Annotated in this window: 139 protein-coding genes, 1 tRNA gene, 4 pseudogenes and 1 riboswitch; of the genes and pseudogenes, 60 read left to right on the forward strand and 84 right to left on the reverse strand. The window is 60.5% G+C overall.

Annotated features, from left to right (window positions below):
• Window positions 1–216: 216 nt before the first annotated feature.
• The 5 genes from ACNAZS_RS19490 to ACNAZS_RS19510 form a co-directional block, all read right to left on the reverse strand.
• The gene (locus tag ACNAZS_RS19490; RefSeq protein ID WP_415792298.1) at window positions 217–1,047 is read right to left on the reverse strand and encodes an IclR family transcriptional regulator; all 831 of its coding nucleotides are present in this window, start codon (window positions 1,045–1,047) and stop codon (window positions 217–219) included.
• Window positions 1,048–1,245: 198 nt separating this feature from the next.
• On the reverse strand, window positions 1,246–1,965 hold the full coding sequence (locus tag ACNAZS_RS19495; RefSeq protein ID WP_415792161.1) for an SDR family NAD(P)-dependent oxidoreductase: 720 nt from the start codon (window positions 1,963–1,965) through the stop codon (window positions 1,246–1,248).
• Between the two features lie 10 nt (window positions 1,966–1,975).
• The gene (locus ACNAZS_RS19500) at window positions 1,976–2,767 is read right to left on the reverse strand and encodes an SDR family oxidoreductase (protein WP_415792162.1); all 792 of its coding nucleotides are present in this window, start codon (window positions 2,765–2,767) and stop codon (window positions 1,976–1,978) included.
• A gap of 40 nt (window positions 2,768–2,807) precedes the next feature.
• Window positions 2,808–3,782 carry a Bug family tripartite tricarboxylate transporter substrate binding protein gene (locus ACNAZS_RS19505; protein ID WP_415792163.1) on the reverse strand — a complete coding sequence of 325 codons (975 nt, stop codon included), beginning with the start codon at window positions 3,780–3,782 and terminating at the stop codon, window positions 2,808–2,810.
• A gap of 106 nt (window positions 3,783–3,888) precedes the next feature.
• On the reverse strand, window positions 3,889–4,416 hold the full coding sequence (locus ACNAZS_RS19510) for a 2,4'-dihydroxyacetophenone dioxygenase family protein (RefSeq protein WP_415792164.1): 528 nt from the start codon (window positions 4,414–4,416) through the stop codon (window positions 3,889–3,891).
• Window positions 4,417–4,674: 258 nt separating this feature from the next.
• Between ACNAZS_RS19510 and ACNAZS_RS19515 the strand changes: the two are divergent.
• Window positions 4,675–4,833, forward strand: a pseudogene (locus ACNAZS_RS19515) (response regulator transcription factor); the annotation flags it as partial.
• A 63-nt stretch (window positions 4,834–4,896) separates the two neighbouring features.
• Here ACNAZS_RS19515 and ACNAZS_RS19520 read toward each other — a convergent pair.
• Entirely contained in the window at window positions 4,897–6,096 is a 1,200-nt protein-coding gene (locus ACNAZS_RS19520) for a multidrug effflux MFS transporter (RefSeq protein WP_415792165.1), read from the reverse strand.
• A gap of 372 nt (window positions 6,097–6,468) precedes the next feature.
• Here ACNAZS_RS19520 and ACNAZS_RS19525 point away from each other — a divergent pair.
• Window positions 6,469–6,559 (forward strand) — tRNA-Ser (locus ACNAZS_RS19525).
• 152 nt (window positions 6,560–6,711) lie between these two features.
• On the opposite strand, the gene ACNAZS_RS19530 is transcribed toward ACNAZS_RS19525, so the two are convergent.
• Complete coding sequence (locus ACNAZS_RS19530; RefSeq protein ID WP_415792166.1) at window positions 6,712–7,629, reverse strand: LysR family transcriptional regulator; 918 nt, start codon at window positions 7,627–7,629, stop codon at window positions 6,712–6,714.
• Window positions 7,630–7,810: 181 nt separating this feature from the next.
• Here ACNAZS_RS19530 and ACNAZS_RS19535 point away from each other — a divergent pair, with 181 nt between their 5' ends.
• The 7 genes from ACNAZS_RS19535 (at window position 7,811) to ACNAZS_RS19565 (ending at window position 15,120) form a co-directional block, all read left to right on the forward strand.
• Window positions 7,811–8,950 carry an iron-containing alcohol dehydrogenase gene (locus tag ACNAZS_RS19535; protein WP_415792167.1) on the forward strand — a complete coding sequence of 380 codons (1,140 nt, stop codon included), beginning with the start codon at window positions 7,811–7,813 and terminating at the stop codon, window positions 8,948–8,950.
• Between the two features lie 78 nt (window positions 8,951–9,028).
• Complete coding sequence (locus ACNAZS_RS19540) at window positions 9,029–9,820, forward strand: SDR family oxidoreductase (RefSeq protein ID WP_415792168.1); 792 nt, start codon at window positions 9,029–9,031, stop codon at window positions 9,818–9,820.
• 69 nt (window positions 9,821–9,889) lie between these two features.
• Window positions 9,890–11,227: an MFS transporter gene (locus tag ACNAZS_RS19545; RefSeq protein ID WP_415792169.1), complete on the forward strand. Its 1,338-nt coding sequence runs from the start codon at window positions 9,890–9,892 to the stop codon at window positions 11,225–11,227.
• Window positions 11,228–11,257: 30 nt separating this feature from the next.
• On the forward strand, window positions 11,258–12,265 hold the full coding sequence (locus tag ACNAZS_RS19550) for a 2-hydroxyacid dehydrogenase (protein WP_415792170.1): 1,008 nt from the start codon (window positions 11,258–11,260) through the stop codon (window positions 12,263–12,265).
• Window positions 12,262–14,070, forward strand: a complete 1,809-nt coding sequence (locus tag ACNAZS_RS19555; protein WP_415792171.1) for an IlvD/Edd family dehydratase — start codon at window positions 12,262–12,264, stop codon at window positions 14,068–14,070. The genes ACNAZS_RS19550 and ACNAZS_RS19555 overlap by 4 nt, the downstream gene beginning before the upstream one ends.
• Before the next feature lie 318 nt (window positions 14,071–14,388).
• Window positions 14,389–14,589: a hypothetical protein gene (locus ACNAZS_RS19560; RefSeq protein WP_415792172.1), complete on the forward strand. Its 201-nt coding sequence runs from the start codon at window positions 14,389–14,391 to the stop codon at window positions 14,587–14,589.
• A gap of 63 nt (window positions 14,590–14,652) precedes the next feature.
• Window positions 14,653–15,120 (forward strand): hypothetical protein, encoded by a 468-nt coding sequence (locus ACNAZS_RS19565; protein ID WP_415792173.1) that lies wholly within the window; start codon window positions 14,653–14,655, stop codon window positions 15,118–15,120.
• Between the two features lie 72 nt (window positions 15,121–15,192).
• On the opposite strand, the gene ACNAZS_RS19570 is transcribed toward ACNAZS_RS19565, so the two are convergent.
• Complete coding sequence (locus ACNAZS_RS19570) at window positions 15,193–15,870, reverse strand: hypothetical protein (RefSeq protein WP_415792174.1); 678 nt, start codon at window positions 15,868–15,870, stop codon at window positions 15,193–15,195.
• Window positions 15,871–16,041: 171 nt separating this feature from the next.
• Window positions 16,042–16,764, reverse strand: coding sequence for a hypothetical protein (locus ACNAZS_RS19575; protein ID WP_415792175.1), 723 nt, complete (start codon window positions 16,762–16,764; stop codon window positions 16,042–16,044).
• A 426-nt stretch (window positions 16,765–17,190) separates the two neighbouring features.
• Between ACNAZS_RS19575 and ACNAZS_RS19580 the strand changes: the two genes are divergently transcribed.
• Window positions 17,191–17,397, forward strand: coding sequence for a hypothetical protein (locus ACNAZS_RS19580; RefSeq protein ID WP_415792176.1), 207 nt, complete (start codon window positions 17,191–17,193; stop codon window positions 17,395–17,397).
• A 211-nt stretch (window positions 17,398–17,608) separates the two neighbouring features.
• Window positions 17,609–18,880 (forward strand): putative Na+/H+ antiporter, encoded by a 1,272-nt coding sequence (locus ACNAZS_RS19585; protein WP_415792177.1) that lies wholly within the window; start codon window positions 17,609–17,611, stop codon window positions 18,878–18,880.
• Between the two features lie 75 nt (window positions 18,881–18,955).
• Here the strand turns inward: ACNAZS_RS19585 and ACNAZS_RS19590 are convergent, their stop codons facing one another.
• From ACNAZS_RS19590 to ACNAZS_RS19600, 3 genes are all read right to left on the reverse strand, one after another.
• Window positions 18,956–19,732 carry a molybdopterin-binding protein gene (locus tag ACNAZS_RS19590; protein WP_415792178.1) on the reverse strand — a complete coding sequence of 259 codons (777 nt, stop codon included), beginning with the start codon at window positions 19,730–19,732 and terminating at the stop codon, window positions 18,956–18,958.
• A complete protein-coding gene (locus ACNAZS_RS19595) occupies window positions 19,729–20,595 on the reverse strand; it encodes a cytochrome b/b6 domain-containing protein (RefSeq protein WP_415792299.1) in 867 nt (288 codons plus the stop codon). The genes ACNAZS_RS19590 and ACNAZS_RS19595 overlap by 4 nt, the downstream gene beginning before the upstream one ends.
• 53 nt (window positions 20,596–20,648) lie before the next feature.
• A complete protein-coding gene (locus tag ACNAZS_RS19600) occupies window positions 20,649–21,284 on the reverse strand; it encodes a hypothetical protein (protein ID WP_415792179.1) in 636 nt (211 codons plus the stop codon).
• 492 nt (window positions 21,285–21,776) lie between these two features.
• Here ACNAZS_RS19600 and ACNAZS_RS19605 point away from each other — a divergent pair, with 492 nt between their 5' ends.
• Window positions 21,777–22,442, forward strand: coding sequence for a GntR family transcriptional regulator (locus ACNAZS_RS19605; protein ID WP_415792180.1), 666 nt, complete (start codon window positions 21,777–21,779; stop codon window positions 22,440–22,442).
• A gap of 96 nt (window positions 22,443–22,538) precedes the next feature.
• Here the strand turns inward: ACNAZS_RS19605 and ACNAZS_RS19610 are convergent, their stop codons facing one another.
• The 4 genes from ACNAZS_RS19610 to nadC all read right to left on the reverse strand — a co-directional run bounded on the left by ACNAZS_RS19610 (window position 22,539) and on the right by nadC (window position 26,245).
• The gene (locus ACNAZS_RS19610; RefSeq protein ID WP_415792181.1) at window positions 22,539–23,117 is read right to left on the reverse strand and encodes a YceI family protein; all 579 of its coding nucleotides are present in this window, start codon (window positions 23,115–23,117) and stop codon (window positions 22,539–22,541) included.
• Between the two features lie 107 nt (window positions 23,118–23,224).
• Complete coding sequence (lhpI, locus tag ACNAZS_RS19615) at window positions 23,225–24,163, reverse strand: bifunctional Delta(1)-pyrroline-2-carboxylate/Delta(1)-piperideine-2-carboxylate reductase (protein ID WP_415792182.1); 939 nt, start codon at window positions 24,161–24,163, stop codon at window positions 23,225–23,227.
• Window positions 24,164–24,313: 150 nt separating this feature from the next.
• Window positions 24,314–25,327 (reverse strand): Bug family tripartite tricarboxylate transporter substrate binding protein, encoded by a 1,014-nt coding sequence (locus ACNAZS_RS19620; RefSeq protein WP_415792183.1) that lies wholly within the window; start codon window positions 25,325–25,327, stop codon window positions 24,314–24,316.
• Window positions 25,328–25,381: 54 nt separating this feature from the next.
• Complete coding sequence (nadC, locus tag ACNAZS_RS19625) at window positions 25,382–26,245, reverse strand: carboxylating nicotinate-nucleotide diphosphorylase (RefSeq protein WP_415792184.1); 864 nt, start codon at window positions 26,243–26,245, stop codon at window positions 25,382–25,384.
• Between the two features lie 358 nt (window positions 26,246–26,603).
• Here nadC and ACNAZS_RS19630 point away from each other — a divergent pair, with 358 nt between their 5' ends.
• Genes ACNAZS_RS19630 through ACNAZS_RS19645 form a run of 4 tightly spaced genes read left to right on the forward strand, consistent with a single transcriptional unit; the run spans window position 26,604 to window position 32,296 of the window.
• Window positions 26,604–28,751 (forward strand): TonB-dependent receptor, encoded by a 2,148-nt coding sequence (locus tag ACNAZS_RS19630; protein ID WP_415792185.1) that lies wholly within the window; start codon window positions 26,604–26,606, stop codon window positions 28,749–28,751.
• A gap of 16 nt (window positions 28,752–28,767) precedes the next feature.
• Window positions 28,768–29,490 carry an ABC transporter ATP-binding protein gene (locus tag ACNAZS_RS19635; RefSeq protein ID WP_415792187.1) on the forward strand — a complete coding sequence of 241 codons (723 nt, stop codon included), beginning with the start codon at window positions 28,768–28,770 and terminating at the stop codon, window positions 29,488–29,490.
• Window positions 29,487–30,902 carry a DUF3526 domain-containing protein gene (locus ACNAZS_RS19640; protein WP_415792188.1) on the forward strand — a complete coding sequence of 472 codons (1,416 nt, stop codon included), beginning with the start codon at window positions 29,487–29,489 and terminating at the stop codon, window positions 30,900–30,902. Before ACNAZS_RS19635 ends, ACNAZS_RS19640 begins: the two co-directional genes overlap by 4 nt.
• Entirely contained in the window at window positions 30,899–32,296 is a 1,398-nt protein-coding gene (locus ACNAZS_RS19645; RefSeq protein ID WP_415792189.1) for a DUF3526 domain-containing protein, read from the forward strand. The genes ACNAZS_RS19640 and ACNAZS_RS19645 overlap by 4 nt, the downstream gene beginning before the upstream one ends.
• Window positions 32,297–32,341: 45 nt before the next feature.
• On the opposite strand, the gene ACNAZS_RS19650 is transcribed toward ACNAZS_RS19645, so the two are convergent.
• From ACNAZS_RS19650 to tyrS, 10 genes are all read right to left on the reverse strand, one after another.
• A complete protein-coding gene (locus tag ACNAZS_RS19650; protein ID WP_415792300.1) occupies window positions 32,342–33,304 on the reverse strand; it encodes an NUDIX hydrolase in 963 nt (320 codons plus the stop codon).
• A gap of 110 nt (window positions 33,305–33,414) precedes the next feature.
• Window positions 33,415–34,980 carry a SpoVR family protein gene (locus ACNAZS_RS19655; RefSeq protein WP_415792190.1) on the reverse strand — a complete coding sequence of 522 codons (1,566 nt, stop codon included), beginning with the start codon at window positions 34,978–34,980 and terminating at the stop codon, window positions 33,415–33,417.
• The gene (locus tag ACNAZS_RS19660; protein WP_415792191.1) at window positions 34,977–36,236 is read right to left on the reverse strand and encodes a YeaH/YhbH family protein; all 1,260 of its coding nucleotides are present in this window, start codon (window positions 36,234–36,236) and stop codon (window positions 34,977–34,979) included. The genes ACNAZS_RS19655 and ACNAZS_RS19660 overlap by 4 nt, the downstream gene beginning before the upstream one ends.
• 12 nt (window positions 36,237–36,248) lie before the next feature.
• The gene (locus ACNAZS_RS19665) at window positions 36,249–38,165 is read right to left on the reverse strand and encodes a PrkA family serine protein kinase (RefSeq protein ID WP_415792301.1); all 1,917 of its coding nucleotides are present in this window, start codon (window positions 38,163–38,165) and stop codon (window positions 36,249–36,251) included.
• 337 nt (window positions 38,166–38,502) lie between these two features.
• Window positions 38,503–39,123: a riboflavin synthase gene (locus ACNAZS_RS19670; protein WP_415792192.1), complete on the reverse strand. Its 621-nt coding sequence runs from the start codon at window positions 39,121–39,123 to the stop codon at window positions 38,503–38,505.
• A 60-nt stretch (window positions 39,124–39,183) separates the two neighbouring features.
• The gene (ribD, locus tag ACNAZS_RS19675) at window positions 39,184–40,347 is read right to left on the reverse strand and encodes a bifunctional diaminohydroxyphosphoribosylaminopyrimidine deaminase/5-amino-6-(5-phosphoribosylamino)uracil reductase RibD (protein ID WP_415792193.1); all 1,164 of its coding nucleotides are present in this window, start codon (window positions 40,345–40,347) and stop codon (window positions 39,184–39,186) included.
• A 94-nt stretch (window positions 40,348–40,441) separates the two neighbouring features.
• Complete coding sequence (nrdR, locus tag ACNAZS_RS19680; protein ID WP_415792194.1) at window positions 40,442–40,921, reverse strand: transcriptional regulator NrdR; 480 nt, start codon at window positions 40,919–40,921, stop codon at window positions 40,442–40,444.
• Window positions 40,922–41,106: 185 nt separating this feature from the next.
• Window positions 41,107–42,351 (reverse strand): serine hydroxymethyltransferase, encoded by a 1,245-nt coding sequence (glyA, locus tag ACNAZS_RS19685; RefSeq protein ID WP_415792195.1) that lies wholly within the window; start codon window positions 42,349–42,351, stop codon window positions 41,107–41,109.
• Window positions 42,352–42,848: 497 nt separating this feature from the next.
• Window positions 42,849–43,502: a YbhB/YbcL family Raf kinase inhibitor-like protein gene (locus ACNAZS_RS19690; RefSeq protein WP_415792196.1), complete on the reverse strand. Its 654-nt coding sequence runs from the start codon at window positions 43,500–43,502 to the stop codon at window positions 42,849–42,851.
• 30 nt (window positions 43,503–43,532) lie between these two features.
• On the reverse strand, window positions 43,533–44,762 hold the full coding sequence (tyrS, locus tag ACNAZS_RS19695) for a tyrosine--tRNA ligase (protein WP_415792197.1): 1,230 nt from the start codon (window positions 44,760–44,762) through the stop codon (window positions 43,533–43,535).
• Window positions 44,763–45,069: 307 nt separating this feature from the next.
• Between tyrS and ACNAZS_RS19700 the strand changes: the two genes are divergently transcribed.
• The 3 genes and pseudogenes from ACNAZS_RS19700 to ACNAZS_RS19710 all read left to right on the forward strand — a co-directional run.
• Complete coding sequence (locus ACNAZS_RS19700; RefSeq protein ID WP_415792198.1) at window positions 45,070–46,473, forward strand: M23 family metallopeptidase; 1,404 nt, start codon at window positions 45,070–45,072, stop codon at window positions 46,471–46,473.
• Between the two features lie 21 nt (window positions 46,474–46,494).
• Window positions 46,495–46,978 (forward strand): anhydro-N-acetylmuramic acid kinase (locus tag ACNAZS_RS19705; protein WP_415792199.1); only part of this gene is annotated, 484 nt, incomplete at its 3' end.
• Window positions 46,979–46,998: 20 nt separating this feature from the next.
• Window positions 46,999–47,634: pseudogene (locus tag ACNAZS_RS19710) on the forward strand (anhydro-N-acetylmuramic acid kinase); the annotation flags it as partial.
• Between the two features lie 28 nt (window positions 47,635–47,662).
• Here ACNAZS_RS19710 and erpA read toward each other — a convergent pair.
• The 7 genes from erpA to pmbA all read right to left on the reverse strand — a co-directional run bounded on the left by erpA (window position 47,663) and on the right by pmbA (window position 53,917).
• Window positions 47,663–48,031, reverse strand: a complete 369-nt coding sequence (gene erpA / locus ACNAZS_RS19715) for an iron-sulfur cluster insertion protein ErpA (protein WP_415792200.1) — start codon at window positions 48,029–48,031, stop codon at window positions 47,663–47,665.
• Window positions 48,032–48,125: 94 nt separating this feature from the next.
• Window positions 48,126–48,842 carry a DUF6776 family protein gene (locus ACNAZS_RS19720; protein WP_415792201.1) on the reverse strand — a complete coding sequence of 239 codons (717 nt, stop codon included), beginning with the start codon at window positions 48,840–48,842 and terminating at the stop codon, window positions 48,126–48,128.
• A gap of 90 nt (window positions 48,843–48,932) precedes the next feature.
• Complete coding sequence (gene argC, locus ACNAZS_RS19725) at window positions 48,933–49,997, reverse strand: N-acetyl-gamma-glutamyl-phosphate reductase (protein ID WP_415792202.1); 1,065 nt, start codon at window positions 49,995–49,997, stop codon at window positions 48,933–48,935.
• 209 nt (window positions 49,998–50,206) lie between these two features.
• Entirely contained in the window at window positions 50,207–50,599 is a 393-nt protein-coding gene (gene rpsI, locus ACNAZS_RS19730; RefSeq protein WP_415792203.1) for a 30S ribosomal protein S9, read from the reverse strand.
• 9 nt (window positions 50,600–50,608) lie between these two features.
• On the reverse strand, window positions 50,609–51,037 hold the full coding sequence (gene rplM, locus ACNAZS_RS19735) for a 50S ribosomal protein L13 (RefSeq protein ID WP_415792204.1): 429 nt from the start codon (window positions 51,035–51,037) through the stop codon (window positions 50,609–50,611).
• A 269-nt stretch (window positions 51,038–51,306) separates the two neighbouring features.
• Window positions 51,307–52,404 carry a TRAP transporter substrate-binding protein gene (locus ACNAZS_RS19740; protein WP_415792205.1) on the reverse strand — a complete coding sequence of 366 codons (1,098 nt, stop codon included), beginning with the start codon at window positions 52,402–52,404 and terminating at the stop codon, window positions 51,307–51,309.
• A 145-nt stretch (window positions 52,405–52,549) separates the two neighbouring features.
• A complete protein-coding gene (gene pmbA, locus ACNAZS_RS19745; RefSeq protein ID WP_415792302.1) occupies window positions 52,550–53,917 on the reverse strand; it encodes a metalloprotease PmbA in 1,368 nt (455 codons plus the stop codon).
• Window positions 53,918–53,987: 70 nt separating this feature from the next.
• Between pmbA and yjgA the strand changes: the two genes are divergently transcribed.
• Both yjgA and ACNAZS_RS19755 read left to right on the forward strand, forming a co-directional pair.
• Window positions 53,988–54,539 (forward strand): ribosome biogenesis factor YjgA, encoded by a 552-nt coding sequence (yjgA, locus tag ACNAZS_RS19750; RefSeq protein WP_415792206.1) that lies wholly within the window; start codon window positions 53,988–53,990, stop codon window positions 54,537–54,539.
• A gap of 55 nt (window positions 54,540–54,594) precedes the next feature.
• Window positions 54,595–55,281 (forward strand): alpha/beta hydrolase, encoded by a 687-nt coding sequence (locus tag ACNAZS_RS19755; RefSeq protein WP_415792207.1) that lies wholly within the window; start codon window positions 54,595–54,597, stop codon window positions 55,279–55,281.
• Window positions 55,282–55,328: 47 nt separating this feature from the next.
• Here the strand turns inward: ACNAZS_RS19755 and ACNAZS_RS19760 are convergent, their stop codons facing one another.
• Complete coding sequence (locus ACNAZS_RS19760) at window positions 55,329–57,782, reverse strand: bifunctional acetate--CoA ligase family protein/GNAT family N-acetyltransferase (RefSeq protein ID WP_415792208.1); 2,454 nt, start codon at window positions 57,780–57,782, stop codon at window positions 55,329–55,331.
• Between the two features lie 122 nt (window positions 57,783–57,904).
• Here ACNAZS_RS19760 and gltX point away from each other — a divergent pair, with 122 nt between their 5' ends.
• Entirely contained in the window at window positions 57,905–59,302 is a 1,398-nt protein-coding gene (gltX, locus tag ACNAZS_RS19765) for a glutamate--tRNA ligase (RefSeq protein ID WP_415792209.1), read from the forward strand.
• A 78-nt stretch (window positions 59,303–59,380) separates the two neighbouring features.
• Here the strand turns inward: gltX and ACNAZS_RS19770 are convergent.
• From ACNAZS_RS19770 to ACNAZS_RS19780, 3 genes are all read right to left on the reverse strand, one after another.
• Window positions 59,381–60,557: MFS transporter (locus tag ACNAZS_RS19770; RefSeq protein WP_415792210.1), on the reverse strand; the 1,177-nt coding region annotated here is incomplete at its 5' end.
• A gap of 114 nt (window positions 60,558–60,671) precedes the next feature.
• Window positions 60,672–61,184, reverse strand: a complete 513-nt coding sequence (locus tag ACNAZS_RS19775; RefSeq protein WP_415792211.1) for a hypothetical protein — start codon at window positions 61,182–61,184, stop codon at window positions 60,672–60,674.
• Window positions 61,185–61,512: 328 nt separating this feature from the next.
• The gene (locus ACNAZS_RS19780; RefSeq protein WP_415792212.1) at window positions 61,513–61,974 is read right to left on the reverse strand and encodes an Lrp/AsnC family transcriptional regulator; all 462 of its coding nucleotides are present in this window, start codon (window positions 61,972–61,974) and stop codon (window positions 61,513–61,515) included.
• Between the two features lie 124 nt (window positions 61,975–62,098).
• Here ACNAZS_RS19780 and ACNAZS_RS19785 point away from each other — a divergent pair, with 124 nt between their 5' ends.
• The 5 genes from ACNAZS_RS19785 (at window position 62,099) to ACNAZS_RS19805 (ending at window position 71,752) form a co-directional block, all read left to right on the forward strand.
• Window positions 62,099–65,659: an indolepyruvate ferredoxin oxidoreductase family protein gene (locus tag ACNAZS_RS19785; protein WP_415792213.1), complete on the forward strand. Its 3,561-nt coding sequence runs from the start codon at window positions 62,099–62,101 to the stop codon at window positions 65,657–65,659.
• 305 nt (window positions 65,660–65,964) lie between these two features.
• Window positions 65,965–68,889 carry a ribonucleoside-diphosphate reductase subunit alpha gene (locus ACNAZS_RS19790; protein WP_415792214.1) on the forward strand — a complete coding sequence of 975 codons (2,925 nt, stop codon included), beginning with the start codon at window positions 65,965–65,967 and terminating at the stop codon, window positions 68,887–68,889.
• A gap of 27 nt (window positions 68,890–68,916) precedes the next feature.
• Window positions 68,917–70,101 carry a ribonucleotide-diphosphate reductase subunit beta gene (locus tag ACNAZS_RS19795; RefSeq protein ID WP_415792215.1) on the forward strand — a complete coding sequence of 395 codons (1,185 nt, stop codon included), beginning with the start codon at window positions 68,917–68,919 and terminating at the stop codon, window positions 70,099–70,101.
• A gap of 313 nt (window positions 70,102–70,414) precedes the next feature.
• Window positions 70,415–71,044, forward strand: a complete 630-nt coding sequence (locus tag ACNAZS_RS19800) for a histone H1-like DNA-binding protein (protein ID WP_415792216.1) — start codon at window positions 70,415–70,417, stop codon at window positions 71,042–71,044.
• A 144-nt stretch (window positions 71,045–71,188) separates the two neighbouring features.
• Window positions 71,189–71,752 carry a YggT family protein gene (locus tag ACNAZS_RS19805; protein WP_415792217.1) on the forward strand — a complete coding sequence of 188 codons (564 nt, stop codon included), beginning with the start codon at window positions 71,189–71,191 and terminating at the stop codon, window positions 71,750–71,752.
• A 131-nt stretch (window positions 71,753–71,883) separates the two neighbouring features.
• Here ACNAZS_RS19805 and ACNAZS_RS19810 read toward each other — a convergent pair whose 3' ends face one another.
• The 10 genes and pseudogenes from ACNAZS_RS19810 to ACNAZS_RS19850 all read right to left on the reverse strand — a co-directional run bounded on the left by ACNAZS_RS19810 (window position 71,884) and on the right by ACNAZS_RS19850 (window position 78,935).
• Window positions 71,884–72,387 carry an outer membrane lipoprotein gene (locus ACNAZS_RS19810; RefSeq protein WP_415792218.1) on the reverse strand — a complete coding sequence of 168 codons (504 nt, stop codon included), beginning with the start codon at window positions 72,385–72,387 and terminating at the stop codon, window positions 71,884–71,886.
• Window positions 72,388–72,485: 98 nt separating this feature from the next.
• The gene (locus tag ACNAZS_RS19815; protein WP_415792219.1) at window positions 72,486–73,427 is read right to left on the reverse strand and encodes a carbohydrate kinase family protein; all 942 of its coding nucleotides are present in this window, start codon (window positions 73,425–73,427) and stop codon (window positions 72,486–72,488) included.
• Window positions 73,428–73,439: 12 nt separating this feature from the next.
• Window positions 73,440–73,931: a DUF3426 domain-containing protein gene (locus ACNAZS_RS19820; RefSeq protein WP_415792303.1), complete on the reverse strand. Its 492-nt coding sequence runs from the start codon at window positions 73,929–73,931 to the stop codon at window positions 73,440–73,442.
• A 170-nt stretch (window positions 73,932–74,101) separates the two neighbouring features.
• Window positions 74,102–74,810, reverse strand: a pseudogene (locus ACNAZS_RS26750) (hypothetical protein); the annotation flags it as partial.
• A gap of 1 nt (window position 74,811) precedes the next feature.
• Window positions 74,812–74,969, reverse strand: a pseudogene (locus ACNAZS_RS19825) (zinc-ribbon domain-containing protein); the annotation flags it as partial.
• Window positions 74,935–75,855: a 50S ribosomal protein L11 methyltransferase gene (prmA, locus tag ACNAZS_RS19830; protein WP_415792220.1), complete on the reverse strand. Its 921-nt coding sequence runs from the start codon at window positions 75,853–75,855 to the stop codon at window positions 74,935–74,937. The pseudogene ACNAZS_RS19825 and the gene prmA, both read right to left, overlap by 35 nt.
• A 44-nt stretch (window positions 75,856–75,899) precedes the next feature.
• On the reverse strand, window positions 75,900–77,246 hold the full coding sequence (gene accC / locus ACNAZS_RS19835; protein WP_415792221.1) for an acetyl-CoA carboxylase biotin carboxylase subunit: 1,347 nt from the start codon (window positions 77,244–77,246) through the stop codon (window positions 75,900–75,902).
• Between the two features lie 8 nt (window positions 77,247–77,254).
• Window positions 77,255–77,707 (reverse strand): acetyl-CoA carboxylase biotin carboxyl carrier protein, encoded by a 453-nt coding sequence (gene accB / locus ACNAZS_RS19840; RefSeq protein WP_415792222.1) that lies wholly within the window; start codon window positions 77,705–77,707, stop codon window positions 77,255–77,257.
• Between the two features lie 129 nt (window positions 77,708–77,836).
• Window positions 77,837–78,271 carry a type II 3-dehydroquinate dehydratase gene (gene aroQ, locus ACNAZS_RS19845; protein ID WP_415792223.1) on the reverse strand — a complete coding sequence of 145 codons (435 nt, stop codon included), beginning with the start codon at window positions 78,269–78,271 and terminating at the stop codon, window positions 77,837–77,839.
• Between the two features lie 130 nt (window positions 78,272–78,401).
• Window positions 78,402–78,935, reverse strand: a complete 534-nt coding sequence (locus tag ACNAZS_RS19850) for a TlpA family protein disulfide reductase (protein ID WP_415792224.1) — start codon at window positions 78,933–78,935, stop codon at window positions 78,402–78,404.
• Between the two features lie 68 nt (window positions 78,936–79,003).
• On the opposite strand from ACNAZS_RS19850, the gene mpl reads away from it, so the two are divergent.
• The 8 genes from mpl to ACNAZS_RS19890 all read left to right on the forward strand — a co-directional run bounded on the left by mpl (window position 79,004) and on the right by ACNAZS_RS19890 (window position 87,685).
• A complete protein-coding gene (gene mpl / locus ACNAZS_RS19855; RefSeq protein ID WP_415792226.1) occupies window positions 79,004–80,404 on the forward strand; it encodes a UDP-N-acetylmuramate:L-alanyl-gamma-D-glutamyl-meso-diaminopimelate ligase in 1,401 nt (466 codons plus the stop codon).
• Window positions 80,401–81,006 carry a YqiA/YcfP family alpha/beta fold hydrolase gene (locus ACNAZS_RS19860; RefSeq protein WP_415792227.1) on the forward strand — a complete coding sequence of 202 codons (606 nt, stop codon included), beginning with the start codon at window positions 80,401–80,403 and terminating at the stop codon, window positions 81,004–81,006. The genes mpl and ACNAZS_RS19860 overlap by 4 nt, the downstream gene beginning before the upstream one ends.
• A gap of 51 nt (window positions 81,007–81,057) precedes the next feature.
• Window positions 81,058–82,953 (forward strand): ribonuclease catalytic domain-containing protein, encoded by a 1,896-nt coding sequence (locus tag ACNAZS_RS19865; protein WP_415792228.1) that lies wholly within the window; start codon window positions 81,058–81,060, stop codon window positions 82,951–82,953.
• A gap of 102 nt (window positions 82,954–83,055) precedes the next feature.
• Window positions 83,056–83,958, forward strand: coding sequence for an energy transducer TonB (locus tag ACNAZS_RS19870; protein ID WP_415792229.1), 903 nt, complete (start codon window positions 83,056–83,058; stop codon window positions 83,956–83,958).
• Window positions 83,955–84,818, forward strand: a complete 864-nt coding sequence (aroE, locus tag ACNAZS_RS19875; RefSeq protein ID WP_415792230.1) for a shikimate dehydrogenase — start codon at window positions 83,955–83,957, stop codon at window positions 84,816–84,818. Before ACNAZS_RS19870 ends, aroE begins: the two co-directional genes overlap by 4 nt.
• A 5-nt stretch (window positions 84,819–84,823) precedes the next feature.
• On the forward strand, window positions 84,824–85,558 hold the full coding sequence (mtgA, locus tag ACNAZS_RS19880) for a monofunctional biosynthetic peptidoglycan transglycosylase (protein WP_415792231.1): 735 nt from the start codon (window positions 84,824–84,826) through the stop codon (window positions 85,556–85,558).
• A 109-nt stretch (window positions 85,559–85,667) separates the two neighbouring features.
• Window positions 85,668–86,846, forward strand: coding sequence for an LPS export ABC transporter permease LptG (gene lptG, locus ACNAZS_RS19885; protein WP_415792304.1), 1,179 nt, complete (start codon window positions 85,668–85,670; stop codon window positions 86,844–86,846).
• A complete protein-coding gene (locus tag ACNAZS_RS19890; protein WP_415792232.1) occupies window positions 86,843–87,685 on the forward strand; it encodes a symmetrical bis(5'-nucleosyl)-tetraphosphatase in 843 nt (280 codons plus the stop codon). Before lptG ends, ACNAZS_RS19890 begins: the two co-directional genes overlap by 4 nt.
• A gap of 487 nt (window positions 87,686–88,172) precedes the next feature.
• Here ACNAZS_RS19890 and ACNAZS_RS19895 read toward each other — a convergent pair whose 3' ends face one another.
• The 4 genes from ACNAZS_RS19895 to ACNAZS_RS19910 all read right to left on the reverse strand — a co-directional run bounded on the left by ACNAZS_RS19895 (window position 88,173) and on the right by ACNAZS_RS19910 (window position 90,217).
• Window positions 88,173–88,922, reverse strand: a complete 750-nt coding sequence (locus ACNAZS_RS19895; protein WP_415792233.1) for a lysophospholipid acyltransferase family protein — start codon at window positions 88,920–88,922, stop codon at window positions 88,173–88,175.
• 86 nt (window positions 88,923–89,008) lie between these two features.
• A complete protein-coding gene (gene ruvX, locus ACNAZS_RS19900) occupies window positions 89,009–89,404 on the reverse strand; it encodes a Holliday junction resolvase RuvX (protein ID WP_415792234.1) in 396 nt (131 codons plus the stop codon).
• Entirely contained in the window at window positions 89,397–89,963 is a 567-nt protein-coding gene (locus ACNAZS_RS19905) for a YqgE/AlgH family protein (RefSeq protein WP_415792305.1), read from the reverse strand. The genes ruvX and ACNAZS_RS19905 overlap by 8 nt, the downstream gene beginning before the upstream one ends.
• A gap of 89 nt (window positions 89,964–90,052) precedes the next feature.
• A complete protein-coding gene (locus ACNAZS_RS19910) occupies window positions 90,053–90,217 on the reverse strand; it encodes a rubredoxin (protein WP_094819754.1) in 165 nt (54 codons plus the stop codon).
• Window positions 90,218–90,341: 124 nt separating this feature from the next.
• Between ACNAZS_RS19910 and ACNAZS_RS19915 the strand changes: the two genes are divergently transcribed.
• The 6 genes from ACNAZS_RS19915 (at window position 90,342) to ACNAZS_RS19940 (ending at window position 95,243) form a co-directional block, all read left to right on the forward strand.
• A complete protein-coding gene (locus tag ACNAZS_RS19915; RefSeq protein ID WP_415792235.1) occupies window positions 90,342–91,187 on the forward strand; it encodes a hydroxymethylpyrimidine/phosphomethylpyrimidine kinase in 846 nt (281 codons plus the stop codon).
• Entirely contained in the window at window positions 91,184–91,858 is a 675-nt protein-coding gene (gene thiE, locus ACNAZS_RS19920) for a thiamine phosphate synthase (protein ID WP_415792236.1), read from the forward strand. Before ACNAZS_RS19915 ends, thiE begins: the two co-directional genes overlap by 4 nt.
• Before the next feature lie 148 nt (window positions 91,859–92,006).
• Window positions 92,007–93,290 (forward strand): glutamate-1-semialdehyde 2,1-aminomutase, encoded by a 1,284-nt coding sequence (gene hemL, locus ACNAZS_RS19925; RefSeq protein WP_415792237.1) that lies wholly within the window; start codon window positions 92,007–92,009, stop codon window positions 93,288–93,290.
• Window positions 93,291–93,417: 127 nt separating this feature from the next.
• Entirely contained in the window at window positions 93,418–93,720 is a 303-nt protein-coding gene (locus ACNAZS_RS19930; protein ID WP_415792238.1) for an ArsR/SmtB family transcription factor, read from the forward strand.
• Between the two features lie 61 nt (window positions 93,721–93,781).
• A complete protein-coding gene (locus tag ACNAZS_RS19935) occupies window positions 93,782–94,753 on the forward strand; it encodes a zinc-dependent alcohol dehydrogenase family protein (protein WP_415792239.1) in 972 nt (323 codons plus the stop codon).
• A gap of 145 nt (window positions 94,754–94,898) precedes the next feature.
• Window positions 94,899–95,243, forward strand: a complete 345-nt coding sequence (locus ACNAZS_RS19940; protein WP_415792240.1) for a nuclear transport factor 2 family protein — start codon at window positions 94,899–94,901, stop codon at window positions 95,241–95,243.
• A gap of 62 nt (window positions 95,244–95,305) precedes the next feature.
• Here the strand turns inward: ACNAZS_RS19940 and ACNAZS_RS19945 are convergent, their stop codons facing one another.
• From ACNAZS_RS19945 to ACNAZS_RS20005, 13 genes are all read right to left on the reverse strand, one after another.
• Window positions 95,306–95,710 (reverse strand): RidA family protein, encoded by a 405-nt coding sequence (locus tag ACNAZS_RS19945; RefSeq protein ID WP_415792241.1) that lies wholly within the window; start codon window positions 95,708–95,710, stop codon window positions 95,306–95,308.
• A 113-nt stretch (window positions 95,711–95,823) separates the two neighbouring features.
• Window positions 95,824–97,464, reverse strand: a complete 1,641-nt coding sequence (locus ACNAZS_RS19950) for an AMP-binding protein (protein WP_415792242.1) — start codon at window positions 97,462–97,464, stop codon at window positions 95,824–95,826.
• Window positions 97,465–97,554: 90 nt separating this feature from the next.
• Window positions 97,555–98,412: an enoyl-CoA hydratase family protein gene (locus tag ACNAZS_RS19955; RefSeq protein ID WP_415792243.1), complete on the reverse strand. Its 858-nt coding sequence runs from the start codon at window positions 98,410–98,412 to the stop codon at window positions 97,555–97,557.
• A 68-nt stretch (window positions 98,413–98,480) separates the two neighbouring features.
• Window positions 98,481–99,272, reverse strand: coding sequence for an SDR family NAD(P)-dependent oxidoreductase (locus ACNAZS_RS19960; RefSeq protein WP_415792244.1), 792 nt, complete (start codon window positions 99,270–99,272; stop codon window positions 98,481–98,483).
• Window positions 99,269–101,692 carry a bifunctional salicylyl-CoA 5-hydroxylase/oxidoreductase gene (locus ACNAZS_RS19965; protein ID WP_415792245.1) on the reverse strand — a complete coding sequence of 808 codons (2,424 nt, stop codon included), beginning with the start codon at window positions 101,690–101,692 and terminating at the stop codon, window positions 99,269–99,271. The genes ACNAZS_RS19960 and ACNAZS_RS19965 overlap by 4 nt, the downstream gene beginning before the upstream one ends.
• A gap of 160 nt (window positions 101,693–101,852) precedes the next feature.
• Window positions 101,853–102,827 (reverse strand): ABC transporter ATP-binding protein, encoded by a 975-nt coding sequence (locus ACNAZS_RS19970; protein WP_415792246.1) that lies wholly within the window; start codon window positions 102,825–102,827, stop codon window positions 101,853–101,855.
• On the reverse strand, window positions 102,824–103,819 hold the full coding sequence (locus ACNAZS_RS19975) for an ABC transporter ATP-binding protein (RefSeq protein ID WP_415792247.1): 996 nt from the start codon (window positions 103,817–103,819) through the stop codon (window positions 102,824–102,826). The genes ACNAZS_RS19970 and ACNAZS_RS19975 overlap by 4 nt, the downstream gene beginning before the upstream one ends.
• Window positions 103,816–104,688 (reverse strand): ABC transporter permease, encoded by an 873-nt coding sequence (locus ACNAZS_RS19980; protein ID WP_415792249.1) that lies wholly within the window; start codon window positions 104,686–104,688, stop codon window positions 103,816–103,818. Before ACNAZS_RS19980 ends, ACNAZS_RS19975 begins: the two co-directional genes overlap by 4 nt.
• Window positions 104,685–105,626: an ABC transporter permease gene (locus tag ACNAZS_RS19985; protein WP_415792250.1), complete on the reverse strand. Its 942-nt coding sequence runs from the start codon at window positions 105,624–105,626 to the stop codon at window positions 104,685–104,687. Before ACNAZS_RS19985 ends, ACNAZS_RS19980 begins: the two co-directional genes overlap by 4 nt.
• The gene (locus tag ACNAZS_RS19990; protein WP_415792251.1) at window positions 105,623–106,762 is read right to left on the reverse strand and encodes an NAD(P)/FAD-dependent oxidoreductase; all 1,140 of its coding nucleotides are present in this window, start codon (window positions 106,760–106,762) and stop codon (window positions 105,623–105,625) included. The genes ACNAZS_RS19985 and ACNAZS_RS19990 overlap by 4 nt, the downstream gene beginning before the upstream one ends.
• On the reverse strand, window positions 106,759–108,159 hold the full coding sequence (locus ACNAZS_RS19995; RefSeq protein WP_415792252.1) for an FAD-dependent oxidoreductase: 1,401 nt from the start codon (window positions 108,157–108,159) through the stop codon (window positions 106,759–106,761). The genes ACNAZS_RS19990 and ACNAZS_RS19995 overlap by 4 nt, the downstream gene beginning before the upstream one ends.
• Window positions 108,156–108,452, reverse strand: a complete 297-nt coding sequence (locus ACNAZS_RS20000; protein ID WP_415792306.1) for a (2Fe-2S)-binding protein — start codon at window positions 108,450–108,452, stop codon at window positions 108,156–108,158. The genes ACNAZS_RS19995 and ACNAZS_RS20000 overlap by 4 nt, the downstream gene beginning before the upstream one ends.
• Window positions 108,433–109,560 carry an NAD(P)/FAD-dependent oxidoreductase gene (locus ACNAZS_RS20005; protein WP_415792253.1) on the reverse strand — a complete coding sequence of 376 codons (1,128 nt, stop codon included), beginning with the start codon at window positions 109,558–109,560 and terminating at the stop codon, window positions 108,433–108,435. Before ACNAZS_RS20005 ends, ACNAZS_RS20000 begins: the two co-directional genes overlap by 20 nt.
• Window positions 109,561–109,670: 110 nt before the next feature.
• Here ACNAZS_RS20005 and ACNAZS_RS20010 point away from each other — a divergent pair, with 110 nt between their 5' ends.
• Window positions 109,671–110,588 carry a LysR substrate-binding domain-containing protein gene (locus ACNAZS_RS20010; protein ID WP_415792254.1) on the forward strand — a complete coding sequence of 306 codons (918 nt, stop codon included), beginning with the start codon at window positions 109,671–109,673 and terminating at the stop codon, window positions 110,586–110,588.
• On the opposite strand, the gene ACNAZS_RS20015 is transcribed toward ACNAZS_RS20010, so the two are convergent.
• On the reverse strand, window positions 110,575–112,137 hold the full coding sequence (locus ACNAZS_RS20015; RefSeq protein WP_415792255.1) for an ABC transporter substrate-binding protein: 1,563 nt from the start codon (window positions 112,135–112,137) through the stop codon (window positions 110,575–110,577). The genes ACNAZS_RS20010 and ACNAZS_RS20015 overlap by 14 nt on opposite strands.
• A gap of 480 nt (window positions 112,138–112,617) precedes the next feature.
• Here ACNAZS_RS20015 and ACNAZS_RS20020 point away from each other — a divergent pair, with 480 nt between their 5' ends.
• From ACNAZS_RS20020 to ACNAZS_RS20035, 4 genes are all read left to right on the forward strand, one after another.
• The gene (locus ACNAZS_RS20020; RefSeq protein WP_415792256.1) at window positions 112,618–113,109 is read left to right on the forward strand and encodes a MarR family winged helix-turn-helix transcriptional regulator; all 492 of its coding nucleotides are present in this window, start codon (window positions 112,618–112,620) and stop codon (window positions 113,107–113,109) included.
• Window positions 113,110–113,191: 82 nt separating this feature from the next.
• Window positions 113,192–114,418 carry a bifunctional glutamate N-acetyltransferase/amino-acid acetyltransferase ArgJ gene (gene argJ / locus ACNAZS_RS20025; RefSeq protein ID WP_415792257.1) on the forward strand — a complete coding sequence of 409 codons (1,227 nt, stop codon included), beginning with the start codon at window positions 113,192–113,194 and terminating at the stop codon, window positions 114,416–114,418.
• A gap of 34 nt (window positions 114,419–114,452) precedes the next feature.
• Window positions 114,453–115,319: an ATP-binding protein gene (locus tag ACNAZS_RS20030; RefSeq protein WP_415792258.1), complete on the forward strand. Its 867-nt coding sequence runs from the start codon at window positions 114,453–114,455 to the stop codon at window positions 115,317–115,319.
• Window positions 115,312–116,274, forward strand: a complete 963-nt coding sequence (locus tag ACNAZS_RS20035; RefSeq protein WP_415792259.1) for a Nudix family hydrolase — start codon at window positions 115,312–115,314, stop codon at window positions 116,272–116,274. Before ACNAZS_RS20030 ends, ACNAZS_RS20035 begins: the two co-directional genes overlap by 8 nt.
• Window positions 116,275–116,327: 53 nt before the next feature.
• On the opposite strand, the gene ACNAZS_RS20040 is transcribed toward ACNAZS_RS20035, so the two are convergent.
• The 7 genes from ACNAZS_RS20040 to ACNAZS_RS20070 form a co-directional block, all read right to left on the reverse strand.
• On the reverse strand, window positions 116,328–117,743 hold the full coding sequence (locus ACNAZS_RS20040; RefSeq protein ID WP_415792307.1) for an efflux transporter outer membrane subunit: 1,416 nt from the start codon (window positions 117,741–117,743) through the stop codon (window positions 116,328–116,330).
• A gap of 71 nt (window positions 117,744–117,814) precedes the next feature.
• Window positions 117,815–120,937, reverse strand: a complete 3,123-nt coding sequence (locus tag ACNAZS_RS20045; protein WP_415792260.1) for a multidrug efflux RND transporter permease subunit — start codon at window positions 120,935–120,937, stop codon at window positions 117,815–117,817.
• Window positions 120,934–124,038, reverse strand: coding sequence for an MdtB/MuxB family multidrug efflux RND transporter permease subunit (locus ACNAZS_RS20050; protein WP_415792261.1), 3,105 nt, complete (start codon window positions 124,036–124,038; stop codon window positions 120,934–120,936). The genes ACNAZS_RS20045 and ACNAZS_RS20050 overlap by 4 nt, the downstream gene beginning before the upstream one ends.
• On the reverse strand, window positions 124,035–125,318 hold the full coding sequence (locus ACNAZS_RS20055) for an MdtA/MuxA family multidrug efflux RND transporter periplasmic adaptor subunit (protein WP_415792262.1): 1,284 nt from the start codon (window positions 125,316–125,318) through the stop codon (window positions 124,035–124,037). The genes ACNAZS_RS20050 and ACNAZS_RS20055 overlap by 4 nt, the downstream gene beginning before the upstream one ends.
• A gap of 97 nt (window positions 125,319–125,415) precedes the next feature.
• On the reverse strand, window positions 125,416–126,168 hold the full coding sequence (gene zapD / locus ACNAZS_RS20060) for a cell division protein ZapD (RefSeq protein WP_415792263.1): 753 nt from the start codon (window positions 126,166–126,168) through the stop codon (window positions 125,416–125,418).
• A gap of 41 nt (window positions 126,169–126,209) precedes the next feature.
• Window positions 126,210–126,854: a dephospho-CoA kinase gene (gene coaE, locus ACNAZS_RS20065; protein ID WP_415792264.1), complete on the reverse strand. Its 645-nt coding sequence runs from the start codon at window positions 126,852–126,854 to the stop codon at window positions 126,210–126,212.
• A gap of 69 nt (window positions 126,855–126,923) precedes the next feature.
• Complete coding sequence (locus ACNAZS_RS20070; RefSeq protein ID WP_415792265.1) at window positions 126,924–127,793, reverse strand: prepilin peptidase; 870 nt, start codon at window positions 127,791–127,793, stop codon at window positions 126,924–126,926.
• A 248-nt stretch (window positions 127,794–128,041) separates the two neighbouring features.
• Between ACNAZS_RS20070 and ACNAZS_RS20075 the strand changes: the two genes are divergently transcribed.
• Together ACNAZS_RS20075 and ACNAZS_RS20080 are read left to right on the forward strand one after the other, a co-directional pair.
• Window positions 128,042–128,779: a copper resistance protein NlpE N-terminal domain-containing protein gene (locus ACNAZS_RS20075; RefSeq protein WP_415792266.1), complete on the forward strand. Its 738-nt coding sequence runs from the start codon at window positions 128,042–128,044 to the stop codon at window positions 128,777–128,779.
• Window positions 128,780–128,828: 49 nt separating this feature from the next.
• Window positions 128,829–130,844 (forward strand): PIG-L family deacetylase, encoded by a 2,016-nt coding sequence (locus ACNAZS_RS20080; RefSeq protein ID WP_415792267.1) that lies wholly within the window; start codon window positions 128,829–128,831, stop codon window positions 130,842–130,844.
• Here ACNAZS_RS20080 and ACNAZS_RS20085 read toward each other — a convergent pair.
• The 4 genes from ACNAZS_RS20085 to ACNAZS_RS20100 all read right to left on the reverse strand — a co-directional run bounded on the left by ACNAZS_RS20085 (window position 130,817) and on the right by ACNAZS_RS20100 (window position 133,178).
• A complete protein-coding gene (locus ACNAZS_RS20085) occupies window positions 130,817–131,056 on the reverse strand; it encodes a LuxR C-terminal-related transcriptional regulator (protein WP_415792268.1) in 240 nt (79 codons plus the stop codon). The two genes, ACNAZS_RS20080 and ACNAZS_RS20085, sit on opposite strands and share 28 nt — an antisense overlap.
• A 136-nt stretch (window positions 131,057–131,192) precedes the next feature.
• A complete protein-coding gene (gene panC, locus ACNAZS_RS20090; RefSeq protein ID WP_415792269.1) occupies window positions 131,193–132,035 on the reverse strand; it encodes a pantoate--beta-alanine ligase in 843 nt (280 codons plus the stop codon).
• 33 nt (window positions 132,036–132,068) lie between these two features.
• Window positions 132,069–132,956, reverse strand: coding sequence for a segregation and condensation protein A (locus ACNAZS_RS20095; protein ID WP_415792270.1), 888 nt, complete (start codon window positions 132,954–132,956; stop codon window positions 132,069–132,071).
• A gap of 33 nt (window positions 132,957–132,989) precedes the next feature.
• The gene (locus ACNAZS_RS20100) at window positions 132,990–133,178 is read right to left on the reverse strand and encodes a DUF3460 family protein (protein WP_415792271.1); all 189 of its coding nucleotides are present in this window, start codon (window positions 133,176–133,178) and stop codon (window positions 132,990–132,992) included.
• A 166-nt stretch (window positions 133,179–133,344) separates the two neighbouring features.
• On the opposite strand from ACNAZS_RS20100, the gene ACNAZS_RS20105 reads away from it, so the two are divergent.
• Together ACNAZS_RS20105 and glpK are read left to right on the forward strand one after the other, a co-directional pair.
• The gene (locus ACNAZS_RS20105) at window positions 133,345–134,709 is read left to right on the forward strand and encodes a DHA2 family efflux MFS transporter permease subunit (RefSeq protein ID WP_415792272.1); all 1,365 of its coding nucleotides are present in this window, start codon (window positions 133,345–133,347) and stop codon (window positions 134,707–134,709) included.
• A gap of 34 nt (window positions 134,710–134,743) precedes the next feature.
• On the forward strand, window positions 134,744–136,288 hold the full coding sequence (gene glpK, locus ACNAZS_RS20110) for a glycerol kinase GlpK (RefSeq protein ID WP_415792308.1): 1,545 nt from the start codon (window positions 134,744–134,746) through the stop codon (window positions 136,286–136,288).
• Window positions 136,289–136,351: 63 nt separating this feature from the next.
• On the opposite strand, the gene ACNAZS_RS20115 is transcribed toward glpK, so the two are convergent.
• Entirely contained in the window at window positions 136,352–137,377 is a 1,026-nt protein-coding gene (locus tag ACNAZS_RS20115) for a Bug family tripartite tricarboxylate transporter substrate binding protein (protein ID WP_415792273.1), read from the reverse strand.
• Between the two features lie 194 nt (window positions 137,378–137,571).
• Here ACNAZS_RS20115 and ACNAZS_RS20120 point away from each other — a divergent pair, with 194 nt between their 5' ends.
• Window positions 137,572–138,717 (forward strand): glycosyltransferase family 4 protein, encoded by a 1,146-nt coding sequence (locus ACNAZS_RS20120; protein WP_415792274.1) that lies wholly within the window; start codon window positions 137,572–137,574, stop codon window positions 138,715–138,717.
• A gap of 7 nt (window positions 138,718–138,724) precedes the next feature.
• Here the strand turns inward: ACNAZS_RS20120 and ACNAZS_RS20125 are convergent, their stop codons facing one another.
• The 4 genes from ACNAZS_RS20125 to ACNAZS_RS20140 all read right to left on the reverse strand — a co-directional run bounded on the left by ACNAZS_RS20125 (window position 138,725) and on the right by ACNAZS_RS20140 (window position 142,959).
• Window positions 138,725–139,465, reverse strand: a complete 741-nt coding sequence (locus ACNAZS_RS20125) for an amino acid ABC transporter ATP-binding protein (protein WP_415792275.1) — start codon at window positions 139,463–139,465, stop codon at window positions 138,725–138,727.
• Between the two features lie 60 nt (window positions 139,466–139,525).
• Window positions 139,526–140,626, reverse strand: a complete 1,101-nt coding sequence (locus tag ACNAZS_RS20130; RefSeq protein WP_415792276.1) for an amino acid ABC transporter permease — start codon at window positions 140,624–140,626, stop codon at window positions 139,526–139,528.
• A gap of 1 nt (window position 140,627) precedes the next feature.
• Window positions 140,628–141,818: an amino acid ABC transporter permease gene (locus ACNAZS_RS20135; RefSeq protein WP_415792277.1), complete on the reverse strand. Its 1,191-nt coding sequence runs from the start codon at window positions 141,816–141,818 to the stop codon at window positions 140,628–140,630.
• A 124-nt stretch (window positions 141,819–141,942) separates the two neighbouring features.
• Window positions 141,943–142,959: an amino acid ABC transporter substrate-binding protein gene (locus tag ACNAZS_RS20140; RefSeq protein WP_415792278.1), complete on the reverse strand. Its 1,017-nt coding sequence runs from the start codon at window positions 142,957–142,959 to the stop codon at window positions 141,943–141,945.
• A 212-nt stretch (window positions 142,960–143,171) separates the two neighbouring features.
• Here ACNAZS_RS20140 and ACNAZS_RS20145 point away from each other — a divergent pair, with 212 nt between their 5' ends.
• Together ACNAZS_RS20145 and ACNAZS_RS20150 are read left to right on the forward strand one after the other, a co-directional pair.
• Entirely contained in the window at window positions 143,172–143,840 is a 669-nt protein-coding gene (locus ACNAZS_RS20145) for a cell division ATP-binding protein FtsE (protein ID WP_415792279.1), read from the forward strand.
• Window positions 143,837–144,745 carry a cell division protein FtsX gene (locus ACNAZS_RS20150; RefSeq protein WP_415792280.1) on the forward strand — a complete coding sequence of 303 codons (909 nt, stop codon included), beginning with the start codon at window positions 143,837–143,839 and terminating at the stop codon, window positions 144,743–144,745. The genes ACNAZS_RS20145 and ACNAZS_RS20150 overlap by 4 nt, the downstream gene beginning before the upstream one ends.
• A gap of 213 nt (window positions 144,746–144,958) precedes the next feature.
• On the opposite strand, the gene ACNAZS_RS20155 is transcribed toward ACNAZS_RS20150, so the two are convergent.
• Window positions 144,959–148,516, reverse strand: a complete 3,558-nt coding sequence (locus tag ACNAZS_RS20155) for an indolepyruvate ferredoxin oxidoreductase family protein (protein WP_415792281.1) — start codon at window positions 148,514–148,516, stop codon at window positions 144,959–144,961.
• Window positions 148,517–148,679: 163 nt separating this feature from the next.
• Between ACNAZS_RS20155 and mutY the strand changes: the two genes are divergently transcribed.
• Entirely contained in the window at window positions 148,680–149,786 is a 1,107-nt protein-coding gene (gene mutY, locus ACNAZS_RS20160) for an A/G-specific adenine glycosylase (RefSeq protein ID WP_415792282.1), read from the forward strand.
• A gap of 79 nt (window positions 149,787–149,865) precedes the next feature.
• Here the strand turns inward: mutY and ACNAZS_RS20165 are convergent, their stop codons facing one another.
• Together ACNAZS_RS20165 and metH are read right to left on the reverse strand one after the other, a co-directional pair.
• Complete coding sequence (locus tag ACNAZS_RS20165; protein WP_415792284.1) at window positions 149,866–150,687, reverse strand: helix-turn-helix transcriptional regulator; 822 nt, start codon at window positions 150,685–150,687, stop codon at window positions 149,866–149,868.
• A gap of 529 nt (window positions 150,688–151,216) precedes the next feature.
• Complete coding sequence (metH, locus tag ACNAZS_RS20170) at window positions 151,217–154,990, reverse strand: methionine synthase (RefSeq protein WP_415792286.1); 3,774 nt, start codon at window positions 154,988–154,990, stop codon at window positions 151,217–151,219.
• A 93-nt stretch (window positions 154,991–155,083) separates the two neighbouring features.
• Window positions 155,084–155,247, forward strand: a riboswitch (cobalamin riboswitch).
• A 68-nt stretch (window positions 155,248–155,315) separates the two neighbouring features.
• Between metH and ACNAZS_RS20175 the strand changes: the two genes are divergently transcribed.
• The 6 genes from ACNAZS_RS20175 (at window position 155,316) to ACNAZS_RS20200 (ending at window position 162,452) form a co-directional block, all read left to right on the forward strand.
• Window positions 155,316–157,328 (forward strand): TonB-dependent receptor, encoded by a 2,013-nt coding sequence (locus tag ACNAZS_RS20175; protein WP_415792287.1) that lies wholly within the window; start codon window positions 155,316–155,318, stop codon window positions 157,326–157,328.
• Between the two features lie 11 nt (window positions 157,329–157,339).
• Window positions 157,340–158,335: a cobalamin-binding protein gene (locus ACNAZS_RS20180; RefSeq protein WP_415792288.1), complete on the forward strand. Its 996-nt coding sequence runs from the start codon at window positions 157,340–157,342 to the stop codon at window positions 158,333–158,335.
• Window positions 158,336–158,566: 231 nt separating this feature from the next.
• Complete coding sequence (locus ACNAZS_RS20185; RefSeq protein WP_415792289.1) at window positions 158,567–159,376, forward strand: thiazole synthase; 810 nt, start codon at window positions 158,567–158,569, stop codon at window positions 159,374–159,376.
• The gene (gene thiD / locus ACNAZS_RS20190; protein ID WP_415792290.1) at window positions 159,373–160,218 is read left to right on the forward strand and encodes a bifunctional hydroxymethylpyrimidine kinase/phosphomethylpyrimidine kinase; all 846 of its coding nucleotides are present in this window, start codon (window positions 159,373–159,375) and stop codon (window positions 160,216–160,218) included. Before ACNAZS_RS20185 ends, thiD begins: the two co-directional genes overlap by 4 nt.
• A gap of 206 nt (window positions 160,219–160,424) precedes the next feature.
• Entirely contained in the window at window positions 160,425–161,105 is a 681-nt protein-coding gene (locus ACNAZS_RS20195) for a protein-L-isoaspartate O-methyltransferase family protein (protein WP_415792291.1), read from the forward strand.
• 12 nt (window positions 161,106–161,117) lie between these two features.
• On the forward strand, window positions 161,118–162,452 hold the full coding sequence (locus ACNAZS_RS20200; RefSeq protein WP_415792292.1) for a TolC family outer membrane protein: 1,335 nt from the start codon (window positions 161,118–161,120) through the stop codon (window positions 162,450–162,452).
• Window positions 162,453–162,597 lie beyond the last annotated feature (145 nt).

Genomic DNA, 162,597 nt, shown 5'->3' on the forward strand with positions numbered 1-162,597 from the left:
CGCTACGCGGTGATTTGCGCTGTCGCTTCGGTGGGTCTCCTGGGCTGGGCGCCTTACCGCGCTACTTATATCTCCACAGGCGTCACTTTCCGCCTATCCGGCGGTAGGCCATTTCTGGCAAAAATGGTGTTTCGGTTTACTGCAACGCCATCATTGGTGCCGTACTGGCCACCTGATAGCTGTCAAATCAAGTAAAAAAGGGAACCGCGGCGCGACCTACAACATGTCCGCCGACGACAGTGCTGGCGTCTCGGCCAAACGCTGCGTAATCGCCCGGCAGGCTTGCAACAACGGTGCGACATAGGCCGCCTCTGGGTCGGGCTTTTGCCGAAAGCGCAAGGTACTGACACTGATGGCGGCGACCGGAATACCATTGCGTCCAAATATAGGCGCGCCGAAGCAATAAATACCCGCCTCGTTTTCCTCGTCATCTACGGCCCATCCGCGCTGACGCACTTGTTTAAGTTGCGCACGCAAAGCCTGCAGATCTTTCACCGTGTTAGGCATATAGTGCGGCAGCGGTTGCGGCAAAGCATCCAGCGCCGTCCGCTGCGCGACCTCGTCTAGCAGCGCGAGATAGGCCTTGCCCACCGACGTCGAATGCAGGGAAACATTGGTCCCGATGCGCGAATGCATTTGCACCGCGCTAGGGCTTTCCAGCTTTTCGATATAGACCATGTGCTGGCCGTTCGGCACCGCCAGATGCACCGTTTCGCCGGTCAGATCACGTAGCTGCTTGAGTTCTTCAACGGCTGCCAGGCGCAACTCAGAACGCCCCCAGCTACGGCTGGCCAATTGGATCAAACGAGGCCCCAGGGTCAGTTTTCCGGAGTGAGGATGCTCGGCCAACAAGCGCTCGGCGAGCAACGCCGCGACCGTACGGTACACGGTGGGACGCGGATAACCGCTGAGCTTGCTGAGCTCGGCAATCGTCATGGGCTCTGCCGTATCCGCTACCAACTGCAGCACATGCATGAACTTCGAAAACGCAGCGGTGCCGGCTACCTGAGCAGTCGGGGGAGAAGCAACGGATGTAGAGGCTGACATCGCAACGAATGAGTAAATCAAAAGAAAGGCGGCAAGAGGCTTGCCACGCGCAAGCACACCGGGGTGCACCAACAACAGCATTATCCCCGGATTAATCTACGCCATGCAGCACAGCGTCCGTCAGACAACCCATTGCCGACTCGAGGCTCTCTGCTCATAGTCATCCAGGTCTCTCATCGACGGGTGCCGCCATCGGTGTTAGGCCACCAGATACCCCCCATCCACGGGCAGAATCACACCCGTCATAAAGGCCGCAGCCGGCGTGCACAAAAATACCGCTCCTTCGGCCACGTCCTGCGGCGTGCCCCAGCGACCCAGCGGAGTACGCGACAGAATCGGTGCCGACCGCACCGGATCTTCCTGCAACGCCCGTGTCAACGGTGTCGCAATCCAACCCGGCGCAATCGCATTCACACGGATGCCATCCTCTGCATAAGCCAGCGCAAGCGACTTCGTCAATTGTGCCACGCCCCCTTTACTGGCGGCATAAGCCGGCACCAGGGATCCGCCAAAAAAACTCAGCATGGAAGCGGTGTTCACAATGCACCCCCTGCGCCGTGCCAAACGTTCACGTGCCGCACTGCAAACACGCATCGTGCCTGTCAGATTCACTGCCAGCACCTGCTCAAACACGGCGGGATCATGCTCTGCGCCACGTCGAATAATGCCGGCGCAGTTCACCACAATATCTAACGCATCCAGACCGACCAGCAAAGTCTCGACATCCTCCGCTTTGCTGACATCCCCGATACGCACCTCGATATCCGAACTCAGATCGGTCGAGTCAGAGCTCAACCCCGCTGCGATCGTGCGTGCGCCCAGCGACGCCAGGCGATTGGCAATGGCGGCACCAATCCCCTGTGTCGCGCCAGTCACTAAGACAGTTTTCCCCGCAAATAAATCAGCCTGATACGTCATATCCTCACACTCAGAAAGTCCCCGGGTAAGCGCCGCCGTCGGCCAACACGTTTTGCCCTGTCATATAGCCTGCTTGCACACTGCACAGAAACGCGCAGATGGCACCAAACTCTTCGGCCTGGCCGAAACGTTTAGCAGGAATTCCCGCCAAACGCGCAGCCCGCAATGCGTCCACATCTTTGCCCGTTTTGGCCGCTGAAGCCGCCATGGTCGACTTCAATCGATCGGTCTCAAACGCACCGGGCAACAAGTTATTGATCGTCACGCCGTGCGCAGCGATACCACTGCGTGCGACGCCTGCCACAAAGCCACTCAGACCACTACGCGCACCATTGGACAAACCCAGCACGTCAATAGGCGCTTTCACCGAACTGGAGGTGATATTGACGATGCGCCCAAAGCCACGCTGCGCCATGCCATCCACCGTCGCCTTGATTAGCTCAATCGGCGTCAACATGTTTGCGTCAACGGCCTTAATCCACTGATCTCGGTCCCAATCACGAAAATCACCCGGCGGTGGTCCCCCCGCATTCGTCACGACAATGTCGTAATCCCCACGTTCCGCGAACACGGCCTCGCGGCCTTGTGGCGTCGTGATATCAACGGCGACCGCTTTGACAAAACTCTCGCTATTCGAGCGCTCCTGCAATAGCTGTTGCTGTGCCAGGTTTAATGCATCGGCACCACGCGCCACAATCACCACGTTAACGCCCGCACGCACCAACGCCAGCGCGCAGCCGTAGCCCAAACCCTTGCTTGCCCCACCGACTAGGGCAGTTTTGCCCGAGATTCCCAGATCCATGTTTATTCCTCGTCACTAAAAAAGTCGACCGACAACAGACTCACGGTCGCATATTGAATTTTTCGATCAAAGCCTTAAACGTAGCATTGTCACGCTCGATCTGCTCTGTAAAATTTTTCTGATCCGCCACGACATAACCCAGATTCTGCTCGGCCATGAATTTCTTCAGGCTGTCTTCTGCAGCGGCCTTGCGGAAAGCATCGCCCAAAGTGTCCAACACGGGCTGAGGTGTACCTTTTGGTGCTGCAATCCCTCGCCACGTCCCAATGGACAGATCAATGTTGCGCTCTTTCAGCGTCGGCACATTTTCAAAGCCTTCCACACGCTTGTCGGCCATCACCGCGAGTGTCTTCAGTTTGCCGGCTTTCACATACTGAATGACTTCGGCCGGACTGACGGCTACCGCATCAATGTGCCCCCCCAACAGTGCTAATACTGCCGGATTTCCGCCATTAAAAGGAATGTGATTGAATTTAGTACCGGTCTTGTCCTCCAGCGCTGCGGCTGCCAAATGCCAGATCGATCCCACACCCGCGTTCCCCACCTGCATCATCTCTGGCTTTGCACGCGCCGCGTCCAGAAACTCTTCGATCGTGTTGTACGGCGAATTAGCAGCAACCGTGATGGCCGAGGGATCAGCATTAAGCTGGATGATAGGCGTGAAATTTTCGTAGGTGGTCTTGGTTAACCCCAGATGGGGAATGATCACCATATCTGCCGTCACCAACGCGAGCTTGTAGCCATCGGGCTTGCTATGGGCGACATCGGTCAAACCAATTCCCCCTGCTGCTCCAGGCTTGTTCAACACCACAATCGTCTGGGGAAAATGCTTGCGCGACGCATCTGCCATGGCTCTCGCCAAAGCATCGGTACCGCCACCTGCAGCAAACGTCACCACCAATTCAACCGGACGACTAGGGAAATTCTGTGCTTGCGCGACCGGAATCGCAGCCAGCGCCGCAGCGCCGCCTAGCAAGGCAGAAACGATACAGCGATTAAATGCACGGCGTTTCATAGCCTCTCTCCACATGAAGTTTTAGTTATGCCGCATCACCTTGAGTTCAAGGGGCGTCCCTCGATACTCATGGACGCTGGATCACCGCATTGATGCGGCTATTTGTTTAGCGAATAAATTGCTGCACATAGTCTTCACCCAAACCCACCCCGGTGAAATGCTTGCGGCACATATCGATCTTGGTAAAGACGTCCTCGTACCCCATACCCTTGCCCCACGGATCCGTGTAGTACATGACTCCGTTCACCTGAAAGTACGTGATCATTTCCTCCACATCGGGCGGGACGTACAGCGTGTGCGTTTCGCCCGGCGGCTCAAACACGTAGCTGCCCTCAGTCGCCTCCCAGTCATGCTCCAGATAGCGCCAACGACCTTTCAGCACAAAACCGTGCACGGCCTGCGGATGGCGGTGGCGGCTCAACACCCCAGACTTGCGCACCCGCAACAGGTTCATCCAGTAGCCCTGGCTGGCGTTCAAACAGAGCGGGCGAAACCAGACATTCTCGGCCTGAGGCACCCATAGGCGCTCATCTGTCGGGATCGCATGTGGAATCACTATCTCCGGCAACGCGTCGGGTGGATTGGGATGCTGATAGGGCGTCAACGGCTCGGCATCAGGCTTATCGATAGGCATATCATCTCCGTAATTGTCCATAATATGGTCTTATTGTTTATTTTATGGACAATTATAGACATAGCTCTGCGATGCACAAGCCAAGGGTTTACCCGGGTTCAAGAGTGGGAAGATTTCTACGGGTTCTGCTGAGCGGCAGTTCGCGTTCGCCAGCTGCCAACCCAGAACTTTCAACTCGGCCAGTATCAAAGCGCACCCTCAAACATCATGCGCAGTATCACACCGCCCTGGAACGCCTGGATACCGCCGTCGTCACGCTGGATGACCAAGGGCAAGACCAATCGCGATATCGGCGAGACTCTGGGAATCGCGCCACGCACCGTCAACAAGCACCTAGAGCATATCTTTGTGAAGCTCGGTGTCGAAACGCGCGCGGCGGCGACCGCGCTGACGATGAAGCATATGCACCACGTCTAGGCCGGCGACAAAAGCCTCGTGCCTCGAGGCCTCAGTTCACCAAGTGGGGCGTGCCCGGATAAATCAAGCCTCGGAGGGTTTGCGCCGCAGCGCAACCGCCTGGCTCGCGGTCCAGAACCCAATGCACAATGCCGAACTGGTAGCCATGCCCAACGCGAGCAATAAGGGGCTATCGAACAACAACGGCGCCACCAGCCCCGACACCGAGGCAAAGATCGTCATCTGCACGGAACTTTGCAACGACGAGGCCAAGCCTCGCATCTGCGGAAAGATGCCAAGCACCATCACCGTCATGCTGGGCAAGACGATGGACATACCCAGCGCGTAGACGAAAATTGGAATGACCGCCCAGGGCACCTCGGCTTGCCAAATCAGGTTATAGAGCACGTTGATCACGCCACCGGTCGCCATAATCAACATACCCACCCGGATCATCACGTCAGCTCGTACCCGCCCCGCCAACCGGGAATTGATCATGGCGCCGCCCACCATACCCGTGATGAATGGGATAAACAGCCAGCCGAATGCCGTCTCGGGCAGTTTCAGGATGCCCATAATGAAGCTGGCCGCCGAGGAGATATAGAGCGAGAATCCGGCAAAGGCAAAGCCAACGCCCAGGATGGCCAGAACGAACTGGAGGCTACGCAACGCCTTGAGATAATTGCGCAGAATCGAGCCCAGCTTAAAGGGTTGACGGGCTTCGGGCGGCAGACTTTCAGGCAGCTTGCGCACGCATACCCATAGCAGCACCATCGTCAGGATGACCAACAGGCCAAACGTCGATCTCCACCCGGCGTAGTTATTCAGATACCCCCCGATCACCGGCGCAATGGCGGGTGCCAGGCTGAAGACCATCGTGATATTCGCAAACAGCCGCTGCGCATCAGCCCCGTGAAAGCGATCACGTACCAGCGCCTGGCCCACCACGCGCCCCGCCCCCGCCGAACAGCCTTGCATGGTGCGAAAGAACAGCAGCCAACCAAAGGATGGCGCCAGCGCGGAGCCTACTGAGCCGATACCAAACAGCACCAGGGAAGCGATGATGACCGGACGACGCCCAAAACTGTCCGACAAGGTTCCCCAGAACAGGCTCATGACCGCGAAACCCGTCAGGTAAAGACTGAGCGTCTGCTGCACCATGGCTTGACTGGCGCCGAACTCGTCACCAATGCTCAAAAAAGAGGGCAAATAAGCGTCAGTCGCAAAAGGACCCAACATGGCCAGACAGGCCAGGATGATCGTCAAGGTGCGAAGTGGGGTCATCAATCAACTCATACTAGTAAAAGACGCCCCTAATAGAGCAACGGAAACACCATGCCATCAAGCATAGGGCATGAGGACAAAGCAATAGGGGAACTGCGACACAGGGCGGGCCAGGGTCGCGGCCATTGTAGCCGTCGCAAAAGTAACAACCCGGCCCCAGGAATGGTCGTTCGGCGCTGATAGGCAAACCTGTTTCCGCTATTGCGGCCGCCCGGCGGCGGATCCGTCGCCAAATCTGCACCGATCCAGCCCCGGCTCATGCGCAAGAAGGTCGCCATAACCAGCGCCCGTCATCCAATTCTGCTAGAATCGCTGATTCGCATTTGCACGATGCCGGTATGGCCCGGTTTTGCTGCATCAGCATCCAGATCAGGACAGGTGGCCGAGCGGTTGAAGGCGCACGCCTGGAAAGCGTGTATACGTGATAAACGTATCGGGGGTTCGAATCCCCCTCTGTCCGCCATTACTCTCATATAGTCCGAGACACGATAAAAACCTCGTAGAAACAAAGCTCTACGGGGTTTTTTGTTGTCGGGCTCTACCCCATTTTCGGGGGATGAACACTGGCTCGGATACGTCACGTAGTCCCGCTGTCGGCCTCGTTCGCGCCCCGCTTCATTTTTTAATCCCATGGTCGCGGCTCAGCGCTTCGATTAGCAGTTTTGCTCCGTGTGAGAGCGGCGCGCCTTTTCGCGTAACGAGTTCGTAGGGTTCACTGCGGGAGGCTAGATCCAGCGAAAGAATGCAGGTCATCTCGTGACGGGCAAAAAACTGCGCGACGTCGATGGACACGAGCGCGACGAATGACGGATTACTTCGCAGAATCGCGAGGGTGGCGAACACGGAGGTCGTTTCGAGCAGATGTCTCGGAAAGCGGATTTCGGCGTCCCGGAACTCGCGCTCGAGAAGCAGGCGCATCGGCATGTTTGCGCGATACACCACCCAACGATATTCCGCGAGATCATGTAGCGTGAGCCGCTTCTCCCCCCTGAGTGGATGCTGCACGTTGGCAACCACCGCGAGTGTTTCGTCCTGCAGCTTGAGCGAATCGTAAATTTGTGGCGTTTGGCTGATTGTCGTACGACAGATCGCGAGATCGAGCCGACCCACATCGATCAGGCTCAGCAGGGCTGCGCTTGTGTCTTCCACGATCTCGACCGACAGATCCGGGTTGAGCGCTGTGATCGCATCGGTAAGGAGCGGCACCGCGCCCATGATGACGCCAACCGACACGCGCCCACCCTGGATCCCCACCATTTCCTCGCGCATCTGCGAAAGCTCTGTGTAGATCACGCGCGCATAACGGATCGCGCAATGCCCGGCCTCATTGGGTTCGAGCCCGCGATTGGTGCGCTTGAATAGCGGCGTGTCGAAGGTGGTTTCGATTTCCTGCAATGCCTTGCTGGCGCCCGGCTGCGTAAGCGCGACCTGCTGCGCGGCTTTAAGCAGTGATCCGTGGTCGCCGAGCGCGATCAAAAGCCGCAATTGCTTCAAGTGCAATCGGGAAACGATGGAATTGAGCGGTGGAATCATGGGTTGAAGAAAAGTTATACCCGTATCAGATCTTCTCAATTACTGCGCAGCAACCTTTTTCCTATACTGGATCCACGCAGGCTTTTTAGGCGTCACAGCGCAACATGAGTCCAGACGGTCGGCATCTTACGCCACAGCACTGCTTTCATTGATTCATTCATTATAACTAAAGCTTATTGCCATGCCTCTCATCAACTACATCACGCAGATTCAGTTCGACTTTGGTGCCGTCCGTTTGCTCAAGAGTGAATGCGAACGCGTGGGCATACTCCGACCATTGATTGTCACCGATAAGGGGGTGCGCGCTGCAGGCATTATCGATACCGTGCTCGAGGCGCTTGCGGGCGCCGTGCCGGCAACGATCTATGACGGCACGCCGCCGAATCCGAACGAGGCCGCCGTGCGCGAAGCCGTAGCGGTTTATGGGGCCGGCGCGTGCGACGGCATCATCGCCGTAGGCGGCGGGTCCTCCATTGACCTGGCCAAGGGCGTGGCCGTTTGCGCAACGCACGATGGTCCGCTGCAGCGCTTCGCTGTGATCGAAGGAGGCGTGGCAAACATCACCGTGAAAACCGCGCCGGTCATCGCAGTGCCGACGACGGCCGGGACCGGTAGCGAAGTGGGCCGCGGCGCAATCCTGATTCTTGACGATGGCCGCAAAGTCGGCGTCATCTCGCCCTTCGTAGTGCCTCGTGTTGCGATCTGCGATCCCGAACTGACATTAGGCTTGCCGAGCTCATTGACGGCGGCAACGGGCATGGATGCCGTCGCACACTGCATCGAAACGTTCCTTGCTCCCGCTTTTAACCCGCCTGCAGACGGCATCGCGCTCGACGGATTGTGGCGCGCGTGGCGCCATATCGAGCGCGCGACGCGCGAGCCCAGTGACCGCGTCGCGCGCATGAACATGATGAGCGCGTCGATGCAGGGCGCACTCGCATTCCAGAAGGGCCTCGGTTGTGTGCACAGCCTGAGCCATTCGCTCGGCGGCATCAATCCGCGACTTCATCACGGCACGCTAAACGCGATCTTTCTGCCGGCTGTGCTCGCTTTTAATCAGGAAGCACCTTCCGTGCGCAACGAGAACAAGCTTGACCGCATCGCAATGGCAATGGGTATGAGCAATGGCAATGAGGTGGCTTCGTCGGTGCGCACTATGACACAGCGGCTCGGCTTGCCCACCGGGCTCGCACAGCTGGGCGTCACGCCCGCGATGTTTCCGGACATCATCACGGGCGCGCTCAAGGACCATAGCCACAAGACCAATCCGCGCGAGGCGTCCGAGGCGGATTACCGCGCCATGCTTGAAGCGTCGCTTTGAGGCGCGCGGGTGGAGCATGGCCGGGACGCGCAGCGCGGGCTTGCCGTCGCGCGCCTGCCAACAAGAGGAGGGTATGACATGGAGCAAGGAACAACAACCGAAGGTACGAAGGCTAGCCGGGTAGCAATCGTGACCGGGGCGAGCACCGGAATTGGCCGAGCCACTACACGTGCGTTGCTCGATGATGGCTGGTGCGTTGCACTGGCCAGCCGACGCGTGGATGCGCTCAATGAAGTGGTGCATGCATATTGTGAAGCGAGGGGCGATCGGGCCCGCGCGATCGCGGTACCCACTGACGTGTCCGATCCGGCGTCGGTGCAGCAACTGTTTGACGTGACTCGGGAGGCGTTCGGGCGCCTTGACCTGCTCTTTAATAATGCTGGCCTTGGCGTGGAAGGGGTGTCGGTAGAGGCATTGTCCATCGATCGGTGGAAGCAATTGATGGACGTCAACGTGACGGGGACGCTGCTTTGCACGCAGGCCGCGTTCCGACAGATGCGCGCACAGAGCCCTAGAGGCGGGCGCATCATCAATAACGGCTCGCTCTCCGCACACGTTCCACGGTTGCATTCTGCCGATTACACCGCAAGCAAACACGCGGTCAGTGGCTTGACTAAGGCTTGCGCGTTGGACGGACGCCAATACGGCATAGCGGTTTGCCAGATCGATTTCGGCAACGCGCAGACTGACATGACGGCGAAGATGGGGGCAGGCACGCTTCAGGCGAATGGCGAACTTGCGCTTGAGCCGGTCATGGACGTGTCGCACGCGGCGCGTTCAGTCGCCTACATGGCGAGCCTGCCGCTGGAAGCGAACGTCCAGTTCATGACCGTCATGGCGACCGCGATGCCTTTTATAGGACGTGGTTAGCGCGAGCAGGTGTAGCCGTTAGACGTGGGTTGTTTTAAGCAGCACTACAAAACAAATTGGAGACACAAAATGCAAGCGCAAGCATCATTGGTGGCAAGCGAACAGCCTGCCGATCTGCTCGACGAGGCCAGAATTCTTAACAAGGTTAGTTGGCGTATTGTTCCTTTAATCCTCGCCTGTTTCGTCGTCGCTTACTTGGACCGGGTAAATGTCAGCTTCGCCAAACTGCAGATGCAGTCGGATATCGGCCTGAGCGACGCCGCCTATGGTCTCGGCGCCAGTGCTTTTTTTATCGGCTACCTACTATTCGAAATTCCGAGTAATGCCATTTTGGTGAAGGTGGGTCCGCGCCTCTGGATCGCACGGATCATGATTACGTGGGGCCTCGTCTCGGCTGGGATGATGTTCGTGCGCTCGGAAAATATGTTCTACTTTTTGCGTTTCCTGCTCGGTGTACTGGAAGCGGGTTTCGTGCCGGGTGTGCTCTATTACTTCACACGGTGGTTTCCGGCCGAGCGCCGTGGACGGATCAATAATCTATTTTTCGGCAGCATCGCGCTGTGCGGCATTATCGCAGGGCCGGTTTCAGGCGGGATTCTCAAGTTCTTCGACGGCGCGCACGGCTTGCCAGGATGGCAGTGGCTGTTTCTGCTGGAAGGCGTGCCGTCGATCTTGCTGGGCGTGGTCGTGCTGCTGGTGCTCGACGATCACGTCAAGGATGCGAAATGGCTCACGCAAGACGAGAAGCGGCGCCTGAGCGAGATCCTTGCGCGCGACTCCCAAGTGGGCAATACACATTCGTTCGCTGCGGCGCTGAAGCTGCCAATCACGTATCTGTTCTCGCTCATTTATTTCGGACTGTGCATGGGCATCTACGGCTTTCTGTTCTGGATGCCGCAATTGATCAAGACAGCCGGCACCACCGATCCGTTCATGATCGGCCTGCTTACGTCACTGCCGTACATCGTGGCGTTGATTGGCACGATTTTGCTGGGCAGGACGTCGGACCGTACCGGTGAGCGCCGCTGGCACCTGACGGGTTGCGCATTGGCGGCGGCAATCGGCTATGTGCTCAGCGCGGCGTACGGAAATAACACGGTAATTCTCGTCATTGGCATGATGATCGCGGCGACCGGCGTGATCGCATCGTTTGGCATTTTCTGGATTTTCCCCGCGCGCGTATTGACGGGGGCGGCGGCCGCTGCGGGTGTGGCGCTCATTAACTCGATCGGGCAGATCGGCGGGCTCATCGCACCGTATATGGTGGGCAAGGTCAAGGAGGTGACCGGCAGCGCATCAATGGGTCTCTACACGATCGCACTGACCTGCGCAGTAACGGCTTTACTCATCGCCTATGCGATACCGCGAAACATTCGCTTCCGCGATGTCGGCGCGCAGCGACGATAAATACCCACGTCTTCTACTGATTACGACCTTATGAGCAAGCAACCCTTGATTCTTGTTCGGCCATATACGCCGACCGATATGGCGATTCTCGAACAAACATATGACGTTCACCGTTTGTGGGAGGCACCCGACAAGGTAAGCTTCCTTCGGACATTTGGGTCAGGTGTGCGCGTGCTGGCGACTGACGGTGAGTACGGCGCCGACGCAGCGACGATGGATTTGCTCCCGGACCTCGAGCTCATCGCGAGCTTTGGTGTAGGACTCGACGCAATCGACCTCGCGCACGCACGGCACCGAAATATCCGCGTGACCCACACGCCAGATGTGCTAACAGAGGATGTCGCAGACATGGCGTTCGGCTTGCTGCTCGCGTGCGCTCGCCGTATTCCGCAGTGTGATAGCTACGTGAGGCAGGGGCGCTGGCCCGAGGGAGGCCCGGGCCTGACAACACGCGTATGGGGCAAGCGTGTCGGCATATTGGGACTCGGCCGCGTGGGGCGCGCGGTGGCCACGCGTGCAGAAGCATTCAAGCTTGAAGTCGCATACCACGATCGATGCCGCTTCGACGATGTGCACTATCGGTATTTCGACGACGTGGTCGCGTTAGCTGCTGAAGTCGACTTCTTCGTGATCTGCGCGTCCGCTGATACTGACACGCGCGGCCTGATCGGCAAACCTGTGCTCGACGCATTGGGACACGATGGAATGTTAGTGAATGTTGGCCGGGGTGCGATCGTTGACGAACCTGTCTTGCTAACGTACTTGCGCGAGCGCCTGATCGCTGGAGCCGCGCTTGACGTCTTTCACAATGAGCCCGATATCGCACAGGAGTTCAGCGAACTCGACAATGTCATTCTGCAGCCCCATCAAGCGAGTGCAACGAGGGAAACGCGCGCCGCCATGGGGGCTCTCGTGCGCGACAATCTGAGCGCTTACTTCGCTGGTCGGCCGTTGCTGACGGAATTTCCTGGGCCAACCATTGGGCGTCGCGCCCCAACTCGCGCGACTGAGACTCCATTAGGAACATGTGCGCAATGACGACAGAAAAGCACCCCTCGGTGGCAACGGGGGATCGCCCCCGCCTGCGCAGCCGCCGCTGGTTTGACGATCCCTCCGACCCGGGCATGACCGCTCTGTATATCGAGCGATACATGAACTTCGGTATCACGCGCAACGAACTGCAGTCGGGCAAACCAATCATTGGCATCGCGCAAACCGGTTCGGACCTTGCGCCGTGCAATAGGCATCACCTCGACCTGGCCAAGCGCGTCAGGGACGGCATCCGCGATGCAGGTGGAATTCCTCTCGAATTTCCGGTTCATCCGATCCAGGAAACCGGTAAGCGCCCGACGGCCGCGATCGACCGCAACCTCGCGTATCTTGGCCTCGTGGAGATTCTGCACGGCTATCCCATCGACGGCGTGGTGCTCACTACCGGCTGCGACAAGACCACGCCGGCCTGTCTGATGGCGGCGGCCACCGTGAATATTCCATCGATCGTTCTTTCGGGTGGACCGATGCTCGATGGTTGGTACCAGGGGCGCCTGGCGGGCTCTGGCACTGTCGTGTGGGATGCGCGCAAGCGGTTCGCCACGGGCGAAATCGACTATGACGCTTTTATGAACATGGTGGCGTCGTCTGCCCCGTCGGCGGGGCACTGCAATACGATGGGCACCGCGCTTTCGATGAACTCGCTCTCCGAGGTCCTTGGCATGTCACTGCCCGGGTGCGCCGCGATTCCCGCGCCTTATCGCGAGCGTGGCTGGATGGCGTATCGCACCGGGGAACGGATCGTCGAGATGGTCGCCGAGAATCTGCGGCCGTCCGACATCATGACCCAGACCGCGTTCGAGAATGCGGTCGTCGCCGCAGCGGCACTCGGCGCATCGTCGAACTGTCCGATTCATGTGGTCGCAATCGCAAGGCACATGGGTGTCAACCACACGCTCGACGATTGGCAGCGCCTTGGGCCGGAGATTCCGCTACTCGTCGACTGTCAGCCGGCCGGCCGGTTTCTTGGCGAGGCGTTTCACCGTGCGGGAGGTGTAGCGGCGGTCATGAAGGAACTGATGTTAGCTGGACGTCTTCATACGGAGGTCAGGACGGTCACGGGGCGTACACTCGCCGAAGACTTGGCAGCTGTCCAAGAACCAGACCGTACGGTCATTCGCGCCTTCGACAATCCGTTGAAGGAGGCGGCAGGTTACGTCGTCATGTCGGGCAACTTTTTCGACAGCGCCGTGATGAAGATTAGCGTTATCGATTCCACTTTCCGCAAACAGTTTCTGTCCGACCCAGACAATCCAGATGTGTTCGAGGGTAGGGCTGTCGTATTCGAGGGGCCAGAGGATTATCATGCGCACATCGATGATCCGGAATTTAGCATCGACGAGCGCTCCATTCTTATCATCCGTAACTGCGGGCCCGTCGGTTATCCGGGCGGCGCGGAAGTCGTCAATATGCAGCCGCCCGCCGAATTACTTAAGCGCGGAGTCAAGACGTTACCGACCATAGGCGATGGCAGACAGAGCGGCACTTCGGCGAGTCCATCGATCCTAAACGTGTCGCCGGAGGCGGCTGTCGGCGGTGGCATTGCGTTGCTCAAAACGGGCGACAAGATTCGCATTGATCTGAAATCGCGCAAGGTGGACGTGATATTGCCGGAGGATGAGTTCGCCCGCAGGCGCGATGCGTGGGTCGCCCCCACGTTGCAGCACCAGACTCCGTGGGAGGAGATTTACCGCAGCCTCGTGGGGCAGCACGGCAGCGGCGCATGCCTGGAGCCAGCCACGCTTTATGTGAACATCTTGGAGACACGGGGTGAGTCGCGTCATAATCATTGACTTGAGAGTACGCTGATGTGTCGCTTTGATACGCACAACCTCATGCGCACAGTACTCGCACACAGGCCGCGTGGCGGGCTTGGCCCAGACGTGAATGTCTCGGCGCCGCTCGACGCGCTGAACTACTAAATCTCTGATCCCTAAGATAGAATCGATTGGGGACATCGGCATTGCCTCCATTAAACGTGTTCTTCGCAAAAACAAGTCTAATGAATGTCGGTGTCCCCCGTTTATGAGGTAGAGCCATTTTGCAGCGTAGGACACAGACGGAGGCCATTCTTGGCGCTATGATGCGGTTGTTCTAACAGGAAGACGAAAATGGCCAAGAAAAATACCCCGGACCCTGAAGTCGAAGCCTTGATCCAGTGGTGCACCGAGGTCGAGGGTTTTCTAGTGGCCGCCGGTGCCACGTTGCGCCAGGCACAGGATCATATCGAAGAACAGGCCGAATGGTTTACCGACCTGTTCTATGATGGGTTAACGCCGGAAGAGGCCGCACGGCAGGCGTTGAACGAGTGAGCCGGCCCGGTGCCACGTCAGTACGGGCGCCGGGCGTTCGACGCATTCGCACAGCAGTCGATCATGAGTGACAGCTTTTTTGACGATTCGGACTTCTTTTTCCTTTGCCGAGGGATTGGCGAAAGACTTGAGGCATTCGTTACCCGATTTACGCTACGCCCGAATTCGCACTCGGAAGTTTTGACGCCTTTGACCGAGCGACATGTTCCGCAGAATGGGCAACCTGGCTGGCTTTGGCATCTCGACGCTGTCGAGCACGCTGGCGTCGATCTGTATCTTCTCGACCCATCCGATCGGCATTTTATGATCTGCCTGCGACCCGATACGCATGTCGTTTTCGGCCTTCCCTACAATCTTCTGAGCGAGGAGGATATGTCGGCCCTCCTGCGGCAATTCGATGCCATCTGCGGATGGGGTTGGTCGAACGAACCACCACCCCAGCTCCTAGCCGACATCAAAGAGCGCGCGCGAAATCCTTCACCGATTTATCGAAGATATTGTCACGGCAGTATGATGCAGGCGGGTGACTAATCAGGTCGCGAAATCTGGGCGCACGTGAAGGCAAAGCATCCTGATGAGATGACGAAAGGGTTCACGCATCTGCTAAGGTAGGATCGGTGTTTCCGACGGCTGGCATTCGGGCATCGATGGTGGCGGATTCAGGCCGACGAAAGCCCGGTCCCCGAATGACCAGTATTGCGCGCCAAGTTCTGTCTCATCGAGCACGCGCAGCATCACCGGTCGCTCAACTGTCAGCTTCATCAGCGGACGCTGATCAGTCAGCGAACGGCCTTCTGCCCCCGTTCCCAGACATTTCGCCACGCCTGGCCTGTCATACCAGCTATTCATGTTGGCAAGAATTTCCTGCTCAAAGTGCATGGAATCGACCGTGGCCCAAAGCGTCGAAACCAGCAGACCCACAGTGATGCCCTGCCACAGGCCCCGAAGCCTGAACAGCGCTAGCGCTCCCCACAAGACTAACAAAACCAGGAGGCCAAAATGCCAGATCAACGGATGCCCGCTACCGGCCAGCAACAGACTGCCCGTGCTGATGATGAAGCTGCCAATAGGCAACATGGCAACAGCGGCAAGAGCGCTATCGATGCCGTCACGAAAACGTCCGGGAGGTGCTCGAAAACCTCCGTCGCCGATAAGTACCGCGCCAATTCCCGCCCGTAGCATCAGCCCCGCAAAACCGCCTAGAAGCCCCCAGATGGTAAAGACCGAGACCCAGCCACCGCCAACACTATCGATCAACCCCTCGCCAAAGTCGTTTTGCATTCTACTGAGATACCAGCAGGCCACGAAGCAGCATCCTGTCAACCAGATACGTATCCCCCAACGAGGGGGCAGGATCAGGCAAGCAAGTCCGGCCAGGGCAGCAAGGGAGAGCAAAAAATCAGGCACGCAGCGCCCTCGTTTCGGCAGATATATGCATTGTTCTTGTTGTGCTCACAGCGACAACGCGGCATGGCAGGCAGGGGGCAACCGAAGATCTTTTGCGTCCTTTCCTTCAGCAAAGGCCTGCCCGAGTTCTCGTTGTATGTCACCTCGGTTTTCAGATTTTCTGTCAATTTGGCAATCAATATCTTGGGGTAATTGTGCAAGAACGATCGTCAGCTCAGATGGCGTGATTGACAATGACTCGATCTCGCGGCCCTCGGACGTGAGTCTCAGCACATAGGATCGCGTGTTGTATTTGCTGAGGCCGGACGTGACAAGCGCGCCATCGATGCTGGCAAAGTGCAAGGACCGACTGGAGAGCCAGGACACGACATCGAGCCGATCGGGATGAACGCGATAATGCGGTCGCAACGACCATGCGTAGATCACCACGCAGAAGAATATGAGGCTGCCAAGAAAGATTCTGGCCCCTCGCGCGGTCGGACTGGAATCCAACAAGACGATGAGAGCAAGGCACCCGCCTAAACCCACCACGCTAAGCAAAGTGCACATTGCCACGCCCGAGGCAACTGAATTTTCAACGACGACCCCAGAGCTACCTGTGCGAATCAGCCACAATAGCAGCCGATGAAACCCGTAGCCACCCACTAGCAGGGCAGCGCCACTAAATAAAACAACAAAGGGAACAGCATTTACCAGCCTGAACGTACCTGCCTGGCGAAGTTTTTCCCGGAGCGCTTGCACTTCGTGGGATTTCAAACGATCAGGCATGCTGCACCATCGGTTTAGCAGCGGTCATGTCAAAATTTCCATCTTCGTCGTCGCACTCCGATCAGGAAGAACTTCGCCCGCTCAGTCAGGCAAAAGATGCGGACAATTCTATGATGATAGCAAGCGCGTTGCGTCAGAAGCTCATCTCGATGCCCCCAGGTACATGCCCTGCTGAATTTGGCCATCTTGCGCAGCTGCGTACGATCAATCGTCTCTAGGGCATCCAGATAACGTTGAATGCTCTGCTCGATTTGCTGCTGACGTTTCTCGATCTTGCCTGGAATGAAGTCCGGTGACGCAAAGGCCAAACTTACAAGCCCGGCAATTGCTACCGATCAATCGGGCGCTCCTCCCAGCCCAAAGACGCGCCCGGACGCTGGCACGCTACGTGCTGCTGACACTACACCTACTTAACAGGAGGTTCTTATGAAACTAAGCATGTTTGCCCTGCCCGTCGTCGCTGCCAGCCTGATTTTGGGAGGTTGTGGTGGCCACCGCAACCACGACAGCGGCTCTACCTATGATCCCCCACAGACGCAAAGCACGACCCCTGCGCCGCCCCCTGCCAGCATGCCTGACGGCAATAGCAACACGCCAAGCCCCGAGTATCCCGCCTCAGGCGGTAGCCGGTGACCCTGCGTACACCGAAGCCGCCCGCCTTGGGCGGGCGNCGGGAACATGGCGGACCAAGATGCCCTCGTTAGCGCTCGCCCCTAAGTACGCATTTTCGGCGCCCGACGCGGTTCGATAGTTTGGTACAATTTTTAGTTGGGTGTCAGGCAGCCTTTTTTCTTGCCTGGCAGGTTATGCGCTGGTCGGGCCGCCACGCGGAGCAATCGCGACTATGCACCCCAGCTTCGGCTCTGCCATCGAAGTAGCCGCCGCCACGATCTTTGCGTTGGCCCTCATCCACACATTCGCCGCCAAGCAGTTTGAGCGAATGTCGCATCGATTCCCCCGCCACGCGGGCCTGTTCCACCTGCTCGGCGAGGTGGAGATCGTCTTTGGCTTCTGGGCCTCCATACTGCTTGTCGTCATGGCCATTGGGGCGGGCGGCAAGGAAGCGCTCGCCTATGCGGAGTCACGCAACTACACCGAACCGTTATTTGTGTTTGTCGTGATGGTGGTTGCCGCGTCCAGGCCAGTGCTCCAAACAGTCATGACGACGGTGAGTCTCATCGCGCGGGTCGTCCCTCTGCCCACAGCGACCGCCACTGCATGGTTAGGTCTCGCTGCGGTTCCGCTTTTGGGATCTCTGATCACGGAGCCAGCGGCCATGACGATTGCGGCATTGATGCTGGCACCACAGATATTCAGGCCCGACGTACCCGTTATTCCAAAGTATCTGGCGTTGGGTGTGCTGTTCGTCAATATATCGATCGGCGGGACATTGACCGCCTATGCCGCGCCGCCCGTGTTGATGGTGGCCACGACATGGCAGTGGGACTCCGCTTTCATGCTGGCCACCTTCGGCTGGAAGGCCGCATTGGCCGTCGTCGTAAACGCAACAATTGCGACGTTTATGCTGCGCAAGCATTTGAACGCCTCATCCACCGATGACTCGCCCGCATCGAATAACACCCCTGTTTCGGTCACGGTCGTCGCCGTGCATCTCGCGGTGCTGGCGGGCGTTGTGATACTTGCCCACCACCCGGTAGCATTCATCGGCCTTTTCTTGTTGTTCCTGGGATTTACGCAGGCTTATGAACGCCATCAAGATCCGTTGATCATTAAAGAAGCGCTATTGGTGGGGTTCTTTCTTGCCGGTCTTGTCGTTCTGGGCGGAATGCAGGCCTGGTGGCTACAACCGATTGTTTCCAGCCTGGAGCCTATTGCCTTGTTCTTCGGGGCGCTGGGGCTGACGGCGATCACGGATAACGCTGCGTTGACCTATCTCGGCTCGTTGATCGACGGAATATCCGACGAGTCAAAGTACATGTTGGTTGCCGGTGCTGTGGCCGGCGGCGGGTTGACCGTCATCGCCAATGCGCCCAATCCGGCAGGCGTGGCGTTGCTCAAGCGTGGTTTTTCCGACGAGACCATCAGCATTGGCGGCTTGCTGCTGGGCGCACTGGCGCCAACGACGATCGCGGCGGCCGCCCTGTTATTTTTGTGATTTTGCCCTGCCGCGTGCAGCATGTCGCTCAATTGACGTCGTCAATCGCGATACGCTGATCGCAAACGCAGCGTTTCAAATGCCCGCATACCATTCGTAGCCGCGGTCTTCCCAGTAGCCGCCTCGGCCGCCCCACAACGTGTCATAGGCGGATACGACTTCGATGCGCATTACGTACTTGGCGTGCTTATAGCCCAGCTGTCGTTCAACCCGCAGGCGCAATGGCGCGCCGTGTGCCACCGGCAAGTCTTTGCCATTCATGGCATAGGCAAGCAGGGTTTGGGGATGATAGGCGTCGAGCAAGTCGATGCTTTCATAATAGCGACCGCTGCCGTCGAGCGTCAGTTCCAACTCGTCGGCGCAATGAAAGACGACATAGCGTGCGCCCGGTTTCAGGCGGGCGAGATCGAGCACGCGCCCCAGTGCCACACCCTGCCATTGCCCGATGGCGCTCCAGCCTTCGACACAATCATGCCGGGTGATCTGCGTGCGAGATGGCAGACGCTTTAAGTCCGAAAGCGACAAGCTGAGCGGCTGCTGCACGAGCCCGTCCACCTGCAGTTTCCAATCCGCGAATTGATTCTCGAGCAGGCGCGCATACTCGTCAGAATCGGGCATTTGCGACCCATTGGCGCGGAACACGGGCGAAAGGTCAGCCAGACTATATTCCGGCGCCAAGGCCTGGCGATCGAGTAATAGCCGCTGCGCGCGCATCGTGAGTTTCTCGGTATTGCGCAGCACGGCGCCCATCTCGTTGCTTTGCGTCAGTCGATCGCACCCTGCTAGCAACGAGACGCCCACACCGGACAGCAGTCCGGCCAATATTCGCCGACGTGAGGAACTAGGTTTCATTTTTCGTCTCCTGAGTGATCGATAGCGTAGCGGCCGGTGATCATCGATCGAATGTTGTTCCAGAACCCTGACAGGACCACCATCAGCACATGGACCACGACAAACAGCACGAGCATGGATGCGGTGATGAAGTGCAACGTGCGCGCGGAGGGACGTCCGCCAAACAGGTCAGGCAAGAAGGGAAAAACCGCGTTAAGACCCGGGGACATCGTCAAGCCGGTCAGCACCATCAACGGCAGCAGCCCCAGCGCGACAAGCAGATAGGTGATTTTCTGCAAGGCGTTGTAGCGCCGCGCCTCGTCGCCTTTGGCGAAGCGCAATCGCACATGATCGACCACTTCATGCCACAGGTGCCGTGGCCGCAACTGGTCCCGGTTCGGGGCCAAATCACGACGAATATGCCCCCGAAGAAAGCCGTGCATGAGGTAAATCAAGCCATTGATGACGAGCAACCAGGCAAATAAAAAGTGCCAGTTCCTGCCGGCGCCGAGGTCATGATAAGAAGGGATCGTGAGCCAATCGGGAAACGCCCGTGCGGTAACGACACCATTCTCGGCCGAGGCGCCCAGAATGCCCGTCGTATCGACGCGTAGCGGACCCACCTGGAAAAAACCGTGTAGCCCATCGTCCTGTTTTTGAGCGCCGACGACGATAAAGGCCTGGTCCGCATCCGCGCCATACTTGCCCCAATACAACCGTGGATGAGCGTTGAAAATCTGCAGTCCGCTCAGCAACAGAATAGACAGACACATCACGTTGACCCAGTGAGTGATTCGCACGATCACTGAATGCCGACGAATAAACTGACGTTCGGCGGGCTGGATGGACACCGCTGACGGATGCTTTGAATCAGGAGTCTTCACAAAAAATCCTCGCGCCGGCCGATACCGCCAGCCGNCATGGCGGGTTGACCGCATTACATCGGGGGAACGACGCCGTTCTTGCCAACGATCAACTGAGCGGTGGACAACATGCCGTCAATGCCTTTCTCGGCGGGGATAAATACGGCAGCGCCGGGCTTTACGTCGTCAACGGTCGCAGGAGCCAAGGTGACAACCGGTGTGCCCTTGGGAATAGAGATTTTCTTGTCTTTGCCGTGGTAATTCACGGTCACGACGCTGCCGTCCACCGATTTGACGGCATCGCCCACGGTCGCGTTGGTCATCGTGCTGTTGGGCTTCAAGTCCCAGCCGTAACTACCCTCTCCCGTCCCTTTCAACGCGGGCGGGAAGATCAGGACCTCCAGTGCGCCGTCGCCGCCATCCGATTTGGGAAGTGAAGCAATGCCCACAAAATCACCCTGCTTGATATCGCTGATGCTCGCCTTTTGCACCGCCGATGCTCTCCAGCCTTCCTTGAGTGTAATGGTGACGTTTTTACCTTCACGCGACATCACCTGAAGTTGATCCCCGGCGAGCGAGGTCACCGCCCCCCGTACACGAACCATCTGATCCGCCGGACCTGCGGCATACACGGTGGCCAGGCCCCCGGCAGTCATTGCCAGACCGGTCAGGCCGCAGACAGCAAGCTTTCGAATTTGAGAAATAAACATGTTGAATTTCCTTGGGCGATGCAACCATCGCACTGCAACGACATGGCGCACGGGTGAAAAACTATCGAAAGCCGCGCCAAATCAACTTTCGAAAGGACCAACAAAGCAGATAGTTCCGGAGGAGCGACAGTGTCGCCCTCGATAAACAACCAACTAGTTGATCGTTTAATTAACTCAAAAAAACGCGAGGCCTGCCCTTGCTATCAAGGGACTCGCTGCGTTCAATCGGCTAATCGATCAGCAGATCCATAAGACCGTGCTGTGCTTTGCCTCTGCAATGGCTGTCAATCTACTAGTTGGTTGATTGAATGTCAAGCCTTGTTGAATCCAGAATTTTCGGTGCCGTTAACGTTCAGCTTCGCAGGATCGGACTCAACCCAGCGCTGGCGACAAATCCAATACATGCCGCTCACTCTTGGCCCACGACATGTCTAAATTGACGCCACCCCACCACCCCTATACTCTGAATCCAAAGTACAAACGGTGACCTTCATGGCGCTTAAATTCGACAAAGTTCAGGTTCGTCCCGACTATGTGGACGAGGTCTACGGGGTCTTGCTCGACGCAATCAGCGATGGCTCGCTCGCCCCCGGTACGCGCCTCACACAAGAGGAAATCGCCGAACAGTTTGCCGTGTCCCGCTCTCCCGTCCTGCAGGCACTTCGCCTTTTGAAAAAAGATGGTCTGGTACAAGATGCGCCAGGCCGTGGCGTGCTGGTAGCGCCATTGGATATCGAATGGATAGGCAATTTGTACGAAGTCCGTGGTGCGCTGGATGCGCTGGCGGCCAGGCTGGCCGCGCAACGAGGCAGCACGATAGATAGCAGCCTGATTGCCCAGGGCCGAGAGGCTTCGCGCGGCAACGACATCAAGGCCATGATTGATGCGGATATTGCCTTTCACAACGCCGTTTATCGGGCCTGCGGTAATCCGCTGATCGCCGAAAGCGCCCACCTGCACTGGGTACATTTGCGCCGCGTGATGGGCGCCGTGCTGCAATCGTCGGCGCAGCGCGACTCCATCTGGCAAGAACACGCGGACATTGCCGACGCCATCAATGCCCGCAATGCCGAACGTGCGGTGCAACTGACGGAGCAGCACACGGTCCGGGCGCGCAGCAACTTGCTGGAGCGCTTGGGCGAAGTACTGGCGTCCTGAATACGTATGAACACCATCACGCTACGTCAGATTGGCCTTGAATACAGCACCCACTCATAGCAGGGCGCCTTAGGTTGTTGCCACCGTTCGGTGGCGTTACTCGGTGACGGCTTCGAGTGCGATATTCAGCGTCACTTCATCACTCACGGCAGGCGCATACTTGCCCGCGTTAAATTCGGTGCGTTTGATCACGGCCGTCGCGTTAGCGCCAATCGCCGGCTTTTTCAGCATGGGATGCTCACCGCTGTAAAAGGACGTCACGGTCAGCGTGATCGGCTTGGTAATGCCTTTAATCGTCAGATCGCCTTCGATACTGGCCGGACGATCACCATCGAAGACCACTTTTGTTGATTTGAAAGTGGCCGTCGGGAACTTGGCTGTGTCAAAAAAATCGGCGTCCCGAATGTGATCATCAAAGTCGTCGACACCCGTATTCACCGACTTCATGTCGATGGTGACGTCGACCTTAGCCTCGCGGGTATCTTTGTCCAGCACGACCGTCCCGGACGTCTTTTTGAAGCTGAGCGTCTGTTTGGACATCCCCATGTGGGTATACGAAAAATGAGGAAACGTATGGGAGGGATCTACCACATAGGTTTGCGGCGCGGCGATAGCCGAACCTGCAACGAGAGCAGAGAAAGCCAGGGCGATCGCGGAAATTTGAGTAGGTTTCATGCACATATCCTAGTGGGTGAAGTCGTAAAGTCGGGGCATCAAGCGCGCGACGCCAGATTGGGCAAAGCCGTTGGTCGAAGCCGCCTTCGAACTGGGCCGATAGCGGGTCACTGGCCGGACTGGCCTTGATAGACCAGGGCCGCGGCGGCGAGATCCTCGGAGGCAGCGCCTACCGCCTTGTACACCGTGATCTCGTCGTCGGACGTTCGACCGGGATGACGTTGATGGCACAAGTCCGCCAACGTGCCCAACACGCGATCGCGCGCAAATAGCCCTGCCGCAATCGGCGCAAGCAGGTCACCCGATTTATCCAGGGCCTCTTCGGTATCGATAAAGACGGAGGTGCCCGAGAATGTCGCATCGTCAGACTCTCTCATATCCGGCTTGAAACTGCCGATCAAGTCGAGATGAGTCCCGGGCCGCAACCATTTGCGCAACACCAGCGGCTGGGTCGACAGCGTCGCGCAGCTTACGATATCGGCTTGGGCGACAGCTTGCTCCAGGTCGATGGCGACCTCTGCCTGAAATCCCTCATCACGCAGGCGGGACACCAATTGCTTGGCTCTATCGGGGTTAATGTTCCAAACGTCGACTCGCCGCAAATCCCGCACGGCGGCGTAAGCGGGCGCGATGGCGGCGGCCACATTGCCAGCCCCCACGATCAGCAAGCGAGATGCCTCTGCACGCGCGAGATATCTCGCGGCCAGCGCCGATGCCGCAGCCGTACGGCGCACGGTAATTTGATCACCGTCCAGCACCGCGACGGGCACACCATTGGACGCATCAAACAGCGTATAGGTCGAATGCAGACCGGGCAGCCCGCGCTTACCGTTTTGGGGGTAGATCGTGACATGCTTGATACCCAGCAAGCCGTTTTCCTGCCAGGCCGGCATGAGCAGCAACGTCGCCTCGCCATCCTGACTCTGAATCGAATGAATGTGCCGTCGCGGCACATTGCAGCCTTCGATGAAGACGCGCTCCAGCGCAGTGATCAAGGCATCAAACGGCAATCCCGCAGCGGTCTGGCGACTGTCAAAAATTTGCATGGCGGTCCTGTAGGGTCAGCTATTTTTGCGAATTCAACTGACGAGACTACCTCAATCGCCGCCCGGCGTGGGCATCAATCGGAAAATTCGCCGCCCTCCAGCCGCGACCCTATCAAGGTAAATGCGGGCGGCGGTACACGCGCCAACGCGCTAGTCAGCCCTGAGACCTATTTTCTGCGTCAACGAAGCAAACCGGTCGATATCCTGGCTGATCAGCGACTGGAACTCCCCAGACGTGCTGGTCGTCGGGCTAAATCCCAATGTCAGCAAATCGCGCCGTACGTCGGATCGCTTCATGATCTGCGCGACGGTGCGATTGAGTTTGGCGACGACATCCTCGGGTGTGCCTGCCGGTACCAGCAGTCCATGCCATTGATCCAGCTCATAACCCGGCATGCCCTGCTCTGCCACGGTAGCCACATCGGACATCAACACGGAACGCTCGGGCGATGTCACCGCCAAGGCGCGCAGCCGGCCGGCCTGCAAGAACGGAGATGCGCTGGAAGCCGTCACGATACCCATTGGCACCTGCCCCGCCAAAACGTCATTCAACGCCGGACCGCAGCCGCGATAGGGCACGTGCAGCACGGGCAGGTGCGCTTTCATCTTCAGCATTTCCCCAGCCAGATGCTGAGGAGTACCGTTACCGCAGGATGCGAACGGCAGTATCGCTTGTGGCTTGCGGCCCGCGGCCATCCAGTCGGCCAACGTGTGATACGGAGAGTCAGGCAGTACTGCCAGCACGGATGGCACAAATGCCACGTTGATCACGGCGCGAAAATCCGCCTTGGGGTCGAAGCCCAGATGACCATACACCCCCGGGTTGATCGCAAACGAACTGTTCACCATCAGCAAGGTGTATCCGTCGGCCGGCGCATCGGCGACGGCACGCGCACCGATGTTGCCACTGGCGCCCGGCCGGTTCTCGACCACGACGGATTGACCCAGGCGCTCCTGCATCAGCGCTCCCAGTTTGCGCGCCAACAGATCCGTGCCGCCGCCGGGAGGGAACGTGACGATGATGGTGATGGGGCGATTGGGGAAAACCTCGGCAGCGTGGGCGTTGAGACCGGTGGCCGATAGCCAGCCCGTCAGGCCCAGCGCAGTTGCCAGCCCCGTCAATATGGACAGCAGAGGAATGACGATACGTCGCGGGAGATTCATGATCTTAACGTCCTTGGCGCGTGATTGACGGCGCCAGACAAGTAGGAATTGAAGTTAACTATCCAGGCCGATGTCCAGCACGCGCGCGCTGTGAGTCAGCCAGCCGATGGCCATCAAATCCACGCCCGTCGCGGCCAGCGCCGGCGCGGTCTCGGGGGTGATGCGGCCCGAGGCCTCGGTAATTGCGCGGCCATCGACCATGCGCACGGCCTCACGCAGCATCTCGGGTCCCATGTTGTCCAGCAGGACCACCTCTACCCCCACCTCCAGTGCGGTGCTCAGTTGCGCCAGCGTGTCGACCTCCAGTTCGATCTTGACCAGATGCCCGATGGCGGCGCGAGCACGCTCAACGGCCTGATGTACCCCGCCAGCAATCGCGATGTGGTTGTCCTTGATCAGGACGGCGTCGTCCAGACCAAAACGGTGATTGCTGCCACCTCCGACTCGCACCGCGTATTTCTGAACGGCGCGCAGGCCCGGCATAGTCTTGCGGGTGCAGGTCACGCGAGCGCGATAGTCGCGTATCGATTGCACGATCGACGCGGTCGCCGAGGCCACACCGCTCAAGTGACACAGAAAGTTCAGCGCCACGCGCTCTGCGGTCAGCATGCCCCGCGCTGGTCCGCTAATGACGGCAATTTCAACCCCGGGGCTTAAGACGGCGCCGTCATTGAGGCGGGCCTGAAATTGAATCCGTGGATCCACCAACTCAAAGGCAATGCGCGCCAGATCCAGGCCCGCCAGCACACCCTCCTGACGGGCGACAAGTCGCGTTTCTGCTATGGCATCGGCAGGCACGATGGCGTCAGTCGTGATGTCACCCGCGCGCCCGAGATCTTCGATCAGCGCATTGCGAACCAGCGGTTCCAAAAGAACGGCCGGCAACGAAGGAACGGAGGGAAAGTTAAATATGCTCATTTTGAGTATTTATGAAACCAAAAAAAGCGCCAAACAGGCAAGAAGTAATTATGCTAGTTTTGAGCATAAGTAAGTGTCAAGCACTTTCGATGGTGCGCTGCGACACGCCATCGCGGTGCGATGGCGTTACCTGGCCAGGAGAGCAACAAGGTCGCTCAACAGTCATTGCTTCGGTTTTCCCGAATATGCGAAAAGAACCGCCAGTGTGGTTCTTTGTTAGTTTCTTTCGCGTGGAACGTTTCAGGGCGGATGCGGGAGGTGTTTCACGGCGAAGCGGGGCGGGTTTTTCATCAATATTGTTATGATATAACATTTCTTTTCTATATATCCCCTCTGGGCTCGAACCAAACCGAACAATATGTCTACGCCTCCTCTCAGTATCACTCCTGCTCGCAGCGCTCCTTGGCGTCCCGCCTTTGCCGCCTTCGCCGTGGCTGCCGGCTTGACATCTGGCGAAGCGAACGCAACCGAGGGAATCTCAGGCGCGCCGTCCAATGAGCCACCGCCCGCGACGACGACGCTCGCCCCTATCGAAGTCAGCGGCGAAGACGTGTCTCGTGAATTGTTGGGTGCCAGAGATCGCGTGACAGTGGACAGCACCGGTTTGCCCGCGGCCATGACAGTCATTACGCCGTCCGAACTCCAAACCATCAATGTGGGCCGTGACATCTCGAACGTATTCCGGCGCGTGCCCGGGGTGGTGGCCAACAACATCGATCAGGGTGATACCGGCAACGGCTTCAGGATGCGCGGCTTCGCTACCCAGGGCACGCATGGGGCGGACACCGCGGTGTACGTGGACGGCGTACCGCAAAACCTGCCTTCCAGCGAAGCCGGAGCGGGGCACGGGCCGGCCTATCTGGAATGGTTGACTCCCGACATGATCGGCAATATCACCGTGATCAAAGGCCCTGTATCGGCCCTGTACGGCGACCAGAATCGTGCTGGCGCGATCGACATCAGTTCGCCTTGGGACGAGGTTCCGTCCAGCATCGGCGCGACGGTTGAAAGCTATGGCGGGCAGCGCGCGACGTTGGTCCATTCGGGCCAGTACAAAGACATCCAATCCCTTTTCGTGGCCGATGTCTATCGCGCCGACAGCTACCGCGATGACGCCAACACCGAGCGTCAGAATTTTTTCTGGAAACTGTCGATGCCTTATGAAGGCGGGCGCTACAGTCTGAGCGTCAACCACTACCATGCACGCTACCACGCCGCGGGCTATTTGCTGTATTCGGATCTGAAGTCCGGAGCGGCCGGTTTCCGCGACGTGCAGTACGACACGCCGGCGTTCGGCAAGAATACGCAGACTGGCCTCGTGTTCAATCGCAGTCCGCTCAATAGCGAGGCCGGCTTCTATACCACTTTGTACGCGCAGCAACTGAAGCGCGAGCGTGGCGCCGCATCCGGGGTGGACCAGCACAACGTAGGCAGCGACGACCGGTATTTCGCGGGCGGTCGCATCGCCAACAACTTCGTCTTTGGCGACAAGGCGGCGTTGTTCGTAGGCGCCGATTTCCGCCGCGACAAAGGCGATGGCATTCGCCAGCGCTATGCGAACGGCGATCCTACCGACAACTACCTGGTCAACTTGAACATGGACCTGGTCACGTACGGCTTATTTGCCCAAGGGCAGTACAAACCAATGGAGAACCTGAAACTGCTGGCGGGCCTGCGCTACGACGCGTTCGACTATGACATCGAAAACCGCAAGCTACCCGACGCGTCGACCCGCTATCGCGACTCCGTCGTGACACCGAAACTCGGTTTTGTGTGGAGCGCGTTACCCGCCCTGGATATCTATGCAAACATGGCAGAAGGCTTTCGCTCACCAGCGGCGCAGCAAATCAGCCCTAGCGGCACGCTGGGGCCGCTAGGCGCACCGGGCGGGGTGGCCAATACCTCGATCGCGCCTTCCAAGGTCCGATCGTACGATCTGGGATTTACCGCATCACCAAGCGAGAACTGGGCCATTGCCGGCGCCGTGTACTACACCGAGAATGAAGACGAGATCGTGCTGACCGCGCCCGATACGTATTCATCGGTGGGCGAGACCACCCGCAAAGGTTTCGAACTGGAAGCGCGCTACCGCTTCAATCCGGGCTTCAGCGTATATGCCAGCTACGGCCGCATCATCGAGGCCGAGATCAAGAATCCGTTGCCAGGCACCGGGGCGCGACTATCCGTGCCCAAAGACATCATCAAGGCTGGCCTGGAATACGGCACGCCGCTGGCGGGTGGCCGGATCACCCTGAACGCCGATGCTTACCTGACGCGTGACATTCCGTACTACAGCGGGTCGCCACTGGCTGAAAAAACCATGCCCACCTACACTCGCTACGACTTTCGGGCCACCTACGACTACCAGGACTATCAACTGTCGGCCTACTGGATCTTGCAGCCGCATCGCTACGCGAGCGAAGCCGCCTACGCCACTAGCGCGGGCCTGTGGATCGCGCCGCAACCCAAGCATCTGGTTGGCGTGAATATGCGTTATTTCTTCTGACGTGGCGCAGCGAAACATGACGATACCCGCTGCACTGCAAACGCACGACTTGACCGTGAACTTCGGCGCAAAACGGGCCATCGACCGTCTCTGCCTGACCGTGCCCGCCGGCTGCATCTATGCCTTGCTGGGCGGCAATGGTGCGGGCAAGACCACGACGTTGAGCGTCTTCCTGGGCTTCGTACGACCCGCCGCCGGCGAAATCTATGTCGGCGGGCGGCGTGTCGACCAGCAACCGGAAGCCGCTCGGGACCGTGTGTCTTATCTGCCTGAAAATGTCGCACTGTACCCATACCTGACTGGCCTGGAAAACCTACGCTACTTCTGCGCACTGGCCGGGCTGCGCTTGTCCGCCAACGAAGCGGCGGCGCGGTTGGCCCAAGCCGGCCTGCAACTCGATGCGCATGGCGTGCGGGTGCAGCGCTATTCCAAAGGCATGCGACAAAAAGTCGGGCTGGCGATTGCCTATGCGAAAGGCGCCGTCGCCATGCTGCTGGACGAACCCACTTCGGGCCTGGATCCCGCCGCCACCAACGATTTCTCGACACAACTGCAGCGCGCCGCGCGCGATGGTCTGGGCATTCTCATGGCCACGCATGATTTGTTCAACGCACTCCAGGTGGCCGATCGCATCGGCATCATGCGGGCCGGCCGCCTGCTGGAAGAGTTCGACGCACATCGCGTCAGCCATGCAGAACTGGAAGCGACGTATCTGGCCCACGCCCGGGGCATGCCATGATTGCCATCATTGTCCGCAAAGAATTGCTCGCGCTTTGTCGCGACCGACGTGTATTGATCCTGGGGCTGGGCCTGCTTGCCATGTGGGCCATGCTGTACGTGGCCGCGCTGGGGCAGCAACAGCGCCAGCAGGCCGAGCGCACGGAAATCGGGGAAACTACCCGTGCGCAATGGGACAAGCAGGGCATCAAGCATCCACACCGCGGCGCGCATTTCGGCATGTACGTGTTCCGACCCGACGTGTCCTTGTCGGCCTTTGACCCAGGCATTGAACCGCATGTGGGACAAGCCCTCTGGTTGGAACCCCATCGCCGCAACATGGCCCGCTTCAATCCGACCGCCGACGGCGGGCCCGGCTCCCGCTTCGGCTATATCACCCCGGCCTTTCTCTTGGCCAGTCTTTTTCCCTTGCTGATCATGGCGCTGGCTTTCAGCCAGGCCACGCAGGAACGTGAGCAAGGCAGCCTGCGCATGCTGCAAAGCATGGGAGTTTCGAATCGCGCACTTCTTGCGGGCAAGCTGCTGGCCATCGCTGCCTGCCTGGTGGCGGTATTCCTGCCGGTATTTGCCTTGCTGGCCGTCGGCGCCATCCGGGATCCGGCGTCGGCCGCCCTGCTGCCCCGCATCGCCGGATTGGCCGCGGTCTACCTACTCTACTACCTCATCACCGCGGCGCTCGGTCTGGCCGTCGGCGCGCTCAGCACGGGCGGGCGCAGCGCGCTGTTCGTACTGGTCGTGGTGTGGGCGGTCTTCGTACTCGCGGCGCCGCGCGCGGCCAGCGCTATCGCGAAAGGGAGCGTTCCCCTGCCTTCTGCCAGCCAGTTCTGGGCCGCCATTGCACATGACTATAAGCATGGCTTGCCGGGCGATCCCGATCTGCCCACCCAGGTGCGCAAGTTCGAAGCCGGCCTGCTGCGTCAGTATGGCGTTGCATCGCTGAGCCAAGTACCGATTGGTGTGAACGCCGCGCGGCGCCTGCTGCGCGATGCTTATGCGGACAAGGTGCACGCCCATCATTTCGATGCACTATGGACACGCTATATGCGGCAACAGCGTCTACTGCGCTGGGCCAGTGTATTCAGCCCGGCCATCCCGCTGGCGGCAACGTCGGCGGCACTATCCGGCACGTCGCTGGCCCATCAACGCCACTTTGAAGAGCAGGCCGAGCAATACCGCCAAGCCTTCAATACGGCAATCGATGAATGGGACATGACCCATACGCACGGACAAGTCTCGTATGAAACCCAGTATGCGGCCGATTCGATCTGGCAAAGTGTGCGCCCGTTCCGCTACACCCCGCCATCGATAGGATTCACCATGCGGACCGCTTGGCCGGACCTTATACTGCTAGCGGGCTGGACCGCGGCCGCCATCGGCCTGTTGGGTGTGGCAGCGCGACGGTGGCAACCATGAGGCTGATCTTCTGGGCCGAGTGGCTACGCTTTCGTCGTAGCCGCGCGACCATAACGATATTGATCGTCTACTGCGCCGTCCTGGCGCTATGCGCGCTATGGTCCACCCATGGCGCCCAAGAACAGCGGCAAGCCAATGCCCAGGACGCCACGACGCGCAACGTCCTGATTCAGCAAGCACGGAGCGACACCGCGAGCGACGATGCTACCACCGACCCCAAACGCGCCGCTATGCAGGCTTTCTCCTTGGGCCGTTCCATGGCCGGGCGAGCCCAGTTGCCTCCCGGTCCGGGTTTGGCGCTCAGCCTGTCACCGTACCACACGCTGAACACCCGCATCGCCGTCTCCGTGGAAAGCCGCTATGCGGACGGACGCCGCAGCGACACACTATCGAACCCGATGCTGGCACAGTACGGCGCACTGGATCTGGCGGCGGTGGTGGCGCTGCTGATACCCCTGATGGCGATCGGCTGGTGCGCTGGCGCGGTACAGGAAGATCGCGAACGCGGCATCTGGCGCACGTCGTGTGCCCAGACGGCACGCCCATGGCAAGCCTTCCATGCCGCACTGGCTATTCGTGCGGCCGCATTGTGGCTGCCCGCCGGCTTGGCATGTGGCTTGGCCATGACCAGTGATGCGGGCCTGGCTGCCTGGCAGGGCGTGCTGTGGTGGACGCTGTGCCTGGCTGCCTACACGGGATTCTGGATAGCGTTATGCGGCGCGCTTGCGCGATGGCCGATTTCATCCGCCGCATCGCTTTTGACCGGCCTGATCGTCTGGTTGTTGTTGACCTATGCCGTGCCCGCCGGCCTGGAAACGCTGGCCGCCGCGCGGCATCCGATGCCTTCGCGCCTGGCAGCGATTGTGGAACTACGACGGGCCCAGCAGGATGCAGAAGTGCGCATGCCTGAACTCCTCAAGGCCTGGTATGCCGACCATCCCGATGCGGCATCGCGGGTTGCCAGCGGGCACACCTGGCCGGTGACGTTCCTGCCACGGTTTGCGTACCAGGATGAACAAATCCGTCCCTTCATGCGCCGCTTCGACCAGCAGCGGCTGGCGCAGGCAGCTTTTCTGGAGCGCTGGGCCTGGTTGTCGCCACCCATGGCACTGCTGCAGGCTTCCGATTATCTGGCCGGCATCAGCGCGGCGCATCATACGGCCTTCATGGACGCAGTGGACCACTACGAACAAACATGGCGCGACTTCTTCGTCCCGCGCGTCATGAGCTACCGCGGGCTCGCGCCGCAAGATTACGCGCAGATTCCGCTGTTTCGTATGGTTTCGTCCTTGTCAGCCAGCGCGATGCCGGTGCTGCTGGGTAACCTGCTGCCAGTAACCGGCGTACTGATGGCATTGCTGTGGCAGGCTCGCCGGCGCATGGTCCAGTTCTAGAGCTGCGATGCCCGATTCTGACTGGATGCGGGCCCTTATCTTTCTTCAGGCCTGCCGCGAGAGCGGCAACTTGCTGCCCGCGATCGCGCGTTCGGCTAGCAGATCGCGACGAAACCGGAATAATTTAGCGGGCCGGCCCGCCGTGCCGACCGCCATCTCGCCGGTTTCTTCGACCAGATCCTGCTGCTCTACCTGGCGGCGGAAATTTTGTTTGTGCAAGTCGCGTCCCGCCAGGGCCTCGACCGTTTGCTGCAGCTGCAGCAAAGTGAACGCGGGAGGCAATAGTTCAAAAACCACCGGTCGATATTTGATCTTGGCGCGCAAACGCGCGATGCCGGTGGCCAGAATACGGCGATGATCATTGCGCATGGCGTCGCCCGGCACGGCATCGCGTGCCGCCGCAGGCGTATGCCGTGCGGCCTCGGTCACCAGCCCGGCTTCGTACATGAGTTCGTAGCGTTGCAGCACCATGTCTTCGTTCCACGGTGCGCCATCCAGCCCAAACACCAGCGCCAGGCGCTGCACGCGCAATGCACGCAACTCGCTATCTCGCGTATTGGCGACCCACTCGCGCAAGCGCGGCACGATCACGTCGGTCAGCACGGCAGGCTCGTTGACGCGCTTGTCCTCCCAGGGAAAGTAGCGATACCAATCCTGCCACGCGGCAGGCGTCGCGCCCGTCGCTGTACCCTCTCTGGTCAGGCAGAGATAGCTGACCGAGATAGCGCGCGGGCCCGCGTCGTCGAAACGATCGTGGTCGGCGAAGGTGTACAACTGCTCGACATAGCCGAGGGGATGGTGCGTCTGCGTCTCTACCCAGGTGCGCATACCCGCCTGCAAGGATCGATGGCCTGGCTGAAAGGCCCCCGACGGCAAGCCACCGAATTTCGCACGCGCGCCGTTGGCAGGATCGGCCGTGCGTACCAGGACACGTGGCTCTCCCTGGGTGACTGCCACGATGACGGCAACCAGTTCGGCGGAAACGAAATTTTCGGCGGATTCGGGCAATAGCAACTCCGGTACGCAAGCGGGCGACAGGCCTGCCTGCGTGCGATGACAAAGCAAACGCAAGACTGGTCCGGATTATAGGGGTGCCCCGTGACAAACGGACCAAACGTTCAGTTTGTCTCGCGATACGGAGATGCCGCTCCCAGCTCGCGGTATGAATTCACGGTGCCGTCGGGTTCAGTGTCCTCGAGCCGCACTTTGAAGCCCCACAAGCGGCTCAGGTGTTTCATGACCTGATCCGCGTCTTCGGCGACTAATGGCCGCCCCCGGGCACGCAGGTGCCGCAGCACGAGCGAACGATCGGATTCGCGGCGATAACGCACGATCTGGATATCTGGCACCTGATTGTCGCGATTATGTTGCTCGGCCAATAATTTGCGAATCTGACGATAGCCCTCATCGTCATGAATAGCGGCGACCTCGAGCACAGGATTCGCCTCATGATCGGCAATGGCAAAGAAATGGAATTCACGGATCAGACGCGGCGACAGGTATTGCGAGATGAAGGACTCGTCCTTGAAATTCCGCATGGCAAAGTCCAGCGTCTTGATCCAGTCGCTGCCCGCAATGTCGGGGAACCACTTGCGGTCCTCTTCGGTGGGGGACTCGCAGATGCGGCGGATGTCCTGCATCATGGCAAAGCCCAATGCGTAGGGATTAATACCGCTATAACCGCGCTCGTCGAAACCGCGCTGGCTGACCACGTTGGTGTGGCTTTGCAAGAACTCCATCATGAAGCCGTCTGTCACCAGGCCCTTTTCGTGCAGGCGATTCAGAATGGTGTAGTGCCAGAAAGTGGCCCACCCCTCGTTCATGACTTTGGTTTGTCCCTGCGGATAGAAATACTGCGCGATTTTACGAACGATGCGCACAAGCTCTTTCTGCCACGGTTCGAGCTTGGGTGAGTGTTTCTCGATGAAATACAACAGGTTTTCTTCGGGCTCGGGGGGAAACACCACGCGGCGTTTTTCCTCTGCCGGATCCGCCTCGACGCGCGGCAGCGTGCGCCACAGATCGTTGTATTGCAAACGCGCATGCTCCGCCCGCTCGGCCTGACGCTGCGCTTCCTCTTTGTAGGAGACCGGCGCGGGACGCTTGTAGCGATCGACCCCGTGCGGCATCAAAGCATGGCAGGAATCCAGCAGCGCTTCGACCGCATCGATACCGTAGCGGCTTTCGCAGTCCATCACGTACTTGCGCGCAAAAACAAGATAATCCAGGATACTGTCCGCGTCGGTCCATTGGCGAAACAGGTAATTGCCCTTGAAGAACGAGTTGTGCCCATAGCAGGCATGCGCAATCACCAGCGCCTGCATCGGCATGGAGTTTTCTTCCATCAAATAGGCAATGCAGGGGTTGGAGTTGATCACGATTTCATAGGCCAGCCCTTGCATACCGCGACGATAGAACTGCTCGTTGCGGATGAATTCCTTGCCATATGACCAGTGTGCGTAGCCGATAGGCAGCCCTGCAGACGCGTACGCGTCCAGCATCTGCTCGGAGGTGATGACCTCGATCTGGTTGGGATATGTGTCCAGGCCGAACTCTTCGGCCACCTCGGAGATGGCTTCGTCATAGCGCTGGATCAACTCGAAGGTCCATTCGGACCCGTCAGAAATGGGCCCACCGCCTTTGAGAGCCTCCAGCTCGGCACGAGAACCTGCGATCGCGTTCATGCTGGCTCCTTTTTAAACAGATCATGGAACACGGGATAGATCTCTCCGCGGTCGCAGATCCGGCGCATCACGAAATGCTCCGCCATCTTTTGCTCGTACTCTGCCCATAGACTGCTTTTTCGGGCCTCGGGTGAATCGGGGACTTCGATGTAGGCAAAATAGCGCGTCGCCGGCAACAGGTTGTCGGCCAGGAACCGCGCGCTTTTCCCGGCGTCAGCCCCAAACGAGTCACCATCACTGGCCTGCGCGCCGTACACATTCCAGGCGCTGGGCGGGTAGCGTTTCTGTACGATCTCATGCATCAACTCGAGCGCCGACAGCACAATGGTGCCGCCACTCTTGGGGTCGTAAAAAAATGTCTGTTCGTCGACTTCCTCCGCATTGTCGGTATGACGGATGAACACCACATCGACGTGCTCATATTTGCGCGACAAGAATAGGTACAACAGCGTAAAGAAGCGCTTGGCCAGATCCTTCTTACCCTCGTCCATAGAGCCCGAGACATCCATCAAGCAAAACATCACCGCCCGAGCCATGGGCATTGCCACGGATATCCGGTTGCGGTAGCGCAGATCCAGATCGTCGAGAAAGGGCACGTTATCCAACCGTTTCTGGCAGTCCTCGACCTCCTGCGTGAGGGCATCAATCTCGGCTTGCGGGGCGTTGGCCGCAATGGCGGCATCCAGCTTGGCCTGGGCGGCCTCGAGCGCGGCACGGGCGGCAACCGTGAGCGCCACGCGGCGAGACAAGGACGCCTTGAGGGTACGGCTGACACTCAGCAAACTCGGCGAGCCTGTAGTGGTGTAGCCCGCGCGCTGCCATTTTCTTTGCTCGACATCACCCAGCTGGGTGCGTATCAAGTGCGGCAGCTCCAGGTCTTCGAAAAACAGGTTCAGGAACTCGGCGCGCGACAGGCTAAAGGTGAACTGATCCACCGACTCACCTTCGCCCGGCTCGGAGCCGCCCTCGCCCTGCCCGCCTCTAGGCCGCTGGAACGTGTCGCCTTTGACAAACTCGCGATTGCCCGGATGCACCAGTTCGCGATCGCCACCCTGGCCGTGCCTGAAATGGGGCTCGGAGATATCGCGAGCGGGCAGGTTGATTTCCCCGCCTTGGTCCATGTCTTCGATGGACCGCTCGCGCACCATATCCTGCACGGCCTTGCGGATCTGGTCTTTGTATCGCCTGAGAAAGCGTTCCCGGTTGACCGCGCTTTTATTGCGGCCATTTAGACGCCGGTCGATCAGTGAATTCATGATTCACCTCGCTCAGGAAGATTTCCTCACTCGCAGGTACCATTCGCACAGCAAGCGCACTTGTTTCTCGGTATAGCCCTTATCCACCATGCGGTCGACAAAACTTTGATGCTTGGATCTGTCTTCGGCAGAAGCTTTGGCGTTGAAAGAGATAACCGGCAGCAAGTCTTCGGTGTTCGAGAACATTTTTTTCTCGATGACTTCGCGCAGCTTTTCGTAGCTGGTCCAGGTCGGATTGCGGCCCGCGTTATTGGCACGCGCCCGCAATACGAAGTTAACAATCTCGTTGCGGAAATCTTTGGGGTTGGCGATACCCGCGGGTTTTTCGATTTTTTCGAGCTCGTCATTCAATGCGCTGCGATCAAAGCTCTCGCCGGTTTCGGGGTCGCGGAACTCCTCGTCCTGAATCCAGCAGTCGGCAAAGGTGACATAGCGGTCGAAAATATTTTGTCCGTACTCGGAATAAGATTCCAGGTAAGCAGTCTGGATTTCCTTGCCAATGAACTCGGCGTAGCGCGGCGCCAGATACCCCTTGATGAAATCCAGATAACGACGGCGGACGTCCTCGGGGTAGTCTTCGCGAGCGATGCGTTGCTCCAACACATACATCAGGTGCACTGGGTTCGCCGCGATCTCGGTCTGATCGTGATTAAAGACGCTGGACAGGATCTTGTAGGCGAAGCGGGTGGAAACCCCGGTCATGCCTTCGTCGGTGCCGGCGTAGTCTTTGTATTCCTGCAACGCCTTGGCTTTGGGATCGACGTCTTTCAGGGTCTCGCCGTCATACACCCGCAACTTGGAATAGATGCTGGAGTTTTCGGGTTCTTTCAGCCGGGTCAATACCGAGAACTGCGCCATCGTGTCCAGCGTGCCGGGCGCGCACGGCGCCTTCGCCAGCGAGCTATTGCGCAAGAGCTTGTTGTAGATCTCGATTTCTTCGGTCACCTGCAAGCAGTACGGCACCTTGACGATATAGATACGGTCGAGGAATGCCTCGTTGTGCTTGTTGTTGCGGAAGGTTTGCCACTCGGATTCGTTGGAGTGCGCGAGAATCAGCCCATTAAACGGAATGGCGGAGAACCCTTCGGTGCCCTTGAAGTTACCTTCCTGTGTCGCGGTCAGCAACGGATGCAACATCTTGATAGGCGCTTTGAACATCTCGACAAATTCGAGCAAACCCTGGTTCGCCAGGCAAAGGCCCCCTGAGTAGCTGTAGGCATCAGGGTCGTCTTGTGAATGGCGATCAAGCTTGCGGATGTCGACCTTGCCCACCAGGGAAGAAATATCCTGGTTATTTTCATCGCCGGGCTCAGTCTTGGCGATCGCCACTTGGCGCAAGACCGATGGCGTCAGGCGCACCACGCGGAACTGCGAAATATCGCCGTCAAATTCTTTTAGGCGCTTGATTGCCCAGGGCGACATGATGCCGCTGAGATAGCGGCGCGGCACGCCGTATTCTGTTTCGAGCATGTCGCCGAATCGATCCGGATGGAACAGGCCCAGCGGAGACTCATGGATGGGCGACCCCTTGAGTGCGTAGATGGGATAGCTTTCCATCAGTACTTTCAGACGCTCGGCGATGGAGGATTTGCCACCACCGACGGGTCCGAGCAGATATAGGATCTGCTTGCGTTCCTCGAGGCCCTGAGCCGCATGCTTGAAGAAAGCCACGATCTGGTCGACGACTTCTTCGAGCCCGAAAAACTCTTTAAAAGCGGGATAGCGCCGCACGACCCGATTGGAGAACAACCGGGACAACCGCTGATCGTTGCGGGTATCGATGAGTTCTGGCTCGCCTATCGCCGCCAGCATGCGTTCGGCAGGGCTGGCATAAGACATGGGATCGCTTCTGACCAGCTCAAGATATTCCTCAAGGGAAAGCTCGGTTTCCTGGTCTTGCGCGTATAGCGACTTGAAGCCTTCGACGATGTTTTGCACGGATAACCTCCTACAGCGCATGTCTGTTAACGAGTCCGTTATCCCATTGTGTTCCTCATTTTCCAAAGTCGCTAGACTTTATCGTAATGGAGTTATGCACATCATCTTGATATGTTGCTTTCGCCACACACCATAGAATGGGGTTGATGGGCTCGTTTACGGTTAGGCTATAGCATCCCGGAACAAGTTCCTTGAATCAAGCAAAGAATCATCAAAATCATGTGAACGCAGGTAATGCACGTTTCAGTGCATATCAAAATGGGCGCATGAAGGACGTCGCCGCACCATCAGCGCACGCGACGCGCGCTGATGGTGCGGCCATAGCGCATTAGGTCTGCGGTTTGGCGCTCAGCATGCGTTCCACGTAGCGCGCAATCGTATCGACTTCGAGATTGACGCGATCCCCTGATTTAACCGTGCGCAGTGTCGTTACGGCCTGCGTATGCGGAATCACGTTGATACTGATGTCGCAGCCATCGACCACATCGGTGACCCGATTCACGGTCAGGCTGATACCGTTGACGGTGATCGACCCTTTATAGGCCAGAAAGCGCGCCAAATGCGCGGGGACGCGAATCACGAGCTCTCGGGATTCCCCCACCTTATCAAAGCTCAGCACCTCACCCATGCCATCGACGTGACCCGATACGAGGTGGCCGCCGATCTGATCGCCGACGCGCAGTGACTTTTCGAGATTGACGTCGCCAGCGCGATCCAGGCCGACAGTGAGGTTCAGGCTTTCTCGCGAAACGTCGACCTGAAAACGCCGCGCTTGCAACGCAACCACGGTCATGCAGGCCCCTTGCACGGCGATCGAATCGCCAATGCCCACATCATCAAGATTAAGCTCGCCCGCCTCGATATCCAACCGTACACCCCCTTGTTGGGTGTCTGCCAAAGGCGCCAGGTGAACGATGCGGCCAACCGCCGCGACCAAACCAGTAAACATAGAATGGGTTTTCCTTCAGTATGGGGATTTACCCCTGTAGCTCGTCAGTGCGTTAACGCCTTATGCTTTTTGACTCATGATCGCATGATGCAGGGCCTGCCAGCGTGCGGCATCTCGTGCACGCAGGCGTAGATCCGCACCGACGCGCGCCACGTCGGTGAAAGCAAACCGGCGCGCGCTATCCAGATGTTCGATCATCGGTAATTTGAGCATGCCCGCCGCGTCACCCAGCAATACGGGTGCGAGATACACCAGCAACTCATCAACACAACCTGCCGAGACGAGCGCCCCACCCAGACCGGCACCGGCCTCGACGTGCACTTCGTTGATCTCGTGACGGCCCAGCCAATGCATCATGGCAGGCAAGTCGACACGATCGGCCACTGCCGAAGGCAGAGCAATGACGCGTACATTGCGCTGGGCCAAGCGTGCGGCTTTACCGGACGACGCGGCATCGGGCTGGGCGGTGAAGATCAGCGTTTCCACCCCGTCGACATGGGCACTGTCAAACAACAGGGCATTTTCGGGAACCTCGAAACGCCCATCGATAATCGCCCGACGAGGGGGACGCGTGGTGGACACACTGCGTACGTTGAGTCGCGGGTTGTCTTTGAGCAGTGTCCCCATTCCTGTCAAGACGATGCAACTGCGTGCGCGCCAGGCATGGCCATCGGCACGGGCGTCTTCACCGGTAATCCATTGCGATACACCGTTATGCAGGGCACTGCGCCCATCGAGCGATGCAGCCATTTTGACCCAGACCCAGGGCGTGCCACGGCTCATGCGGGCAACAAATCCCGCATTGATTTCCAGGGACTCTTCGGTGCAAACGCCCGTGATCACGGAGATGCCGGCTGCTTGCAAACGCGCCAGGCCTTGGCCGTTGACTTGAGGGTTCGGGTCACCCATGGCGATCACGACGCGAGCGGGCTGCGCAGCGATCACCGCATCGACACAGGGTGGCGTGCGCCCAAAATGGCTACACGGCTCAAGGGTCACATATAGCGTGGCGTCCCGGACAGATTCGCCGCGTACGGCGGCGTCGCGCAGGGCGCAGATCTCGGCATGCGGCCCGCCTGGGGGCTGAGTGGCCCCTTCGCCAAGGATGCGGCCGTCTCGCACGATGACGCAGCCCACCCTGGGGTTGGGGGTCGTCGTGTTCATCACGCCGCGGGCCAGCGCCAGCGCGTGGCGCATCCATTTGATGTCGTCGGTGTCGGTCATTGAAGTCACGCCTGCAATTGTATGCTCGGCGTGTGTAATCTACACGGTGCGCTGTGTCCCGATACGGCGTGCCGCGCTCGGGGCGTCGGCCGGATTATTTGCGACGCAATTTGCCAGGCAGCATGGGGCCCTGCATTTCTCGAATGGCTTCGACGAATTCGCCGATGTCTTCGAAATTTTTGTAGACGGAGGCAAAGCGCACGTAGGCGACTTTGTCGAGTTTTTTGAGCTCGACCATGACAAGCTCACCAATGCGCTCGGTCGAGATCTCGCGCTGACCACTGGCAAGCAGGGTTTCTTCGATGCGGGCGACGACGCTGTCGACCTCGCCGGTGCTGATGGGGCGTTTGCGCAGGGACAGGGACAGGCTGGCGCGCAGCTTGGAGGCGTCGTAATCACTACGACTGCCGTTGCGCTTGACCACGGACGGCATAGCCAACTCGATGCGCTCGTAGGTGGTGAAGCGTTTGTCACAGGCCGGACAACGGCGGCGACGGCGAATGGTATCGCCTTCTTCGGATACCCGGCTATCTACCACCTGGGTATCGGCATTGCCGCAGAATGGGCATTTCATGATGCGTCCCCCAGCTCAACTCAGTCGCCGTATTGTAATGACGCTTGCAGGGTTATGCGGTGCAAGCGATGCAAATATACGCCAGGAGACGACGCGGCCAAGCTGGCCGGGTCCGCTTTTGGCGGATGGTTCAGCTTGGCCCAAGGCTGTGGCGCCGGGTTTAAGCGGGCGCCAGCGAGCGCTTTTTAGCCGTATACCGGCAGACGCGCGGTCAGTTCGTTGACGCGGGCGCGGACGGCAGCGATGTTGGCTTCGTCACGCGGATTGTCGAGCACGTCGGCGATCAGGTTGCCGGTGAGCTCCGCGTCGGCTTCGGTGAAACCACGGGTGGTCATGGCCGGCGTGCCCAGACGAATACCGCTGGTCACGAAGGGTTTTTCGGGATCGTTGGGGATGGCGTTTTTGTTGACGGTAATGTGTGCTTGGCCCAGTACGGCTTCGGCTTCTTTGCCGGTGATGCCCTTGGGGCGCAGGTCGACCAGCATGAGGTGGCTTTCGGTGCGACCTGACACGATACGCAGCCCACGCTTGACCAGGGTTTCGGCCAGGACTTTGGCGTTTTTGGCGACTTGTTCGGCGTACTGTTTGAATTCGGGCTGGAGGGCTTCCTTGAAGGCGACGGCCTTGGCGGCAATGACGTGCATCAAAGGGCCGCCCTGTATGCCGGGGAAAATCGCGGAATTGATGATTTTCTCGTATTCAGCCTTCATCATGATCACGCCACCACGCGGGCCGCGCAAGGATTTGTGCGTGGTGGAGGTGACGAAGTCGGCGTGCGGGAAGGGATTGGGGTAGACGCCACCGGCGACCAGACCGGCGTAGTGCGCGATGTCGACCATCAGCAGCGCGCCATTGTCGTGAGCAATCTGTGCCATGCGCTCGAAGTCAATGCGCAGGGCGTAGGCCGATGCGCCAGCGACGATGAGCTTGGGTTTGTGTTCTTTGGCGAGTTGTTCGACTTGTTCGTAGTCGAGGACTTCGTCGGCGTCCAGACCGTAGGAGACGAAGTTGTACAGTTTTCCGGAGGCGTTGACGGAGGCGCCGTGGGTCAGGTGACCGCCTTCGGCCAGGCTCATGCCCAGCACGGTGTCGCCCGGCTTGAGGACGGCCATGTAGACGCCCTGGTTGGCCTGGGAGCCGGAGTTGGGCTGGACGTTCGCGGCTTCGGCGCCAAAGATTTCTTTCAGGCGATCGATCGCGAGTTGCTCAACCACGTCGACGTATTCGCACCCACCGTAGTAGCGTTTGCCCGGGTAGCCTTCCGCGTATTTGTTGGTCAGTTGCGTGCCTTGGGCTTGCATGACAGCGGGGCTGGCGTAGTTTTCCGAAGCGATCAGCTCGATATGCTGTTCCTGGCGGACGTCTTCTTTCTGGATAGCGGCCCAGACGTCGGGGTCTACCTGGGACAGGGTCAGTTTGCGGTCGAACATGGAGGTTCCTGAGGCGTAAGGATGGGAATGACGGATGACTAGTAGTTTACCGCGACAGGAGTGCTTGCGTTCTGGCCTAGCCTGTTGATTTTCCGCAAAATCCGGCTGGGAGAGACGTCAATAGCGGGCAATGTCGATCGACTTGCGGGAGGGCTCAATTTGAGTATGAGGAGATTTCATGCAGAGGATTTGACGCGGGGGAGGCTGTCTCTCTCTGTAAGGCGTTTCTGTCGGGTGTAAAGGCTACGCTGGCCCTTTGAGCGTCGGGCAGCCCCGCGNAGCGGGGCCGAGGCCCCTGGTTGGGCCGAGCCGACGCGATTGGGCCAGCGTAGCCTTTACACCCGACAGAAACTCACAGTGATTGCTTGCCTCCTTGTGCTCGATCCGGGCTCACTGCTGGTGTTTGCCTTGTGCTCTCTACCTCAGCTCGCCGCTGTGCTGCGACCGCAGCATGCCTGGGGAAGGCATGCTTTGCCTGACGGGCAATGTGTTGATTGTCAGGTGGCGGTGCTGCCGATCTGTTTGGGGGCCAGGTCGGGGTTGAGGGTGTAAGTGCCGGTCAGGCTGGATTGGGCCAGGATGTGGCCCTGCATGGCCTTTAGGACGTCGTTACCGTTGAAGTTGCCTTGTACGCCGAGTTTGGGGACATCCAGGGCATACAGAGTAAAGACGTAGCGATGGAGGATCTCATCGTTCCAAGGGGGGCACGGGCCATCGTAGCCGAAGTAATCGCCATTCATGTCGCGGTCGGCGGCGAACCAGGTGGTGTAGTCGTTGATCCCTTGGCGCGCGTCGTTGGGAGCCAGGGGGCCACCTTTGCCGCGCGGTGTGATGCCGTTGGAGAAGGTGCCTTCGCCGATTTCGCGCAGCTCGGCGTCGAGGTCGATCAGGACCCAATGGAAAAAGTCTACGCGCGACAGGCTGGCGGGAACGGTCCGTCCTTCCAGATTGACGTCGTCGGGTTTGGAGGGCACGTCGGGATCGTGGCAGATCAGGACGAACGATTGGGTGCCGTCGGGAACCTCGCCCCAGGAGAACTGGGGATTGAAGTTTTCCGCGAGGGCGACGTGCGACTGGTCGTCGATCTTGCCGAATGCGTAGCGATCGGGAATCGACTCGTTATCGGAAAAAGATAAACTCGAAAGTTTCATGTCGTACTCCAGCAAGGCGTTGGGCGCTTCTTACCCAGCCAAGTTAACACGAGCGAACTTCCGCTTGCCTACTTGGATGACATAAGAACCGGCTTGTAATTGCAACGATTTGTCTTCGATCCGATCGCCGTTGACGCGTACGCCACCTTGTTCGACGTTACGCTGTGCTTCGGCGCCGGAGGCGACGAGTCCGGCTTCGCGCAGAACTTTAAGGATACCAAGCGGAGCGCCGGCGACGTTGACTTCGGGCATGTCCTCCGGCACGACGCCATCACGAAAGCGCGCCTGGAAGTTGGCCAGCGCGGATTCGGCGGCCTGTTTTGAGTGGAATCGGGCGACGATTTCCTGGCCCAGGGCGAATTTGATGTCGCGCGGGTTGGCGCCGGCGTCGATGCTGGCTTTCAGGGCTGCGATGTCGTCGAGCGAGCGGAAGGAGAGCAGCTCGAAGTAGCGCCACATGAGGACGTCGGAGATGGACATCAGTTTGCCGAACATGGAGTCGGGGCTTTCTGAGATGCCGATGTAGTTGCCCTTGGATTTGGACATTTTTTCGACGCCGTCGGTGCCTTCGAGCAGTGGCATGGTCAGGACGCACTGGGGGGCCTGGCCGTATTCTTTTTGCAATTCGCGGCCGACGAGCAGGTTGAATTTCTGGTCGGTGCCACCGAGTTCGAGGTCGGATTTCAGGGCAACGGAGTCGTAGCCTTGCATCAAGGGGTACAGGAATTCGTGTACGGCGATAGGCACACCGGTTTTGAAGCGCTTGGTGAAGTCGTCGCGCTCCATCATGCGGGCGACGGTGTAGCGCGAGGCGAGTTGAATCAGACCGCGCGCACCCAGGGGGTCGCACCACTCGGAGTTGTAACGAATTTCAGTACGGGCCGGGTCGAGGACAAGGCTGGCCTGGGCGTAGTAGGTTTTGGCGTTGGTTTCGATTTGTTCGCGCGTAAGTGGCGGACGGGTCGAGTTGCGACCACTGGGATCACCAATGGTGGAGGTGAAGTCGCCAATCAGAAAGATGACGTTGTGGCCCAGGTCCTGCAGTTGACGCATCTTGTTCAGCACCACCGTGTGGCCCAAGTGGATGTCGGGCGCGGTGGGATCCAACCCGAGCTTGATGCGCAGCGGTACGCCGGTCGCACGGCTCTTGGCCAGCTTGCGGGCGAACTCGGATTCGACGAGCAATTCGTCACATCCGCGCTTGGCGACGCGCAGGTCGGCTTCGACTTCGGGGGTAATGGGGGCTTCGGGTTGGGACATGTCAGGGGCCGGACGGGCAAAAAAAAGACCAGGGGAAGACGGAAAGTTGCAAAAAACCTGTAAAAACTAACAACTTAGCCTGAAAATCAGTCGAAAATTCTAGCTGAATCAGCTAGGATACGACGCTAATCATACGCAACTGCATGCATTATGACGTTTATTGCAGTTGCGACCCGGCAAAACACCCGTTGTTTACTAGATGCCTCTCGAGGCGCCGGCGTGCTGTGTATTTCTTGTACGTCCAGGCGCAGGTGCGGTTTACGTGCAAGCATCCTGGAAACACCCCCGAAAGAAAGGTTTTATATTGATGGATCGTGGCTCTAACAGTCCGGCTGATCGCTCCGCAAGTAGCGCCGCCGCCCTGTCTCGCCCCGAGTCGTCCGGCCGCGTCGGTCTCTTGCGCCGCACGTTGCTGGTTACCACCATTGGATTGTTCGCAGGCGCTGCCGCTTTAGGTATGGTCAAGCCCGACCGCGCCGATTTGCCGGCTGCGCGTCAGATTCAAAGTCTCATGCCGCTGAGCGCCAACCAGGTTCACGTCAGCACTGACACGAGCGCTGCGCCATTTATCAGCGAAACACGTATCCGCTCTGGTGACACGCTGGCGTCGGTTCTGCGACGGCTGGATATCGACTCCCCCGGTTTGCTGCAGTTTTTGACCCGCGAGCGCAGTGCCCGCAGTATTTACAAGCTGTATCCCGGCCGCGCGGTTCAGGCCGCCACCGATGCCCAGGGCAAGTTGGCCTGGCTGCGTTATATCCACACCCCCGGCGAAGAAAACGACGGTCAGGTCACGACCAAAATGCTGTTGGTGACGCCCACGCAGGACACTTACGCGGCCCGCGAGATCAGCGACAGCACGGATATGCAAACCCGTGTCGCCGTGGGCACGATTCGTTCTTCGTTGTTTGGCGCGACCGATGAGGCAGGCATCCCTGACTCGGTCACGCAACAGATGGCGGATGTGCTAGGCGCCAAGATCGATTTTCTGCGCGATATTCGCCCGGGAGACCAGTTCCGCGTGGTGTACGAGGCTCGGTCGCATCAGGGCCGCTACGCCGGTGCGGGACGCTTGCTGGCGGTAGAGTTCATAAACAAGGGCAAGATACATAACGCGGTATGGTTCAGCGCGGACGGCAAGTCAGGCAATTACTATGGCTTTGACGGGGTCAGCCTGCGCGGCGCTTTTCTGCGCACGGCACTGAAGTTCTCGCGGATCAGTTCTACTTTTGGCATGCGCATGCACCCGATTCACAAGACGTGGACGGGGCACAAGGGCGTGGATTACGCGGCACCCACGGGTACTCCTGTGCACTCGACGGCGGATGGCACGGTGGAGTTCGCGGGCTGGAAAAATGGTTATGGCAATGTCGTCATCGTCAAGCACTACGGCGAGTATTCGACCTTGTACGCACACCAAAGCCGTATTGCTTCCGGCGTCAAACCGGGTGTCAAGGTGTCGCAAGGCGAATTGATCGGCTATGTAGGATCTACCGGCTGGGCGACAGGTCCGCACTTGCATTACGAATTCCGTATTGACGATCAACCCGTCGACCCGCTGGCCGCCGACTTGCCGATTTCCCGACCGCTCGAGCCCGAGGAAGCGCGCCAGTTCCAGGCAGCGACCCAGGTCTACAAGCAGCAACTTCAGTTGCTGACGCATTTGCAGCAGACGTTACCCGAATCCAGCACCAATGTCGCCAGCCGCTAACGCGGCCCTTGAGCTTTACCTATGCCTGAACCCCGCGGCTCGCACTCCCCCACGTCCAGCCGCCTGTTTGTGGGCCTGATGTCTGGCACCAGCATGGATGGCGCGGATGGCGTGCTGGTCGAACTGGCGTCCGGGCAGCGCCCCAATGTCCTGGCGACGGCCTCGCTGCCCATGCCGGACACACTGCGCGGAGAGCTGTTCGCCCTGAACCAATGTGGGGATAACGAATTGCACCGGGCCGCGTTGGCCAGCCAGGGGCTGGCCAAGCTATACGCAGACACAGTGCACACCTTGTTGGCTCAGGCCCAACAGCCCTCCACGGCCATCGCCGCGATTGGCGCGCATGGACAAACCGTGCGCCATCGACCAGAGCTGGGCTATACCTCGCAGCTCAATGCGCCGGCCTTGCTGGCCGAGTTGACGGGTATAGATGTGGTGGCGGATTTTCGTAGTCGGGACGTAGCCGCTGGCGGCCAGGGTGCCCCGCTGGTGCCACCCTTTCATGNGGCGATGTTCACATCGCCNCACCCACGTGCCGTATTGAATCTTGGCGGTATTGCCAATCTAACGCTGCTGACGCCAGGCGAGCCCCCTCGTGGGTTTGATACCGGCCCGGCTAACGTTTTGCTGGATATGTGGTGCCAAAGGCATACCGGACAGCCATACGATGCCGACGGCCGGTGGGCCGCGACAGGACAGGTGCAGCCCGCATTGTTGGAGGTTTTGCTATCTGGCGAACCATGGTTGGCGCTCTCGCCCCCGAAATCGACGGGTCGCGATCTGTTCAATGCGGCGTGGTTGGATCAACGCCTGCATAGTGACGATAGCGACGGCCAAATCGCGCCACAGGATGTGCAGGCGACGCTACAACGCTTTACCGCCCGTACCGTGGTGGATGCGCTGGAGGCCAGTGCGCCCGCCACACACGATGTACTGGTGTGCGGCGGCGGCGCCCGCAATCCGGGATTGATGCGCGAATTGGCGATCTGCTTGCAACGACCCGTGCAGACCACGGATAGCGTCGGCGTACCCGCACAATGGGTCGAAGCCATGGCATTTGCATGGCTGGCACAGGCCTTTCTGGATCGAATTCCGGCGGGAGTGCCGGACGTCACGGGCGCGCGAGGCCCCCGTGTACTGGGCGCGCTGTATCCCGCCTGATGGTCTCAGGCGGGCCGCCTGCCGAGACTTATACCGAAAACGACGAACCGCAGCCGCAGGTGGTACTGGCGTTGGGGTTGCGAATCACAAACTGGGCGCCTTCGAGATCTTCTTTGTAGTCGATCTCTGCACCTACCAGGTACTGGAAGCTCATGGGATCAACCAGCAATTGGACGCCATCCTTGTCCAACACGGTGTCGTCGTCGTTGACGGCTTCGTCAAAGGTGAAGCCATACTGAAAGCCCGAACAGCCGCCGCCTTGCACGAATACGCGCAATTTCAACTCGGCGTTGCCTTCTTCGGCCAACAGGTCCTTGACCTTGGCTGCCGCGGAATCAGTGAAAATCAACGGCGTCGGCGGCGCCTGGAGATCGACGGTTTCGGTTACTGCGTTCATGGTGGAGCTCCTGGCCGGGAACGGCCAAATCACATATTAAGTCGGCGCACCTAGCGCCATGATGGGTCCATAGTAGCGCACACACGCCCAGGGTTCAAAATGCTAGTTTGATCGTACGGGATGCACGCACGGTCGTGCCCTCGAGAACGCTGACGGTTACGGTATCGGGGACGAATCCCTCGGGCAGCGCGAGCACGCCTTCGCTGCGTTGGTATTGCTCGAATTTCAGGGCCAGAGAGCCGCCTTCGGCGGCCTCGTCGTCCTGCGAGGCGGCTTTCTTGTCGGTAGCGTCGGCGGAGGTGAACTGCATCGGCACCAAATCCACAGAAACGGTATCCCCCTTGAGCAGTCCCACTGCCTGAAAGCGCAACGCGCCATCAAACGGGGCCCCGCCGTTGCGGCCACTGCGCATCAACAACACACGGTATTTCAGGCCCTGTCCGTCGCGCTCGACTTCGGCGCCGCGGATCTCGACAGCCCCCTCGGGTCCCGGCGGCAGCAGCTGCTCAAAGAACGCCAAACGGTCACGAACTCGCCCCAGCTCGTCCTGGCTGGATGTCAATTGGACTTCGAGCTCTTTACGCGCGGCGCGCTCGACGGCAATCTCGCCATCGGCGGTGTCGAGCTGCGCCCGCAAAAAGCGGCTTTCTGCCTGGCTCTGGCGCACGGCGGCGTCTTGGGCGGCGATTTGCTCTGCCGTGATGACAACGCTGGGCGCTCGTATCACGGATTGGCGTGCGTATTGGTAGCCCGCGACCGCGCCTAGCCCCAAGCCGATTAGCAAGGTGCAGAGCACGATGAACCATCGCATGAGGGAGCCGGAACGGTGCTCTGGTGGGGATTCGGAAGCAGATTGCATCAGGCGACCGGACCGACTCCAGCGAGCCGGCCCAGCGTGGGCTTAGGGCAGGATGGCGACCTGATCGAGCCCGGCGGATTCCGGCAGGCCAAACATCAAGTTCATATTTTGTACGGCCTGGCCCGATGCGCCCTTGACCAGATTGTCCTGGATGACGAGCACAATGAGCAAATCGCCATTGTCGGGACGTTGCACAGCAATGCGCAGGGTGTTGGACGCGCGCACCGACCGGGTTTCGGGCAAGCTGCCCGCCGGCATGACATCCACAAAGGCCTCGTCGGCATAACGCTTTTCATAGAGCGCCTGAAAATCGGTGTCCATCGCTTCAGGGCGAATGCGCGCGTACAGCGTCGAGAACATGCCACGAATCATAGGCACGAGATGCGGTACGAAGGTCAGGCCGACCTTGCCGCCGGCGAGTTTTTCAAGCTGCTCGGTGATTTCAGGATGATGCCGATGGCCCGCCACCCCGTATGCCTTGAAGTTGTCGCTGGCCTCGGAGAACAAGGTGCTGACCTCGGCCTTGCGCCCTGCCCCCGACACACCTGACTTGCAGTCCGCAATCAGGGTCTGCGTATCGACGAGTTTGGCGCCGTTTTCGATCAAGGGGGCCAGACCCAACAGGACGGTCGTGGGATAACAACCGGGATTGCCGATGACACGGGCGTTGGCGACGGCCTCACGATTGAGCTCGACCAGGCCATACGTGGACTCGGCCAGGATATCGGGGCACGAATGCGGCATTTTGTACCAGCGTTCGAACGTGGCGATGTCCTGCAGACGGAAGTCCGCGGCCAAATCGATGATGCGCGTGCCGGCGGCCAGCAGCTCTTGTGCCTGGGCCATTGCCACGCCATGCGGCGTGGCAAAAAACACGACATCGCAATCGACCAAATTGGCTTTTTCGGGCGTGGTAAACGCCAGACTCACATGACCGCGCAGGTTGGGGTACATATCAGCGACAGGCAATCCGTCTTCTTTGCGAGACGTAATGGCAGTCAGCTCGACATGGGGATGCTGCGACAACAAGCGCAGCAATTCGACGCCGGTATAACCGGTACCGCCAACAATGCCAACCTTGATGCGGGAATGGGGTGCGTGAGCCATGGTGAAGGGTTTCCGTAGAACGAAAAATGATTGTATCGCTAACACATGACACAATCAGCCGAAGACATCGCGGATGAACGCTGGCCGTGGACCGTATACCGCGCCAAAACGTGCGAATACGCCGACCTGAAACAACAAGCCCCTGTAAAAACAGGGGCTTGTTGTTTGGCCAACCAGAGCCGCTTGCGCGGCCTGGAAGAACAAGGCGATTAGCGCTTGCTGAACTGCTTGCGCCGACGGGCCTTGCGGAAGCCGACTTTCTTACGTTCGACTTCGCGGGCGTCACGGGTGACGAAGCCAGCTTGCGACAGCGCGGGCTTGAGCGCCGCGTCGTAGTCGATCAAAGCGCGAGTGATGCCGTGACGGATCGCGCCGGCTTGGCCGGTTTCACCGCCGCCGTGCACGTTGACTTTGATGTCGAACGATTCCAGGTGGCTAGTGAGATCGAGCGGCTGACGCACGATCATGCGACCCGTTTCGCGGGCGAAAAATTCGTCGACGGGCTTGCCGTTAACAACGATGTTGCCCGAACCTTTTTTGATGAAGACACGAGCCACCGAGGTTTTGCGACGGCCGGTTCCGTAGTTCCAGTTACCGATCATGGCGTTTCCTTAGATATCCAGCGGCTTGGGCTGCTGAGCGGTGTGCGGGTGCTCGGCACCGGCGTACACCTTGAGTTTCTTGATCATGGCGTAGCCCAGCGGACCCTTGGGCAGCATGCCCTTGACGGCCTTCTGGATGGCGCGGCCGGGAAAACGCTGCTGCATTTTCTCGAAGTTCGTTTCACGGATACCGCCCGGGTAGGTGGTGTGACGGAAGTACTTCTTGTCTTGCGTCTTGTTACCCGTAACGACGATGTCAGCGGCGTTGATGATGACGATGTAATCGCCCGTATCAACGTGCGGCGTGAATTCAGGTTTGTGCTTGCCACGCAGACGACGTGCGACTTCGCTGGCCACACGACCGAGGACTTTGTCCTTGGCGTCGATCACAAACCAGTCACGCTGGACTTCATGCGGCTTGGCCACAAAGGTCTTCATGATTGGTTCCTAAAAGGTAAAAATTTCCCTTGCCAGAAGAGCCTGGCAAGACTTTTTCCTCGTTCCGTTGTGCGTTGAGCCATCATCTGCCACCTGACCGGGGAAAGTCCCTGCCCTGATGATTCGCTGATGGACCCGCGGCTGGCCTAAGCGTTATTACCCGCCCGTGCTACCAACCGGAATAAGGGAAAGCTGACAATTCTAGCATGACTGCTCAAATAATGCACAACCGGCCCCGCGGGGCCGGTTGTGTTCAAGCGACAATCCGATTACTTCTTGGACGACATGGCCACGCCGAGATATTGGTCGTAGGACCCTTCGGCCAGACGGAACCAGGGCACGATGCTGTCGCGGAAACCCATGTAGTTGTCGTACAAAGCCTTGAATTGCGGGTCTTTGTCGGAAAACTCTTTGTAGACCGTCTGGGCGGCCGCATAGGACGCGTCCATGACCGAACGTGGGAACGGGCGCAGCTCGGCACCGGCGGCGATCAGCTTGCGCAGGGCGCCGGGGTTGAGCGCGTCGTAGCGGGCGGTCATGGCGACGTGCGCGACGCGGCTGGCCGCCTCGACGATGGCCTGGTAGTTCTTGGGCAGCCCCCCCCAGGCACCTTCGTTCAGATACAACGAGACCTGCGGGCCGCCTTCCCACCAGCCCGGGTAGTAGTAGTACTTAGCGACCTTGTTAAAGCCGAGTTTTTCATCATCGTAGGGGCCAACGAACTCGACGGCGTCCAGCGTGCCCTTTTCGAGCGACGGGTATACGTCGCCACCAGCCAGTTGCTGGGGCACCACGCCCAAACGGGACAGGACTTCGCCCGCAAAACCAGCGGTGCGCATTTTCAGGCCCTTGAGGTCTTCGACCGTCTTGATTTCCTTGCGATACCAGCCGCCCATTTGCACGCCGGTATTGCCCATCGGAAAGTTGACGATTTTCTGCGGCTTGAACATTTCGCGGGTCAGCTTCATGCCGTCGCCGTCGAACATCCAAGCGTTCATTTGACGGGCGTTCAGGCCAAAAGGCACGGCCGCGTCAAAGCAGAATGCGGGATTTTTGCCGTAGTAGTAGTACGAAACGGTGTGACCGCATTCGATGGTGTTATTGGATACGGAGTCCATCACCTGCAAAGCCGGGACAATCTCGCCGCCGGGGAATTGGCGGATGGTGAATTTGCCACCCGTGGCTTCGCTGACGAACTTGCAGAAGATTTCGCCCGTGCCGTACAGCGTATCCAGGCTGCGCGGAAAGCTGGACGCCATGCGCCAGTTCAGGGTGGGCGCATCTTGCGCGAATACCGGCGCGGCAACCGCGGCGCTGCCCGCGACAGCCCCCAGGCCGGCTTGTTTCAAAAAGGAACGGCGTTGCATGTGATTGGCTCCTCGAAGGCAACTCGTTATGGGATATCGCAGGCGATATTGGGCGGATATTACACGTTGTTATATCCGCGCTGTACAGGGGTTTGCCTGCCCCACAGGCCAGCAAACCCACGGTTTGACTATTCTTGATGGATCGTCAAACCCCCGCGATCGCCATTTGCTCGATCAGGATAGAGCCCGTGCGCTTGGTCCCACGGGCGATGGTATCGGCCCCCACAGCCACGATCTGGCGAAACATGTCCGCCAGATTGCCGGCGATCGTGATCTCTTGTACGGCGTGCTGAATTTGACCGTTTTCAACCCAATAGCCAAATGCGCCGCGCGAGTAGTCGCCGGTGACGTAATTGACGCCCTGGCCGATCAGTTCGGTCACCAGCAGGCCAGTGCCGAGCTTGCGCAACATGGCGGCGAAATCGTCATCGGCCCGCGTCAGGCGGGATGACAAAGTCAGATTGTGCGATCCCCCCGCGTTGCCTGTCGTGGCCATGCCCAGTTTGCGCGCGGTATAGGTGGACAGGAAATAGCCCTCGAGCACACCGGCGGCCACCACGCTGCGGGCCTGGGTACGTACCCCCTCGTCATCAAAAGGCGAGCTCCCCATGCCGCCCGGCACGTGCGGATCTTCGGCGATATCGATGTGTTCGGGGAAAATGGGTTTGCCCAGCGCATCGAGCAGAAAGCTGGCCTTGCGATACAGGGCGCCACCGCTCGTGGCCTGGGTAAACGCGCCCAACAAGCCCAGCGCCAAGGGCGCCTCGAAGAGCACCGGAAATTTTCCGGTACGGATGCGCTTGGCCGACAAGCGCGACAAGGTCCGTTCGGCAGCGTAACGGCCGATCGCCTCGGGTGACGCCAGGCGGGCGGGATCGCGCTCCGAGGTGTACCAGTAGTCGCGCTGCATGTTGTTGCCACGCCCGGCAATGGGGGCTACCGACAGGCTATGGCGCGAGTATGGATACCCGCCCAGAAAGCCCCGGGTGTTACCCATGACGAACTGACCCTCGTAGGTTCCCACCGTCGCGCCGTCAGTATTGGTGATACGGCGGTCCACTGCACCGGCGGCGTGCTCAGCGCGCAAGGCCAGCTTGGCCGCCTGCTCGGTGGTGATGGGCCACGGATAATGCAGCGCCAGATCGGGGATCTCGGTCGCCAGTAGCTCGGCATCGGGCAGGCCAGCGGCGGGATCGGCTGCCGTATGGCGAGCGATGTGCCAGGCGGCCTCCACCGTCTGCCGCAAGGCGGCTTCGGAGAAATCGGAGGTCGAGGCCGAACCCCGGCTTTGACCGGCGTAGACGGTCAGATCCAGTGAGCGGTCACGGGTTTGTTCGACGGTTTCGATGTCGTTTTTACGCACCGACACCGAAAGCCCCAGGCTTTCGGAGACCTCGGCGACGGCGTCGCTGGCGCCGATCTGGCGCGAATACGCCAGGACTTGTTCGACCAGTTCGCTGAAACGCGCGTGGTTCGCAGCCAGGGCAAGGGAGGAGGTAGGAGTATTGACCATTGCAGTCCAGTGAGCAGAGACGGTTATCATAGCTAACTCTACGTTGATGCTGTTCCCTATTGCGGTTCTCATGACTTCCACCATCCCTGATCCAGCCTCCGAGGCCGAACTCGACGAAAACGGCTACGACCGTCCCAGCAAGTCTCAAATCAAGCGAGACATGCACGCGCTGCTCGATTTGGGCAAACAATTAATTGAGTTGTCGGCTGATCGTCTGAAGCAATTGCCTCTGTCTGAGCGCCTGTACGAGGCGATCCGCCTGGCACAGCGGACCCCTAGCCGCGAAGGCAAACGCCGACAAACCCATTTTGTAGGCAAGCTGATGCGCGACGCGCCGGCCGACGAAATCCGCGCGCAACTGGACGTCTGGGAAAACGGCTCGCGCGAAGAAACCGCCGCCATGCACCGGCTGGAAACGCTACGCGACCGGTTGCTCACCGACGACGACGCGCTAACGGAATTGCTCAATGCGCATCCCGACGCCGATGCGCAGGCATTGCGCGCCACCATTCGCGCCGCCCGCAAAGAGGCTCAGGGCAACGCCGCCCTGCAACCCGGACAAGAGCCACAGCGCAAGCACTATCGCGCACTGTTTCAGGCGTTAAAGGCGTTGTCAGCCTGATTCTGACGCCCCCTGCCGCCTGCCCTCAACCGCCCTTACGTTTTCGATTCTAGCCATGACCGCATCCCCCGCCCTGCTGGACTGCCTTGAAATGCAGACTGCCCCCAATCCGACTCACGCCGTGATCTGGCTGCACGGGCTCGGTGCCGACGGCAACGATTTTGCACCTATCGTGCCCGAGTTGCGATTGGCTGATAGCCCGGCAGTGCGCTTTGTGTTTCCGCATGCGCCCGTGCAACCGGTCACCATCAATGGCGGGATGGCGATGCGGTCCTGGTACGACATTCTCGTCACGGATCTCGTGCGACAAGAAGACGCCGCCGGTATCCGGCAATCCGAAGCCGCCGTGTGGGCGTTGATTGCTCGCGAAAACGCACGTGGCATTCCGACGTCCCGCATTGTGCTGGCGGGATTTTCGCAGGGCTGCGCAATGACACTGCACACGGGGTTGCGACTGGAAGAAAAGCTGGCCGGAATGATCGGCTTGTCGGGCTATCTGCCGCTGCTGGAGACGGTCGCAACGCAACGCCACGAGGCCAACGCCCACACACCGATTTTCCTGGCGCACGGGACCTTTGACCCGGTGGTCGCCCTGCCCCGTGCCCAAGCCTCGTTGGCGCACCTGCAGTCGCTGGGCTACGACGTGCAGTGGCACACCTACCCCATGCCGCACTCGGTATGCGCGCCAGAGATCAATGATATTGCCGCGTTCTTACGTACCGTGTTGACCGCCGACGCTTAAAAGGCGCGGCCACACCGCAAGCATCCCGCCCGCGGGCTTGGGCCTCATCACGCTGTCGGCCCCAAACCCAGCCACACGCGCCGCATCGAAGGATCGTCCGGATCCGGATCGTTGGTGAATCCCAATCGGGTCATCAGCGTCAGCATGGGGCGATTGCTCGCCAACACCAATCCGTCGATGTACTCAAGCCCTTGTTCGCGCGCCGCGTCGATCAGGGCCTGCATCAGTTGACCGCCCAAATGACGGCGTTGCCAATCATCTCCAATCACCAGGGCGTACTCTGCCCCTCGCCCATCCGCATTACGTAAATAGTGAGCGAAGCCGATGATGATCTCGCGCGGATGGCCCCGGTTTTCAGGGTTTGGCACAAAGGTCGTCGCCACGAGCGCCAGCTCGCGGTGATAGTCGATTTGCGTATAACGCGCGACCATACGCGGAGTGAGTTCGCGCATCATGGACACGAAGCGCATATAGCGCGACCGCTCGGACAATCCTCGAATGAATTCCTGTAGCGTCTGCCCGTCTTCGGGACGAATAGGACGGATCGTCCATTGTGCTCCGTCATCAAACTCGCGCCGGTGCACCAAGCGGACCGGATAGGGGTGAATCGCCATATGCGGATAGCCGCTGGTCTGCGGCGCGGCGCTCACGGCATCGGAGCACAACGTGATGCGCACTTCCTCGGCGCGCAGTTGTGACTCGCCCGCATAGAGCGGATCGAGATCCAGCGACTCGATGTCCGGTAATTCAGAAATGATCTCGGAGACATGGACCAAGGCTTGCTGCAGGGCTTCAGCCGCCGCAATACTGAGTTGCGAGACGAGCACGCGCTGCCAAACGCGACTGCGCTCGATCAACTGACGCGCGAGAAAGCCATTGAGCGGCGGCAAATCCCTGCCGCGGTCGGCCCCCGCGAACAACAAGGCATCAGGCCCCCCTGCGCCGAACTGAATAATCGGCCCGAAGTTCGGATCGCGCCGCACGCGGATCGCCATCGGCCGGGACTCCGGTTCGCCCGGCAACACCCCCGGCGGAAAATCCCGCAGCGGAACATAAAAGGCGTCCAGCACCGTGCGACATTCGGCGGCCGACAAGTTCCGCCGTCCCGTCGCGCGCGCACCCTCAAGCACAAGACGCGCACGCTCCACATCCGGTAGACGACTGGGTGGCTCCGGCGGCAACGTTTGCAGCAATAGCTGCTGGTTGTAGTAATGCGAGGACAGCACGCCGAAGGCGTCGGCGGCAGACTCTGGTGTGCGAAACGCGGGCGTCCCGGCATCGTCAAGCATGCGACGCAACGGCCGCATTTCCGCATCACCCATAAAGCAACTGACCACCGGCTTGCGTGCCTTGGGCGCAAACTGCGCGAGTTGACGCGCAACGGCGGACAAATCCGCCAGGGCATCGGGCGCCAACAACACCAGGACGCCATCCACGCCTTGATCGTCAATCAGACTATCGAGCATGCTCTGAATGCGCTGGGGAGTCAGTGGGACAAAGGTGATCACGGGGTTGTCAGTTGCCGCATCGGGCTCAAGCTGCTCTACCAGCGAGCGTCGCGTGGCAGGGGTCAGCTCGGCGCGCAACATCGCCGTGTCGGGGCCGATGAGATCCAGCGCCAATTGCGGCGGGCCGCTGCCATTAGACAGAATGGCCACCTGTCGGCCACGCGGTCGACGCGTGTAGCCCAACACTTTGACCGCGGAGAACAACTGCACGAAATAACGCACGCGCACCGCCCCCGCGCGCCGCAAGGCGGCATCGAGCGCGGCGTCACTACCCGGGGGGCCCTCTCGCCCGGCCTTGAGCACGATCACAGGCTTGACGCTGGCGGCCGAGCGCAGTGCGCTCATGAACTCACGGGCCACCCCCACGTCCTCAAGGTAAAGCACGATACTGTCGGTTCGGGGGTCGCTGGCCAGAAAGTCCAATACCTGTGCCAGGCGCACCGAGGCTTCGTCCCCGAGCGAAATTGCCGTAGAAAATCCGATATGTACGTCATCCGCCCAGTCCATCACGGCAGCGGTGATGGAACGTGATTGCGTAACGAGCGCGACTCGTCCCGACCGTGCGAGAGACGGGTGTTGACTGAAATTCAGCCCCTCGTGCGGACGCTGTATTCCAAACGCGCGAGGGCCCAGGAGCACACAGCCGGTTTCTTCGGCCCAACCACGACACAACGCCAGGGTACCGCCCGGATAAGGATCGGGTAGTTCGTGGGGCAACACAATCGCCGCGCGCGGGCGCAAAGGGGTCAAGCGGCGCAGGATATCCGGCAAGATGGCGGGTGATACGCACACCAGCGCCAAATCCGGGCGCTGCCCGGCCGCCAGGCCCTGGCAACCCTCTGGCAATTGAGGCGCCAACCCCGGCTGTACATCGACCTGAGTCGTGCGTGCGCGTAATTCGGCGCGCAAATGATCGGCCACAGGCAAGGGCCGATCGGTCACGATCAACAGAGATTGGGGGTCGAACAGCGGGGCGAGAGCGTGTCTCAACATGGGCGAATCCAGCGCTATTCTAAAATAGGTCCATCGTAACAAGACGGCTGCGTGATCGCCACGATTGCGCGCCAAGTTTCCCACCCTCTGGGCGGGACCTGCCACGCCTTTTTCTGCTGACTATGACATCGACCCCTATTCGCACCCGTTTTGCCCCCTCGCCCACGGGTTTCCTGCACCTGGGCGGCGCACGCACCGCGCTGTTTTCCTGGGCGTTCGCGCGCCATCACCAGGGCGTATTCGTACTGCGTATCGAAGACACCGACCTGGAGCGTTCCACGCCCGAGGCCGTGCAGGCGATTCTGGACAGCATGGACTGGCTGGGCATGCAGCCTGACGAAGGCCCGTTCTATCAAATGCAGCGCATGGATCGCTATCGCGAGGTCGTCGCACAGATGCTGCAAGCGGGCACGGCCTACTACTGCTACAGCTCTCCCGAGGAAGTCGAGCAAATGCGCGAAGCCGCACGTGCCCAAGGATTGAAACCGCGTTACGACGGCACATGGCGTCCCGAGCCGGGTAAAACGCTGCCTCCCGTTCCCGAGGGCCGCAAGCCCGTGGTGCGCTTTAAAAATCCGCAGGAGGGCGCCACCGGCTGGAATGACATGATCAAGGGACCCATCAGCTTTGACAATAGCGAGCTCGACGACCTGATCATTGCGCGGCCCGACGGCACACCCACCTATAACTTCTGCGTGGTCGTCGACGACTGGGATATGGGCATGACGCACGTATTGCGCGGGGACGATCACGTCAACAACACGCCACGCCAGATCAACATTCTGCGTGCCCTGGGCGCAACGCTGCCTGAATATGGTCACGTGCCGATGATTTTGGGTCCCGACGGCGAAAAGCTGTCCAAGCGCCATGGCGCGGTCAACGTCATGGAATACGACGCGCAAGGCTATCTGCCCGAGGCGATGATCAACTATCTGGCCCGCCTGGGCTGGAGCCACGGTGATGACGAGCTCTTTACGCGCGAGCAGCTGGTGCAGTGGTTCGACACCGATCATCTGTCCAAATCGGCATCTCAATGGGACCCTAAAAAGCTGAACTGGGTCAACGCGCATTACATCAAGCAAATGGACAACGACGAGTTGGCCACCCGGGTCGCACCGCGCATTGAAAAGCGTGGCGGCAACCCCGCCGCCATTGACTTGCCTGCCGTGGTGGGATTGCTGAAGGATCGCGCTGAAACGCTGGAACAGCTCGCCGAATCAGCCATGCTGTTCTGCAAACCCTTTGCACCCGCGGCCGCTGAACTGATCGAACAACACCTGACACCGGCTGCTCGCGAGGCCCTTGCCGACTTTGCGCAGCGCGCCGCCACGACCGACTGGACACGCGAAGGCATCTCGGCGCTGATCAAGTCCGTGCTGGCGGATCGCGGCATGAAAATGCCGCAATTGGCGATCCCGTTGCGGGTGGCCGTGGTGGGCCAGACGCAGACACCGGCAGTCGATGCCGTGCTGGCCTTGATCGGAAAAGACACCGTGCTGCAACGTCTGTCGGCTGTCTAAATCATAAAAGTCGGCGCGCTGCCTGCAAACCGCCCGGCTTGCAGGCAGCGCAAACGACGGCGCGTCGACGGCCGGCCTTTAGGCCGTTATCCCGCTGGACTTTGCTCGCGTGTGCCGCTGCAACGCCCAGGCAAAACCCGCACCCAGTAACGGCAACAAGACGGCCGACGTACCGAACAAGACAGCGGCGCCGGCTGCGTCCACGAATACACCGGCCAGCGCCACGCCCACCGCCTGCCCCAAGAAGAGACATGAGGCAAACCAGGCGACGGCCGTCCCGCGTGCCGAGGGCACCATTTGTGTCGCGTGCGTTTGCAGCGTGGCATGCAGCAAGTAATAACCAAAACCCGCCACCAGACTGGCGCCCAGCGCCCATCCCCATGATGGCCCCAACCAGTACGCCATAAACGCCAGGCCTAGCACCAGTCCGCCCGATTTCACGAGGCCGCGCTCACCGAGCCAGCGCAATACTTGCCGCGCCACCAGGGTATATAGCAAACCGCCCACGGCATACACCGCCACGACGGCGCCTGCCGCCGTCAGCGACAAACCGAACTGGTCATGTAAATACGTCGGCACAAATGCCAGGGCACCAAATACCAGCAGGCCTTCCAGAAATACGGTCGCCAGGATCACTCGCGCCCAAGATACGCCGAACACCGTACGCACCTGCGCCACGAATCCATGTCGGGCAACAGGCACGCCCGCTGTCTCAGGGCCCGCCTGCTCGTCAGGCTGAGCGGGCGCCGCCGCGTCCTGTCTCTGAACCTCACGCCACAGCATCGTCCCGACGATCACATAGCCTGCCGCCAGCGCGCCAAAGGCCCAACGCCAGCCTATCGTGTCGGTAAACACACCGCCCGCCACTTGGCCCAATGACATGCCCAATATAGTGCCGGTCAGGAACCGCGCCAACGTGGTCTGCCGCTGTTCGTAGGGCACGTTGTCGCCAATCCAGGCCATTGACAAGGGCACAATACCTGCCCCGGCCGCACCTGATAACGCCCGGCACACGATCAACATATCCAGGTCGGAAGCCAGCACGGCTCCTGCACTGCCAATGGCGCAGGCAAAGGTTGCGATGGCCACCACGCGAAACTTGCCATAGCGATCGCCCATGGGCCCGAAGAACATTTGCAGCAGGCCATACGCGACCGCAAACGCCGTGACCGTCACGCCCGCCTGTCCCGTCGACGTGCCAAACTCGGCCGCCAGGCGAGGCAACATGGAATCACAGATACGCATGGCGGTGGCGNNGGCGAAAGACGCCAGCGCCAGCAAGAGAATCGATCGGTTTTGAGCGCTTAGAGAGGCCATCCGTGCCGCGTTATGTCCATGTCAGAAACTCACTATGCGGCCCAATACCGCCTTAATCGGGCAAACGATAACCCGGTTGCATCCGCCGTGCCGTGATGACCTGTCCGCCACTGCGCAACTCGCGCAGCGTCAAGCGCGCAGGTTCGGCCTTTTCGAGGCGATAGCGATTCTGATAAATGGGATCCTCGGTATCGACCGGCTCACCATAGGACTTCGTCGTCTGCAAGGTGAGGACACCATCTGCCATTTGCCAGCAACCGGCTTCGCGCAGGCCCGGCCGAATACGTTTACCGACTTTCACTTGCGAGTCATAGGCCATAGAGCCGTCAGCGGCCAACACGATCAGCGCCCGGAAATCGCCGGCCACGCCGCGTGGTCGGGTATTGGATTGCCATGTACCGATCAGTTTGCTGCCCGCCTCGGCGGGCTGGCACTTCACGGCCACCATCCCGGCAGGCTCGGCCAACGCCTGCTCGATCGGAACCGACTTACGCACCGCACACCCAGCCAAAATCAACGCGGCACCCGATACAGCGAGACCGCGATACCACCACACACTCTTCATCACATCCTCGAACTGCGCATATCGCCCGCCTGCGGGGCAAACTAGGCATACACATTTGCAGGTGGGACTCTAATGACGACGGACCAAGGATGCAATGCAGCAATTTCAGGAATGCGGCGTAGAAGCAACAGAGTCTGAAACAATCGTTGAATGCCATCGTATGGCAGCGCGGAAAATAAACAGGGGCAGCTTACGAGACAATAGGTGCTACTTGGGCAGCCATGACCTTGTCCCCTGGCAAACACATCACGTCACAACCGCAAAATGACGGACATGACATGCCACCACACGCGTACCCAACCCGCCCTGCCTCAGGGGCTGCGCCGCATCAGGCAGCGTCCAGCGGTAAACGAAACTCGTGCTTGATCTCGCGCAGCGCCACAATAGTACGCGTTTGGCGAATGCCTGGCAGGTTGAACAGAAAGCGATGCAGAAACCGATCATAGGCCTCGGGGTTCTCCACCAGTATCTTGAGCAAGAAATCGGAATCTCCCGTCACCGCATAGCACTCCAGGATCTCAGGCGCATTGCGTACCGACCGCTCGAAATGCTCCACCGTGGCGGCCGAATGCCGCTCGAGGCTGATTTGCGCAAACATGCATCCCTGCAAACCGACCTTGGTGCGATCAACCTGCGCGGCGTACCCCTGAATCACGCCCGCCGCCTCCAGCGCCTTGACGCGACGCCATACCGGCGCCGTCGACAAGCCCACCAGCTCGGACAATTGCTGTGCCGACGCGCGGCCGTCTTCTTGCAAGGCGCGCAGGATGCCTATGTCGGTCTTGTCCATTTGCCTTTCCTTTTACTCAAAACGAAATGTTTATTTCGAATTATAGGGATTACACGATCCAATAACGCAATAAATCGCCACCCCAGCGCCCCTATCATGATCTTAATGACAAGGAGCGAGCATTATGGACGGTACTCCGCGAGATATCTCCCCGACCGCCGAACCGGCGCTCGACCTGGACTATCAGCTGCAAGACAATCTCACGCGCACAGACGGCCCGGTTTTTCTGACGGGCACCCAGGCGATCGTACGGATACTGATCGCCCAACGCCGCCGAGATCGCGAACACGGGTTGAACACGGCGGGCTTTGTGTCGGGATACCGTGGCTCACCGCTGGGAGGCGTGGATATGGCCATGTGGAAGGCCAAAGCGGTCCTCGACGACCACCAGATTACGTTTCTGCCGGGCATCAACGAGGACATGGCCGCCACCGCCGTCATGGGTACACAGCAAGCCGGCGTGCGTGAAGACCGCAAGGTCGATGGCGTTTTTGCGCTCTGGTACGGCAAAGGCCCCGGCGTGGATCGCGCGGGCGACGCCCTGCATCATGGCACCGCTGCCGGCGCCTCACGCCAGGGTGGCGTGCTCGTCGTGGTCGGCGATGACCATACCGCCGTCTCATCGTCCATTCCGCATGCCAGCGAAGCCTCGCTCATCGGTTGGCAAATGCCGATCGTGCACCCGGCCTCGGTCGACGAATACGAAACCTTTGCGCTGTGGGGTTGGGCGCTATCGCGCTACAGCGGCACCTGGGTGGCGTTCAAAGCCGTGTCGGAAACCATTGAAAGTGGCCAGTCCTATACGCCCGCCTCGACCACGTCTTACGATATGCCGGCCAATCCCGAACTGCCGCCCGAGGCGTTGGAATACACCGCGCGCGACTTTCTGTCGCCCGCAGTCGAACATCGCATGCAAACCCGGATCAAAGCCGTGCGAGCGTTTGCGCGCCGCCATAGCATCGACCGATTGGTCTGCCCCGCACAGCACGCCACGGTGGGCCTGGTCACGGTAGGCAAGGCACACCTGGACGCGATGGAAGCCCTGACCCATCTGGGGATCCATCCGCACGCCGCCGATGGCCCGATCCGCATCTACAGACCCGGCCTGACCTGGCCGCTCGATGCCGAGCGCCTCTATGATTTTGCGCGAGGCCTGTCGCACATCTTGGTCATCGAAGAAAAAGGCGCCGTCGTCGAAAGCCAGATCAAGGATCTGCTCTACAACCGTTCCGAGCGCCCCACTGTGATCGGCAAAACCGATCTGGATGGCGAACCCCTGATTCCCTCAACGGGTCAATTACGTCCGTCGCTGCTGGCCGCTCCGCTAGCTGCGTGGCTGAGCCATGCCGCGGGACTGCGTCACCTGTCTGTCCCCGCGACACTGACCTGTCCAACGCCCCTATCCAATACGGCCGATGGCATGCGACGACGCCCTTACTTTTGTTCGGGCTGCCCGCACAGCACCTCGACTAAAGTCCCCGAAGGCAGTCAGGCGCTGGCCGGTGTGGGGTGCCATTACATGGCGACCTGGATGGATCGCAACACCTCCGGCCTGACGCAGATGGGCGGCGAAGGCGCGGACTGGATCGGGCTCTCTCGCTATATCGAGATGCCGCACGTGTTCCAGAACATGGGGGAAGGCACGTATTACCACTCGGGGTATCTCGCGATCCGGCAAGCCGTCTCGGCACGCGCCCACATTACCTACAAGATCCTGTTTAACGATGCCGTCGCCATGACCGGCGGGCAACCGGTGGACGGACCGATTTCGGTTCCGCAGATATGCCAGCAACTGCGCGGCGAGAACGTCGCGCGCATTGTCGTTACCACCGACGAACCCGACAAATACCAAGGCGTCGCGTTGCCAACGGGCGTCACCGTGCACCATCGACGCGAACTCGATGCGCTGCAACGTGAGTTGCGTGACACCGCGGGCGTCACCGTCTTGATTCACGATCAGACCTGTGCCGCCGAAAAACGCCGGCGTCGCAAGAAACAGCAGTTCCCCGACCCGGCGCGGCGCTTGTTTATCAACAGCGCCGTGTGCGAAGGCTGCGGCGATTGTGGCGTGCAGTCCAACTGCCTGTCGATCGTGCCAATGGAGACGCCCTACGGCCGCAAACGCGCCATCGACCAGTCCAGTTGCAATAAGGATTACGCCTGCGTCGAAGGCTTCTGCCCAAGCTTTGTGTCCGTGATGGGAGGCAAACTCCGGCAACGATCCGCGCGCACCCCAAGCACATCCGATGCCCCGGCCCGCCCGTCATCCGGCACCGCGACGGCCGACTGGCGCCATCACCTGGCGGCATTACCCATGCCCGCCATCGAACCGCCTGCGCACCCCTACCGCCTGCTGGTCGCCGGCATGGGCGGCACCGGGGTGATTACCATCGGTGCCATCGTATCCATGGCCGCGCACCTGCAAGGCTTGTCTGCCTCGGTGCTGGATCTGACCGGACTGGCACAAAAAGGCGGCGCGGTCATCAGCCATATTCGGCTTGCACCCAAACAAGCCGCGGATGGTCCGGTACGATTGGACTGGCAACAAGCGGATGCCGCGATTTTGTGTGACCCGGTTGCCGCCACCTCGCCCGACGCATTGGGTGCCTTGCGCCACCAACACACACGAGCCGTCGTCAATCTCTACGTCGCACCGGTCTCCGAGTTCACGCGCCAACCCGATGCCGCGCTACAGCCCGACGCCCTGCTTGCCAAGATTCACCATGCGGTCGGCGCCACGCACACGGCCGCGCTCGATGCCCACCACGCCGCACAAACGCTATTCGGCGATAGCATCCTGTCAAATATGTTCATGCTGGGCTATGCATGGCAGTGCAATCATGTGCCGCTCTCGCACGCGGCGCTGGTCCGCGCCATCGAACTGAACGGCGTCGCCATACAAGCCAACCGCGATGCTTTCGAGGCCGGCCGATTAGCCGCACATCACCCCAAAGCGCTGGAAGCCGCACTGCGCCCGGCGGGGCAAGTGATCCAACTGCACGTCCCGGAGTCCTTTGATCGCGTCGTGGCACGACGCGTTCGTGACCTGACCGCCTATCAAAATGCCGATTATGCGCGCGAGTATCTGCAATGGGTCGAGCGCGTTGCGCAACGCGAACGCGAACTGCTCCCCTCGACGCGACCACCCCGACTGGCTATGGCGGTCGCGCGCAATCTGTTCAAACTGATGGCGTACAAGGATGAATACGAGGTTGCGCGGCTTTACACCGATGGCACGTTTCAGCAGCAATTGCGCGAGCAATTTGAAGGCGATTACACCTTGCGTTTCCATATGGCCCCGCCGCTGCTGGCACGCAAGGACCCCCGCACCGGCGTCCCTCGCAAGATCGCCATGGGGCCCATGACGTTGACCGCCCTGCGGGTCCTTGCGCGTGGCAAGAGCCTGCGTGGTACGTGGCTGGATCTGTTCGGCCGCAGCGCCGAAAGACGCGAGGAGCGCGCGTTGATCGACCAGTACCGCCAAATCATCGAGACACTGCTCGAACATCTCACGGCCGCCAATCTGGCCCAGGCAGCCAGAATCGCCGCCCTACCCGACCAAATTCGCGGCTTTGGACACGTCAAGTCAGCCAACGTGGCCAAATACCGCGCTGCACTGCAACAAGAAATGCAACACTACGGCCCGCAAGCGGCTACGGAGATTTTGCGGCGCAAGCGCGCGTAAAATAGTAAGTGAGAGCAAACACTACGCCGTATGCGCCTGATTGACGCGTCGTACGCATTTTGTCACGAATTATTCATACTCCCTCTGTCACTTCTTCTTGTCTCAATTGCCATTTGATTACTAGAATTAGTGCAAGACGAGGGGTGGTACACTATATATAGTGGTCAAAAGCCAGTGTGGATTGCCTTCCGCCGAGCGTAATCGGGCGTATGCCCTGCGCAGCTAGACCCTCAAACATTCAGATACATTCAGCATCCGGCACGGGGCCTCCCGTGCTCTTTCACGTTATTTCCACAGGAGCTTCCATGCAGACAACGATCGCCTCTGTGACCCGGCCCTCCGCCGTGCCGCCCACCAATCCCGAATCCCCTGCAGACGCCAACGGCGGACAATGGGCCAGCTATAACGTCATTCGCCGCAATGGCTCGGTCGTCGGTTTCGAACCCGGCAAGATCGCCATCGCCATGACCAAAGCGTTCCTGGCAGTCAATGGTGGCCAGGGCGCCGCGTCGGCGCGCGTACGCGAACTCGTCGAAACGCTGACCACCCAATCCGTCAACGCCCTGGTGCGCAACCGCCCGAATGGCGGCACCTTTCATATTGAAGACATCCAGGATCAGGTCGAGCTGGCATTGATGCGCTCGGGTGAGCATGACGTCGCACGCGCCTATGTGCTGTACCGCGAAAAACGCTCACAAGAACGCGCCGCCTCGCAAGTGCAAGATCATGCCGCCGCCCCCGCCCAAGACGAGGAAAGCCACCTGAACGTGGTGGACAACGGCGTGCGCCGGCCGCTCAGCCTGATCTCTCTGCGCACCACCATCGAAGCGGCTGGCGAAGGCTTGAGCGAATTCATCGACGCCGAAGCCATCCTGAAAGAAACCGTCAAGAACCTGTACGACGGCATCCCCGTCGACGAGGTCTTCAAGTCCGCGATCCTGTCCGCGCGCGCGCTTGTCGAAAAAGACCCGGCCTATAGTCAAGTCACGGCACGTCTGCTGCTGCACACGATCCGCAAGGAAGTCCTGGGCGAAGAAGTCTCGCAAGCCGACATGGCGACCCGCTATGCCGAGTATTTCCCTACCTTCATCCAGCGCGGTATCGAAGGCGGCCTGCTCGACGCCAAGTTGGGCAGCTACGACTTGCCGCGTATCGCCGCCGCGCTGGACGCACGCCGCGACCTGCAGTTCGGCTACCTCGGCCTGCAAACGCTGTACGACCGCTACTTCCTGCACATCCGCGGCACCCGCATCGAACTGCCCCAGGTATTTTTCATGCGCGTCGCCATGGGCCTGGCTCTGCGCGAAGCCGATCGCGAAGCACGCGCCATCGAGTTCTATGAAATCTTGTCGTCCTTCGACTTCATGAGCTCGACGCCCACGCTGTTCAACTCGGGCACCTTGCATTCGCAATTGTCGTCGTGCTACCTGACGACCGTGTCTGATGACCTGGAAGGCATCTACGACGCCATCAAAGAAAACGCCCTCCTGGCCAAATACGCCGGAGGCCTGGGCAACGACTGGACGCCTGTGCGCGCCCTGCGTAGCCACATCAAAGGTACCAACGGCGAAAGCCAAGGCGTTGTGCCGTTCCTCAAGGTCGTCAACGACACCGCTGTCGCCGTGAACCAGGGTGGCAAGCGTAAAGGCGCTGTGTGCACGTATCTGGAATCGTGGCACCTGGACATCGAGGAATTCCTCGAACTGCGCAAGAACACCGGTGACGAGCGCCGTCGCACGCACGACATGAACACGGCCAACTGGATTCCCGACCTGTTCATGAAGCGTGTCATGGAAAACGGCGAATGGACGCTGCTCTCGCCGTCCGACTGCCCCGACCTGCACGATAAGTACGGCAAGGCTTTCGAAGAAGCCTATCTGGGCTACGAAGCCAAGATCGCCCGCGGCGAACTGAAGCTCTTCAAGAAGATGCCCGCCGTGTCGCTATGGCGCAAAATGCTGTCGATGCTGTTCGAAACCGGCCACCCGTGGATCACGTTCAAAGATCCGTGCAACATCCGCTCGCCGCAACAACACATCGGTGTGGTGCACAGCTCGAACCTCTGCACCGAGATCACGCTGAACACCAACGATTCGGAAATCGCCGTGTGCAACCTGGGTTCGGTCAACTTGGTCGCTCACATGAAACCCACGGCAACCGGTGGTTTCGAACTCGATCACGACAAGATCAAGCGCACGGTCGACACCGCGATGCGCATGCTCGACAACGTGATCGACATCAACTATTACGCCGTCAAGAAAGCCAAGGATTCGAACGAGCGTCATCGCCCCGTTGGCATGGGCATCATGGGCTTTCAGGATTGCCTGCACATGATGCGCGTTCCTTATGCATCGCAAGCCGCTGTCGAATTTGCTGATCGCTCGATGGAAGCCATCTGCTATCACGCCTACTCGGCATCGAACAAACTCGCACAAGAACGTGGTCACTATCCTTCATACGAAGGCTCGTTGTGGTCGCGCGGCATCTTGCCGCAAGACACGATTGCGATGTTGCGTGATGAACGCGGTGGTCATGTCGAAGTCGATAACTCGAGCACACTTGATTGGGATACGTTGCGCGCAAGCATCAAAGAACACGGCATGCGCAACTCCAACTGCATCGCAATCGCCCCAACAGCGACAATTTCCAATATCATTGGTGTATCTGCGTGCATTGAACCTACTTACCAGAACTTGTACGTCAAATCGAATCTCTCCGGCGAGTTCACGGTCGTTAACGATTATCTCGTTCGTGACCTGAAGAAACTCGGTCTCTGGGACGAAGTCATGGTCGCCGACCTCAAGTACTTCGACGGCAGCCTGTCCCGTATCGATCGCGCGCCTTCCGAACTTCGCGAACTCTACGCCACTGCGTTCGAAGTCGAACCGCACTGGCTGGTCGAGTGCGCATCGCGTCGCCAGAAATGGATCGATCAAGCACAATCGCTCAACATCTACATGGCGGGCGCGTCGGGCAAGAAGCTGGACGACACCTACAAGCTGGCATGGCAGCGTGGCCTGAAGACCACCTACTACCTGCGCACGCTCGGCGCCACCAGCGCTGAAAAATCCACGGGCCGTGGCGGCGAGTTGAACGCTGTCAGCAATGGCCAGACGACTGCGGTAGTCGCTGCGGCAGCTACTGCTTTGCCGGAACCCGAAGTTCTCGGGGCGGTTTGCACGATGCGTCCAGGTGATCCTGGTTTCGAAGAATGCGAAGCCTGCCAGTAATCACCACCGCTTCCGGAGAATTCATTCATGCTTAATTGGGAAAACGACAACCTCGCAACGCAACCGGCGCAATCGCCCGCTCCCGCAGCGGGCGGGCAAGCCGTGCGCCCGGCCACGGGTGCGTTCGCCGATTCGGCGTTGCCGCCTGCGGTCGCAGCCGCCGCGGCAGCACCAGCGAGCGATACCGCCACGGCGCATCGCGTCAAGGCCGCAGACAAGCGCATCATCAATGGCGAGACCGACGTTAATCAGTTGGTGCCGTTCAAATACAAATGGGCTTGGGAAAAATACCTGGCCACTTGCTCCAACCACTGGATGCCGCAAGAGGTCAACATGTCGCGCGATATCGCGCTTTGGAAAAACCCTAACGGGCTGACCGAAGACGAACGCCGCATCGTCAAGCGCAACCTGGGTTTCTTCGTCACGGCCGACTCGTTGGCCGCGAACAACATCGTACTGGGCACCTATCGCCACATCACCGCGCCTGAGTGCCGCCAGTTCCTGCTGCGCCAGGCATTCGAAGAAGCCATCCACACGCACGCTTATCAGTACATCGTCGAAAGCCTCGACCTGGACGAATCCGAGATCTTCAATGCCTACAACGAAGTCCCTTCGATTCGCGCCAAAGACCAGTTCCTGATTCCGTTCATCGATGCCATCGCTGATCCCAACTTCAAAACGGGCACGCCCGAAGCCGATCAAACACTGCTGAAGTCGTTGATCGTGTTTGCGTGCCTCATGGAAGGCCTGTTCTTCTATGTTGGGTTCACGCAGATTCTGGCGCTAGGCCGTCAGAACAAAATGACGGGTGCAGCGGAACAGTACATGTACATCCTGCGTGATGAATCCATGCACTGCAGTTTCGGTATTGACCTGATCAACACCGTCAAACTGGAAAATCCGCACTTGTGGACGCCGGAATTTCGCGAAGAAATTCGCGCATTGTTCCAAAAGGCGGTAGAACTCGAGTACGCTTACGCCGAAGACACGATGCCGCGTGGTGTGTTGGGATTAAATGCACCTATGTTTAAATCCTACTTACGCTTCATCGCAAATCGCCGCTGCCAACAAATCGGCATCGAGCCGTTGTACCCACAGGAAGAAAATCCCTTCCCGTGGATGGCAGAAATGATCGACCTCAAAAAGGAACGCAACTTTTTCGAAACACGCGTAATTGAATACCAGACTGGCGGCACGCTCAGCTGGGAATGACGCACATAGGACCATCGCGCACTGTGGCTTTGCACGATGATCCGATGAAAGCTCCGTCGGCCAGGTATTCGAATACGCATTACCAAGCAGTAGGCAACCTGAGAAGGTTGCCTACTGGCGCCATTTGAGATGGCTCGCGAGATTGCGGGGGCCATATCAAATGGCTGTGCCGAATTCATTAGCGCAAACCGTAGTAGCTGTCGCCCGCAGGGACAGCGGCATGCGCCGATGAATAGCCCGGGCATGCTTCGTTAATAAACGGGGCATTGCACGGGTTCACGTTCTGGGACCCCTGAACTTAAGGAGCATAACCATGGCAACAGCCAAGAAAGCCGTCAAGAAAGCGGTGAAGAAAGTCGCAGCCAAGAAGGCCCCGGCTAAGAAAGCCCCGGCCAAAAAGGCCGTAAAGAAAGTCGCAGTGAAAAAAGTCGCGGCAAAGAAAGTCGCAGCCAAGAGACCGGCTGCGAAAAAAGCCGTGAAGAAAGTCGTTGCGAAAAAAGCGGCCAAGAAAGCCGTCAAAAAAGTCGTTGCTAAAAAAGCAGTCAAGAAAGCCGTCAAAAAAGCCGTCGCTAAAAAAGCAGTAGCCAAAAAGGCCGTTGCTAAAAGAGCACCGGCCAAGAAAGCGGTAGCCAAGAAAGCCGTTGCTAAGAAGGCCGTTGCCAAAAAAGCACCGGCCAAAAAAGCAGCAGCCAAGAAAGCGGTTGCTAAAAAGGCCGTTGCTAAAAAGGCAGTTGCTAAAAAAGCACCCGCCAAGAAAGCAGTAGCCAAGAAAGCAGTAGCCAAGAAAGCAGTTGCTAAAAAAGCCGTTGCCAAAAAAGCACCGGCCAAAAAAGCGGCTGCCAAGAAGCCTGCTGCCAAACCGTCCGCTGCTGCGGCGCAAGGCGCAAAAACCACTGTGAATCCCGCCGCGTCGTGGCCCTTCCCGACGGGTGGCCGTCCGTAATACGGGCGGAGTCGTTCACTGCAGTACCCTCAAAGCCGCCCGGCTTCGGCCTGGCGGCTTTTTGCGTTGCCTGTCGCGATACGCACGCCATGATCATGTGGTCATGCGACAATTAAAATCATTCTCTTTGGCGACTGTTCACACATGCTCGGCGATATTCTCCGCTTTCTGTTCGAAATCACCTTTACGCTGTTTGGCGCCGCGCTGATTGCCCGCGCCTGGATCCACGCCGTACGGCTACACCCCTTTAATCCGCTGGCACGAGGTATCTATCAGTTCACCAACTGGCTGATCCTGCCCATCCGCAAGCTCATCCCCTCTGGCAACGCCATCGACTGGCCCAGCTTGGTAGGGGCGTGGCTCACTGCCCTGCTCTATTTGATCTTGATGTGGCTGGTTTCTATGGGTGCGCTGATCCCGGCCGCGATGCTGCCCGCCGCATTGGGAACATCACTGTTGATGGTGGTCAAGTGGGCACTGAACCTGATCATCTGGCTGACCCTGCTACAAGCGGTGCTGTCATGGATCAGTCCCTTGTCGCCCTTGATGCCCCTGTTGCAGACGCTGACCGCCCCCATGCTGGAGCCCATTCGCCGCATTTTGCCCCGGCGCTCGGCCATCGATTTTTCACCGCTGGTGTTGTTGATTCTGGCGCAAATCGTATTAATGATGCTGTCTCGCCTGACCTTCAGCTTGCTGGGTATCTAATCCCAATGCTAAACGCCCATCCGAGGATGGGCGTTTAAGGGTACCTGCCGCTGTCGGTTATCCGTGATCAGGGCGAAGCGGACGGATCAATCCTGGCCGCTTCACACCTGACTGAACGCGAACAACGCAAATCAATAGGGCGTCACGCGAGTGGGGCCGGCGCCACTGATCACCTGCACGCGCTGACCCACGCTGATCGGCACATCGGCTTCTTGGGCGACCACGCGGGTTTCGCCGTTATCCAGATGCACGGTGATCTCCAGGCCAGAAGCCCGAGCGGCACGGTTTTCGACAGCATTACCTGCCAACGCGCCTAGCAGAGCGCCCCCCACCGTCGCCAGTGCACGGCCCGTACCGCCGCCGACTGCGTTGCCGGCTACGCCACCTAGCGCGCCACCCGCAATCATGCCGACGCCACTGGACTTGGATTCTTCGATGGTGATGGGGCGTACGCTGGTCACCGTGCCATTGCGCACGATCTGCTCGCGTTGCGCCTGATCGTAGTTATACACAGAGCTGGAAGCGCTGTGATTGGCACATCCGCCCAACACAGCCATCGACGTGACAACGGCAGCCACCGCCAGCCAACGGCCAGTACGAGGCGCGAGAACAGAAGTGGATAAATTTTGGCTCATGTGGACTCCTTGGTCGGTAACCACGATTCTATGTTACGGATAATACTCCGGCCCGGACAAGAAAAAATGGGCACGAAACACCATGCAACTTTTTTAACCTAGGCTGGCAGGCCAATACCGTACGCTGCCCGCAGCTGGGCATCAATCTCGCCTCGGCTGGGCGCGTGATTCTGAGGGCCACGCGAGGCGATCTTGATAGATCCCATCACGTTTGCCAAGCGACAACTGTCCAACCAGCTCCAACCTTGGGTTAAACCATACAACAAACCCGCGCGATGCGAGTCGCCGCAACCTGTCGGATCGACCACCGCAGCGGCCTGCACGGGAGGCACCTGCATCGTAGCCCCGTCCGTCAACAGCGTCGACCCTTCGGCGCCACGGGTGACGACCACGGCCTGCAATTGCGAAGCAATCTGCGCCATACTGCGGCCAGTCCGCTGCTCGACAATGCCGGCCTCGTAATCGTTGACCGTCAACACTTGAGCCAAGCCCAGCATACGATCCAGATCGGCCCCGTCAAACAAAGGCATCGCCTGGCCCAAATCAAAAACGAACGGAATGCCTGCGGCATGCAGACGCTCGGCATGTGCGAACATGCCGGCCTTGGAGTCGGGCGCCACAATCGCCCAGGCGGCCGTGGCTCCCGTCAGATCGTTTTGGGCCGACAGCTCCATCGCCCCGGGATGAAAAGCCGCGATCTGGTTGTCATCCAGATCGGTCGTGATGAAACACTGCGCAGTGAAAGTACCGGGCATGACGCGCAAACGCGACGTGTCGATCTGCAGCGTGCGAAAGCGCTCGAGATAGTCCGTCGCATCTTCGCCCACGGTGGCCACCGGCACCGGCTGGCCACCCAACAATTTCAGGTTGTAGGCGATATTGCCCGCGCAACCGCCAAACTCCTTGCGCATCTTGGGGACGAGGAACGACACGCTAAGCGACTGGATACGATCGGGCAGCATGTGCTCTTTAAAACGCCCCTCGAAAACCGCAATGGTATCGAACGCCATCGAACCACACACCAGAACAGAAGCCGTCATGCCTGTCATCCTTCAGGGAAAAAACTTATGGAGTTGAAAGCCGTTGACATGTGCGCCGGCTATTTCGATAGGAACCGCAATATTCAGCTCGGCGCCGGGTTCAAAGGGCCGATCGGCCTGATCCGCGGGCAAATAGTCCGAGGGTAGCAAGACCTTGCGTATCACCACGGTATCGGAAAGATCGGACAGGTCCAGTCGCAGCGCAGGCCACTGCTGCGGCTGATCATACTGATTACGTAGCGACGCACGCAGCACCAGCACGCTGCGGCCATTCTCCGGAGCACCCGCCCGGCCCCGCGGCGGCTGCAATGACGAAGACGTGATCGCGATATCTTTGATGCGTCGGGGATAACCGATTTTGCAGCCCAACGGCTCGCAAAGGCGCTCGAGCGTGGGGCGTAGCTCAGGCGACATACCGGCGATGGCCGAGCGGTAGACAAAAATCAACTGAGCGGCCAGCACCAGCAACCCGATGACACACGCGTAACCCCACAAGCTACGCAAGAAGGAGCGACGCGCCTGGTGATCCGGGTCCAGAAACTCGGGAGGCGTGCGGCCGACATCGGTCTCGCCGTGATAGCGCGTGCGCGCCTCACCCAGAATAACGGGAGTATTCTCGTCGCGATCTTCGTGATCACGGGCGTGGTAGCTGACGCGCGCGTGCTCATCGTCGNCGGCGCCGACGGCGTCACAATGATCGTCGGCATCGCGATGATCGGCATCCGCGTCATCGCCAACGTAGCGCTCGCCAACGTAGCGCTCGCCAACGTAGCGCTCGCCAACGTAGCGCTCGTCGACGTAATGCTTGTCGACGTAATGCTTGTCGACGTCGTGTTCGTCCAGGTCGTGTTCGCCTCGGCCGTGTTCATCTTCGGCGTCGTCCGGTTCGTCGACGGCGCGCGTGTCAGCGGCGGCACTCGGGCCGCTGCCGGGATGCGTCGTGCGGGCCGTGACATAGGGATCATCCGCCTCAAGCTCATCGCTATCGTCTTGCTCGATCGTCTCACCCAGGTAGGGATCTTGCCTGGCGATGTGAGATCGCCCTCGCAGTACGGCCGGCGACGCCGACGCGGCGGGCGCGGCAATAAACGGCTCGGACGGAGGGCCGGAGGGCGCCGTCAGGACAACGGGCGTCTCGAGAATATCGGGATCCTTCGATACCAGGAGAGACTCGGGGATAGCGGGCTCTCCGGATACCTGGAAAGGCTTGGGGGTATCGGGTCCTCTGGATGCCTGGAGAGACTCCGGGATAGGAGGGGCCTTGGATACCTGGGGGGTCTCGGGCAAGACGGAAGGAGTCGAATCCGCTGGCGCAACGTCTGTGCTTTCGAGACGCTCGGGAATCTGTGCGACCAGGCAAGCGCGACCGTCGAACACGGTCGCNCACTCTCCACAGCGCACCAAACCATTACGTACCCGCAATTGATCAGGCACGACCTTGAATGTAATGCTGCATTGCGGGCAGCGAGTGGTCATGGCCATGAAGCTCTCCCCGATTGGTGGTGCCTCAGGCCTTGCGCCCGTGCAGACAAACCCAGCCATCCCGGGATTGCCATACCGACATCGTCAACCAGGGCGCATACGCCGCGGCGACTTCTTCGGCCTGGCGTTCCAGCACGCCTGACAACACCAATTGGCCGCCCGGCGCCACACGTCCCGCCAGCATGGGAGCCAACACTTTGAGGGGGTTAGACAAAATATTGGCCACAACGACTTGATAAGCCCCATCGTTCAAGCCATCGGGCAGCAACGCCTGTAACTGTACCTGATTGATCTGGGCGTTGTCGGCTGTCGATTGCACCGCCTGGGGATCAATATCGACCGCATCCGTCGGGCCCGCACCTAATTTACGGGCCGCAATGGCCAAAATGCCCGAACCACAACCATAGTCGAGCACCGTCGCTCCTGCCGGCAACTCGGCCTCTAGCCAGGCCAGGCACAAGTGCGTGGTGGGATGGCTGCCGGTACCAAAGGCCAAGCCGGGGTCCAATTCGATATGGATGGCGTCGTCGGCAAGCGTCTCGGCGGCCGAAACAGCCGGATCGTCACGGTGCCAGCTAGGCACGATCCAGATACGCTCGCCGATGTGAATCGGGCCGAACTGCGACTGCGTCAGCCGCACCCAGTCGGCATCGGGCACCTCGCGCAGCGACCAACCGCCCAACTGAATGGGATCCAGCCCCGCCTCGGCGGTAGCTTGCTCGTAGATCTGGGCCGGATCGGCGCCATCGGGCAGCAACGCGACCACGCGATTGCGATCCCAGGCCTGCACGTCGGGCTCGGTGCCGGGCTCGCCAAACAAGGGACGCTCGGCGTCGGTGCCCAAGTCGGCATCCTCGACGGACACGGACAAGACGCCGGCTTCGAGCAGTGCCTCGGAGAGTGCCTCGGCCTGCGCCTCAAGGCAATGAAGGACGAGTTCACGCATGACGATGTATTCCGGCAAAAGCGGGCCCGAAGGCCCGCCTGGCATCAAGGGCGCTGGGCCAGCTTGTGCTCAAGATAATGAATGCTGGTGCCGCCTTCGATAAAGCGGGCGTCCTGCAATAATTCGCGATGCAGAGGAATGTTGGTGGAAATGCCTTCCACCACCATTTCAGACAGCGCGGTACGCATACGCGCCAGCGCCTGTTCGCGCGTATCGCCATACGTGATGACCTTGGCGATCATGGAGTCGTAGTTAGGCGGTACGAAATAGCCGTTGAACACGTGCGAATCAATGCGCACCCCAGGGCCACCCGGCGTATGCCAGTTGGTGATACGGCCCGGGCTGGGAACGAAGCGGAACGGGTCTTCGGCGTTGATACGACATTCGATGGAGTGGCCCTTGAATGCGATATCACGCTGACGCAGCAGGAATTTTTCGCCCGCGGCAATCAAAATCTGCTGCTGTACCAGGTCGATCCCGGTGATGAACTCGGTCACTGGGTGTTCGACCTGAATACGCGTGTTCATTTCGATGAAATAGAACTCACCGTTTTCGTACAGGAACTCGAACGTACCCGCGCCCCGGTAGCCCATCTTGCGGCAGGCGTCGGCGCAACGATCGCCGATACGCTCGATCAAGCGGCGGGCAATGCCGGGCGCCGGAGCTTCTTCGATGACCTTTTGGTGGCGGCGCTGCATGGAGCAGTCACGCTCGCCCAGCCAGACCGCATTGCGACCGCCGTCGGCCAGCACCTGGATCTCTACGTGGCGAGGATTCTCGAGGAATTTCTCCATGTAGACTTCGGGATTGTTGAACGCCGCGCCGGCTTCGGAACGAGTCATCGCCACGGCATTGAGCAGGGCGGCCTCGGTATAGACCACGCGCATCCCACGGCCACCACCACCACCGGCGGCCTTGATGATCACCGGATAGCCGACGTCGCGCGCCGCGCTCAGGATTTCCTGGGGATCGTCGGACAACGCACCTTCGGAACCGGGCACGACCGGCACACCGGCCTCGATCATGGAGCGCTTGGCGCTGACCTTGTCGCCCATCAAACGGATGGTGTCCGGACGCGGTCCGATGAATACAAAGCCGCTTTTCTCGACACGCTCGGCAAAATCGGCGTTTTCGGACAGGAACCCATAGCCCGGATGGATGGCTTCGGAGTCAGTGACCTCAGCTGCCGAGATAATGGCCGGCATGCTCAGGTAGCTTTCGCGCGAGGGGGCCGGCCCGATACATACGGACTCATCGGCCAGGCGTACGTATTTGGCGTCGCGGTCGGCCTCGGAGTGCACGACCACCGTCTTGATGCCGAGCTCGCGACAAGCGCGTTGAATACGCAGCGCAATCTCGCCACGGTTGGCGATCAGGATTTTTTCAAACATATGCGCAATTAGCCAATGACAAACAGCGGTTGACCGTATTCGACGGGCTCGCCGTTTTCGACGAGGATCTCTTTAATGACGCCGGACTTGTCGGCCTCAATCTCGTTGAGCAGCTTCATGGCTTCGATAATGCACAGCGGATCGCCTTCTTTGACGGACTGGCCGACATCGATGAAAGGCCCGGCACCAGGATTGGGCGCACGATAGAAGGTACCGACCATGGGCGCCTTGACGACGTGACCTTGCAACACCGGGGCCGCCTCGGCGGCCGGCGCGGCACTGGCGGGCGCGGCCGGGGCAGGCGCCGCGGCACCCGCCTCGGGAGCGTGGTAAGCCACCGGTTGCAGCGTCTGCGAGAACTTGACGATACGAACCTTGCCTTCGCCTTCGGTGATTTCAAGCTCGGCGATGCCTGATTCCGCCACCAGGTCGATCAGGGTCTTGAGTTTTCGGAGATCCATAGAAGCTGCTTCCCGATTAATGTTGTCAGCGCGTCTTCATCAAAGTCGCGCTGCATCGTATGTGTATATGAGATAAGTGAAAATACTGAGACTGCGATGCCGCATCAAGACTAGCGAATGCAACGTTGACTAGTGCCGTGCCGCATAACGCACTGCCGCCTCGTAGCCATCAACGCCCAGGCCGCTGATCATGCCCACAGCCAGATCGGACAGGTAAGAATGCTGCCGGAATGACTCGCGTTTATACAGGTTCGACAAATGTACTTCAATAAAAGGAATTGCAACCGCTGCCAAGGCGTCCCGCAAGGCGACGCTGGTATGCGTGTAAGCCCCCGCATTGATGACGATAAAGTCGGTGCCATCCTGGCGGGCCGCCTGAACACGGTCGACCAATGCGCCTTCGTGATTGCTTTGCCATGCGGTCAGTCCCGCACCCAATTGCGCGGCCAGCGCTTCCAGCCCCTGATTGATCTCAGTCAGCGTCAGACTGCCGTAAATATGGGGTTCGCGTGAACCCAGCAGGTTCAGGTTGGGGCCATGCAATACCAGGATGTGTTGCGCCATAAGGATCGCGCCAGAGACTAGCCGAAATGTCGGCAAAACTATCGATAAACCGCCTTTTTACGCCTATCCGCACTATTTGTCCAACAATCATCATAAAGTAACGCATGAAGATGGACCGGGAAATGCGCAATCAAGCAGCGGCAAGTGTACTCAATGTACGGTCAAGATCGTCGAATTGTATCTGACCTAGTATTTTACGGTTAACACCGCCATTTGCGTCGAAAATCAAGGTAAATGGCAGCCCCCCGGCCGGGTTACCCAGCGTGCGTAAAGTATCTATCGCACCCGGCCCCATGACCAGCAGTGGGTAGGACACTGGCACTTTTTGCAGAAATTGCCGCATGTTTTCGACTTTATCGACGCCAATGCCGACAAATTGGATGCCGGCGTATTTTTCTTGCAAAGCCTGCAGTTCGGGCATCTCTTTCACGCAAGGTGCGCACCAGGTTGCCCAAAAATTGACCACCATCGGGCGCCCCTGCCACTGAGCCAGGGTATGTGGCTTGCCCTCCAGATCCGGCAAGGACAGGGCACGCAAGGCGGCCACCGGATCCGCGGCACCAGGCTCGGCGGGCGGCGGATGGCCCCATTCACGATAGGCAAAGCCACCGGCGGCCATGGCAGCGACGGCCGCGCCTGCGTAGAGAAATAGACGACGGTTCATGGCCCGATCATAACCGCAGACGACGACACATACCGGCCTGCCTCTACAATGCGCGCAGGAGAATATTCATGCATCTGCACATCCTTGGTATTTGCGGCACATTCATGGGGGGACTTGCGCTCATTGCGCGGGCCGCCGGGCATCGCGTCACAGGTTGCGACACGGCAGTTTATCCGCCCATGAGCACCCAGTTGGCCGAGCAAGGCATCGAACTGATTGAGGGCTATGGCGCAGACCAGATGGCGCTCGCTCCCGACCTGTACGTGATCGGCAATGTCGTCACCCGTGGCAACCCGCTGATGGAAGCCATTCTTAACGCAGGTGCGCCCTATGTCTCGGGGCCACAATGGCTTGGCGACCATATTCTGCCCGGCGCCCACGTGCTTGCGGTCGCCGGCACGCACGGCAAAACCACCACCAGCGCGATGCTGGCCTGGGTCCTCGAGGCCACCGGCCAACGGCCGAACTTCCTGATTGGCGGCGTGGCGCACGACCTCAAGGTCTCGGCGCGCTACGACCCGGCGGTACGTCCTTTTGTGATTGAGGCCGATGAGTACGACACGGCGTTCTTCGACAAGCGTTCGAAATTCGTGCATTACCGTCCGCGCACCGCTATCTTGAATAATCTGGAATACGATCACGCAGACATCTTCCCCGATCTGGCGGCGATCGAAACGCAGTTTCATCATTTGGTGCGTACTATTCCCAGCCTGGGCCGCGTCATCGTGCCCACCGGCAGTGAAGCCCTGGATCGTGTGATCGCACGCGGATGCTGGTCGGAGACCATGAGTTTTGGCGCCGATGGCGCCTGGCAAGCCGGCCCGGTGGACGCGCAAGGCGCCTTTGAAGTGCTGCGTGATGGGCAGCCGCTCGGCACGGTACGATGGTCGCTCGGCGGAGAACACAATCGTCTGAACGCCCTGGCGGCGCTGGCCGCGGCCGAGCATGCCGGCGTCAGCCCCATCGATGGCATCAACGCGCTCAGCCGGTTTGGCGGCGTCAAACGACGCATGGAGTTACGCGGCACCATCCATGACATCAAGGTCTACGATGATTTCGCCCACCATCCCACGGCGATCGAGACCACGCTGGAGGGCTTACGCCGACAAGTCGGCCAGGCACGCATCCTGGCGGTCTTGGAACCCCGTTCGAACACAATGAAGCTCGGCGCCATGGCCGCACGCCTGCCCGAGTCGCTGCGCCTGGCCGACCAGGTATTCTGCTTTGGCGCGCGCAGCGGCAAGCACGCGTTGGGCTGGAACCCTGACGAGGTCCTTGCTCCCTTGGGCGAGCGAGCGAGCAGCTACGACGACCTGGACGCGCTAGTCCGCGCCGTCGTCCAGGCGGCCCGCCCCGGCGATAACGTGCTGGTCATGAGCAACGGTGGCTTTGGCGGGGTGCATGGCAAGCTGCTCGATGCGCTGGCCCGGCAAAACGGCGCCCCTGTCCCGGACGCAAACGTATCATGATCCTGTACCTGCACGGCTTTCGCTCCTCGCCTGACTCGTTCAAAGCACGCCTGATGGCCCAGACCCTGGCCGAGCGCGGCTTGGCAAGCGAACGCGACTGGCAATGCCCCCAATTGCCCGCCAGCCCCAAGGCGGCGATGGCGCTGGCGATGAGCCTGGCGCATCGTCAATTAGCAACGGCGACGTCCCCCCGCGCCCTGACCGTTATTGGGTCATCGTTGGGGGGCTACTATGCCACGTGGCTCGCCGAGCAATTAGACTGCAAGGCCGTGCTGCTCAATCCTGCCGTTCACGCCCCGCGCGATTTGGCCACACAGGTGGGCCAGCACCGCATGTATCATTCCGACGCGCCATTCGAGTTCCGGGCGGAGTATGTGGATGAGCTGGCCGCCGCGCAGGTGGCCGCCATCACTCGGCCCGAACGCTATTTCCTGATCGCGGCCACAGGCGACGAAGTCCTGGACTGGCGCGAAATGCGTGACTGTTACACGGGCTGCCGTCAGCGGATTGTGCCGGGTAGCGACCATGGGTTGTCGGACTTTGCGCAGTGGCTGCCCGAGGTGCTGGATTTCGCTCAAACGGATTCAAACTCAATTAATTAGCCCCCCACTCTGGCGGGCCTGCGCGACTATCGCGCCCTCGATGGACTGATTATGTACGTGTTTTACGAAGAAGACGGCGGCTTCAAGGCTGGCAATATCATGTCGGAAACCGACGCCAGCCTGCAGGTGGAGTCGGAATCTGGCAAGCGCAGCAAGCTCAAGCGCGCCAACGTCCTGTTTACGTTTTCCGATCCCGCGCCCAGCGCTCTGCTCAACCAAGCCGCAGAGGACGCCGAGGCCCTGGACCTGCAGTTTCTGTGGGAATGCGCGCCACAGGAAGACTTCGACTCGGCCACACTCGCCGCCGACTATTTCGGTCATGCCCCCAGCGCGGTCGAACGCGCGGCTCTGCTGATGCGCCTGCACGGCGCACCGGCCTATTTTCATCGACGCGGTAAAGGCACCTATCGCCCTGCCCCGCCCGATATCCTGGCGGCCGCCCTGGCCGCGCTGGAAAAGAAGCAGAAGCAGGCCGAACAGCAGCAACATTGGGTGGACGAAATGGCCGAGGGCCGCCTGCCCGAGGAAATCGCCCAGATTGCCGAAACGCTGCTGATCCGGCCGGACAAGAACAGCATGCCCTGGAAGGCGTTGGACGCAGCATGCGCCCGCCTGCACAAGAGCCCCGACCGGCTGCTGCTCGAACTGGGCGCCTGGCCGCATGCACTGGCATTGCACAAGCGCCGCTTTCTGGCCACGCACTTTCCTCGCGGCACGGGCTTCCCGCAGACTCCCGTCCCGCCCCTGGACCGCGAACTGCCGTTGGCCGATGCAGAAATTTACTCGGTGGACGACATCACTACCACGGAGATTGATGACGCTCTATCCGTCACGTCATTGCCCGACGGACGCGTTCGAGTCGGCATTCACGTGGCGGTCCCCGGGCTGAGTGTCACGCGCGACAGCGATCTGGACAAGCTGGCCCGCGCCCGCCTGTCCACGGTGTACATGCCTGGCGAGAAAATCCCGATGCAACCAGACAATGTCATCCAGGCGTTTTCGCTGGACGCGGGGCGCGAAGTCCCCGCCCTGTCCCTGTATGTCACGGCCGACCCCGCCACGGGTGAAATCTTTGAGTCCGACACGCGTATTGAACGTGTCGTACTGCGGGCCAATCTACGCCACAACGAACTGGACGGCCAGATAACCGAGGCCGCCCTGAGCGATCCCGATACACCGCTGCCCTATGGGCACTGGCTGCGCCCGCTCTGGCAATTGGCCATGTCCTTGTCGGCACGGCGCGACGAGGTGCGCGGCAAGCCCGAGAACAATTCTCGAGTGGAATACAGCTTTTATCTGGACGGCAATCCGGATAATCCGGACACGCCCGTACGCCTGGTTCCCCGCCAACGCAATGCGCCGCTAGACCGCCTTGTGGCCGAATACATGATTCTGGCCAACAACCTGTGGGGCGGCTTGCTGCATCAACATGGCGTGCCGGGCATTTATCGCTCGCAACAGGCGGGCCGCGTACGCATGAGCACCCAGGCGCTGCCTCACGAAGCAATCGGCGTGCCCCAATATATCTGGAGCACCTCGCCACTACGACGCTATGTCGATCTGGTCAATCAATGGCAACTGATTGCCGCGGTGGACAATGGCGTGTCGGCGCGGTTGGTTGCGCCCTACAAGCCGCGCGACGCTGATCTCTTTGCCATCATCGGCGCATTCGATGCTCAGTACGCCGCCTGGAACGAATTCCAGAACAGCATGGAGCGCTACTGGTGCCTGCGCTGGCTGCAGCAACAGGGCATCACGCGCGTTGTAGGCCACGTGTTGCGAGACGATCTGGTTCGCTTAAGCAACGCACCGTTGGTGACTCGCGTGGGCGGACTGCCGGAACTGGAGCGCGGCGCCGCCGTCGAGCTGGATATTCTGGGCTTTGACGAATTGGCGCTGGAGCTCGATTGCCGGTACGTCGGACTGGTTAACGCAACGGACTCATAATCTGTCTCGGCCCGGTTATAGCCGCATTCCTGCGTGCACAACCGGGGCTCCACTGGATAGCGGATCACCACGAACCTGCGTCCAGACGTCTAAAATGCGCGTGTGCAACATTCTGCTGATTTTCACTCGACGCCAGGCGGGTGGCTGCACTGGTTAAGTGCGCCCGCCCAGCACTATTTACGGATCGGTCTGGCGATCTCGCTACTTCTGCACGCCGGCGCGCTGGCGTGGCGCCTGAGCGCGCCCTCGCCCACTCAAATCTCCGTGCCGGCGCCGCTGGAAATCACACTCGTCAATGCCCACACCAAAACGGCCCCTGTCCAGGCGCAAGTCATTGCGCAAAGCCAGGTAGACGGTGGCGGGAATGCGGATCAAGGCGTCGCCGCCACACCGCTACCGCGTACGGGAGAGGCCTCCGAGACGCTGGTGTTACAGGCCATGCGCCGCCGCCAAGCGCAACTCGAGGCCGAACAAATGCGGCTGCTCACGCAGTTGCAGGCACAGTTCCAGGTGGGAGCAGAACGCCAGGCCGTCTATCCCTGGCGCGACGCGACCGTTCAGGGCGAAGACGTGCACGAGCAACCTGGCATCGTCCAGAATGCCCAGATCGCCACACTGGCCAGCCGTATCCAGTCGTATAACGCACAACCACGCAAAACCTTCGTGGCCCCGTCCGCGCAGGCGTCGCACTATGCCGCCTACCTGGACGCCTGGCGCGCGCGCATCGAAGCCACCGGCACCCAGCATTACCCACAGCAGGCAAGCGGCCGTCTGTACGGCTCGCTGCAGATCACCGTCTCGATCCACGCAGATGGTCGCGTGGCGGATGTCGAGATCGACCGACCCTCCGAACATGCCGTCCTGAACCGTGCTGCACGACGCATTGTGCAACTGGCGGCACCCTTTCCGCCCCTGCCTGACGACATCGCGAGCGACACCGACATCCTGGTCATCACCCGCACCTGGCATTTCGTCAACGACTCCCTAAAAACCGAGGCGCCATGACTTCGTCCAGCCCACTGCCCCGCTACGCCGTCATCGGCAACCCCGTGGCGCACAGCCGCTCACCGCAGATTCACGCTCTGTTCTCGACACAGACCGGCAAACCCCTGCAATACGAGCCTCTGCTCGCGCCCCTCGATGGATTCGCGGCCACGGTACAAGCCTTTCGCGACCAGGGCGGCCTGGGTCTGAACGTGACCGTGCCGTTTAAAGCCCAGGCCTTTGAACTGGCCCGCGGCCATTTAAGCGAACGCGCCCGCCTAGCCGGGGCCGTCAACACGCTATGGCTACAAGACGGCGCCTGGCATGGCTGCAATACCGATGGCGTCGGCCTGGTGAGCGACCTGCTGCGACTGGGCGTGACGCTGATCGGCGCGCGCGTCTTGCTTGTAGGTGCGGGCGGCGCGGCACGCGGCGTGCTGCAACCTCTCGCTGAAGCAGGCTGCGCCCAACTCCACATCGTCAACCGTAGTCCCGAGCGTGCCCACGATCTGGCGGCCATTTGGGTAGCCGCTCCCACGACGACCCGCACGCGCGTGACGGCAGGCTCGCTGGCCGAAGCCGGCACCCTCGGCGGCTGGAACCTCGTCATCAACGCCACCGCCAGCAGCCTGCAAGGTGCCGCCCCGGACTTGCCCTCGCGCCTGTACGCCCCCGATGCTCTCGCCTACGACATGATGTATGCCGCCGCGCCAACGGCGTTCATGCGACAGGCCACGGCCGATGGCGCTACCCGCAGCGCGGACGGCCTGGGAATGCTGGTGGGCCAGGCGGCGGAAAGCTTCCTGATCTGGCACGGGGTACGCCCCGACGCCGCAGCGGTGTTGACCACACTGCGCGCCGCGCTGCTGGCCAAGGGCTGACCCGGATGGCCACGCGCAACTCGACGGTACGCCGGATTCGCTGGGGCCGGGTCATCGGCGCCACCCTGATGGCACTGCTGTGCTTCGTGATCATCTACCAGTTGTGGATGTTCTGCCAGGTCGTCTGGTATGCCTATCGCGACCCGGGCAGCAGTTCAATCATGCGCCAAGAACTCTCACGCCTGCGCGAAACCAACCCGCATGCCGAACTCCAGTATGAATGGACCCCCTACGACAAGATCAGTTCCTCCCTCAAACGCGCCGTCATCGCCTCGGAAGACGCCAAGTTCACCGAGCACGATGGCGTCGAATGGGATGCCATTCGCAAAGCATGGGAATACAATCAGCACCAGGCCGAAGAAGGCCGCAGCAAAATGCGCGGCGGCTCGACCATCACCCAGCAACTGGCCAAAAATCTATTCCTGTCGGGTTCACGCAGCTACGCACGCAAAGGGCAGGAGCTCGTGCTGACCTACATGATCGAACACGTCATGCCTAAACAGCGCATTCTCGAGCTCTATCTGAATGTCGCCGAGTGGGGTGAAGGCGTCTTTGGGGCCGAGGCGGCGGCACGTCACTACTACAAAGCCCACGCCAATGGCCTGAGTGCCTCGCAAGCGGCCCGCCTGGCGGCCATGCTGCCCAACCCCCGTTATTATGACAAGCACCGCAACACTCGCTACCTGAATTCGCGTACCGCCACCCTGACCCGTCGCATGCGACAAGTTGACATTCCTTAACCGCACGAAAGCCCCATCTCGCCACATCGATGCAAAACATCGTCGATGTCGCGAGCGATTTTGGTAAGCTTTCATGTTTTACGCGCATACCAACGCGACTCACTCTTACATGCGTACAGCCCGCCGCTATCTGGCCCGCGAAATCTATCGCTCTTGTGCAGTGGTGCTACTGGCCCTGCTGGGACTGTTCACGTTCTTCGCGCTGGTCGATGATCTGGACAACGTAGGCGACAAATTCAGCATGCTCGCCCTGCTTTATATGCAGGCGCTCGCCTTGCCTACCCGCCTCTACGACCTGCTACCCATCGGGCTGCTCATCGGTGCCGTCCTGGCGCTCGCCGGGCTGGCGCAGCGCAACGAACTTGTCATTCTCCGTGTTTCAGGCGTCAGCGGGCTACGGCTATTGTGCATGCTGTGGATCATCACCGTGCCTCTCGTCATCGGCGCCACCCTGCTATCAGAGTTCGTCACTCCCGCAGCCGAAATCAAAAGCGGCGAGGCCAGCCTGATGTTTCGCGGCAAAGCCAGTGGCTCGCGCATGGACAGCGGCTACTGGTTCAAAGAACCAATGCGCGACGGCGGCACCCGCATCATCAACATCAGCAAACTCCTCGCCAACGGCAACGTCGAGGGCGTAACCCTGTACGAATTCAAGCCCGGCCTGGCGCTCACCAGCCTGTCGACCGCCACCACCGGCACGTTTAGCAACGATCAACTCGTACTGAAAGACGTCACCGAAACCCGTCTCGACGATGCGGCCGCGCAAGCACTGGCCAACGCCAGACCCCCTGCCTCCGCACCCGCCCAAGTCACCAAAATCCCCCAGCGCGAACTTGACACCACACTCAGCGCGGACCGCCTGCTGGCACGCGTACTCACCCCCGAGCGTATGTCTTTGAGCACTCTGCTCGACTACATCGCCTACCTGAATTACAACCAGCTCGACGCCAGCCGCCAGGTCGTCGCGCTGTGGCGCAAGGTCGCCTATCCGTTCACATTACTTGTCATGATCACCATCGCCGCACCCATCGGCTTTATGCAAACACGCCGCGGCGGCGTAGGCGCCAAGGTGTTCGTCGGCATCTTGCTGGGCGTCGGCTTCTTCATGCTCAATCAATTAGCGCTGAACGTCGGTATGCTCAGCCAATGGCCTCCCTGGTTTACCGCGTTGGGACCCAACGTAGGAGCCGTGCTACTGGCACTGGGAGCCCTCAGTCTGATGGAATATCGCCACGCGACGACTCGCTTTATACAGACGCGCTGGCCTTGGAGAAAAACCCCGGCATGAAAGCAGGCGGCAGTATATGGATGATCGGCGACGTACAGGGTTGTTGCGCGCCATTGGAGCAATTGCTTTCCCACCCAGACCTCAGTGACGACCCCAACGCCCGTTTCTGGTTTGCCGGCGATCTAGTCAATCGCGGGCCAGAGTCTCTCGCCAGCCTGCGACGCATCATCGCGCTGGGCGATCGGGCCACCTCCATCCTGGGCAACCACGACCTGCACCTGCTGGCCGCCGCCGCTGATGTACGCAAGCCTTCCAAATCCGACACCATCGATGACATCCTGAACGCCCCCGATGCCGACGACCTGATCAATTGGTTGCGCCATCTCCCTCTGGCTCACTTCGAACATGACCACCTGATGGTCCATGCTGGCGTCCTGCCCAAATGGAGCGTGACCAAAACACTCTCCCTCGCCAACGAAGTCCAGGAAATGCTGCGCGGCCCGAATTGGAAAAAAGCGCTACAAAAAATGTACGGCAACGAGCCGACACAATGGAAGAACGGCTACAAAGGCGGCAAACGCCTGCGCGTCATCATCAACGCACTGACCCGCATGCGCTTGTGCACGCCCCAAGGGCAAATGGAATTCAACACCAAAGTCGCCCCCGGCGCTTGGCCACCCGGCCTGGTACCCTGGTTTGACGTAAAAGGCCGCCAGACCCAAGACGTCACCGTCGTCTTCGGCCATTGGTCCACGCTCGGCCTACTCATACGCCCCGACGTCATCTGCCTCGACACCGGCTGCGTCTGGGGCGGCGAACTCACCGCCATGCGGTTGCAAGATCAGAAGCTCGTCCAAATCAAGTGTGCGCAGTTTCAGGATCCGTTGGCAGATAAGTAGCGGTAGCTACAGGTGTTGCTGCTTTGCGGCGGAGTGGTCGTTTGCTGAATTGAGGTTTTCGTTCTTAAGGCGTCCCCGTCAGGCTCGGCAATAGGTGCCATCGGCGTCTTTGAGCGCGGGGTAGTCCCGCGCAGCGGGACCTCGGCCCCTGGTACGGGCCGAGCCCGCGCGATGACGCCGATGGCNCCTATTGCCGAGCCTGACGGGGACTCGCATTAAAGAAATGCCTCAGCCGTTAGTCGTCACGCGACACTTCCGTGGTGATGCAAAAAAACCCGTGTGAGACGTCTGCTCGGATCGAGGGCTTACAGATTCTGTGAGCCGTTGCAGGGCGAGCGTCGCGGGTCGGTCCCGCCCGGCCTGTTTGAGAAATGGGCAGTCCCCGCAGGGGACCGAGGGCGCCTCCTGGCGCGCCCGAGCCATTTCGATCAGGCCGGGCGGGACCGACCCGCGACGCTCGCCCTGCAACGGCGCCTCAAGAACTCACCTACAACCGCTCCAAAATAGCACTACGCGCCTGTTTAGAAAGCTCAAGTCGGGTCATGGGCTGACCCTCGGCGGTTTGCGTGCTGAGAGGTGCGACGAATTCGACTTCGACGCAGAGGCCTGTTTCACCGAGGACGCGCCAGATGTTGGCTGCGAGCGTTTCTTCGCCGACGAAGGACGCCAGCGGGCTGCGTTGGCCGTGATGCAGGAAACGGAGTACGACGGGCTGGATGGGAACGCCGGCGATGCGGGCAGGTTCGAAGAGGCTGGCGTGGAAGGGGCGAACGGTGTCGCCCACGCTCGTCGTGCCTTCGGGGAAAAGGCCGACGGCGGCGCCTTGTCGGAAACGGGCCTGGGCAGCTTCGCTGACGGCCTGCACGGCGTGGCGTTGGCCCCGTTCGATGAAAAGGGTGCCTGCGCCGGCGGCAAGCCAGCCTACCAACGGCCAACTGCGAATTTCACTTTTGGCGACGAAAGCCGTGGCGCGAACGGAGTTCACGACGAAAATGTCGATCCAGGAGACATGATTGGCGACCCACAGGACGGGGCCCGTCAATAATGCCTCGCCGCTGACGACTACCTTGATGCCACAGAACGACATGAGGCGACGGGACCAGTAGCGGTTGAGCCAGGCGCGTGCGGACAGGCTCAGGAATGGATATACCAGGCCCACGCAGAGTAGGCCGACAATTACCCACAGCGCCACGAGAATCAGGCGCAGGACAACGCGTGGCAACTTTAGTAATGACAAGTTTCAAGCTCCCTGGACCACGGCGCACCCTCCCGCAGGGCGTACTGCTGGCCGGCCAGCATCATACCTGTGATTGGCGTGAACCATCATGGCAACGCGTCCAGGTAGCGTTGCAGAATGACCGTGGCGGCCACGGCGTCGTCGGCGGCATGAGTGCCCAGAAGTTGTTGGGCCTCCATGCTGGAGCCCCGTTCGTCGACGAGCTCGACGTCCACGCCAAAACGGCCGTGGAGTTGATTTGCAAAGCGGCGGCATCGTGCGGTAGCGGGTTGCTCGCCGCCATCCGACGCCAAAGCCAGGCCGACAACGACGCGGTGGGGCTGCCATTCTTCTAGCAACTGCGCGATTCGCCCAAAACGGGCGTCGCGTACCTCGGAGAAAATGATTTCGAGTGGGCGTGCCTGGCCGGTCAGCGTATTGCCGATCGCAACGCCGATTTTCTTTTCACCGAAATCGAACGCCAGCAGCGTTTCCTCAGGCATGCCCCGCACCGCCGGACAGCATGACCGGATCCACACCCAGCAGTTTCAGGGCGGCCGGATAGCGATCCTCGGGCGGCACCTCAAAAATGATGTTGGCGTCGGCGCCCACATTCAGCCAGGCGTTTTGAGCCATCTCGCTTTCGAGTTGGCCTGCTCCCCAGCCGGCATACCCCAGTGTCACGAGGAGGCGTGCAGGTCCATTGCCGTCGGCGACATCTTGCAACACATCGCGCGAGGTGGTCAGCGCCAGATCGCCCATTTTGATACTGGAACTGTAGTCTCCGGCCGGCGCATGCAGCACGAAACCACGATCGGTCTGCACGGGCCCGCCGAAAAATACCAGCGACTCATGGACCGGCTGGATTTCCAGCTTCAGGTCGATGCGCTCCAGCAGGCCGGACAACGTCAAGTCTGTAGGGCGATTGATGACCAGCCCCAGTGCGCCGCGCTGGGTGTGTTCGCAAATATAAATGACCGAACCCGCCAGATTGCCCTCAACCATCTGCGGCATGGCAATCAGGAACTGGTTGGAAAAATCGGTGGCCGGCGCCTGCGACATGTCGTCGTCATTGGCGTGCGTATCGTAATGTTCGTCGGTCATAGCCCCCCCTTGGGGCCGTCCGTGAGGCGGCAGCACCGCCCGCACGTTCAGATTTCCATCAGTTCAAAATCTTCTTTCCGGGCACCGCACTCGGGACAGACCCAGTTTGGCGGGACGTCTTCCCAGCGGGTACCCGGCGCAATGCCCTCTTCGGGCAAGCCAGACTCTTCATCGTATACCCAGCCACAAATCAAACACATCCAAGTACGCATAATTGTCTTTTCTCTGTTACATCAACTGGCGGCAGGCTTGTCCAACACGGACAAAGCACAGGTCGCATCCATTAGAATGGGGCAATCTTACCGAAACCCAATAGGGGTTGCCCGATTTGCCGCCATGTGGCCCGGAATACCTCCGTCTTTTCACGCAGCCTTTGACCCAGTGACTCCCCCTCTCATTCTGATTTTTGGCCCTGTCGACCCCTCTGGCGCCGACGGTCTCCCGGCGGACGCAGTAACCAGTGCCCGCCTGGGCTGCCACGGCTTGGCCGCCGCGACTGCCCTCACCGTGCAGGATACTGCCGGAATCGAAGACATCCATCCCATTTCGGCCGAACTGCTCGACGATCAGGCTCGCTGCCTGCTCGAAGACATGCCGGTACAAGCCATTAAAGTCGGTGGACTATACAGTGCCGAGACCGCCAGCGTGGTAGCTCAGATCGCGGCTGACTACAGTCAGGTGCCACTGGTGCTGCACCTGGGGCATCGAAGCTTGGTGGCGTCCGACGTCGCGGCAGAGGACGACGCCGAAGACCTGCTGGCCGCCACTCTCGAACTGGTGCTGCCCCAAACCGATCTGGTCGTGGTTGAACATCTGCGACTGGCGCAATGGCACGCCGATGGCGAAATCAACATCGGCGACGCCCCCAGCCCCATGCACGCCCTTGCGGCGGGTGGCGCGCAGTGGGTCCTGGTGCTGGGCTCTCCCGTGCGCCCCGGACATCATGCCAATGTACTACTGGGCCCGGGCGGTCAAACCGTCACCTGGCCCTGGCAGCCCCCACCCGATCGCAATGCCGACACGGGTGGGGTCGCAGCCGTCGCGGCTGCGGCCATGCTGGCGCAGGGGCTAGAGATGCCCAAGGCCGTCGAGCAGGCCTTGCTTCACGCGGATGAAACCCTGGCCAAGGCATTCCTGGCCGGCATGGGCCGTCGCATCCCCAACCGGATCGCAACGTCATGACCGCTTTGCGCTTTCCCTCCGGGTTGTACGGCGTCACCCCCGAATGGGACGATACTGACCGCCTGCTCCACGCCGTGCGCACCGCAGCCGCGGGAGGCATGCGCGCCCTCCAGCTACGCCGTAAAAACGCCGACTCTGTGCAACGCGCCGCACAGGCCCGGGCACTCGCGCCACTGTGCCGCGAGTTGGGCGTCGTATTTCTTATCAATGATCACTGGCGGCTTGCCCTGGAGGTCGGCGCCGACGGTGCCCATCTGGGTCGCGACGACGGTGATCTGGCCCAGGCGCGCGCCGATGCGGGTCCCGGCCTGATCCTAGGCGCATCCTGCTACAACGAACTGGATCGAGCGCAAACTTTGCTCGATGCCGGCGCGGATTACATCGCGTTTGGCGCGGTATTTTCCTCCCCCACCAAGCCGCAAGCGGTGCAAGCGCCGTTGAGTCTGCTCGCGCAGGCACGCGCCCTGGCGACAGAGCACGCCAAGGCCCATGCAAGGATATCGGGTAACTCGACACGCGCCGCCGTGGTCGCCATCGGCGGTATCACGCCGGCGCTGGCGCCCCAAGTCGCCCAGGCGGGTGCGGACAGCATCGCGGTCATCACCGGGCTCTTCGAGGCCCCTGATATCCAGGCGGCCGCTGTCGCTTGCACAGCGCCATTTATCGCGTAGCTACGGACGGCCCGATACCCGATTGAGCGCCATGCAATGCTCCGTCTTCGGGCAAGGCAAAAATCAAAGGGTTTATCCTAGCGTCTTCGGACTTTTCATCATCACCCAGCGACGGCACCGCCGCCGCGTTTTTCTCAAGCCGCACATCATGTCGACCAACGCCCAGCTTTTTGATCGCGCCTGCCGCAGCATTCCCGGCGGCGTCAACTCGCCCGTACGCGCCTTCCGTTCGGTGGGCGGCACGCCGCGCTTTATCAAGCGCGCACAAGGTCCGTATGTGTGGGACGAAGAAGACACTCGCTACATCGACTACATCGGCTCCTGGGGCCCCGCCATTCTCGGGCATGCCCATCCCGAGGTTGTCCTGGCCGTGCGCGAAGCCGCCCTGGACGGCCTGTCCTTTGGCGCCCCCACCCTGGCCGAGGTCAAACTGGCCGAAACGCTCATCGAGCGCCTGCCCTCGCTGGATAGCGTGCGCCTGGTGACCTCGGGCACCGAAGCGACGATGACCGCGATACGCCTGGCTCGCGGCGCCACCGGCCGTGCCAAGATCGTCAAATTCGAAGGCTGCTACCACGGGCATTCGGATAGCCTGCTGGTCAAGGCCGGCTCGGGGCTGCTGACGTTCGGCAACCCCAGTTCGGCTGGCGTACCGCCTGAATTCGTGGCGCACACGCTGACGCTGGAGTACAACAACCTGACTGCGGTGCAGACCGCCTTCGCTCAACATGGCGCCGACATCGCTTGCGTGATCGTCGAACCGGTGGCCGGCAACATGAACCTGATCAAACCGGCCGACGGGTTTTTGCAAGGGCTGCGCGACGTCTGCACGCAGCACGGCGCCGTGCTGATCTTTGACGAAGTCATGACCGGTTTTCGTGTGGGACCCCAGGGCGTACAGGGCCTGACGGGCATCAAACCTGACCTGACGACGCTGGCCAAGGTCATCGGCGGCGGCATGCCCATCGGCGCGCTGGGTGGCCGTGCCGACCTGATGGCCCACCTCGCGCCGCTGGGCGGGGTCTATCAGGCGGGAACGCTATCGGGCAACCCGGTAGCGGTGGCCGCCGGTCTGGCCACGCTGCGCCTGATCGCCCAGCCAGGTTTCTATGAACAGCTCTCCAAGCAAACCTTGCGTCTGACAGACGGACTGCGCCAGCGCGCCCAGGCCGCCGGCATTCCGTTCGCGACCGACGCCATCGGCGGTATGTTCGGCCTGTACTTCCGCGACACGGTGCCCACCTCGTTTGCCGAGGTATCGACAGGTGACACCGAAGCGTTCAAGCACTTCTTTCATGCCATGCTGGATCGCGGCGTGCACTTCGCGCCGTCGGCGTTCGAAGCCGGCTTCGTGTCAGCCACTCACGACGACGAGGTCATTGACGCCACGCTGGATGCGGCCGAGGCTGTCTTCGCCGGGATGAAAGCCTGACGAATCTAGCCAAACGCATCCTAGGCATAAAGCGTCCCTGGAGGGATGAGACCGGGCATAGGTCAGTCCCTGCGGACTGCCCTGCACCTCGCATTGACATATCGGTAAATTTCGATATAATCACATCATGGATTTACTCGAAATATTCAAAGCCCTCTCAAACCGTACGCGCCTTGAAATCTTGAAAGGTTTGAAGGATCCGGCGAACAATTTCCCTCCGCAGGATGAAGGGGACGTTCTTACGGTCGGCGTCTGCGTCAGCAGTATTCAAGAAGGCGTCGGGCTATCGCAGTCAACAGTGTCTGATTATCTTGCAACGCTGCAACGAGCGGGCTTGGTCGAAGTCAGGCGGATTGGTCAGTGGACCTACTACAAGCGGAACGAAGCAACCATCAGCGCTCTTGCCGCCATCATAGGGAAAGAGCTGTAATTTTTTTACCACTAAATATCGGAATTTCCCGATATTTCTTTTTACAGAAATGGAGATTGAAATGAAAGCGATGATTCTTAAGAAGTTTGGCGGCCATGACAGCTTTGAGCTGCAGGACGTGGCAATTCCTGAAGTAGAGACCGGTGAGCTGTTGGTGCGCGTGATCGCCACTGCCATCAACCCTCTCGACTACCAGATTCGCCGGGGCGACTATCCGGAGTATGTTCCCCTGCCTGCCATCACCGGCCATGACGTCTCAGGCGTGATCGAAAAGGTGGGCCCCGGCGTGATCGACTTCAAGGTGGGTGACGAAGTGTTCTACACCCCCAAGATCTTTGGTCCCAAGGGAGGCTCCTACGCCGAGTACAACGTCGTCCCGGAAGCATTGGTGACGCACAAGCCTGCGAATCTGTCGCACGAAGAGGCTGCTTCTATGACTCTCGTGGGCGGAACCGCGTGGGAATCCCTCGTCTCGCGAGCAAAGCTGGGTCCGGCGGAGTCCGTGCTGATTCACGGTGGGGCAGGGGGCGTTGGGTCCGTCGCGATTCAGCTGGCCAAGACACTGGGCGCAACCGTCTACACGACCGCCCGGGGCATTGATCTAGAGTTCGTGCGCGAGTTGGGCGCAGATTACGCCATTGACTTCGCCACCCAGGACTACGTGCAAGAGATCGCCCGCTTGACGGGTGGCAAGGGCGTGAATGTGGTGTTCGACACGATTGGAGGCCTAACACTGAGCCAGTCACCTCACGTACTCAGCGACGGCGGCCGCGTCGTGACGCTGGTCGATCTGGCCACGCCACAGAACCTCATCGCAGCATGGGGCGTGAACGCCGAGTATCACTTTGTCTTCACTCGCCAGAACCGGGGCAAGTTGCAGGCTCTCAAGACGCTGCTTGAGAATGGTCGCATCCGCCCGATCATTGGCGCCAGGTTTTCGCTAGCGCAGATCCCGGAAGCCCACGCCGCATTGGAGCGAGGTGAGGTTAATGGCGAGCCGCTCCGCGGGAAAGTGGTGATTTCGGTTTCTTGATCAACGCCCTGGCGGGTTCTCCCCGCCAGGGCTCAGGAAGCATCATCACCATGACGACCGAGAACAACTTTTCAGAAAGCGGGTATTCAGCGTTTCACTCCGCTGACGACAAGCAGTCAGTTAACTATCTACGAGAAATCACATCATGCCTACTACTGAACAAGTTCTTGCCAGCCACGAAGCCGCGCTCGGTGAGCAGAATGCTGTCAAAGTGTCGACCCACTATGCGGAAAACGCCGTGGTCATCGTCAATGGGGACACCTACCTTGGATCACGAGAGATCGCGTTGATGTATGCCAAACTGATCAATGACCTGCCTGCCGCAACATGGCGCACCGACGTGGCGGTGATCCACGAGGATTTGGCCTACGTGGAATGGACATGCAAATCTGCCACATCAAAAGTTGAGTTTGGAACCGACACGTTCGTCGTATCCAATGGCCTCATCACGCGGCAGACGGCAAGTTTCAAGATCGTTGCGGACAACTGACCATAGGGCGTCGAGGGCTCGGCCATAAATCTTGCTGTTGCCAGCCCTTTTTTTCCGCAGGGTCACGCCGGAATCACGGCGGTCACCTCGATCTCGACCTTGGCGCGGTCCTCAACCAGATCCGCCACCTCGACCGCACTCATCGGCGGGAAATGGCGCCCGACGATTTCCCGATAGTGCTTGCCGATCTCGGGATAAGCCGCGACATACTCGCGCTTATCCTTCACATACCAAGTCATGCGCACAATGTGCTCTGGCTTGCCTCCGCCCTCGGTCAAGATCGCCATCACATTCAATAAAGCCTGGCGCACCTGTTCGGCAAGGTCATCGGTCTCGAACTGCTGCAGACCATTCCAGCCCACCTGTCCACCCACAAACACCAGTCGGTCACCCACTGCGACTTGCGTCATCACTCCGTTCGAGTAGCCGCGCGGCGGCGTCCAGTCTGGCGGTTGCAAAATATCCATGGGATCACCTTGTTGTATTAAAAACGGCCTGTATGCACAGACATAAATCATCAAAAATTGCGTCAAACCACAACCGGCCCGAGTCTCGCTGCGACGCGGCAAGCATCGTGCGTCTACGCCATTTTTCGCAACGCGAATCGCTGCAATTTGCCCGTTTCGGTACGCGGCAGCGATGAGACAAAAGCAATAGCGCGTGGATACTTGTAGGGCGCCACTGTGCCCTTCACAAATCGCTGCAGCGCCTCCGACAACTCGGACGAGGGCTCGTAACCCGGCTTGAGCACGACAAAGGCCTTGACGATCTGGCCACGCTCTTCGTCCGGTTTGCCCACCACGCCGCACTCCGCCACAGCCTCGTGACGCAGCAAGGCATCCTCGACCTCGGGGCCGGCAATGTTGTAACCCGCCGAGACGATCATGTCGTCATTGCGTGCCTGGTAAAAGAAATAGCCATCGTCGTCCTGCACAAACGTGTCGCCAGGCAGATTCCATCCATGCTGCACGAAGCGACGCTGGCGATCGTCGGCCAAATAGCGGCAACCCGTGGGCCCTTTGAGCGCCAGGCGCCCCGCCGTGCCATTCGGTACGGGCTGCATGTTGTCATCCACCACGCAAGCGACATACCCCGGCACTACTTTGCCGATCGCGCCGGGACGGACTTCATCGGGCGGGCTGGATACGAACACGTGAATCATCTCGGTGCCGCCGATACCATCGATCATCTCGATACCCGTGGCCTGCTTCCACAACTGTCGTGTCGCATCGGGCAATGCCTCGCCTGCCGAAACACTCTTGCGCAGCGAGCGAATGTCATATTTATCCGCGAGCGCCGCCATCTGACGATAGAACGTGGGCGCGGTAAAGACGATCGTGGCGCGAAAATCCTGAATCAACGCCATCAGCGTCTCGGGATTCAATTTCTCGGCCAACACGACGCTGGCCCCTACCCGTAGCGGAAAACACAGCAGTCCGCCTAGACCGAATGTAAACGCCAACGGAGGCGTGCCGCAAAAAACATCATCCGGCTGGGGCTTGATCACGTGGCGAGGAAACAGATCGCACATGGCCAGCACGTCACGATGAAAATGCATACACCCTTTGGGCATGCCCGTCGTGCCACTGGTAAAGGCAATCAGGCACACGTCGTCGACCGCGGTGTCACATGCCGTGAAATCGTCTGGCTTGGCCGTCGCCAATGTATCCAGGGCGTCGGGCGCAGTGTCGTTAAACAACATGATCTGGCGCAGTGGCGCGCAGTGATGTTCGTGCCCGGGCTGCAAACAATATTCGGCCTCGACACGCAATTGCGTGTCGCACAGCATCGCCGATACTTGAGCCTTGTCGATAATCTGCTTCAGTTCTTTGGCACGCAACAGCGGCATCGTCGGCACCGTCACCAGGCCCGCCTTGATCGCCGCCAACCACGACGCGGCCATCATCGGATTGTTGGGGCCGCGCAGCAATAAGCGATTGCCAGGCACCAATTGCATGTCCTCGGTCAGCACATGGGCAATGCGATTGGTCAGGGCTTGCAATTGCGCGTAGGTCATCGTCCTGGGCTGGCCGTCCTGAGGCCAACGCAGGGCGATCCGGCCACCGTCACCGCGCGCCACCATGGCATCGACCAGCTCTACCGCGCAATTCAAGCGGGAGGGGTAATTCACATCGGGACCATCGAGCAAGAACTCGGGCCACTCATCGGGTGGTGGTAAATGATCTCGTGCGTAGGTATCCAGATGGGCAGAGCGTTCCATAATGTTCCCCTTGCAATGCGATGATGATTGCGATGGCTAACCGTGGCCGTCTAAGCGAACGTCGTGTCAGCCACCTTTGCGCCGGCCATTTCAATCCCCTTCGAATACCGGTTTTTGCTTGGCGACGAATGCCTCGTACGCGCGATGAAAATCACGCGTCTGCATGCAAATGGCCTGCGCCTCAGCCTCGGCCTCAATAGCCTCGTCCACGCCCATGTTCCATTCCTGGTGCAGCAGTTTTTTGGTCATGCCGTGTGCAAAGGTCGGACCCGCGGCGAGTTGCGCAGCCAGCGTTTGCGCAGCCTCCAACAACCCGGCACTGTCATGCAAACTATTGAAAAAACCCCATTGCGCGCCCTCGTCCGCGGTCATCGCGCGGCCGGTATAGAGCAACTCCGAGGCACGGCCTTGACCGATCATGCGCGGCAGCAAGGTGCAAGCTCCCATGTCGGCGCCCGCCAGCCCCACCCGAGTAAAGAGGAATGCTGTACGTGCCGCCGGGGTACCCACGCGCAAATCCGAGGCCAGGGCGACCATGGCCCCCGCCCCGGCGCACACCCCATCAACCGCCGCCACAATCGGTTGTGGGCACGCGCGCATCGCCTTGACCAGATCCCCCGTCATCCGCGTGAAATCCAGCAGCTCCGGCATCGTCATTTTGGTCAGTGGGCCGATGATTTCGTGCACATCGCCGCCCGAGCAAAAATTGCCGCCTGCCCCGGTCACCACCACGACCTTGATATCAGTGGCGAGCACCAGGCCGCGAAACAGATCGCGGAGCTCGGCATACGAATCAAACGTCAGCGGGTTTTTGCGGTCAGGTCGATTCAGCGTGATAGTGGCAACCTTGGCATCGGACGACACCTGCCACAGGAAAGTCCGGGCCGCATAATCCGCATAGGGGCGACGATGATGCTTCATGGTGTGTTCGTTAGGGGCTGCGGTCATGATGTCTCCTGCGGATCTGCACTCAGTATTAGGAATGTTCTGCCGATGGCGGTTGAATTGGGCATGAGTCAGCCGGGCATGACCTCACCGCCATCGACGGCGATGGCTTGCCCATTGATCGACGCGCTAGCCGGCAAGGCCAGCCAGGCCACAGCCTGCGCAACCTCTTCGGGCTGCACCAGCCGGCCTTGGGGATTGCGCGCGGCGAGTTCGTCTCGTGCCGCCTCGGCCGTACGGCCCGTCTTGCTGACGATGTTGCTGACGGCCTCACGCACGATGTTGGTCTCCGTAAAACCCGGGCAGACAGCGTTCACTGTGATGCCCCTGCGCGCGACCTCCAGCGCCAGGGCACGCGTCAGGCCCATCACCCCATGCTTGGCCGCGCAATACGCGCTGGTGTAGGCGTAGCCGATCAGGCCCGCGGTGCTGGCCACGTTGATAATGCGCCCCCAACCGGCGGCCAACATGCCGGGCAACGCCGCTTGCGTGCAGTGAAAGGTCCCCGTCAGGTTCACCGCCAACATGGATTGCCACAAGGCCGCGTCTGTTCGATCGAATCGCTGGCTGACCGCCTGGCCCGCATTGTTGACCAGGATATCCACGGCGCCGGCGTCGCGCGTGGCCTGTTCGAACGCGGCCCGTACCGCGGCCTCGTCGGCAATATCGGCCACCACCGCGCGCACCGTCGCCTGCGAACCCAATGCCGCCACGGCCTCGTCCAGTGCCGTCTGATTTCGACCCAATAGGGTCAGTGTGGCCCCACGCTGCTGCAGCGCCCGGGCGCACGCCAGGCCGATACCTCGCGCGCCGCCGGTGATCAGCGCATGACGCCCTGTTAACGCATCGCTCAATCCGCTCATTTCACGTCCTGTTGCGCCAACAGCGCGGCGCGTTCGAAGTTGGTTTCCAACTGGCGCTTGCCCGCCACGTACTGTTTTGGCCACGTCGTCTCGCGGCAACCGACGCGGGCGGCCTCGCGCAGTGTCCAGGAGGCGTCTGCCAGATGTGGGCGCGCCAGTGCGCACAAATCGGCGCGTCCCGATGCAATGATGCCGTTCACATGATCCGCCTCGAAGATGGCCCCCACCGCAATCGTGGCGATTCCCGCTTCGTTGCGAACCCGATCGGCAAACGGCGTTTGGTACATACGGCCATACACAGGCTGTTGGTCCGGACTGACCTGCCCCGAAGAACAATCGATCATGTCCGCGCCTCCCGCCTTGAAGGCGATCGCGATTTGCACCGCGTCATCCGCGGTAATGCCCCCTTCGACCCAATCATGCGCCGAAATGCGCACCGACATAGGCAGATCGACGGGCCAGACCTCGCGCACCGCACGAAATACCTCCAGGGGATAACGCAAACGATTTTCCAGACTACCGCCGTACGCATCGTCTCGGTGATTGGCCAACGGCGAAATAAAACTGGACAACAAATAGCCGTGCGCGCAATGCAGCTCGAGCCAGTCAAAGCCGGCCTCGGCCGCGCGCCGCGCCGACGCCACAAACTCGTCGCGTACACGATCCATATCCTCGCGCGTCATCGCGCGCGGCGTCTGCGAGATACCTGCCAGATAAGGCAACGCCGATGCCGATAACAGCGGCCAATTGCCGGACGGCAGCGGATGATCCATCTGCTGCCAGCCCACCTGCGTCGACCCCTTGCGGCCCGCGTGCCCAAGCTGTATTCCGATGCGCGCCGGACTCTGGCCATGGACAAATTCCACGATCCGTCTAAACGCCCGCGCCTGCTCGTCGTTCCACAACCCCGGGCAACCCGGCGTAATCCGGCCGTCCGCCGAGGGACAAGTCATCTCGACCATCACCAGACCCGCCCCGCCCAGCGCGCGCGCGCCCAGATGCACCAAATGGAAATCCCCCGGCACCCCGTCCACGCAGGAATACATCGCCATGGGAGACACGACAATGCGGTTCGGCACTACCATTCCACGTACACGATACGGCGTCAGCATTGGCAAGGGTGCAGCCGTGGCCTCGGCAACCTTCGCCGGACGGCCAGCAATGCCATTTCCCATCGCCGCCTCGGCCAGGGAGGCCTCGCCAGTCGCGCCCACCTGACTCGCCGCTCGTCGCGCCAATCGGCTCTCATAGCCCGTCAGCCACGCCGGATCGCGCATGCGCAAATTCTCGTGCGAGATGCGCTGTGAACGTGTCAATAGCGAATACGCAAACTGTTCGGGATCCAGCCCGGCATAACGCTGTACGTTTTCGAACCATTCCGTCGAATTGCGCGCCGCATTCTGGATCTTGAGGACTTCGACGCTGCGTACATCTTCGTAATGTTGCAGGCCCTGCTCCAGTCCGACTTCGGCGCCGCCCAGGCAACGCGCCAACTCTATCGCGTCTTCCAGCGCCAGCTTGGTACCCGATCCGATGGAAAAATGCGCCGTGTGAGCCGCGTCCCCCATCAGAACCACCGGCACGCGACGCTCGCCGCGCGGTGTCTCCAGGGTATTCCAGCGCACCCAGGTATTGCAGATCACGCGCGGAAAACGGATCCAGATAGCCGCACCCCTCAAATGCGCGGCATTGCTGATCAACGGATGGCCATCAAGCCAGGGAGCGAACAGCTTTTCACAGAACTCGATGCCCTCTTGCTGGCTCATCTCGCCGATGCCCGAGGCCTGCCAGGTTTCATCGGGCGTCTCGACGATGAACGTCGACAACCCATCCTCGAACCGATACGCATGTGCCTGAAACCAGCCATGCTCCGTTTGGACAAACGCAAACGTAAACGCGTCAAAGACCTTGGTCGTACCCAACCACACAAACCGGCAGCGTCGCGTATCGATATCGGGTTCAAACGTCTCTGCATAGCGCGTGCGCACCTGGCTGTTGAGCCCGTCCGACGCGATGACCAGATCCGCGTCGTACTGTTGCGCCATGGCCTGATCGTCTTGGACCAGTGTCTCGAAAACCAGTTTGACGCCGACCTCTTCGCAGCGCGCCTGCAAAATGTTCAGCAGTTTCTTGCGACCGATGCCGATGAATCCGTGTCCACTGGTGCGAACACTGTGATCCCTGAAATGAATCTCGATGTCGTCCCAGTGATTGAAGGCATCACCGATGGTTTGCGCCGACACAGGATCCGCCTGCCGCAGATTGTCCATCGTGGCATCGGAGAAAACCACGCCCCAGCCGAAGGTGTCGTAGGGTCGATTGCGCTCGACGACGGTGACCTCGTTGGACGGGTCCCGCAGCTTCATCAACAGGCCGAAGTATAAACCAGCGGGGCCACCCCCCAGGCAGACGATCTTCATTGCAGCGGCTCCGTGAGACCGACACTCATCCGGAGGAACAGCGGCCTCCCGATGATTAATTAGTTTAGGTTTCAACTATATACCGCAAGCATGAGCCTGTGCAACAAGCGCGGGTTTACACCGAGACGACCGCCTCTAGAGAGGAAAGCGGGCGACGGGGCTAGTTGCCCAGCGGATGAAAGCAGGCCACTGCCCGTCCCACTTCATGACGAGGCTCAAGCACCGGAATGCTGGCGGCGCAATGAGGTTGAGCATGGATGCAGCGGGGATGAAAAGTGCAGCCAGGCGGCAGATTCGTGGGAGCTGGAATCTCGCCTTCGATGCGTGACAAGCGGATACGTGCCTGCGGATCCGGCACAGGAGAAGAATCCCGCAAGACTTTACTGTAGGGATGCAATGGCGCATCCAGCACCCGGGCCGTCGCGCCCTGCTCAATGATGCGCCCCAGGTACATCACGCATACGGTGTCACAAAAGTGCCGCACCACACCTAAGTCGTGAGAAACAAAAACAAACGACAGACCGCGTTCGACCTTCAGACGTTCGAGCAATTGCAGTATCTGCGCCTGCACCGAAACATCCAGCGCCGAGACCGGTTCATCGGCCACAATCAGTTCCGGATCCAGCACGAGTGCCCGTGCGATGCCGACCCGTTGACGCTGTCCGCCCGAGAATTCGTGCGGATAGCGGTCCAGCGCCGAGATAGGCAGACCGACTTCCTGGATGGTTTGCTCCACCTTGGCCGCGATCTGCGCGGCGCTACCCAGGCGATGCACGCGCAGAGGTTCGGCCAATGCCTGACGCACTGTCAGGCGAGGATTCAGCGATGAATACGGGTCCTGGAACACAATCTGAATACGGCGCCTCAACGCCCGCATTTCAGCGGCTCCTGCCTGACGCAAATCGCATCCGTCAAAGTGAATACTGCCAGAGTCAGGCTCAATCAGACGCAACAGCGTGCGGGCCACAGTGGATTTACCGCAGCCCGACTCCCCCACCAGCCCCAGCGACTGGCCACGGCCGACGGAGAACGACACATCATTAACCGCACGCACCACCTGCCGGGCGCCACCGAGCCAGCCCCCCCCGATTTCGAAGTGCTTGACCAAATTTTGTACTTGCAAAAGTTCGCTCATTGCCGTCCTTGACTCGTGGGCGCACGCACTAAGCAGCGCACCTGGTGATCATCGCCCACAGACTCAAGCGCTGGCCGCTGCCGTTCGCAGCTCGGCTGGCGCAGCGGACAACGTGCCGCATAGGCGCAACCGGTAGGCATCGCCGTAATGGCAGGTACGCTGCCGGCGATCGGTTCCAGCACATCGGTATCCGTATCGACACGCGGCATCGCACGCAATAGCGCCTCGGTATAGGGATGAGTGGGACGGGCGAACAGCGTCTCCACATCTGCGGTTTCCACGACTTCGCCGGCATACATGACGGCCACCCGATCGGCGATCTGCGCGACCACGCCCAGATTGTGCGTAATGAACAGCACTGCCATCCCATGTGCGGATTTCAGTTCAGCCAACAAACTGAGAATTTGCGCCTGAATGGTGACGTCCAGCGCCGTGGTGGGTTCATCAGCCAGCAGCACGCGAGGTTTGCAGGCCAAGGCCATGGCGATCATCACGCGCTGCCGCATGCCACCCGAAAACTGGTGCGGGTAATCATTGAAGCGGTTGACGGCGGCAGGGATTTTCACCTCTTGCAGCACTTGCAATGCGGCCTGACGTGCCTGTCGCCAAGACACTCGGCGGTGCTGGCGAATCGCTTCGGCGATCTGGTCGCCCACCGTCATGGTGGGGTTCAGCGAGGTCATCGGTTCCTGGAAGATCATCGCGATGGCATCGCCACGCAATCGAGCCATCCGCTTTTCTGGCAGGACCGCCAAGTCCTCGCCTTCCAACAATATCTGGCCGCCACCGTGTCGGGCGCCAGACTGCGGCAACAAGCGCAGAATTGATAGCGCCGTGACGCTCTTGCCGCTGCCGGACTCGCCCACCACGGCCAGCGTCTCATTGCGCCCCACCGATAGCGATACGTCGCGCACGGCAGCATGCCATTGGCCACCGACGCGAAATTCGGTACGCAGATCGCGTAATTCCAAGACTGTTTCTACGGGGTTCATGAGCGCTCCGAGCGCAATTTGGGATCGATAGCATCGCGCAAGGCATCACCCAACAAGTTCAATGCAAGCACGGTCAACAGGATTGCCATACTGGGAAATACCGTCAACCACCAAGCATCCAGGATATTCTCGAAGCCTTCACGGATCATTCCGCCCCAGGTCGCCGCCGGCGGTGGCACGCCCAGCCCAATAAAACTGAGCGACGCTTCGGTACGGATCGCCGAAGCCATCCACAATGAGCCCAACACGACGACTTCGGAAACCATATTGGGTAGGATATGCACGCCCATCAGTCTCAGCGGTCCATAGCCGAGTGCACGGCCCGCCTCGACAAAATCACGCTGTTTCAAAGCAATCGTAGGCGCGCGCGCCACCCGCACGAACGGCGCTATCTCGGTGATGGCGATGGCAATGATCAGATTCTCCAGGCTGGCGCCCAGCATCGCCGCCACCATCAGGCCCAGTAATAAGGTAGGAAACGACAGCAGAACGTCGACCAAGCCCATGATCAGTTGGTCGATCAGTCCGCCCAGATAGCCGGCGACGATGCCCAGCGTCGCGCCGATGCACATGGCAATCAGAATCGCGACGAAACCCACGAGCAAGGACACTCGCGCACCGAACAACAGGCGCGACAGAACATCGCGACCATAACTGTCGGTGCCCAGCCAGAACTCTGCCGATGGGGGCTCGAGTCGTGCCACAATGTTTTGCTGCAACGGATCGTACGGCGACAGCCAGGGCGCCAGTACGGCGGCCAGCACGATCAGCAATAGCAAGCCCAACCCCACCCACGATAGGCGATTCTTGCGCAGTGCAAGCAACAGGGCATTGGGTTGCGAAACGGGAAGCGCGGCGGCAACACTCATTTGTATTTCACCCTAGGGTCGACCAAGCCATACACCAAGTCGGTCAACAGATTGACGAAAATCACGCAGGCAGCGAAAACCACCATCAAGCCTTGCAGCAAGGTGTAATCGCGCGCGTTAAGCGCACCCAAGATCAGCTTTCCCAAGCCTGGGCGATTGAATACGATCTCGGTCAACACCGAGTTTCCGATCAGCGTACCGAAATACAACCCCACCACCGTGACAATAGGGATCAGCGCATTGCGCAATCCATGTCGCAACACCAGACGCAGGGGTTGTATGCCCTTGGCCCGGGCAGTGCGCACATAATCTTCGCCCATGACCCCCAGCATGGATGAGCGCGTCACCCGCATGACGTAGGCAGTCATGATCAAGCCCAGATTGAATGCCGGCAACACCAAGCCACGCAGTTGTGTGCCCCAATCGCCCGATATCGATGAACCGATCACCGGAAACCATCCAAGGTGAATGGCGAATATCAGCAACATGAGGATGGCCGATACGAACGCCGGAAACGACAGACCAGTCAGCGACAGCACGCGGCCCAGGTAGTCCGGCCAGGCATTGCGCCGCAACGCCGCCCATATCCCCATGGGCAGCCCAAATAGCACGCCGATCAACATGGCGGCCATCGTCAGCTCCAGTGTCCAGGGTAGTACCAGCATGACTTCCTGCAGCACCGTGCGGCCGCTGGCCATCGACACGCCGAAATTGCCCGACAGCATGTCGCCCAGGAAGTGCAGGTACTGCACATGCGTGGGAAGATCCAGGCCAAGGCGATCGCGCAGCGCGGCCAGCGCCTCGGCACTCGCTTGATCCCCCAGCATGACAGCGGCAGGATCGCCCGGCACCAAACGCACCAAGATAAACACGGCCGTCAACATAGCCAGCAACGTGGGTACGGCCAGCAACAGACGCCGTATCGCATAGCGCATCATGGACGATTCTCCTTGGCGGCGGGCGCCATCAGGCGTTGCGCCGAAAGATTACCGATGGCGCGCGTGGTAGTGCCGCGTACCACCAGGTCGGTCAATGCCGCTCCCACCACAGGTACCAATTCAAAACCATGGCCGGAAAATCCAAAAGCGTGGAACACGCCCGGGGCGTTCGGCGACGTTCCAATCACGGGCAACATATCTTCGGTCTTGGCTTCCAAGCCCGACCAAACTCGCACGATGCGTACGTCGCGCACGAGCGGAAACAGGTCAGTGGCCGCACGCGCACCTTTGGCCAACACCCCCATCCGGGCCGTGGACGTCTCGCGATCAAGGTCGGGCACGCCCTGCAGACCGCCACCAATCACCAACGTTCCCTGATCGGACTGCTTAAACGACAACGAGCGCCCCATGATCGAAACCACCGGTTTGATGAATGGACGCAGCCGTTCGCTCACCATCATCATGGAAGACTTGGTCGCAAGCGGAATCTCATCGCCGACCATCGCCGCGACCCTTGCACCCCAAGCGCCGGCAGCGTTAACCAGTACCGGCGCACGCCACTCTTTGCCGCCGGCTTGCACTCGCCAATCGTCACCATGATGTTCGATGAAGGTGACGCCACATTGCTCGACGATGCTGGCGCCAGCCGTCTCGGCAGCACGACGAAAGGCTCGCAGCGCTTGGTGCGGATCGGCGGCACCATCGCGACGGGCCAGCGATGCACCCAGACAATGAGGGCTCAACTCCGGCAGCCACTGCCGCAACTCGGCCGATCCGATCAGTTCTTCATGGGTGTAGCCGTCGGTGCGCAAGGCATGCACGTGCGCTTGCAGGCGCTGCAGCGCGGCTGGCGTCTCGGCAACACAGATCTGCCCGTTGGGATGAAAACCGCAATCGTCGCCCACCAACTCGGGCAGACGATGCCACATCTCGATCGCCTCCAACGACAAATCCAGCTCGCCGCGATCGCGATTGAGCGTGCGCACGCCGGCTGCGGTCGCCCCCGAAGCATGCCGCCCCACCCAAGAGCGCTCCAGCACAGTGACGCGCTGGCCGGCGCGTCCCAGATGCATGGCCGCCGACAGACCATGCAAACCGCCGCCGATGATAATCACGTCACATTGACGATTGCTCATGGTGCTTTTTCCTCGACATCCAGCGACGCCAACTCACCCAGCGTCAGTGGCTTTAACGGTGGACGAATGCGATAAAACCCCACGTCCGCCACGGGTCGTTGCTGTGTCTGCGCCAGGATGTGGGCAATGGTGTAGCCGCACTGCCGCCCCTGGCAAGGTCCCATGCCCGCCCGGGTAATCGACTTGATTTGGTTGGGACCTGGGCGCCCTATCGCCGCGGCCTTGCGAATATCTCCGGCAGTGAGTTCTTCGCAACGGCACACGACCGTGTCGTCACTGGGGGCAAAGATCGCCGCACGCGGCGGGTACATGGCATCGAGAAGCGGCCTCAGTTGCAATTCAGCAACCAGGCGTTGACGAAGCGGCCGTGCGCGATCTTGCGCTTGGTCGACGCTAAGTTTCCCTGCCCCCAATATCAACCCGATGGCGGCTAGCTCTCCTCGCACGCACGCCGCCTGGGCGCCACCGATACCGACGCCATCGCCCGCCACGTAGACGCCCGCCTGGCTGCTCTGCCCCCAATCATCCACATCAGGAACGAGGCAAGCCTGCGCCGCGTTCCAATGGTGTCGGCATTCCAGGGCGCGCGTCATATGGATAGAGGGGACCACGCCCTCGTGCACCAACAGTACGCGAGCCGGCGCCCGTTCGCTGCGGCCATTGCCCAGCGTGTATTCAATGTCACTTAGGTGGGTGTCGCCCACTGCGCGAAAACTGACAACATTCCGAACTCGCTTGACCCCCGCCGCCCGCAACTGGCGCAGCCACCCCAGGCCCTTGGTCAAATCGCGCCAGCGCGACGCCGCAGCCGCCCAGTGTGGCCAGGCACGGCGCCATTGCCCCGCGGGCGTCGTATCCAGCCAGCCGGCGATGCGACCGCCTGCGCGCAGCAATTGCGCCATATACAAGATCACGAGCGGCCCGTTGCCCGCTACCCAGATGGGCTCACGGGGCACTTGGTGCGAAGTCTTCAACAAGATCTGTGCCGCCCCCACCGTCAAGACTCCCGGCAACGTCCAGCCGGGAAACGGCGCCGGGCGTTCCTGTGCACCAGTGGCTAGCAATACTTGCCTGGCACGACAGACTTCCGCCTGACCCGCGCTGCTCATGTAGACATGCCAGCCGGGTTCGATCTGCCAAACCTGAGTTGCCGGACGATACTCGGCGCCGCAAGCGCGAAAGCGTTCGGCCAGCGCCGCGCCTGCACGGTATTCGTCGCCTAGCAACGCCCCCGTCGGCGTTGCGGCCACCGTTTCCACGGCGCGCCATATCTGCCCACCCGGGGTGGGCTGCTCATCCACGACCATCACATCCAGACCGGTCTCGCGCAACGTAATTGCCGCACTCATGCCGGCCGGCCCGGCCCCCACGATCAACACATCCACATCACGTGTCATGACAGCACACTCCGCTTGCCGAATTGGCGCTCGACGCGCATGCCATCACGTACCGTCACCAGGCAGGTCTGGGTCGAGGCCACACCGTCGACAATAGCCAGGCAATCAAAGCAGACACCCATCATGCAATACGGGGCACGCGGACTTTCGCACACCGGCGTGGTCCGCGTGGCCGGGGTTTCCTGGCGCAGCAAAACGGCTGCGACCGTTTCGCCCGGCGTGGCGGACACCGCTGCACCGTCGATGGTCAAGGTCAACGTGGGTGCGCCAGCATCATGCAGCTTGCGGAACATTGAAGCGCTCATGGTGAAAAACATCCAAGAAAGTTGGCAACGTGCCGCCGGCCAGCGCATGGGCCAGCGGCCCTGCGTGAAACGACGCCAGCGTCACGCCGGAGTGACACAGCGCGATCCACGCGCCGGGATAATCGGCCGCCCCGGCGTAGACCGGGCAGCCATCGGGAGTCATGATGCGCAGGCACGACCAGTGGCGCACCAGCCGCGCCCGCGCCAAATCTGGCAACACGTGCAGCGCCTTGCGGCTCATGCGCACGGCAGCCTCAGTGGTCGTTGCGAGGTCGTAGCCCACCTCCTCTTGGGTCAGCCCCACCAGCACTGAACCTTCGTTTGTCTGGCGAATGCCACTGGCGGGCAATGGCAGCAACGGCGCAATCCGCTCAGTGACCAGGATCTGGCCGCGCTGCGGCCGCAGTGGCACACTCAGACCGACCATGGGGCCTAACGTACGCGAACCCAATCCTGCGGCAATGACCAGATGCTGCGTACGCCAGCGTTGGCCTGCGCTCTGCACCTCGAAACCACCGCCGGGCAAAGCAACGAGCCGTTCGGCCGCCTGCCCGTGATACAACTGACCGCCACGCCGCACAAATGCCGCCTGCATAGCAGCCAACAATCGCAGCGGATTCACATGACCATCACGGGTACCCAGACTGGCTCCCGTCACGTGCGGCCCCAGACGCAACTGCGGAAACAGGCGCTGCAACGCGCCGCGATCCAGCATTTCGGTACAGGGCGGCAGTTCGGTCGCCTGCGCCTGCCAGCGCTCCAAGCGCTGGGCACGCTGCATGAACTCCGCCTCGCCTACACAAAAATGCAGACCTCCACGGTTTTCGTAATTCAGCGGTACCCCGCTCTCGCGTTCCAGATCACGCGCGAACGCCGGCCATAGCGCAGCCGCCTGATAGGACAGACGCTGATAATGCGCGTTTCCCAGGCCCTTGCCTTGCACCCATACCAGTCCAAAGTTGGCCTTGGCGGCCCGATAGTCGGTGTCGGCGCCATCCAGCGCGAGCACGCGTCGTCCCGCCCCGGCCAAACCGTAGGCAATGGCCGAGCCGACCATACCGGCACCGGCCACAATGACGTCGTAGTCATGTGTCATGTCGCTGCTCCAGTAGTCGCGCGGGCATGCGGTAATCTAGCGACCGGCATTGTCATTATTCTTCGTACTCGCGGCCAGGTTTCCGAGCTGCGCTTCTTGTGGATACCAACATGCGGCACACACTGAACCTGCGTCAGGTCGAAGCCTTCAAGGCAATCATCGAACAGGGCACTGTCAGCCAGGCCGCCGAGGTGCTGGGGGTAACGCAACCAGCGGTCAGCAAGCTGCTGGCACACCTGGAGGCAGAAACCGGTTTGACGTTGTTTGACCGCGTACGCGGCAAACTGGCCTGTACGCCTCACGGCATGCGGCTGTACCGTGAAATCGACCGCGTGTTCAGCGGTTTGCGCCAAGTCGAACAAGCCGTCGACTCGATCCGCCGCGACGAACAGCGAACGCTTAACGTCGGCGTACTGCCGGCCCTGTCGGGTTCGTTCATCCGTCGTACCACCATGAACTTTCTGAAACATCACCCTGACGTGCGGGTATCCATCAACACGCGCGGTTCGCTGTTTCTGGTCGATCGGTTGGCCACTCGACAAATCGACGTTGCGTTGGTCGGCAGTCGCGCCGACAACCCCTATATTGACCGGGAACCGTTGTTCCAGTATCCGCTGATCTGCGCAATGCCGGTCAATCATGAGCTGACGCGCAAACGTGTGATTCGACCGAAGGACCTTGCGGGTAAACCGTTCCTGTCGTTCGGCACTGACAGCCAGACGCAAAGCCTGGTCGTCAAGGCTTTCGAAAACGCACAAGTCGAGCTGAACGTTGTGCTCAGCACCGATACCGCGCCTACCTTGTGCGAATTCGTCGCGTCCGGTTTGGGAGTTTCGCTTATTCATCCACTATTTGCCGATGGGTTGCAGAATCGCCTGGTACTGCGGCGTTTCGATCCGGAAATGCTCTTTCACTTCCAGTTATGTCGCGTGCAGGCCTCTCGCAATGCGGTCCTGGTGGAAGCCTTCGTCCAGGAAGCCCGTGCCGTGGCGGCACAGGTTTCCCGTGAGCTCCTCAAGGGGCAGTGACGGTCGTCCGTTCAGTCACCGGCGGCTGCAAATTCAACGCGCCCTGGAAGTCGTAGCCGTAATCGACCCGATCGCTATGCACCCAAACCTGCTTCAGGCCAAATAGCGGAATTCCGCAAACGTCGGCGTGGATCTTGGTCTGTGCCTCTTTCCACAAAGCCAATTGCCGCTTGGCATCAGGCTCGACGCGTGCCGCCCGTATCGCCTCATCGGCCACGGAACAATGCGAGAAATTCGACATGGCGGTAGGCGCGCCGATGGCCGAGGCGGAATCGTAGAACTCTGTCAGATAGGAATCGGCCACAGGGAAACGCGCAGCACCATAGAAGACCACGGCGCTTTGATCTTTACGGCTCTTGGCCTGATAAGTCGCGTGGTCTACCACCTCCATGTCGAGCTTTATGCCTGCCTTGGCCAACTGCGCCTGGACGATCTCCATAATCGGTTGTTGGGCGGCAATGTTCGACACCACCGATTTCAGGGTGATACCGTTCGGAAAGCCGGCTTCGGCCAGCAACTGCTTCGCGCGCTCCACATCATAGGGATAGGCTCCGGCGCTGCAATCGTGCCCTTGATAGCCGTTGGGCACGACCGAACAGCCTTTCGTGGCCACATCTTTGCCCACATATCTCACGATTTCGTCGACATTGACAGCGGCCGCCACCGCTTGGCGTACTTGTAGATTGTCCAGCGGTTTGACGGTGCGATTCAGGTGTAGCGTGCGGAATTCGGCGGGTTCGAACACATCGACTTTCATGTCGCGCTTGATGGATCGCTCGACCCAGCGCTGCTCGCGCTTGCCTTGCATAAGATCGATCTCATTGGACACAAACGCCAATTCGCGCGCGCTATCCGAGGGAATCATGCGATAGATCAAACCGCCCAGTTTCGGTTTTCCGCGGAAGTACTCATCGTTGGCCACTAGTTTCACGTACTGCTGCGTCACGTGTTCACCAAACGCGAAGGGACCCGTGCCAATAGGCGCGGCACCGAACTTGTCGCCCAATTTCTCGGCAGCCTTTTTACTGACGATGTTGCCACCGTGATAGTCCGACACACGTCCTAGAAAACCGGCATCAGGGTATTTCAGCGTGACGCGCACGGTGTAGTCATCCACCGCTTCCACCTTGTCTACGCCGGCGAAGGTCGCGGCGAAGCTCGATCGCTTCGGGTCCGCGGCGCGCTGCAGCGAATACACCACATCTTCGGCTTGCATTTCCCCATAACCACCATGAAACCGCACGCCTTTACGCAGATGGAAAGTCCAGACCTTGCTGTCGGATGATGTCTCCCAACTTTCGGCCAGATCGGCCTCCAATGCCTGTGGATCAGCGCTGCCTGGCGGGAAACGCACTAAGCCGTCGAACATTTCGGAAGCAACGCCTTTGTCGACGGTGGACGTCGCGCGATGCGGATCCAGCGTGGCGTTGTCGGCAGCGCCGGAACTGATACGCAGCATCGGGCGCTCCTGAGCATCAGCGTGGATGGGTAGCCCGGCGCCGAACACAAACAGACCGGTGGCGAGAATGGAAAGTGCAGGACGTTTCATGATTCCCCTTGGGAGCGACGTTGCGAAGGACAGCGATAACGTGACAACGGGAGTCAAGGTAGAACTGCTATGCCATGGCGTCAAAGTCGCCTGAGTGCGGCATCTATTCCCCAGGGTTATATCCCTCGTCGTAACGGGGACCCTCACCCAGCGCAGCGCCTCGCCGACTAATGGTTAGTACCCATAGGTCGGCAAAGGCCTATCCTAGGGAAAACACTGAACTCAAAAGCGTGGTGAATACCTCGCAACCGAGATTGAACTAAACGTGCACGTACCGCTCCCGGACGCCACGATCCGTATCCAGCGCGGCGCAATCTGCTGGCTGACTGCGCGCTGCGCGGAGAACGATCCCGATATATCATTAGCAATACCGAATTCGACAGGATCGGCGAAGGGCAGGGCTGGCGCGCCACATAGTTTAGATTTAAAGTATCTGGCAATACATGACTAGTTTTACCGAGGCTCGCTCTGCGCCATACCATGATTGACACGCCCGACCTGGAAACACGCGCCGCCCCCGACGACCATCACGCGCTGCGTCTGTGGCTACGTATGCTGACGTGCTGCAATCTCATCGAGTCCGAAATCCGTGGCCGTCTGCGCACCGAATTCGACACCACGTTGCCCCGTTTCGATCTCATGGCACAACTACAGCGCGCGCCCAAAGGCATGAAAATGGGCGAGCTATCGCGCCGCATGATGGTCACTAACGGCAACATCACTGGCATCGCCGATCAGCTCGAAAAAGAAGGGCTGGTGATGCGCGCCAAAGTCGAAACCGACCGGCGTAGTTCCGTCTTGAAGCTGACACCACAGGGGCGTCGGCTCTTCACGCGCATGGCGCGCGCGCACGAAGGCTGGGTAAAGGGGATGTTCACCGACCTGCCCGAAGCGCACCGGGACGCCTTGTATCAGGCGCTGGGGGAATTGAAATTGCAGGTCGTGGCAGCCCGAGGCAGACCGGTCGCGTGATGATGGGATAATACGCGAAAGTCCCCGCTCACCCGGCGGGTTTTCCGAAGATCCCTTACCGCTCAGCCACAGAGGCGTTGTCATGGCCGTTAATCTGCAGATCCCCTCCGAGTCCGACATTTTTCCCGTTGCCGGTGTTGATATCGGCGTCACCGAAGCCGGCATTCGCAAGGCCAACCGACGCGATCTGACCGTTTTCCGCCTGGCCCCGGGCACCACTGTGGCCGGGGTGTTTACCCGCAACCGTTTCCGCGCGGCGCCGGTTCAGGTCTGTGAAGCGCATCTGGCAGCCGGCGGCCCGATCAGCGCGCTGGTCATCAATACCGGCAACGCCAATGCAGGCACCGGTAATGAGGGCCTGAAAAAAGCCCAAGACACCTGCGCAGCCCTGGGCCAATTGCTGAACGTTCCCGCGCAGCAAATTCTGCCATTCTCGACGGGAGTCATTCTCGAACCTCTCCCCCTGGACCGCCTGACCGCCGCCCTGCCCGCCGCCCTAGGCAATTTGGGCCCGAACGAGTGGTTCAATGCCGCCCACGGCATCATGACCACCGACACCTTGCCCAAAATCCATTCGCGGCGCATGCAGATCGACGGCAAGACCATCACGTTGACCGGCATCAGCAAAGGCGCCGGCATGATCCACCCGAACATGGCCACGATGCTGAGCTTCCTGGCCACTGACGCCGGGATTTCTCAACCGGTGCTGCGCAAGCTCGCGCTGGAAATCGCCAACCAGTCGTTCAACCGCATTACCATCGATGGCGACACGTCGACCAACGACTCCTTCATCATCGCTGCCACCGGCCAGTCGGGCCTGGAGATCACCTCCGAAGCCGATCCGCACTATTCGGCTGTGCGCGACGCACTGGCCACCGCCGCCCTGGATCTGGCGCAGAAAATCGTACGCGACGCCGAAGGCGCCACCAAGTTCATCACGATTCACGTCGAAGAAGCCCTGACCACCGACGAAGCCCTGAAGATCGGCTACTCGATCGCGCATTCGCCGCTGGTCAAGACGGCGTTCTTCGCATCGGATCCCAACCTGGGCCGCATCCTGGCGGCTATCGGCTACGCCGGTGTCGATGATCTGGATGTCTCGAAATTGCGCCTGTGGCTGGACGACGTCCTGGTCGCGTGCGATGGCGGCCGCAATCCGGACTACCAGGAAGAAGACGGCCAACGCGTGATGAAGCAGGCGGAAATCAGCATTCGGGTGGCATTGGCGCGCGGCCAAGCCTCTGATACGGTCTATACCTGTGACCTCTCGCACGAGTATGTCAGCATCAACGCTGATTACCGTTCCTGATTATCCGTGACTGTACCTGCTGGAAAATACTGACGTGAGTGCTGCTGATTTTTCTATTTTGATCGAACGCGCCGAACGCGTGCTGGCGCAACTCGAAGCCTGGCTGCCCGCCGCACCGCCCGAGATCGACTGGTCCGCCCATGCCTACCGCTGGCGCAAGCGCGGTGCGCGCGGATGGCTGGATACCGTGCGCCATATTGCCCGGATCGAGGTCGACGATCTGCAGCATATCGAACGCCAGAAAGACATCATCGATCGCAACACCCGTCAATTTCTCCAGCAAAAGCCGGCCAATAATGTCCTGATGACCGGTGCGCGCGGCACGGGGAAAAGCTCGCTGGTCAAGGCCATGCTGGCCGCCTATGGCGACCAGGGCCTGCGCCTGATCGAAGTCGACAAGTCCGACCTGGGCGACCTGGCCGACATCGTCGAGCTGGTCGCGGCGCGTCCTGAACGCTACATCGTCTTTTGCGACGATCTGTCCTTCGAAGAAGGCGAGGCCGGCTACAAGGCCCTGAAATCCGTGCTGGATGGCTCGGTGTCCGCTTCAGGCGATAACGTGCTGATTTACGCGACATCCAATCGGCGCCACCTGATGCCGGAATACATGAGCGAAAACCTGCAGGCCCAACATCAGGCCGATGGCGAAATTCATCCCGGTGAAACCGTCGAAGAAAAAATCTCGCTGTCCGAACGTTTCGGTCTGTGGCTGTCGTTTCATCCCTTCAAGCAAGATGACTATCTGGATATCGTCTATCACTGGCTACGAGAATTGAACTGCCCCACCGAGCATATCGAAGCCAGCCGTACCGAGGCGTTGCAGTGGGCGCTGGAGCGGGGATCCCGCTCGGGCCGGGTGGCCTATCAGTTTGCTCGCGATTGGGCGGCCCGCCATGTCTGACGGCATCATCAATGTCGCCGCGGGCCTGATTCTGCGCCCTGATGGCCAGCTCCTGCTGGGGCAGCGCCCTGAAGGCAAACCCTGGGCCGGATGGTGGGAACTGCCCGGTGGCAAGCTCGAGCCTGGCGAGACCGTGCTGCAGGCGCTCAGCCGCGAATTACGCGAAGAAATCGGCATCGAAGTCACCCGGGCCGTGCCCTGGGTCACCTACGTCCATGCCTACCCACATACCACGGTGCGACTGGCGTTTTGCCATGTGACGGGATGGAACGGCGAACCGCGCGGGCTGGAAAACCAGCGACTCGCGTGGGTCAATCCCGCCGAGGCCGACACGGTTGGCGATCTATTACCCGCTACCCTGCCTCCGCTACGCTGGCTGCAGCTACCCACGACCTACGGCATTACCTCCATCGGCGGACGCGCGGGCCTGCCCGCGTTTCTGGAGCGCCTGGAACGCGCGCTCGCGCGTGGCCTGAAGCTCGTGCAATTACGCGAACCCGATTGGCCCGATGGTCCAGGCGCGACATCACTGCGCGACGCCACGAGGACAATCATCAAACACTGTCATGCCGCGGGCGCACGCGTGCTGATCAATAGCGTGCATCCCGATGCGTGGTGGCGCCAGGCCGATGGCGTGCATTTGCGCTGGCAAGATGCGGCGACGCTGTCAGAACGGCCCGCCGTGCCCGAGGGGGCCCTGGTAGGCGTCTCTGCCCACGACAATGCCCAGATCGTGCACGCACGAGAGCTTGGAGCCGATTTTGCCGTGCTGGGTCCGGTACTCGAAACCCCATCCCACCCCGGACAACCGGCTTTGGGCTGGGAGGGCTTTGTGGCCGGAAATCAGGATGCGGGCCTTCCCGTGTACGCCCTGGGCGGCCAATCAGACGATACGCTGAACGACGCCCATCGGCATGGCGCGCACGGCATCGCCGGGATTCGAGGACTGATTTAGTCCGCTGCCATCGAGCCCTGCCCCGACAAGGGCGGGTGCAGTGGCCCGCGGCATTACTCCTGCGCCGGCAAGCCGTCCCATCCACCGCCCAGCGCGGCAATCAACTGCACGCTGGCGGTCAGGCGATTGGCCATCAGCGTCAGCGCGGTGCGTTCGCTATTGAGGGCGCTTGCCTCCAGCGTCGCCACGTCCAGATAGTTGATCGTGCCGGCCTCATACTGATTACGCGCCAGGCGCAATGCCTCACGTGCCGCCTCGAGCGCACGGCGCTGTACGACCTGCTCTTCGCCCAGGACGCGCAACTGGATCAGATAATCCTCGACCTCTTGCAGGGCCGTCAACACGGTCTGGCGATAGGCCGCCGCCTGGGCATCATAAGCCGCGCGGGCCTGGTCCACCTGGGCCTGGCGCGCGCCTCCGTCAAACAGGGTCAGGGCCAATGCCGGACCCAACGACCAGAAGCGCGCGGGTGCGGTCAACCACTGTGCAAACTGACCACTGCGAAATCCGCCATCGGCGCTCAACACGAGATCAGGGAACCAGGCCGCCTGCGCGACGCCGATCTGCGCGTTGGCGGCTGCCGTCTGGCGTTCGGCGGCGGCCACATCGGGACGGCGCTCGAGCAACTGAGACGGTAAACCGGCGGGGATTTGCGGAATTGCCTGCGCAAACGATTGCGCGGGCAGCGTAAAGCGTGAGGGCGCCAAGCCGATCAAGACCGCAATCGAATGCTCGAACTGCCCACGCTGCCACGCCAGATCCACTAGCTGTGCACGTGTGCCTTCCAACTGCGCCAGCGCCAACGTCACGTCAGACTTGCCTACGACACCAGCATCATAGAGATTTTGCGTCAGTTTCAATGAGCGCTCATGCGCCGCCACCGTGGCTTCCAGTAGGCGCTTCTGCTCGTCCAGCACACGCAACTGGAAGTAGTTTTGCGCTAGCGCGGCCTGAGAGCTCAAGCGAATATTGGCCAGATCGGCAAAGCTGGCTTGCGCTTCGGCCCGGCTGGCTTCGACTTCGCGGCGCACACGTCCCCAGATATCGGCCTCCCAACTGACGGACCCACTCAGGTCGTATTGATTCCCCGAACCGCTCGTGGAACCACTCCCCGCACCCGAGCGCGTCGCACCCGCCCCGGCGCCCACCGTCGGGAAAAAGCTCGAGCGCGCGCCCCTGACCAAGGCCTGTGCCTGCCGGTAGTTGGCCTCGGCCTGAGCGATGGATTGATTGGCGGTGTTGAGTTGGTCCATCAGGCCACTGAGCGTCGTATCGCCATAGACTTGCCACCAGGCGCCGCGCTCAATATGATCGCCCGGTCGAGCGGGCGTCCAGCCCTCCACGGGTTGCGCGTCCTGCCCAGCGTCGCCCGGCGCCTGTTTGTACACCTCGCCGACATCCATCTCAGGTCGCTGATAGTCGGGCCCCACGGCACACGCAGCCAACAGGGCGCAGCACAGGGCAACCATCGCGCCACGCAACAGACGTGCTTGGGCAAACAAGGTGAACGGGAAGGCTAGAGGCGAAATTGATGCGCGGCTCATGGTCGATCTACATCAGGTTGCGGGTTCGTCGTGCGATACGCAGCACGACGGCGGGCCCATAAACGGAAACGGTCCAGATAAAGATAGACTACGGGCGTGGTGTACAGCGTCAATACCTGGCTAACAATCAGCCCCCCCACGATGGTGACCCCCAGCGGTTGGCGCATCTCCACGCCGGCCCCGGTGGCCAGCAGCAACGGCAACGCGCCAAAGATAGCGGCCAACGTAGTCATCATGATGGGCCGAAAGCGTGTCAGGCAGGCCTCGAAAATCGCGTCGCGCGGCGACAGGTTCAAGCGCCGTTCGGCGTCCAGAGCAAAGTCGACCATCATGATGGCGTTTTTCTTGACGATACCGATCAGCAGGAACACCCCGATCAAGGCAATGATCGTGAACTCGCTGCCCACCAGCATCAATGCCAGCAACGCACCGACGCCCGCGGACGGCAGGGTCGACAAAATGGTCAGGGGATGCACCCAGCTCTCGTATAGCATCCCCAGCACGATATACATGGTGACCAGCGCTGCCAGGATCAGCCACGGTTGTTGCGCCTGCATCTTCTGCTGCGCCTTGGCCGTACCCAGAAAACCGGCCTGAACCTGATCCGAGGGCAACCCGATACGCGCCACCGCCGCGTCGATAGCCGCAACCGCCTCACCCTGCGAGACGCCGGGCGCGAGATTAAAGGAAATCTCCTCGGCGGCGAACAGGCCATTATGCTGCACACTCAGCGGGGCATTACCCGTCTCGAAACGCGCGAATGAGGCCAATGGCACACGCGCGCCATCTTGGGTGATGACATGCACCTGCTTGAGCGACTCGGCATCCTGCGCAAAACGCTGATCGACGCCCAGTACCACGTGGTACTGGTTCAACGGCCCATACATAACCGACACCTGACGCTGACTGAACGAGTTATTCAGTACCGCTGAAATATCGGACATACTGATGCCCAGGCGCGTGGCGGCCTCGCGATCGATCACCAGATTCACCTGGCGGCCCTTGTCCTCGACGCTGGAGTCGACGTCGGTGAGCTCGGGCAACTGGGCCATGGCCTGCCGCACCTTGGGGGCCCAAGTGCGCAAGAGCGACAACTCCCCCGCGAGCAAGGTGTAGTCATACGAACCACTCCCCTGCCTGCCGCCCAAAAAAATGTCTTGCTGTGGCACCAGAAACACGCGGGCGCCCGCCGTGCCTTGCAACTGTCCTCGCAACCGGTTCACCACGTCGTTGGCACTGACCTTGCGTTCGTCCTGCGGCTTGAGCTGAATCATCATGAAGCTGCTATTACTGCCGCCCCGGCCGCCGGAGTACATCGTGACGCTGGCCACGGCGGGATCCGCCAGAATGGCCTCGCGAAAGTATTCCAGCTTGGGCACCGTCGCCTGAAACGACGTCCCCTGATCTGCCCGGAACATACCGATCAACTGCCCCGTATCCTGCTGCGGAAAAAAACCCTTGGGCACAACTGCGTACAAGTACACATTCAATCCGATCGTCGCCACCAACAGCAACAACATGATGCGGCCATGCGCCAACGCCCAGGAAAGGCTGCGCCGATAGCCATTCAACATGGCTTGAAAACCCGACTCGAGCACGCGAGACAGACGGTTGGGTGGACGCTCGGCATGATCGGGTTTTTGCTGACGCAACAAGCGCGCACACATCATGGGCGTCAGCGTCAACGACACCACCATCGACACCAGAATCGCGGCTGACAAGGTCACTGCAAACTCGCGAAACAAGCGTCCCACGATGTCACCCATCAACAAGATGGGAATAAACACGGCGACCAGCGACACGCTCATCGACAACACGGTAAAACCCACCTCGCGCGCGCCACGCAATGCCGCGCGCAATGGCGATGCGCCACGCTCGATGTGGCGCATGATGTTCTCCAGCACCACAATGGCGTCATCCACCACAAAGCCCGTGGCCACGATGAGCGCCATCAACGAGATCGTGTTCAGGGTAAAGCCGCACCAGTACATGATGCAGAACGTGCCGATCAGCGATACGGGAACGGCCACGCTGGGAATCAGCGCTGCACGCCAATGCCGTAAAAACAGCAGCACCACCAGCACCACCAATCCCACCGAGACCACCAACGTCAACTCGGCTTCGTTCAACGAGGCGCGAATACTTGGGGTACGGTCCTGTGCCACCGTCAGATCGACATCCCCCGGCAATAACGCCTGCAATTGCGGCAACTGCGCGCGCACGGCCTCCACCGTTTCGATGATGTTGGCATCGGCCTGGCGCCGCAAAATCAACAAGATCGCTTTGCGATTGTTGTAATAGCCCGTCTGGAACAGGTCTTCGACCGAGTCTTCAACTGTTGCCACGTCCGATAGACGGATCGCAGCGCCATCGCGCCATGCCACAATCAAGGGCCGGTACTGCTCGGCAGTCTCGAGTTGATCGCTGGCCATGATCTGCCAGTGAGTCTCGTCGTTTTCGATCATACCTTTGGGCTTGTTGGCGTTAGCCTCGCTGAGCGTCGAGCGCACCTCGTCGAGCGATACGCCACGACTCGATAGCGCGCCGGGAATCAGATTCACCCGCACCGCGGGCAGCGAACTGCCTCCCACGGAAACCTCGCCGATGCCATTGATCTGCGACACCTTTTGCGCCACGATCGTCGAGGCCAGGTCGTACAGTTTGCCTTGACTCAACGAGTCCGACGTCATCGCCAGCACCATGACGGGCGCCGACGACGGATTGACCTTGCGGTAGGTGGGATTGCTGCGCATCCCCGTCGGCAACAGCGATCGGGCCGCGTTGATCGCGGCCTGCACATCGCGCGCGGCGCCATTGATATCACGGCTGAGGTCAAATTGCAGCGTAATGCGCGTGGAGCCCTGCGAACTGCGCGAGGTCATTTCGGTCAGGCCGGCGATACTGCCAAGCGAACGCTCGAGCGGCGTCGCCACGCTGGACGCCATCGTTTCTGGACTGGCGCCCGGCAAACTGGCCGTCACTGAAATCATCGGCAGATCGACCTGGGGCAGCGCCGCCACCGGCAGCAATCGATAGGCAAGTATTCCCGCCAGCACCAGCCCCAGAGTGAGCAACACCGTGGCAACCGGCCGAACGATGAATGGCGCCGACAGAATCATCGCGGCTCCGCCACGGGCTTGGTCTGACCACGATAACGGCGGGCCAGACGGTCAAACATGAGATAAATCACCGGCGTGGTGAATAGCGTCAAGACTTGGCTCAATAACAAGCCCCCCACCATGACCAGCCCCAGCGGCTGGCGCAATTCGGCGCCTGTACCCGAGGACAACATCAGGGGTAACGCGCCGAACAAGGCCGCCAGCGTCGTCATCAGGATCGGCCGAAAGCGCAGCAGTGCCGCCTCATGGATGGCCTCGCGCGGCGCCAAGCCGCGCTTGCGCTCGGCCTCGAGTGCAAAGTCGATCATCATGATGGCGTTTTTCTTGACGATACCGATCAACAGGATGATGCCGATGATGCCGATCATGTCGAGTTGCGTGCCGCTGATCAGCAGCGCCAGCAAGGCGCCAACCGCGGCCGAAGGCAGCGTGGACAAAATCGTGATGGGATGGATATAGCTTTCGTACAGCACACCCAGCACGATGTACATCGTGATGATGGCAGCCAGTATCAGCCACAGCGTGCTGGACAAAGAATTCTGGAACGCCAGCGCCGCCCCTTGAAACCGCGTCTCGATGCTGGCAGGCAATTCGATCTCGGCCTGCGCCGCGCCGATCGCCTCGACGGCGGCAGACAGCGAAACGCCCGGCGCCAAGTTAAACGACAGCGTCGTCATGGGAAACTGATCCAGCCGGTTGATGGCCAGCATGGTGTTCCCCTGCGAGACGCTAGCCACCGCCGATAATGGCACCGGCGTACCTTCCGTAGATGTCAAGTACACCTGATTCAGGGCCTCGGGCGTCTGGCGGAATTGCGGCAAGACTTCCAGCACTACCCGATACTGATTGGACTGCGTAAAAATGGTGGAAATCAGTCGCTGGCCAAAGGCGTTATACAGCGCGTCGTCAATGGCCGATGTCGTGATGCCCAACCGCGCGGCGGCGTCGCGATCGATCTCGACCCACGTCTGTAATCCATCGTCTTGCAGATCGTCCGTCACATCCACCAATTCGGGCAGCGCGGACAGCCGCGAAACCAGTTTGGGCACCCATTCGGTCAGCACGTTGATGTCGGGGTTCGACAGCGTCATCTGATATTGCGTGCGGCTGACGCGATCCTCGATCGTCAGATCCTGCACGGGTTGCATGTATACCGTCAGCGGCACAGAGCCTTGCTCGTCGGCCAGGGCATCCTGTAGACGTTGAGAAATCGTCGCCAGATCCGCGTCACGCTCGCTATCGGGCGTCAGTGCAATCTGCATGCGACCGCTGTTGAGCGTGGCATTGGTGCCGTCCACCCCGATAAACGACGACACCGAAGCCACATCGGGATCTTGCAGGATGATCCGCGCGGCCGCTTGCTGACGTTTGGCCATCGCCGTAAACGATATCGACGCCGGCGCCTCCGTAATCGCCTGGATCATGCCGCTGTCTTGCTGCGGGAAAAATCCCTTGGGTACGGCGAGATACAAGAGCACCGTCAGCACAAAGGTCGCCAGCGCCACCAGCAGCGTCAAGGGCTGATGCGCCAGCACCCACTTCAGCATGTGGTCATAGCCCGCAATGCAGCGATCGATGAACGCGCTGGTCGCCTGATGGAATCGCCCATAGCGTTGCTCGGATTCGGGGCGCAGCAAACGGGCGCACATCATGGGCGTCAACGTCAGCGATACCACCAGGGAAATCAGGATCGCCACCGCCAGCGTAATCGCGAATTCGCGAAACAGGCGCCCCACGACGTCGGTCATGAACAACAGTGGAATCAACACCGCAATGAGCGAGAAGGTCAGCGAAATCAGTGTGAATCCGATTTGCGAGGCCCCTTTCAGGGCGGCCTGCAGGGGTGTCTCGCCTTTTTCCAGATGGCGCGCGATGTTTTCGATCATGACGATCGCGTCGTCAACCACAAACCCTGTCGCAATCGTCAGCGCCATCAAGGTCAAGTTATTGACGCTGAAACCCGCCAGGTACATGATGCCGAAGGTGCCGACCAAGGACAGGGGCACCACCACACTGGGAATGAGGGTCGCCGTCAGGCTGCGCAAAAAGACAAAGGTCACCATCACGACCAGTGCCACCGACAACAACAGCTCAAATTTCACATCTTCGACGGATTCGCGAATCGTCTGTGTGCGATCGGAAACGATACTGACGTCCAGCGTTGCCGGCATCGCTGCCTGCAATTGCGGCATCATGACGCGGATCTGGTCCACCACATCGATCACGTTGGCGCCAGGTTGACGTTGCACGTTCAGCAGGATCGCCGGTTGTCCGTCGGCCCACGCCGCCTGACGAACGTCTTCGGCCCCCTGTACAGCAGTCGCCACGTCAGAGAGACGCAACGGGGCATTATTGCGATAGGCGATGATCAGGTCGTTGTACTCGGTGGGCGACTTGAGCTGATCATTGGCGTCGATCGTCGTCGAGCGCTCGGGTCCGTCCAGATTCCCTTTCGGCTGATTGACGTTGGCGCCCACCACGGCCGAGCGCAGGTCGCCCAACGACATGCCCGCTGATGCCAGGGCCACGGGATTGACCTGGATGCGCACGGCGGGCCGCTGGCCGCCGGCCACGCTGACCAGGCCAACGCCCGGTACCTGCGAGAGCTTTTGCGCCATTCGAGTATCGACCAGGTCGCGCACCTGCGGCAACGGCATCGTCGGCGAACTGATGGCCAGCGTCAGTACCGGCGCATCGGCCGGGTTGACCTTGTTGTAGATCGGCGGCACTGGCAGGTCACTGGGCAACAAATTTGAGGCGGCATTAATGGCCGCCTGGACCTCTTGCTCCGCCACATCCAGGGCCAGATCCAGACTGAACTGCAGCGTAATCACCGATGCCCCGCCCGAACTCACCGATGACATCTGGTTCAGCCCGGGCATCTGACCAAACTGGCGCTCCAGGGGCGAGGTCACCAGCGACGTCATCACGTCCGGACTGGCCCCCGGGTACAGCGTCACCACTTGAATCGTGGGATAGTCGACCTCGGGCAGTGCCGATACCGGCAACAACCGATAAGAAATAAAGCCCGCGATCAGAATCGCCACCATCGCGAGCGTGGTGGCGACCGGCCTCAGGATAAACAGGCGGGACAGGCTCACGGCGCTTTCGCTGCGGGTTGCCCTTGCGCGGCGCGCCCGGGCCGCTTGGCCCCCAGCGACTCACCCGGTGTCGAAGGGATGGTGGCATTGTCGGTCACGACGACCACCTTGGCGCCGGACCGCAAGCGATCGGTACCCTCGATGACCACACGATCGCCCGGTACCAGTCCGTCATTGACCGCCACACGATCGCCGTTGATCGGTCCCAACTGCACTTGCCGGACATCCACCGTATTGCCATCGCGCAGCAGGAAGACAAACGGCCCTGCCGTTCCTTGCTGGATGGCGGCGGTCGGAATCGCCGTGACATTCTCGCGCGTCTCGACCAACAAGCGCACGTTGACGAATTGATTGGGGAACAGCTTTTCGTCGGTGTTATCAAAACGCGCCTTGAGCTTGACCGTACCCGTGGTGATATCGATCTGGTTGTCGATCGTCTCCAGTTGGCCCGTCGCAATCATCTTGGTGCCGGCACGATCATAGGCCTGCACCTGCAAGGTTTTGCCCGCACGCACCTGCTCCAGTACCTCGGGCAATTGCGTCTCGGGCAAAGAGAACATCACCGCAATGGGTTCCGTTTGCGTGATCACCACCAGACCGTCGACATCACCCGAAGACACCAGGTTGCCGGGATCGACTTTGCGCAAGCCCAGGCGTCCGCCAATCGGCGCGGTGATCTTGGTGTAGCTCAGTTGCAACTTCGCATCGTCGACTGCCGCCTGATCGACTTTCTGAGTCCCTTCGTATTGACGCACCAATGCAGCCTGCGTGTCGAGCTGCTGACGCGCGATGGAGTCTTGTTTGAACAGCGTCTGGTAGCGCTGCAAATCGCGTCGGGCGTTCGCCAGGAGGGCCTGGTTTTGCTGCTGCTGGCCTTGTGCCTGGGCCAGGGCCACCTCGAAAGAGCGCGGATCGATCTGCGCCAGCACGTCGCCGGCCTTGACACGCTGGCCCTCGTCGAAATTGACCTGCATCAATTCGCCATCAACCCGGCTACGCACGGTCACCGTGTTGTAGGCAGTCACTGTGCCCAGGGCAGGCAGCACCACGTCGATCTTTTGCGTTGTCGCCGAGGCCGCGCGCACCGGTGTCGCGAGCGACGTCCCCATCCCACCCCTGGGGCCACGCCCGCCTGCTCTGGAGGACGCGCTGGACGATGCCGTCTGGCTGTCCGGCTTATAGAAGACCCACCACGCAACGATCGTGGCAGCCAGCAACAACAGGATCACGGCGACCAATCGGTACTTGCGGCGAGGTGTAGCAGGTCGACTTTCGGACATAGGAGGCAATGCATAGGCGTCGGGAGCCGCTATTGTCCCCTAAGTCGACTGGATTACGTCATGTCAGCCATCGAACTGAAATACACCGTAATGGAAATCACGCACTGCACAGCGACATCTGGAAGTGGATATCTTTCGCCACCTGTTGTGGCTTGGACTCACCATCCTGGGACGAAAACCGAATCCAGATCATGTATTTGTTGGCGCTGATTTCAGGGAAAGCGCCTTGAGCCGGATCTACCCAAACCCGTAACAGCTGAAACAACTTGCCGGCCAGCATTTGCTGGTAGCCTCCCTGCTCGGCCACGATGTCGCTGCGACGGCCGGCCTCGCGCAGCAAGCGCAGCGCCATCGCCACCGCCTCGTACATGGGCCGCAGGGGCGCGCTCCAGGTTTGCAGGTCAGCGCAGCGGTCAGATTCGGATTTGTGCTGCCACGCATGGTACGACGGCATATCGACCTGCGTCGCGCCGCCCGGCACTGCCAGGCGCCCCCGCAGGCTGATCAACCATTCGTTTTCACGCAGGGGCTGACCTGCGCGGCCCTGGCTCGCCAGGGTGCTGACGGTGCGCTCCATGTCGCCTAGCATCGTTTCCAGAGCGTCTTGCGCCACGCCGGGATGATCGCGCAGGGCCACTAGGGCCATGCGCTGGCGCTCGAGGTCTTGCAAGACGGAGGTTTTGATGTCGGCCCGCTCGGTCGCATCAAGGATATCGAACAAGGTCGAGATGGCAATCTGATGGTGGCGTGAATCGCCCTCACGGGCAAAATAGAACAATCTATCGAATAGATATTCCAGCCGGAGATAGGATCGGATGCGCTCGTTGAAAGGGTATTCGTAAAGAATCACGCTTGCTACAGGCCTGTTGGTGATCGACCCCGTGGGCCGGGTTATTCAGGAAAGCCGGCCACATCAATGAGCGGTCGGCGCGCTGCCGTCGCCAACTGGCACCAGCGGTCGTGCAGAACCTTTGCCCGCGCCTGCAACGCCTGGACAGTGGTCGCGCCATCATTCACGATAACGTCATCCGCTGCCGCCAGTCGGGTTGCCCGCGCGGCCTGTGCTGCCATAATACGCTGGATAGCCTCCGCCGTCAGCCCACTGCGGCTCTGCACCCGGCGAATCTGCGTTTTGGGGTCGCAATCGACCACGCAGATCCGGTCGACGCGATCACGCCAACGGCCAGATTCAACGAGCAACGGCACGACATAGACGAGATAATCGCCCTGCGCCTGTGCGGCCGCGCGCTGGGTTTGCGCACCGATGAGAGGATGCAAAATGCCCTCCAGTCGCGCGCGGGCGTCGGGTTCGCGAAAGACCAGATCACGCATCCAGGTGCGATTCAACGCCCCGCCGGCTGTGATCGCCACGTCGCCGAATGCCTCGCGAATCGCGGCAATGGCGTCTCCGCCCGGCGCGGTCAGGTCATGTGCGATGGCATCGGTATCCACGACCGCGGCCCCCCACTCGGCCAGCATGTCCGCGACACGCGTCTTGCCAGAGCCGATCCCGCCGGTCAGGCCGATCTTGTACATCCTGGATCCCCTACGAAGTCATACTGGTTGCTCGAGCATACGCTGCCCCGGCGTTTCGCAGCAATGCCCTCAAAACCATGCTGCACGCCCCGCCACGGCGAACAGCGTTACCAGGCCGGCCAGTGCCAGATAGGGTCCGAAGGGGAGTGCCTGACCGCGCTGCGCGTGCCCGCTAAAGCGCAAGCAGACCGCCGCGGCCACGCCGGCCAGCGACGCGACCAGCAGTAATCCTGGCAGCGCCGCCAAGCCAAACCACGCCCCCAGCGCGGCCAGCAATTTGAAATCGCCATACCCCATTCCCTCACGTCCCGTTAATAATCGAAACATGTGGAATAACAACCATAAAAAGAAATAGCCGACTGCAGCCCCCAGCACCGCGAGCGGCAGCGGTGTCAGCGCACCGCTCAAGTTGACCAGCAATCCCGTCCAGACCAGCGGCAAGGTAATGACATCGGGCAGCAAGCTCGTCTGCAGATCGATCCACGACAACGCCACCAGCGCCGCACAGAATCCCATGGCACAGAGTGCGATCGGGGTCGGCCCAAAACGCCAGGCACACAGGGCGAACAAGACCGCCGTCAGAATTTCAGTGACTGGGTAGCGCCAACCGATCCGCCCACGGCAGACCGCACAGCGCCCGCGCGACAGCGCCCAGCCCAGGAGTGGCACGCGTCGCCAATCGCGTATTGGCGCTGCACAAGCCGGGCAGTGCCAGCCTGGTCGCCACAACGTGTAGGCCGACGTCGATGTCAGCGTCTCATGGTGGGCCGAGTCGCCCTGCTGTCCCTGCTGATAGGCTTGGACCTGTTGCTGCCAGTCGTGCTCCATCATGCGCGGTAGGCGATGTCCCACGACGGTGAGCCAACTTCCCACCAGCAGGCCCAATGCCGCGGCCAGGGCAATGGCCCACACGGGATCAACAGCAAAGAGGTGCCACATAAGCATTCGTACAGGGCGGGAAAGCCCACAGGGAAACGCCGCATTATTCCGGCATGCGCGAAATAGTTCAAACCACCCATGGCAATTTAACGGATCGGGCGGTTTTCGCTTGATCCTGCAAAGACGATCCTTCACCTCTGCCGTCCAGCGTTTATCCGCTCACGCCAAGGATCAGACTACTGGTATCGGAGGCGGGCATAAATGCGTAGAATTCCGCACATACTCACTATTTACTGCTGCGCTCAGCCATGTCCACCTCTGTGCTTATCCAGTCTCGCCGTCGCCCTCTATCCTTGATCGTGCTCGCCTTGGCTGGTGCCGTGCTGATCACCGGCTGTGCAAAGCAGCGCACTGAGGGTTACTACAACCCGCCTCGGGCCAGCTCCTCGAGCGACGCGTGGAATCAGGCCCAGGGATCGGATTACCTGCCGTTGGTACAGGCCCCTTCGCAATTGCAGATCGAACTGAAAGCCCCGCCCCCTGGCCAGGCTCGCAAATCCGCTCCCACCGCCGAACAAGCCGCACAGAAGCAAGCGGTGGCCGACGCACGCGCCGAAGCCTCGGCCGAAGCCGCGGGCAGCACCTCTGCCGCGGCCCATGCCCTGGTGCCGCAGGCCCAGACGTACACGGGCACCCTGCCCTGCATGACGCCGTCGGCACAGTGCGCCGCCCAGCGCATCACCCTGACCCTGGCGCCGAATGGCCGCTGGCGCAGCCGATCGGCGAATATCGATAGCGCTGGCACGCAGGGCACGCCCTTTGCCCAGCAAGGCTGCTGGGATGCCACGGCAGAACGCCCGCCACGCGTGCTGCTGGCGGATGCGGCTGGCAATCAACGCATCGAACTGATCGTCTCGGCGAATAACGTCCTGCGTGTCGGCTCGGTCCTGGGTGTCACGCCCAATCTGAACTACAGCCTGAAGCGCCAGCCCGATCTCGACCCCATCGACGAGCTCTCAAAAGAAGCCGCCCCCAAGTGCGTCTGATGCGCGCCTGAATCTACACACCGCGTTATCTCGCTAGCGCTCAGTCGTCATGCGCCGCTATTCGGCTAGTGTGCCTCGCACGATTCGCCTCGCGCTCGCCTATTTCATTGGGCTGATGTTTGCCGCCACGGCCTTGGGAGCGCCGACGCTCGTCGTGCCGCCCCCGCCATCGCTGATCGAGTGCCAAGGCGTCAAGGACCTGACGTTTGTCGCGCACCTGGACGACGATTTGTTGTTCATGAACCCTGATATCGCCTCGAATATCCAGGCAGGGGCCTGCGTACAGGTGGTGTACCTGACGGCCAGTGACGCCGGCGAGGGCGAAGGCTATATGCTCGGACGCGAACGCGGGGTAAGGGCCGCTTACGCGTACATGGCCAAACAGCCTGATTTATGGAAAGAAGACATGGTGCAGGTGGGCACCTACCATATCGCCCGCTTTACCCTGCAAGGCAATCCGCATGTACAACTGTGGCACATGCGCCTGAAAGACCCTTGGCTGGGAAAAGGCTGGGGCAGCCTGACACCACTGAGCCAGGCAGAGTCCGTGCCCGGCATGAGCGTCGAGACCTTGGGGCCCTATCGCGACGTCTACACGCGCGATGACCTGGTGCAGACACTAGCCAACATCATCAATGGCTATAACCCAACCACCGTACGCCATCTGGACGATACGATTGCCGTTCCGTATACCAAGCTCTGCTGGCGCTGCGCGGGTCACGGACACCCTGACCACATTGCCAGCGCGCGATTGGTACGCGAGGCCATTGCGCAAGCTCCCGGCAACTATGCCGAGACAGGTTATATCGACTATCCCAGCCAGGAGCACGAGGCCAATCTGGCCGAAACCGAAATCGCCCACAAATCGGAAATCTTTCGGCAATACGCCTGGAACGACTATCACTATTGCGCCGGACCACAAGGTTGCCAGGAGCCGGCCGGTCCCGCTGCGGCATGGGTGCGCCGCTCGTACTATGTCTCTCGCCAGGATGTAGCGCCGGAGCTCTTTGCGGACCCTCAGGGCGGCCTGATGGTCTTCGCCGCCGGCGAAAACAACGACGCCGTCAATATGTGGGACGGCCGCAACCGTCAATGGAGCACGCTGGGCGGCCGCACGGCGGGCCCGCTCGTGTCCTTTGTCTATCCGGACGCCACGGTAGGGCTCTTTGCCCGCGATACGCTAGGCGGGCTGTGGGTCAACAAACAAAAACCTGACGGGACGTGGAAAGGCTGGCAGGCCATGGCGGGCCTGCGCGTCACGCGTCCCCCGGCGGTGGCCCCCCACGGCGATGCCGCCGCAATCGCCATGGGCAACGACGGCCGCTATTATTGGACCGCGCTGACCGGGCTGGACAGTGGCTGGTCCACCTGGCAAGCCCTGCCCCCTTTGCCCCACGCGCGCGGCAATGCGGCCATTGCCAAGACGAGCGATAATAGTTTCATCGCCTTTGCCGCCGACCAGTCGGGCCACGTGTTTGTCAGCACGCAGCATGGCCCACCCACGGCATTCGCCTGGAGCCCGTGGCAACGCATGTCGATTCCTCTCAGTGAGGGCGGATTGGCCGCGATTCGCAACGGCAACGGGCTTATCGAACTGTACTTGCGCAACCAGAACAATCGACACCTGACACGCATCGTCCAGCGCATCCCGCCAACGGCGGAATCGGTCATCGGACAGCCTCTACAGTGGATGGCCGCCACCGACCTGGGCATCGAGTATGTGGGCAAGCCTGCGATAGGTCTGGACCAGAACGGTGAGGTCGTGGCATCGGTACTTGAGCGTCCGGGCGGACCGCTGTGGCTGGTCGAGAATGGGCAAGCCACACAACTGGAGTCCCAGGCGGCATCGTTGCCGGCCATGCGCCTATTGCACGGCACACTGTATGTGGTGGCCCGCAGCGCCGGCCATCTGCAGACCTATCAGGTCATGGCACGCAACCATGAGGGGATCTGGGCAACGGCCTCGGCCATTGGGGCACTGCCCGACGCCGGAGGCGGGCCTTTTATCGGCATGACCGCTACGGCGGTCATCAATAGCTATGAGGGCAAGCGACAACTGCCGTGACGACACAGGCAGCACGCCAGCTCGACGGTGTTGCGCACGCCTAATTTGCGCAGGATACGCGCGCGGTGCGCCTCGGCCGTACGTAATGAAATGCCCAGCTCGATGGCCACCACCTTGTTAGGTTGACCCGTCGCCAGATACGGCACCACCTCGCATTCGCGAGGCGTCAATAGACGCGCAACGGCGCCAGGCAGCGCGGGGAAATCCGACATTCATTTCTCTCTTGCATCGTAATATTGCAAGAGAGTTTGCCAGCGTCGCGGGTCGCCTGACAGCTGTCAATCCTGACAGGGTCACGTTGTCATGCAACCGGTCGCGAGGCGACCCGTCCGATGCCTAGCGCGCCAGTCAGAGCTCCAGATTGTCGATCAAGCGCGTCGCGCCCAGCTTGGCCGCGGCCAGCACCACCAGGGGTTCGCCCGCGGCGATCTCGGCGGCCTCGGGGCGCAGCAGATCGCGCTGGCGGCGCACCGCCAGATAGTCGACCTGCCAACCGCGCGCATCAAGCGCCTGGGTGGCGTCACCCTCGATGGTCGCCAAGTCCTGCTCGCCGGCGGCCACACGCTGCTTGATGGACTGCAACGCCGCGTAAAGCGCTGGCGCCTCGGCACGGTCTTCGGGAGACAAAAAGCGATTACGCGATGACAACGCCAGACCGTCCTCGGCCCGTACCGTTTCGTGCGCCAGGATATCGACGGGCAGTTGAAATTGCCGGCACATCTGACGCACAACCATGAGTTGTTGATAATCCTTTTTGCCAAACACCGCCACGCGCGGCTGTACGCACGACAACAGCTTTAACACGACGGTACTGACACCGCCAAAAAAGCCTGGGCGGAATTCACCCTCGAGGATGTCACCCAAATCGTCGGGGGGCTGCACGCGATAGCTTTGCGGTTCGGGATACATCTCGCGCTCGTCCGGCGCAAACAGCACGTATACATCGCGCTCACGCTCGAGCTTGGCGATGTCGTCCGGCAGGGTGCGCGGATAACGGTTGAAATCCTCGTTCGGGCCGAACTGTAGGCGATTCACAAAAATGCTGGCAACGACCGGATCGCCATGCTGGCGAGCCATTTTCATCAAGGACAAATGCCCTTCGTGCAAATTGCCCATCGTGGGCACAAACGACACGCGGTTCTGACCACGCAACTGATCACGCAGTTCTTCAATCGTGTGAACGACTTTCAAAGAGGATCTCCGAAAACAAGAGAGGCCGCGCGCTCAGGCTGCAGCAGCAACACTGGTATAAGCCAAGCGCACGTAAATGGGGGCGTAGGGCTCGGCCTGGGTGATTTCCAGGAGCGACTCGCGGGCGAGTTCGAGCATGGCGATGAAATGCACCACCACGACCGCCACGGGTGCGCCCTCGAGGATGCGCTCCATGAACAGCTCGCCGAACTCCATGAATCGCACATCGTTCAGACGTCGCAGAATGTGCGTCATGTGATCGCGAACGGAAAGCTGCTCGCGAGTGATGTGGTGGTGCTGGTTGAGCTTGGCGCGCTTGAGAATATCGGCCCATGCGGCACGCAAGTCGTCGACGCTGACATCGGGCTCCATGCGCTCAAAACTGATATCCGCGACGGCCTGGGCGCGGCTGAAATCGCGGCCCAGTTGCGGCAACGCGTCGAGCTTTTGTGCAGCAAGCTTCATTTGCTCGTACTCGAGCAGGCGGCGCACCAGTTCGGCACGCGGGTCTTCGGCTTCTTCGCCCGTGTCGGATTTCTTGACCGGCAGCAGCATGCGCGACTTGATCTCGATCAGCATGGCTGCCATCAACAGATACTCGGCGGCCAGCTCGAGGTTGTGCAGCCGAATCTGATCGACGTACGACAAGTACTGACGCGTGACATCCGCCATTGGGATATCGAGCACGTTGAAGTTTTGCTTGCGGATCAGATACAGCAGCAGATCGAGCGGCCCCTCGAACGTCTCGAGAAAAATCTCCAGCGCATCGGGCGGGATATACAGATCGGTCGGCAGCTGAAACAGCGGCTCGCCATACAGGCGCGCGAACGCCACGCTATCGACGACGTCGGGCGTGCTGTCTATCTGGGGTTCCACCAGAGCAGCCATGGCGTCGCCGGAAACGGGTGGTTTCGAAGGCATATGGGTGCGTGACGTGTCGCGGTCGACTGACGATCAGTCGGCCTGGTACACGTAGGGCTTTTGCGGCACGCGGGCAGCACGGAAACCTTCGAGGAGTTCGGGGTTTTGCGGTTGGTCCCAGAGGCGGGCACGCCCCTCAAGCTGACGTTCCTCGGTATCGGGATGCGACGCCTTGTAGGCCTTGAGGAAGCGGGTGATTTCAGATTCGTAGTTCTTGGCCATGACATTAGGGTCAACAGGTTGCGGATACGGCAAGTTTACTTCAGCCCGGCACATCCCCGGGCGTTACAATCAGGAGGCCCCTCCGCCCTCTGTCGACATGCCGCCCGAATCCACTAGTACCACCTCGCCTCCCTCCTCTGCGCCGGACACTGCCCGCGCAGCCCGAATGATCCCCTTCATCGTGGGATGCGCACTGTTTATGCAGATGCTCGACTCCACGGTCGTCGCCACGGCATTGCCCGCCATGGCGCAGGCGCTGAACTCGACACCCGTGCGGCTGAATGTGGCGATCACGTCCTATTTGCTGGCGGTGGCGGTTTTTGTGCCAATCAGCGGCTGGGCGGCCGACCGGTACGGCGCGCGACGCGTCTTCATGGCAGCCATTGCACTGTTCACCCTCAGTTCCATCGCCTGTGCCGCGGCAGCAACCGTTACGCACCTCGTGTTGGCACGCATTGCGCAGGGCATGGCCGGCGCCATGATGGTGCCGGTGGGCCGCATCATTTTGCTACGCGTGGTACCTAAACAAGACCTGCTCAAGGCCATGTCGTTTCTGTCCATTCCCGCTCTGCTGGGGCCGGTCATCGGCCCGCCAGTCGGGGGGTTCATGGTCACCTACATGTCCTGGCACTGGATTTTCCTGATCAATATCCCTATCGGGGTCATCGGCATTTGGCTGGTGACTCGCTACGTCCCCGAAATCCGCGAGGCCTCGACGCCCCGATTGGACTGGCCGGGCTTTATCTTGAGCGCCGTGTGTCTGGCCACCCTGGTCAGCGCGTTTGAGGCGCTGGGGCACAGCCTGGTCTCGCCACCGGTCGTGATCGGCCTGGCTGTCGTGGGATTGCTGTGCGGCGCACTCTATGTGTGGCATGCCAAGCGTGCCGAGCACCCCATCCTGGATCTGACGCTGATGCGCGAGCCCACGTTCGCGATTTCGGTGCTGGGCGGCAACCTCTGCCGTTTCGCGGTAGGCGCCATGCCGTTCCTGCTGGCGCTGCAGCTACAGGTAGCCTTCAATATGACGCCGTTTGCCGCCGGCCTGATTACCTTTGCGAGCGCCGCCGGAGCGCTGCTGATGAAATTCGTCGCCACGCCCATCGTGCAGCATTTTGGCTTTCGGCGCGTCCTGACCGTCAACGCCCTCCTGACCGGCGCGTTCATTGTCGCTTGCGTGGCCTTTACACCCGCCACGCCGGCGTGGGTGATGATCGCCATTTTGCTGGCCGGCGGTTTTTTTCGCTCGCTGCAATTTACCGCCGTCAACACGTTGACCTTTGCCGATATGACCCCCGAACGCATGAGCCGCGCCAGCAGTTTCTCGGCCATGGCCCAGCAACTGGGTATCAGCCTGGGGGTCGGCGTGGCGGCGGTGACGATCAATCTGAGCATGGCCGCACGCGATGCCGCACGTATCGCCAGCAGCGATATCATGATCGCCTTTACCGTCATTGGCCTGCTTTGCGCGGCCTCGACGTTTTCTTTTCGGCGACTGCCACCGGCCGCCGGCGCCCAGTTGCAGCAGTCGTAGCCGCACGCCAACCCGCTTACGCCGAGGTCCAATCATTATGAAAAACGCGTTCATTCTGGCCCTGGACCAGGGCACCACCAGTTCACGCGCCATTGTGTTCGATCGCCAGGGCATGGCACGTGGCGTCGGGCAACGGGAGTTTCAGCAGCACTATCCGCAGCCCGGCTGGGTCGAACATGACGCCAACGATATCTGGCAAAGCCAGCTGGAGGTCGCTCGCATCGCGCTGCGCAATGCCGGCGCCACGGCGGCCGACATCGCTGCGATCGGCATCACGAACCAGCGCGAAACTACCGTCATCTGGGATCGCGCCACGGGACGCCCCCTGGCCCGTGCGCTTGTCTGGCAAGATCGCCGCACCGCACCGTTCTGCGACGAATTGCGGGCGCAGGGCCACGACCGCCTGTTGCAAGCGCGCACGGGGCTGGTGCTGGATGCGTATTTCTCCGGCACCAAATTGGCCTGGCTGTTGGACAACGTCCCGGGCGCACGCGCGGCCGCGGAACGCGGCGAGCTGGCGTTTGGCACCATAGACACTTGGTTGGTCTGGCACCTGACGGGTGGCGCCGTACACAGCACCGACCCCAGCAATGCGTCGCGCACACTGCTGTTCGACATCCACACCCAGGACTGGAGCGACGAGATCCTGGCGCTGCTCAACATCCCGCGCAGCGTCCTGCCCTCGGTGGCGCCCAGCAGCGCCGAGATCGGCCGTACCCTACCCGAGTGGTTTGGCGGGCCGATCCCCATTGCGGGCGTTGCGGGCGATCAGCAGGCCGCTACCTTTGGCCAGGCCTGCTTCGAGCCCGGCATGGCCAAGAACACCTATGGCACGGGCTGCTTCATGCTCATGAACGTCGGCAACCAGCCCGTGGCATCGCATAACAACCTGTTATCCACCATCGGCTGGAGCCTGCCATCGACCGGGGCGCGCACCGGTCAACCCATCGCAGCCGGGCAGCCCACCTACATGCTGGAAGGCGGTGTCTTCATGGCGGGCGCCGCAGTGCAGTGGCTCCGTGACGGGCTAGGCATTATTCAGCGCTCCGACCAAGTCGAGGCGCTGGCGGCGAGCGTACCGGATACCGAAGATATCTTTCTGGTGCCTGCCTTTGCCGGCCTGGGGGCTCCCGACTGGGATCCCTACGCACGCGGTACGCTCGTCGGGCTCACGCGCGGCACGACACGCGCCCACATCGCGCGCGCCACACTGGAGGCCATTGCCCTGCAAAGCGCCGAACTGATGACCTGCATGAAAGCCGACAGCGGTATCGAACTGTCAGAGCTGCGCGTCGATGGCGGCGCGGCACGCAATGATCTGCTGATGCAAATGCAGGCGGACTTGCTAGGGGTGGCAGTCGTGCGTCCGCGTGTATCGGAATCCACGGCCCGCGGGGCCGCAGGACTGGCGGGATTGGCCGTCGGCTTTTGGTCCGGACAGGATGAGTTCGCCAGCCAATGGGCAGCCGAACGCCGCTTTGAACCCCAATGGAGTACCGATCAACGTACGGCAAGGTTGGCGCGATGGCGCCAGGCGGTAGAGCACGCCAAAGGCTGGGCACAACCGGACGACGCCTGAATCGACGGGCCCGCTGCGCCGGCCTCGTTCAGCGGCTGAGGTCGCCCCAGCCGCTGAACGTGTTTAGTTCAGGCTGGCGCCCGATAGTTTGACGATTTCCTGGTACTTCTCTTTTTCTTTTTTCGCGAATTCGGCGAAGGCTTCGGCCGTCATCGGCTCGGCTTCGGAGCCCATGGCCAACAGGCGTTTACGGACCTCCGGATCGCGCAACGCATCGCTGTAGGCCTTGTTCAGCTTGGCCACCACCTCTGGCGGGGTACCGCCCGTGGTGATGATGCCGAACCAGGTCCCCAGGTCAAAGCCCTTGACCCCGGACTCGTCCATGGTAGGGACGTCGGGCAACAGGGACGAACGCTCCAGCGTGGTCACGGCGATGGCTTTGACTTTGCCGTCCTTGATCATGGGCGCGGAGGCAGCCAGGTTGTCGAACATGAAATCGGACTGCCCGCCAAGCAGGGCCAGTTGTGCGGGGGATGCCCCCTGGTAAGGAACATGCACAGCCTGGATGCTGGCGCGGGCCTTGAGGAGTTCGCCTGCCAAGTGGCCTGCGCTGCCGTTGCCACCCGAACCGTAATTCAGGCGATCCGGGTTTTTCTTGGCGTAGGCGATCAGGTCGGCCAGCGAGTTGATATTGTTGGTCTTGGCGAAGTCGACGTTCATCACCAACACGTTGGGCACGGAGGCGACGAGGGTGACAGGCGCGAAGTCCTTGACCGGATCGAAGGGCAGATTCGAGAATAGCCAGGGATTGATGGCCTGCGTCGCGACAGCTCCCATACCCAGGGTATAACCGTCGGGCTCGGCCTTGGCCACCAGATCAGCGCCGATGTTGCCACCGGCGCCGGCACGATTTTCGACAATGATGGGCTGACCCAGCGAGACGCGGACTTTCTCGGCCAGGAAACGGGCGGTCGTGTCCAGCGGGCCGCCTGGAGGATACGGTACGATAAAGCGCAGAGGCTTGTTGGGGAAATCAATACTTTGTGCGACAGCCGGCCCCACACAAGACCAGGCCGCGGCCAGAGCCACGACGCCGCGTACCAAGGCGCGACGGGTAGAGGAAACAGAGAGATAGTGCGGGTTACGCATTTGTTTTGGTCTCCAGTATGGACTTGCGTGCGGCCGCTAGCATACCCCAGCCCCGTTTGCGTGATAGGACAGGCTGTTTATCCGGGCATCGTTGCAGGCGGCACAGCATAACAAAGATGCTTATTTTTACATTATAAAATAATAATGACAGCGGATTGATAGGTAACGTTCGAGGTTTACGTTAGCTTCAATCAGTGAACATCCTCTACACCAACTTTCACGCGGGTCCGGACGCCGGTGGGCACACCATTTATGTATCGCGGCTGGCGGCTGGCTTATCAGGACAATGTCGCGTCACTGTGGCAGCCCCTGCCTCAAGCGCGCTGTACGCGCTGGCCGGACAGATTCCCGGCGTCGCGCGACACGCGCAGGACTACCCTTCGCGGATATACAAACTTGCTGCCGCCTTGCGCACAATGCGCGCCCTGTTGAAAGCAGGACGTTTCGATGTCGTGCACGTCAACGGATCAGCTGACCATCGATTGGTGATCATGGCAACGCGCTTCATGAAAAACAAGCCGCGTATCGTCTTCACCAAGCACAACAATATTCCTATCTCGCGCGTCAGCGCCACATTACGCGCCCGTTTTGGCACCGACCACGTTATCGCGGTATGCAAACACGTCGAACGGTCCGTGCAGAACAGCCCTTATGCCGCATGCGCCATCAGCACCGTCTTCAATGGCGTGGACACGACGTTCTTCAGCCCGACTAATGACACCGAGGCCGCCGCTGCTCGCCGCAACTTGTTGGGCGAACACATCGAAGGCCGTATCGTGCTGGGCAGCAATGCAGGCACCGCCTCTTACAAGGGCTGGCTCGACATCGTGCGCGCCGTCGCCCTGCTGCCCCCCGAAATCGCCGATCGCTTCCATATTGCACTGGCTGGCGAAGCATTCAGCAAGTCTCAGCAGGCCGAACTCGACGCGTCAGGCGTGAAAGACCGCGTCACCTATGCTGGCTCGCTCAAGGATGTCCGCGCTTTCATTGCCGCGATCGATGTGGGCTTCGTTTTGTCTACCCGGGTGGAGACGATCTCGTTTGCCTGCCGCGAGATGATGGCCATGGCAAAACCCGTAATCGTGACTGACTATGCCGGTTTGCCCGAGAACATTGACCGAGGCCGCGACGGCTGGGTAATCCCCCCGGCCCGGCCCGAAACGCTGGCTGAGTTGCTGCGCGACATCGCTCGTGGCACCTACGACTTGCGCGAAATGGGGCGGGCTGCCCGCCTTAAGAGCCTGGAATCGTTCGGCCTGCAGCGCTTTCTGGAAGGCACCGCTCACGTATATCGGACGGTAACCGGGCTGCCTATGGCAGCCCAGCCGTTGCAGCCCTAGCCGCCCTTTAGTGCAGGATCTGGCTCAGGAAGTGCTGCGTACGTTCGTTCTGAGGGTTATCAAAGAACTGATCCGGGCTGTTTTGCTCGATGATCTCGCCGCGATCCATAAAGATCACGCGATCAGCCACTTTGCGGGCAAACGCCATTTCATGGGTCACGCACAGCATGGTCATGCCGCTTTCCTGAGCCAGCGTCACCATCACGTCCAGCACCTCTTTCACCATTTCCGGATCCAGCGCGGAAGTCGGCTCATCAAACAGCATGATCTTGGGGCTCATGCACAAAGACCTCGCGATCGCCACGCGCTGTTGCTGGCCGCCGGAAAGCTGGCCGGGATATTTGTTGGCCTGCTCCGGAATGCGCACGCGCTCCAAGTACTTCATGGCGGCGGCTTCGGCCTCGGCGCGCGATTTCTTGAGCACCCAAGTGGGACCCAGGGTCAGGTTTTCCAGCACCGTCAGGTGCGGAAACAAATTGAAGTGCTGGAACACCATGCCCACATCGCGGCGAATGGTTTCGATCTGCTTCAGATCGTTGGTCAGTTCGGTGCCATCGACAATGATCTGCCCTTGCTGGTGTTCTTCCAGGCGGTTGATGCAGCGGATCATGGTCGATTTGCCCGACCCTGATGGACCGCACACCACAATGCGTTCGCCCGGAGCGACGTCCAGATTAATGTTGCGCAGTACGTGAAACTGACCGTACCACTTGTTCACGTCCTGCATGCGGATGATGGCATCGCTCATGCCTGTACTCCCAAAAAGTGCGCCTGCCCGAGCCGCTCATAGCGGGCTCGGGCCCGGCAACTATCGTTTCTGCCCGGCTGCCAGATGGCCTTCCAGCCGCTGACTGTATTTCGACATTGAAAAGCAGAACACGAAATAAATGAGTGAGATGAACACGTAGGCTTCGATCCCGAAACCGCGCCACGCGGCGTCCGACAACGCGGCCTTGGCCGCGAGCGTCAGATCGAAAATACCGATGATCACCACCAGCGAGGTGTCTTTGAAAAGTGCGATGAAGATGCTGACCAAAGGCGGGATCACGATGCGCAAGGACTGCGGCAGAATGATTTTGCGCATCTGCTGCCAGTAGTTCAGGCCCAGCGAATCCGCGCCCTCGTACTGTCCTTTGGGAATTGCCTGTAAACCACCCCGCACGGTCTCGGCGATGTAGGCCGCCGCAAACATGATGATGGCGATCTGCGCGCGCAACAGCTTGTCGATAGAGAAGCCGACCGGCAAAAACAGCGGCAGCATGACCGACGACATGAACAACAGACTGATGAGCGGCACGCCGCGAATCAACTCGATGTAGACGACACACAATGCCTTGATGGCGGGCATTTTTGATTTCCGGCCCAGGGCCAGCAACACCCCGATTGGAAAAGCAAAGGCAATCCCGAAGGTCGACAGAATCAGCGTCAGCGGCAGGCCGCCCCACAGCGAGTTTTCGACGTAGGTCATGCCAAACATGCCGCCCCACATCAGGATCGCGACGGACGTCAGGCCAACTACCCAGATCAACAACAGGCGCAGGTTCCAGAAGCGGCGCATGCCGCTGCACACGATGACCCCAATCAGAATGATCGTGGCAATCAGCGGACGCCATTGCTCATCATAGGGATATGTGCCAAACAGGATCAGGCGATGCTTCTCGACGATAAACGCCCAGCATGCGCCGGCCGCCTTGCGGCATTCCTGGGCCGTCGTCGACGTAAAGTCAGCCTGCAAAAAAGCCCAGTCGACGATAGCGGGAACGGCCATCAACAACACCCAGGCAACCAATACGGTGGCCAGGATGTGCACGGGTGACGAGAACAGGCTCGCTTTCAACCAATGCCACACACCGACTTCGCTACGTGGCGGCGGCAAACCTTCGCTGGGGATAGGCGTAGTCGTACTCATCTCAACGCTCCACCAGCGCAATGCGCTTGTTGTACCAGTTCATGAAAATCGAGATCGACAAGCTAACGGTCAGGTAGGCCGCCATGATGATCAGGATGCCCTCAATGGCCTGCCCGGTCTGGTTCATCATCGTGTTGACCACCGACACAATGTCGGGATAACCGATCGCAACCGCCAATGAACTGTTCTTGGTCAAGTTCAAGTATTGACTGGTCATGGGGGGAATGATCACGCGCAGCGCCTGAGGCAGGATCACCAGGCGCAGCACGCGGGCACGGCTCAAACCCAGGGAACCAGCGGCCTCCCATTGGCCCTGATTGACCGCCTGGATGCCCGAGCGCACGACCTCGGCAATAAAGGCCGCGGTGTAGATCACCAAGCCGGCCAGCAAAGCCGCGAACTCCGGAGACAGCGTCAGGCCGCCACTGAAGTTAAAGCCCTTCAGTTCGGGCATGCTCAATGCCAGTGACGCGCCGCTCACGAGCCAGCCCAGAATAGGAAGCGCGATGAACAGCCCTATTGCATAACGCCCCAAGGGGAAAATCTGGCCGGTGGCTTCCTGGCGCTTTTTGCCCCAATGCGCCAACACGATGATGCCGACAATCGCCAGCGCCACTCCCCCCAGGATCCAGTCCATGGAGTTGCCTTCCAGGGCGGGTATTTTCAGACCGCGATTGGAAACGAAGACCCCGGGCAGCGGGTTGTAGGCCTGACGCGGGCCGGGCATGTTTTCGGTAATGAGTGCGTACCAAAAAAACAGCTGCAACAGCAGCGGTACGTTACGCATCACCTCGACATAGAACGAGCAGACTTTGGCGACCAGCCAATTTTTGGACAGTCGCCCAACGCCGATCATGGTGCCGAGTATCGTCGCCAGGATAATACCCAGCACCGCGGCACGCAGCGTATTGACCAGGCCCACCCAAATGGCGCGGCCATAAGTATCGGCGGGCGAATAGGCAATGGAGGTCTCACCGATCGCAAAGCCGGCCTCGCGGTCGAGAAAACCAAAACCTGTAGAGATATTACGAACCTGCAAGTTATGCAGCGTGTTTGACACCAGGAACCACACGCCCAGGGCAACCAGGGCTAGCGCGACAACCTGATAGACCACGGCGCGCACGCCCGGGTCGTTCCAGCTGAGACGGCGCTTGGGCGCTGCCACTGGACTTTGTGGGTTGTTTGTCGTCATCAAAAGCTTCTACAGAAGTCAAAACAGGAATGGCCTGGTGAAATGTGGGCCACCTTACTCCTGCCGCCCGTCTCGCGCGGGCACAGGGCAAGACGGGCACACCCGCCTTGCCCGGCAGCGATGCTTAGCGCACCGGCCAACCGTACATCAGACCGCCGTCCTTGTACGACGCGTTCAAGCCGCGCTCAAGCTTCATCGGGCTGTCCTTGCCCAAAGTGGCTTCGAAGCTTTCGCCGTAGTTACCAACTTGCTTGATGATGGTGTAGGCCCACTTGTCGTCCACGCCCAGGTTCTTGCCCATGCCCGGCGTCACACCCAGAATGCGCTGGATGTTGGGGTTGGGGCTCTTGGTCATTTCGTCGACATTCTTGGACGTGATGCCATACTCTTCGGCTTCGAGCATCGCGTTCAGCGACCAGCGAACAATGTTGAACCATTGCTCATCGCCCTGGCGAACCATGGGGCCCAGCGGCTCTTTGGAGAAATCTTCCGGCAAGATGATGAAGTTGTCGGGATTTTCGAGCGTGGTGCGGCTCGAGGCCAATTGCGATTTGTCAGTCGTGAAAGCATCGCAACGACCTGCCGAGAAAGCACGGATGATTTCATCGTACTTATCGATCACGACAGGCTTGAATTCGATCTTTTGGCCGCGAAACCAGTCGGCCAGGTTGAGCTCGGTGGTGGTGCCGGGCTGAACGCACACGGTGGCGCCGTCCAGTTCTTTGGCGCTTTTAACGCCCAGCTCCTTGGATACCATGATGCCTTGGCTGTCGTAATAGTTGACGCCAGCGCCGATCAACCCCAGCGTGGTGTCACGCGTTAGCGTCTGGGTGGTATTACGGGTCAACACGTCGACTTCACCGGACTGCAGCGCCGTAAAGCGTTGCTGAGTGTTCAGCGGCGTGACTTTGAACTTGCTGGCATCATTGAACATGGTGGCTGCGATGGCGCGGCACATGTTGATGTCGATACCTTGCCATTGGCCCTTGCTGTCGGCCATCGAGAATCCGGGGATCCCCGTCGACACGCCACACTGGACAAAACCCTTCTTCTTGACGTTGTCGAACGTGGCGCCTGCATTGGCGGTCGCTGATGCAGCAAACAGTGCAGCAGCCACCGCGGCTAATTTCAGTGCTTTCATGTTATGGATCTCCTGTAAGGGAATGCCTGGGTGCGTCGTGGGCTCGGCAAATCAAGCATCGCCGGCATGGTAGCGGCTCGGGATATTCGGGGACATGGGGGAAATCCCTCGACAACTTAAGCAAAAAATAGGGACAGAAAAAATATGCAACGGAGCCCACAACCTCGCATAGTACGCGCGGTACTATTGCAGCTTCACCCTTTTTTGCCGCCATGATCGAATTCCAGCACGTTTTCAAATCGTACGGGCGCGGCCGCAATATTCTGGCCGACATCAACTTTCGCGTGACCGCCGGCGAATTCCTTTTTGTGTCGGGCGCTTCAGGCGCGGGCAAGTCCACGTTGCTCAAGCTGATCGGTGGGCTGGAGCCCGCCAGCCGCGGCTCCATCCAGGTCAATGGCCAGCGCCTGGACAAGCTTTCGGCACGTGCGCGCCCCTATCTGCGTCGCGCAGTGGGCGTGATCTTACAAGACACCCATCTGCTGTTTGATCGCAGCGCCTTGCAGAATGTCATGCTGCCATTGGCGGTCACCGGCCAAGCCCGCGCCTCGGCCAGTGCCCGCGCACGCGCCGCCCTGGACAAAGTCGGCCTGGCCGGTAAAGAAGACATGAACCCGATCGAGCTCTCCGGCGGGGAACAACAACGCCTGGCGATCGCGCGCGCGATCGTGAACCGCCCCGCGATTTTGATTGCGGATGAGCCCACCGCCAACCTGGATCACGAGACGGCACGGCGCATTTTGAATGTATTTCGCGACTTTAACCGGGTGGGCGTAACCACCCTGATCGCCTCTCATGATCAAGAGCTGATGGCCCAGTACGCCACACGCACCCTGCGATTGGAACCCGGCAAGTTCTTCGATACGGGAGCCCACGCATGAAATCCTGGCTGCGATTGCATCGCTATGCGCTCATGGTGACCCTGCGTCGCTTGGCGGCGCAACCCTTTTCGTCGCTGGCCAACCTGCTGGTCATGGCGTTGGCCCTGGCACTGCCGTTGCTCGGCGCGGCGATACTCGTGTCGGCACAACCGGTCGCTCGCCAGCTATCGGTCACCCCCGAGGTCACGGTATACCTGGCCACGACCGCCCCTGCAGGCACCGCTGACGCCATTGCACAGCGCATCCGTGATGATCACGCGGCACAGGTACAAGCCGTGCGCGTTGTCCCCCGCGATGAGGCCCTGGCACAGTTGCGCAATGACCCCACCTGGGATCAAGCGCTGGCGGTTTTACCCAACAATCCCTTGCCCGACGCGGTGGTCGCCACGCTGACCGAGGGCGAACATCTCGCGCAACGCGCGGGTCAACTCGCCGAAACCTGGCAAAAATGGGAGCACGTCGACCTGGTGCAACTCGACAGCGACTGGGTACAACGGCTGGAAGCCATCTTGCGCTTTGCCCGCGTGGGCCTGATATTCCTGGCCGCGTGCGTCGCGGCAGTCGTGCTGGCGGCAGTCTTCAATACTGTGCGCATGCAAGCCATGCTGCAGCGAGAGGAAATCGCCGTCGCGCGTCTGGTGGGCGCCACCGAGTCCTTCGTTCGTCGCCCGTTCTTGTATCTGGGCGCACTATCCGGCGTACTGGCTGCGTTGATTGCCATCGCCGCCGCGGCCGCTGCCCTGACGCCGCTGAACAATGCCCTGCTTGGGCTGGCCCGTAGCTATGGCGCGGATTTTTCCCTGCGCTTGCCAGGGCTGCCGATCCTGGCCGTTGCCATCGTGGGCACCGGCATCCTGGGTGCCTTGGCAGCTCGCTGGTCGGTCACGCGCAGCACGCGATTTTGACGGCTGGGCAACGGGAGCAACGGTCCAGATCGACTTGACGGGGATACCGTGCAACACGCACCGTATCCCCGAAATATTTTGGGGACGCATCAACTCGAATTTCCGGCGGCTCCGTGATTTCGTTCCTCCAACCGCGGATTGGCAGAGCGTATATTTTATTTTTTCTTACATAAAGAAAAAATAATTAACGCATTTTGACGCCCCCAAAACCTGTCAGGCCGCGCGAGCGCGTGTAAGGGTGGTGACCGCAGCACTGAAAGTCTGCATGAGTTCGCCCCGGCGGGCGGCGGCCTGCTGCATATTGGCTTCCTTAACGTGGCCATAGCCACGAATCGTATCGGGCAGACTCGCCAATGCCACGGCCTGATCCAGATTCGCCCGGCTCAGTTTGGCCAAAATGGCTTGTATATCGCTGTAATACGTGTCGATCAAAGCACGTTCGGCCCGACGCTCACCCGTATACCCGAACACATCCAATGGCGTGCCCCGCAAGAATCGCAGCCGCGCCAGCAGGCGGAATGCCTTGAGCATGCTCGGCCCGTAGGCACGCTTGATCAAATGGCCCTGCGCGTCCCGGCGCGCCAATAACGGTGGGGCCAGATGGAAATGCAGTTTCCAGTCGCCCTCGAACTGGGCATCCACCTGTTTGAGAAACTCGCCATCGGTATAGAGACGCGCCACTTCATACTCATCTTTGTAAGCCATCAGTTTGAAGTAATAGCGCGCCACGGCCGCGGCCAGACGTGTCGTTCCCGTCGCGGCTTGCTCGGCTTGGGCGACCTGCTGCACCAGGTCCCGATAGCGCCTCGCATAGGCCGCATTCTGATAGGCCATCAAAAACTCGCTGCGTACGGCCACCAAGGCATCCAGCTCGCCCACGGGGCGGTCGATGCTGACCACGGGCGCAGCCGGTGCAACTAGACGCTGCACCGCAGCCAGGTCGTGCGCCGCACGACGGCCCCAGGCAAATGCAGTCAAGTTATTCGGCACCTGCTGCCCATTGAGCTCAATCGCCCGGAGCAGCGCGGCCTCTCCCAAGGGCAACCAACCCTTTTGATAGGCGTACCCCATCATCAGCGGATTGGCGTAGATCGCGTCACCAAGCAGTCGTACCGCCAGGCCCGCCGCATCGACACTATCGACACCGTCCTCACCGCAAGCGCTGCGCAACGTCGTTTGCAGATCGGCGGCTGGCAATCGCCAATCTGGATCGTTCACGAACGCCGCAGTGGGAGCAACGTCACTATTGAGCAATACCCGGGTACGGTCGACGCGCATGCGAGCCACCGCCTCCTGACTCGTTGCCACGACCAGATCGCCCGCTAACATCAGATCCGCCTCGCCCATGGCCACACGGGTATTGAGCAGATCGTCCGGTCTCTGGGTCAACATGACGTGCGAGAACACCGCGCCGCCTTTTTGGGCCAGACCCGCCATATCCAGCACCGAGCAGCCCTTGCCCTCGAGATGCGCGGCCATGCCCAGCAACTGGCCAATGGTGATCACGCCCGTGCCGCCAATACCTGCAATGAACACACCATAGGGCCGTTCCAACCCGGGAACATCAGGCTGGGGCACACCGGCATCAATGGCGCCGTCTTGCGCCAGGGCCTGAGGTTTGCGCAGCTTGCCCCCTTCGACTGTCACCAGACTCGGGCAAAAGCCCTTCAGACAGGAAAAATCCTTGTTGCAGCTGGACTGGTTGATGGTGCGTTTGCGACCAAACTCGGTTTCCAGCGGCTCGACGGATAAGCAATGCGATTGTTCGGAACAATCGCCACAACCCTCGCACACCCGTTCGTTGATCACGACGCGGCGAGCGGGATCCGGATAAGCATTGCGTTTGCGGCGACGCCGTTTTTCAGTCGCGCAGGTCTGGTCATACACGAGCACCGACACGCCGGGATACTCGCGCAGCTCGCGCATGACCGCATCCAGTTCGTCGCGGTGGCGAACCGGAACGCCCGGCGCCAAATCGCTCACACCGTTGTACTTGTCGGGTTCGTCAGTCACGACGACGATTTTGTCGATGCCTTCGGCGGCCACCTGACGCGTGATCATCGGCACATCGATGGGGCCATCCACGGGTTGGCCGCCCGTCATGGCCACCGCGTCGTTGAACAGGATCTTGTAGGTAATAGGGGCTTTGGCCGCGACCGCCGCTCGAATCGCCAACAACCCCGAATGAAAGTAAGTGCCGTCACCCAAATTGGCGAACACATGCTTCTCGTCCGTAAAAGGCGACTGTCCCAGCCAGGGCACGCCTTCGCCGCCCATCTGAGTATAGGTCTGCGTATTGCGGCCCATCCAGGTCACCATATAGTGACAGCCAATACCCGCCATGCCCCGCGACCCCTCGGGCACCCGGGTCGAGGTATTGTGCGGACAGCCCGAACAGAACCACGGCTTGCGCTCGGCGACGACGCGCGGTTTGGCCAGCGCCTGCTCACGTGCCGTGATAAACGCCAGTCGCGCCTCGATGCCGGCCCGAACGTCATCGGGTAACGTAAAGCGCAACAGGCGCGCACCCACGGCTTTGGCCACCATGGCAGGAGAAAACTCGTAATGCGCCGGCAATAACCAGTTGCCCTGCGGCACGGACCATTCCCCACCGTCCTTGTCGTCAAACTTGCCCACGACGCGGGGAATTTTTTTGCCGCTACCAATCCAGCTAAAAAGCTCTTCTTTTAATTGATACTCCAGGATCTGGCGCTTTTCCTCGACGACCAGGATTTCGTCCAGCCCGTCGGCAAATTGCTGCACACCGGTAGCCTCCAGCGGCCATACCATGCCCACCTTGAACAAGCGCAGGCCAATGCGGCGACAGACCGCCTCGGTCAAACCCAGATCGGACAAAGCCTGACGCGTATCCAGATACGCTTTGCCAGACGTCATGATGCCAAAGCGCGCCTGATCTGCCGGCACCTGCCACAGCTCGCGGTTCAGTCCATTGGCCCGCGCATAGGCCAGCGCGGCGTAGAGCTTGTAATCAAGCAGGCGGGCCTCTTGTTGCAAGGGGGTATCCGGAAAACGAATACTCAGTCCGTCGGGCGGCAACGGCACGTCCTGCGGCAGAACGATAGACACACGGTGCGGATCCACATCGACCGAGGCCGAAACCTCGACAATGTCGGTAATGCATTTCATGCCCACCCATACGCCCGCGTAGCGACTCATGGCCCAGCCGTGCAGGCCGTAATCCATGACCTCTTGCACGCTGGCTGGAAACAACACCGGGATCATGCAGGCTTTCAGGATGTGATCGCTTTGATGCGGCAGGGTGGATGACTTCGCTGGATGATCGTCGCCGGCTACGACCAGCACACCGCCATGCGGCGCTGTCCCGGCGGCATTGGCATGCTTGAACACATCGCCACAGCGGTCGACTCCCGGACCCTTGCCGTACCACATGCCAAACACGCCGTCATAGCGTGCGCCGGGAAACAGATTGACCTGCTGCGACCCCCAGACCGCCGTCGCGGCCAGGTCTTCGTTCACGCCCGGTTGAAACTCGATGTGGTGCGCCTTGAGATACTTGGCGGCCTTCCACATATTCAGATCCACGCCACCCAGCGGCGAGCCGCGATAGCCCGAGATATATCCCGCCGTGTTCAACCCCGCCTGCAGATCGCGAACGCGCTGCATCATGGGCAAGCGTACCAACGCATGGATACCGCTCATCCAGGCGCGACCTGTCTCCAGGGTGTATTTGTCATCCAGCTGTACCGAAGCCAACGCCGCGTTGTGGGCGGACGAAAGAGGGGCGTTCATGTCTACTCCAGGGTTTTGAATGCCCAACCCCGCGATACGCACCCTTTCTTATGAAAACGGGCGTGAGCAGGATCGGGAGGCATGCCGTTGTTATGTAACGGTTGTACTCGTCGCCGCGGGCCGATGCAAGAGGGCCGGCGTCCAGGTGCGATAATTCCGCCCTATGGATTTCGCCCTTCGAATCGTCACCTGGCAAGCGAGCCAGGGCCGCCACGGATTACCCTGGCAACATACCCAAGACCCCTATCGGATCTGGCTGTCAGAAATCATGCTGCAGCAAACCCAGGTCGCGACGGTCATTCCGTACTATCAACGTTTCCTGGAGCGCTTTCCTGACGTCGCCACCCTGGCCGCGGCCGAGCAAGAAGACGTCATGCCCTATTGGGCCGGCTTGGGCTACTACGCCCGCGCGCGCAATCTGCATCGCTGCGCACAGACCATCATGAGCGACTGGAACGGACGCTTTCCGCCCACCGCCGAACAAATCGCCACCCTGCCCGGCATCGGCCGCTCCACCGCCGCCGCCATCGCCGCCTTCGCCTATGGCGAGCGCTCACCCATCCTCGATGGCAACGTCAAACGCGTTTTCACACGCCATTTCGGTATCGAAGGCGACCCTGCACGACGCGAGGTAGAACAAAAACTCTGGACCCTGGCAGAGCAGCAAGTCGCCAACGCCCCCGGCCTGAACATGTCCACCTATACCCAGGGCCTGATGGACTTGGGCGCCACACTGTGCACCCGCGGCAAACCCGACTGTGCACGCTGCCCCATCACCGAAACCTGTATCGCGCGCCGTGACGGGCGCCAAAGCGAACTTCCCACTCCCAAAGTCCGCAAAGCCATTCCCGAACGCCAAACCGGCATGCTGATCCTGCAACGCGGCGGCGCCATCTTGCTGCAACAACGCCCCTCGCCCGGCATCTGGGGCGGGCTCTGGAGCCTGCCCGAATTCGACGCCGGCGGTGACCCCACCCAGGCCACGCAGCAATTAGGCCTGGAGCCCCAGCAACGCTACGAGCTCGCCGCTTTCGCGCACACGTTCACGCACTATCGCCTGCACATCAAACCGTGGTATCTACCCGTCAAAGACGTCGTCACGTCCAGCCGGAAAACCTTGGCCCCGCCCGCCATAGCGTCCGCCACTGCGTCCGCCAAACCCGCAATGCCGCAGCGCTGGGCCAGCCAGGCAGAGCTCCCCTCGCTCGCACTTCCGGCCCCCATCCGCAAACTGCTTGACGGCCTATTAGAAGCTGGTTTACCCGACTAGGAGGTCGTTCCTGCGATTGGTCCGCGCGCCGCATCGACGACTCAGGCGTCAATCATGCACGCCTGATACCCATGCACACTCACGCATCCTGCAATAGCATCACCAACTTCAAGTCCGGATGCGTCGCCAACCGAAACGTCGTTTGCTGATAAGCCAGGCGCCCATACTGCGGATGCTGAAACTCTCGCAAACCGCCCTCGCGCTCGACGACGGCGTGTCGCGTCCACCAGTGCGCAAACACCTCACTGTCACGATTCAACTCGTCCAACAGCGTCAACACGTCGGGCTCGTCCAAATGCGCTCCCGCATCGGCCCGAAACTCCGCCACCACCCGACGCGCGCGCTGCTCCCAATCCACCACCAGTTGGCGCGCCGCCGGATTCAAAAATATATATCGCAGTAAATTCGGCTGCGGATCACGCACGGGCCACGCATCAAACAAGTCGTTCATCGGCGCGTTATGCACCAAGACATTCCAGGCCCGATCCAACACATAAGCCGGCGCAGTGATCGCATCCACGCACTCTCGCAGCAACCCCGGCGCTTCACTCCCATCATCACGCGGATGCTGCGGATCCGCGCATTCCGCCAACTCAAACAAATACGCACGTTCAGCACGCGCCAACTGCAGCACGCCGGCAATCCGCGCCCACACCGCCGGCGACACCGAGACCTCACGCCCCTGCTCGATCCACGTATACCAAGTCACGCTGATGCCACACAGTTGCGCCACCTCCTCGCGCCGCAACCCGGGCGTGCGTCGCCGCATCCCCTCGGGCAATCCCGCCATCTGCGGCGTGATCCGCGCTCGCGCCGCCCGCACAAACTCTCCCAACGCATGCCGTCGACGGGTCGAACTCTCATGTAATACCGGCGTACCGGGTTGTGCTGTAGTGCTCATACAGGGCAGTGAAGTTGTTGTACGTTGAGGGCATGTTACTTCGTTGGGATGCGAGGTATGTTGCTGGCGGAGGGGATCGCTGTGAAGGCGTTTCTGGCGGGTTCGCGGATTGGCCGCGCTGGCCTAATCACCTCGGCTCGGCCCGACCAGGGGCCTCGGTCCCGCTGCGCGGGACTGCCCGAGGTTCAAAAGGCCAGCGCGGCCAATCCGCGAACCCGCCAGAAACTCACAGTGATTGCATGTCTTCGTCGCTGCATGCAATCATCATTGCATACCAGCATCACCGAAGATAAACCGCAACAAATTCAATGACCGTGCCTGCACGAAACGATTCGGGAAAGTGGGAACAACGCAAGCCGCGGTCGTCCGTGTAAAGGCCACGCCGGCCTTTTGAGCGCCGATTTAGTCCCGCGNAGCGGGACCGAGGCCCCTGNTCANGGGCCGAGTCGGCGCGATTTGGCCGGCGTGGCCTTTACACGGACGACCGCGGCGCCATTAGCAGCACCCAACCCCGCCACGCGGGTAAACATCAACCGAGGCTAGGACCCAACGTCCGCCGCACGTCTTCTTCGCTACGACCGCTGCGGGCAACATAATCGGCGAGTTGATCCTCACCGATGGTACCTACGTTGAAGTACTGCGACTGCGGATGGCTGAAGTAAAAGCCCGAGACGCTCGAAGCCGGATACATGGCATAGCTGTCGGTCAGGAGCATATCGATATCATCGCCATCCAGAACGCGGAACATGTCGGTTTTGACGACGTGCTCCGGGCAGGCTGGGTAACCGGGGGCCGGACGGATGCCGACGTATTTTTCGGCGATCATTTCGTCGTTGGAGAGGGTCTCGTCGACCGCATAACCCCACAGGTCTTGGCGAACGCGTGCGTGCAGGCACTCGGCGAAGCCTTCGGCGAGGCGGTCGGCCAGGCTCTTGAGCATGATGCTGGAATAGTCGTCCAAGTCGGCCTGGAATTCGGCTTCTTTTTTCTCGATACCGAGGCCGGCCGTGACAGCGAACATGCCGATGTAGTCGGCGACGCCGCTGGACTTGGGGGCAATGTAGTCTGCCAGACACTTATTGCTGACGCCTTCGCGCTTGACGCCTTGTTGGCGCACATTGCGATAGGTGAAGAGCACCTCGCTGCGCGATTCGTCGGTATAGATCTCGATGTCGTCGTCGTTGACGGTATTGGCCGGATAAAACGCCACGACGCCGTTGGCGGTCAGCCAGCGTCCGTCGATGATGCGTTTGAGCATGGCTTTCCCGTCGGCGTAGACTTTCTGGGCCTGCTCACCCACCACTTTGTCTTCCAGGATAGCGGGGAATTGGCCGAACAGACTCCAGGTCTGGAAGAACGGTGTCCAGTCCAGGTACTTGGCGATTTCGGCGAGGTCGTAGCTTTTGAAGGCGCGGCGGCCGATGAATTTCGGGCGGGGCGGCACATAGCTTGACCAGTCGATCTGCGGACGGGCGGCGCGCGCGTCGGCTAGCGAGACCAGCGGCGTGGCCTTGCGATTGGCGTGGCGACGACGGACGGTCTCGTATTCTGCGGCGATTTCGTCGATATAGCTTTGTGCCTGATCGGAGACCAGGTTGGCGGCCACGCCGACGGCACGACTGGCGTCGGGAGTGTAGATCACGGGACCGTCATAGTGAGGAGCAATCTTGACGGCTGTATGGACGCGGCTGGTGGTCGCGCCGCCGATCATCAGGGGGATCTTGCGATCGCGGAAATACGGATCACGCTGCATTTCCGAGGCTACGTAGGCCATTTCTTCGAGACTGGGCGTGATCAGGCCGGATAGGCCGACGATGTCGGCTTTCTCTTCTTTGGCCTTGTCGAGGATCTGCGCGCAGGGCACCATGACGCCCATGTTCACGACCTCAAAGTTATTGCACTGCATGACCACGGACACGATGTTTTTGCCAATATCGTGAACGTCGCCCTTGACGGTGGCGATGACCATCTTGCCCCGGGCGCGCACATCGCCGCCAGCGGCTTCGATCTGGCGCTTTTCTTCTTCGATGAAGGGAATCAGATGCGCGACCGCCTGCTTCATGACGCGGGCGGATTTCACGACCTGGGGCAGGAACATTTTGCCGGCGCCAAACAGGTCGCCCACGATGTTCATGCCGTCCATCAACGGGCCTTCGATGACCTCAATGGGGCGGCCGCCACGATCGGCGATCTCTTGGCGAACCTCTTCGGTGTCTTCGACGATGAAGTTGGTGATACCAAGCACCAGCGCGTGCGACAAACGCTCTCGCACGGGCGCGGTACGCCAGGTCAGGTCTTCTTCTTTTTTGGCGCCGGAACCTTTGACGCTATCGGCAAACTGCACTAGCCGTTCGGTGGGCGAGCGCTCATCGACCGGGTCGGTTTTGCCGACGGGTTCGGGGCGGTCCAGGATGACGTCTTCGACTAAATCGCGTAGTTGCGCATCCAGATCGGCATACACGCCGAGCTGGCCCGCGTTGACGATACCCATCGTCAGGCCTTGTTGGATGGCGTAATACAGGAATACCGTATGGATGGCCTCGCGCATCGCCTCGTTGCCGCGGAACGAGAAGCTGACATTGGAGATTCCGCCCGAAAGGCGTGCGTGCGGCAAGTTTTGCCGAATCCAGCCCGCGCCTTCGATGAAATCCATGGCGTAGTGATTGTGCTCGTCGATGCCGGTGGCCACCGCAAACACGTTAGGGTCAAAGATGATGTCTTCGGGCGGGAAGTTTTCTTCTTCGACCAGAATTTTGTAGGCGCGTGCACAGATTTCCTTGCGACGCTCTAGCGTGTCGGCCTGGCCTTGTTCGTCAAATGCCATGACCACCGCGGCCGCGCCATAGCGTCGGCACAAACGCGCGTGCTCGCGGAAGCTATCCTCGCCCTCTTTCATGGAGATCGAGTTCACGATGGACTTGCCCTGCACGCATTTCAAGCCCGTCTCGATGACCTCCCATTTGGAGCTGTCGATCATGATAGGCACGCGAGCGATATCGGGCTCGGAGGCAATCAGGTTCAGGAAACGGTGCATGCACGCTACCGAATCCAGCATGGCCTCATCCATGTTGATGTCGATGATCTGTGCGCCGTTTTCGACTTGTTGACGCGCGACGGCCAGGGCTTCGTCGTATTTTTCTTCGCGGATCAGGCGTGCAAACATCTTGCTGCCTGTCACGTTAGTGCGCTCGCCCACGTTGACAAACAACGACTCCTCGTCGATGTTCAACGCCTCCAGGCCCGACAGGCGAGTCTTGATGGGAATCTCCGGCACCACACGCGGCGTGAGCGTGGCGACTTTGTCGGCAATAGCGCGAATGTGATCCGGCGTCGTGCCGCAACAGCCGCCCGACATATTCACCAACCCGGCTTGCGCGAATTCTTCTAGCAAGCTCGAGGTATCGGCCGGGGTTTCGTCGAAGCCGGTTTCCGCCATGGGATTGGGCAGGCCCGCGTTCGGATATACGCAGACGTAGGTTTCGCAGATCTTGGACAGCTCGGCCACATACGGACGCATCAAGGCCGCACCCAACGCACAGTTCAGTCCGATGGTGACGGGCCGTGCATGACGGACGGAGTTCCAGAAGGCTTCGACGGTCTGGCCCGACAAAATGCGGCCCGACGCATCGGTCACGGTGCCCGAGATCATGACGGGCAGACGCACGCCGCGCTCGTCAAAGACGGACTCGACGGCAAAGATCGCCGCCTTGGCGTTGAGCGTGTCGAAAATGGTTTCGATCAGGACGATGTCGATGCCCCCGTCCAGCAAGCCGTTGAGCTGCTCGACATAGGCAACGCGCAATTCATCAAACGTGACGTTGCGCGCACCGGGATCGTTGACGTCCGGCGAGATCGACGCGGTCTTGGGTTGCGGCCCCAACGCGCCCGCGACAAAGCGCGGACGCTCTGGCGTGCTGTAGGCATCACAGGCGACGCGCGCCAGGCGTGCGGATTCAAGGTTCAGCTCGTAGGCCAGGCCGGGCAAGTCATAGTCGCCCTGTGCAATTGAGGTCGCCCCAAAGGTATTGGTCTCGATGACATCGGCGCCCGCCTCAAGATACTGGCGATGGATTTCATCGATGATGTCCGGCCGCACCAGCGACAGCAGCTCGTTGTCGCCTTTCAGGTCTTTGCCGTGATCGGCGAAACGCTGACCGCGAAAATCGGCTTCGCCCAGCTTGTAGCGCTGGATCATAGTGCCCATGGCGCCATCCAGGATCAGGATGCGCTCACCAAGCAGGCGGGCAAAGTCACTACCACGGGTGTAGGACGACAGCGGATAGGGCAGGCGGGGATACGGCACGGGATATCTCGGAAATGTGGTGAAAAGGCAAAAATTGCCTGAAAACCGATCTTTGATGGTAACAAAACGGGTCGCGCCCTGCCTGCCAGTGATACAGTTTCGCCCCGAACTGGTGCTTCTGGCGCGTCATGCGTGCAGAAGATAAACGGGAAACAGGAAGACGCCCTGCGCGTCCAGCCTGTGCTGCCCCCGCAACGGTCCCCATGCCGCGTTACGCCGCATGGCAGCCCGATACCGGCCAGTCCGCCCACGGGGTCGCGCTTGACGCGCCCCATTTCCGAGAACGACGTGCGGGGTCGCGCGTCACACCGAGGTCAGACCGATCATGTCCCGTTATTGCTGGTATGCCGCCAGTATCTTGCTTTGCACCGCCCCGACGCTGGCGGTCGCCCAACAACCCATCCTGACCGCTGCAATTCCCGAACTCAGCGCCATTACCGTCACCGCCTCCCGTGTGCGGACCGAAACCCGCGATCAGCCCGTACAAGTCTCGGTACTGACAGCGGAGCAAATCCACACCAGCAGCGCCATGACCGTGCAAGAACTGCTGTCCACCCAGGCGGGTGTGCATGTGATCAACAACACAGGGGCTGCCGAACAAGGGCTCGTGGACTTGCGCGGCTTTGGAATCGCAGGATTCAGCAATACCCTGATCCTGATCGACGGTGTGCCGCAAAACACCAATGACCTGTCCGCCCCGTCACTGGGGACGGTACCGTTGAATCGCATCGAGCGCATCGAGATCGTGCGCGGCAGCGGCTCGGTGCAGTACGGCGGAGGAACGACCGGCGGCGTCATCAACATCATTACCAAACAGGGCAACCCCAGCGGGCAACCGGTCTCGGCCAGCGCAACGGGTACGGTAGGCAGCTACGGCCTGCGCCAGCTCGATGCGAACGTCAGCCTGCAAAACGAACACGTGACAGTAGACGTCTATGGTCAGACGCTGCGTACCGACAACTATCGCGACAACAACCGCGAAAGTCGCGACAGCGGCGGCGTGGGGCTGGCGTTTCATCATGACAACGGCGACATCCGCCTGTATGCCCGCACCACGCACCAGAAACTGGGCCTGCCCGGCCCTCGTCGGGTCGATCCGGCGACCGGCCTGAATGAATACGAAGACGATCCACGCGGCACCTCGACGCCTGATGATTTTGTCAACACGCAGACCGACGCCTTCGGCGTGCAGATCGAACAGCGACTGGGCGCGGGCACGCTATATGCCGAGTTGAATCAACGCAATAAATCCCTGACTGGCTTTGCCGGCAGTAGCTTTGGCGACACGACCCGCACCCAGGACCTGGACGAAACCACCAGTAGCCTGCGCTATCAGTTGCCGATTGCCGGCAAGCACGCGCTGATCCTGGGTGCCGACATGCTGGACAGTGATCTGGATGCCACCAATCAGTACTCGTTCTCCACGATGCCTGACCAATGGCGAGCCAAACAACACCAGCACGGCGTCTTTGCCGAGGCCCAAGTGCAGGCCACTGATACCACCCGCGTTACGCTGGGCGGTCGTCGGCAGTACGCCAACGACCAGTTGGAAACCTTGTCGGGTTTTAGCGGCAACTCGGACGAGACGCGCCATTTGGGCGCCTGGCAATTGGCGGTACGTCAGGACATCGCCGCGGGCTTTAGCGCTTACGGAAAGATAGGCCGCAGTTTTCGCTTTGCCAATTCCGACGAACTGCTCTACGTGGCCACGCCACTCAAGCCACAAACGTCGGTGGACAAAGAACTCGGCATCTTGTGGCAATCGGACACATCCAGCGCCCGGCTGACCTGGTATCGCTACGACCTGACCAACGAGATCCAGTACAACCCGGTGACGTTCTCGAACGTCAACCTGGACCCGACGCGCCGCCAAGGGATAGAACTGGAAGGCCATCACGACCTGACGCGCACGCTGACCCTGGATGCCAACGTCACTTGGATGCAGGCAAAATTCCGTTCAGGGACCTATGGCGGTGTGGACCTGGCAGGCAACACCGTGCCCCTGGCCCCCAAATGGATGGCGAACCTGGGCGCGACCTGGCGTCCCACTGACAAACTGTTTGTCAGCCTGTCTGGCCAGTACGTAGGCAAAGCACGCATGGATAACGATCAAGCCAATCAGTTCGACCAGCAGATCGATGACTACTTCCTGGTCAACGGCAAAATCGGCTACGACTTTACGAAGAACATCTCAGGTACGCTGGCCGTCAACAATCTGTTTGATCGCGACTACGCGACGTATGGCATCCGTTCGGGCAGCACGGGCGCGACCGGCGCCTACAACCTGTATCCGGCGGCCGGCCGAAACGTCCAGGCGTCCCTGACGATTCGTTATTGATACCGTGACTGATGCGCTCCCTTGAACCCACGACGCATATTGCCCGGCTTACCAGTCTAGCCAGACGGCTCGGCCGGACATCGGCCGCCGTGCGGTTCTTTGTGCAGGTTCCCGTGCGAATTTTCGCGCGGTTCCTCGCGCCACTTCTGTTGGCGACGACCTCGGCGCTGGCCGCAGACATCGTCGTGCGCGACGACCAGGGACGTATTGTCACGCTGTCGAGTCCCGCTCGGCGGGCCATTACATCGGCCCCTCATGCGACCGAACTCGTCTACGCGGCGGGCGCGGGGGCTTATCTCGCCGGCACCGCAGAGGGCAGCAACTATCCCGCCGCAACCCTCGCCCTACCCTCCATCGGCACGGCGCTGCGCCCGAACCTCGAAATCGCGACGTCGTTGCGCCCCGATCTGCTTATCGCCTGGCAGCCCGCGGCATCCGACCCACTGGCAGACTGGATGCAACGCCTCAACGTGTCCGTGTTCTACAGCGATCCACGCACGCTGGCCGCCATTGCCGACGCGGTGCAAACGATGGGTCGCCTGTTTGGCACCGAGCCGCAAGCGAATGCGGCGGCCGACGCGATGCGCACACGCCTGGCCACGCTATCGGCGCGCTATGCCGACAGCACACCGGTGCGAGTTTTCATCCAGGCCGGCTTGCAGCCGATCTATACGCTGAGCGGCCGCAGCATCATCAACGACGCGATACAGGTGTGCGGCGGCGTGAACGTCTTTGCCGATCTATCTACGCTGGCGCCTCAACTCTCGCTGGAAAGCGTGCTGGCGGCGCGCCCGGACGCCGTGATCGCCGGCGCGACAGACACGGACGATGCCCAGCGTAATCTGCAAACCTGGCAACGCCACGGCTTGCCGGCCGCCCGGGATGGTCACGTTTTCAACCTGGATGCCGACGCGCTCTATCGACCGGGGCCGCGGTTGATCGACATGGCAGAGCAGCTATGCGAGCATCTGGACCATGTCCGCCGGCAAAGAGGCCTCGTCAAGTAACGTTTCGTCAAGTCGCGGCCTCGTTTCCAGCCAAACACTCCCGCCCCCGATGCGCGCCCGGCCATGACGTCCTGCGACAGGCTGACGGCGCCTCAGAGGACCCCTCAGAAAAGGCCGCTCGCCGCGCCCTCGCTGACGGTTCCGACACAATGTCCGGGTGGATTATCATGGAGTACTTGCCGGTCGCCTCTTGCGAGCCGGCCATCGCACTTTTTTCTTGCACGCAGAACAATGACGACTCCAGATACTTTGACCATCGCCGGGCGCGAATATCAATCCCGTTTGCTCGTGGGCACCGGCAAGTACAAAGACTTCGAACAGACACGCGCCGCGCTGGATGCCAGCGGCACAGAAATTGTGACGGTGGCCATTCGCCGTACCAACATCGGCCAGAATCCCGGCGAGCCCAGCTTGCTGGACTATGTGCCCCCGTCCAAGTTCACCCTGCTGCCCAATACGGCAGGCTGCTACACCGCCGATGACGCGGTGCGCACGCTGCGACTGGCGCGCGAGCTGCTCGACGGCCATGACCTGGTCAAACTCGAAGTTCTCGGCGATTCGCACACCTTGTTTCCCAACATGCCCGCCACCCTCGAGGCGGCCAAGGTCCTGGTCGATGACGGCTTCAAGGTCATGGTGTATTGCACCGACGATCCCATCCAGTGCCGCATGCTCGAAGACCTGGGCGTCGTCGCGGTGATGCCGCTGGCCTCGCTGATCGGCTCGGGCATGGGCATCCTGAACCCCTGGAACCTGCGGCTGATCATCGACCAGGCACGCGTTCCCGTGCTGGTCGATGCCGGCGTGGGCACGGCTTCCGACGCCGCGATCGCCATGGAACTCGGCTGCGACGGGATCTTGATGAATACTGCTATCGCGGGCGCCCAAGACCCCATCCTGATGGCGCGTGCCATGAAAAACGGCGTACAGGCAGGTCGTGATGCCTACCTGGCCGGCCGCATGCCCCGCAAGCTCTACAGTGGCGCGCCGAGCTCGCCCACCGAAGGCCTGATCACCGCCGCCCCGGCCAACACCCGATGAGTGCTTCGCGCGCCGCGCAAACGAGCGACCGGCCTATTCCCAACGCCCTGAGCATCGCCGGCGTCGACCCCTCGGGCGGCGCAGGCGTTCTAGCCGACATCAAAGCCATGAGCGCGCTCGGCGCCTACGGCTGCGCCGTGATCGCCGCGCTCACCGCCCAAAACACCCAGGGTGTCACCGCCATCTCGCCCGTACCGCCCGAGTTTGTCGGCCAGCAGATCGATACGCTGTTTGCCGACGTACGCATCGATGCCGTCAAGATCGGCATGCTGGGCCAGCAACCCGTGACGCTGGTCGTCGCGGAAAAATTGGCCAAGTGGCGTCCCGCGCACGTCGTCCTGGATCCCGTCATGGTCGCCAAAAGCGGTGATCATCTGCTCGAGCGCAACGCCGTCGGCGCCTTGCGCGAGGCCCTGCTGCCCCAGGCCACCCTGCTGACCCCCAACCTGCCCGAAGCCGGCGTCCTGCTAGACGAACGCCCCGTCGAGACCGTCAAGGAAATGCGCCGTGTCGCCGAACGCCTGCGCAACACCATGGCCTACTCAGGGCAACGCTGGGTCCTGCTCAAGGGCGGGCACCTGCCGGGCAACGACACCATCGACCTGCTACACGACGGCGACCGCATGATCGAACTGCCAGGCCAACGCATCGAAACCCGCAACACCCATGGCACGGGCTGCACTTTATCGGCGGCCCTGGCCGCGCTGCTGCCGCAAATCGACGACGTCCCCGAAGTCGCCCGCCGAGCCAAAGCCTACCTGGCCGAGGCCTTGCGCCATGCCGACCGCTTGCAAGTTGGATCGGGCCACGGGCCAACACATCATTTTCACGCCTGGTGGTGACCGCTGACGACGTACGGCGATAGGGAGGCGATCTCGGGATATCGCGGCGGCCACAAACGCCGCCTCATCGCCATTTCGTCTGATCGCCGTTTCGCCTGATCCCCCACGTCGCCGTCTCGCCTGATCGCCCTTGTCATCGGGTCACCCAGATTCGCAACGAATCAGTACAATGTCCCGTTGTTCTCCCTGATTTCCTCTTCGCTGTCATGAACGCTTCGACCCTGCCTGATGTAGAAAAAGCCCGCTTCAACATGGTGGAGCAGCAAATCCGTCCCTGGGACGTGCTTGATCCCAAGGTACTGGACGCTCTGTTTGCCGTTCGCCGCGAGCAATTTGTGCCACCGGCATTGCGCGCCCTCGCCTTTTCCGACCTGGAACTCCCATTGGAAATCAATGCGACCAATACGCGCCAAAACATGCTGGCACCCAAGGTCGAGGCCCGTCTGGCCCAAGAGCTGCAATTGACCCCCACGGACTGCGTACTGGAAATCGGCACCGGCTCGGGCTATCAGGCCGCCCTGCTCGCGCACCTGGCCCAGCAAGTCACCTCAGTCGAGATCGACAACCGTCTGGTCGCTTTCGCACAGAACAACCTGCAACTGAACAACGTCACCAACGTCAAGATCGAAACCGGTGACGCCCGCAATGGCTGGGGCACCACCGAATACGACGCGATCCTGGTGACAGGCTCCGTCCCCGCCGTACCCGACGCGCTGAAGTATCAACTGCGCGTCGGTGGCCGTCTGGTCGTCGTCGTAGGCCAGGCCCCCGTCATGACCGCCTGCCGTATCACGCGCACCACGGCCGCCAGTTTCGAAACCGTCAATCTGTTCGAAACGGTCATCAAGCCCTTGCGGGGCACCACTGTCTCGCAGTTCAAGTTCTGATCGGGCATCCTCATGCGCGCCCGATCGCTTGCAGCGACGCTGGGCTTGGCGCTGAGCGCCATTTGGGGATTACCCGCTAACGCCGCGCAAGACCTGATGCAAACCTGGCGCGCAGCCTTGGCCAACGACCCCGTCTACGCCGCAGCCCGCGCCCAGTATCGCGCCTCGGTCGAACAAGTCCCGCAAGCACGCGCCAGCCTATTGCCCGCGGTCAACGCCGAAGTCGGTGGCGTCTACGAAGACACCCGCACCACCCGCAACCTGTCCCGACGTACTCAAGACGGCGCCCGCGGCACCTGGGACCTCGTCCTCACCCAGCCTCTCTACGACTGGTCAAGCTGGCAGCGCTATGAGCAGGCCAAGCTGGGTGTCGCCGACGCGGAATTACAATTACAACAGGCCTACCAGGATCTGTTACTGCGCGTCTCTGATACCTATTTCAGCATCCTGGGCGTCGAAGACGCATTGACCGCCACCGAAGGCGAAAAAGCCTCAATCGCCGCCCAACTCGAGTCGGCCAAACAAAACTTCGAACTTGGCAACGCGACCATCACGGACACCTACGAGGCCCAGGCACGCTACGACCTGATCGTCGCCCAAGAATTGCAGCAACAGCAGACCCTGACTGTGCTGCGCGGCCAACTGACGCAAATCATCGGCGAACCTCCCGGCGCTCTCGCCGAACTACCCGCCAGCGTCGCCTTGCCCGCGCCGCAGCCCGCCCGACTCGAAGACTGGTCCACCCAGGCCGAAGCCGCCAGCCTGGAAGTCGCACGCGCCCAGCTACAGACCCAGATCGCCCAGCGCGGCATCCAGGTCGCCCGCGGCGGCCACTACCCCACCCTGAGCCTGCGCGCCAGCAGCGGCAACGCCGAGGGCAACAACCGCGAACAAGCCGGCAGCCGCGCCGTCGACTCCTCGGTCGGTATCATCCTGTCCATCCCGATCTATTCGGGCGGTGGCGTCTCGTCGCTCGTCACCGAAAAAGTCCAACTCGAACAAAAAGCCCGCAACGACTACCAGGCCGCCCGCCGCCAAGCCGCCCAATCCGCCCGCCAGTACTACACCGGCGTCATGACCGGCTTGGCTCGCGTCCGCGCCCTGCAGGCCGGCGAAAAATCCAGCCGAGCCTCCGTCGAAGCCAACAAAACCGGCTACGAAATCGGTGTCCGCATCAACCTGGACGTCCTGGACGCCCAACAACAACTCTACGCCACCCAACGCGACCTCGCCCAAGCCCGCTACACCACCCTGCTCGACGGCCTACGCCTCAGGGCTGCTGGCGGAATCCTGTCCGAAGCGGATCTCGAAACGATCAATCGGTTGCTGCGGTTACCTCCTCGGTAGTGGGTCGCTGTTTGCTGGCTTAGGTTTTCGTTCTTAAGGCGTCCCCGTCAGGCTCGGCAATAGGGGCCATCGGCGTCATCGCGCGGGCTCGGCCCGTACCAGGGGCCGAGGTCCCGCTGCGCGGGACTACCCCGCGCTCAAAGAC

Source organism: Bordetella tumulicola, assembly GCF_965138755.1.
Taxonomy (GTDB): Bacteria; Pseudomonadota; Gammaproteobacteria; order Burkholderiales; family Burkholderiaceae_B; genus Bordetella_A; species Bordetella_A tumulicola.

What these genes read in the sequence shown, in the direction of transcription:
- ACNAZS_RS19590 (WP_415792178.1), bottom strand. Translation starts at nt 19,732, where the DNA reads ATGAAACCTAGTTCCTCACGTCGGCGAATATTGGCCGGACTGCTGTCC.
- thiD (WP_415792290.1), top strand. Translation starts at nt 159,373, where the DNA reads ATGAGTGCTTCGCGCGCCGCGCAAACGAGCGACCGGCCTATTCCCAAC.
- ACNAZS_RS19950 (WP_415792242.1), bottom strand. Translation starts at nt 97,464, where the DNA reads ATGGAACGCTCTGCCCATCTGGATACCTACGCACGAGATCATTTACCA.
- rplM (WP_415792204.1), bottom strand. Translation starts at nt 51,037, where the DNA reads ATGAAGACCTTTGTGGCCAAGCCGCATGAAGTCCAGCGTGACTGGTTT.
- ACNAZS_RS19935 (WP_415792239.1), top strand. Translation starts at nt 93,782, where the DNA reads ATGAAAGCGATGATTCTTAAGAAGTTTGGCGGCCATGACAGCTTTGAG.
- ACNAZS_RS19975 (WP_415792247.1), bottom strand. Translation starts at nt 103,819, where the DNA reads ATGAACCCCGTAGAAACAGTCTTGGAATTACGCGATCTGCGTACCGAA.
- ACNAZS_RS19905 (WP_415792305.1), bottom strand. Translation starts at nt 89,963, where the DNA reads ATGTCGCAGGCGCCGGCCACCGATTTTTCCAACCAGTTCCTGATTGCC.
- ACNAZS_RS19575 (WP_415792175.1), bottom strand. Translation starts at nt 16,764, where the DNA reads ATGCCTGATCGTTTGAAATCCCACGAAGTGCAAGCGCTCCGGGAAAAA.
- glyA (WP_415792195.1), bottom strand. Translation starts at nt 42,351, where the DNA reads ATGTTCGACCGCAAACTGACCCTGTCCCAGGTAGACCCCGACGTCTGG.
- ACNAZS_RS20100 (WP_415792271.1), bottom strand. Translation starts at nt 133,178, where the DNA reads ATGGCCAAGAACTACGAATCTGAAATCACCCGCTTCCTCAAGGCCTAC.
- nrdR (WP_415792194.1), bottom strand. Translation starts at nt 40,921, where the DNA reads ATGAAATGCCCATTCTGCGGCAATGCCGATACCCAGGTGGTAGATAGC.
- ACNAZS_RS19690 (WP_415792196.1), bottom strand. Translation starts at nt 43,502, where the DNA reads ATGAAACTTTCGAGTTTATCTTTTTCCGATAACGAGTCGATTCCCGAT.
- ACNAZS_RS19510 (WP_415792164.1), bottom strand. Translation starts at nt 4,416, where the DNA reads ATGCCTATCGATAAGCCTGATGCCGAGCCGTTGACGCCCTATCAGCAT.
- ACNAZS_RS20095 (WP_415792270.1), bottom strand. Translation starts at nt 132,956, where the DNA reads ATGCCTTCGAAACCACCCGTTTCCGGCGACGCCATGGCTGCTCTGGTG.
- ACNAZS_RS20130 (WP_415792276.1), bottom strand. Translation starts at nt 140,626, where the DNA reads ATGAGTACGACTACGCCTATCCCCAGCGAAGGTTTGCCGCCGCCACGT.
- pmbA (WP_415792302.1), bottom strand. Translation starts at nt 53,917, where the DNA reads ATGGTCAATACTCCTACCTCCTCCCTTGCCCTGGCTGCGAACCACGCG.
- ACNAZS_RS19520 (WP_415792165.1), bottom strand. Translation starts at nt 6,096, where the DNA reads ATGACCCCACTTCGCACCTTGACGATCATCCTGGCCTGTCTGGCCATG.
- rpsI (WP_415792203.1), bottom strand. Translation starts at nt 50,599, where the DNA reads ATGATCGGTAACTGGAACTACGGAACCGGCCGTCGCAAAACCTCGGTG.
- ACNAZS_RS19635 (WP_415792187.1), top strand. Translation starts at nt 28,768, where the DNA reads ATGACGATACCCGCTGCACTGCAAACGCACGACTTGACCGTGAACTTC.
- ACNAZS_RS19945 (WP_415792241.1), bottom strand. Translation starts at nt 95,710, where the DNA reads ATGGATATTTTGCAACCGCCAGACTGGACGCCGCCGCGCGGCTACTCG.
- thiE (WP_415792236.1), top strand. Translation starts at nt 91,184, where the DNA reads ATGACCGCTTTGCGCTTTCCCTCCGGGTTGTACGGCGTCACCCCCGAA.
- argC (WP_415792202.1), bottom strand. Translation starts at nt 49,997, where the DNA reads ATGGCTCACGCACCCCATTCCCGCATCAAGGTTGGCATTGTTGGCGGT.
- ACNAZS_RS20040 (WP_415792307.1), bottom strand. Translation starts at nt 117,743, where the DNA reads ATGGTTGCCCTGTGCTGCGCCCTGTTGGCTGCGTGTGCCGTGGGGCCC.
- ACNAZS_RS19720 (WP_415792201.1), bottom strand. Translation starts at nt 48,842, where the DNA reads ATGCGATGGTTCATCGTGCTCTGCACCTTGCTAATCGGCTTGGGGCTA.
- ACNAZS_RS19560 (WP_415792172.1), top strand. Translation starts at nt 14,389, where the DNA reads ATGGCCAAGAAAAATACCCCGGACCCTGAAGTCGAAGCCTTGATCCAG.
- coaE (WP_415792264.1), bottom strand. Translation starts at nt 126,854, where the DNA reads ATGTACAAGATCGGCCTGACCGGCGGGATCGGCTCTGGCAAGACGCGT.
- gltX (WP_415792209.1), top strand. Translation starts at nt 57,905, where the DNA reads ATGACATCGACCCCTATTCGCACCCGTTTTGCCCCCTCGCCCACGGGT.
- ACNAZS_RS19805 (WP_415792217.1), top strand. Translation starts at nt 71,189, where the DNA reads ATGCTCGGCGATATTCTCCGCTTTCTGTTCGAAATCACCTTTACGCTG.
- ACNAZS_RS19495 (WP_415792161.1), bottom strand. Translation starts at nt 1,965, where the DNA reads ATGACGTATCAGGCTGATTTATTTGCGGGGAAAACTGTCTTAGTGACT.
- ACNAZS_RS20175 (WP_415792287.1), top strand. Translation starts at nt 155,316, where the DNA reads ATGTCCCGTTATTGCTGGTATGCCGCCAGTATCTTGCTTTGCACCGCC.
- ACNAZS_RS20115 (WP_415792273.1), bottom strand. Translation starts at nt 137,377, where the DNA reads ATGCGTAACCCGCACTATCTCTCTGTTTCCTCTACCCGTCGCGCCTTG.
- aroQ (WP_415792223.1), bottom strand. Translation starts at nt 78,271, where the DNA reads ATGGCGCAACACATCCTGGTATTGCATGGCCCCAACCTGAACCTGCTG.
- ACNAZS_RS19980 (WP_415792249.1), bottom strand. Translation starts at nt 104,688, where the DNA reads ATGAGTGTTGCCGCCGCGCTTCCCGTTTCGCAACCCAATGCCCTGTTG.
- ACNAZS_RS19985 (WP_415792250.1), bottom strand. Translation starts at nt 105,626, where the DNA reads ATGATGCGCTATGCGATACGGCGTCTGTTGCTGGCCGTACCCACGTTG.
- ACNAZS_RS19490 (WP_415792298.1), bottom strand. Translation starts at nt 1,047, where the DNA reads ATGTCAGCCTCTACATCCGTTGCTTCTCCCCCGACTGCTCAGGTAGCC.
- ACNAZS_RS19660 (WP_415792191.1), bottom strand. Translation starts at nt 36,236, where the DNA reads ATGAATTCACTGATCGACCGGCGTCTAAATGGCCGCAATAAAAGCGCG.
- ACNAZS_RS19960 (WP_415792244.1), bottom strand. Translation starts at nt 99,272, where the DNA reads ATGAGCGGATTGAGCGATGCGTTAACAGGGCGTCATGCGCTGATCACC.
- ACNAZS_RS19785 (WP_415792213.1), top strand. Translation starts at nt 62,099, where the DNA reads ATGGACGGTACTCCGCGAGATATCTCCCCGACCGCCGAACCGGCGCTC.
- ACNAZS_RS19600 (WP_415792179.1), bottom strand. Translation starts at nt 21,284, where the DNA reads ATGTTTATTTCTCAAATTCGAAAGCTTGCTGTCTGCGGCCTGACCGGT.
- accC (WP_415792221.1), bottom strand. Translation starts at nt 77,246, where the DNA reads ATGTTTGAAAAAATCCTGATCGCCAACCGTGGCGAGATTGCGCTGCGT.
- ACNAZS_RS19780 (WP_415792212.1), bottom strand. Translation starts at nt 61,974, where the DNA reads ATGGACAAGACCGACATAGGCATCCTGCGCGCCTTGCAAGAAGACGGC.
- ACNAZS_RS19790 (WP_415792214.1), top strand. Translation starts at nt 65,965, where the DNA reads ATGCAGACAACGATCGCCTCTGTGACCCGGCCCTCCGCCGTGCCGCCC.
- ACNAZS_RS20005 (WP_415792253.1), bottom strand. Translation starts at nt 109,560, where the DNA reads ATGACACATGACTACGACGTCATTGTGGCCGGTGCCGGTATGGTCGGC.
- ACNAZS_RS20105 (WP_415792272.1), top strand. Translation starts at nt 133,345, where the DNA reads ATGATCCCCTTCATCGTGGGATGCGCACTGTTTATGCAGATGCTCGAC.
- ACNAZS_RS19910 (WP_094819754.1), bottom strand. Translation starts at nt 90,217, where the DNA reads ATGCGTACTTGGATGTGTTTGATTTGTGGCTGGGTATACGATGAAGAG.
- ACNAZS_RS19775 (WP_415792211.1), bottom strand. Translation starts at nt 61,184, where the DNA reads ATGAAGAGTGTGTGGTGGTATCGCGGTCTCGCTGTATCGGGTGCCGCG.
- ACNAZS_RS19565 (WP_415792173.1), top strand. Translation starts at nt 14,653, where the DNA reads ATGAGTGACAGCTTTTTTGACGATTCGGACTTCTTTTTCCTTTGCCGA.
- ACNAZS_RS19545 (WP_415792169.1), top strand. Translation starts at nt 9,890, where the DNA reads ATGCAAGCGCAAGCATCATTGGTGGCAAGCGAACAGCCTGCCGATCTG.
- ACNAZS_RS20185 (WP_415792289.1), top strand. Translation starts at nt 158,567, where the DNA reads ATGACGACTCCAGATACTTTGACCATCGCCGGGCGCGAATATCAATCC.
- ACNAZS_RS19965 (WP_415792245.1), bottom strand. Translation starts at nt 101,692, where the DNA reads ATGAAGATCGTCTGCCTGGGGGGTGGCCCCGCTGGTTTATACTTCGGC.
- lptG (WP_415792304.1), top strand. Translation starts at nt 85,668, where the DNA reads ATGCGTACAGCCCGCCGCTATCTGGCCCGCGAAATCTATCGCTCTTGT.
- ACNAZS_RS19995 (WP_415792252.1), bottom strand. Translation starts at nt 108,159, where the DNA reads ATGACACGTGATGTGGATGTGTTGATCGTGGGGGCCGGGCCGGCCGGC.
- ACNAZS_RS19890 (WP_415792232.1), top strand. Translation starts at nt 86,843, where the DNA reads ATGAAAGCAGGCGGCAGTATATGGATGATCGGCGACGTACAGGGTTGT.
- ACNAZS_RS19755 (WP_415792207.1), top strand. Translation starts at nt 54,595, where the DNA reads ATGACCGCATCCCCCGCCCTGCTGGACTGCCTTGAAATGCAGACTGCC.
- ACNAZS_RS19850 (WP_415792224.1), bottom strand. Translation starts at nt 78,935, where the DNA reads ATGAACCGTCGTCTATTTCTCTACGCAGGCGCGGCCGTCGCTGCCATG.
- mtgA (WP_415792231.1), top strand. Translation starts at nt 84,824, where the DNA reads ATGGCCACGCGCAACTCGACGGTACGCCGGATTCGCTGGGGCCGGGTC.
- ACNAZS_RS20045 (WP_415792260.1), bottom strand. Translation starts at nt 120,937, where the DNA reads ATGATTCTGTCGGCGCCATTCATCGTTCGGCCGGTTGCCACGGTGTTG.
- ACNAZS_RS19940 (WP_415792240.1), top strand. Translation starts at nt 94,899, where the DNA reads ATGCCTACTACTGAACAAGTTCTTGCCAGCCACGAAGCCGCGCTCGGT.
- ACNAZS_RS19630 (WP_415792185.1), top strand. Translation starts at nt 26,604, where the DNA reads ATGTCTACGCCTCCTCTCAGTATCACTCCTGCTCGCAGCGCTCCTTGG.
- ACNAZS_RS20080 (WP_415792267.1), top strand. Translation starts at nt 128,829, where the DNA reads ATGCGCCGCTATTCGGCTAGTGTGCCTCGCACGATTCGCCTCGCGCTC.
- ACNAZS_RS19640 (WP_415792188.1), top strand. Translation starts at nt 29,487, where the DNA reads ATGATTGCCATCATTGTCCGCAAAGAATTGCTCGCGCTTTGTCGCGAC.
- ACNAZS_RS19990 (WP_415792251.1), bottom strand. Translation starts at nt 106,762, where the DNA reads ATGAGCAATCGTCAATGTGACGTGATTATCATCGGCGGCGGTTTGCAT.
- ACNAZS_RS19555 (WP_415792171.1), top strand. Translation starts at nt 12,262, where the DNA reads ATGACGACAGAAAAGCACCCCTCGGTGGCAACGGGGGATCGCCCCCGC.
- ACNAZS_RS19815 (WP_415792219.1), bottom strand. Translation starts at nt 73,427, where the DNA reads ATGACGGCTTCTGTTCTGGTGTGTGGTTCGATGGCGTTCGATACCATT.
- ACNAZS_RS20070 (WP_415792265.1), bottom strand. Translation starts at nt 127,793, where the DNA reads ATGTGGCACCTCTTTGCTGTTGATCCCGTGTGGGCCATTGCCCTGGCC.
- ACNAZS_RS20155 (WP_415792281.1), bottom strand. Translation starts at nt 148,516, where the DNA reads ATGAACGCCCCTCTTTCGTCCGCCCACAACGCGGCGTTGGCTTCGGTA.
- ACNAZS_RS19540 (WP_415792168.1), top strand. Translation starts at nt 9,029, where the DNA reads ATGGAGCAAGGAACAACAACCGAAGGTACGAAGGCTAGCCGGGTAGCA.
- ACNAZS_RS20195 (WP_415792291.1), top strand. Translation starts at nt 160,425, where the DNA reads ATGAACGCTTCGACCCTGCCTGATGTAGAAAAAGCCCGCTTCAACATG.
- ACNAZS_RS20125 (WP_415792275.1), bottom strand. Translation starts at nt 139,465, where the DNA reads ATGAGCGATGCCATCATCCGCATGCAGGACGTGAACAAGTGGTACGGT.
- ACNAZS_RS19535 (WP_415792167.1), top strand. Translation starts at nt 7,811, where the DNA reads ATGCCTCTCATCAACTACATCACGCAGATTCAGTTCGACTTTGGTGCC.
- ACNAZS_RS19585 (WP_415792177.1), top strand. Translation starts at nt 17,609, where the DNA reads ATGCACCCCAGCTTCGGCTCTGCCATCGAAGTAGCCGCCGCCACGATC.
- accB (WP_415792222.1), bottom strand. Translation starts at nt 77,707, where the DNA reads ATGGATCTCCGAAAACTCAAGACCCTGATCGACCTGGTGGCGGAATCA.
- yjgA (WP_415792206.1), top strand. Translation starts at nt 53,988, where the DNA reads ATGACTTCCACCATCCCTGATCCAGCCTCCGAGGCCGAACTCGACGAA.
- ACNAZS_RS19955 (WP_415792243.1), bottom strand. Translation starts at nt 98,412, where the DNA reads ATGACCGCAGCCCCTAACGAACACACCATGAAGCATCATCGTCGCCCC.
- prmA (WP_415792220.1), bottom strand. Translation starts at nt 75,855, where the DNA reads ATGCGTGAACTCGTCCTTCATTGCCTTGAGGCGCAGGCCGAGGCACTC.
- ACNAZS_RS19655 (WP_415792190.1), bottom strand. Translation starts at nt 34,980, where the DNA reads ATGAACGCGATCGCAGGTTCTCGTGCCGAGCTGGAGGCTCTCAAAGGC.
- ACNAZS_RS19645 (WP_415792189.1), top strand. Translation starts at nt 30,899, where the DNA reads ATGAGGCTGATCTTCTGGGCCGAGTGGCTACGCTTTCGTCGTAGCCGC.
- ACNAZS_RS20010 (WP_415792254.1), top strand. Translation starts at nt 109,671, where the DNA reads ATGCGGCACACACTGAACCTGCGTCAGGTCGAAGCCTTCAAGGCAATC.
- ACNAZS_RS20165 (WP_415792284.1), bottom strand. Translation starts at nt 150,687, where the DNA reads ATGAGCACTACAGCACAACCCGGTACGCCGGTATTACATGAGAGTTCG.
- ACNAZS_RS19760 (WP_415792208.1), bottom strand. Translation starts at nt 57,782, where the DNA reads ATGTTGAGACACGCTCTCGCCCCGCTGTTCGACCCCCAATCTCTGTTG.
- ACNAZS_RS19865 (WP_415792228.1), top strand. Translation starts at nt 81,058, where the DNA reads ATGTACGTGTTTTACGAAGAAGACGGCGGCTTCAAGGCTGGCAATATC.
- ACNAZS_RS19800 (WP_415792216.1), top strand. Translation starts at nt 70,415, where the DNA reads ATGGCAACAGCCAAGAAAGCCGTCAAGAAAGCGGTGAAGAAAGTCGCA.
- ACNAZS_RS19810 (WP_415792218.1), bottom strand. Translation starts at nt 72,387, where the DNA reads ATGAGCCAAAATTTATCCACTTCTGTTCTCGCGCCTCGTACTGGCCGT.
- argJ (WP_415792257.1), top strand. Translation starts at nt 113,192, where the DNA reads ATGGCCGTTAATCTGCAGATCCCCTCCGAGTCCGACATTTTTCCCGTT.
- ACNAZS_RS20075 (WP_415792266.1), top strand. Translation starts at nt 128,042, where the DNA reads ATGTCCACCTCTGTGCTTATCCAGTCTCGCCGTCGCCCTCTATCCTTG.
- ACNAZS_RS19580 (WP_415792176.1), top strand. Translation starts at nt 17,191, where the DNA reads ATGAAACTAAGCATGTTTGCCCTGCCCGTCGTCGCTGCCAGCCTGATT.
- ACNAZS_RS19670 (WP_415792192.1), bottom strand. Translation starts at nt 39,123, where the DNA reads ATGTTTACTGGTTTGGTCGCGGCGGTTGGCCGCATCGTTCACCTGGCG.
- ribD (WP_415792193.1), bottom strand. Translation starts at nt 40,347, where the DNA reads ATGACCGACACCGACGACATCAAATGGATGCGCCACGCGCTGGCGCTG.
- ACNAZS_RS20200 (WP_415792292.1), top strand. Translation starts at nt 161,118, where the DNA reads ATGCGCGCCCGATCGCTTGCAGCGACGCTGGGCTTGGCGCTGAGCGCC.
- ACNAZS_RS19505 (WP_415792163.1), bottom strand. Translation starts at nt 3,782, where the DNA reads ATGAAACGCCGTGCATTTAATCGCTGTATCGTTTCTGCCTTGCTAGGC.
- ACNAZS_RS19860 (WP_415792227.1), top strand. Translation starts at nt 80,401, where the DNA reads ATGATCCTGTACCTGCACGGCTTTCGCTCCTCGCCTGACTCGTTCAAA.
- erpA (WP_415792200.1), bottom strand. Translation starts at nt 48,031, where the DNA reads ATGAACGCAGTAACCGAAACCGTCGATCTCCAGGCGCCGCCGACGCCG.
- ACNAZS_RS19700 (WP_415792198.1), top strand. Translation starts at nt 45,070, where the DNA reads ATGGATCGTGGCTCTAACAGTCCGGCTGATCGCTCCGCAAGTAGCGCC.
- ACNAZS_RS19620 (WP_415792183.1), bottom strand. Translation starts at nt 25,327, where the DNA reads ATGAATCTCCCGCGACGTATCGTCATTCCTCTGCTGTCCATATTGACG.
- ACNAZS_RS20020 (WP_415792256.1), top strand. Translation starts at nt 112,618, where the DNA reads ATGATTGACACGCCCGACCTGGAAACACGCGCCGCCCCCGACGACCAT.
- ruvX (WP_415792234.1), bottom strand. Translation starts at nt 89,404, where the DNA reads ATGCCTGAGGAAACGCTGCTGGCGTTCGATTTCGGTGAAAAGAAAATC.
- ACNAZS_RS19605 (WP_415792180.1), top strand. Translation starts at nt 21,777, where the DNA reads ATGGCGCTTAAATTCGACAAAGTTCAGGTTCGTCCCGACTATGTGGAC.
- ACNAZS_RS19930 (WP_415792238.1), top strand. Translation starts at nt 93,418, where the DNA reads ATGGATTTACTCGAAATATTCAAAGCCCTCTCAAACCGTACGCGCCTT.
- ACNAZS_RS20135 (WP_415792277.1), bottom strand. Translation starts at nt 141,818, where the DNA reads ATGACGACAAACAACCCACAAAGTCCAGTGGCAGCGCCCAAGCGCCGT.
- tyrS (WP_415792197.1), bottom strand. Translation starts at nt 44,762, where the DNA reads ATGTCCCAACCCGAAGCCCCCATTACCCCCGAAGTCGAAGCCGACCTG.
- ACNAZS_RS19915 (WP_415792235.1), top strand. Translation starts at nt 90,342, where the DNA reads ATGTGGCCCGGAATACCTCCGTCTTTTCACGCAGCCTTTGACCCAGTG.
- ACNAZS_RS19795 (WP_415792215.1), top strand. Translation starts at nt 68,917, where the DNA reads ATGCTTAATTGGGAAAACGACAACCTCGCAACGCAACCGGCGCAATCG.
- ACNAZS_RS19550 (WP_415792170.1), top strand. Translation starts at nt 11,258, where the DNA reads ATGAGCAAGCAACCCTTGATTCTTGTTCGGCCATATACGCCGACCGAT.
- ACNAZS_RS20150 (WP_415792280.1), top strand. Translation starts at nt 143,837, where the DNA reads ATGAAATCCTGGCTGCGATTGCATCGCTATGCGCTCATGGTGACCCTG.
- hemL (WP_415792237.1), top strand. Translation starts at nt 92,007, where the DNA reads ATGTCGACCAACGCCCAGCTTTTTGATCGCGCCTGCCGCAGCATTCCC.
- ACNAZS_RS20085 (WP_415792268.1), bottom strand. Translation starts at nt 131,056, where the DNA reads ATGTCGGATTTCCCCGCGCTGCCTGGCGCCGTTGCGCGTCTATTGACG.
- ACNAZS_RS19740 (WP_415792205.1), bottom strand. Translation starts at nt 52,404, where the DNA reads ATGCAACGCCGTTCCTTTTTGAAACAAGCCGGCCTGGGGGCTGTCGCG.
- mpl (WP_415792226.1), top strand. Translation starts at nt 79,004, where the DNA reads ATGCATCTGCACATCCTTGGTATTTGCGGCACATTCATGGGGGGACTT.
- ACNAZS_RS20055 (WP_415792262.1), bottom strand. Translation starts at nt 125,318, where the DNA reads ATGTCCGAAAGTCGACCTGCTACACCTCGCCGCAAGTACCGATTGGTC.
- ACNAZS_RS19970 (WP_415792246.1), bottom strand. Translation starts at nt 102,827, where the DNA reads ATGAGCGAACTTTTGCAAGTACAAAATTTGGTCAAGCACTTCGAAATC.
- ACNAZS_RS20140 (WP_415792278.1), bottom strand. Translation starts at nt 142,959, where the DNA reads ATGAAAGCACTGAAATTAGCCGCGGTGGCTGCTGCACTGTTTGCTGCA.
- ACNAZS_RS20000 (WP_415792306.1), bottom strand. Translation starts at nt 108,452, where the DNA reads ATGTTCCGCAAGCTGCATGATGCTGGCGCACCCACGTTGACCTTGACC.
- ACNAZS_RS20180 (WP_415792288.1), top strand. Translation starts at nt 157,340, where the DNA reads ATGCGCTCCCTTGAACCCACGACGCATATTGCCCGGCTTACCAGTCTA.
- ACNAZS_RS19500 (WP_415792162.1), bottom strand. Translation starts at nt 2,767, where the DNA reads ATGGATCTGGGAATCTCGGGCAAAACTGCCCTAGTCGGTGGGGCAAGC.
- ACNAZS_RS19610 (WP_415792181.1), bottom strand. Translation starts at nt 23,117, where the DNA reads ATGAAACCTACTCAAATTTCCGCGATCGCCCTGGCTTTCTCTGCTCTC.
- ACNAZS_RS20035 (WP_415792259.1), top strand. Translation starts at nt 115,312, where the DNA reads ATGTCTGACGGCATCATCAATGTCGCCGCGGGCCTGATTCTGCGCCCT.
- nadC (WP_415792184.1), bottom strand. Translation starts at nt 26,245, where the DNA reads ATGAGCATATTTAACTTTCCCTCCGTTCCTTCGTTGCCGGCCGTTCTT.
- lhpI (WP_415792182.1), bottom strand. Translation starts at nt 24,163, where the DNA reads ATGCAAATTTTTGACAGTCGCCAGACCGCTGCGGGATTGCCGTTTGAT.
- mutY (WP_415792282.1), top strand. Translation starts at nt 148,680, where the DNA reads ATGGATTTCGCCCTTCGAATCGTCACCTGGCAAGCGAGCCAGGGCCGC.
- ACNAZS_RS20015 (WP_415792255.1), bottom strand. Translation starts at nt 112,137, where the DNA reads ATGAAACGTCCTGCACTTTCCATTCTCGCCACCGGTCTGTTTGTGTTC.
- ACNAZS_RS19530 (WP_415792166.1), bottom strand. Translation starts at nt 7,629, where the DNA reads ATGATTCCACCGCTCAATTCCATCGTTTCCCGATTGCACTTGAAGCAA.
- ACNAZS_RS19570 (WP_415792174.1), bottom strand. Translation starts at nt 15,870, where the DNA reads ATGCAAAACGACTTTGGCGAGGGGTTGATCGATAGTGTTGGCGGTGGC.
- ACNAZS_RS20145 (WP_415792279.1), top strand. Translation starts at nt 143,172, where the DNA reads ATGATCGAATTCCAGCACGTTTTCAAATCGTACGGGCGCGGCCGCAAT.
- aroE (WP_415792230.1), top strand. Translation starts at nt 83,955, where the DNA reads ATGACTTCGTCCAGCCCACTGCCCCGCTACGCCGTCATCGGCAACCCC.